The organism is Psychromonas saccharinae, assembly GCF_051201515.1.
Classification (GTDB): Bacteria; Pseudomonadota; Gammaproteobacteria; order Enterobacterales; family Psychromonadaceae; genus Psychromonas.
In genome coordinates, this window is sequence record NZ_CP195153.1 from 346,029 (window position 1) to 576,714 (window position 230,686).

The 230,686-nt window shown below is 38.5% G+C and carries 183 protein-coding genes, 4 tRNA genes and 3 rRNA genes (2 of these 190 only partly in view); 115 read left to right on the forward strand and 75 right to left on the reverse strand.

Annotated features, from left to right (window positions below; all coding sequences use genetic code 11):
• On the reverse strand, positions 1 to 1,190 hold the 5' portion of the coding sequence (gene mltF / locus ACR30L_RS01620; RefSeq protein ID WP_435236307.1) for a membrane-bound lytic murein transglycosylase MltF. The gene continues 823 nt to the left of window position 1, outside the view; only the first 1,190 of its 2,013 coding nucleotides appear in the window; its start codon is at positions 1,188 to 1,190; the stop codon falls past the left edge of the window.
• Positions 1,191 to 1,456: 266 nt separating this feature from the next.
• Here mltF and purL point away from each other — a divergent pair, with 266 nt between their 5' ends.
• Positions 1,457 to 5,350, forward strand: coding sequence for a phosphoribosylformylglycinamidine synthase (gene purL / locus ACR30L_RS01625; protein ID WP_435236308.1), 3,894 nt, complete (start codon positions 1,457 to 1,459; stop codon positions 5,348 to 5,350).
• A gap of 350 nt (positions 5,351 to 5,700) precedes the next feature.
• A complete protein-coding gene (locus tag ACR30L_RS01630; protein ID WP_435236309.1) occupies positions 5,701 to 8,373 on the forward strand; it encodes an EAL domain-containing protein in 2,673 nt (890 codons plus the stop codon).
• Positions 8,374 to 8,821: 448 nt separating this feature from the next.
• Here the strand turns inward: ACR30L_RS01630 and adhE are convergent, their stop codons facing one another.
• Positions 8,822 to 11,464, reverse strand: a complete 2,643-nt coding sequence (adhE, locus tag ACR30L_RS01635) for a bifunctional acetaldehyde-CoA/alcohol dehydrogenase (protein ID WP_435236310.1) — start codon at positions 11,462 to 11,464, stop codon at positions 8,822 to 8,824.
• A gap of 458 nt (positions 11,465 to 11,922) precedes the next feature.
• On the opposite strand from adhE, the gene ACR30L_RS01640 reads away from it, so the two are divergent.
• Both ACR30L_RS01640 and ACR30L_RS01645 read left to right on the forward strand, forming a co-directional pair.
• Positions 11,923 to 12,987, forward strand: coding sequence for an AI-2E family transporter (locus tag ACR30L_RS01640; RefSeq protein WP_435236311.1), 1,065 nt, complete (start codon positions 11,923 to 11,925; stop codon positions 12,985 to 12,987).
• Positions 12,984 to 13,898 carry a class I SAM-dependent methyltransferase gene (locus tag ACR30L_RS01645; RefSeq protein ID WP_435236312.1) on the forward strand — a complete coding sequence of 305 codons (915 nt, stop codon included), beginning with the start codon at positions 12,984 to 12,986 and terminating at the stop codon, positions 13,896 to 13,898. Before ACR30L_RS01640 ends, ACR30L_RS01645 begins: the two co-directional genes overlap by 4 nt.
• An 88-nt stretch (positions 13,899 to 13,986) precedes the next feature.
• Here the strand turns inward: ACR30L_RS01645 and pta are convergent, their stop codons facing one another.
• On the reverse strand, positions 13,987 to 16,149 hold the full coding sequence (gene pta / locus ACR30L_RS01650; protein ID WP_435236313.1) for a phosphate acetyltransferase: 2,163 nt from the start codon (positions 16,147 to 16,149) through the stop codon (positions 13,987 to 13,989).
• Positions 16,150 to 16,218: 69 nt separating this feature from the next.
• Positions 16,219 to 17,418: an acetate kinase gene (locus ACR30L_RS01655; RefSeq protein ID WP_435236314.1), complete on the reverse strand. Its 1,200-nt coding sequence runs from the start codon at positions 17,416 to 17,418 to the stop codon at positions 16,219 to 16,221.
• A 441-nt stretch (positions 17,419 to 17,859) separates the two neighbouring features.
• On the opposite strand from ACR30L_RS01655, the gene yfbV reads away from it, so the two are divergent.
• Positions 17,860 to 18,312 carry a terminus macrodomain insulation protein YfbV gene (yfbV, locus tag ACR30L_RS01660; protein ID WP_435236315.1) on the forward strand — a complete coding sequence of 151 codons (453 nt, stop codon included), beginning with the start codon at positions 17,860 to 17,862 and terminating at the stop codon, positions 18,310 to 18,312.
• Positions 18,313 to 18,363: 51 nt separating this feature from the next.
• Here the strand turns inward: yfbV and rlmA are convergent, their stop codons facing one another.
• The 3 genes from rlmA to pflB form a co-directional block, all read right to left on the reverse strand.
• Entirely contained in the window at positions 18,364 to 19,182 is an 819-nt protein-coding gene (gene rlmA / locus ACR30L_RS01665) for a 23S rRNA (guanine(745)-N(1))-methyltransferase (RefSeq protein ID WP_435236316.1), read from the reverse strand.
• Positions 19,183 to 19,226: 44 nt separating this feature from the next.
• Complete coding sequence (pflA, locus tag ACR30L_RS01670; RefSeq protein ID WP_435236317.1) at positions 19,227 to 19,967, reverse strand: pyruvate formate lyase 1-activating protein; 741 nt, start codon at positions 19,965 to 19,967, stop codon at positions 19,227 to 19,229.
• A 170-nt stretch (positions 19,968 to 20,137) separates the two neighbouring features.
• Positions 20,138 to 22,423 carry a formate C-acetyltransferase gene (pflB, locus tag ACR30L_RS01675; RefSeq protein ID WP_435236318.1) on the reverse strand — a complete coding sequence of 762 codons (2,286 nt, stop codon included), beginning with the start codon at positions 22,421 to 22,423 and terminating at the stop codon, positions 20,138 to 20,140.
• A gap of 858 nt (positions 22,424 to 23,281) precedes the next feature.
• Here pflB and ACR30L_RS01680 point away from each other — a divergent pair.
• Positions 23,282 to 23,788: a glycine cleavage system protein R gene (locus tag ACR30L_RS01680; protein ID WP_435236319.1), complete on the forward strand. Its 507-nt coding sequence runs from the start codon at positions 23,282 to 23,284 to the stop codon at positions 23,786 to 23,788.
• A gap of 83 nt (positions 23,789 to 23,871) precedes the next feature.
• On the opposite strand, the gene ACR30L_RS01685 is transcribed toward ACR30L_RS01680, so the two are convergent.
• Positions 23,872 to 25,398: a DUF3360 family protein gene (locus ACR30L_RS01685; RefSeq protein ID WP_435236320.1), complete on the reverse strand. Its 1,527-nt coding sequence runs from the start codon at positions 25,396 to 25,398 to the stop codon at positions 23,872 to 23,874.
• A gap of 376 nt (positions 25,399 to 25,774) precedes the next feature.
• Between ACR30L_RS01685 and xerD the strand changes: the two genes are divergently transcribed.
• The 3 genes from xerD to recJ all read left to right on the forward strand — a co-directional run bounded on the left by xerD (position 25,775) and on the right by recJ (position 29,742).
• The gene (gene xerD / locus ACR30L_RS01690; protein WP_435236321.1) at positions 25,775 to 26,671 is read left to right on the forward strand and encodes a site-specific tyrosine recombinase XerD; all 897 of its coding nucleotides are present in this window, start codon (positions 25,775 to 25,777) and stop codon (positions 26,669 to 26,671) included.
• Positions 26,672 to 26,830: 159 nt separating this feature from the next.
• Positions 26,831 to 27,592 (forward strand): bifunctional protein-disulfide isomerase/oxidoreductase DsbC, encoded by a 762-nt coding sequence (gene dsbC / locus ACR30L_RS01695; protein ID WP_435236322.1) that lies wholly within the window; start codon positions 26,831 to 26,833, stop codon positions 27,590 to 27,592.
• Positions 27,593 to 28,023: 431 nt separating this feature from the next.
• Entirely contained in the window at positions 28,024 to 29,742 is a 1,719-nt protein-coding gene (recJ, locus tag ACR30L_RS01700) for a single-stranded-DNA-specific exonuclease RecJ (RefSeq protein ID WP_435236323.1), read from the forward strand.
• A 35-nt stretch (positions 29,743 to 29,777) separates the two neighbouring features.
• Here recJ and ACR30L_RS01705 read toward each other — a convergent pair whose 3' ends face one another.
• The 7 genes from ACR30L_RS01705 to ACR30L_RS01735 form a co-directional block, all read right to left on the reverse strand.
• Positions 29,778 to 31,163 carry an amidase gene (locus tag ACR30L_RS01705; protein ID WP_435236324.1) on the reverse strand — a complete coding sequence of 462 codons (1,386 nt, stop codon included), beginning with the start codon at positions 31,161 to 31,163 and terminating at the stop codon, positions 29,778 to 29,780.
• A gap of 63 nt (positions 31,164 to 31,226) precedes the next feature.
• Positions 31,227 to 32,033, reverse strand: a complete 807-nt coding sequence (locus ACR30L_RS01710; RefSeq protein WP_435236325.1) for an ABC transporter ATP-binding protein — start codon at positions 32,031 to 32,033, stop codon at positions 31,227 to 31,229.
• Positions 32,030 to 32,857, reverse strand: a complete 828-nt coding sequence (locus ACR30L_RS01715) for an ATP-binding cassette domain-containing protein (protein ID WP_435236326.1) — start codon at positions 32,855 to 32,857, stop codon at positions 32,030 to 32,032. Before ACR30L_RS01715 ends, ACR30L_RS01710 begins: the two co-directional genes overlap by 4 nt.
• Before the next feature lie 2 nt (positions 32,858 to 32,859).
• Positions 32,860 to 33,672 carry an ABC transporter permease gene (locus tag ACR30L_RS01720; protein WP_435236327.1) on the reverse strand — a complete coding sequence of 271 codons (813 nt, stop codon included), beginning with the start codon at positions 33,670 to 33,672 and terminating at the stop codon, positions 32,860 to 32,862.
• Positions 33,669 to 34,613: an ABC transporter permease gene (locus ACR30L_RS01725; RefSeq protein WP_435236328.1), complete on the reverse strand. Its 945-nt coding sequence runs from the start codon at positions 34,611 to 34,613 to the stop codon at positions 33,669 to 33,671. The genes ACR30L_RS01720 and ACR30L_RS01725 overlap by 4 nt, the downstream gene beginning before the upstream one ends.
• 75 nt (positions 34,614 to 34,688) lie before the next feature.
• Complete coding sequence (locus ACR30L_RS01730; RefSeq protein WP_435236329.1) at positions 34,689 to 36,182, reverse strand: ABC transporter substrate-binding protein; 1,494 nt, start codon at positions 36,180 to 36,182, stop codon at positions 34,689 to 34,691.
• Positions 36,183 to 36,352: 170 nt separating this feature from the next.
• Entirely contained in the window at positions 36,353 to 37,261 is a 909-nt protein-coding gene (locus ACR30L_RS01735) for a LysR family transcriptional regulator (RefSeq protein WP_435236330.1), read from the reverse strand.
• 163 nt (positions 37,262 to 37,424) lie between these two features.
• Between ACR30L_RS01735 and ACR30L_RS01740 the strand changes: the two genes are divergently transcribed.
• Positions 37,425 to 38,381 (forward strand): P1 family peptidase, encoded by a 957-nt coding sequence (locus tag ACR30L_RS01740; RefSeq protein WP_435236331.1) that lies wholly within the window; start codon positions 37,425 to 37,427, stop codon positions 38,379 to 38,381.
• A gap of 63 nt (positions 38,382 to 38,444) precedes the next feature.
• Here the strand turns inward: ACR30L_RS01740 and trmL are convergent, their stop codons facing one another.
• The 3 genes from trmL to ACR30L_RS01755 all read right to left on the reverse strand — a co-directional run bounded on the left by trmL (position 38,445) and on the right by ACR30L_RS01755 (position 41,040).
• Complete coding sequence (trmL, locus tag ACR30L_RS01745) at positions 38,445 to 38,909, reverse strand: tRNA (uridine(34)/cytosine(34)/5-carboxymethylaminomethyluridine(34)-2'-O)-methyltransferase TrmL (RefSeq protein WP_435236332.1); 465 nt, start codon at positions 38,907 to 38,909, stop codon at positions 38,445 to 38,447.
• Positions 38,910 to 38,928: 19 nt separating this feature from the next.
• Positions 38,929 to 40,221, reverse strand: a complete 1,293-nt coding sequence (locus ACR30L_RS01750; protein ID WP_435236333.1) for an ATP-binding protein — start codon at positions 40,219 to 40,221, stop codon at positions 38,929 to 38,931.
• 117 nt (positions 40,222 to 40,338) lie between these two features.
• Positions 40,339 to 41,040: a response regulator gene (locus ACR30L_RS01755; protein WP_435236334.1), complete on the reverse strand. Its 702-nt coding sequence runs from the start codon at positions 41,038 to 41,040 to the stop codon at positions 40,339 to 40,341.
• Positions 41,041 to 41,330: 290 nt separating this feature from the next.
• Between ACR30L_RS01755 and ACR30L_RS01760 the strand changes: the two genes are divergently transcribed.
• The 4 genes from ACR30L_RS01760 to ACR30L_RS01775 all read left to right on the forward strand — a co-directional run bounded on the left by ACR30L_RS01760 (position 41,331) and on the right by ACR30L_RS01775 (position 44,049).
• A complete protein-coding gene (locus ACR30L_RS01760) occupies positions 41,331 to 41,786 on the forward strand; it encodes a Spy/CpxP family protein refolding chaperone (RefSeq protein WP_435236335.1) in 456 nt (151 codons plus the stop codon).
• 74 nt (positions 41,787 to 41,860) lie between these two features.
• On the forward strand, positions 41,861 to 42,817 hold the full coding sequence (locus ACR30L_RS01765; protein ID WP_435236336.1) for a cation diffusion facilitator family transporter: 957 nt from the start codon (positions 41,861 to 41,863) through the stop codon (positions 42,815 to 42,817).
• On the forward strand, positions 42,817 to 43,596 hold the full coding sequence (cysE, locus tag ACR30L_RS01770; protein ID WP_435236337.1) for a serine O-acetyltransferase: 780 nt from the start codon (positions 42,817 to 42,819) through the stop codon (positions 43,594 to 43,596). The genes ACR30L_RS01765 and cysE overlap by 1 nt, the downstream gene beginning before the upstream one ends.
• Positions 43,597 to 43,818: 222 nt before the next feature.
• On the forward strand, positions 43,819 to 44,049 hold the full coding sequence (locus ACR30L_RS01775; RefSeq protein WP_435236338.1) for a cell division protein ZapB: 231 nt from the start codon (positions 43,819 to 43,821) through the stop codon (positions 44,047 to 44,049).
• A gap of 91 nt (positions 44,050 to 44,140) precedes the next feature.
• On the opposite strand, the gene rraA is transcribed toward ACR30L_RS01775, so the two are convergent.
• From rraA to pyrB, 3 genes are all read right to left on the reverse strand, one after another.
• Positions 44,141 to 44,659: a ribonuclease E activity regulator RraA gene (gene rraA, locus ACR30L_RS01780; RefSeq protein ID WP_435237859.1), complete on the reverse strand. Its 519-nt coding sequence runs from the start codon at positions 44,657 to 44,659 to the stop codon at positions 44,141 to 44,143.
• Positions 44,660 to 44,869: 210 nt separating this feature from the next.
• Complete coding sequence (gene pyrI, locus ACR30L_RS01785; protein ID WP_435236339.1) at positions 44,870 to 45,325, reverse strand: aspartate carbamoyltransferase regulatory subunit; 456 nt, start codon at positions 45,323 to 45,325, stop codon at positions 44,870 to 44,872.
• Between the two features lie 9 nt (positions 45,326 to 45,334).
• Positions 45,335 to 46,270, reverse strand: coding sequence for an aspartate carbamoyltransferase (gene pyrB / locus ACR30L_RS01790; protein ID WP_435236340.1), 936 nt, complete (start codon positions 46,268 to 46,270; stop codon positions 45,335 to 45,337).
• Between the two features lie 65 nt (positions 46,271 to 46,335).
• On the opposite strand from pyrB, the gene dacB reads away from it, so the two are divergent.
• Entirely contained in the window at positions 46,336 to 47,781 is a 1,446-nt protein-coding gene (dacB, locus tag ACR30L_RS01795) for a D-alanyl-D-alanine carboxypeptidase/D-alanyl-D-alanine endopeptidase (protein WP_435236341.1), read from the forward strand.
• Positions 47,782 to 47,972: 191 nt separating this feature from the next.
• Here the strand turns inward: dacB and ACR30L_RS01800 are convergent, their stop codons facing one another.
• The 3 genes from ACR30L_RS01800 to rhlB form a co-directional block, all read right to left on the reverse strand.
• Positions 47,973 to 49,514 (reverse strand): hypothetical protein, encoded by a 1,542-nt coding sequence (locus ACR30L_RS01800; RefSeq protein ID WP_435236342.1) that lies wholly within the window; start codon positions 49,512 to 49,514, stop codon positions 47,973 to 47,975.
• Positions 49,515 to 49,819: 305 nt separating this feature from the next.
• Positions 49,820 to 50,737, reverse strand: coding sequence for a Ppx/GppA phosphatase family protein (locus tag ACR30L_RS01805; RefSeq protein ID WP_435236343.1), 918 nt, complete (start codon positions 50,735 to 50,737; stop codon positions 49,820 to 49,822).
• A gap of 4 nt (positions 50,738 to 50,741) precedes the next feature.
• Complete coding sequence (gene rhlB / locus ACR30L_RS01810; protein WP_435236344.1) at positions 50,742 to 51,998, reverse strand: ATP-dependent RNA helicase RhlB; 1,257 nt, start codon at positions 51,996 to 51,998, stop codon at positions 50,742 to 50,744.
• Positions 51,999 to 52,121: 123 nt separating this feature from the next.
• Here rhlB and trxA point away from each other — a divergent pair, with 123 nt between their 5' ends.
• The 7 genes from trxA (at position 52,122) to polA (ending at position 62,024) form a co-directional block, all read left to right on the forward strand.
• Positions 52,122 to 52,448 carry a thioredoxin TrxA gene (gene trxA / locus ACR30L_RS01815; protein ID WP_435236345.1) on the forward strand — a complete coding sequence of 109 codons (327 nt, stop codon included), beginning with the start codon at positions 52,122 to 52,124 and terminating at the stop codon, positions 52,446 to 52,448.
• A 164-nt stretch (positions 52,449 to 52,612) separates the two neighbouring features.
• Positions 52,613 to 53,881, forward strand: a complete 1,269-nt coding sequence (gene rho, locus ACR30L_RS01820; protein ID WP_435236346.1) for a transcription termination factor Rho — start codon at positions 52,613 to 52,615, stop codon at positions 53,879 to 53,881.
• An 84-nt stretch (positions 53,882 to 53,965) separates the two neighbouring features.
• Positions 53,966 to 55,435: a 4-hydroxy-3-polyprenylbenzoate decarboxylase gene (gene ubiD / locus ACR30L_RS01825; RefSeq protein ID WP_435236347.1), complete on the forward strand. Its 1,470-nt coding sequence runs from the start codon at positions 53,966 to 53,968 to the stop codon at positions 55,433 to 55,435.
• A 53-nt stretch (positions 55,436 to 55,488) separates the two neighbouring features.
• Complete coding sequence (gene fre / locus ACR30L_RS01830; protein WP_435236348.1) at positions 55,489 to 56,184, forward strand: NAD(P)H-flavin reductase; 696 nt, start codon at positions 55,489 to 55,491, stop codon at positions 56,182 to 56,184.
• A gap of 157 nt (positions 56,185 to 56,341) precedes the next feature.
• Positions 56,342 to 57,547, forward strand: coding sequence for an HDOD domain-containing protein (locus ACR30L_RS01835; protein ID WP_435236349.1), 1,206 nt, complete (start codon positions 56,342 to 56,344; stop codon positions 57,545 to 57,547).
• Between the two features lie 241 nt (positions 57,548 to 57,788).
• On the forward strand, positions 57,789 to 58,901 hold the full coding sequence (locus tag ACR30L_RS01840; RefSeq protein ID WP_435236350.1) for a lysophospholipid acyltransferase family protein: 1,113 nt from the start codon (positions 57,789 to 57,791) through the stop codon (positions 58,899 to 58,901).
• A gap of 327 nt (positions 58,902 to 59,228) precedes the next feature.
• Positions 59,229 to 62,024, forward strand: a complete 2,796-nt coding sequence (gene polA, locus ACR30L_RS01845; protein WP_435236351.1) for a DNA polymerase I — start codon at positions 59,229 to 59,231, stop codon at positions 62,022 to 62,024.
• Positions 62,025 to 62,346: 322 nt separating this feature from the next.
• On the opposite strand, the gene ACR30L_RS01850 is transcribed toward polA, so the two are convergent.
• Complete coding sequence (locus tag ACR30L_RS01850) at positions 62,347 to 62,811, reverse strand: chemotaxis protein CheX (protein ID WP_435236352.1); 465 nt, start codon at positions 62,809 to 62,811, stop codon at positions 62,347 to 62,349.
• 398 nt (positions 62,812 to 63,209) lie between these two features.
• Between ACR30L_RS01850 and ACR30L_RS01855 the strand changes: the two genes are divergently transcribed.
• The 3 genes from ACR30L_RS01855 to ACR30L_RS01865 all read left to right on the forward strand — a co-directional run bounded on the left by ACR30L_RS01855 (position 63,210) and on the right by ACR30L_RS01865 (position 71,320).
• The gene (locus ACR30L_RS01855) at positions 63,210 to 66,605 is read left to right on the forward strand and encodes an EAL domain-containing protein (RefSeq protein ID WP_435236353.1); all 3,396 of its coding nucleotides are present in this window, start codon (positions 63,210 to 63,212) and stop codon (positions 66,603 to 66,605) included.
• A 156-nt stretch (positions 66,606 to 66,761) separates the two neighbouring features.
• On the forward strand, positions 66,762 to 70,145 hold the full coding sequence (locus tag ACR30L_RS01860; RefSeq protein ID WP_435236354.1) for an EAL domain-containing protein: 3,384 nt from the start codon (positions 66,762 to 66,764) through the stop codon (positions 70,143 to 70,145).
• A gap of 272 nt (positions 70,146 to 70,417) precedes the next feature.
• Positions 70,418 to 71,320 carry a DMT family transporter gene (locus ACR30L_RS01865; protein WP_435236355.1) on the forward strand — a complete coding sequence of 301 codons (903 nt, stop codon included), beginning with the start codon at positions 70,418 to 70,420 and terminating at the stop codon, positions 71,318 to 71,320.
• 51 nt (positions 71,321 to 71,371) lie between these two features.
• Here ACR30L_RS01865 and ACR30L_RS01870 read toward each other — a convergent pair whose 3' ends face one another.
• Both ACR30L_RS01870 and ACR30L_RS01875 read right to left on the reverse strand, forming a co-directional pair.
• Positions 71,372 to 72,109 carry an endonuclease gene (locus ACR30L_RS01870; protein ID WP_435236356.1) on the reverse strand — a complete coding sequence of 246 codons (738 nt, stop codon included), beginning with the start codon at positions 72,107 to 72,109 and terminating at the stop codon, positions 71,372 to 71,374.
• A 279-nt stretch (positions 72,110 to 72,388) separates the two neighbouring features.
• Positions 72,389 to 73,075, reverse strand: a complete 687-nt coding sequence (locus ACR30L_RS01875; RefSeq protein WP_435236357.1) for a GntR family transcriptional regulator — start codon at positions 73,073 to 73,075, stop codon at positions 72,389 to 72,391.
• A gap of 219 nt (positions 73,076 to 73,294) precedes the next feature.
• On the opposite strand from ACR30L_RS01875, the gene ACR30L_RS01880 reads away from it, so the two are divergent.
• From ACR30L_RS01880 to ACR30L_RS01915, 8 genes are all read left to right on the forward strand, one after another.
• Entirely contained in the window at positions 73,295 to 74,128 is an 834-nt protein-coding gene (locus tag ACR30L_RS01880; RefSeq protein ID WP_435236358.1) for a transporter substrate-binding domain-containing protein, read from the forward strand.
• A gap of 51 nt (positions 74,129 to 74,179) precedes the next feature.
• Entirely contained in the window at positions 74,180 to 74,860 is a 681-nt protein-coding gene (locus ACR30L_RS01885; protein ID WP_435236359.1) for an amino acid ABC transporter permease, read from the forward strand.
• Between the two features lie 9 nt (positions 74,861 to 74,869).
• The gene (locus tag ACR30L_RS01890) at positions 74,870 to 75,535 is read left to right on the forward strand and encodes an amino acid ABC transporter permease (RefSeq protein ID WP_435236360.1); all 666 of its coding nucleotides are present in this window, start codon (positions 74,870 to 74,872) and stop codon (positions 75,533 to 75,535) included.
• 30 nt (positions 75,536 to 75,565) lie between these two features.
• A complete protein-coding gene (locus tag ACR30L_RS01895; RefSeq protein WP_435237860.1) occupies positions 75,566 to 76,348 on the forward strand; it encodes an amino acid ABC transporter ATP-binding protein in 783 nt (260 codons plus the stop codon).
• Between the two features lie 47 nt (positions 76,349 to 76,395).
• Positions 76,396 to 77,322 (forward strand): aminotransferase class IV, encoded by a 927-nt coding sequence (locus tag ACR30L_RS01900; protein WP_435236361.1) that lies wholly within the window; start codon positions 76,396 to 76,398, stop codon positions 77,320 to 77,322.
• Positions 77,323 to 77,394: 72 nt separating this feature from the next.
• The gene (gene proC / locus ACR30L_RS01905; protein WP_435236362.1) at positions 77,395 to 78,210 is read left to right on the forward strand and encodes a pyrroline-5-carboxylate reductase; all 816 of its coding nucleotides are present in this window, start codon (positions 77,395 to 77,397) and stop codon (positions 78,208 to 78,210) included.
• A gap of 21 nt (positions 78,211 to 78,231) precedes the next feature.
• Positions 78,232 to 79,980 (forward strand): cis-3-hydroxy-L-proline dehydratase, encoded by a 1,749-nt coding sequence (gene lhpI / locus ACR30L_RS01910; RefSeq protein WP_435237861.1) that lies wholly within the window; start codon positions 78,232 to 78,234, stop codon positions 79,978 to 79,980.
• A 26-nt stretch (positions 79,981 to 80,006) separates the two neighbouring features.
• Entirely contained in the window at positions 80,007 to 80,930 is a 924-nt protein-coding gene (locus tag ACR30L_RS01915; RefSeq protein ID WP_435236363.1) for an ornithine cyclodeaminase family protein, read from the forward strand.
• Between the two features lie 271 nt (positions 80,931 to 81,201).
• On the opposite strand, the gene ACR30L_RS01920 is transcribed toward ACR30L_RS01915, so the two are convergent.
• Positions 81,202 to 81,756, reverse strand: a complete 555-nt coding sequence (locus tag ACR30L_RS01920; protein ID WP_435236364.1) for a GNAT family N-acetyltransferase — start codon at positions 81,754 to 81,756, stop codon at positions 81,202 to 81,204.
• 72 nt (positions 81,757 to 81,828) lie between these two features.
• The gene (locus ACR30L_RS01925) at positions 81,829 to 82,224 is read right to left on the reverse strand and encodes an ACT domain-containing protein (protein ID WP_435236365.1); all 396 of its coding nucleotides are present in this window, start codon (positions 82,222 to 82,224) and stop codon (positions 81,829 to 81,831) included.
• 470 nt (positions 82,225 to 82,694) lie between these two features.
• On the opposite strand from ACR30L_RS01925, the gene ACR30L_RS01930 reads away from it, so the two are divergent.
• Positions 82,695 to 84,305 (forward strand): BCCT family transporter, encoded by a 1,611-nt coding sequence (locus ACR30L_RS01930; RefSeq protein ID WP_435236366.1) that lies wholly within the window; start codon positions 82,695 to 82,697, stop codon positions 84,303 to 84,305.
• Positions 84,306 to 84,501: 196 nt separating this feature from the next.
• On the opposite strand, the gene ACR30L_RS01935 is transcribed toward ACR30L_RS01930, so the two are convergent.
• Both ACR30L_RS01935 and ACR30L_RS01940 read right to left on the reverse strand, forming a co-directional pair.
• Complete coding sequence (locus ACR30L_RS01935) at positions 84,502 to 85,146, reverse strand: HD domain-containing protein (protein WP_435236367.1); 645 nt, start codon at positions 85,144 to 85,146, stop codon at positions 84,502 to 84,504.
• 527 nt (positions 85,147 to 85,673) lie between these two features.
• Positions 85,674 to 86,564, reverse strand: coding sequence for a LysR family transcriptional regulator (locus ACR30L_RS01940; RefSeq protein WP_435236368.1), 891 nt, complete (start codon positions 86,562 to 86,564; stop codon positions 85,674 to 85,676).
• Between the two features lie 181 nt (positions 86,565 to 86,745).
• On the opposite strand from ACR30L_RS01940, the gene ACR30L_RS01945 reads away from it, so the two are divergent.
• From ACR30L_RS01945 to ACR30L_RS01965, 5 genes are all read left to right on the forward strand, one after another.
• On the forward strand, positions 86,746 to 87,933 hold the full coding sequence (locus tag ACR30L_RS01945; RefSeq protein ID WP_435236369.1) for an efflux RND transporter periplasmic adaptor subunit: 1,188 nt from the start codon (positions 86,746 to 86,748) through the stop codon (positions 87,931 to 87,933).
• Positions 87,934 to 87,959: 26 nt separating this feature from the next.
• Complete coding sequence (locus ACR30L_RS01950; RefSeq protein WP_435236370.1) at positions 87,960 to 91,106, forward strand: efflux RND transporter permease subunit; 3,147 nt, start codon at positions 87,960 to 87,962, stop codon at positions 91,104 to 91,106.
• Between the two features lie 80 nt (positions 91,107 to 91,186).
• Positions 91,187 to 92,500 (forward strand): TolC family outer membrane protein, encoded by a 1,314-nt coding sequence (locus ACR30L_RS01955; RefSeq protein ID WP_435236371.1) that lies wholly within the window; start codon positions 91,187 to 91,189, stop codon positions 92,498 to 92,500.
• A 94-nt stretch (positions 92,501 to 92,594) separates the two neighbouring features.
• Positions 92,595 to 93,329, forward strand: a complete 735-nt coding sequence (locus ACR30L_RS01960) for a DUF1499 domain-containing protein (RefSeq protein ID WP_435236372.1) — start codon at positions 92,595 to 92,597, stop codon at positions 93,327 to 93,329.
• Between the two features lie 25 nt (positions 93,330 to 93,354).
• Positions 93,355 to 93,912, forward strand: a complete 558-nt coding sequence (locus tag ACR30L_RS01965; protein ID WP_435236373.1) for a hypothetical protein — start codon at positions 93,355 to 93,357, stop codon at positions 93,910 to 93,912.
• 414 nt (positions 93,913 to 94,326) lie between these two features.
• Here the strand turns inward: ACR30L_RS01965 and ACR30L_RS01970 are convergent, their stop codons facing one another.
• Positions 94,327 to 95,556 carry a multidrug effflux MFS transporter gene (locus tag ACR30L_RS01970; protein ID WP_435236374.1) on the reverse strand — a complete coding sequence of 410 codons (1,230 nt, stop codon included), beginning with the start codon at positions 95,554 to 95,556 and terminating at the stop codon, positions 94,327 to 94,329.
• Positions 95,557 to 95,647: 91 nt separating this feature from the next.
• Here ACR30L_RS01970 and ACR30L_RS01975 point away from each other — a divergent pair, with 91 nt between their 5' ends.
• Complete coding sequence (locus ACR30L_RS01975) at positions 95,648 to 96,139, forward strand: MarR family winged helix-turn-helix transcriptional regulator (protein WP_435236375.1); 492 nt, start codon at positions 95,648 to 95,650, stop codon at positions 96,137 to 96,139.
• Positions 96,140 to 97,134: 995 nt separating this feature from the next.
• Here ACR30L_RS01975 and ACR30L_RS01980 read toward each other — a convergent pair.
• The 3 genes from ACR30L_RS01980 to ACR30L_RS01990 all read right to left on the reverse strand — a co-directional run bounded on the left by ACR30L_RS01980 (position 97,135) and on the right by ACR30L_RS01990 (position 102,995).
• A complete protein-coding gene (locus ACR30L_RS01980; RefSeq protein WP_435236376.1) occupies positions 97,135 to 99,990 on the reverse strand; it encodes a TRAP transporter permease in 2,856 nt (951 codons plus the stop codon).
• A gap of 349 nt (positions 99,991 to 100,339) precedes the next feature.
• Positions 100,340 to 101,305, reverse strand: coding sequence for a TAXI family TRAP transporter solute-binding subunit (locus ACR30L_RS01985; protein ID WP_435236377.1), 966 nt, complete (start codon positions 101,303 to 101,305; stop codon positions 100,340 to 100,342).
• A 397-nt stretch (positions 101,306 to 101,702) separates the two neighbouring features.
• Positions 101,703 to 102,995: an aminotransferase class V-fold PLP-dependent enzyme gene (locus tag ACR30L_RS01990; RefSeq protein WP_435236378.1), complete on the reverse strand. Its 1,293-nt coding sequence runs from the start codon at positions 102,993 to 102,995 to the stop codon at positions 101,703 to 101,705.
• A 278-nt stretch (positions 102,996 to 103,273) separates the two neighbouring features.
• Here ACR30L_RS01990 and ACR30L_RS01995 point away from each other — a divergent pair, with 278 nt between their 5' ends.
• The 3 genes from ACR30L_RS01995 (at position 103,274) to ACR30L_RS02005 (ending at position 105,152) form a co-directional block, all read left to right on the forward strand.
• Positions 103,274 to 104,173 (forward strand): LysR family transcriptional regulator, encoded by a 900-nt coding sequence (locus ACR30L_RS01995; RefSeq protein ID WP_435236379.1) that lies wholly within the window; start codon positions 103,274 to 103,276, stop codon positions 104,171 to 104,173.
• Positions 104,174 to 104,572: 399 nt separating this feature from the next.
• Positions 104,573 to 104,872, forward strand: a complete 300-nt coding sequence (locus tag ACR30L_RS02000; protein WP_435236380.1) for a type II toxin-antitoxin system RelE/ParE family toxin — start codon at positions 104,573 to 104,575, stop codon at positions 104,870 to 104,872.
• 1 nt (position 104,873) lies between these two features.
• Positions 104,874 to 105,152: an addiction module antidote protein gene (locus ACR30L_RS02005; RefSeq protein ID WP_435236381.1), complete on the forward strand. Its 279-nt coding sequence runs from the start codon at positions 104,874 to 104,876 to the stop codon at positions 105,150 to 105,152.
• A 151-nt stretch (positions 105,153 to 105,303) separates the two neighbouring features.
• Here the strand turns inward: ACR30L_RS02005 and ACR30L_RS02010 are convergent, their stop codons facing one another.
• The 3 genes from ACR30L_RS02010 to ACR30L_RS02020 all read right to left on the reverse strand — a co-directional run bounded on the left by ACR30L_RS02010 (position 105,304) and on the right by ACR30L_RS02020 (position 107,124).
• A complete protein-coding gene (locus ACR30L_RS02010) occupies positions 105,304 to 105,951 on the reverse strand; it encodes a VRR-NUC domain-containing protein (protein WP_435236382.1) in 648 nt (215 codons plus the stop codon).
• Positions 105,952 to 105,965: 14 nt separating this feature from the next.
• The gene (locus ACR30L_RS02015) at positions 105,966 to 106,490 is read right to left on the reverse strand and encodes a hypothetical protein (protein WP_435236383.1); all 525 of its coding nucleotides are present in this window, start codon (positions 106,488 to 106,490) and stop codon (positions 105,966 to 105,968) included.
• Between the two features lie 73 nt (positions 106,491 to 106,563).
• Positions 106,564 to 107,124, reverse strand: a complete 561-nt coding sequence (locus ACR30L_RS02020) for a tetratricopeptide repeat protein (RefSeq protein ID WP_435236384.1) — start codon at positions 107,122 to 107,124, stop codon at positions 106,564 to 106,566.
• 1,000 nt (positions 107,125 to 108,124) lie between these two features.
• Here ACR30L_RS02020 and ACR30L_RS02025 point away from each other — a divergent pair.
• From ACR30L_RS02025 to ACR30L_RS02035, 3 genes are all read left to right on the forward strand, one after another.
• Positions 108,125 to 108,469: a hypothetical protein gene (locus ACR30L_RS02025; protein ID WP_435236385.1), complete on the forward strand. Its 345-nt coding sequence runs from the start codon at positions 108,125 to 108,127 to the stop codon at positions 108,467 to 108,469.
• 2 nt (positions 108,470 to 108,471) lie between these two features.
• Complete coding sequence (locus tag ACR30L_RS02030; RefSeq protein ID WP_435236386.1) at positions 108,472 to 109,020, forward strand: hypothetical protein; 549 nt, start codon at positions 108,472 to 108,474, stop codon at positions 109,018 to 109,020.
• A gap of 151 nt (positions 109,021 to 109,171) precedes the next feature.
• Positions 109,172 to 110,195, forward strand: a protein-coding gene (locus ACR30L_RS02035; RefSeq protein ID WP_435236387.1) for an IS630 family transposase whose coding sequence is annotated in 2 segments (ribosomal slippage) — positions 109,172 to 109,626 and positions 109,625 to 110,195 — 1,026 coding nt in all. Because the reading frame shifts where the segments join, the coding sequence is not laid out codon by codon here.
• On the opposite strand, the gene ACR30L_RS02040 is transcribed toward ACR30L_RS02035, so the two are convergent.
• Positions 110,196 to 110,582 (reverse strand): hypothetical protein, encoded by a 387-nt coding sequence (locus ACR30L_RS02040; protein ID WP_435236388.1) that lies wholly within the window; start codon positions 110,580 to 110,582, stop codon positions 110,196 to 110,198.
• 1,352 nt (positions 110,583 to 111,934) lie between these two features.
• On the opposite strand from ACR30L_RS02040, the gene ACR30L_RS02045 reads away from it, so the two are divergent.
• The 6 genes from ACR30L_RS02045 (at position 111,935) to ACR30L_RS02070 (ending at position 118,439) form a co-directional block, all read left to right on the forward strand.
• Positions 111,935 to 113,440: an ABC transporter transmembrane domain-containing protein gene (locus tag ACR30L_RS02045; RefSeq protein ID WP_435236389.1), complete on the forward strand. Its 1,506-nt coding sequence runs from the start codon at positions 111,935 to 111,937 to the stop codon at positions 113,438 to 113,440.
• Positions 113,395 to 114,039 carry an ATP-binding cassette domain-containing protein gene (locus ACR30L_RS02050; protein ID WP_435237862.1) on the forward strand — a complete coding sequence of 215 codons (645 nt, stop codon included), beginning with the start codon at positions 113,395 to 113,397 and terminating at the stop codon, positions 114,037 to 114,039. Before ACR30L_RS02045 ends, ACR30L_RS02050 begins: the two co-directional genes overlap by 46 nt.
• On the forward strand, positions 114,036 to 115,415 hold the full coding sequence (locus ACR30L_RS02055; RefSeq protein WP_435236390.1) for an HlyD family type I secretion periplasmic adaptor subunit: 1,380 nt from the start codon (positions 114,036 to 114,038) through the stop codon (positions 115,413 to 115,415). Before ACR30L_RS02050 ends, ACR30L_RS02055 begins: the two co-directional genes overlap by 4 nt.
• A gap of 2 nt (positions 115,416 to 115,417) precedes the next feature.
• Positions 115,418 to 117,538 carry a type I secretion system permease/ATPase gene (locus ACR30L_RS02060; protein ID WP_435236391.1) on the forward strand — a complete coding sequence of 707 codons (2,121 nt, stop codon included), beginning with the start codon at positions 115,418 to 115,420 and terminating at the stop codon, positions 117,536 to 117,538.
• Between the two features lie 34 nt (positions 117,539 to 117,572).
• Entirely contained in the window at positions 117,573 to 117,950 is a 378-nt protein-coding gene (locus tag ACR30L_RS02065; RefSeq protein WP_435236392.1) for a hypothetical protein, read from the forward strand.
• A gap of 141 nt (positions 117,951 to 118,091) precedes the next feature.
• Positions 118,092 to 118,439: a hypothetical protein gene (locus ACR30L_RS02070; RefSeq protein ID WP_435236393.1), complete on the forward strand. Its 348-nt coding sequence runs from the start codon at positions 118,092 to 118,094 to the stop codon at positions 118,437 to 118,439.
• A gap of 133 nt (positions 118,440 to 118,572) precedes the next feature.
• Here ACR30L_RS02070 and ACR30L_RS02075 read toward each other — a convergent pair whose 3' ends face one another.
• Positions 118,573 to 119,610 (reverse strand): IS110 family transposase, encoded by a 1,038-nt coding sequence (locus tag ACR30L_RS02075; protein ID WP_435236394.1) that lies wholly within the window; start codon positions 119,608 to 119,610, stop codon positions 118,573 to 118,575.
• A gap of 53 nt (positions 119,611 to 119,663) precedes the next feature.
• Between ACR30L_RS02075 and ACR30L_RS02080 the strand changes: the two genes are divergently transcribed.
• The 3 genes from ACR30L_RS02080 (at position 119,664) to ACR30L_RS02090 (ending at position 124,703) form a co-directional block, all read left to right on the forward strand.
• Positions 119,664 to 122,657, forward strand: coding sequence for a calcium-binding protein (locus tag ACR30L_RS02080; protein WP_435236395.1), 2,994 nt, complete (start codon positions 119,664 to 119,666; stop codon positions 122,655 to 122,657).
• A gap of 440 nt (positions 122,658 to 123,097) precedes the next feature.
• Positions 123,098 to 124,072 carry a tRNA dihydrouridine(20/20a) synthase DusA gene (gene dusA / locus ACR30L_RS02085; protein ID WP_435236396.1) on the forward strand — a complete coding sequence of 325 codons (975 nt, stop codon included), beginning with the start codon at positions 123,098 to 123,100 and terminating at the stop codon, positions 124,070 to 124,072.
• Between the two features lie 31 nt (positions 124,073 to 124,103).
• Positions 124,104 to 124,703 (forward strand): DUF4136 domain-containing protein, encoded by a 600-nt coding sequence (locus ACR30L_RS02090; protein WP_435236397.1) that lies wholly within the window; start codon positions 124,104 to 124,106, stop codon positions 124,701 to 124,703.
• Positions 124,704 to 124,807: 104 nt separating this feature from the next.
• Here the strand turns inward: ACR30L_RS02090 and panM are convergent, their stop codons facing one another.
• The 4 genes from panM to gpmM form a co-directional block, all read right to left on the reverse strand.
• Complete coding sequence (gene panM / locus ACR30L_RS02095) at positions 124,808 to 125,257, reverse strand: aspartate 1-decarboxylase autocleavage activator PanM (protein WP_435236398.1); 450 nt, start codon at positions 125,255 to 125,257, stop codon at positions 124,808 to 124,810.
• A gap of 13 nt (positions 125,258 to 125,270) precedes the next feature.
• Positions 125,271 to 126,083 carry a divergent polysaccharide deacetylase family protein gene (locus ACR30L_RS02100; protein ID WP_435236399.1) on the reverse strand — a complete coding sequence of 271 codons (813 nt, stop codon included), beginning with the start codon at positions 126,081 to 126,083 and terminating at the stop codon, positions 125,271 to 125,273.
• A gap of 17 nt (positions 126,084 to 126,100) precedes the next feature.
• Positions 126,101 to 127,315 carry a murein hydrolase activator EnvC family protein gene (locus ACR30L_RS02105; RefSeq protein WP_435236400.1) on the reverse strand — a complete coding sequence of 405 codons (1,215 nt, stop codon included), beginning with the start codon at positions 127,313 to 127,315 and terminating at the stop codon, positions 126,101 to 126,103.
• 102 nt (positions 127,316 to 127,417) lie between these two features.
• On the reverse strand, positions 127,418 to 128,947 hold the full coding sequence (gene gpmM, locus ACR30L_RS02110) for a 2,3-bisphosphoglycerate-independent phosphoglycerate mutase (RefSeq protein ID WP_435236401.1): 1,530 nt from the start codon (positions 128,945 to 128,947) through the stop codon (positions 127,418 to 127,420).
• Between the two features lie 208 nt (positions 128,948 to 129,155).
• Between gpmM and ACR30L_RS02115 the strand changes: the two genes are divergently transcribed.
• From ACR30L_RS02115 to gpsA, 4 genes are read left to right on the forward strand one after another with little or no spacing between them, the layout of a single operon-like run.
• Positions 129,156 to 129,587, forward strand: a complete 432-nt coding sequence (locus tag ACR30L_RS02115) for a rhodanese-like domain-containing protein (RefSeq protein WP_435236402.1) — start codon at positions 129,156 to 129,158, stop codon at positions 129,585 to 129,587.
• Between the two features lie 6 nt (positions 129,588 to 129,593).
• Positions 129,594 to 129,842, forward strand: coding sequence for a glutaredoxin 3 (gene grxC, locus ACR30L_RS02120; RefSeq protein ID WP_435236403.1), 249 nt, complete (start codon positions 129,594 to 129,596; stop codon positions 129,840 to 129,842).
• A gap of 32 nt (positions 129,843 to 129,874) precedes the next feature.
• On the forward strand, positions 129,875 to 130,339 hold the full coding sequence (gene secB, locus ACR30L_RS02125) for a protein-export chaperone SecB (protein ID WP_435236404.1): 465 nt from the start codon (positions 129,875 to 129,877) through the stop codon (positions 130,337 to 130,339).
• Positions 130,340 to 130,364: 25 nt separating this feature from the next.
• On the forward strand, positions 130,365 to 131,369 hold the full coding sequence (gene gpsA, locus ACR30L_RS02130) for an NAD(P)H-dependent glycerol-3-phosphate dehydrogenase (RefSeq protein WP_435236405.1): 1,005 nt from the start codon (positions 130,365 to 130,367) through the stop codon (positions 131,367 to 131,369).
• 72 nt (positions 131,370 to 131,441) lie between these two features.
• Here gpsA and asd read toward each other — a convergent pair whose 3' ends face one another.
• On the reverse strand, positions 131,442 to 132,554 hold the full coding sequence (gene asd / locus ACR30L_RS02135; RefSeq protein ID WP_435236406.1) for an aspartate-semialdehyde dehydrogenase: 1,113 nt from the start codon (positions 132,552 to 132,554) through the stop codon (positions 131,442 to 131,444).
• Positions 132,555 to 132,770: 216 nt separating this feature from the next.
• A complete protein-coding gene (gene nadE, locus ACR30L_RS02140; RefSeq protein WP_435236407.1) occupies positions 132,771 to 133,604 on the reverse strand; it encodes an ammonia-dependent NAD(+) synthetase in 834 nt (277 codons plus the stop codon).
• A 198-nt stretch (positions 133,605 to 133,802) separates the two neighbouring features.
• Here nadE and ACR30L_RS02145 point away from each other — a divergent pair, with 198 nt between their 5' ends.
• The gene (locus ACR30L_RS02145) at positions 133,803 to 134,276 is read left to right on the forward strand and encodes an Lrp/AsnC family transcriptional regulator (RefSeq protein ID WP_435236408.1); all 474 of its coding nucleotides are present in this window, start codon (positions 133,803 to 133,805) and stop codon (positions 134,274 to 134,276) included.
• A gap of 164 nt (positions 134,277 to 134,440) precedes the next feature.
• Positions 134,441 to 135,802: a bifunctional UDP-N-acetylglucosamine diphosphorylase/glucosamine-1-phosphate N-acetyltransferase GlmU gene (gene glmU / locus ACR30L_RS02150; RefSeq protein ID WP_435236409.1), complete on the forward strand. Its 1,362-nt coding sequence runs from the start codon at positions 134,441 to 134,443 to the stop codon at positions 135,800 to 135,802.
• Positions 135,803 to 135,997: 195 nt separating this feature from the next.
• On the opposite strand, the gene ACR30L_RS02155 is transcribed toward glmU, so the two are convergent.
• From ACR30L_RS02155 to ACR30L_RS02165, 3 genes are all read right to left on the reverse strand, one after another.
• Complete coding sequence (locus ACR30L_RS02155) at positions 135,998 to 137,734, reverse strand: DEAD/DEAH box helicase (protein ID WP_435236410.1); 1,737 nt, start codon at positions 137,732 to 137,734, stop codon at positions 135,998 to 136,000.
• A 369-nt stretch (positions 137,735 to 138,103) separates the two neighbouring features.
• A complete protein-coding gene (gene nfuA / locus ACR30L_RS02160) occupies positions 138,104 to 138,685 on the reverse strand; it encodes a Fe-S biogenesis protein NfuA (RefSeq protein ID WP_435236411.1) in 582 nt (193 codons plus the stop codon).
• Between the two features lie 84 nt (positions 138,686 to 138,769).
• Positions 138,770 to 139,516, reverse strand: coding sequence for a ComF family protein (locus tag ACR30L_RS02165; RefSeq protein WP_435236412.1), 747 nt, complete (start codon positions 139,514 to 139,516; stop codon positions 138,770 to 138,772).
• A gap of 231 nt (positions 139,517 to 139,747) precedes the next feature.
• Between ACR30L_RS02165 and ACR30L_RS02170 the strand changes: the two genes are divergently transcribed.
• Positions 139,748 to 140,026 (forward strand): flagellar basal body rod C-terminal domain-containing protein, encoded by a 279-nt coding sequence (locus tag ACR30L_RS02170; protein ID WP_435236413.1) that lies wholly within the window; start codon positions 139,748 to 139,750, stop codon positions 140,024 to 140,026.
• Positions 140,027 to 140,037: 11 nt separating this feature from the next.
• Entirely contained in the window at positions 140,038 to 140,403 is a 366-nt protein-coding gene (locus tag ACR30L_RS02175; RefSeq protein WP_435236414.1) for a hypothetical protein, read from the forward strand.
• 57 nt (positions 140,404 to 140,460) lie between these two features.
• On the opposite strand, the gene slyD is transcribed toward ACR30L_RS02175, so the two are convergent.
• Positions 140,461 to 141,072 carry a peptidylprolyl isomerase gene (gene slyD, locus ACR30L_RS02180; RefSeq protein ID WP_435236415.1) on the reverse strand — a complete coding sequence of 204 codons (612 nt, stop codon included), beginning with the start codon at positions 141,070 to 141,072 and terminating at the stop codon, positions 140,461 to 140,463.
• Positions 141,073 to 141,357: 285 nt separating this feature from the next.
• Here slyD and ACR30L_RS02185 point away from each other — a divergent pair, with 285 nt between their 5' ends.
• The 6 genes from ACR30L_RS02185 (at position 141,358) to rrf (ending at position 149,363) form a co-directional block, all read left to right on the forward strand.
• On the forward strand, positions 141,358 to 143,277 hold the full coding sequence (locus tag ACR30L_RS02185; RefSeq protein ID WP_435236416.1) for an ABC transporter ATP-binding protein: 1,920 nt from the start codon (positions 141,358 to 141,360) through the stop codon (positions 143,275 to 143,277).
• A 29-nt stretch (positions 143,278 to 143,306) separates the two neighbouring features.
• Complete coding sequence (locus tag ACR30L_RS02190; RefSeq protein WP_435236417.1) at positions 143,307 to 143,594, forward strand: pyrimidine/purine nucleoside phosphorylase; 288 nt, start codon at positions 143,307 to 143,309, stop codon at positions 143,592 to 143,594.
• Positions 143,595 to 144,128: 534 nt separating this feature from the next.
• Positions 144,129 to 145,671, forward strand: a 16S ribosomal RNA gene (locus ACR30L_RS02195).
• Between the two features lie 68 nt (positions 145,672 to 145,739).
• A tRNA-Glu gene (locus ACR30L_RS02200) sits at positions 145,740 to 145,815 on the forward strand.
• Between the two features lie 399 nt (positions 145,816 to 146,214).
• A 23S ribosomal RNA gene (locus tag ACR30L_RS02205) occupies positions 146,215 to 149,102 on the forward strand.
• Between the two features lie 145 nt (positions 149,103 to 149,247).
• Positions 149,248 to 149,363 (forward strand): 5S ribosomal RNA (gene rrf / locus ACR30L_RS02210).
• The 16S, 23S and 5S rRNA genes sit together here with 1 tRNA gene alongside, the layout of an rRNA operon.
• Before the next feature lie 403 nt (positions 149,364 to 149,766).
• Here rrf and ACR30L_RS02215 read toward each other — a convergent pair.
• Both ACR30L_RS02215 and epmA read right to left on the reverse strand, forming a co-directional pair.
• Entirely contained in the window at positions 149,767 to 150,027 is a 261-nt protein-coding gene (locus ACR30L_RS02215; protein WP_435236418.1) for a DUF4404 family protein, read from the reverse strand.
• Between the two features lie 280 nt (positions 150,028 to 150,307).
• Complete coding sequence (gene epmA / locus ACR30L_RS02220) at positions 150,308 to 151,288, reverse strand: elongation factor P--(R)-beta-lysine ligase (protein ID WP_435236419.1); 981 nt, start codon at positions 151,286 to 151,288, stop codon at positions 150,308 to 150,310.
• Between the two features lie 229 nt (positions 151,289 to 151,517).
• On the opposite strand from epmA, the gene frdA reads away from it, so the two are divergent.
• The 4 genes from frdA to frdD are packed head-to-tail and all read left to right on the forward strand — an operon-like array spanning position 151,518 to position 154,829.
• On the forward strand, positions 151,518 to 153,305 hold the full coding sequence (gene frdA, locus ACR30L_RS02225) for a fumarate reductase (quinol) flavoprotein subunit (RefSeq protein ID WP_435236420.1): 1,788 nt from the start codon (positions 151,518 to 151,520) through the stop codon (positions 153,303 to 153,305).
• Positions 153,302 to 154,039: a succinate dehydrogenase/fumarate reductase iron-sulfur subunit gene (locus ACR30L_RS02230; RefSeq protein WP_435236421.1), complete on the forward strand. Its 738-nt coding sequence runs from the start codon at positions 153,302 to 153,304 to the stop codon at positions 154,037 to 154,039. Before frdA ends, ACR30L_RS02230 begins: the two co-directional genes overlap by 4 nt.
• A gap of 10 nt (positions 154,040 to 154,049) precedes the next feature.
• Positions 154,050 to 154,439, forward strand: coding sequence for a fumarate reductase subunit C (locus tag ACR30L_RS02235; RefSeq protein ID WP_435236422.1), 390 nt, complete (start codon positions 154,050 to 154,052; stop codon positions 154,437 to 154,439).
• A 12-nt stretch (positions 154,440 to 154,451) separates the two neighbouring features.
• Entirely contained in the window at positions 154,452 to 154,829 is a 378-nt protein-coding gene (gene frdD, locus ACR30L_RS02240) for a fumarate reductase subunit FrdD (protein WP_435236423.1), read from the forward strand.
• An 83-nt stretch (positions 154,830 to 154,912) separates the two neighbouring features.
• On the opposite strand, the gene efp is transcribed toward frdD, so the two are convergent.
• Complete coding sequence (gene efp, locus ACR30L_RS02245) at positions 154,913 to 155,482, reverse strand: elongation factor P (protein ID WP_435236424.1); 570 nt, start codon at positions 155,480 to 155,482, stop codon at positions 154,913 to 154,915.
• Between the two features lie 29 nt (positions 155,483 to 155,511).
• Here efp and epmB point away from each other — a divergent pair, with 29 nt between their 5' ends.
• The 3 genes from epmB to ACR30L_RS02260 all read left to right on the forward strand — a co-directional run bounded on the left by epmB (position 155,512) and on the right by ACR30L_RS02260 (position 157,531).
• A complete protein-coding gene (gene epmB / locus ACR30L_RS02250) occupies positions 155,512 to 156,528 on the forward strand; it encodes an EF-P beta-lysylation protein EpmB (RefSeq protein WP_435236425.1) in 1,017 nt (338 codons plus the stop codon).
• Positions 156,529 to 156,573: 45 nt separating this feature from the next.
• The gene (locus ACR30L_RS02255; RefSeq protein ID WP_435236426.1) at positions 156,574 to 156,891 is read left to right on the forward strand and encodes a hypothetical protein; all 318 of its coding nucleotides are present in this window, start codon (positions 156,574 to 156,576) and stop codon (positions 156,889 to 156,891) included.
• A 61-nt stretch (positions 156,892 to 156,952) separates the two neighbouring features.
• Complete coding sequence (locus ACR30L_RS02260) at positions 156,953 to 157,531, forward strand: thymidine kinase (RefSeq protein WP_435236427.1); 579 nt, start codon at positions 156,953 to 156,955, stop codon at positions 157,529 to 157,531.
• 55 nt (positions 157,532 to 157,586) lie between these two features.
• Here ACR30L_RS02260 and ACR30L_RS02265 read toward each other — a convergent pair whose 3' ends face one another.
• The gene (locus ACR30L_RS02265; RefSeq protein WP_435236428.1) at positions 157,587 to 160,421 is read right to left on the reverse strand and encodes a ligand-binding sensor domain-containing protein; all 2,835 of its coding nucleotides are present in this window, start codon (positions 160,419 to 160,421) and stop codon (positions 157,587 to 157,589) included.
• Between the two features lie 182 nt (positions 160,422 to 160,603).
• Between ACR30L_RS02265 and ACR30L_RS02270 the strand changes: the two genes are divergently transcribed.
• Complete coding sequence (locus ACR30L_RS02270) at positions 160,604 to 162,214, forward strand: IS1634 family transposase (RefSeq protein WP_435235549.1); 1,611 nt, start codon at positions 160,604 to 160,606, stop codon at positions 162,212 to 162,214.
• A gap of 244 nt (positions 162,215 to 162,458) precedes the next feature.
• Here the strand turns inward: ACR30L_RS02270 and trmB are convergent, their stop codons facing one another.
• Positions 162,459 to 163,193: a tRNA (guanosine(46)-N7)-methyltransferase TrmB gene (gene trmB, locus ACR30L_RS02275; RefSeq protein WP_435236429.1), complete on the reverse strand. Its 735-nt coding sequence runs from the start codon at positions 163,191 to 163,193 to the stop codon at positions 162,459 to 162,461.
• Between the two features lie 141 nt (positions 163,194 to 163,334).
• Here trmB and mutY point away from each other — a divergent pair, with 141 nt between their 5' ends.
• The 7 genes from mutY to ACR30L_RS02310 all read left to right on the forward strand — a co-directional run bounded on the left by mutY (position 163,335) and on the right by ACR30L_RS02310 (position 168,512).
• Entirely contained in the window at positions 163,335 to 164,411 is a 1,077-nt protein-coding gene (gene mutY, locus ACR30L_RS02280; protein ID WP_435236430.1) for an A/G-specific adenine glycosylase, read from the forward strand.
• Positions 164,411 to 164,683: an oxidative damage protection protein gene (locus ACR30L_RS02285; RefSeq protein ID WP_435236431.1), complete on the forward strand. Its 273-nt coding sequence runs from the start codon at positions 164,411 to 164,413 to the stop codon at positions 164,681 to 164,683. Before mutY ends, ACR30L_RS02285 begins: the two co-directional genes overlap by 1 nt.
• Before the next feature lie 135 nt (positions 164,684 to 164,818).
• A tRNA-Phe gene (locus tag ACR30L_RS02290) sits at positions 164,819 to 164,894 on the forward strand.
• Between the two features lie 77 nt (positions 164,895 to 164,971).
• Positions 164,972 to 165,047: transfer RNA gene (locus ACR30L_RS02295), tRNA-Thr, on the forward strand.
• 41 nt (positions 165,048 to 165,088) lie between these two features.
• Positions 165,089 to 165,164, forward strand: a tRNA-Phe gene (locus ACR30L_RS02300).
• Positions 165,165 to 165,748: 584 nt separating this feature from the next.
• Positions 165,749 to 167,086 carry a S1 family peptidase gene (locus ACR30L_RS02305; RefSeq protein WP_435236432.1) on the forward strand — a complete coding sequence of 446 codons (1,338 nt, stop codon included), beginning with the start codon at positions 165,749 to 165,751 and terminating at the stop codon, positions 167,084 to 167,086.
• Between the two features lie 85 nt (positions 167,087 to 167,171).
• Positions 167,172 to 168,512 carry a S1 family peptidase gene (locus tag ACR30L_RS02310; protein ID WP_435236433.1) on the forward strand — a complete coding sequence of 447 codons (1,341 nt, stop codon included), beginning with the start codon at positions 167,172 to 167,174 and terminating at the stop codon, positions 168,510 to 168,512.
• Positions 168,513 to 168,564: 52 nt separating this feature from the next.
• Here ACR30L_RS02310 and ACR30L_RS02315 read toward each other — a convergent pair whose 3' ends face one another.
• The 4 genes from ACR30L_RS02315 to ACR30L_RS02330 all read right to left on the reverse strand — a co-directional run bounded on the left by ACR30L_RS02315 (position 168,565) and on the right by ACR30L_RS02330 (position 174,931).
• Entirely contained in the window at positions 168,565 to 169,794 is a 1,230-nt protein-coding gene (locus ACR30L_RS02315; RefSeq protein WP_435236434.1) for a DEAD/DEAH box helicase, read from the reverse strand.
• A 139-nt stretch (positions 169,795 to 169,933) separates the two neighbouring features.
• Positions 169,934 to 171,934 (reverse strand): methyl-accepting chemotaxis protein, encoded by a 2,001-nt coding sequence (locus ACR30L_RS02320; RefSeq protein ID WP_435236435.1) that lies wholly within the window; start codon positions 171,932 to 171,934, stop codon positions 169,934 to 169,936.
• Between the two features lie 193 nt (positions 171,935 to 172,127).
• Entirely contained in the window at positions 172,128 to 173,213 is a 1,086-nt protein-coding gene (locus ACR30L_RS02325) for a glycerol dehydrogenase (protein ID WP_435236436.1), read from the reverse strand.
• Between the two features lie 83 nt (positions 173,214 to 173,296).
• Positions 173,297 to 174,931, reverse strand: coding sequence for a dihydroxyacetone kinase subunit DhaK (locus ACR30L_RS02330; RefSeq protein WP_435236437.1), 1,635 nt, complete (start codon positions 174,929 to 174,931; stop codon positions 173,297 to 173,299).
• 750 nt (positions 174,932 to 175,681) lie between these two features.
• Between ACR30L_RS02330 and galE the strand changes: the two genes are divergently transcribed.
• Positions 175,682 to 176,695, forward strand: coding sequence for a UDP-glucose 4-epimerase GalE (gene galE / locus ACR30L_RS02335; protein WP_435236438.1), 1,014 nt, complete (start codon positions 175,682 to 175,684; stop codon positions 176,693 to 176,695).
• Positions 176,696 to 176,788: 93 nt separating this feature from the next.
• On the forward strand, positions 176,789 to 177,847 hold the full coding sequence (gene galM / locus ACR30L_RS02340; RefSeq protein WP_435236439.1) for a galactose-1-epimerase: 1,059 nt from the start codon (positions 176,789 to 176,791) through the stop codon (positions 177,845 to 177,847).
• Positions 177,848 to 177,852: 5 nt separating this feature from the next.
• Here galM and ACR30L_RS02345 read toward each other — a convergent pair whose 3' ends face one another.
• Positions 177,853 to 178,863, reverse strand: coding sequence for a substrate-binding domain-containing protein (locus ACR30L_RS02345; RefSeq protein ID WP_435236440.1), 1,011 nt, complete (start codon positions 178,861 to 178,863; stop codon positions 177,853 to 177,855).
• A gap of 397 nt (positions 178,864 to 179,260) precedes the next feature.
• On the reverse strand, positions 179,261 to 180,463 hold the full coding sequence (locus tag ACR30L_RS02350) for an MFS transporter (RefSeq protein WP_435236441.1): 1,203 nt from the start codon (positions 180,461 to 180,463) through the stop codon (positions 179,261 to 179,263).
• A gap of 145 nt (positions 180,464 to 180,608) precedes the next feature.
• Here ACR30L_RS02350 and ACR30L_RS02355 point away from each other — a divergent pair, with 145 nt between their 5' ends.
• The 15 genes from ACR30L_RS02355 (at position 180,609) to ACR30L_RS02425 (ending at position 196,352) form a co-directional block, all read left to right on the forward strand.
• The gene (locus tag ACR30L_RS02355; RefSeq protein WP_435236442.1) at positions 180,609 to 181,484 is read left to right on the forward strand and encodes a LysR family transcriptional regulator; all 876 of its coding nucleotides are present in this window, start codon (positions 180,609 to 180,611) and stop codon (positions 181,482 to 181,484) included.
• 105 nt (positions 181,485 to 181,589) lie between these two features.
• Positions 181,590 to 181,712: a hypothetical protein gene (locus ACR30L_RS02360; RefSeq protein ID WP_435236443.1), complete on the forward strand. Its 123-nt coding sequence runs from the start codon at positions 181,590 to 181,592 to the stop codon at positions 181,710 to 181,712.
• Between the two features lie 8 nt (positions 181,713 to 181,720).
• Positions 181,721 to 182,053 (forward strand): thioredoxin family protein, encoded by a 333-nt coding sequence (locus ACR30L_RS02365; RefSeq protein ID WP_435236444.1) that lies wholly within the window; start codon positions 181,721 to 181,723, stop codon positions 182,051 to 182,053.
• A gap of 345 nt (positions 182,054 to 182,398) precedes the next feature.
• Positions 182,399 to 183,937, forward strand: coding sequence for an ABC transporter substrate-binding protein (locus ACR30L_RS02370; RefSeq protein ID WP_435236445.1), 1,539 nt, complete (start codon positions 182,399 to 182,401; stop codon positions 183,935 to 183,937).
• A 114-nt stretch (positions 183,938 to 184,051) separates the two neighbouring features.
• Positions 184,052 to 184,990: an ABC transporter permease gene (locus ACR30L_RS02375; protein ID WP_435236446.1), complete on the forward strand. Its 939-nt coding sequence runs from the start codon at positions 184,052 to 184,054 to the stop codon at positions 184,988 to 184,990.
• Between the two features lie 9 nt (positions 184,991 to 184,999).
• The gene (locus ACR30L_RS02380; RefSeq protein WP_435236447.1) at positions 185,000 to 186,013 is read left to right on the forward strand and encodes an ABC transporter permease; all 1,014 of its coding nucleotides are present in this window, start codon (positions 185,000 to 185,002) and stop codon (positions 186,011 to 186,013) included.
• Positions 186,014 to 186,022: 9 nt separating this feature from the next.
• Positions 186,023 to 187,009: an ABC transporter ATP-binding protein gene (locus tag ACR30L_RS02385; RefSeq protein WP_435236448.1), complete on the forward strand. Its 987-nt coding sequence runs from the start codon at positions 186,023 to 186,025 to the stop codon at positions 187,007 to 187,009.
• Entirely contained in the window at positions 187,006 to 187,977 is a 972-nt protein-coding gene (locus tag ACR30L_RS02390) for an ABC transporter ATP-binding protein (RefSeq protein WP_435236449.1), read from the forward strand. The genes ACR30L_RS02385 and ACR30L_RS02390 overlap by 4 nt, the downstream gene beginning before the upstream one ends.
• 39 nt (positions 187,978 to 188,016) lie before the next feature.
• The gene (locus ACR30L_RS02395) at positions 188,017 to 188,745 is read left to right on the forward strand and encodes a gamma-glutamyl-gamma-aminobutyrate hydrolase family protein (RefSeq protein WP_435236450.1); all 729 of its coding nucleotides are present in this window, start codon (positions 188,017 to 188,019) and stop codon (positions 188,743 to 188,745) included.
• A 65-nt stretch (positions 188,746 to 188,810) separates the two neighbouring features.
• Positions 188,811 to 189,617: a fumarylacetoacetate hydrolase family protein gene (locus tag ACR30L_RS02400; RefSeq protein ID WP_435236451.1), complete on the forward strand. Its 807-nt coding sequence runs from the start codon at positions 188,811 to 188,813 to the stop codon at positions 189,615 to 189,617.
• A 109-nt stretch (positions 189,618 to 189,726) separates the two neighbouring features.
• On the forward strand, positions 189,727 to 190,953 hold the full coding sequence (locus tag ACR30L_RS02405; RefSeq protein ID WP_435236452.1) for an IucA/IucC family protein: 1,227 nt from the start codon (positions 189,727 to 189,729) through the stop codon (positions 190,951 to 190,953).
• A gap of 167 nt (positions 190,954 to 191,120) precedes the next feature.
• Positions 191,121 to 191,669: an ECF-type riboflavin transporter substrate-binding protein gene (locus ACR30L_RS02410; protein ID WP_435236453.1), complete on the forward strand. Its 549-nt coding sequence runs from the start codon at positions 191,121 to 191,123 to the stop codon at positions 191,667 to 191,669.
• 6 nt (positions 191,670 to 191,675) lie between these two features.
• Entirely contained in the window at positions 191,676 to 193,373 is a 1,698-nt protein-coding gene (locus ACR30L_RS02415) for an ABC transporter ATP-binding protein (protein WP_435236454.1), read from the forward strand.
• Positions 193,374 to 193,378: 5 nt separating this feature from the next.
• Positions 193,379 to 194,221 (forward strand): energy-coupling factor transporter transmembrane component T family protein, encoded by an 843-nt coding sequence (locus tag ACR30L_RS02420; RefSeq protein ID WP_435236455.1) that lies wholly within the window; start codon positions 193,379 to 193,381, stop codon positions 194,219 to 194,221.
• A 262-nt stretch (positions 194,222 to 194,483) separates the two neighbouring features.
• The gene (locus ACR30L_RS02425; RefSeq protein WP_435236456.1) at positions 194,484 to 196,352 is read left to right on the forward strand and encodes a cation:proton antiporter; all 1,869 of its coding nucleotides are present in this window, start codon (positions 194,484 to 194,486) and stop codon (positions 196,350 to 196,352) included.
• A 102-nt stretch (positions 196,353 to 196,454) separates the two neighbouring features.
• Here ACR30L_RS02425 and ACR30L_RS02430 read toward each other — a convergent pair whose 3' ends face one another.
• The 3 genes from ACR30L_RS02430 to ppk1 all read right to left on the reverse strand — a co-directional run bounded on the left by ACR30L_RS02430 (position 196,455) and on the right by ppk1 (position 201,570).
• Positions 196,455 to 197,834, reverse strand: a complete 1,380-nt coding sequence (locus tag ACR30L_RS02430; protein WP_435236457.1) for a PhoH family protein — start codon at positions 197,832 to 197,834, stop codon at positions 196,455 to 196,457.
• Between the two features lie 141 nt (positions 197,835 to 197,975).
• On the reverse strand, positions 197,976 to 199,481 hold the full coding sequence (gene ppx, locus ACR30L_RS02435) for an exopolyphosphatase (RefSeq protein WP_435236458.1): 1,506 nt from the start codon (positions 199,479 to 199,481) through the stop codon (positions 197,976 to 197,978).
• A complete protein-coding gene (ppk1, locus tag ACR30L_RS02440; RefSeq protein WP_435236459.1) occupies positions 199,465 to 201,570 on the reverse strand; it encodes a polyphosphate kinase 1 in 2,106 nt (701 codons plus the stop codon). Before ppk1 ends, ppx begins: the two co-directional genes overlap by 17 nt.
• Before the next feature lie 342 nt (positions 201,571 to 201,912).
• Between ppk1 and ACR30L_RS02445 the strand changes: the two genes are divergently transcribed.
• Positions 201,913 to 202,392, forward strand: a complete 480-nt coding sequence (locus tag ACR30L_RS02445) for a GNAT family N-acetyltransferase (RefSeq protein WP_435236460.1) — start codon at positions 201,913 to 201,915, stop codon at positions 202,390 to 202,392.
• A gap of 45 nt (positions 202,393 to 202,437) precedes the next feature.
• Here the strand turns inward: ACR30L_RS02445 and ACR30L_RS02450 are convergent, their stop codons facing one another.
• Positions 202,438 to 204,414 (reverse strand): methyl-accepting chemotaxis protein, encoded by a 1,977-nt coding sequence (locus tag ACR30L_RS02450; protein WP_435236461.1) that lies wholly within the window; start codon positions 204,412 to 204,414, stop codon positions 202,438 to 202,440.
• Positions 204,415 to 204,905: 491 nt separating this feature from the next.
• Between ACR30L_RS02450 and ahpC the strand changes: the two genes are divergently transcribed.
• Both ahpC and ahpF read left to right on the forward strand, forming a co-directional pair.
• A complete protein-coding gene (gene ahpC / locus ACR30L_RS02455; RefSeq protein ID WP_435236462.1) occupies positions 204,906 to 205,463 on the forward strand; it encodes an alkyl hydroperoxide reductase subunit C in 558 nt (185 codons plus the stop codon).
• 155 nt (positions 205,464 to 205,618) lie between these two features.
• Positions 205,619 to 207,217: an alkyl hydroperoxide reductase subunit F gene (gene ahpF, locus ACR30L_RS02460; protein ID WP_435236463.1), complete on the forward strand. Its 1,599-nt coding sequence runs from the start codon at positions 205,619 to 205,621 to the stop codon at positions 207,215 to 207,217.
• Positions 207,218 to 207,557: 340 nt separating this feature from the next.
• On the opposite strand, the gene ACR30L_RS02465 is transcribed toward ahpF, so the two are convergent.
• Positions 207,558 to 207,899 carry a DUF3316 domain-containing protein gene (locus ACR30L_RS02465; RefSeq protein ID WP_435236464.1) on the reverse strand — a complete coding sequence of 114 codons (342 nt, stop codon included), beginning with the start codon at positions 207,897 to 207,899 and terminating at the stop codon, positions 207,558 to 207,560.
• Positions 207,900 to 208,099: 200 nt separating this feature from the next.
• Positions 208,100 to 208,543 (reverse strand): RrF2 family transcriptional regulator, encoded by a 444-nt coding sequence (locus ACR30L_RS02470; protein ID WP_435236465.1) that lies wholly within the window; start codon positions 208,541 to 208,543, stop codon positions 208,100 to 208,102.
• A 130-nt stretch (positions 208,544 to 208,673) separates the two neighbouring features.
• Between ACR30L_RS02470 and sufB the strand changes: the two genes are divergently transcribed.
• Genes sufB through ACR30L_RS02500 form a run of 6 tightly spaced genes read left to right on the forward strand, consistent with a single transcriptional unit; the run spans position 208,674 to position 214,344 of the window.
• Positions 208,674 to 210,128, forward strand: a complete 1,455-nt coding sequence (sufB, locus tag ACR30L_RS02475) for a Fe-S cluster assembly protein SufB (protein WP_435236466.1) — start codon at positions 208,674 to 208,676, stop codon at positions 210,126 to 210,128.
• A gap of 13 nt (positions 210,129 to 210,141) precedes the next feature.
• Complete coding sequence (sufC, locus tag ACR30L_RS02480; protein ID WP_435236467.1) at positions 210,142 to 210,894, forward strand: Fe-S cluster assembly ATPase SufC; 753 nt, start codon at positions 210,142 to 210,144, stop codon at positions 210,892 to 210,894.
• Between the two features lies 1 nt (position 210,895).
• Complete coding sequence (sufD, locus tag ACR30L_RS02485; protein WP_435236468.1) at positions 210,896 to 212,152, forward strand: Fe-S cluster assembly protein SufD; 1,257 nt, start codon at positions 210,896 to 210,898, stop codon at positions 212,150 to 212,152.
• Positions 212,145 to 213,377: an aminotransferase class V-fold PLP-dependent enzyme gene (locus ACR30L_RS02490; protein WP_435236469.1), complete on the forward strand. Its 1,233-nt coding sequence runs from the start codon at positions 212,145 to 212,147 to the stop codon at positions 213,375 to 213,377. The genes sufD and ACR30L_RS02490 overlap by 8 nt, the downstream gene beginning before the upstream one ends.
• 16 nt (positions 213,378 to 213,393) lie before the next feature.
• On the forward strand, positions 213,394 to 213,927 hold the full coding sequence (sufT, locus tag ACR30L_RS02495; protein ID WP_435237863.1) for a putative Fe-S cluster assembly protein SufT: 534 nt from the start codon (positions 213,394 to 213,396) through the stop codon (positions 213,925 to 213,927).
• A gap of 9 nt (positions 213,928 to 213,936) precedes the next feature.
• Entirely contained in the window at positions 213,937 to 214,344 is a 408-nt protein-coding gene (locus ACR30L_RS02500) for a SufE family protein (RefSeq protein ID WP_435236470.1), read from the forward strand.
• Positions 214,345 to 214,578: 234 nt separating this feature from the next.
• Here ACR30L_RS02500 and ACR30L_RS02505 read toward each other — a convergent pair whose 3' ends face one another.
• From ACR30L_RS02505 to ACR30L_RS02515, 3 genes are all read right to left on the reverse strand, one after another.
• Positions 214,579 to 215,175: a GTP cyclohydrolase II gene (locus tag ACR30L_RS02505; RefSeq protein WP_435236471.1), complete on the reverse strand. Its 597-nt coding sequence runs from the start codon at positions 215,173 to 215,175 to the stop codon at positions 214,579 to 214,581.
• Positions 215,176 to 215,449: 274 nt separating this feature from the next.
• Entirely contained in the window at positions 215,450 to 216,412 is a 963-nt protein-coding gene (locus ACR30L_RS02510; protein ID WP_435236472.1) for a hypothetical protein, read from the reverse strand.
• Between the two features lie 479 nt (positions 216,413 to 216,891).
• Positions 216,892 to 218,262, reverse strand: coding sequence for an MATE family efflux transporter (locus ACR30L_RS02515; protein ID WP_435236473.1), 1,371 nt, complete (start codon positions 218,260 to 218,262; stop codon positions 216,892 to 216,894).
• Between the two features lie 325 nt (positions 218,263 to 218,587).
• On the opposite strand from ACR30L_RS02515, the gene ACR30L_RS02520 reads away from it, so the two are divergent.
• From ACR30L_RS02520 to ACR30L_RS02535, 4 genes are all read left to right on the forward strand, one after another.
• Positions 218,588 to 219,928, forward strand: coding sequence for an MATE family efflux transporter (locus tag ACR30L_RS02520; RefSeq protein ID WP_435236474.1), 1,341 nt, complete (start codon positions 218,588 to 218,590; stop codon positions 219,926 to 219,928).
• Positions 219,929 to 220,246: 318 nt separating this feature from the next.
• Positions 220,247 to 220,720: an FKBP-type peptidyl-prolyl cis-trans isomerase gene (locus ACR30L_RS02525; protein ID WP_435236475.1), complete on the forward strand. Its 474-nt coding sequence runs from the start codon at positions 220,247 to 220,249 to the stop codon at positions 220,718 to 220,720.
• A 36-nt stretch (positions 220,721 to 220,756) separates the two neighbouring features.
• Complete coding sequence (locus ACR30L_RS02530; protein WP_435236476.1) at positions 220,757 to 221,500, forward strand: YccT family protein; 744 nt, start codon at positions 220,757 to 220,759, stop codon at positions 221,498 to 221,500.
• Between the two features lie 227 nt (positions 221,501 to 221,727).
• On the forward strand, positions 221,728 to 223,743 hold the full coding sequence (locus ACR30L_RS02535) for a methyl-accepting chemotaxis protein (RefSeq protein WP_435236477.1): 2,016 nt from the start codon (positions 221,728 to 221,730) through the stop codon (positions 223,741 to 223,743).
• 175 nt (positions 223,744 to 223,918) lie between these two features.
• Here the strand turns inward: ACR30L_RS02535 and ACR30L_RS02540 are convergent, their stop codons facing one another.
• The 5 genes from ACR30L_RS02540 to efeO all read right to left on the reverse strand — a co-directional run bounded on the left by ACR30L_RS02540 (position 223,919) and on the right by efeO (position 229,665).
• Positions 223,919 to 224,647, reverse strand: coding sequence for a BRO-N domain-containing protein (locus tag ACR30L_RS02540; protein WP_435236478.1), 729 nt, complete (start codon positions 224,645 to 224,647; stop codon positions 223,919 to 223,921).
• Positions 224,648 to 225,152: 505 nt separating this feature from the next.
• Complete coding sequence (locus ACR30L_RS02545) at positions 225,153 to 225,530, reverse strand: hypothetical protein (protein WP_435236479.1); 378 nt, start codon at positions 225,528 to 225,530, stop codon at positions 225,153 to 225,155.
• A 396-nt stretch (positions 225,531 to 225,926) separates the two neighbouring features.
• Positions 225,927 to 227,639 (reverse strand): FTR1 family iron permease, encoded by a 1,713-nt coding sequence (locus tag ACR30L_RS02550; protein WP_435236480.1) that lies wholly within the window; start codon positions 227,637 to 227,639, stop codon positions 225,927 to 225,929.
• The gene (efeB, locus tag ACR30L_RS02555; RefSeq protein ID WP_435236481.1) at positions 227,614 to 228,864 is read right to left on the reverse strand and encodes an iron uptake transporter deferrochelatase/peroxidase subunit; all 1,251 of its coding nucleotides are present in this window, start codon (positions 228,862 to 228,864) and stop codon (positions 227,614 to 227,616) included. Before efeB ends, ACR30L_RS02550 begins: the two co-directional genes overlap by 26 nt.
• The gene (efeO, locus tag ACR30L_RS02560) at positions 228,865 to 229,665 is read right to left on the reverse strand and encodes an iron uptake system protein EfeO (protein ID WP_435236482.1); all 801 of its coding nucleotides are present in this window, start codon (positions 229,663 to 229,665) and stop codon (positions 228,865 to 228,867) included.
• A 335-nt stretch (positions 229,666 to 230,000) separates the two neighbouring features.
• On the opposite strand from efeO, the gene ACR30L_RS02565 reads away from it, so the two are divergent.
• On the forward strand, positions 230,001 to 230,686 hold the 5' portion of the coding sequence (locus tag ACR30L_RS02565; protein WP_435236483.1) for a PfkB family carbohydrate kinase. It continues 403 nt past the right edge of the window; the window shows 686 of its 1,089 coding nt (coding positions 1-686); it begins with the start codon at positions 230,001 to 230,003; its stop codon lies off the right edge, out of view.

The window sequence follows — 230,686 nt, forward strand, 5'->3', positions numbered from 1 at the left end:
ATCGTCGCCAAACGCCGTGCATCCATTAAATGTCCATAACCAATGTTATAACTGGCAAGCGCAAACCAAATTCGTTCATCATCAGGAATACTTTCCGGCAAACGTTTGAGTAACTGGGATAAATATTTAGCGCCCCCCTCAATGCTTTGTTTCGGAATTAAACGGTTTTGCACACCAACAAATTTAGCGGTGTCTCGGGTGAGCATCATCATTCCTCTAACACCGGTTGGTGATTGTGCTTTAGGATCCCAATGAGATTCTTGATAACTGATTGATGCGAGTAATTGCCAATCAATCTCATCCGTTGCATATTCTTTAAATAGGGCTTCGTATTTGGGTAATGTGCTTTCGATGCGCTTTAAAAAAATTTTAGTATCGACAAAGTCAAATTTCTCAACATGGCCAAAATATTTTTCAGTGAGCTTTGCAATGGTTTGATCTTGATATTTGTCGCCAATAAATTCGATCATTGCGGAATAAATGGCATTATCTTGATCACGATTGATTAACCAAGCTGCAGGGCGGTCTTTTGCGATTGTGAACGCTTCTGCAAGCACCGGATAATAACGTTGCTTTTGTGCTAAGGTGGAGCTATCAACTAACGCGTATTTAATTTCTTTATCGGCGACTTTTTGTAATAAGCTTTCTTGGTCATCATCGGTTAGGACATTGATTTTTAAATCAGGTAAATCTTTTGCTAATAATTGAAGTGCTTCTTCATGGCTACTACTTTTGAGTACGCCGATAGGTTCTGTTACATCACTCATTTCTCGTGGGCGATAGGTTCCTTTGTGATAGACCACTTTTTGTGAAACATAGTAATAAGGTGGCGCGCCACGGTACTTTTTAGCTCGTTTATCAGTGAGCGTCAGTCCTGCTCCAATAAAATCAATTTCTTCATTGTCCAAAGCTTGAAAGAGATCGGTCAGTGTATCAAATTCTTTGACTTGTAATTCAACATTAAGGTATTTGGCAAATTCGAGGCCGAGTTCGTAGTCGAAACCGCTATAGTTCGCCCCATCAAATGCATAGGTTAATGAGCCATTGATGGTGCCCATGATTATTTTGTTATGGGCTTGAATTTCTTCTAAATGTGTTGTGTGTGTGAATGGATTACAGGCGGTCAGTGATAACAGCAAAAAGCTAATAAAAAGTGGATAGATTGTCAGTCTGATTTTTTGTAAATACATAGATTGAATCCATTAAAATTTAGATCGAAAGTTTCATTTTCAACTGTAACTTAGCAATTTACCATTATTTGAAATATTTAGACTAAGACTATAGAGGGTTTTTATTTAATAAAAAATGCTTTTTGCTTATAATAGCGGCCTAATACCAATTATATCACTGGACGATTGCATAAAGGTATCCAGATTGCTGGCCTAAACGTACATTATTCTTCGTGTAATTGGGCGTAACCCAAGTTCATTTATTTATCCTATGAGAGAAATAACCTATGGAAATTTTGCGAGGGGCACCAGCCTTATCGACATTTCGTGTAAATCAGTTATTAAAAAACTGTGAGGCATTAAATTTACCTGTGACACAAATATATGCTGAATATATGCATGCTGCAGATTTGAATGATGCTTTAAATGACCAAGAGTTAGTTGTATTACAAAAACTTTTAACCTATGGACCTAAGATCGCTGAGCATGATCCTGTTGGTACATTACTATTTGTTACGCCTCGTCCGGGTACCATTTCCCCATGGTCTTCTAAAGCGACCGATATTGCCAAAAACTGTGGTTTGACCAATATTAAACGTTTAGAGCGTGGTATTGCTTACTATGTTGAAACTGATTCTGAATTATCCCCTGAGCAATATAAGGCATTATCCGGTTTATTACATGACCGTATGATGGAAGTTGTGTTTACCTCCCTTGAAGATGCTGCGAAATTATTTATCCAAGGTACACCAGGAAAAATGACCAGTGTTGATATTTTGGGCGAAGGCAAAACAGCGCTTGAACGTGCTAATTTAAGTTTAGGTTTAGCCCTTGCTGACGATGAAATGGATTATTTAGTTGAGAACTTTATTAAGTTGGGACGTAATCCTAATGATATTGAGTTAATGATGTTTGCGCAGGCCAATTCTGAGCATTGTCGCCATAAAATATTCAATGCAGATTGGACCATTGATGGTGAAAAGCAAGCTAAATCATTATTTAAGATGATCCGTAATACTCACGAAAAAATGCCAGATTTTGTATTGTCTGCCTATAAAGATAATGCAGCGGTTATGGCTGGTGAAAAAGCAGGGCGTTTCTTCCCAAGTGTTGATGATCGTGAATACGGTTATCATCATGAAGATATTGATATTTTGATGAAAGTCGAAACCCATAACCATCCAACTGCTATCTCTCCATTCCCTGGGGCATCGACTGGTTCCGGTGGTGAAATCCGTGATGAAGGTGCGACGGGTATTGGTTCTAAACCGAAGGCAGGCTTAGTTGGTTTTTCTGTTTCTAATTTACGCATTCCTGCATTTGTTCAACCATGGGAAACGGATTTTGGTAAACCAGATCGTATCGTATCTGCTTTAGATATTATGCTAGAGGCTCCACTTGGTGGCGCTGCATTTAATAATGAGTTCGGTCGTCCGAATATTCTTGGGTATTTCCGTACCTATGAAGAGCAAGTAGATAGCCATAACGGGGTTGAAATTCGTGGCTATCATAAACCGATTATGCTGGCCGGTGGTTTAGGTAATATTCGCCGTGAGCATATTCAGAAAAAAGATATTCCAGTCGGTGCAAAATTAATTGTATTGGGTGGACCGGCGATGAACATTGGTTTAGGTGGTGGTGCCGCTTCTTCGATGGACTCTGGTGCGTCATCTGAAGATCTCGACTTTGCGTCGGTACAACGTGAAAATCCAGAGATGGAACGTCGTTGTCAGGAAGTGATCGATCGCTGTTGGCAGATGGGCGAAAATAATCCGATTCAGTTTATTCATGATGTCGGTGCTGGTGGGCTTTCTAATGCGATGCCTGAGTTGGTTGATGATGGCGGTCGTGGCGGTAAGTTTGAATTGCGTGCTATTCCAAATGATGAGAAAAGCATGGCGCCACATGAAATCTGGTGTAATGAATCCCAAGAGCGTTATGTGATGGCGGTTAAGCCTGAAAATTTAGCGACTTTTGAAGCAATTTGTAAACGTGAACGTGCGCAATATGCCGTGATTGGTGAAGCAACTGAAGCATTACATTTAACGTTACATGATGATGAATTCGATAATAAACCAATCGATATGCCACTCGAAGTGTTATTAGGTAAAGCACCTAAAATGCACCGTGATGTTAAAACACAAACGGCCAAAGGTAAGACCTTAGATCTCTCTGGTGCCAGTATTAAAGGTGCTGCGGAGCGTTTATTACGTTTACCTTCTATTGCAGAAAAGACTTTCTTAATTACTATTGGTGATAGAACAGTTACCGGCTTAGTTGCACGTGACCAAATGGTTGGTCCTTGGCAAGTACCTGTTGCAAACTGTGCGGTAACGGCGGCAAGTTACGATACATATTTTGGTGAAGCAATGGCATTGGGTGAACGAACTCCGGTTGCCTTACTTAACTTTGGTGCTTCTGCGCGTTTAGCTGTTGCGGAGTCAATTACCAATATTGCTTGTGCAGATATTGGCGATTTTAAACGTATTAAGTTATCGGCAAACTGGATGTCTGCAACCGGTCATCCAGGTGAAGATGCGGGTTTATACGAAGCGGTTCAAGCAGTAGGTGAAGAACTGTGTCCTGAATTAGACCTGACAATTCCCGTTGGTAAAGATTCCATGTCAATGAAAACGCGTTGGCAAGAGGGTGATGTGGATAAAGAAGTTATCTCTCCACTGTCATTAATTATTACAGCTTTTGGTGCTGTTAAAGATATCCGTAATACAATCACACCACAGTTGCGTACAGATCAAGGTGATACCGACCTTATTTTGGTTGACCTAGGTAATGGAAAAAATCGCCTAGGTGGATCATCATTGGCACAGGTTTATAAGCAGTTAGGTGCAGCAACACCAGATGTTGATAATCCCGCACAATTGAAAGGTTTCTTCAATGCGATGCAGACCTTAGTTGCTTCTAAAAAGTTATTGGCTTACCACGATCGTAGTGATGGTGGATTATTCTCTACAATTACCGAAATGGCATTTGCAGGTCATTGTGGTGTATCTGTTCGATTAGACCGTTTAGGTAGCGAAGATTTTTCTGCACTTTATAACGAAGAATTAGGTGCTGTTATTCAAATTCGTCGTGAAGATAAAGAAGCAGTACTTAACACTCTGGCTGGCCATGGTTTAGCAAGTAACGCACTGGTTATCGGTACACTAAATGAGCGAGATCAAATTGAATTTACACGTGATGGTGTCGATATCTTGGTTGCCCCTCGACGTGAATTCCGTGCTATTTGGGCTGAAACAACACTTAAAATGCAATCTCTACGAGATAATCCAAGTTGTGCGGAGGAAGAGTTTGCACTTAAATCCGATGATAATGATCCGGGTTTAAATGTTAAATTAACCTTTGATATTAATGAAGATGTTGCAGCACCTTATATTGCAACGGGCGTTCGTCCTCGTATGGCCATTTTACGGGAGCAGGGGGTTAACTCTCAGCAAGAAATGGCTGCTGCCTTTAATCGTGCTGGATTTGCTGCCATTGATGTTCATATGAGTGATGTATTGTCTGGTGATGTTCAATTATCTGACTTTGCGGGACTGGTTGCTTGTGGTGGTTTCTCCTATGGGGATGTCTTAGGCGCTGGGGAAGGTTGGGCAAAATCCATTTTGTTTAATGGCCAAGCACGCGATCAATTCCAAACATTCTTTAACCGTGAAAATTCATTCGCACTGGGTGTGTGTAATGGGTGTCAGATGTTATCAAATCTCCATGAGCTGATTCCTGGTACAGATTTCTGGCCTCGTTTTGTGCGTAATAAATCAGAGCGTTTTGAAGCGCGTTTTAGTTTAGTGGAAGTACAGAAAAACAATTCATTATTCTTAAATGATTTAGCTGGATCACGTATGCCAATCGCGGTTTCACATGGGGAAGGCCATGTGGAAGTTAAAGATGCAGAACACCTTGCTGCTATTGAAGCAAGTGGTAGTGTTGCATTACGATTTGTTAATAACTATGGTGAGCAGACTGAACAATATCCTGCGAATCCAAATGGATCACCAAATGGTATTACGGGTTTAACCTCTGAAGATGGACGTGTGACAATTATGATGCCTCATCCAGAGCGTGTATTTAGAACCGTTGCTAATTCATGGCATCCTGATGAATGGCGGGAAGATAGCCCGTGGATGCGTATGTTTAGGAATGTACGTAAACAGCTCGGTTAATTGTATCTAAGTTAATTGTGTATATAGGGGATATTTATATCCCCTTTTTCTTTTCTATTTTTATGCTTTGTATTCCTGTGATTTACACCACTCTTTGCCTCTTTCATTAAACGTATAAATCTAATATAGTATTTACTAATCAAATAATTAGACTATTTCTTTCGTATTGTATATGTCTAAAAAATCAATAAAAACCAATATAATGCTGAATATGCATCGGTAGGCAAATATATTTACACTGAAAAGTGTATATTTAATTTCTGTTGTTTATAAAAACAACTCATTCATTGATGTATTGATACTCGACTAGTTAAATATGTTGGGTCTAAGCAGTAAAAAAGGAAAAGGGATTGTCTAATTCAGTAGAAAATATTCTTTATGTTGGCCAGAATATAGAACTTGCACAAACGATGCTTAAATTTTCATCTTCGGATGGGGGGTGCAGCAATTATGAGCTTGACCATGTGCGCCATATTGATATTGTTGAAAGTGTTCTATCTGAAAAAAAATATGACCATTTTATCTGTGAGGATGCGTTATCTGAAGAGCGCATTGCACAAATTAGTATACGTTTCCCATTATTAAAAACTACATATTTATCACCACCATTGATGAGTAATTCTTCGGTCATTCCTGGTTCAATCAGTGATGATGTAAAATCTGCCATCGATTATCTTAGTATCCCTATTTATTTCAAGAATAATGAAGGAACATTTCTCGCTTGTAATCGCTACTTTTCTAATTTAATTGGAAAAACGCCCGATGAAGTCGTAGGAAAAACCGTTGCCGATATATTACCTCTCCATTTAGCAAAAGAAATTGAAAAATTAGATAAGAAAATATTCTCAAATAACCAAATTTATCTTTATGAGTCCACTATTCATGATTTAGATGGTGAAGCACATGATGTGGTTTTCTGTAAAGAGAGGGTGGCAGATACTAATACGCAAATTGGTTTTATTTTTGATGTGACAGAAATTAATACAACTAAAGCCACTTTAGAAAAAGAGCGAATAATGTTGCGTGCAACCGCTGATATTTCAAAGGATCTTATTTTCTTCAAAGACTTGGAAGGCAGATTTTTAGGGTGTAATAAACAATTTGAAAAATTTGTTGGTTGCTCAGAAAAAGAAATTATTGGTAAGACGGATGATCAACTCTTTGAGTTTTATCAGGCGCTAATGTGTCAAGAACAAGACCGTTTAGTGATGGATACTAAACAAATCTATGTTGGAGAAGAATACCTTACTTATAATAATGGTGAACGTCACTTTATTGATATGAAGAAAGAGGCATTGCAAGATCGTACCGGCAAAGTGCAAGGCTTAATTGGTGTAGGACGAGACATGAGTGCTCACCATATTCTTCAGAAACGATTAAAGATAGCAGATACTGTGTTTGAGAACAGCAAAGAAAACTTTCTTGTGACCGATGAAAAAGGCATCATTATTTCAGTGAATAAGTCGCTTTGTAGTACATCGGGTTATTCAAAAAGTGAACTGATAAATCAAGACATTACTATTTTCCAATCAAACCAACACAGAAATATTGCAATTAACCTAAAGGAAAATAAAGCTTGGCAGGGGGACTTAAGTTACATTCGAAAAAATGGAGAAGTCGGATATGCTTGGTTAGAAACCTATGCCGTTGAGCATGAAGAAGAGGGGAATCTTAATTTTGTATTTTCATTTATTAATTTTACTCAGGATGGTGTTGTTGATAAAAAAATTGAGCATTTAGCGACCTTTGATCCATTAACGGGACTGTTTAATCGTATTGCATTACAGGCACGTTTAAAAGATGCGATGACACGGGCTGAATTTAAAGAAATAGCCATGGCTGTTATTTTAATTGATATTAATGGCTTTAAAGATATCAATGCACAATATGGACATAGTGTTGGTGATGCTGTTTTAAAAGAAACGGCGGAACGACTTAAATGTTGTGTATTTGAAAAAGATACCGTCGCTCGATTTGGTAATCATGAATTTGTTATTATTGTTGATGAATTAGTGAGTGAGCAAGATGCTGCGGTAGTGGCACGTAAAATTGCAGATCAATTTAATCAACGTTTCAAAATTAATGAGCTAGATATTGATGTCTCTGCGTCTATGGGGATCGCGATGTGCCCTGATGATGGGGCTGATATTGATACGATAATTAATAGTGCTGAAGAAGCTAAATTACGTGCTAAATCTGATCGTAGTGGTTGTTATCATTTCTATACCAGTGAGTTAACGGCTCATTCTCAAAAGCAATTTGAATTAGAAAAAGAATTAAGTCAAGCGTTAGAATTAGAACAGTTCGAATTGTATTTCCAACCACAATTTAATATTAGAAAAAAACAGATCGTTGCGGTGGAAGCGCTAGTACGTTGGAATCATCCTCAGCGTGGCTTACTCGAACCGGATAATTTTTTAAGCTTAGCTGAAAATACGGGGTTATTATTACCGATTACCATGTATGTTATCCGTAAGGCTGCGATGCAAGCGGCAAGTTGGCATCGTGCTGGAATCCACTTTGATCGTATTAGCATTAATTTATCTCAAATGGAGGTAGAGTCGCCCAAGCTAATTGGTGAATTACAACGAATTTTACTTGAGTGCCAATGTCAGAGTAAGTGGCTCGAATTTGCCATTGATGAAACTGTGTTTATTTGTTCATCGCCTACTATCTATGAAAATCTGATAAATATCGGTAAGTTAGGTATTGCGATGATGATTGATAATTATGCCGCCGATCGACCTGCATTATATTTAATTAATAAGTTGGGAATTGAAAAATTTAAGTTATCTAATCACTATTTTCAGGGATTATCTTCAACGCATCATACTAGCACGGCAATCATGAATGCATTGTCTATTCTAGGGAATTCATTAGGCGTCGATATTGTCAGTGAGTCAATTGGTGAATTCAATCAGGATGGTCATCCTCTTTCAGAAGAATGTTCTGACCAAAAAGGCCCTAAAGTAATGAAGGCTTCTGAAGCTACTTTTTATTTACGTTGTAATAAACGAAAATAAACATGATGATTGAGAGGTTTATGTCATCAGTCATAAACCTCTCAACGATAGATTATGCCCCATAAATATTTAACTGAGATTATCTCTCTGTAATGCTAAGTGGGTGGTAAGGTTTTCTTTTAATCAAGGTCATTGCCTTTTGTTGAGGTCGAGCCTTGTTACTCTGCTCTATTAAAAGGCACAGTGAGCGCTTCATTGTGTCATTTTAATTCTTTTATTTGGGATTATTAACTTACATCTCTTTTAGGCTGTCACAAGCCCCTATACTGCGTTTCTCATGCAATGAATACCTTATACGTAATACTTTTTAGATATCCGAATTGGTGATTGATAGCAATGGCATTAAATCTGTAATCGGGGTTTTTCAATTATAACTTTTCTATAGGCGTAAAAAAGCCCGCAATTAAGCAGGCTTCGAGCAGTTAGCAATTAACTAGAAGGAGTAAGCTTATTCAGCAGCTTCTTCATCAATGATTGCTTCTGGTTTGTCTTCTACGTCTGAGTATTCAGTTCCGTAGTAAGAAGCTAGTAAAACTTCTTTTAGCTCAGAGATTAATGGGTAACGTGGGTTTGCACCTGTACATTGGTCATCAAACGCTTGTTCCGCTAAATCATCAACTGCAGCTAGGAAGTCAGCTTCAGCAACACCTGCATCTTTAATTGAATGAGGGATATTCAATTCAGTTTTAAGCTCTTCTAACCAAGTTAGTAGTGCGTTAATTTTAGTTTCAGTGTTACCTTCGCGGAAACCTAAGTGGTCAGCAATCGCAGCATAGTCAGCACGTGCTTGTGGACGGCTGTACTGAGAGAACGTACCTTGTTTAGTTGGTTTGTTAGTCGCGTTAAAACGAATTGTATTGGTTAATAATAATGCATTCGCTAAACCATGTGGAATGTGGAATTCATTACCTAGTTTGTGCGCCATTGAGTGACATACACCTAAGAATGATTGAGCAAATGCGATACCAGCGATAGTTGCCGCATTGTGAACTTTCTCACGTGCAACCATGTCATTTTTACCATTATGGTAAGAACTTGGTAGGTATTCTTTCAATATTTTAAGTGCTTGTAACGCTTGACCATTTGAGTATTCGTTAGCTAATAGAGAAACATAAGCTTCGATTGCGTGAGTAACCGCATCATATCCACCGAATGCACAAAGAGATTTTGGCATATCCATTACTAAGTTAGCATCGATAACAGCCATATTTGGTGTTAATGCGTAGTCAGCAAGTGGGTATTTTTTACCTGTTTCATCATCGGTAACAACGGCGAATGGTGTTACTTCAGAACCTGTACCAGAAGTTGTAGTGATACAAACTAATTCAGCTTTCACACCCATTTTAGGGAATTTGTAGATACGTTTACGGATATCCATAAAGCGCATTGCTAAATCTTCGAAATCAGTTTCTGGATGTTCATATAGAACCCACATGATTTTCGCTGCATCCATTGGTGAACCACCACCTACTGCAAGAATAACATCTGGTTGGAATACGTTACACGCAGCTGCACCTTTTTCAATGATAGAAAGTGTTGGATCCGCTTCTACTTCATGGAAAACTTCAACTAACATACCTTGTTTTTCAAGGATGTTACGTAAATCATCAATGTAACCGTTAGCAAATAAGAAGCCATCAGTTACGATCATTGCACGTTTTTTGTCTTCTAAGTCAGTCATTGCAATTGGTAAACAACCGCGACGGAAGTAGATTGATTTTGGTAGTTTATGCCATAACATATTTTCTGCTCTCTTCGCGATAGTTTTAGTATTGATCAAATGTTGAGGACCAACGTTTTCTGATACTGCGTTACCACTGTGGGTACCACAACCTAAAGTTAGCGAAGGTGCAAAACCAAAGTTATATATATCACCAATACCACCGTGAGATGTTGGAGAGTTAATAACGATACGGCTTGCGTTCATTACTGCTCCAAATGCATCAACACGTTTTGTGTTAGCATCTTGGTCTGTGTATAGCGCTGCTGTGTGGCCTACACCACCGATTGCTAATACGATTTGAGCTTGACGAACAGCATCGTCGTAATCTTTTGCTTTGAAAAGACCTAGTGTAGGAGATAGTTTTTCATGAGCGAACATGTGATCAGTTGTTACTTCAGGACCTTCACCAACTAATACTTTAGTTGAAGTTGGAACTTTTACGCCTGCAAGTTTTGCAATTGTATAAGCAGATTGACCTACGATTTTAGCGTTAAGCGCACCATCGATGAACATGGTTTTAGCCACTTTTTTAGCGTCTGATTTGCTTAAGATAACGGCACCGTATTTTTCAAGACGTGCTTTAAATTCATCGTATTTAGATTCAACAACGATAGCCGCTTGTTCAGAAGCACAGATCATTCCGTTATCGAATGTTTTTGACATTAAGATTGAAGAAACTGCACGTTTGATATCTGCAGATTCATCGATAACGACAGGTGTATTACCTGCACCAACACCGATAGCAGGGTTACCTGAAGAGTAAGCTGCTTTAACCATGCCTGGACCACCTGTTGCAAGAATAATTGCAGTGTCGTCATGTTTCATGATTGTGTTTGTTAGTTCTAAAGATGGGATATCAATCCAACCGATTAAATCTTTTGGTGCACCAGCTGAAATAGCCGCTTCTAATACTAATTGTGCTGCGTAGTTAGTACATTTTTTTGCACGTGGATGCGGTGCAACGATACAACCATTACCAGTTTTTAATGCCATTAATGTTTTGAATATAGCAGTTGAGGTTGGGTTTGTTGTTGGGATAATTGCACAGATAATACCCATTGATTCTGCAAGTGTTACAGTACCTAATTCGTCATCGCGTGATAATTCACCAACTGTTTTTGTATCGCGGAAACTATTGTAAATAAATTCAGAAGCAAAGTGGTTTTTGATTACTTTATCTTCAACAATACCCATGCCAGTTTCTTCAACTGCCATTTTAGCAAGTTCAATACGTTGTGTAGAAACTTTAAGGGCTGCAACACGGAATATTTCATCAACCTTTTCCTGTGAAAAAGTTGCGTACTCTGCTTGTGCCACTTTAACGCGGGCAATCAGGGCCTCTAGCTCGGCAACAGTGCTTACTGTCATAATATTCTCCTAAGGATTTATAAAATTAAAAGTTTAAAAATGTTTTAGTAAAATCGTAGTCGTCTTAACAAAAATAGACCTTAATAAAAAATTTTCGAAGTCATTATATGAGTATATTTAGATGCAAAGTATTGATCGAGATCACGTGTAAGTAAATCTACAAATAGGAAAAAATGTGACGTTTACTACATGATATGTAAGTATTATTTTAATATAGTATGACTTATGTCTTGTATTTTTCTGTATTGTGATTATATGTCGTTGTATTTTGCTTTTATGGCTTTTAAATTGGTTTTATATTGTCATACAAAAAAGGCCTAATGGCACTTTTTATGCTTTGAACATTTTTTTAACATTTTTAACTTTTTTTGTTAAATATAAAAACTTGAGTATATTGCTTTGAAATAATTGTCTGTCGTAATAAGCTTTAATCCCTTTTAATTTATTACGAGTAAATTATGTCAAATGGTTCTACATTTGCCCGCTGTGTTTTATATTTTTCTGCACTTGTTGTTTGTTTGGCAGGAATAAAAGTCGCAGCCACTATTGTCGTCCCTTTTTTATTGTCTTTATTTGTCGCTATTATTTGTAATCCTGCGATCAATTTACTGGAAAGTAAAAAAATACCACGCGCGATTGCGATCATTATGGTGATTGTGTTCATTTTTGCATTATTCGTTGTGTTAGGTGGGGTCATTGGCTCTTCTGTTAATTCCTTCCGTGAAGCTCTACCTGTTTATGAAGCACAGTTATCACAAGACATGGATTGGTTAATTACTTGGTTAGGTGAAAAAAACGTATCTATTTCGATGACTGAAGTACAAGCGTATTTTGACCCAAGTAAAGTAATGGGGTTGGTAACGAAAACATTAAGTGGTTTTAGTAGTGTATTAGGTAACGTTTTTCTATTGCTGTTAACCGTTGTCTTTATGCTTGCAGAAGGCCCCGGTTTTGCTAAAAAGATGCATGTCGCGTTTGATGAGTCGCATCATGCGGAAAAAGATCTCGATCATTTTTTAAAAATTGTAAATCAATATATGGCGATTAAAACCATTATTAGTCTTGTCACTGGCCTTATTATTGGTTTTTTCCTATGGATTCTCGGTGTTGATTTTTTTGTATTGTGGGCGTTATTGGCGTTTTTGTTTAATTACATTCCGAATATTGGTTCTATTTTGGCCGCGATACCCGCTGTTATTTTAACGTTCTTACAACTTGGGGTCGGCTCTGCAAGTATAGTGGTCGCATTGTTTATAGGCGTCAACATGATCATGGGGAATGTCGTTGAACCGCGCTTTATGGGGCGTAGTTTAGGGCTTTCTACTTTGGTGGTATTTTTATCTTTAATATTTTGGGGGTGGTTATTAGGAATGGTAGGGATGCTATTATCAGTGCCGTTAACCATGATTGTTAAAATAGCGCTTGAAAGTAGTGAGGAAGGCCGTTGGTTTGCTATTTTGTTAAGTTCTGATGAAGATGTTGATCAATTACATAAAACATTAAATGAAGATAAAGCTAAATGAATATTATTGAACATATTAACTGGAAAGCAGTTTCTAGTTTCCCTAAAACAGAGCTGCAACGTTTATTGCATGGGCGTGGCGGCGTTTTTCCTGAGTGTAAAGATATTAATATTGATTGGTTATCGCCGGTTATTTTAATTATTTTATATAAAGAAGTTGAACCGCGATGGCTCGCGCAGCTCAGTGAAACACTTGAACAAAAGATGCGTTCATTAGACTTTGTTGTTAGCAGTATTCAAGTTCAGTACCGATGCCGTGATTTTGCGCCTACAGAGGTTTTATTTGGAGAGCCGGTCACTGACTTAGTTGGATATGAAAATACGCTTAAATATCATATAAACCTTGGTAGTAAACAAAATTATGGCCTATTTCTAGATATGAAAAATGGACGGAAGTGGGTACAGGCAAATAGTCAAAATAAACGTGTATTGAATTTGTTTTCCTATACCTGTGGATTTTCTAATGCAGCAATGGCGGGCAATGCTTCGCAAGTCGTTAATTTAGATATGAGTAAAGCGGCCTTGTCCGTTGGTCGAGAGAATCATCGTTTAAACGGTCACGACCTGAGTAAAGTGAAATATCTCGGGCATGATTTATTTAAGTCATGGGGTAAAGTTAAGCGCCTTGGTCCCTATGATATTGTTATCGCTGATCCTCCTTCTTTACAAAAGGGCAGCGTGAATATTAAGCGTGATTATCCGAAAATTATTCGTCGTTTACCTGAATTACTCAATCCAGGTGGTCAGGCGCTATTATGCTTAAATTCACCTGATTTAGATTTTGCTTTTTTAGAGGGGATTGTAAAGGAAGAGTGTTCTAATGCTTCAGTGATCGCTCAGATTGCACCACCAGATGTTTTTAGAAATGTTGAAATAGATAAAGGTTTAAAATGTTTATTAATTCAACTTTGATTCTTAGTCTTTCTTAAAAATAAAAAGCCCGCTTTATTAATTTAATAAAGCGGGCTTTTTGATTCAGCGTCATGTAGACATCTACAAATTATTTAGTAGATTCTTCTCTTTCTGCTGCTTGTGTTGCTTGAATTGCTGTTAATGCGATTGTGTAAACAATATCATCAACCAATGCACCACGAGATAAATCGTTAACTGGTTTACGTACACCTTGAAGCATTGGACCGATACTGATTAGGTCTGCACTACGTTGTACTGCTTTATAGGTGGTGTTACCTGTATTGAGGTCAGGGAAGACAAATACCGTTGCTTTACCTGCGACTTTAGAATCAGGCGCTTTACTTTTCGCAACATTTTCCATAACCGCTGCATCGTATTGAAGTGGGCCATCAATTAATAAATCAGGACGACGTTCCTGTGCAATTTTAGTTGCTTCTCGAACTTTTTCTACGTCACTACCTGCACCAGAATTACCGGTTGAGTAACTGATCATCGCAACTTTAGGGTCGATACCAAATGCAATTGCAGATTCTGCAGATTGAATTGCGATATCAGCAAGTTGTTCTGCGGTTGGATCTGGGTTAATTGCACAGTCACCATAGACTAATACTTGATCAGGCAATAGCATGAAGAAGATAGAAGAAATTAAGTTTGCGCCTGGTGCTGTTTTAATTAACTGCATCGCAGGGCGGATAGTGTTTGCGGTGGTATGAACGGCACCAGAAACAAGACCAGAAACGTCATTTTCAGCTAACATCATTGTACCAAGTACAACGGTATCTTGTAATTGCTCACGAGCAACAACTTCAGTTAATCCTTTGGCTTTACGTAATTCAACCATTGGTGCAACATAATGCTCAATAATATCCTTAGGATTGATGACTTCTACATCATCAGTCAATACGATACCTTGTTGTGTAGCAATACGGTGAATTTCTTGCGGATTACCTAATAGCACAGGTTTAGCAATACCACGTTGTGCACAGATAAGAGCTGCTTGGATTGTGCGTGGTTCATCACCTTCAGGTAAAACGATACGTTGTACTGTTTTACGTGCAAGCTCTGTTAAGTGGTAACGGAATGCTGGTGGTGATAAACGACGAGATAACGAAGAGTCTTCAGTTAATGTGTTTAACCAATGTTTATCGATATGGCTTGCAATGTACTCTTGTACTTTTTCAATACGTTCGATATCGTCGGCAGGGATCTCGATATTGAAGCTCTGTAGGCGTTGTGCTGTTTGCCAAGTGTTACTTTTGATTAATAGAATCGGTAGGCCCGATTCCATTGCTTGATGACAAAGTTTTAATACTTCTTCTTCAGGTGTGTAATCACCTGTTAATAATAAACAACCAATTTTCATGCCGTTCATTGCAGCTAAACAAACTGCAATAATCACGTCACTACGGTCGCCAGAAGTTACTAGCATTGAGCCCGCTTTGAAGTGTTCAATCATATTTGGAATTGAACGTGCACAGAAAATAACGCTGTGTAAACGACGGTTATTTAAATCACCTTCATTAAGTATCTCTGCTTCTAAATGTACTGAAAGATCTTTAACACGAGGTGCAATTAACTCTGAGCTCCATGGGATGCAACCTAAAATAGGTAATGGGCTCTTGCTGAACATTTGTAATACTTCAAGATTTTTATTCGATGCAGTTTCAGGTGCTTCAAACATTTCTGTTAGATCTGGTCGTGCTTTATCTTGTTCATCAATTGGCGCACCGACTTTGTTGATAATACAACCCGCGATGTTGCTGTTTTCTTTACCACCAAAAGAAGAAATCGCAATTTCCATGCGTTCTTTTAATTTTTGTGATGAATCATTACTTGGATGAGTAACAAATACCATCTCAGCACCAAGTGCTTTCGCAATGCTGTAATTCACGTCGTTCGCAAACTGATGTTTGTCTGTTGGTACAAGACCTTCAACGATCACAACGTCGCTATCAGCTGTACTTTGGCGGAAACGCTCAACAATATTTTCTAATAACTCAGATGTTTTACCTGAAGAAATAAGGTTTTCAGCATATTGCATTGCAAAGGGTTCAGGTGGATTAATTGATGATGCATTACGAAGAGTAGTAGTTGAACGTTCAGGGCCAATTTCTCCTGGACGGGGTTGAGCAATAGGTTTAAAAAAGTTTACTGCTACACCTTGTCGTTCCATAGCGCGGACCATACCAAGGCTGACTGAAGTAACACCGACTCCAGACCCAATGGGAATGAGCATAATTGTGCGGGACATGACTATTCCTTTTATTAAAAAATATGAATAGGGGCGTTTAGGCGGCCCCCATAAAAATGATAATTATTATTAAGCGTTAGCAAGTTTAACTGAGTCCTGGGCAATAACCCACTCTTCATTTGTTGGGATCACCATTGCAAGTGGTGTTCCTTCTTTCGTTATTACACCTTCTTGGCCGAGTCTTGCAAATGCATTTTTCTCGTCGTCAACTTGGTAACCAAAGATAGTTAGTAGCTCTAACACTTTAGCTCTAACAATATGCGAATTTTCACCTATTCCACCGGTAAATACAATCGCATCGATACGTTCTAATGGTACTGCGTATCCTGCAATATATTTAGCTAAGCGGTAGCTGAACATATCCATTGCTAAAATTGCACGTTCATCACCTGTTTCGTAGCCATCTAAAATATCACGGAAGTCACTAGACACGCCGTAAATACCCAATAAACCACTTTGTTTTTGAAGAATGTCCATGACACCTTCGATGCTATAACCCTTACGAGTCACTAAATATTCAATAATACTTGGATCAATGTCACCACAACGCGTACCCATTACTAAGCCTGCAAGTGGTGTCATTCCCATACTGGTATCAACACATTTACCATTTTTAATCGCACTAACAGAAGCACCATTACCTAAATGTGCAGAGATAATATTTGTATCGGAAACTGGTTTATTTAATGCTTTTGCTGCTTCATTAGTCACAAATAAATGGCTTGTTCCGTGCATGCCGTAACGACGAACATGATCTTCTTTATATAGGCTATAAGGTAGCGCATACATAAATGCTTTTGCTGGCATTGTTTGATGGAATGCAGTATCAAATACAGCAACTTGTGGTAAAGAAGGGAATGCAGCTTGTGCCGCTTTAATTCCTAAAATATGAGCTGGATTGTGAAGAGGTGCAAGTGATGCACATGCTTCAATGCCTTCAACAACAGATTCATCAATAAGTACAGATTCAGTAAATCTTTCACCACCGTGAACAACTCGATGCCCAACAGCAACGAACTGTTCTGCTAAACCTTCTTCTTTATTAATGATTTGCTCAACAATATAAGAAATTGCTTCTGAGTGCGCGCTATTAGGTGGAAGGTTAGTTGCACCTTTTTTTCCTGAAATTTTCCATTTAATACGTGCATCTGGAAGATTAAAGCATTCAGCAAGACCGCTAATTACTTCATCGCCATCATTAGCATTAATTACCGCAAATTTTAGAGATGAACTACCACAATTGAGGACAAGGACAAGTTTATTGCTCATTTGAAATTCCAATAAGTAAAGATTTAAAACATCAGCATCTAGAGGGGGGAATACTGAAACGATTGACTGTGAGTTAAATAACCGGAATAAGTGAAAAATATTTGGTGATTTGATTCACATAATGGTAAATAAGTCTACGCTTCTAGAATGAAATAACAATGATGATTTAATATAAAAAAGTGATCTAAATTAAACTTTTAATCAATTTGTAGTATTAAATTACAATTTCTTACTTTAGTGATGTAAATAGTAGGTTAGGTCGGGCTGTTGTTGATTTTAAAATATAGGTTGTTTGTTTTTTATACGTGAGTACGTATGATAATAACTTCGTCTGATGAGGTCTTTGATTTAATGCAATTATTAGTTTTGTTGATAAATATATTAGCTCTTGCTACTGTTAATCCATGACCTTCATTATTTTGTTCAGTTCAGGAGCTTTATGTGAGTATATTTTTTGATGTTATTCGACAAGGCGATAAGTATTTACAGTCCTGGCCAAAACAAAGGGTGCTTAACTGTTTATTTATCGATAGCAAAATTGTTTATTACACGCGCTTATCAATTAAGTTAGCACCTGCTTTTATGTTTTTAATTGTTGCTTTAAATATTATTCATCCTGGGTTATTTACAGGGCCGGTTATTTTTACGTTTATTTTGTTTTTATTGGGTCTGCCTGTACAGGGCCTTTATTGGCTTGGAAAGCGTTCAACAACTTTATTACCAAAGCAGTTGTTAGATTGGTATGGCGCGATTCAGGAAAAGCTATATGGGCACCTTCGAGATAATCAACAGGTTATGCGTCAACATCCCTCTTATTTAGATTTAGCATTATTATTGAAAAAAGCATTTAAAATTGGCGGAGATAAATTTTTACAACATAATGAATTAATATAAGACTTTCGCTACGAGTGCCGTCACTCGTAGCTTCTTTATCTTATCTACGAGTTATTTTTTCTGATACACCTCGATATTAAAATCACATTCAATATTCCAATGCTTTTCTGCTAGTAATTTTTCCATTGCGGATTGATTAAATTTCCATGCAAATGGGGTCATATTAATAAGATCTTGTAATTGTTGTGCTTCGGAAATAGACAGAATATAAGCTAGGTTAATTTGATTTATTTTACTAAAACCCGCTGGTGAATCATTTTCCTGAGGATGCTCGTGTACTTCATCGTATATTTTTTCACGCAGTTGAAATAAGTGACGTGGTGCAGGCGTAACGGTAACAAGGTAACCTTTCGTTTTGATTAAACGTTGTAACTCAGCGTCTAATGAAGGGGCATAAATACGTAATAAACAATCCAAACTATTATTCGGAAGTGGTACATCATAGGCACTTGCTACGCAGAAGTTGATTTTTTTATTACGTTTGGCTGCATAGCGTATGGCAACCTTAGAAATATCCAAGGCAGAAATAATGAAATTTTCTGGCACATTGTTGGATAATTGATTGGTGTAATAACCTTCGCCACATCCCAAATCAAGAATATGCGCCTGTTTTTTCTCCGCAAATAAATTATTGATTAATTCAATTAATTTTTGTGCTAGAGGTAAATAGCCTTCGCTATTGAGAAAGCGGCGGCGCGCATTCATCATTTCTTTATTATCACCCGGATTTTTGGAGTTTTTTGCATTTACAGGCAGAAGATTAAGATAGCCTTCTTTGGCAATATCAAAATGATGGTTGTTAGTGCATATTTGAGTATTATCTTTTTGTTGAAAGGATGTTTGGCAAAGTGGGCAAATAAAGACGGTCATAAAAAGCTCAGTGAAAGCAGGTAATACACCTGCTTCATCGTAGGTTAGTAAATAACATTAGGGTGGTATTGCGAAAGAATGTTTTTAACATTTTCCATGGTTTCGTGCGTTGGTGGGTTTATGCCCTCAAGTGGGTAAATTTCACCCATGGCAGTCCATTTATGTTTACCTAATTCATGATAAGGCAGTAGTTCCACTTTTTCGATATTTTTCATTGGTTCAATAAATTTACCAAGTGCGTGCACATCTACGTCTGCATCTGTATATGTAGGTAATACAACGTATCGAAGATAAACGGGTTGATTGTGTTTAGCTAAATATTCAGCAAACTCCAGCGTATATTTATTACTCACATGGGTTAAGTCGATATGCTTTTCATTATCCATTTGTTTAATATCTAAAAGCACGAGGTCTGCAACGTCAAGTACACCTTTCACTGTATCGTCTAATCGACGGACAAAACCATTCGTATCAAGACAAGTGTGGACACCTTCTGCCTTACACTTTGTAAAGACATCTTTAACAAATTCAGGTTGCAGCATTGCTTCGCCACCAGAGAGAGTTACGCCACCACCTGATGCTTCCATATAATTACGATATTGAAGTAATTCAGTGACGATTTCATCGGAAGTCATTAACTTACCCGTTTCGGTATCCCAGGTATCACGGTTATGACAATATTTACAGCGCATTAAGCAGCCCTGTAAAAAAACAATAAAACGAATGCCTGGGCCATCGACTGTACCACAGGTTTCAACGGAATGGACGCGTCCAGTTACTGACATCAAAGACCCCTTTTAAATTGATTATTTGATTTATCTTTACAAAATACATCAAATAATCACTTATTGCAGTTAATAAATGATAGAAAAAAAGAAAGGTCTCATCCCGAAGAATGAAACCTTTCTGATTATAGCAGGCTAACCCAAGAGTTGACCTTGTTTATCGCTAATTTTTATAAACTAGCTGTAAATGTACGAGTGATAACGTCGTTTTGTTGTTCTTTAGTTAACGAGTTAAAACGAACAGCGTAACCAGATACACGGATAGTCAACTGAGGGTATTTTTCAGGATTTTCCATTGCATCTAATAATGTTTCACGGTTCATTACGTTTACATTTAAGTGTTGACCACCTTCCATTGCTGGAGTGTGTTTAAAGTAACCGTCCATTAGACCTGCTAAGTTAGCTTTTTGTGAATCATCAGTTTTACCTAACGCATTTGGAACGATAGAGAAAGTATATGAAATACCATCTTGTGCGTAAGCAAACGGTAGTTTAGACACTGAAGTTAAAGATGCAACCGCACCTTTTTCATCACGTCCGTGCATTGGGTTTGCACCTGGTGCAAATGGTGTACCAGCACGACGTCCATCAGGTGTGTTACCTGTTTTCTTACCGTATACAACGTTAGATGTAATAGTAAGAATTGACTGTGTAGGACGTGCTCCACGGTACATTTTGTGAGATTGAATTTTCTTCATGAAACGTTCAACAAGGTCACAAGCCATGTCATCAACACGAGGATCATTGTTACCAAATTTAGGGTAATCACCTTCGATATCGAAATCAACTGCAATGCCGTCTTCGTCACGAACTGGTTTAACTGTAGCGTATTTAATTGCAGAAAGTGAATCAGCCGCAATTGAAAGACCCGCAATACCACAAGCCATTGTACGAGTAACGTCACGGTCGTGAAGTGCCATTAGCGCAGCTTCATAGCTGTATTTGTCATGCATAAAGTGAATACAGTTAAGTGCAGTGACGTAAGTTTCAGCTAACCAATCCATGAAGTGGTCAAGATTTGCTAATACACTGTCAAACTCTAGTACTTCATCTGTGTTTGCAGGTAACGTTTTAGGACCAACTTGCACTTTAGATTTTTCATCAACGCCGCCGTTGATTGAGTATAATAATGTTTTAGCAAGGTTGGCACGTGCGCCAAAGAATTGCATTTGTTTACCAACAACCATTGGTGATACACAACATGCGATTGCATAATCATCACTGTTGAAGTCAGGGCGCATTAAGTCATCATTTTCGTACTGGATAGAAGAAGTATCGATAGATACTTTTGCACAGTATTTTTTGAAGTTAATTGGTAATGCTTCAGACCATAAAACAGTAATGTTTGGCTCTGGAGAAGGACCCATAGTGTATTGAGTGTGAAGGAAACGGAAGCTGTTTTTAGTAACAAGTGTACGTCCGTCAAGACCCATACCACCGATAGATTCTGTTGCCCAAATTGGGTCACCAGAGAATAGATCATCATATTCAGGGGTACGTAGGAAACGAACCATACGTAGTTTCATTACTAGATGATCGATAAGCTCTTGAGCACCTTCTTCAGTTAATTTACCTGCTTTGATATCTTTTTCGATGTAGATATCAAGGAAAGAAGCAGTACGACCAAATGACATTGCAGCGCCATTTTGTGATTTGATTGCTGCTAGGTAACCGAAGTAAGTCCATTGGATTGCTTCTACTGCATTTTGTGCTGGATGAGAGATATCACAACCGTATTTAGCTGCCATTTCTTTCATTTGACCTAAAGCACGGTATTGGTCAAAAATTTCTTCACGAAGTTGAAGTGTATCTTGAAGAGATGTACCTGCAACTAAGTCTTTTTCTAGTGCTTTATGCTGTTTTGATTTATCAGCCATTAGGTAATCGATACCGTAAACGGCAATACGACGATAATCACCAATGATACGACCACGTCCGTATGCATCAGGAAGACCTGTTAATACACCTGATTTACGACATTTTAGGATGTCACCAGTATAAACATCGAAAACACCTTGGTTATGTGTTTTGCGGTAATCTGTGTAAATTTCTTTGATTTTTGGATCTAATTCTTTACCGTAAACTTTACAAGAACCTTCAATCATACGAATACCACCATTAGGGATAATCGCACGTTTTAATGGTACATCAGTTTGTAGACCAACAATTGTTTCTAAATCTTTGTTAATGTAGCCCGCATCATGTGCAGTAATAGTTGAAATGATATCAGTATCGAAATCGACAGGAGCATGTGTGCTGTTTTCCTGTTTGATACCCACCATTACTTTTTCCCAAAGGGTATCAGTTGCTGGTGTTGCATTTGCTAGGAAACTTTCATCACCTTCATAAGGTGTGTAGTTGTTTTGGATAAAGTCACGAACGTTAACTTCAGTTTTCCAAGTGTCGCCTGCAAAACCTTCCCATGCAGATGCATATTCTTCGTTTAATGTTGTCATAAAGATTTACCTTTATAGTTAGATAGTAAAAGTGCTGAAATTTATAAAATTGTTTTACTTTTGTGTACCAGAAAAATTGCTTATCCAATACATCAAGCCAGTGCCATAACAATAATGACAAGCATTAAGTTATGAAAAATAAAATTCGTTACTGATATCGCTTTTAATGTACCCGGATTTAGTCAAATACAATTTAAGTCTTCATTGTTTGAAAATAGCATTAAATCGGTGTTTGACTTCAAGCATACCAATTGTGGCGGTAATATTAAGCAGCAGAAGAAAAGTCATTAAGTGCTTTATAATAAGCTGCACTGTTGGCTTTTTAAGGTTATTTGATGTGTTTAACATCACCCATTTAATTTTCTGCGTACATCTAAATATTTAGGCCTCAAGATTGTGTAAAAGAAGTCTAACAAATGGTTTATTTAAGAAGTTTGATGCATGTCAATTTATTCAAAATAACTGTAATAAAATTACAGATTATTATCTTTTTCTTTTATTTGTACATAAAATAACCTAAAAGCCACAAAATAATCATGTGTTTCGTTATTTATTTTCTAAATATTAAAAGCGGAAATTTGGGCTTTTATTTAATCAAAATAGATAAATCATTGCGATAAATTAATTGATTGTTTTTTTATTTTTCTCCCTCCGACTTCAAATTATGGCACTTTTTTAATGGTCTACAAATTTTTTGGTTATAAACTAAAAGAGTATTTTTTGATTCATTCGATGCTGAGAGATTTTCCATTTTGCTTTGCGGGTTTTAAGTAATTTGAATATCTAACTAAATTTTCTTTTATGTTTAACGTCTTTTAGCAAATTTTCATTTTGATAATTTATATGGAGAATAGTTCTATGAATGTATTGGTAATGGTAACGGTTAGTGGTTCAAACCGTAATGAGTTAGTTAGAATTTTATCCGAGAAAACCCACGCCTTAGGCGGCAAATGGATAATTAGTAAAATTAATCATATTGACGATTATTTTTCTGGTTTAATTAAAATTGAAATTGGTTCGGATCAAGTTCAACGATTAGGTGCCGACTTTAAAGTATTGGGATTGAATGTTGAAGTTGTTGTATTAGATTCAGCGATTGTAAAAACATTAACGCATCTTGATTTAAATATTGATGCCCGAGATCGTCCTGGTTTAGTACATGATATTTCCGAAGTATTAGCAGAGCATAATATTAGCGTTGAAAATATGGAATGCCATCGTTTGGGGGTTGCTGATATTAGTGGCACGGTATTTACAAGTAATTTCAAAATTGCTGTTAATGATAAATTCAATAAAGATGGATTAATTGAGTCTCTACAAGAAATTTCTGAAGATTTAGTGGTTGAGATAGATGGGCAATCATGACATGAAATTAATTAACAATAAAAAAGGCGACTTCTATTATTAAAAAGTCGCCTTTTTTTATTATTTATATATTCGTTTCTTAATTAAAGAAATGCTGGAATGCCGTATTTAGATTCAAGCATACCTACTGCAAGCATTGCAACGAGACATACCACTAATACACTACCTGGAATAATGATTTTATCTAAAAATGAAAGTTTAGCTGCACGTTCTTTATCACCAATCAGACCATTATTATCAAGCATCATTGTTAATGCCCATGCAAGCACTGGGTTAAATACTGCAGCAGAGAAAATACAAATACCGGCGGATTGAGAATCCTTGGTGTTTTTGATCATCTGCATCCCAGCTTCTAATAATGGTAAAAATACACCAACTAACAGTGCAACACGCATTACCGGCGGCCAAACGGCAACATCCATTGGGAAACCTAGAATTGCGATTAAAATAACCAAACATCCAAGCACGATTGAGCCCGCAGGAATCGGGCGTTTAGCTATGGCGGCAGGGATCATATAAGTCCCCCATGATGAAGTAATATTACCGCCACCAACAGCAGTACCGACAATTTGACGAATTGAACAGGTTGTCATTGTATCGTCAACATCCATTAATACTTCTTCAGTTTTTTTCGGGTAATTAAGTTCTTGGAAAATACGGTGACCAAGGAAATCAGGTGACCACATTGCCACTGCTAAAATAGCGAAGGGTAATGATGCAATAAAATGCTCTAGGTTTGGTAAACCTAACATCCAACCTTCTGTCGTGCTACCCCACCAGTAAACAGGGCTTAAGTGCGGTAAACCTGTTTCGGTTACAAATACAAGATCAAAGCTTGCCCCTAATGCTAATGCAATAATTAAACTAGTAATTGCACAGGCTGGAATTGCTAACCAACGTTTATTAATACGAGCGAGGAAAGCATAAAGGATGACATTTATAGCAAGTACTAATAGTCCGATATAGCCCAAACTACCTGCAATAACACCTTCTGAAGCGGACTCTAAGCCAACGGACCATTCTTGGATTTTCTCTATTTGACTAAATGCGCCGGTAAAACCGAGATAAACCAATAAGCCACCAGCTACACCTTCACTGGTTAAATTTACCAGTTTTGAGCCACCTTTAAAGTAACTCAATAGTAAGCCAAATACACCTAACAGAATTGCGAGGGCAAGGGGATGTGCACCAGCTAACGCGATAGCACCAATTAGTGGGATCATTGGGCCATGGTTACCAGCGAGATTGGCTTTCGGATTGACAAAACCAGAAGCAATTACACAGAACAATAATGCAGGGATAAGCATTTCAACACGCGCGACTTCAATGGCAAAGTCTTTACCTAATGTGACATGCTCCCAAGCTTCAGTTAAACCATCTGCCCATGACATCATTACAGCTGAATACATTGCAATAATACCGATAGTACCGGCAATGGCTGGAACAAGATCTTCCCATTCAAAATTGAAATCGCGACCAGGTAGATTTAAACGCCAGCGACGAGGCTTCATTATTTGAAGTTCATGATCCAGATATTCCGAACGACTGGAAAACTCGCTTGCTGGTTTGTGTAATTCGCGATAACTCGCGTTTTTGTTTTCGTCCGACATGGTACGATATACTCCCTTACTATTGGTAAGCGTTAGTGAAATTAAATTGGTTAAATTACGTTATCAACTGAGAAAATATAAATGTTCAATTTAATAACAATTCTATGGTTGAGTAGCTTAACGAATGTTGTTCAAAGCAGGTTGATCTGGATCAGTATAGTACCTATGTTTGAATTTAGTCATGCATGTAAAACTCTATTTAATGTGACGCGCATCACATTAATGCGTTTCGTTAAATACATTGATGTATGATTTTTAATCAATGGTGTTGTTTTTTAACCAGTTGGTTTTGGGCGTTTTTTCCTTGTTTTTTTAATTTATTAGGTATGATTAAATAAATGTTAAATGATACAAATTCTTTACAAAAGGAATCTTGATGACACTGTTAAGTATTGACCAGTTTTTAGATTCTTTATGGTTAGAAAGAGGGCTTTCACGTAATACCCTTGATTCATATCGGCACGATCTGCAATTAGTTGAAGCTTTTTTAAATGATATGGATATCACGTTAGGAGAGGCGAGTTATGTCAATCTTAGTGATTATTTCAGTTTTCGTCTAAACAGTGATAAAGAATATAAGAATAGCTCTACAGCACGTTTAATGAGTGCATTACGACGTTATTATCAGTATTTATGCCGAGAAAAAATCCGTGAAGATGATCCTAGTGCAAAACTACAAAGCCCCAAAACAATTAAACCTTTGCCTAAATCATTGTCAGAATCTGAAGTCGATGGTTTATTATCCTCGCCAGATTTAAGTGATATGGTGCAATTTCGAGACAAAGCAATGCTTGAGCTACTTTATGCAACGGGATTGCGTGTTTCTGAGTTAGTTGGGTTACACGTCGAGCAAGTTAATCTTCAACAGGGGGTCGTTCGTATTACAGGTAAGGGTAATAAAACGCGGCTTGTTCCATTAGGTGAAGAATCTTTATATTGGTTAGAGCGTTATTTAGAGGAAGCAAGGCCTGAGTTATTAAAGGGAATGAGTAGTGATATTTTATTCCCGAGTCGACGTGGGAATGTTATGGTTCGACAAACCTTCTGGCATCGAATTAAGTTCTATGCACAGGTGTGCGGTATTGATAAAGATGCACTTTCTCCCCATGTTTTAAGACATGCCTTCGCGACACATCTGTTAAATTATGGTGCTGATTTACGTGTCGTTCAGATGTTGCTTGGGCATAGTGATCTATCGACCACGCAAATATATACACATATTGCCCAAGATAGATTGAAAGATTTACACCATGAACATCATCCAAGGTCTTAATCTGCTGTTAAAATATTTCACAATGACCGTTTTTATAGGCATACTCTCAAATGATAATTAATTTTAATCAGCAGAATCGTATGTACTGTCGGGTAAATCTAATGCAGAGTACTAAGTAATGAATCTGTTTTGATATTGATATAAACATTAAGGGGTTTTATGTTTTTTAATTTATTTAAAAAAAGCATGGTTGTTGTCGTTGCTATTTTTTCGCTGTGTTCGTTTTCTTTTGCAGAAGAAACTGCTAGTAAACCAGCCGTTGACCAAGCGACGGTTGATCAGATCACAGAAAAAATGAGTGCGTTAAGAATTAATGTTATTTCAGTATCACGTTCTCCCGTTGAAGGTTTAAATGAGGTAATTACTGATAAAGGTATATTTTACAGTAGTAATAATTCACGATTTCTAATCGATGGTAATATTTACGATCTTGATAATCAGATGTCCAATATTTCTGAAAATAGTTTTGCAGCTTTACGTAAAAATCGTATGAAAGATTTTGAAAAAGATATGATTGTTTATAAAGCCCAGAATGAGAAGCATGTTATTACGGTCTTTACCGACACAACTTGTGTGTATTGTAAAAAGTTACATGGCGATATGGATGATTACAATAAAGCGGGTATTACTGTGCGTTATTTAGCATTTCCACGCGCTGGTGGAACATCTTCAGTTGCAAAATCAATGGCTGCTATTTGGTGTGCTGATGATAGAAATCTTGCTATGGATAATTCTAAAAAAGGCCGTACGATTCGTGGAGCTTCAACTGAGTGTGAGCATATGATTAATGAACAGTACGAGTTAGGCGTCTTTTTTGGTGTGAAAGGAACACCGGCTATTATACTTGAAGATGGGTCGTTAATGCCTGGTTATGTGCCTGCGAGTAAGTTAGTGCAAGTGCTAGATCAAAAATTTAATTAAAAAACATTTTTAGTGCCATAAATAATTTCATTTATGGCACTGTAGACAATATATACCCGTTACCAATCAAGATGCGTTTATCAGTCACTAGCTCGGATACCAAGGCAAGGCGTAACATGATGACCTTTCGAGCGATTAACTGCGTTAATCCTCTATCGGTAGATGTAAAAACAAGACTTTACATCTTTAATGGCTAGTCCTTATCGAATGTTATAACGCAGTATTGCCATGGTTTATAAGAAACGAGCTAGTGACCCGCAGGGCAAGACGAGAGGCAAACATCTTCGTTGTTATAAAGTCTCGATTTACCCCGTTAGATCATCACCTTTATGCCTAGAATCTGCTCACCTCTCGTTTTGCTGATTTCTGCATCTTGAATGGTAACGGGTATATATTCGGATATTATTTAAATTGGAGGATTGTTGTTGTATATGGCTTCAATTCAAGTAAAAAAACGTACCTCTATTGACCCAAATTTCTTAAACCTGTCTTGTTCTCCTCTACTTAAGCAATTGTATGCTAACCGTGGCATTAACGATGAAAATGAATTAAACACGCATACGGCGAACCTTATTCCTGGTCGAGAATTAAAGGGGATAGATCAAGCTTGTCAGTTATTGTACGAAGCGTTACTTGGACATCAGAAAATTGTTGTAATAGGCGATTTTGATGCCGATGGTGCGACCAGTACAGCCTTGAGTATTCTCGCTTTACGTTCACTTGGTTTTACTAATATTGATTACCTTATTCCTAACCGTTTTGATTATGGTTATGGATTAAGCCCTGAAATTGTTGAATTGGCGATAGAAAAGGGCGCACAATTGATTATGACGGTGGATAACGGTATTTCTAGTATTTCAGGTGTTGCTCATGCAAAGAAAAAAGGATTAAAGGTTCTCGTTACTGATCATCACCTTCCTGCCGAGCAAGTGCCTGTTGCCGATGCGATTGTAAATCCCAATCAATCAGGGTGTACTTTTCCAAGTAAAAATTTAGCGGGTGTTGGCGTCGCTTTTTATGTGATGTTAGCTATGCGTGCTTTTTTAATCGGTAAAGATTTCTTTGCTAATAGTAAAGCCCCCAATCTAGCCTCGTTACTTGATATTGTCGCCCTAGGGACGGTTGCAGATGTGGTTATGCTAGATAAAAATAATCGCATTCTTGTGCAGCAAGGGCTTGCGCGCATTCGTGCCGGTGTTTGTCGTCTTGGTATTAGTGCTTTGATTCAAGTCGCTAAACGCAATCAATCTCAGTTGGTGGCAAATGATCTCGGTTTTTCCTTAGGGCCTCGTTTAAATGCTGCAGGGCGGTTAGATGAAATGAGTCATGGCGTTGAGCTTTTACTGTGTGAAGATCCTGAACAAGCTAACATTCTCGCCTATGAATTGGATGCATTAAACAAATCGCGCCGCGAAATCGAGCAAGGAATGCAAGAGGAAGCATTAAAAACATTACACAATTTAAATATTGATGAATCGCAGGTTCCTCATGCGATCTGTCTATTTGATCCGCAATGGCATCAAGGTGTTATAGGATTAGTCGCCTCTCGTATTAAAGAATCCTACTATCGCCCAACTTTTGTTTTCGCAAAAGCAGGGGAAGGTGAAATAAAAGCATCGGCACGTTCGATTCCGGGGGTGCATATTCGAGATATGCTTGACCTAGTGGATAAACGAATTCCAAATGTGATCATTAAATTTGGCGGACATGCGATGGCAGCGGGGCTTTCATTGCGAGAAAAAGACTTTAACTTATTTGATAAAACCTTAAATACCATTCTAACCGAGCAAATTGACAGTGAAGTGTTAAATAACGTGACCTTATCTGACGGTCAATTAAGTGCATTGCATTTTAATCTGCAACAAGCTCAGGAACTACGCGATGCAGGGCCCTGGGGGCAAGGTTTCCCGGCACCGTTATTTGATGGTTCTTTTAAATTATTACAGCAACGATTAGTGGGCGAGAAACATTTAAAAATGGTGCTACAGATCGATGACCAAGCAATTGATGCAATTGCCTTTAATGTTGATATTAAAGCTTGGCCAGACCCAAATGTAAAACAGGTTTATTGTACTTATCGCCTCGATATTAATGAGTTTAGAGGAAATAAAACCGTGCAAATGCTGGTGGAGTTATTACAGCCAGAGTAGAAGATGATGAAATTAATCATCATCTTGATGTTGTTTTAAAGAGTGGGCCAATTAGTGATTAGTCCTCTCCATTGTTCATAGGCTTTAGCAAGGGCAATAACCTTTAGGTCTTCGAAACGCGGCGCAATAATTTGTAAACCTATTGGCATACCACTTTCAGAAAATCCGCAGTTAATTGAAGCGGCGGGTTGTTCGCCCATGTTCCAAGGTAAAGTAAATGCAATATGTTCAAAAGGTTTGCTCGGGTCATTCGTTGGTGATGCCCAATCAGCAGGGTAAGATACATTAGGATTGACTGGCGATATAATCGCGTCAACCTGATTAAAGACAGAGGCGCAGGCATGACGCATTGATAACGTGCCATCAAATCCTTTTACAACCTCAACGGGATCTGCACTTCCACCGGATTTAGCCCATTCGTAAATATAAGGAAGAATTTTCTGTTGTTTTTGCTCGGTCAATTGACATATCATTCCCCAAAATCGTGCCCGCCAAAAAATATCGAGACCATCTAACCATTCTCGTTTGAGTACAGGTTTTACTTCAATGATTTCAGCTCCTTGGGCTTCAAATTGTTGTGCTGCTTTCCGTATAGCCGCCTTTACTTCAAGCTCTGGTTCAATACCGCATCCAGCATCCATCATCAAACCTATTTTCAGTCCACGAACATCTGCAGGAGGGACATTCCAATCTAGGGCTTTATAGTTTAGTGAAGTTGCATCTCGCCAATCGGGTTTAGAGAGTGTTGGCATCGCAATAATGGCATCGTCAACCGTTTTAGTCATGGGGCCTGCAGAACGGCCCGTATTATAGGGGTAAATAGGAATACGACCGAGTGTCGGTTTAAAGCCAAACAGTCCAGTCCAGCCAGCTGGAAGACGTACTGAACCCCCAATATCGGTGCCTATATGTAATGTACCGAAACTTGCTGCGCCAGCTGCGGCAGCACCGGCAGAAGAACCTCCGGTATTTTGTGATAAGTCCCAAGGGTTACGACTTAAATGATGGAAAGTAGATAAGCCCGAAGACAACATGCCATAATCGGGACAAGTTGTTTTTGCAAAGATAATAGCACCATCTTCTTTTAAACGTGCTGATGTTGGCGCATCTTCTTTCGCTGGTGTTTTATCCGTTGCAGCCGTGCCCATTGGAATTGGATCACCCTTTGTCGCGATCAGTTCTTTGACCGTTACGGGCACACCATCTAATGGTCCAATGGTCGTTTTATTTAACCAACGTGTTGTTGAAGCGGCTGCTTGTGCGAGTGCTTGTTGAGGTTTGAAGGCATACAGTGCACAAATTTTTGGTTCAACTTTCTCAACTCGATTAATTAACCAACTCATGTATTCTGTTGGACTGGTCTCTCCCGTTTCGTAAGCCTGTAGAATGGCGCGGGTATTTAAATTAGCAAAATCATTCATTTTATAAAATCCTTCCCATATAAGTAGGTTAAATAAAGTAGAGAGGCTGAAAAATCAGAATGCCTAGGTACCTTTGCGATATTTTTTACGACCAATATTAGTTAAATTGAGTTCAGCGGAAAGTAGTCGTTTTGTGTATTCTTCTTGGGGATTATCGAGTACCTGACGAACTGTACCTGTTTCGACCACTTTGCCCGATTGCATAACCGCAACGGAGTCACAAATCTCATCTACTACGGCTATATTGTGGGTAATAAATAGCACTGATATACCGTGTTTATCCCGCATTTTTAGAATTAATTTTAGTATTTGGGCTTGTACTGTCAGGTCTAATGCCGAGGTAGCTTCATCGGCAACGATTAATTTTGGTTTGGTAATAAGCGCGCGTGCAATGGCAATACGTTGACGTTGTCCACCTGAAAATTCATGGGGGTATTTATCCATATCTTCTTTACATAATTCAACTTCTTCAAGTAATGCACCAATCCGTCTTCTTAGTGCATCACCTTTAGGTGGATTATCTTCAAGGTGAAGAGGTTCTGCCACAATACGAGAAACACGATGACGAGGGTCGAGTGAGCCGTAGGGATCTTGAAATATCATTTGAAAACTGGCGCGTAATTTTCGCAATCTAGCGGAGGTTAATCCAAAGATATCGCTGTCTTCAAAAAGTACATTACCTTCGGTGGGCTTATCGAGTGCCATGACGATACGTGCTAAGGTCGATTTACCGGAACCACTTTCACCAACTACGCCAAGGATTGTACCTCGTTCGAGTGAAAGGGAGACATTATCAACGGCTTTGAGGGTCGTATCTCCAAGCTTAAACTCGCGTGTAAGGTCAATAATTTCAAGAATTTTCTTTCTCATTCAATTCCTTTTGAAGCCGGTGGCGTAATATTAAAGTTAATACGAGTACGGCGAGGTTGGGCACTGAGCAGTTTGCAGGTATATTCATGGCTAGGTTGGCGCAACACTCGTTCGGTTTCGCCCTGTTCCATTTCATTACCGTGATACATGACAAGGGTGCGATCTGCTATTCGCGCGATAACCCCCAAGTCATGGGATATTAGGATAAGGGCAATGCCAAGTTCACTGACTAGCTCATCAAGAATATCTAAGATTTCTGCTTGTACCGTGACATCAAGCGCTGTGGTGGGTTCGTCAGCAATAAGAAGATCTGGCTTAAGGGCGATAGCAATGGCAATACCGACACGCTGGCGCTGTCCGCCGGACATTTCATGGGGATACGATTCCATTTTTCGTTTTGCATCGGGAATTTTGACCATTTCGAGAAGATGAAGTGCTTCTTTTTTGGCTTCTTTACGACTTATTTTACGGTGAAGTCTTAATCCTTCTGCTATTTGATTGCCGACTTTCATTGCAGGGTTTAAAGCTGTCATCGGTTCTTGAAATATAATCCCAATTCTTGAACCGCGTAATTTGCAGCGTTCTCGTTCAGATAGGGTTAGGATATTTTCACCATTAAAAATAATTTCACCAGAGATTTCTGCTGTATCGGGTAATAACCCAATCGTCGCTAATGACAGTACCGATTTACCCGAACCACTTTCGCCGACGATACCAAGTGTTTCTCCCTTGTTTAATGAGAGGTTAATACCGTGCAATACTTCTGTTTTTGGCCCATGAGCAGGTTGAAAATTGACCTTAAGATCTTTTATTTCTAGCATCATACTTATTGCTTCCTTTTCGGATCAGTCAAATCTCGAAGTCCATCACCTAATAAATTTAGTCCAAGCACTGCCATGCAGATGGCAAAACCAGGCACAAAGACGAGATGTGGCGCGAGAGAAAGGTAAGTTTGAGAGTCTGCTAGCATACGACCCCAACTTGGTGTCGGAGGGGCAATACCTAAACCGAGGAATGAAAGTCCTGCTTCAGTTAATATGCCAAGCCCGGTTTGAATCGCAACTTGAACAATGATCTGTGAAGAGATATTAGGAATAACGTGTTCGATGGTTATTTGTTTATTAGTTTTACCTGCCATACAGGCGGCTTGGATATAATCACGAGCCCAGATTTGTAAAGCCGCTCCTCGGGTGATGCGTGTAAAAACGGGGATCATAAATAACGCGATAGCAATAATGGTCGTCGTTGGGCCCGACCCTAGAATTGCGGCTAATAAAATAGCGGAGAGCACGGGAGGAAATGCAAATAATACATCAATGATCCGCATAACTAAGGCTTCAAATTTACCCCGTTTACAAGCAACGGTTACACCGAGTAGCGTACCGGTTAGTCCACCGATGGTAATAGCAGAAAAGGCAATACCAAGTGAAACCCAAGCGCCAGCCATGATCATTGATAATTCATCTCGACCAAAGTGGTCTGCACCCAAAATGCCACCTTCTCCGGGGCTCTTCAGACGATTCATTATATTAATTTGGGTCGGATCAAGTGGAGTCCAAAATTGGCTTAAAATAGCTGAAATCACCAAAATCGCCGTTATGCTACCACCAATAATAAGTGACCATGGAATACGTTTCATCGGCGGATCCTTAAACGAGGGTCTAACACGGTATAAAGCGCATCAACAATAAAGTTAATGATCATCACAATAGAGGCGAAAAATAAGACAACATTTTGAATGACGATAAAATCACGTTGTGCAAGTGCTTGGTATGCAAGCGTTCCCATACCGGGAAGATTAAAGACATTTTCGACTAGGATTGCACCCGCTATTAATACTGAAATTTGCATGCCTAACATGGTCACAATCGGAATCAAGGCATTTGGCATAACGTGGTACCAAAGCGCATAGTTAAGTGTTGCGCCTTTCGCACGTGCCGTACGGATGAAGTCTTCATTTGCGATTTCTATCACCGCTGCTCGTGTGACGCGCGTTAGTACTGCTGCCTGTGGAATGGCTAACGCGATAGCGGGTAATATCAATGCTTTTAATGCCGCCCACATACCGGCATCCCAACCAGGAAAACCACCTGCTGGAAACCAGCCAGAAGTTAATGCGATACCTAAAATAAGTAATAAACCAATCCAGAAATTAGGGACAGAGATACCAATTTGTGAAAAAATAGAAGCAATAATATCTACAATGCCATTGGGTTTGGCTGCCGCTGTTACCCCTAATGGTAAGGCAATGAGTACCGAAAGAAAGACGGCTAAACCCGTTAAAGGCAGGGTTACCTGTAAGCGCTCACCTATTAATTGTGCAACCGAGGTGGAGTAGGTATAAGAATTACCTAAGTCGCCTTGTAATAAGCCAAATAACCAATGTAGATAACGGGTTATAAAGGGTTGGTCTAACCCCAGTTGGCTTCTTAGTGCCGCTAATGTATCGGGTTGTGCTGACATACCTAATATAATTTCAGCGGGGTCGCCAGGAACGGCTTCCATGACTAAAAAAATAACAAAAGAGACAATAAGTAGAGTCACGATTAACCCCACAAAGGATTTCCCAATATAGCGCATGATTATAGACCTTAAATGAGTATACTCTGTAGGGCTTCCCATATAATGGAATGGGAAGCTATTGATATTAAAAGGTTACTCGCTCCAGAACGCATCCGTTACATCATTCGATGGTACGGGTAAGTTTTCCCATAGTCCGTGAAGACCTTTTTTCCAAATACCAATTTTAGGATAAGCATATAGGTAAAGAGCAGGTACATCCTTCGCAATTATTTCTTGGCTTTGTTTATAACCAGCAAGACGTTCCGCATCGGATTTTGCATTGGAAATATCAGTAATAGTTTGATCAAAATCTGGATTGTTGTAATTAAAGTAATAGGGATGACGTGCATAAATACTAATATCTAAAGGTTCTGCATGACCGACGATAGTCATGTCATAATTGGTATCTTTAAATACATCTTGTACCCACTTAGCTGGAAATTCAGAACTTTCCAGTACCATCGTCACGCCGATCATCGCATAGTAGGCTTGCATGATTTCAGCTGCTCGCTCTGCATAGGTTAAAGTCGGCATCTTCATCGTAAAAGTAAAACCGTTAGGGTAACCAGCTTCGCTGAGTAATTGTTTTGCCTTAGTCGGGTCGTAGGGTAAAACACCGGTTAAATCTTCATAACTCGCATTAGAAGGAGAAAAGTGGCTGCCAATTGGTGTTCCAAATCCTTCATTGGTGGCATTAATAATAGCTTGTCGGTCAATTGCCATCATCATCGCTTGACGAACGCGTACGTCGTTAAATGGTTTTTTCGCATTATTCATACCTGCCACAACTTCCATGCTGGTGGTACCGATAACGGTCGCAAATGCACTATTTTGTTTGAATTGATTAACAAGCTCTGGTGCTTGAAATTGTGGCATAGCATCAATACCGCCAGAATTTAAAGCGGCTGCTTGCGCCTGTGGATCGGAGATAAAACGGAAGGTTACTTTGTCCAATTTAGGTTGTTCACTCCAGTAATTATTATTTTTAACTAACGTGAGTTGATTACCTTTCTTCCAATTAAGTAATTTAAAGGGACCAGTACCGATCGGGTTAGTGGCATTAGTTGCTTCACTAGAAGGTTCGACCATCACCGCAGCCGGAAAACCAAGCCAATAAAGTAAGTCTGATGAGGGGGTTGATAATGTTAATACTAAGGTATCAGAATCAAGTGCAGTTGCAGTTTCGATTGCTTGATAAAGGGTTTTTTGTGGGTTAATCGAATCTGCTTTTAATATTCTATCAATGCTATATTTGGCGGTTTCGGCATTAAACTTTTTGCCATTTTGAAAGGTGACATTATCACGCATATTGAATGTATAGGTTAATCCATCATCTGAAATATCCCAGCTTTCCGCTAATTGAGGTTGTATTTTTCCGTCTTTAGTAATCGATACTAATCCTTCAAACAGATTTTGCCAGACGACCTGACCGATGGCAACGGGGGCTGCCGCTGTTGGATCTAACCCCGATGGTTCTACACTCATGCCTAAAGTGAGGTCACTACGTGATTGTGCATTGACAGGCATAGTCGTTAGCATGCCTAGCGCGACTGTTGTAGTTAATAGTGTATGAAAAATACGTTTCATAAATAGTGCCTTCTATAGTGATTTAGACAATTATCGTTATTGGAGGTTGATTTATCTTGCCTGAATAATGAGTGTAATTGCAATATAATTTATTAGCGCATAGTGACGCGGAAATCGTTGCACTGTTTTTTTGTTTTATAACTGTAAAGGTAAATCATTACTGTTCTTTATTACATTTTTCTAACCTGCATCGGGAAGAATTCTTCTAAAAATTCCGCTAGTTTAGCCGCAGCAAAGCTTGGAATTGCTGTTTTAGAGCGGCCAAGTTGAAGCTCTGTTTTTATTTCAGAAGGGGCCACAAAAGGGCGAACAACCAGTTCTCCTGATTTGATTTCTCGGATGACGGATATAGCTGGCAAAATAAGAACCGCTGTACCATGTAATGCTAACTCCTTTTGTAACTCAAGGGATGATGTTGTAAAAATAGCCTCAATGGGTTCGAGATTAGCGGTTCGTTGACGCTGATCGAAATTGAGTCTGATTCCAAAAGAATTATCAGGCATAGCAATCGGATGCTTGCGAATTTCTTCTAGTGTAATTTCAGAAAAAGCAGCTAGGGGATGATCAGGGGACATAATAACTTCATGTCGCACTGGTATTCTAAATCGGACGTCAACTTTTGGATCCTGTGGAGAAAACATGGTTATTGCCATATCCGTATTGCCATCAATGACTGCATTTTTAGCTTCTTGAGCGGAGGAGACGATGACGGAAATCGATATGCCAGGATATAATCTATAAAAATCAGATAAAGCAGGCGCTAAAATAGCATTGATCGCCGCCCCATTAACATGAATATCAACATTACCGCGTTTGAGTCCCCGAAGATCATCAATTGTCTGGCGTGTATTACCCAATTCCCGGATCATGCTTTGTGAGCGACTCGCTAATAGTTCGCCTGCTGCCGTAAGAATAATACCTCGTGCTCCTCGTGTGACCAGAGGGGCGTCAAAATAATGCTCGAGATTTTCAAGTTGTCTACTGATGGCTGTCGGTGAAACGCCTAATTTTTCAGAGGCTTGTCGAATTGATCGCGAGCGCACTAATTCATTAAAATAAGTAATCGCTTTAAGTTGCATTGTGCTTTCCCTGAATGATAAGTCGCGAAGTTTCAGTGGATACCGTTAATAAGTAATACAAAATAGCATTTTATTCGAAAACACTAAAGATTTGTTATTTTGTTAATATATGTATACTGATTCAACTTAATTATTCAAAAAATTTATACAAAGGGATTTGTTTATGATTGATTCAATTTGCGATGTGCCAGGCATTAAGGTTGGGCATGCTCAAGACTTCATAGGTGGGACTGGTTGCACGGTTATTCTTCCCGATGATGGTGCCGTTTGTGGTGTTGATGTCGCAGGTGGTGGCCCCGGGACTCGCGAAACAGATGCACTTAATCCAGTTAATCTTATTCAAAATATCCAAGGTGTTTATCTCAGTGGAGGCAGTGCTTATGGACTTGCTGGGGCTGATGGTGTGATGCGTTGGTGTGAAGAAAATCAACGTGGTTACGATGTGGGTATTGGGCGAGTTCCAATTGTACCGGGGGCCGTTCTTTTTGATTTACCCGTTGCTGATTTTCACGCTCGACCTGATCGTGATATGGGATATCAAGCTTGTTTGAGTGCAAGCTCAGAGGAATGCCGCTGTGGTAATGTTGGCGCTGGTACAGGGGCTTCTGTTGGTAAAGTCGGAGGGATGGATTTAGCGATGAAAGGAGGGCTCGGCACCGCTAGCCTTACTTTTAATGATATTGTTATTGGCGCTATCGTCGCTGTTAATTGTTTAGGAGATGTGATTGATCCAAGCACGGGTAAAATTATTGCTGGCGCTTTAACCGAGGACAAAAGTGATTTTATTGGTACTATGAATCTCTATAAAAATAAGGTTGCAGGTAATACTCAACCTAATATGTCTAATACCACGATTGGTGCTATTGCTACCAATGCTGAATTAACCAAATCTCAAGCAACGAAAGTGTCAATGATGGCGCACGATGGATTTGCTCGAGTTATTAATCCGATTCATACACTTCACGATGGGGATACCATTTTTACGTTGTCGACGGGGAAACATCAAGCAGATGTGTCTATTATTGGAGCATTAGCTGCTGAAGTCATGGCAACGGCCGTCATTCGGGCGGTCAAAGCAGCAAAAAGTTGTTATGGTCTTAGGGGATTGGCGAGTATATAAATTAAAAAGCCAAAAATTAAGTATTTTTTGGCTTTTGGGGTGTTAGTAATGGAACATGTTTAGTTATATTGCACCTGAGTAATCAAGTTGTCGCCATGCTTCATAAACAAAAACAGATACCGCATTAGATAGATTCATTGAACGACTTTCCGCTTGCATTGGAATACGTAATTTTTGTTCAATTCTATCTGATTCGCGAATTTCAGGCGGCAAGCCTCGGGTTTCAGGGCCAAAAAGTAATACATCGTTAGCTTCAAAGTTTGCATCACTGTGAAAGTCAGTGGTTTTAGTTGTACAAGCAAATATTCTTTTCCCTTCAACGGCAGCAAGAAATGCTTGATAATCTTTGTGTCGGTAAACATGTGTTAATTCATGGTAATCTAACCCCGCACGGCGGACTCTCTTTTCATCTAAGTCAAACCCTAATGGCTCGATTAAATGTAAAACACAGCCGGTATTGGCACATAAACGGATAATTGCACCGGTGTTTTGAGGAATTTCTGGTTCAAATAATGCTACTTCAATCATGTTATCTCGGTTTTGTTGATTATGAATACAGCGGGAATTGTAAATGCATATAGACTTGCTTATCAATGTTTTCTGCCCAAATTTTACCGCCATGCTTAAACATCGCATTTTCAGCAATGCTTAACCCTAGTCCCACACCGCCACTTTCTCTATCTCGTGATTTATTAAGTCGATAAAAAGGACGGAATATATTGGCTAATTCACTTTCTGGAATGAGTGGCCCATCGTTTTTTATCGTTAAGATCATTGTTTTATTTTGTTTTTGTTGATTAATGTCGACGGTGATCTGGTGGTGTGCATATTTAATCGCATTGCGAATAATATTTTCAATGGCGCTATAGGCAAGTTCTGGATAAACTTTAATGTTGAAGGTGTCGAGTTGCGGATAAATAAATTCTTTACCATTTTCACTGGCTTCAAATTGAGCATCTAAAAATAATTCATCGAGGAATTCATTCAGCGGGATAGTTTCTTTATCTTCAGGGTTTAATTGTATACGGGAAAGGTTCAGTAGCTCGCTAATCATGGCCTCTATTCTGGCTGTTTCAAGCTCGATTCGTTGTAATTCATTGCTATCACCTCGGTGTTTTTTATCGATTGCCAGTGCAAGTCGCAGCCGCGTTAGTGGTGAGCGCAATTCATGGGAAATATCACTTAATAAGCGTTGTTGATTCGTTAACATATTTTTCAATGAAGCAATCATTAATTGCATCGAACTGGCCAACTGAGTGATTTCTTCACTATTTTTTATTTTTGGGAAAGGTGTATCAAGCTCTCCTTGGGCAACGCGATTAGCTACATTTTGTAATTGCCGCAGTGGTTTTGTTAAATGCCAGGCTAAAAATGCACAAAGTGGTGTGCTAATAAGTAAGGCGATGATCAGTAGTAATAACGGATTATCAATTAACCATTCAATTAATGCTAAGGACTCTTTTTGATTGCGGTAGGTAACATACAGTAATAATTCTTGATTCTCCGTTGAGACGGATACAGGGCCTAAATAGGTTTTGCGTTTGTGGACTTCCTTTAATGGTTTCTCTGGGGATTGACTGTCTATAATAAATTGTCGCACCTCTTTGGGCGCTCGCTCATTAATAAGTCGCCCATTTAGGTCTGTTAAGTAAAGTTCTCGAGGTCCTTTTGACGGTGAATTAAATAATTCATCGTAATGAAAGTTAGGGTGTGATTTTATGAACTTATTGACATGTTGTTGTTGCTTTTGAAGGCGTTGGATGTCGTTTTTAGTGACTTCTTGTGTTTTTCTTCCATCCAGTATGGGTAATAAAACAAGCGCGGTACTAAGTAATAGCATTAACAACCAAAAGGATAAAAAAACTTTAATAAATAATGAATTAAACTTGTTTTTATGTGCGATGATTTTCTCGTTGAACACGTTAATGCCTTCTCTTTATAAGATAAGAAAGGCCTATTAACCTTTCTTTATTTCACTACTTTCTAGCCACATATAACCTCGACCTCTAAAGTTTTTAACACGGGTTTGCCCATCAAGTCGTTCAGGGAGTTTTCGTCTTAAGTTACTTAAGTGCATATCAATACTTCGGTCAAAGGGCTGTAATTTCTTACCTAATACTTGTTCACTAAGCTCTTCTTTAGAAAATAACTCGCCTGGTTGACTAAGAAATTTTTCAAGCAATAACAATTCAGTACCTGTTAATTCAATCGTCAAACCTTGGCATATTGCCTGTTGTTGTCCCGGAAAAAGTTCAATATCTAAATGGCTGAGTTTACTTGGGTTCTCTAATTTATGATGCTGTGTGCGTCGTAAAATTGCACGAATACGTGCTAATAATTCTCGTTCACTAAAGGGTTTTGCTAAGTAATCGTCAGCGCCCATTTCTAAGCCTAAAACTTTATCAATTTCATCACCCTTAGCAGTTAACATTAATACTGGCATATCACTTTTCTGACGTAATAATTTTAACATCTCAAAGCCTGTCATTCTTGGCATCATTACATCTAACAGAATAAGGTCGTAATTCCCCTCTAAAGCCATCTGTAAACCACTCTCGCCATCATAGGCACAATCGATATCTAGATTTTCGAGTGATAAAAATTCGGCGAGCAAAGAAACTAATTCTTTGTCATCGTCGATTAAGAGTAATTTACTCATTGTCTTGCCCCACTAAATTTCCTTTATATATCCCCAAATTAGTTAAGCCCTAGCTTTCTGATATTGGGATGCTTCATTTAAGTATAAGACACTTATCAAATAGCGGGATAAAATACTGATAATTATCAATACATACGGATTACAGGGTATTAAACATGTTTTTTATTTAGCTGTATCATTGTTTACACTTCTTTACACAGTATTACCCTTATCTGACGTTACTCCCATTTCATTGATTTATACTTAATCACGTAAAAATAAGATAACGAAAGTCATAATAGGAGTACCAAATGAAATCATTATATAAAAAAGCAATACTAGCAGCGGTGATCTTACCACTTACTTTTTCAACTGTTTATGCCAAACAGGGTAACAAAGGAAAACGAGGCGGCGCACCGTTACAAAGCATGCTTGCATTAGTTGATTTAACTGCTGAACAACAAACAACGATTGATACTATTATCCAAGATTACAGAGATGCTAAAGTAAAACCAGATAATAAAAGTGATTATCGTCAGCAAATGCAAAGCTTAATAACGGCTGACACATTTGATACAGCGGAAGCAAAATCGTTAATTGAAAGTAAAGATACGCTAAGACAAACTCATCAACTTAATAAAATGAAAATGACTTACGATGTTTATCATGTATTAACCGATGAACAACAAGAAAAAATGGATTTGTTATTTGCCCAATATGAACAAAAAATGGATCGCCGTGGCCAAGGAAAGAAAAATAACCAATAGCCTTTGAATTAGCATCTACAGATATATTGGGTATATAATAAAGCCTTCATAAATTGATATATTGAAGGTTTTTTTTGCAAAATAATATAGCACGAGACGAATACGAACGTTTAGTTAATATGGCGGGGCGTTTAGCAATTGCCGCTGCTTCTTTATTGATTATTGTTAAATTAATAGCCTGGATGACAACAGGTTCTTCAAGTATTTTAGCCGCTTTAACCGATTCCTTGATGGATGTGACCACATCAATTATAAACCTTCTTGCTATTAGAGTCGCTTTGCAGCCTGCAGATAAAGAACATCGTTTTGGGCATGGGAAAGCAGAAAGCTTAGCCGGCTTAACACAGGCGGCGTTTATTTCGGGCTCTGCGGTATTTTTGTTATTTAATAGTATCTCTGCTTTGATCCATGAAAAAACTATCGTCGCTTCCCAGTTAGGGATTATTGTAATGCTATTTTCTGTACTGGTGACCGTTTTATTGGTACTGTTTCAAACCTACATTGTTAAGAAAACCGGTAGCATGGCAATAAAAGCAGATTCATTGCACTATCGTACTGATATTGCGTTAAATTCTGCCGTTTTACTCGCATTGATTTTATCCGGTTTAGGGTGGTATTGGGCTGATGGCGTTTTTGCTATTTTAGTCAGCTTTTATATTTTGCACGGTGCCTGGGAAATCGGTAAACAATCCGTTGATGCATTGATGGATAAGCAGTTACCTAAATCAGAAGAACAACAAATTGTAAAAGTTGCCTGTGAGCTTGATGGTGTTATTGGTGTGCATGATTTACGCACGCGACAATCGGGTAATACCAAATTTATTCAGCTTCATTTGGAATTAGCCGATGAATTGAACTTGATGGAAGCCCATCGAAAAGTTGAATTGCTAGAGGACGAATTAGAAAAGTTGTTCTCTGATGTCGATATTATTATTCATCCTGATCCGATTTCAGTCGTTCCAAAAGAAAAAATACATTATAAAGTAGACACCGAAACGCATACTATTTTTGTCGCAAAGGAAAATGAATAATGGAGTTACTTCAGCAAGACTTATGGAAGAAAATAAGAGAAGAGGCATGGAGTTGCTCTGTTAATGAACCTATTTTAGGCAGTTTTTATTATTCAACTATATTAAATCATCAAAGCTTACAATCTGCACTTAGTTACCAACTTGCTAGTCGCTTAGGTTCTCCGACTATGCCTGCTATTTTAGTCCGAGAAGTGATTGAAGAAGCATTTATTAAGGATCCTGAAATAATTAATTCAGCAATGGCTGATATTGTCGCTGTTCAAGATCGTGACCCTGCCGTTGAAAATTACTCAACTCCATTGCTTTATTTAAAAGGGTTTCATGCATTGCAAGTACACCGTGTAGCAAATTGGCTGTGGAAAGAAAAGCGGATCCCGCTTGCTCAGTATCTTCAAAACCGTTGTTCTGAAATTTTTTCCGTTGATGTGCATCCAGCGGCCAATATTGGAAAAGGTATTATGTTTGACCATGCAACTGGCATTGTTGTCGGGGAAACGGCTGTTATTGAAGATAATGTATCCATACTACAGGGAGTAACATTAGGTGGGACAGGTAAAGAATGTGGCGACCGTCACCCTAAAATCCGTCAAGGGGTAATGATTGGTGCAGGTGCAAAAGTGCTGGGTAATATAGAAATTGGTATTGGTGCGAAAGTTGGAGCTGGTAGTGTCGTGTTAGAGCCTGTTCCACCGCATATGACCGTTGCAGGTGTACCTGCGAAAGTTGTTGGTACTCCTTCGTGCGATATGCCTTCACTTTCAATGGAACAAAATCTTTAGCAGGTTTGATTTGCGTAAAGTATTTCTTTGATAAATAAGGCCTTAACCTTTTCGTTTTTGTTATTAATTAGGATTTGCCGATTTTAACGACAATATATCGTGTTTATTGAATAATATTGCGATTAAAGTAAAACAATAGTTGAATATGCAATCGGTAATGCTTATTCTCACTGGATCAATTATTAACTATGTTAAATGACATGCATTATGTAAGGGTGAATGATGACATTAGAGCTATTAGAAAAGTTAGAAAGTAAAATTCAGAATGCAATCGATACTATTGCATTATTACAAATGGAAATTGAAGAGTTAAAAACCGATAAGCAAGGTTTACAGGGTAAAAATAACCAACTTCAAGAAGAAAATGTTAAATTAACCGAAGAGCACCAACAATGGCAATCTCGCCTTAGTGCATTAGTCGGTAAAATTGAAAAGTCAGAAGATACACTTTAATTTTCTGTCAATAAAAAGCCCGAATAATATATCTGTTTATTATTCGGGCTTTTTATTGTTTCAAATAAATTTTTAGATTATCGACTTTACATTAATCTTCGTCTTCGTCGTCGATTTCATCTAAGCCATCTAAATCTAAAGGCTCTGGCGAAATGATAATCCCAGTGCTATCTGCATAGAGAATATCTTCAGGTAAAAAAGTGACGCCTGCAAAATTTACTGGTGCATTTACTTCACCAATCTCGTTATCATCAGCGCCGACGGGAATAGCGGTGATCGCTTGAATACCAATATCAAATTCTTCAAGTAGGTCAACTTCTCTAACGCAGCCATTAACAACAATACCTTCCCAGTCATTTTCAACGGCGAGTTCTGCAATATTAGCATTAATCAGGGCGCGTCGTAATGAGCCTCCACCGTCAACAAGAAGTACTTTGCCTGCGCCATTTTCGGCAAGCATTTTATAAATCAACCCAACGGACTCAAAACACTTAATGGTGACAACTTCACCCGCAAAAGAGCTTCGGCCTCCAAAATTTGTTAAAAGTGGTTCAACCACATCAACGGTATCTGCATAAATATCACATAGCATGGAAGTATTATATTGCATCATCAGGTTCACCTATAAATAAAATAGTAAAGTCAGTATATACCTAATCGACTTTAAGATGCAAAACCGACAGGCGACTATGAAGATATATTTTCAATCGGGGGAGTAAATGTAACTTATTAATTTTTAATGTGGTTTTATATTTGAGAGCGATAGGTAAAAGGGGCGGAACAAGCCCCTTCAAAATTTGTTTGGATTATTTATTTCTGTTTAATCCAATTCATTAAAAAAAGTGCGGCTAAATGATTTTTCACAATAATGGCATTTTAGTCGTAACTCAGTGCCTTTGTTGACGTAAAAGCGCGCTTTTACTGGTTCGTTATGGCTAATACAGTTGCTATTAGGGCAAGACAGTACACCAATAAAGAAGTCAGGTAATTGTACTTTGAATTTTTTAACGACTTTAAAATCTTTTATTTGGTTAATGGTTGCATCGGGAGCGAATAGCGCTAATTGATTCGCTTGCTCATCGCTAATGAAAGTGTTTTCCACTTTGATAAGATCTTTTCCTTCGCCATTATGAGTAGGCAAGTTTAGACCAATGGTGATTTTCTCATTAGTTTGAGTGAATTTAAAAAATCGTAATATTTTAACGCCCTGTTGTGCGGGAATATGATCGATTACTGAACCATCTTGAATTGCTTCAACTTGTAATTTTTTTTGCATTATATTCCCCTAAATATTCGCAGTGAAATGATTAGTGAGTAAAAGAGCAAGCAAGGCTTGTCGTGCATAAACACCGTTTTGTGCTTGTTGGAAATAATAAGCGTATGGTGTTTCATCAACATTTTTATGAATTTCATCTACACGCGGTAAGGGATGTAATATTTTTAAGTTAGGGCGAACGTGTTCGAGCATGTTTGCATTGAGTAAAAAAGCTGATTTTATATGTTGGTATTCCGTTTCATCAAAACGTTCTTTTTGCACGCGAGTCATATAGAGGACATCAAGGGTATCGACAACTTCTTCTATGCTTTGATGGAGCGAATAGTTAATTCCTTTATTGTCTAACTCATCTAAAATGTAATCGGGCATTGCCAAGGCTTCAGGCGCGATAAAATAAAAGTTACAGTTAAATAAGGACAAAGCTTGTGCCAATGAATGTACTGTTCTGCCGTATTTTAGGTCACCAACAAATGCGATATTAAGATTTTCGAGGGTGTCTTGAGTTTCGTAGATGGTAAATAAGTCGAGAAGTGTTTGAGTTGGATGTTGATTTGCACCATCACCGCCATTAATGACGGGAACGGTTGAAAATTCAGAAGCTAAACGTGCCGCTCCTTCCTGTGGATGTCGCATAAAAAAAGCATCGGCATAGGAAGAAATAACTTGTACTGAATCTGCCAATGTTTCTCCCTTTTGTGCTAAGGAAGTATTACCGCCACTATCAAAGCCAATGACACTTCCTCCTAAACGTTGTACAGCTGTTTCAAAGGAAAGTCGTGTTCGTGTCGATGCTTCAAAAAAACAACTCGCAATGACTTTGTTTTGTAATAGTGTTGGTTGTGGGGTTTGTTTTAAGGAGTAGGCTGTTTGGAGAATAAGTTCAAGGTCGCTGCGTGAAAGATCAGCAATGGAAATAATATTTTTCTGATATAGTGGGTTATTCATCGTTTTGACTCATATTAAGCAATGACAATGCACAAATTATAACATTGCTATCAGGGAATTCATTTATGTTTTTACGTCTTTTATCGGTTGTTTTGCTCTTTTCTTCTGCTCACCTTTTAGCAGATGATTGGACTGAAGCTTCGTCACTACTGCCCAAAGGTACACAACTTTCTTATCTAGTTGTTAATCCTGATAATAATCATGTGATAGCACAATCACATCAGACTACTTTACGTACACCCGCGAGTATTCAAAAATTGTTAACGGCTACTGCAGCGACTTTATATTTAGGTAAAGATTTTCGTTATCGTACAATTATTGAGGGGCAAAAGGAAAAAATTAAACAGCATCAATATAATGGTGATTTGTATTTTCATTTTGTTGGTGACCCGACGTTATTACGTTCAGATATTCATGCTATGTTAATGGAGTTAAAAAGTTTAGGTATTCAACAAATTACTGGTCATGTTTTTATTAATCAATCTCACTTTAATGGTTATCAATGGAGTGATGGGCAGCCTTGGAACGATTTAGGTGTTTGTTATACGTCGCCTGCCAATGCAATTATCGTTAATAAAAACTGTGTTCAAGGTAATTTAAGTGTGAGCACCGAGGATCCTCACAAAGCGCGCTTATTTATTCCAGACTATGAGCCGATTAGTTTGATTAGTGATGTTTCTGTGGTCACTAAGGCACAACGTGATGAACAATTTTGTGCACTCGAAGTTACCCGAGGCAGTCATAATCAATATCACTTATGGGGGTGCATGGTGCCGCGAGATCGTGCTTTTCCACTTGCATTTTCAGTTAATGATCCCTTTTCCTATGTGCAAAGTATTATTACGTCTGAATTATCTTCTTTAGGTATTAAGGTTACGGGCAAGGTGTTATTAGACCCAGATACACAAGTTCGTACTATTCCGACGAATGAAATACTGGTAAAACATGACTCACGTCCTTTAAATGAATTACTGCAATTGATGATGAAAAAATCAAATAATTTAATTGCAGATAGTTTATTTAAAACTGTCGGAGGTGCTTATTTTCATCAAGCAGGTAATTTTCGTAATGGTTCGTTAGCCATTAAACAGATTTTAAAAGCGCAACATATAGATTTAGGAAATGCTTATATTGCGGATGGCTCAGGGCTATCTCGTCATAATTTAATGAGTGCTGAACTCTTTATGTCTGTGCTTAATTTTGTGTATAAAAATGATAAACAATTGAATTTGTTATCTACGCTGCCCATTTCGGGTATAGACGGCACGCTTAAAAATTATCGAGGTCTAAGAAAAGCAGACTTAAAGGGAAAGGTTATTGCAAAAACGGGATCAATGAAGGGAGTGTCTAACTTATTAGGTCTGGTAAAAACACCAAAAGGTGATCGCCTATTTGTCATTATGCTGAATGGATATAATTTAGAAGGATTAGTTAAAGAGAATAGTGAGTCAAAAAATAAATATGCATTCTTAACTCGGTTTATTAAACAGGTGATATCAGAATCTAAATAACTTCTATTAGCCAGAAATGAGCTTAAATAGTATGATAATGGTGAAATTAAATTCAATAGTATTTTTATTTTAACATTATCAAAATAAAGAGAATGTTGTTATTGAGTTTGTATCTAGAGTAAGTTGTGATTGTAAACACGTAAAATAAAAAGGACCTAGGTCCTTTTTATTTTATTTGTGAACGTGTTTGTTTAAGGTCTAATTGGAAACCAAGTTTTAGGGCGACCTTGACTAAATAATACAACACCCGTGGATTCATCAATTTTACTCGCCGAAGGTAAGTTATTTGTATCATTGGGATAACTGATGCCATCAAAATCAAGTTTCTTTGTCTGTCCCGATTTTTCTGTTAGCAGACTTTGCCAAAGAAAGTGCTGCTCTTTAGCTAGTGTGATAGGTGCCTTAACTTGGGATACACGACTTGAAAACCTATAGCCATTATTTGTACCTTCAAATATAAGCATTTCACACCCATTTTTAGAGCACCAGTCAAGTAATACAATGGCATCTTTAATGCCATCACCATTTAAATCATAGATTACAGAATTAAATTGAGTATTATGTGGATCCGTACGGTGAATCTTAAAGTAGGTGTCTACTGATTGTTGAATCACTGGATCGATATTCGCACTTGGATTAAGCAGTTCAGGAGAGAAGGTGCGAGTAATACTTGGTTCAACACCTTCTTCATCTGTTTCCTCCATATTCATTCTTTTAAATACTAAGGAATTGTTTAGTTTTTCAATTATATTGTTATTGTTGATTTCCTTTGTACTGAGTGTTAATCCATCACGTGTAAATACGAGTTCTTCACGAATATTAGCATCACCCGATTTAGTTAACATGACAACAACACGGTCAGGGGTATTGGTCTTCCAATAACCCGTTTTTAAGCTAGATCCTGTCACTGTTTTTTGATGATATTGAGCTGTACCATCAGAATTTAAAGTTAAATTAACAACTTTTGCTTGAGCTTCGTTTAAGTAATAGCCTGCAAATGAATTATCGATACTCGGCCAGCCTGGTTCGCCACACCCTTCATATGTATTTTCTTCAGTTATAACTGTGGCGCTATATCCCCAGTATTCATGGTCTTTTAAATTAAAACATTCATTTGGTTTAATCACTACATTAAGTGGTTTATCGTCTTTATTAATACTTTTTACTGAGTTCATTTGTGTTGTTTGAAAATTAACTTTATTTGTTTGGTATACCTGATTATGTGCTTTTGTTGCGAAGTATAGGTTTTGACCGTCAATACTTAATCGCCAATAAGGTGCTTCTCCTTTGGCATGAATTAGAGAACCATTGACTGGCGTTGCACATTGAAGAGAGGTTTTTGCGGGTGCCATATGGTGGACTCTATCAACTCGCATAATCGCATCGAATTCGCTATTTTTATTCTCTGGAAAGATAACTTCTCCTGTAAATTCGACATAGACTGGCTGTGAGGTTTGATTACTAATTCGTTGATAGACTTTAGCTAACTGTAGATTTTCTTGGATTGGAAAAACCTGGTCAGATTCGCATCCAGTGAAATAGGCATCATTACCTTTGAAATAAATTTGACCTCTAAAATTATCAGCTAAAATTTTTGTGAAATCTTGCTTTATAACTGGCTCTGCTTCTTCTACAGGCGTTATGGTTGTGATTGTTTGCGTAGGAGTCGTTGGTGTACTACAGGCAGCAAGCAGACAAACTGGTAAAGTTAATAGTAAATAAGATAAACGCATAGAATGTCCTTACTCCGCATTTTTAGATGGTTGATAGATATTTGATTTAGAACAGTATAACAGCGGTTGTTTTTATTTCACAAGTTGTAGTTTTATATAAGACTTATTTATGAGATAGGGTCGTTATTAAATACTCATTACCAGTCAAAATGTAAAAATCAGCAAGCCATGAGGCGAGTCGATTCTAGGCATAAAGTTAAAGATCTAACGGGTTAAATCAAGACGTTATAACGACGAAGATGTTTGCCTCATGACTTGCCCTATGTGTCACTCGTTCAAATACCTCTTGATTGGTAATGGGTATATTATTGAAAATTGATATTATTACTAAATAAAATACTAATAAGCCCTTCTCGTAATGCGCCTTTAGACTGCTTTAGCTCTTCAATATTTAATGATTCAAAGAGGGCAATTAATATTGCTAATCCACTTGCAAAAACGGGGATGCGAGATTCTTTTAAACCGATAATTTCAAGGGTGTTGATATTTTCACAAAGAATACACTGTTGTTTAATTGCATTGAGCAGTGCAAGGTTGAGTTGCTCGGTTAATTGTTGAACCTCATTTATTTCTTGAGTGGCTTGGATCGTGCCAGAAGCCCCCATGGTGAGTATCCAACCATGATGTTGATAATGTGCACGCCATGGGGCAATAATCTCTTTGGCAGCTGCAATCGCTGCAGTAAAGTTTTCTTGATTGAGTTTTTGATCTGCAAAAAATTTATTTAACCAAGTTACACAGCCCATATCCAAGCTTTGTGCTTCTATAACCTGCGGGCCATTACCTATAATTAGTTCCGTGCTTGCACCACCAATATCAATAACTAATAACTGCTCAGAAATATTATCTGTAAAAACAACACCTTTATAGATTGTTTTTGCTTCTTCGATACCAGAGATTAAATGTATTGGGTGACCAAGAATTAATTCAGCTCGTTTAATGAAATGATGATTATTTTTAGCGAGACGAAGTGCCGCAGTAGCAGTAATTAAAACATTGATGGGGTTAATTTGTGTTAATTCATTCTTGAATTGTTGGAGGCATGACCATCCTCGTTCCATAGTTGCTTGGTCTAGATTTCCTTGGGCATCTAGACCAGAAGCAAGTCTTACTTTTTGTTTGTTTTTTGATACAACACTAAAACCATTATCTATTTTGTCTACGGTTAGCATATGAAAGCTATTGGAGCCAAGATCGATAATAGTATAGTGGTTCTTATTCATTTATTCAGCGCTTATGGTTACGGTGATAATTATCTTTACGATTATTTGTGTTGGCCTTGTACTTCGTGATTTTCATTACGGGTAGAGAATCAAGTAATGAATCTTTATCGTATTCACTGACCGGAATTGGGTGTTTAATATATTCTTCAATTGCGGGTAAATTAAATACATATTTTTCACAAGCTAGGCTAATCGCTAATCCTTTTTCACCAGCTCGTCCTGTTCGACCTATACGATGAACGTAATCTTCGCAATCATCGGGTAAGTCAAAGTTAAAAACATGTGACACTTTTGGAATATGAAGCCCGCGAGCTGCGACATCGGTTGCAATTAATACATCAATTTCGCCATTTGTAAACTGTTCAAGAATTTTGATACGTTTTTTCTGTGGCACATCACCGGTCAGTAATCCTGCGCGCAGGCCATCACCAGCTAAATATCCCCATACTTTTTCACATGCATGTTTTGTATTGGCAAAGACGATTGCTTTTTCGGGCCATTCTTCTTCCATTAACGTTAGCAACAATAGCATCTTGTCATCGTTTGATGGATAAAAAAGTTCTTCAGTAATATTTGCTGATGTCATTACTTCTGGTGCAATTTGAATGTGTTCCGGGTCATTCATGTGTTCAAAGGCAAGCTCTTGCACTTTATGTGATAGTGTTGCCGAAAATAGCATATTTAAACGCATACTTGCTTCAGGCATACGGCGGAACAGATAACGAATGTCTTTAATAAAGCCTAAATCAAACATTCTATCGGCTTCATCTAGCACTACCGCTTGTATTGAACCTAGGTTAATGACGCCTTGACGGACAAAATCAATAATACGACCTGTCGTACCAATTAAAATATCGACACCTTTTTCTAACTTATTGTGTTGAATTTCAATCTTTTCGCCCCCATATGCTAAACCTAGGCGCAATTTAGATGTGTTAGCAAGTGATAGAGCATCCTTATGGATTTGAATTGCAAGCTCACGTGTCGGTGCTAAAATGATAGCCCGAGGTTGATTCTTGCGGCGACTTTCAGGTTGCTCATGTGTCAATAAGTGATGGAATACTGCGGGTAAAAAAGCAAGTGTTTTACCAGTACCTGTTTGAGCCTGTCCTGCAATATCTTTTCCCATAAGGGTAATCGGCAAGGACATAGCTTGAATTGGTGTACAATATTCAAAACCTTGTGAGGTTAAACCTGAAATTAGACTCTTCTCTAGAGGAAGGTCTGTAAATTTTGTTTGAGTTAGGTGTGTTTTATTCATTAATAAAGTATAACATTTTATACTTGCAATAAATATTAAGATCGATTCAAATATCAAAAATTAATTTTTTAAATATCCGTGTTATAGTATTTATTTACTAGCCAAATCTTTCTGGAGAGAAAAATGAGCGAAAATATTGTCACTTTAAGTGATGCAAGCTTTGATCAAGACGTAATTAACGCCGATGGGCCTATTCTTGTTGATTTTTGGGCTGAATGGTGTGGTCCTTGTAAAATGATTGCTCCTATCCTTAGTGAAATTGCCTCTGAGTACGAAGGTAAGGTTACTATCGGTAAACTGAACATTGATGAAAACAGTGCGACACCACCTAAATTTGGTATCCGTGGTATTCCTACTCTGTTATTATTCAAAGATGGCGCTGTTAGTGCGACTAAAGTTGGTGCGTTATCTAAAGCACAACTTACTGAATTTTTGGATGCAAATATCTAAAAATTCATCACAGATTGGAATTGTTGTGCTCGACTTCATTTCCAATCTGGACTAACCTTTATTTTAGTGCTATCTTTGCGCTTAAAATATAAACAACTTTATTGATCGACGATCAAATCCAACTAATTACTTACTCATTTCTATTCTGTGCATCTATATAACTTATGAATTTAACCGAATTAAAAAACACATCTGTTTCTAAGCTTGTTACTCTTGGTGAATCGATGGGACTAGAAAATTTAGCCCGCCTAAGAAAACAAGATATTATTTTTTCAATATTAAAAGCTCATGCGAAAAGCGGCGAAGACATTTTTGGTTTTGGGGTCTTAGAAATATTACAAGACGGCTTCGGATTTTTACGAAGCTCAGATAGTTCTTATCTGGCCGGTCCTGATGATATTTATATCTCACCTAGTCAAATCCGCCGATTTAATTTGCGAACGGGTGATAGTGTTGAAGGTAAGATTCGACCACCTAAAGATGGTGAACGTTATTTTGCATTGTTAAAAATTAATCAAGTCAACTTCAACAAGCCTGAAAACTCCCGTAATAAAATCCTTTTTGAAAATTTAACCCCTATTCATCCTGATGAACGTTTCCGTTTAGAAAATGGTAATGGTAGTACGGAAGATATTACGGCACGTATTCTTGATTTAGTCTCCCCAATTGGTAAAGGTCAACGTGGTTTGATTGTTGCGCCACCAAAAGCGGGTAAAACAATGTTGTTACAAAACATTGCGCAAAGTCTTAGCCTTAATTATCCCGATTCAGTATTGATCGTATTATTGATTGATGAGCGTCCGGAAGAAGTAACAGAAATGAGACGTTTAGTGCGTGGTGAAGTAGTCGCTTCAACCTTTGATGAGCCTGCAAGCCGTCACGTGCAAGTTGCTGAAATGGTTATTGAAAAAGCAAAACGTTTAGTTGAGCATAAAAAAGACGTGGTTATCTTGTTAGACTCGATTACCCGTTTAGCACGTGCTTACAATACCGTTGTACCTAGCTCAGGTAAAGTATTAACCGGTGGTGTAGATGCGAATGCATTACAACGTCCGAAACGTTTCTTTGGTGCAGCGCGTAATGTTGAAGAAGGTGGTAGTTTAACGATTCTTGCAACAGCGTTGATTGATACCGGTTCTAAAATGGATGAAGTTATCTACGAAGAATTTAAAGGGACTGGTAACTCAGAAATTCATTTGAACCGTAAGCTTGCTGAAAAACGTATTTATCCTGCGATTGATATTACTCGCTCAGGAACACGTCGCGAAGAGTTACTAACTAAACCTGATGAACTACAGCGTATGTGGATCCTTCGTAAGATTGTTCATCCTATGGGTGAAACGGGTGCAACTGAGTTTATGATTGATAAACTTGGCTTAAGTAAAACCAATGATGAATTCTTTACTGCAATGAAGAATCAGAAAGCCAAATAAACTTTCATCTCATTGAAGTAACATTGAAAGATAACGCTACTTTAAGGTAGCGTTTTTTTTAACTAATTTTTATTCGAGGGCGTTATGAAGTTTGATGATTTACGCGATTTTATTTCTCAGCTTGAAGAGCAGGGGCTCTTAAAACGTATTAGCCAAGAAGTTGATCCTAATTTAGAGATGACTGAGATATCAGATCGAACGCTCCGAGCTAGCGGACCTGCTTTATTATTCGAAAACCCAAAGGGTTATAACACGCCGGTATTAACCAATCTTTTTGGTACAACTCAACGTGTTGCTATGGCAATGGGACGCAATGATGTTAGTGAGCTTAAGGAAGTCGGTCAGTGGATGGCTTATTTGAAAGAACCTGAGCCACCAAAAGGGATCAAAGCCTTATGGGAAAAGTTACCGATATTTAAACAAGTACTTAATATGCCGACCAAAAAAGTATCACATCCTGCTTGTCAGCAAGTGATTATGGAAGGTGATCAGGTTGATTTAACAAAGCTACCTGTCATGACTTGTTGGCCTGGTGATGTTGCCCCTTTGATCACTTGGGGATTAACAATTACTAAAGGTCCCTATAAAAAACGTCAGAATTTAGGTATTTATCGTCAGCAATTATTAGGAAAAAATAAAATCATTATGCGTTGGCTATCGCACCGAGGAGGCGCGATTGATTTTCGTGAATGGCAAGAAGCCAATCCAAATAAACCTTTTCCTGTTACGGTTGCGCTAGGTGCTGATCCTGCGACCATTTTAGGTGCTGTTACACCGATTCCAGATGGGTTATCTGAATATGCCTTTGCTGGACTATTACGTGGTTCGCGCACTAAAGTCGCAAAATGTATTAGCAATGATCTTGATGTGCCTGCGAGTGCTGAAATTATTCTTGAAGGCTACTTACAACCCGGAGAGCTTGCTCCTGAAGGCCCCTATGGTGACCATACAGGTTACTATAATGAAGTTGATGACTTTCAAGTGATGACCGTAACACACGTTACTCAGCGCGAAAATCCAATTTATCATAGCACTTATACTGGTCGGCCACCCGATGAGCCTGCTATTCTGGGCGTTGCTCTAAATGAAGTTTTTGTGCCGATTCTACAGAAGCAATTTCCTGAAATTATCGATTTTTATTTGCCACCGGAAGGATGTTCTTATCGAATGGCGGTTGTTTCAATTAAAAAACGTTATCCTGGTCATGCGAAACGGGTAATGCTTGGCATTTGGTCTTTTTTACGTCAATTCATGTACACCAAGTTTATTGTTGTATGTGACGATGATGTGAATATTCGTCGTTGGGAAGATGTTATTTGGGCGATTACAACCCGAATGGACCCCGCTCGAGATACAACATTAGTTGAACATACACCAATTGATTACCTTGATTTTGCATCACCCGTTTCGGGATTAGGTTCTAAAATGGGAATGGATGCAACTAATAAATGGCCAGGGGAAACTGACCGAGAATGGGGAGTGCCTATCACCATGGATGATAAGGTGAAGGATAAAATTGACGATTTATGGGATGAATTAGATATAATGTCTTAATTGTTACGTTATTGTTAATTTTTATTTAGATTTTATTTTAAAAAGAGAAGTCCATGCAGTCTGTAATTTGTAATGTCAGTTCCATTGAAAAGTTAAATGATTTTTTATATCGTATTTTTTTATCACCAGAGACACCTGTTTCTTATAAATCAGGCCAGTACTTATCGGTGGTTATGGGGGAAAAGGATAAGCGCCATTTTTCTATCGCAAATGCACCTTTGAGCGACCAAATTGAATTACATATAGGTGCAACAGTCGAAAACCGTTATGCAATGGAAGTCATTGAAAAAATGAAGGCCGAAGGAAAAATAGAAGCTGAAATAGGGCATGGAACCGCTTTTCTTCGTGAAGATTCGCAACGGCCTATTATTTTAATGGCCGGCGGCACAGGCTTTTCTTATGTTAAATCTATTTTAGAGCAAATTATTGATCTTAAATTAGAAAATCCAGTTCATCTTTTCTGGGGAGTGAAGGAGCATGCACACTTTTACTTCGAAGATGAAGCGATCGCATGGGCAAAACAATACCCTCATATTCATTTCCATCCGGTAGTCGAGTTATCGGATCCAAATTGGAGCGGGCATCAGGGATATGTTCATAAGGCTGTTTTAGCTGAATTTGCAGATCTTAGCCCTTTTGATATTTATATCGTTGGTCGTTTTGAAATGGCGAAAGTTGCACGCGATGACTTTACTCAGCAAGGTGCAAACGTTGATCGAATCTTTGGCGATGCATTTGCCTTTATTTAATTAGGTAATGAAAAATCACTGCATTTTCAGTTTTATTAACCAGTGATTTTTCGCTATGATGTTTCCGTTTAACTCATTCAGTTACGCTTAATGTGGTCATTTTTATCTGAAAATATAAACCACAATATTTATTTTTGTAGGGATGCTTTTAATTGTTATGACGGAAAAAAAATTAGCCTCTGCTGAACTCCCTATCTCTAAGTCTATTGAAAAACTGTTTCTTCGTTTTCTTGTTGGTAAAAATAGTATTTATCAGGAAGAGAATTATAACGACGGTTTGTTGGAAAATGAGAGTGAAGAAGCACAAGAAAATGAGTTCATCCCAGAAAGCGGGTGGAATCAAAGAGTCCTGTTAGACGTTGAAAAAAAACGGGTTGAAAGAGTTGAAGCTGATCGACGTATTAAAGCAAAGCGTAATGCAGTATTAACGCGTTATTTTCAACAGTCATTGCTTAAAGCCATTAACGAAAAATTAGAAGATACTAGCAACGTCCTCGACACCCAGCTTCAGTATCGGAAAAATTCAGTTGAATTATTAACAAAACTATTAGCGAGTGAACCTCGCTATTCAGTGCTCGCAACATTATTAGAATCTAATATAACGGTGCGTAACCGCATTTTGCTGTTAGTTGGTAATGAAGCCTTTATGGCTGAATTAGCACGGGAGCCTCGCATTGTTAAAGATGTTCAAACTGCGATTGGATTAATCGGTACCGATGTTTTGCGCTTTCTCGTTCCTGCCATTCTATTTAAGGGACATATCGACGCATATAGCCGTCATAATCGTCTATTTGCCAAAAAACTATGGCGTTATCACATGACCCTTGGGCAGGCTTGTACATCCTTGATGCTTCAGGCTGAGTATCGTCGTCCCTATGAAGGCATGCTGCTATCTGCTATGGTTAATTCAGGATATGTGTCGAGTTATCAAGAGTATATTAATTGTTTTGAATCGGTGAGAACTGCTTGCTTAGATCAGGCGCGTGAAAAAAGCGATAAAAATCAATATCAATTTTTCTTTGAAATGCAGACGGATTCAGCCTCATTACAGGCATTATTACTGTCAAAATCAAATTTAAAATTGAGTTTGACGTTATCTGAAAAGTCCTTTAAAAAATCCTTTCCACATCTTGTTCATGCCTTGCGAGAAGAGGTCGAACAAGTCCCTTTTGAAGACCGAGGAACGGTTGGTCAGATTTTGTTTAAAGCGATGCATTTTTCTAAATATGAACAATTACGCGCTTCTCGATTATTTAAAGCAAAATGGTTGGATGAATACTTACATGCTTCACATTTGGACGAAGAGACGTTTAAAGTACTTTTACCTCAAGAACTGTTTCGTTTTAAACCTATTTGGGTATAAAAATTGATTGGAATGTTTTTTATTTAAACCGGTTTTAATGAATGCCTATTTACTTTGTTTTTTATTAATTATAACAATTAGTTACTGAGTTTAAATTGCTATGCTAAGCATTTATATTATCTCTATATCGTTTATTTTATTATTGTAATTAGTATAATTTTCTTATTTATTGATTCAGCTTGCTGTTGCTTTGATTTAAAAGCAGGTAAAATGCGCCTTCAATTTTATAGAGAGTGGAAAAATGGTTACCGCATCAGATAAGTTTAGTGATATTCGCCCGTATAATGATGATGAAATCCAACCTGCAATTCAACGTGTTATTAACAATAATGAATTTCTTAATGCGATCATCGGCTTTCGTTTTCCGAAGGCGGCTAAATATCTTGGATTTATCTTAAAACCATTATTACGTCGCTATTTTCTCTATCGTTGGGGCAGTCTGAAGACGATTGATGATGTCCAGGTTGTTGTTGGGCATTATTTACAGCATATGATCGATTCTACAACGACCCAATTCACTTATTCAGGTCTAGAGAATCTTGATCCCACTAAAAATTACTTATTTGTTTCTAATCATAGAGATATTGCCTTAGATCCGACCTTTGTTAATTGGGCATTATTTATCGAAAAATTCAAAACTGTACGTATTGCGATTGGTGATAATTTACTGAGTAAGCCGTATGTATCTGATTTAATGCGGATGAATAAAAGCTTTATTGTGAAACGCTCTGTCTCTGGTATGCGTGAAATGATGAAGGCTTTAGCGCATCTTTCCGACTATATTTTTAGCTCTTTACAGGAAGACAGTAGCATCTGGATCGCTCAGCGAGAAGGGCGTGCAAAGGATGGTTTTGATAAAACAGAGCCTGCTATTGTGAAGATGTTTTATGTGAACGGTAAGAAGAATAAAATTCCTTTTTCGGATTATATAAAACAACTCAATATTGTACCTGTCGCGGTGTCTTATGAATTTGATCCCTGTGATCAGCAAAAAGCACAAGAGTTATATGACAAAGCAGAAAAGGGTGAATATCAAAAATCACAATTTGAAGATATTGAAAGCATTGTCAGTGGTATTATCGGCCAAAAAGGGCATGTTCATGTGTCTTTTGGTACTCCATTAGAAGCCGATTTTGAGACTGCCGAAGAAGTTGCTCAAGAAATAGATAAACAAATATATCAAAATTATTACCTTCATCCTTCTAACTTTATTGCCGCGCAGGAGGAGTCTGAAAAAATTAAAACATCGAGTAAAAAAGAGTTCACGCAGCGACTGCAATCGGTTAAACCTGAGCTCCAAGAAACCGTATTGAACATGTATGCTAATCCAGTTAGAAATCATATTACCTCTTAATTAGCATTAATAAAGATTCTCATTTGTTTTGTTATGCACATCGTAATTTATTACTATGTGCATTTTTAGTTGCATCTAAATTATTGAAAAATATAGTAAAATTTAAATTCCTTTTTTACGGCTTATTTTTATCCAAAACAGTTAACAGAGTTATCCACAGCTTTTTTCTCCGTCGATAGTGAATGGCTACTTACCTTTTGAGTCTTGTGTAGACTACCTTTAAATTAATGCAAGTATTTATGTTTTTTTATTAATATAAAAATGTCTGCTATTAAGAGATGAATCGGTATAATCTAACTAATTTTCTCTTATTTTGGTAAAAAGCTGATGGTAACTATTCCTGAAAATCCCTTTGTTCTTGTTGATGGCTCGTCTTATCTTTATCGTGCTTTTTATGCACCACCTCATTTAACGAATTCCGCTGGGGAGCCTACGGGGGCTGTCTATGGCGTGGTAAATATGTTGCAGAGTTTGTTAAAGCAATTTAATCCAAGCCATATCGTTGTGGTTTTTGATGCGAAGGGTAAAACCTTTCGAGATGAAATGTATCAAGAGTACAAGTCAAATCGTCCAAGTATGCCCGATGATTTACGAAGTCAAATTGAACCTTTACATAACGTGATTAAAGCGATGGGGTTACCCATTTTAATTGTTGATGGCGTTGAAGCCGATGATGTAATCGGCACGTTATCACGTCAAGCAAGCCGCGAAGGTATCTGTACGTTGATTAGTACCGGCGATAAAGATATGGCACAACTTGTTGATCAACATACGCTATTGATCAATACAATGACAGATACTGTACTTGATGTTCAAGGCGTGAATGATAAGTTCGGGATACCACCAGAATTAATTATCGATTATCTTGGTTTGATGGGAGATAAAGTTGATAACATTCCTGGCGTGCCGGGGGTAGGAGAGAAAACGGCATTAGCTATGTTACAAGGAATAGGTTCAATGGATGCTATCTATGAAAACCTAGAAAAACTTGCACCTCTTGGATTTCGCGGTAGTAAAAGCATGGCAAAAAAAATGCAAGATAATGAAGAGATGGCGCGTCTGTCTTATCGTCTTGCAACCATTAAAACAGATGTTGAATTAACTGAAAGTTATAAAGATTTTAAACCAAAGCCTCAAGATACCGATGCCTTAGTTAAACTATTTGGTAAACTCGAATTTAAGCGTTGGTTAGCTGCATTACTAGATGGTGGGCAAATGGTGTCTAAAGCATCAACGGAAGCTGGTGCTGCAGTGAGTGATGTTGTTGTTGGCAATTCAGGTGTTGATCGTAGTAACTATAAAACGATTTATACAAAGGGGCAGTTAACCCAGTGGATTAATAAGTTAAAAGATGCCCCATTATTTGCATTTGATACAGAAACAACCAGCCTTGATTATATGCAAGCTGAAATTGTCGGTTTATCATTTGCAATACAAAGCAATATCGACAGTGATGATGATCCTATTATTGAAGCGGCATATCTTCCGCTTACACATGATTATATTGATGCGCCTAAGCAATTGGATTTAGATGAAACTCTCGCTGAATTGAAGCCTTTATTAGAAAGCAATGATTATCATAAAGTGGGACAGAATTTAAAATACGATCGTAGTGTTTTGCTGAATCACGGAATTGAATTAAAAGGAATTCAATTTGATACGATGCTCGAAGCTTATGTTCTTGATAGTACCGGTAAGCACGATATGGATACTTTGGCGTTAAAGTATTTAGGGCATAAATGTATCTCTTTTGAAGAGGTTGCGGGTAAAGGTAAGAAACAACTCACCTTTAATCAAATTGCAATTAAAGAAGCGGCACCTTATGCTGCGGAAGATGCCGATGTGACTTTACGCTTACATCTCAATTTATTTGAGCAATTAAAAGCAATTCCGAGCCTACTTAAGTTATTTAATGAGATTGAATTACCATTATTAAGTGTTCTTTCTGATATTGAACGTGGCGGTGTTGAAATTGATAGCCAATTACTTGCCATGCAAAGTAATGAAATTGCGAAACGCTTGCAAATACTCGAAGAAGAAGCTTATAAAGAAGCAGGTAAACCTTTTAACTTAAGCTCCCCTAAACAGCTACAAACAATTCTATTTGAAGAGTTAAATATTCCTGTTATTAAGAAAACACCTAAAGGTGCACCATCGACAGCTGAGGAAGTACTGCAGGAGTTGGCACTCACTTATCCTTTACCAAAACTGATTATTGAACACCGAGGTTTAAGTAAACTTAAGTCAACGTATACGGATAAATTGCCAAAAATGGTCAATGAGAAAACAGGGCGAGTCCATACTTCTTATCATCAAGCTGTTACGGTCACTGGGCGTTTATCTTCAAGCGATCCAAATTTACAAAATATTCCAATTCGTAGTGCAGAAGGGCGTCGTATTCGTCAGGCTTTTGTTGCTAAACCGGGTTATAAAATTGTGGCAGCCGATTATAGTCAAATCGAATTAAGGATCATGGCGCATTTATCGCAAGATAAAGGACTCTTAGATGCATTTTCAACGGGTAAAGATATTCATAAAGCCACGGCTGCAGAAGTTTTCTCCGTTGCACTTGATGATGTTAGCGTTGATCAACGTAGAAGCGCTAAGGCAATCAACTTTGGTTTGATTTATGGCATGAGTGCATTCGGGCTAGCTAAACAACTTAATATTGGGCGTCAAGAAGCACAGCAATATATGGATCGATACTTTAATCGTTATCCAGGCGTGCTGACTTATATGGAAGATACTCGCGCCGTTGCACATGAAAACAGCTTTGTTGAGACGATTTTAGGTCGTCGTTTACAGTTACCGAATATAAAATCACGAAATGGTATGTTAAAAAAAGCAGCTGAGCGTGCAGCAATTAACGCTCCGATGCAGGGGACGGCGGCAGATATTATTAAAAAAGCAATGATAGATATGGCGAGTTGGGTTGCACAACAAGAAACGGGCACCGTACAAATATTAATGCAGGTACACGATGAATTAGTCTTTAGCATTAAAGAGGAGTTGGTTGAGCCGTATATTAAAGAAATTCAACGGATTATGGCGAATGCTGCTAATTTAGATGTGCCGCTCATTGCTGACGCTGGGATTGGTGATAATTGGGATGAAGCGCATTAAACAATTAAATATAAATATTGTTGAACTTTTTAAAGGGGTGACTGACTAACCTTATGAACTAATTAATTTTCATGTTTAGTTTCCCTTGTTTTTACCTCTTTGCGTTAATCGTAAAGAGGTTTTTTTTGCGCTGGAAAAATGGTTTAGTTTGAGGCGAAAGTTGATGTAAATGGTGTTCCCTTAACGAAACTTTCAACAAAGAAATAAACTAATTTAACCCGTTAGATCTTCACCTTTATGCCTAGAATCTGCTCACCTCTCGCCTTGCTGATTTCTGCATCTTGAATGGTAACGGGTATATATATTGGCAATAAAAAGGACGTTATTGATTAAAACAAATTTCGATATAAGCTTTGCCATGTTCAGAAATAAATGGCATTAATACTTTGGAACCATCAACCTGATGCTTTATTGTATGGTTTGGGCCAGTGACAACAATAGGCGTTGCCATATTGAATTCATAGCCTTTTTCTCCAAGTTGGCGCTTTGCACCGCCTGCCACCATATTAGTAACTTCTCCGACCATATCGGTAATATCTTCAGAAAGTTCTTCGATTGTTTCACCAACCATAAGTCGGAAGACATTCAATGCTAATTCTTTATCGAAACTGATTGAAAATGAACCTTTTGCAGTTGGTCCAACCATACCAATCAAACCAGATACGTCACCTCGTGCAATGGCGTCTTTTTTAAGGCTAGGTCGACCGGGTTTAACTTCAACTTGTGCCATTGTTTGCAATACATTAATAAAAGAAGATAAAAAAGGATTAACAAATTCTGCATTCATAATTTATACACTTGTCTTTATTGATTGGGAAGTTTACAAAAACTACTTTAACGGTTCAGGGTACAGTGAAGGTTATTAAAAATAAAGACAGTAAAGTTATTTTCTAATTAACTCTAGGCCGCTCATATTGCAAACTCTTCCATATGAATCTTTATTATAAAGGGAGTTCCTATAATTGCGAATGCCTTTTACTATTTTATTCAGCGTTGTCCTTTTATTTTTCAGTTATTTCTATGATCTTCTGCTCGTTTTGTCGATGCTGACACCATCAAAAAATCATCTTAATGACTATAATATAGAATGATTAAATGACATTGATTGATTCATAACATAAATATACGCATTTTTATCATCGCCCCTTTTTGTTTATTTAGCCTTGCCTTAAGGACTTGTTGTTTATGCCTGATACTGATTTATCACCTTCAAGTGTATTGCAAAATGGTCTTCCCACCATTGCATTGCTAGCGGGATCAATGTCATCGGAGTATCAAGAAGAAATTATGCGCGGTGCCGCCTATGTCGCATCGGAAAAAAACTATAACCTGATTGTTTTTTGTGGTGGAGTGATTAACTCTGACGACCCTTTAACACTGGCACGGGGAAAAGTGTTTGACCTGATTGATATGAACGTTATTTCAGGTGTAATTAGCCCCTTTAGTTCTCATATGCGCTTTTTAAATCAAACCGCTAGAGCAGCATTTATTGCGCGTTTTTCTGATGTGCCCGTGGTTAATATTGGAAGTCAGATTCATGGGCTGACTAATATTTTGACCGATTACGAGAGTGGATTCATTGAGCTATTTGAGCATTTATACCATGTTCATGGTTACCGAAAAATTTTATTAGTGAGGGGGCCTGAACACCATGCTTCTTCTAATAGTCGGATGGTCATTTATAAAAACTTATTAGCCCAATATGACTTGCCTTTTGAACCATGGATGGTTATTTATTCCGACTTAAATCGTATTGCTACTAAGTTAAAAGTGGGCTGCTTTTTAGATGAAGGGAAGCATAGCAAATGTGAATTTGATGTGATGATTACATTGAATGATAACCAAGCTTTTGGGGTGATTGATGCATGCCAAGAACGAGGCATTAGCGTGCCCACCGAGGTTGCCGTGGTTGGTTCGATGAATACATTAGAAGGAACATTTGCTAAACCACCTTTGACCAGTATTAAAGAGCCATTATTTGAATTAGGCCGAGCGGCAGCTATTGAGTTAATTACTCAAATAGAGGGAGGCGAACAATTATCTGAAGTCCAGATACCTACCTCGTTAATTATTCGAAAATCCTGTGGCTGTGAATCATCGATACATCATTATCAACAGGGGGTGATTCAACCATTTAGTGCAACTTCTGTCACGATTGAAGACGATTCCATTTTCCAAGATGCAAAAGCGAGTTTTAATAAAATGGTTGCACAATATAAAGGTGGGATCATGGCCGACAGTGCAGCGTTGTTGTTAGCCGAATATTATCAAGCCATTGAGCAAAATACCTTTGCTCGTTTTTTAAAACAATTAAAGAAAAATTTAGAAGGTGCATTAAAGTCTGAAGATATATTGGTTTGGTTAGCGTTAACGGCAAAGCTTGAGGTCACTAGCTTATGTTATCTCGAACATCGCTTAGAAAGTGATAACTTACTGGGTTTTATTAGTCAATTAATAGCGATAAAAAACGATATTGCACAAATCGCGATTAAATATCAGATGTTTGAAAATGAATATTATTTAAATTATTTTAGAGGCATTGTAAACGGCCTTAACAACTCATTTGATCTGACATCGATACAAAATTATACCGTTAATGTGCTGAAAATATCTGAGTTATATATCTCTCTTTTTGATGATGAAAATAAAGACCTACAGACGGCTAAAAATATGGTGGCGGTGCGAAGAAGCAAGTTAGTGTCACTTAAAGATAAGAACTTTATTGCCAAGCAGATTATTCCTAATGAATTAGAACCTTATAACGCACGTTTTACATTAATGGTTTTTCCTTTGTCCTTTAGAAAAAAACACCTTGGTTTTATGACCATTAACTTAAGCGATCGCAAAGGAGACGCTTTTGAAAACCTACGAGCCATTATAAGTTCTGCATTGAAAAACGAAATACTGATTCATGATTTACAAAAAGCAGAAAAACGGTTTAGTGATATTGCCCATAGCACTTCTAATTGGTTGTGGGAAACAAATGCTTCACATCGATTTACTTATTGCTCTGAATCATCGTTAGATATTATTGGCTATTCGCCAGAGGTGTTGCTCGATAAAAAAATTAATGCCTTTAATATCGATGAAGATGACAGTTGCTTAAACAGCATGTGTGATTATGAGGATTTAACTGAGTATGAGTGTTGGTATAAACACCGTAATGGTAAGGTCATCTGTTTGCTTATTTCTGCTAAAGCTATTTTTATCGATAATCACTTTTGTGGATATCGTGGTGTTTTTGAAGATGTGACAGAACAAAAACTACAAAAAGATAAAATTAATAATTTAGCTTATTCCGATATATTAACTGGGTTACCAAATCGTACTTTATTTCAAGAACGACTATCCGATACTATTTTATATTCGTCGCTCAATGACAAAAAATTTGCATTGATGTTTATCGATTTGGATCACTTTAAGCATGTTAATGATTCCATGGGGCATGCCTATGGCGATCAATTATTAATTAAAATTGCGAAACGGCTTAGTGGGGCGATTCGGTCTCACGACATACTTGCACGGTTAGGTGGTGATGAGTTTGTTATTATTTTGCCGGAAATAGTCAATGAAGCAGAAGTAATTGATGTTGCAGAACGTATTTTTAGCCGTATCAAAGCACCCATTTTATTAGCAGATAAAACCATTTTTACAGGCCTTAGTCTCGGTATTAGCCTTTATCCTCTCGATGGTGTTGATGCTGAGTTATTGCTTAAAAAGGGCGATAATGCCATGTATCAAGCAAAATCCCAGGGGCGAAATAACTATGTATTTTACGATAAATTATTAGATCAAAAATATGCGTTACGTAATTTAAATGAAGAAATATTGCGTGATGCCTTGTTAAGTAAACGCTTTGTGCTGAATTATCAAGCTCAGGTCTCAGCCGAAACTGGAAAAATAGTCGGCTTTGAAGCACTGGTGCGAATTAATCATCGAGAGCGAGGTATGATTTTACCTGAGAACTTTATTCACCTTGCCGAGGAGCTTGGTTTTATTAATCAAATTGATACCTGGGTTTTTGAAAAAGCTTGCGAACAACATAGAGCTTGGCGAGATCTTGGTTTTGTAAATCCACGCCTCGCCATTAATTTATCGGCCCTGCAATTACGTAATATGTCGGTATTAGAAAATTACATACGTATTATTAAGCATTACCAAATTAATCCCGCTGAAATTCAAATTGAAATTACCGAAAATGCATTAATTGAAAATGAACAGGTCGTTTTGGATATACTTCGAGGTTTTAAGCGCTATGGCGTACGTATTGCCTTGGATGATTTTGGCACCGGCTACTCATCGTTAAACTGCATTAATTTATACCCTATTGATACGATAAAAATAGATCCATCTTTTGTTAAGGATGTGGCTGATAACCCTAAAAATAAAGCGATTATTCAGGGGATTATCTTGATAGCAAGTAACTTGAATTTAAATATTATTGCCGAGGGTGTTGAAACAAAAGCGCAGTATGAGTTAATGAAAAACTTAGGGTGTCATGAAATTCAAGGTTACTTTTTTTATAAGCCCTGTTGTGCGGAAAGTGCGCTGATTTTATTGGAAAATAATAAGACAGCTTAATAAACTTACCTTAATTTAGTGGGCTAGCCATCACAATTCACCTTTTTTATTGTTAAAAATTATTAGGTCGTACCATAATATTAATTAATTTTTTAAATCGTCTATTGGAGCTACGTTATTCTTCTCTCTCACTATCATGACAAGGAGTTTTGATACATGTCTCATCATTCAAATAATTACCGTTCTGCTTTGAATAATGGGCGTCCAACGATTGCCGTGTTAGCGGGGTCGATTGTTTCTCTGTATCAAGAAAGTATTTTGCGTGGCGCCGCGCATGTGGCAGAAGAGAAAGGCTACAATATGATTGGGTTTTGTGGCGGGGCGATCAATTCTGAAGATCCGCTTCATTTGGCGCGTGAAAAGGTGTTTGAGCTGGTTGATATGGAGTTGATTTCTGGTGTACTCAGCCCATTTAGTTCGTTAACACGCTTTCTTGATAAGTCAGAAAGCCAGGCATTTTTAGATCGTTTCTCCAGCGTACCTGTGATTAATGTTGGTAGTTATATTGACGGATTTACTAATATCGTTGCGGATCATGAAGCGGGCTTTTCTGCATTATTTAAACATTTTTATCATGTTCATGGTTATCGTCATGTTTTATTGATGAGGGGACCGAAGAATCATGGCGCGTCGGAAATTAGAACGGAGATTTTTAAAAAGCAATTAAACCAATATGAACTTCCTTTTGATGATGACATGGTGATTTATTCTGATTTAAACCGTGGTTCAACAAAATTAATCATGGGGGCTTTTTTTGATACAACCGATAAACCTTTTGATGCCATTATTGCACTTAATGATAATCAAGCATTAGGTATTTTAGATGCCTGCGAAGAACGGGGTATTAATGTACCAAAGGATATCGCGGTTGTTGGCTCATTAAATAGCTTAGAAGGCGCCTTTTCAACACCAGCCCTAACCAGTATTCAAGAGCCATTATTTGAACTTGGGCGTATTTCAACACTGGAATTAATCGCACAAATTGAAGGTAAAGCCGCACAGCCAGAAATTCAAATACCAACATCATTAGTTATCAGACAATCCTGTGGTTGTGACTCTTCAATCTATCATGAGCAATCTCATCATCAATCTTCCCATTCTAATAAAGTGTCTATTTTTAAAGAAACGGAAGATTATTTAGAACAGGTAGTTGAGCACTATAAAGGTGGCATTATTCGCGACGAAGTGGGCTCGTTGATTGCACTTTATCGGAAGGGGATATATAAGCAAAACTTTGACCGTTTATTAGTGGAATTAAAAATTAAGCTAGAAAACGCCTTAAAATCTGAAGATATTATGCTGTGGCTGGAGTTTAGCTCAAAATTAGCTTTTAGCGCATTACGTTCTTTGGAGCTAGATAGAACTGCAACCTATTTAACGACCTTTATTGCGCAGTTAATGGCATTAAAGAGTGAAGCTGAACAAACAGCAATTAAATTTCAACGCTTTGAAAGTGAATATTATTTAAATTATTTCAGAGCGATTGTGAATAACTTAAATACGTCATTCGATCTCACTCGTATCAAGAAATATACCGTTGATATTTTGCAACTTTCTGAGCTATATATTTCTCTGTTTCCAGAAGTGAGTACCGATGCTGAGGTAGCAACGAATATGGTGGCGGTGCGCCATAATCAATTTATTGAGTTAGAACATCGAGATTTTATTGCTAAAAAACTGATCCCAGATGAAGTTGAGACTTATTGTGAACGTTACACGCTATTAGTTTTTCCCTTGTCCTTTAGAATGAAAACCCTTGGTTTTATGACCGTCAATTTAAGTAATCCCAAGGGGACTGCTTTTGAAAATTTACGGGCGATTATTAGTTCCGCGTTGAAAAATGAAATTCTGATTCAAGATTTACAAAAGGCAGAAAAAAGATTCAGTGATATTGCCCATAGCACCTCTAATTGGCTTTGGGAAACCGATGTGTTGCATCAATTTACCTATTGCTCTGATTCATCTATTGATGTTATTGGTTATTCGCCAGAAGGATTGCTCGGTAAGAAAATTAATACCTATAACGTTAATAAAGGTGATAGCTATATAAAAAGCATGGCAAGTCATGAAGACTTAACCGAGTCTGAGTGCTGGTGTCAGCATCATAATGGTCGACTTATTTGTCTGTTAATTTCTGCAAAACCGATTATTTTAGACGGCGTTTTTCATGGTTACCGTGGCATATTTGAAGATATTACAGAACAAAAGTTACAGGAAGAAAAAATAAAAAAATTGGCTTACTCCGATATTTTAACTGGTTTGCCGAATCGCACATTATTTCAAGATAAGTTAGAAGAAAGTATCTCCTTTTCCTTTACCCATAATAAGAAATTTGCATTAATGTTTATCGATTTAGATCATTTTAAAAATATAAATGATTCAATGGGTCATGCAGCCGGAGACTTACTGCTAATTAAAATCGGCGGCATTTTACAACGATCTATTCGTTCTCGCGATATTATTGCGCGTTTGGGGGGAGATGAGTTTGTGATTATTTTGTCTGAGATTAAAGATGAAGGCGATATTATTAAAATAGCTGAACATATCTTTAATAACATTAAAAAACCTATCTTAATTAATGATAAGCATATTTATAGCGCGCTTAGTCTTGGTATTAGTATTTATCCGAATGATGGCTCAGATGCACAGTCGCTACTCCAAAAAGGCGATAACGCAATGTACCAAGCCAAGTCGCAAGGGCGTAATGGTTATGTGTTTTATGATCGATTATTAGAACAAAAAAATACACTGCGCAATATGTATGAAGAGATATTGCGTCATGCCTTGATGACAAATAGCTTTATTATTAACTATCAGCCTCAAGTCTCAGCGGAAACCGGTAGCATTGTTGGTTTTGAAGCCTTAGTGCGCATCCATGATCCAGAAAAAGGGATTGTTGCCCCGAATTATTTTATTCCCCTTGCAGAAGAGTTGGGGTTAATTGGCCAAATTGATGAACAGGTGTTTGAGAAATCTTGTGAACAACATAAAAAATGGCGAGATTTAGGCCTGAAAAATATTCGTTTATCGATTAACTTATCAGCAGTGCAATTACGAAACGATGCAATATTGGATAATTATATTCGTATCTTGGCGCGTTATGATATTACACCGGGTGATATTCAAATTGAAATAACAGAAAATGCACTGATTGAAAATTCGGGCGTTGCATTGAGAATATTAGAAGGCTTTAAAGCACATGGCGTGAGCATTGCGCTCGATGATTTTGGTACGGGTTATTCTTCATTAAATTGCATTAATTTATACCCTATTGATACGATTAAAATCGATCGCTCCTTTGTAAAAGATGTTAGCGATAATCCTAAAAATAAAGCAATTATTCAAGGGATTCTATTGATTGCCGGAAGTTTAAACCTAAAAATTATTGCAGAAGGTGTTGAAACTAAAGAGCAATATGAATTGATGAAACAACTAGGTTGCGATGAAATTCAAGGTTATTTCTTCTATAAACCTTGTACTGCAGACATTGCTCAAGGGTTATTAGTCAACATGAAATCTATTTCATCATCGAATCTTTAATTTGTTCTTAAGCTATGAGACGTTTTTTTATCATTTAATATAACCATCTAATGTTTCACTATTAAGCGTATTCAATTTAATTAAGGGGATTCAATTTATCAATCATAATATGATGGTCGATTTTATCTTGAATTATTTTATCGGGAGAGTGAAATCTCAATTCATTTTTTGCAATTGGATAAAAGCAAAAGATTGTTTTCAATCGCCTATTTCAAAAATTTAATAAACCGATTAATATTGCCACTTCAACAGAATCCAATTAGAAGAACGCGATGCCAGCCTCACTTTGTTTAATTATTGCCACATTTTTGTGGGGAAGTTCCTTTGTAGCTTTGAAATACACCGTTAATATTTACGATCCTATTTTTGTTGTGTTTTCACGAATGTTAATTACCTTGATGACGTCTTTATTGTTATGGCGTTGGGTAAAGCGGTTTGAATACCGTGCTGGTGATTGGAAATATTTACTCACTATGTCCTTAGCTGAACCTTGTTTATATTATTTATTTGAAGGCTATGCGTTGCAAAACACATCGGCCTCTCAAGCGGGGGTGTTAGTGTCTAGTTTGCCGTTAATTGTCGCGGTGTTAGCCTTTTATCTGCTTAAAGAAAATCTTTCGAAGGCGATTATTGTTGGATTTGGTTTATGCATTACTGGTGGCCTGTTATTGACATACGTCTCACCCAATTCAACGGATGCAACGAATCCTGTTCTGGGTAATTTTCTCGAATTCTTAGCGATGATTTGTGCTGCTTTTTATTCAGTTAGTTTAAAACGTTTAACTGTTCGTTATTCGCCATTGTCATTAATTGCATTGCAGGGATTGAGCGGAACATTATTTTTCGCGCCTTTTCTATTTTTTACTGGTTTACCTGAAGTGCATCATAGTGATGCGTTGTGGGGCATACTTTACCTTGGTACCTTTGTTACTTTAGGCGGTTACGGATGTTATAACTATGCGTTAAGTAAAGTCTCTGTATTAACGGCTGCAGCTTATTCAAATCTAATTCCTGTTTTTTCGTTATTACTTTCTGCAATATTATTAGGCGAAATTCTTAATGTGAATCAATGGATTAGTATTTTTATTATATTTGCTGGAGTGATCGTGAGTCAGTTTCATACAACAAAAAAAGTACTCAATGACCCCGTCGATATTAAAGTGGGTGAAGTGTAGCAAATTAACTCGAGTGCGATGTGTTCTCGCACTCGAGTAACAAAATCGCATTTAAATTTTTCCTGAAATCAAACAGCGGCTTTCAACTATTTCATTTTTATTCCCCTGCAATTTTGCAATGCGCTCTGCACGTTGACACTCCCAATCGTCCACGGGATACATCTTATCCCAGGCATTCATTAATTTTTGCTGAGATTGGCTCATGTGGTAATGCTGATAGTTTTGTTCCATATAAAGGTAAGTGCGGGCAATGCGTCCTCGTGAAGTGACTGGTGGTTCAGCTTTTCTATTATTGATTTTCATTGCACAACTTCCGAAGCTATTCTGTTCTGCCGGTAACATCGTGAAGTTATAATTTTTTCTTAACGCATTAACAGAGCCAATCGCAGGATAAAGGTTAAACATATCGGCTTGCATATAACGATATTCTTTATTTGTTTTCTCTGCGCATCGTCTTCCTTTGAATGCCTTCCCCTTACTGCTGATACAAGCTGAATCTCCTTCGCGCCACTCAACAAAGGTACGTCCAAAGTTTTCAGCAGGAACGACATGTTCCCATTCTACTTTCTTACTGCGTTTAACATACTTCGTGGTATTGAATCCGGCTGGTGGCATAACGTGCTTTTGATAGTCAAACTGAGCATTACAATACAAAGTGATTTTATTATCGTAATAGACTTGTTTTTCTAACAGACGTTTAGCTTTACTAAAGGAATCAATATTGTGATTGTCTGCATAAACTGAAAAGGCAAAGGAAAGAGAAGCCAATAATAGGAGTGGTTGTTTCATTAATAATTTAGTCCGAACTTAATTTTAGCGAGAAAAAGCAGGATTATATTAAAAAAATACTCTCGAAGCATCTTTAAAAATCATGAAGTTATAGTAAAAATAGTGTAAGTAACGATGGTCTTCTAAAGGGGGCGTGAGTTTGAGTATTTAAAAGCATGTTCATTTAATGAAGTCATTGTTTTTGGTTGCATGCTTTTAAAATAAAAGGTGACGATAAAATAACTGTTTTGGTGCAATAGTTGACCAAGGTGGTGCGATATCGTCCAATATTGCAATTTATTATTTCAATTGTTGTTCAATCATAGAAACATATTTTTCTACTTTTGAGTAACCCTGATTCATATGTTCTGATACATGTTCTAGCATCGCATCCAAATTTTCTCCTGCGGCTAATGTGACATAAGCATCATGTGCTTTTAATTTAGGCCCAGAACGGTTGTGTGCTTTTTGATGGAGTGTGAAATAAAGGTGTAAGCGGCTTCTGAGTCGTTGCCATGTTTCCCTGAGTAAATCGTGTCCACAGTGATCATATACAACACTATGTAATTCTAATTCTTCGTAAATTGTTGCAACAGAATCCTTTGCTTTGATAGCTTGTGTTAAGCGTTTATGTTGATTGGTTAAATCACTGTAAAACTTAGAAGATCTTTTATTCCAAACCAATGAGAAAGCAAAACGTTCTATTTCTGTTCTGAAACTGTACAGTTCTTGGATGTTTTTTACTTTTATATCAATAACATAAGTTCCCGTGTAAGGGATGTTTTCGATTAACCCTTGATCAGCTAATTGTCGAATTGCCTCTCGTAAAGGCCCTCGGCTGACACCTAATAATTCAGATAATTGCGTTTCAATTAACTTAGTGCGAGGTGGAATATCACCATTAATAATTGCATCCCGCAGTTGCTCTGCAACATTTGCTCTCAAGGTGCGATTCTTAGATATGGGTTTAATATTCAATGAATTCATTGGCTTACTCCATTTATAGGGACATTTCTGTGTCCTTCTTCATCTCAAGCGTTTGCTTTATATTAAAAAGCATACCGAGATTACCTTTAATTATATGGCAAAGTTTTTGCATTGTACAATTGTAGATTGTCAACAATCCTTCAATTGTGATGATGTATTAGTAAAAAAAATGGCACGGGATAGTGCTGCCGGATTGAAATCAAAAAGAGGTAGAAGCAAATGGAATTTTTAAAAAAACTGATTGCTCTCGTAGCAATTATATTTTCAGTAAATTTGTACACAAGTTTCGCTCATGCAGCAAATACATCCACCTGGGATGCCATTAAATCTCGAGGTGATCTTCGTGTTGGTGTAACACAAGCGCCACCTTGGTTTTATAAAAAACCGGGTGAGCAAGAGTGGACTGGGTTAGGGGCTTCTGTCGGTAAGCAAATGGCAAAAGAACTCGGAGTAGAATTTAAACCTGTTGAAGTGACTTGGGGAACTGCAGTAGCGGCATTACAGGCAAATAAGATCGATATTATGTTTGTGCTAGATGCAACACCTGCTCGTGCAATGGCCGTTGATTTTCCTGCTCACCCTTTTATCTACTATGCACTTGCAGTCTTAGCTGATGATGATTTAACCATAAATAATTGGGAAGATCTTAATAAAGAAGGTATGAAGCTGGCCGTTAGTCAGGGCACAACGATGGATACTTATATTACTAAGCACCTTCCTAAGGCGACTATTTTACGTTTCCCGTCAAACGGTGAAGCGATTGCGGCTTTCCAATCTCGTCGTGTTCAAGGTGTTTCTTTGTTTTCACCACCACTTATCGCGATGCGTAAGAAATTGGGGCGTGGTCAAATTGTTATGCCAGAGCCTGTTCTGAGAACTCCTTCTTCTGCTGGTGTGCGTAAAGAAGATGATAAAACCTTCCGTGATTGGGTCAATACAACGATTACTTACTATTACCAAACGGGGCAAACTCAAGTTTGGTATGAAGAGTTTTTAGAAAGCTTCGATGTTGATCCTAAAACCGTGCCTTCTGTCCGCATGGAAGACTGGTAAATATTCCGTTAAATCTCGTTAAATTGATTTGCTGAACATGGAGGAATAACAATGGGATATGAATGGGACTTTTCAGTTGTCTTCAGAGATTTTGACCTGCTTCTGTTGGGATTACTTAATACGCTCAAGGTGACTGGTTTGTCCCTTTCTTTAGGTGTGCCTATTGGATTAGTGCTCGCGCTTGCACGTTTATACGGTAAGTGGCCAGTGCGTGTTCCAGTGATTATATTAATTGATTTTCTACGTTCGACACCGCCTATTGCACAGCTTTTTTGGTTCTTTTTTGCCTTGCCAATGATTATTGGCATTGAGATGGATCCTTTCAAAGCCTCTATTTTAACTTTTTCATTACAGTCTTCTGCCTTTTTTGCAGAAGTCTTTCGTGGTGGGATTATTTCGATAGACAGCGGTCAGTGGGAAGCATCTAAAGCGCTAGGTATGACGCGTAATCAATCATTGAGTCGTGTGATTTTACCACAAGCGGTAAAACGGATGATTCCTGCGTTTTTAGAGCGTGCGATTGAATTGATGAAAACAACCACGCTAGTAAGCACCATCAGTTACGCCGATTTGTTATATCAAGCTAATAATATTGCACAGTCAACTTATCGTTCCTTGGAAGTGCTTTCGGTCGCAGCAGGATTATATTTTATTGTCATCTTTGCTTGTTCGATAGGGGTGGGACGCCTGGAGCGATATATGTCCCGTTCTGGTGAAACGACGGTCAATTAGGAGATTATTATGGGTTATAACTGGGACTTTGCTTCGGTTTGGACTAATAAAGCGTTACTGATTACGGGGTTACAAAACACACTGACGCTCGGCTTTACCTGTCTCTTTCTCGGATTATTCTTTGGTATGTTTGTGGGAATGGCACGATATTCAAGGGATCCTATTTTACGATGGCCTGCGACGGTGTTTGTAGAAATATTTCGTAATACACCCGTGTTGGTTCAAATTATGTGGTTTTTCTTTGCTTTTCCGATTATTTCACCCTTTGAAATTGATGCATTTACAGCAGCTGCATTGGGGTTAACCCTTAATACGACGGCTTTTGCTTCAGAGATTTATCGTGCGGGTATTCAATCTATTCATAAGGGACAATGGGAAGCAAGCAAAGCGTTGGGAATGAGTTATTCCCAACAGATGATGCGAATTATTATGCCCCAGGCGATACGTCGTATGATTCCAGCCTTTATGAATCGCTCCATAGAATTAATGAAAATGACGTCATTGGCGTCAGTTATTGCTTATGGCGAGTTAATGTATCAAGCCAAGATAGTTTCAACGAGTGTGTTCAATCCGATCGAAATGTACACCAGTGTCGCGTTAATTTTCTTTGTTTTGATCTTCTCATTCTCGTTAATTGTGCAGTTTTTTGAACAACGTTTGCAATCAAAAAGGTGATGTATGACCAAGGAAATAGATAAAAAAGAAATTTTAAAAATTGATGGTTTACATAAATCCTTCGGCGACCTAGAGGTATTAAAGGGGATTGATCTATCAATGCATAAAGGCGAGGTCGTTGTATTGATTGGTGCTTCGGGTTCCGGTAAATCAACCATGTTACGTTGTGTTAATTTTATGGAAATGCCAACCACAGGAAGAATTGTATTTGATGGTAAACCGGTTGGAAAAATTCATGACAAATTAGGCCATGTCTATTATGTCGATAGTGATTTAGCTCAACACCGTGCTCACGTTGGGATGGTGTTTCAGCATTTTAATTTATTTCCGCATATGACGGTGAAACAAAATGTGATGGAAGGGGCTAAAACGGTACTCAAATTAGATAAAGAAGAGTGCGAACACCGTGCTATGAAATATTTAGAGAAAGTAGGATTAGCTTGGAAAGCTGATGCTTACCCTTCGAGTTTGTCTGGAGGGCAGCAACAACGGGTTGCGATTGCGCGTGCTTTAGCCATGGAGCCTGCCCTAATGTTGTTTGATGAAGCGACGTCGGCGCTCGATCCTGAATTAGTGGGCGAAGTCCTTGAAACCATGAAAGAGTTAGCCGATGAAGGGATGACAATGTTAATCGTGACTCATGAGCTTGGTTTTGCTTACTCCGTTGCAGATCGGGTTATGTTTCTTGCTGATGGAAAAATCCTTGAACAGGGCAAACCAGAGGAAGTGCTGACCTATCCAAAAGAAGAGAGAACGAAGAAATTTTTAAGGGGACATGGTGCATTTCGTTTACCTGAACCGCAATTAGATTAGGTCTGTAAATATTAATAGAGTAAATGTAATTAATAAAAGGAATAGTGATGATGGCAATATTGACTGAACAAGAAGAGCATTTTTCAACACACGATGCCGAGGAGGATGTTCGTAATAAGGATATTCTTATTTATATTGACGGTGAATTAGTACACCGGGATGAGGCTAAAGTGTCTGTGTATGATTCTGGTTTTATGCTTGGCGATGGTATGTGGGAAGGTATGCGATTATATGACGGCAAGTGGGCTTTTTTTGATGAACATATGGATCGTTTGTTTGAAAGTTGTAAAGCTGTCAGCCTTGATATTGGTATGGATCGAAATGAAATTGCCGCTGCAATGGCGATGACAGCAGAAGCGAATGGAATGACAACCGATGCGCATTGTCGGTTGATGATCACCCGTGGTAAAAAAGCCAAACCATTCCAGCATCCGACTTTATCGCGTTGGGGGCCGACTATTGTAATGATTATGGAACACTCAAAACCAGTCACTGATTTACTCGATAAAGGGATCCGTTTGGCGACGGTTCCTCAGGTGCGTGGATTACCGATGAGTCAAGATGCGAAGTTTAATAGCCATTCAAAATTAAACTGTGTATTGGCCTGTATTCAAGCGCAACAAGTGGGAGCCGATGAAGGTTTAATGTTGGATCCCCATGGTTTTGTTAATACCACTAATGCCTGTAACTTTTTTATCGTGCGTAAAGGAGAGGTGTGGACGTCGACGGGCGATTATTGCATGAAGGGAGTCACACGTCAGAAAGTGATCGATCTGTGTAAAGAAAATGATATTCCTATTTATGAGAAAAATTATTCGCTTTATGAAGCGGTTTCTGCCGATGAAGCCTTTTTGACGGGAACCTTTGGCGCGCAAACCCCTGTGGCTGAGATTGATGGTAAAAAAATTGGAGAGCAAGGTGCAGGCCCGATGACTATACGTATTCGAGAGCTTTACAAGAAAGCGTTAGGCTAGGCGATAGATATAACTCAAGGCATCATTCGATGCCTTCTTGATTAACTTTCAAATAAGTAATAGGGGATTGCTATGTCCTTTGATGCAATAAATGCACGCGGGTTAGTTATGGTCGGCTGCGGAAATATGGGGGCTGCATTATTAAAAGGGTGGTTAGAAGCTGGGCTTTCCCTTGAATCGACAAGTATTATTGACCCTTCTCCGTCTGCTTGGGTGAAGGATCTGGTTGAACATGGCTTAACGCTAAACCGAATGCCAACTACTCCTCCTGCAGTGGTTATTTTAGCGACTAAACCCTATGTTATTGAAGATGTTTTAGATGATTGGTACGCCGAAGATTTCCATCAAACAGTCTTTTTATCGATTGCTGCAGGTATTTCTATCGGAACTTTTGAAGATAAGCTATCAAAAAATCATCCCATTGTGAGAACCATGCCAAATACACCTGTTAGTGTTGGCGAAGGTGTCGTTGCTTATATTGGCAATAAAACGGCGGCTGCATATTTGCCGTTAGTGGAAACTTTACTTTCCTCAGTTGGCTTAGCTGTTGAGTTGGAAAATGAAAAACAACTCAATGCAGTCACCGCATTATCAGGTTCAGGGCCTGCTTATATTTTTCAGTTAGCGGAGAGTATGGCAATGGCAGGGCAAAAGTTAGGTTTATCAGAAGCACTTGCGATGCAGCTTGCTAAGCAAACTATTTTAGGCGCAGGTAAAATGATGGCAACATCCAGTGAGACTCCTGCTCAATTGCGTATTAATGTGACCTCACCGGGTGGAACAACACAGGCAGCTTTAGAGGTGTTAAAAGAAGACAATTCAGGCTTTGATCCATTATTAGAGAAAGCCATGCTAGCTGCTCATGATCGTACTATTGAGCTGGGTTAATGAATAAAAGAGGCCAACTTGATGACATCTTCCGTTGTTAATTTATCTGGAGTACCCTTTGTTGTCGGCAATGCGAAGGGAAAAATTTTAGCTTGTCAGACTGAACTAAGTTTTTGGGGAGGCGTAGAACCTGCAACGGGGGAAGTGATTGATCGCCATCACCCCCTAAGTGGCCAATTGCTTCAGGATAAAATATTGATCTTGCCTGGTGGGCGCGGATCGTGCTCTGGCAGTGGCGTGTTACTTGAAATGATGGTTAATGGTAAAGGCCCTGCCGCGATAGTAATTTCTCGTCCTGACGATATTATTACCCTAGGTGTTTGGATCGCTAAGGAGATGTTTGATATTTCTATTCCACTTCTTATGTTGGAAGAAGATGATTTTATTACATTATCTCAGCAAAAAAATGCCAATATTGCTGGTGGCCATATTCAATGCTCTGCTGAAGTATTAACAACCGAACTTGCAATTGCTATTGAGGATGAGCAACTGCAAGATGAGCAGCAAATAGTGTTAAATGATTATGACCGTAGTTTACTTAATGGTGAAAAAAGCTTAGCTGCGCAAGTTGCGATGAAAATCATTTTACATATGGCGCGATTATCAGGTGCAACGACATTAACTAATGTTAGTCAGGTGCATATTGATGGGTGTATTTATACTGGCGAAGCATCGTTAAGTTTTGCTCAAAAATTACTGCAAATGGGTGGGGAGTTCATCGTTCCAACTACATTAAATGCGATCTCCGTTGATTATCGTCGTTGGCAATCTCAAGGTGTTGATTCAACCTTTGGCGAACCGGCGAGTGCGTTAGCGGATGCCTATGTCAATATGGGAGCGAAACCAACCTATACCTGTGCGCCTTATCTGTTAGACAGTGCGCCACAACAAGGAGAGCAGGTTGCCTGGGCTGAGTCTAATGCGGTGGTTTTTGCAAATAGCGTGTTAGGTGCAAAGACAATGAAATATCCCGACTTTCTTGATGCATGTATTGCATTAACTGGTCGTGCCCCCTTAGCTGGTGCACATTTAAATGAGCATCGAAGGGCAACTCTCCATATTAATATCCATCAAGTTCAGGAAGTTGATGATTTATTTTATCCGCTGCTTGGCTATCATGTCGGAAAAATAGCAGGGAACCATATTCCAGTATTAACTGGCATTGTCCAGTTGAATCCGGATATGGACAATTTGAGAGCTTTTGGCGCCGCTTTTGCAACGGTTTCGAGTGCGCCAATGTTCCATATTGTTGGAGTCACGCCCGATGCCGACACATTAAATCAAGCGATAAATTCCCCTCAATCGATAGAAAAAATTGAATTAGCATGTGCCGATTTATATCCAAGTTGGGCGGAGTTAAATAAAGATTATGGAAGTAAAAGTGATTTGATTTCATTGGGAAATCCACATTTTTCTCTGAGCGAATTTGAAAAACTGTCGATGTTATGTGAAGGTAGTCATATTTCATCAAATATGCATATGTACATCACGGCGGGGCGATCTGTTTTAGCTGAGGCTAAGGCGGCGGGGTACTTATCAATCATTGAACATTTTGGGGCTAAAATTATTACTGACACGTGTTGGTGCATGATAAGCGAACCTGTTATCCCCGTTTCAACGCGAATTATTTGTACTAATTCAGCTAAATATGCACATTATGGTCCTGGGATGACTGGGCGGAAATTTAAATTGTTGAGCTTGGAAGAATGTGTAAAAGAGGCAAAAACTGGTTTGCCTTCTACAACCTTACCAAGGTGGCTTTCGTATTAATAATCAATAAAAAGGTGTGAGTACTAATGATTCCATTTATCAATGCAGAAGATGTTGAAAGTCATTTATCTTGGTTAGGGCTATGTGACGCTTTTCAAGCAGGGCATCAAGTTGAGCGTGCTGATATCGACGATATTTTATTTAAACATGGCGATAATGCCTTATTAAGTCGTGCTGCTTGGATCCAAGGGAAAGGGATTGGTATTAAAACGGCTACTGTTTTTCCTAATAATGTTAACTTACCAACTGCTTTGCCAAGTGTGAATGCTATTTTTACATTATTTGATGATGAGACTGGTTTGCCCAGCGCCATCATTGATGGGAAATTAGTGACAAAATGGAAAACGGCTGGTGATTCTGCATTTGCAGCAAGTTTGTTAGCTCGGCCCGATAGTAAAGTGTTAACTATTATCGGTGCCGGTAATGTTGCTTCGTCAGTGATTGATGCCTTTCGCGCTGTTTTTCCGAAATTAGAAAAAGTACAAATATGGAATCGTACCTTTGAGAAAGCACAGCAGTTAGCTGCAGAAAAAGATGCTGTTGCGATTAAAGATTTACCCGAAGCATTAAGTAATGCCGATATTGTATCGTCTTCTACTATGGCGACAGAACCTTTTATCCGAGGCGAGTGGATTAAAGCGGGAACACATGTTGATTTAATTGGTGCCTATCGTCCTGATATGCGTGAAGCGGATGATTCGCTTTTGTTAACCTCGCGTATTTTTGTTGACGCTAGAGAAACGGCTATCCATGATATTGGTGAACTTGCTATTCCCATCAAAGAGAAGGTTATTAGTGAAGATGTTATCGTGGCTGATTTTTATCAGTTATGTAATGGTGAGCAAGGACGTCAAACAGAACAAGAAATTACATTGTTTAAGAATGGTGGTGGAGCTCATTTAGACTTAATGACTGCGTTATATATTATGAAAAGTATTCAAGAAGATTAAGTTGTAGGGGGATGAATTTTTAGCTATTACATAATTGCCCCTTTGTTTTTGCTTGATCCGATAAGATAGTAATGTATTAGTATTATTTAGCACTAAGATTAAATTATTTCAGAAAGCCATGGCATTTTGATTATTATTATACCAATCGTAATAATTAGCTGACCTATTTTGCTGGTTAAAATAGTTTATTTCTTTGTTGAAAGTTTCGTAAGGGGAACAACCATTAACATCAACTTTCGCCTCAAACTAAAGCACTTTTCCAGCGCAAAATTTAGATCAAATATTTAATACAATTGGTATTATTTAGCATTAAAACAGGAATACCTGACAACTTCACTTCACCTGTCGGCCAGTCTTTATTTAGAGAAAGCACCATCGTGTGTTCTGTCACTGTCCACTCTAAACTTGGGTTAAGTGTTTTCAAGTTATTGACGTATCGATAACCACTCGAACCATAGACTTCTTCATCGCCAAACAGCACCGAAAAGCCATCACCTTGTTTAATTCTGTCTAAATGAATTTTTTCTAGTAGATGTTTTACGAATCCTTGATTTCTGTATTCAGGATGAACACAAACTTCAGCGATGCCGCAAATGGAGATTGGATTGTTGTTAATGATGACTTCTTTTTCATGTACTGCGATATGAGCAACTAATTGAGCATGCTGCCAAAGCAGGTATCGATGTTGAGGCATCTCATTGTAATACCGCTGTTTACTGAATATTTGTGCATCCTGATTTTTTACAAAGCAGGTGCTAAGTAGTTGACGGAGTGCTGTATCTAGCGATTCGGATACCTCGTTATCGTTAATATATTGAAATTTCATTGACTTTCCCATAGCGAATATCTGTTTATGAGTGAAGGGTAAGTGTTATTCTTCAAAGATAACTCTACCAAACTACAAAGCAAATTCTGTTAATGCGCTCATGGCCATAGCAGATTTTTCCTTTTGTACAAACACATGATCATGATAATAACCAGCGATAACATTTGCACTGATATCATATGAGGCAAGCTTGGTTGCAAAAGCGGCAGTTAATCCCACGGCTTCAAGACTCGAGTGAACCGTTAATGTGATAAGACTAAATACGCCATCGAATTGTAATTCATTTTCAATCGCTTGTTGTTTATCGAGTACTAAGGTTAGCCCTTCTTTTTCCCTAAATGTAGCGAGCGGCTCAAGATGGGAGTAATGAGTGAGTGCATCGTTAACGGTACAGAATACATACTCGCCTTCGACAAGCTCCGGTGACATGGAGTTTAATAAAATATTTAAATCAGTAATGGCTGCCATTATGTTTCTCTTTGCATTGGTGATGAGTGGCGTATTGGATGTCGATAAAAGAATCCATCGGATACACATCGTTATAATGATTTTATGTATTGTGTCAGGTTTTTGTGTTCATCGCTAAGTGCCAATTTACTTTTTTATTATCCATATTTAGGGGCATGTTTTGAAAAAGTTAAGTTAAAAGCATGGTTTATACTTTTTTAGCTCTACTGGGGGAATAATAAATGCAGTCTAAAATGGAAGTAGGGATATAGCGATGTTATCCATAAAAATCAATCTATTATGGCTTATTCAGTCGTAAGTGGTTTTTGTGGTAGAATAGCCCGCCTGATATTAAGCGTAAAGTTTAAAATCATCGTAATGGGCTGATTTTTTTACCATTTTTTTATGGTAATAACTAGCTAATCAAATATTAATTTAATATGGAGCTGGTCTTTCTATTCGTTAATTCGAATATGTAAATATCATAATTTATGAAATTTAAATCTAAAAAATACAGTATCGATTCTACCGATTATCAGGTCGGTCAGGACAATATCAATAAATGGGGCTTCGACGTCCACAACACCGTTTTTACAGCGTCAGCTGGTTTATCTATCCTTTTTATTGTCACCTTGTTAATGCTAGATCCCGGCGTTGCGAAGGGAGCTATTGACTCAATAAAAGGCGCCGTTCTTTCAAATTTTGACTTCCTGTTTATGTGGGGAGCTAATATCTTATTACTTTTTGCCGTTGCATTAGTTTTTTCACCATTGGGTAAAATCCGATTAGGGGGTGACAATGCGAAGACCGAATATTCAACCATGTCATGGATTGCTATGTTATTTGCGGCAGGTATGGGCATTGGGTTAATTTTCTGGGGCGTTGCAGAGCCAACTGCGTTCTTTACCGATTGGTATGGCACACCACTTAATGCCGCTCCTTTTACACCCGCTGGGCGTGAACTTGCATTGGGGGCGACGGTTTTTCACTGGGGATTACATGCCTGGGCAATTTACGGTATGACTGCGCTCTGTTTAGCTTATTTTGTATATAACAAGGGCTTGCCGTTATCGATGCGTTCAGTCTTTTATCCTCTTTTGGGCGATAGAGTATGGGGAAGAATAGGCGATGTTATTGATGTATTAACGGTGTTGGTTACCCTATTTGGTTTGGCAACTTCACTTGGCTTGGGAGGATCGCAGGCGGCGAGTGGTATCAGCCATGTTTTTGGTTTTGATAATAGTCTTTACCTTCAGCAAGCTATTATTGTATTGATTATGGGGCTTGCCATTTTATCGGTTACTCGTGGAATGGATGGCGGCGTTAAGCTATTAAGTAATTTGAATATGATTATTGCATTTATATTCCTTGGCTTAATTGCAGTGCTGAATTTCACTACAGTACTTGATTCTTTGGCAACTGCCGTTATTGGTTACGTAAAAAATATTATCCCCTTAAGTCAAGCAAGTGGGCGTGAAGACACGACTTGGCTTCATGGTTGGACGGTGTTTTACTGGGCATGGTGGGTTGCATATGCACCTTTCTTTGGGATGTTTGTTGCACGTATTTCTAAAGGTCGAACGGTTCGCGAATTTCTTATTTGTGTTTTGATCATTCCTACCCTAGTAACTACGGCTTGGATGTCTGTTTTTGGTGGCGTTGCAATTGAGCAAATCATTGATAAGGTCGGATTGTTAGGGGCTGAACAAGGCATTACTGACGTATCCCTAAGCCTTTTCTATATGCTAGATGCTTATCCGATTGGTAATATTCTCTCTGTTATTGCAGTTGCATTGATTATTATTTTCTTTGTAACGACACTGGACTCAGGCTCGATTGTTATCGATAGCATGACAGCGGGAGGAAAATTAGAAGTGCCGCTGAAACAAAAAGTAGTTTGGGCTATTATTTCTGGTTTGATTGCGATGGTGATGTTGTGGATTGGTGGGACACAATCTATTCAAGCATTACAATCAATCACTATTATTGCTGCATTACCTTTTACCGTTATTCTACTTCTTGGTTGTGTTAGCTTATTGAAAGGTTTGTTAACGGAAGTTGATAAACCAAAGGCTTCACCCGAAGTGACTAAGCAAATATAAGATTCGGATTGTTAGGGGCTGTTTATCTTTCGTCGCCGTTTCTGCTGGAGGCTATTTTTTACTCTGGCAAGACGGAAAATTTAAGTAATAGCCATCTATAATTAACATTTGCAACGCAATCAGAGTAAAAAATAGCCCCAGCCCCTAGCTTTCCCTTGCGTTTTTTATATGCAAGGGGAAGCTAGATTTGTTTGTTTTATACTGAAGTCGCTATTGATATTTCAGTCTCCAATTGACGTAAGTATTCTTTCATAAATGTTACCCTTTTCTTTGCTTCAATTTTCGCAGAGTCAGTATTCATCGTCTCAACAAGTTTGAATAGCTTAGTATAGAAGTGATCAATGCTATAACAGCTATCATCCGGCGTTCGAGCATGACAAAAAGGATCTTCACTGTTGTAAAGCTCAATCCCTAAATTTGTTCCCACCTGTAAACATCGGGCTATCCCAATTGCCCCTAATGCATCTAATCTATCAGCATCTTGTACTATCTGGGCTTCTAAGGTGGTAGGGGGAATATTCGCACTGAAACTATGGGCAACAATTGCATGGTTTATTTCGATAAAGTATTCATTAGGATAACTAATTGAGTGAAGAAATTGAGTCGCTTTTTCTGCAGCGATAGACGAACTTTGAGATCTACTCGGATGGTTTTTAGGAAAGGAAAAGCAATCATGTAAATAAGCTGCAGGTAACACCACTTCTAGTTTACCATTTTCATCATGGCACAATGCTTTAGCTGTTTTGACTACACGTAGAATATGATTGATATTATGAGCTTGGTCATGATTCATTACTGATTTTACATAACTAAAAAACTGATTTTCAAATTGTTTAAGCATTTAATTTATCCTAATAAACAGTCAACTCTCCAGACACAAAAAACGTAATATTTAGCGGGAAAGCACTTTGAGTAAAGTGATTGTTGTTAATGGTGTCATAAAGAGAAAGCGGTAACAAACTGAAATAGCGTTACCATGTGAAGCAAATTAAGTTTATTTGATGGATATTGTGAGCGATGAAACAGAACTAAGACTTTTCCATATTTAATTGGTTGGGTATAACTCATATGATTGTATTTTGGTTATTGAAATAAACCGGCTGGTGGAATTTGGTAATCATCAATTTTTCAAGTTTAAAGCTAAAAGGCATACCGAGGCGAACTCGTTACCATCACCACTGTGCTTTATTGTTAAACACTACCTTATTCGGTTTGCTGTTTGTTAGATTTTTGCTGAAGTAATTATATGAAATACATCCGGAGGAGCATTATTAGATTTTTTGCATCCGTTATTAAGGTTGTTTCTGGTCTTTAATCTCGATATTCCCCCCTGAATAAGCAGGAAATTATGTTCATATCCAGCTTATTTTAATTGGCGTTCAACTGTGCAACTTCATCAAGTAACATGTTAATCAGGATCTGAGTAGCCTTGGTTTGGTATTTACGTTCTTTGTAAATTAAATACGCCATGTGCTTAGGTTGCTTATATTCAGGGAGGATACGAACTAATTTTTTATTGTTTTTCACCAAATTTATGGGCAGTGACGCGATACCAATGCCTGCTTCCACTAATTCAATCGCAGTCTCAATACCATTGACTGTAATTCTGTTTACTCGGTTAAATTCTTCTGTCTTTTTATTGTTGTGAATAAATTGAATCTTCTCGTTCGCAGGACCAATCCATTTACTATCTCGTAGTTCTTGAAAACTCTGTGGTGCCTTACCCTCATTGAAGAGAGCCGCGCTTATATAAATGCCCGCTGAGTTTTCAAATAATGGTCTGGCTATCATATTTTCATCGAGACTCTGCTTAAATGTAATGATGATATCGGTATCTAATTCAGGTTGACTCTGTTCACCAGATAGAAGCAAATCAAGTTCAACGCGAGGATATCTATGAAGAAACTTTAATAAAGCGGATCTGATGATTTGCTGATAAAACAATGTTGGGACAACCAACTTTAGCTTACCTGCTACTTCGCCATGGTGGTCTTTTTTATCCAAAAAATCATCATTTAGATGCTTAAAAAGAGCTTGGTAGCTCTGGAAAAGCTCCAACCCAAATGCGGTAGCAGCAATACTCCTGCCTTTTTTAGTGAATAGTTTTGCATTTAATCTTTGCTCTAGAGATGAAATTCGTCTGGAGATAGTCGATGTTGGGATCTCTAAGTAAGATGATGCTGCTGCAATCGATGTCTTATCTACAACAATACATAACAGATAAAGATCGTCAATCATCCCATATATGGTTCTATCCATCCCGAATACCTCTATTTTTATGCTGAATTTGGTTGATTATAATGAGCGACTCGCTGAATGACAATTCATTACTTGTGGTGAGCAATGATTAAATGACGAGTCAGTATCTTTACTGCAATACATTTTATATTAACCAAAGACTAATAGCGTCTAACAACGCTTTTATTAAAGGATTCTATCCATGTTTACAATTAATTCACCGAAGCACATTCTATTTTTTGTGTTTACTTTTTTACTAACCGGCTGTGGAGAACAGGCTGGTCACGCTCCGAGAGAAGTGGGGCCAATTCATGTCGACACTCAAACGGTGGCCACCTCTATGATCAGGCTCACTACTGAACTGCCGGGACGTATATCTGCTTTTAATGAAGCAGAAGTTCGTCCTCAAGTGGGGGGAATTATCAAAAAAAGACTATTTAAGGAAGGGGAGTATGTTAATGCGGGAGATGTGCTTTATCAAATCGATCCGACCACTTACCAGGCATCGGTAAACAGTAGTAAAGCGCAGTTGAACAAAGCGATTGCGGATCAACAAGCTGCTCAAAAGAGCTTTGATCGTTACAGTGAACTGTTAAAGCAAAAGCTCACTAGTCAGCAAGACTATGATGATGCCTATTCGACTAATCAGCAGGCACTCGCATCGGTTGCTGTTTATCAAGCAGAGCTCGACACAGCCAATATACAATTGTCTTATACACAAATTAAAGCACCTATTTCCGGCATAATTGGCCTTTCTCAAGTTTCTGAAGGAGCGTTAGTCACAGCGGAGCAATCCTCTTACTTAGCTGAAATTATCCAATCGGATCAGGTTTATGTTGATATGACCCAATCTTCGGTTTCTTTGTATACAGAACGTAAAGAGTTTCAGGACTTGTTCAAAAAAGGTCAAAAGAAACCGATTATTCCGGTAAAAATCATACTTGAAGACGGTAGTGAATATGAGCAAACAGGACATCTTGAATTTGCTGATGCACAGGTAAATGACACAACTGGCAGTGTTACTCTGCGTGCTTTGATTCCTAATGCAGACAATTCGTTATTGCCAGGCATGTTTGTCCGTGCCTTGATCTCATCGCCTCAGGAGCAAAATTATATTGTACTGCCACAAGCGACAATAATAAGGACTCAATCCGGCGAGCCCTATGTTTATATTGTTAATGATAAGAATATGACTGAGAAAAAAATGCTGCAGTTAGGCAATGAGGTTGATGATGGTTGGATAGTGAAAGAAGGACTTAATGTTGGCGATAAGGTAGTTATTAGTAACTTCTCATCAGTAAGACAAGATCAGGAAGTAATAGTAGACAGCGAAAATGGTGTTACTAAAGCACAAACTGATATTGCATCTGACCCTGTATCGACTCACTAGTAACCAACATATATAGGAATAGCCTAATGTCGAATTTTTTTATTCATAGACCTATTTTTGCCTGGGTGATTGCGATTGTGATCATGCTATCTGGCATTGCATCAATACTAAATTTACCCATCGCGCAATACCCGACGGTTGCACCTCCTTCCATTTCTATTAGTGCTTCTTATCCAGGGGCATCGGCGAAAACAGTTGAGGACAGTGTGACTCAGGTTATTGAGCAAAGTATGACCGGTCTTGATAACCTTCTGTATATGTCTTCTACTAGTGATTCTTCTGGTAGTGCTGATATTACATTGACCTTCAGTGCTGAAACGGATCCCGATATCGCTCAGGTACAAGTGTCAAATAATCTCCAGACTGTCACTAGTAGCTTACCCTCTGCCGTGCAGGACCAGGGAACGTCAGTGAAGAAAAGCACATCTGGTTTTATGTCAGTAACTGCCATCTACTCCCCTGATAATTCAATGAGTTCAGCGGATATTCAGGACTACGCGAATTCTAATTTAAAGGATATTATCAGTCGTGTGAATGGGGTGGGGAGTGTCTCTATTTTTGGGCCGTCCTATGCAATGCGGATCTGGCTAGAACCAGCTAAATTAAACAGCAATAGCCTGACTCCAAGCGATGTTTACAGTGCTGTTTCAGCGCAAAATACCCAGGTTACTGTGGGGCAGTTGGGCGGTGCGCCATCCACCAAAACGCAGCAAATTAATGCCACTATGACTGCACAAAGTCTGTTAACGACCGTTGATGAGTTTAAAAATATTCTTATCAAAGTAAATAATGATGGTTCACAGGTACGTCTGCAGGATGTCGCCAAGGTGGAATTGGGCAGTGAATCCTTCAGTATGGCGCCGCTATTTAATAGTCAAGGTACATCCGGTATCGCTATTACACTTGCTTCTGGTGCTAACTCCTTAGATACGCAGGAAGCCGTTGATGCCAAACTAGCAGAGCTGCAAAAGAATTTTCCGGAAGGGCTCGCGCTAACCAAAGCGGTGGATAATAACCCTTTTATTCGTTTATCGATTACAGAAGTGGTACACACATTATTTGAAGCGATTGTGTTGGTATTTTTAGTTATGTTGTTATTTCTACAAAATTTCCGCGCGACACTTATCCCTACAATTGCTGTACCTGTTGTATTACTCGGTACTTTTGCCATTATGCATGTGCTTGGATTTAGCATTAACACATTGACTATGTTTGGCCTGGTGCTAGCGATAGGTCTGCTAGTTGATGATGCGATTGTTGTGGTAGAAAACGTCGAACGTATTATGCATGAGGAAAAACTATCGCCATTGGAAGCCACTAAAAAGTCGATGGGACAAATTAGCGGTGCTTTGATTGGTATGACGACTGTGTTAGCTGTGGTATTTATTCCCATGGCATTTATGTCAGGCTCAACCGGTGTGATTTACCAACAGTTTTCACTGACTATTGTTTCTGCCATGGTGTTATCTGTATTAGTTGCGCTTATTTTAACACCGGTACTTTGTGCGACCCTTCTCAAACCCGTGGACAAAGAGTCAAATATCGGCATCTTTAGTTACTTTAACACCCTGTTTGATAGAACCCTATCAGGGTATAGCGGTTCCGTTAAAAAGGTAATGATCCGTCCGATTCGCTTTATTTTAGTTTACTTGTTGCTACTTGGTGGAGGGTATTGGATGTACTCAAACTTACCGAGTTCATTTTTACCCGATGAAGATTCGGGTGGTTTTATGGTCCAGGCTTCACTACCTAATGGCTCAACACTAGCTGATACAGCTGAAGTGATGGCTGATATCCAGGCTTATTTTGATAACAATGAGAAAGATACCGTCAACTCTGCATTTACCGTTGCTGGATTTAACTTTTCAGGTACGGGACAAAATGCTGGCTTGGCATTTGTCAGTTTGAAAGATTGGTCAGAGCGAACAGCACCTGGTACAGATGTCGATTCTATTATCGGGCGCAGCATGGGGTATTTTTCCAATTATAAAAAAGCGTCTATTTTTGCTTTTAACTCTCCGGCAATTCGTGAACTAGGTAATGCGACCGGTTTTGACTTTTATCTAGAAGATGTTGGTGGTCTCGGTCACGATAAACTGATTGATATCCGTAATCAGTTTCTGGGAAAAGCAGCAAAAAGCCCTATTTTAACTATGGTGAGACCTAGTGGCTTGGAAGATAATGCGCAGTTTTATCTGGATCTTGATTATGAAAAAGCGAAAGCGTTTGGTGTTGATATCGATGATATTAATGACACATTATCAATTGCCTGGGGCTCCGCTTATGTTAATGACTTTATTGATAATGGGCGCTCGAAAAAAGTCTATATGCAAGCTGATGCTCCTTACAGAATGACACCGGAGGATATCAATTTATGGTATGTGCGTAATGATAATGGTGAAATGGTACCACTCTCAGCATTTAGCTCATCTCATTGGGGGCAGGGCTCTCCACAGCTAAAACGTTTCAATGGTAATGCTGCCGTCGAGATCTTAGGTGAAGCTGCTAATGGTTATAGCTCTGGTGATGCAATGGATGAAGTAGAGCGTATCGTTAGTGAATTACCGTCAGGGGTGCAAGTAAGCTGGACGGGGATGTCATACCAAGAGATAGAATCTGGTGATCAGGCGCCCATATTATATGCCATATCATTGTTGATGGTCTTTCTATGTCTTGCCGCATTATATGAAAGTTGGACCATACCAATTGCGATTATTCTAGTCGTTCCCTTAGGTGTATTAGGTGCACTTGCAGCTACTATGCTTCGCGGTCTGGAGAATGATGTGTATTTCCAAGTTGGCCTGTTAACAACGATAGGTCTGGCATCTAAAAATGCAATATTGATTGTTGAATTCGCTAAAGAGCTAATGGAAAAAGGCGTTGGTTTGCTTGATGCGACTGTACAAGCGTGTGAGCTGCGTTTACGTCCGATTATTATGACCTCTCTTGCCTTTATCTTAGGTGTCATGCCTTTAGTTATCAGTACTGGTGCCGGGGCTAATGCGCGAAATGCAATCGGTACCTCGGTGATGGGGGGAATGATTTTAGCAACCCTGTTAGTCGTCTATTTTGCACCGCTGTTCTTTGTCTTAATCTATAAGTTATTTAATTCTGAAGCAAAAGAGATAGACACTGTTATGGATAATTCCATCGATTTGCCAGATCCGCATTAACGCTCAATATTTACCGTCTTACAAATGGCCCTCCTGCTTGGCAGTGGGGCTATTTACTATTACTTTACAGGATTTTAATCATGCCCTTAAAACGAATTTATCTTGCGTCATTAATCGCACTAGCGGGGTTCAGCTATACAGTTCATGCTGATACTCTACTGCAAGTTTATCAAGCTGCTAAACTCAAGGATCCAACAATTCTTAGTAGTAAAGCACAGTACGATCTCTACGCAGAAATGGTGTCTGAAACAAATGCAGCTTTACTGCCTCAAATCACTTTTTCAGCAGATGCTGCTTACAATGATTTAAATAACGATTATAGCAATTCAAATTATGGTGCGACACTTTCTCTAACTCAGTCTCTTTATGACAGTTCAGCCTGGCAGGCTCTGGATATAGCTGAAAAACAGGCCACGCAATATGCGGTCGATTATGATTATGATGCACAGGACTTATTATTAAGAACGGCGACGGCTTATTTTGATGTATTACGTGCAGATGAAGCGGTTAAATCTGTGCAGGCAAATGAACGTGCTGTGGAGCGTCAACTAAAGCAGACCCAAAAGCGCTTTGACGTTGGGTTAATTGCTATTACCGATGTTCATGAAGCACAAGCTGAATATGATAGTACTGCTGCCGATGTGATCAGTGCTGAAAATGACCTGCTTAACTCCTATTATATGCTGAGTGAATTAACCGGAACAGAAGTTCGAAGCGTTGCTCGTCTTAATATTGATACATTCTCTGCGCAGAAATTAGAGGGAGATATTAAATCATGGCAAAATCAGGCACTTGAATACAACCTTGAATTGCATAGCCAACGCATTGCAAAGGAACTGGCTAAAATGCAAATTGAGTCAGCGCAAGCGGGTCATAAGCCAACCTTAGGGTTAACTGCGGCGTTAGATCATGATAGTACCGATTATCGTGAATTTAATTCTAGCGATAATGACGATAATTTAAATACGGCAACGATTGGTATTGAGTTAAGTGTTCCTCTTTACTCGGGGGGACAAATTACATCACTAGTTAAGCAGGCGCAATATAACTACGTTATTGCTAGCGAGTCGCTAACTAAAACATACCGTAGCATTGGAACGGAAATCAAAAGTGGTTATAACAATGTGCGTGCTTCAATTAGTTCAATTAGCGCTTATGAACAAAGTGTTACCTCTGCTACGAGTGCCCTTGAAGCAGTAGAAGCAGGTTTTAATGTCGGTACGCGTACGACGTTGGATGTATTAGATGCGATGCAAAGTCTATATGACTCAGAAGAAGAGCTTGCCGATGCACGCTATGATTACATTATCAATATACTGACACTTAAATCTTCTGCAGGCATATTAACAGAGCAAGATTTGATCGATATTTCTGCCGGTTTAATGACAGAATAATTTGTTCGAATTAACCTAAGGGAAAGCAGCCACTTTCCTTTTTATCACCCCCCGAAAAAGATAAACAGACCCTAATCATTAGCAAGGAGTTTTAATGTCACTATTAAAAAATTCAAGACTTTTATCGACCATAATTTTATTTATAAGTACCCTCTGTCTGGGGAGCGTTGTTATTTCTATTCTTGGCGTGCGAGGAGGTTGGCTCGGAACTCGAACAGGATTTACAACGATCGCTTATGCCGCACAAACTGGGATTGCAATTTTAATCGCTACTATGGTTATTTTATATTTTTCACGTGGCAATATCAGCTCATTGATTAAAAGCGGTCTAGCTTTAATTTTCGTTCTGATCCCTGTTGTTGGTCATTACACTAACCAGCCTGAGAAACAACTTCCGGGACCTCCTATTAATGATATTTCAACGGACACGACAAATCCTCCATCATTTAATGCCGTAATACCATTGCGACCAGCAAAAAGTACTTCTATTGAATATCCGGGCAGTAAAGCGGCGGCAAGACAAAAGGGGTTATTTCCTGATATTGCACCGATTGAATCTTCGTTATTTCCTAATCAAGCATTTCAGCGTGCATTGGATATTAGTAAGGCAATGAATTGGGATATTGTTTCGCAAGATATGAGAAGTGGAATAATAGAGGCCGTTGCATCAACCGTAGTATTCAATTTTAAAGACGATATTGTTATTCGTATTCAATCAACAAAATTGGGTAGTATTATTGATATCCGTTCTCATTCTCGCATCGGTCGTAGCGATAGAGGCGTTAATGCTGCACGAATTATAGAATTCACAGAACGTTTTAATCAATAGTCATTACTATTAAAAGGGAATAGATATGAAACAAATTAACCTCAGCAAGTTTATCCTCGTGTCTGGTTTAATGCTTTCACCTTCATTACTCATGGCCGCAGCGCCAAACGTACCTACAGAGCCGCCTTACATTGTGTTGAGTGATAATCTAGATGAACCAAACGGCTATGGATTCTGTATTGACACCTATGGCCCTGGTAAATCAGAATTAATGCAAACACACACTTGTAAACCTAAGGCGCCGGAAGGTTCTCCACGTAACTATTCGGGGCATGATGTGAGATTTGAATACAATAGCGAAACCAATAAGATTCAGTCTTATGCGTTTGAGGGGCTGTGTATGCAGGGGCTTTTAGCGAAAGGAAAGAGCGAGTTAGCGCTACTAGCGTGTAGTGATGCGCAGCACCAAGGATTTGTTTATAAAGAAGATCAAACATTTAGACTTAAATCTGATATGGGCTACTGTTTGGCTGTTACCTCGGATACTCAAAAGGCGGGACCGTGGGTGAAACGACCACTTGAATTAATTCAGTGTGATAAAGCAGAGCCTAGTCTAATGAAGTGGATTGTGGTTTCTAAGTAAACTCAGCTTAGGATAAGCAAATCGGCAACACCGGTAGTTTCTGTGGTTTATCTATTAAACCAAATCCGATAATTATCTACTCATTTATATTGGTTAAAATGAACATTAGCAGCGTTATTTATTTTGCTACTATCCATTTTTTCTGCGTATGAATGATCATCCATTAATTGAATCGGTGTTCTTTTGAAATTAACCTTAATGGCAAACTGTATTTTTAAATTAATTGTTTTGTCCTACGGGTCACTCGCTCAAATACCAATACTGCGTTGTAACATTCAATAAGGACCCGTCCTTGACATTATGTTACGCCTTATCTTGGCATCCGAGCGAGTGACTGATAAATGCATTTTGATTGGTAATGGGTATAGATATAAGAACGGACTTTTTTAACGTTCCGTTTTATATCTATTACATTTATTCTGCCGATAATCCTGTCTCTTGAAAAGCAGTCGGATCCTCAGCATCATTATCTGACTGAGTAGATGAAGCTGTAAACACGCCTGCAAGTGCAATCAGATTCGAAACGACTATGGCCAGTATTATCGGCCAGAGTGAATCATGGCTTAACATCGCTGCTAAAGCACTCACGCCTGCAGCAATCGCATATTGCACAGTGCCAAGCAGTGCTGAGGCAACACCAGCATTTTTCTCGAAGAAGTGCATAAAACAGCTACTTGAGTTTGGTAAAATCCCAGCAATTGAAGCGGTACACAATGTGAAACCAAATACCACAACCCAGATATTATCTGCTCCAAAAAGCGTTGAGCCCACCAATATCATTCCACCGATAAACTGCATTCCGAGGAAAATCTTAAGTAGGTTTTCAGACTCATATTTACGCAGCAGCAGGCTATTAGTACAGTTAACAATAACAACTACGACAACATTACCCAGCAACAATCCAGAAAAGAGCACTGTACTTACGTGAAAATGTTCGATATAGGCAAAGGGAGCATTGGTAAGAAATGTCATCAGTACTGCGAAAGCGAACCCCTGAGCCAACAGGTAACCAAGCGCGCGGCGCTCCTTGAAAACAGAGAGATAACCCGTTGATGTCTGACTTTTTGTGATTTTCTTGTTTTTCGTTGCCTTCGGCATAGTAAATACCGTAGCGACTGCCACTATTACAGCAAACAGACTGAGCATTATAAATATCCAGTGCCAGTTTAATGCATTGAGTATTAGCGTACCAACCGATGGTGCAATGGAGGGAGCAAGCATAGAGATTAATGCAACCAATCCAAATAATTTTGCCGACTCTTTGCCAACTGCATTATCACGGATAATCGCGGGTATCCCGACCACTGCAATACCGCCGCCAAGCGACTGTAATACACGCCATATCCACAACATTTCCAGTGACTGAACATCAGCAAGCAGCAAGCTGCCGACGGCAAAAATCATTAAACCAAAAACAGTAACCGGCTTACGACCAAAGCGATCCGATAATGGTCCACCTATCAATTGACCTATAGCCAGACCCAATATGTAGATGCTGACGGTAATAGCAACGAGTGATGTGTCTTTATGTAAATCGCCTGCTATCACAGGAATCGCGGGAAGATAACTATCAATTGCAAAGGGAGTGATAGCCGAAATAGCAGCAAGCAAGACTACTATTGATTTTGTTATATGTTTTTCCATTTAAACCTCTTATTTACCTTTCTGGAAAGATAATATATGGAATTTGTCTTTCTAGCAAGGTATATTTGGTGTTGGAATTGGAGATGAAAATATGTCAAAACAAGAAACAATTAATAATATATTGAAGAAAGTAGCTGAAAATGAAGCCGATTTTTATTTAGATTACACACCTGATATTTTAAGAATACATCGCATTCATGATTATCTACATCAGGAGTTATTTCGGATAATTGAAAAATATAATCTCCAGGAGGCGGACTTCTCTGTATTGGGAACTTTGCGTAGGGAAAAATCTCCATACTGTTTATCGCCTACTGAGTTATCTCATTCTATGTTATTTAGTTCTGGAGGATTAACCAAGGTGCTTATCCGAGTATCGGATGCTGGGTTGATAGAGCGTATTGATAATCCCGAAGATAAACGCAGTAAGTTAGTTAAACTGACGGAAAAAGGTAAGATCTTAATTGATAAGGTGATTCCTGAACTTCATCGTCAGGAAAGAAAAAAAATGGCGGTATTATCAGCAGGAGAACAGCAACAGCTTAGTCTGTTGTTAGAAAAACTGTTAAGTGCATGGGAATAGTTTACTGCAGATTACATTAAAGATAAGAATCAATTTGACCGTTACTTTGTTGCTGATAATGTTGAATATCTTGTTTGTATGTAAAGGCTGGTGGATATTTGTTTTTCAGCGTGCTGTAGCGGATGCTCTCATCCATCATTTCATGTGTATTTCTCTGGTACAATCATCATTCTTGCAGTGTTACTTTGTCTAAATTGGGGGGATAGAGGCCGGTTCAATCTGGTACTAAGGCAGAATCATCATACTCATTTCCCTCTGACGATTTGCGTCTTTCATTGAGCCATTAATGTTTATAAAAGATTACTACTAGGCTTTATTAAATAGTCATATTTACGTTTATATTGACTTCAATAATTGCTTTTTCCGTTCGTTTTTCTGATATCATTACTATGCTGAAATACAGTTAATGTAAAAATATATTGCCTGTATTCCTATGAATTTATTTATTATTTTTGAGATTACTCTTTTATGCAAAACTTCCCTACTAACCGTTTTTCTATAGCGCCGATGCTTGATTGGACAGACTTTTTATATATGTAAGGTTTTATGAGTGTTGAGGCGTACCATAGGCGAACCGCCGTTTTTTGTTTTTAAGTTTAAAGCTCAAAGGCGTACCGAGGCGATCTGGCTACCATCACCAATTCCATAATGTTTGTTAACAGGTATTACTCTAATTTTCATTCGGTAATATCTGTATTTTACTGTAAAAACACTATCTCACTTCGGCCCCCAAGGCCTTAGAAGCTTACAAAATTGTGACCAATATTAAATAACCACAACATCGGCTTGATGGATAGGTAAGTAATTAAAGTGCTTCGGTGTTCTCTGTGGCCTTCTTTTTAAGATTTAATAATGACCTGATTTAAGTATACAGACACAGAAATTAAAACACCCTGATTGCAATAGAGCTACCAAGGTGTTTTTTAAGCCTCGACAGAGGTATTTGTTTCTATCATATCCAAGTCATTTGGCTATATAACGCTATTGCAAAAGGTTTACGTGCTAACTGCTTCTGCGTTATTTGGGGGCAATTGTGATGCTATTTTTTCAGTATCGTCGCGACGTCGACGCTGTGTTATCACAATGAAGCCTAACAGCAATAATGCAGGAATGTAGAACCACTGTTTAGCCGGGCGTACAGCTGGAACACCGACATCGACAATAATCTGGTCAAAATCAAAGCCGACTTTTTCGGCCTCACTGGCAAACCCTACGCTGTCGACCATAATAGAGCCATCATCTTGAGCAAGTAGTTCTAAACCATAGTTCATTAGACGGTCTTCACCTGTCTCTCCATCACCAACAACCATTAGCATGGTTAATGTAACAGCATCACCAACATCATTTTGACCATGAACCAAAATACGCAGTTCCGTACCGGGATCAACTTCAGCCATTGACCGTACTAACTCTGTTCCAGTACGTTCATCATAGGGAGGAACCACATAATCCATCCAGAATCCTGGGCGGAACAGCGTAAATGCAATCACAAGCAGGGCAAAAGACTCCCATCGTTTAGACTTGACGATAAAGTAACCTTGGGTACCTGCCGTGAATATCAACATTGCCATGGTGGCGATGATAAAGACAAGTATTCCCTGCATAAAGGTAACATCCATCAGTAATAGATCGGTGTTAAAGATGAATAGGAAGGGTAGCAGTGCGGTACGCAGTGAATAGAAAAAGGCAACAAAACCTGTCTTGATGGGATCACCGCCTGATACTGCAGCAGCGGCAAAGGATGCTAATCCTACTGGTGGTGTTACATCTGCCATAATACCAAAATAGAAGACAAACATATGCACCGCAATCAGCGGTACAATCAATCCATTCTGCTGGCCTAAGCTAACGATAACCGGTGCAAGTAGAGATGATACAACGATATAGTTTGCCGTTGTCGGTAGACCCATACCTAGAATTAGACTGAGAATACCCGTCCAAAGTAGCATCAGCATGATATGCCCCATCGACAGGAATTCGACCAGTGCAGCCAGTTTCAGCCCAACGCCTGTTTGTGACACAGCCCCGACGATGATGCCGGCCGCCGCTGTTGCAATAGCTATACCGATCATATTTCTGGCTCCTGCGATTAAGCCATCAATCAACTCAGCAAAACCTTGCTTAAATGCGCCAGAAGTTTCATTTTTGCGGAAAAAAGCAAACAGGTAACGTTGAGTTAAAAGAATGAAAATCATTAGCGTTGTGGCATAAAATGCAGAAAGGCCAGGTGATTTTCGCTCGATCATTAAGCACCAGATCAAGACTACAACTGGTAATAGGAAATGCAGACCGGATTTTACCGTTGGTCCGACTTCCGGGAGGCTGAGAACAGGAGAGTTCGGATCATCTATCACTAGATCGGGGTAAGCTGAACTTATTTTTACGAGTAGTACATAAGCAACAGCAACCAGTACTGTAATTGCCCAGAACATCATATCTGGATCGATATTTTCTTTTAATATACTGATCAGGAAGAACAAGCCAAAGGCACCGATGATGGTATTACCCAATACAACTGCACCTGTTGAGATTATTTTCGCTAAGCGTTGTTCACTGACTTTGGCTTTAACGAGTTTTAATACACCATATTGTGCGGCAATGACCGCGAGCACCCCAGAGAGTCGGGCAGCAGACGTTGCTAGCAGATGATAAAGGTCAGATAGATAGAAGGCTCCACCTGCCAATGCAAGAATAGGCAGCAATGTCATTGCCCATGAAATCAACACATCCTTAGCAGTTTTGCCGTTATCTTCACGGATTAAGCCTTTCATGTTGAGTTTAATGGCTTCTAGATGAACAATGTAAACTAACGCAATATAAGAAATTATTGCAGGTAAGAAGGCATGTTTTACCACGTCAAAATAAGGAATATTGACATATTCAACCATCAGAAAGGCTGCCGCGCCCATTACAGGTGGCATGATCTGACCATTTACCGATGAAGCCACCTCAACCGCACCCGCTTTCTCTGCAGAAAAGCCAACGCGTTTCATCATCGGGATAGTAAAGGTACCCGTTGTAACAACGTTAGCGATTGAAGATCCTGAAATTAATCCGGTCATACCCGATGCAACAACAGCTGCTTTTGCAGGACCGCCACGAAGGTGACCCATCAATGAGAAAGCAACCTTGATAAAGTAGTTACCCGCGCCAGCGCGATCGAGCAGTGCACCAAATAGTACAAACAGAAATACAAGATCGGTTGATACTCCCAGAGCGATACCGAAAACACCTTCAGAGAATAACCACTGATGATCCATTACACCGCCGAAGGACGATCCTTTCCAGGCAATAATCTCAGGTGCATGAGGCCCTAAAAATGTGTAGCCAAGAAAAATAATTGCAACTGCCATCAGTGGTGGACCTAATGCACGCCTTGTTGCCTCTAACAGCATCAACATACCTGCAATTGAAAATGCAATATCGATACTGTGTGGCGCACTCGGGCGATCGCTCAGGCGCATACCAAAGATGCTGTCAATCAGTGAAGAGTCCGCGATAAAGGGATAAAGAGCGCAAATAGAGCCGGCGATTGCCAAGCTCCAATCAATGGTTGGAATGCTCTGGCGTGGTGATTTACTGAAAGCCGGATAAGCAAGGAATGCCAAGAAGATGGCAAAGCCTAAATGAATTGAGCGTGCTTCACCGCTGGCAAAAACACCCCAACCAAACGTAAATGGGAGTGGCGAAGCTATCCATATTTGAAATAGTGCCCAAGCGAGGGCGACGCCAGCCATCAGTTTTATAACGGCCTTATTATCTGGATTACGGCCTCCCGTATCATTGGAGGCGACAAGATCTTGGAGATCCTCATCGTTTAGTTGTGTATTATTACTCGTGTCTACACTCATCCTAAAATTTCCTATTTATACACGTTGTTATACCAAAGGAATTAATGAAGTGATCAGGGATTGCGCAGGAAAAATTGTTACTAACAAGACGTGAGTTGCAGGAGATAGTTGTTCTCACTTCAAAACTCACAACACAGTTAGGGATAATTTTAACCAGCAAGGGTGATCACCTTTTTAGATCCTTTGGTATTATTACCTTTGAGAGGACGATGATAAATCATACGTATCTCAGCTTATCGGTATTTATACCTAAGCCACTTCTACACCTTTGAAGAAGCTTGGGTATATCCGCTTTAAAACTAAAAAAGCAGAAGTAACGAGTACTTCTGCTTTGCGGTTAATTAATTGATTACATCCAGCCACGTTCTTTGTAGTAACGGATTGCGCCTTCATGTAGTGGAGCTGATAAGTTTTTGGTGATCATATCGCTCTCTTTTAGATGAGCAAAAGCAGGGTGCATCTTTTTGAAACGCTTGAAGTTGCCAAATACAGCTTTGACCATTTGGTAAACGGTTTCTGCATCTGTTGCTGTTGAACTAACGAACGTTGCAGCCACCCCAAATGTTGTGGTATCCGTATCCGTACCTCTGTACATACCGCCTGGGATAGTGGTCATTGCATAATAAGGGTTATCAGCTGATAGTTCTTGTATCTGAGCATTATCTACCGGTACGATAATCGCATCACAAGTGGTCGTTGCTTCTTGAGTAAAGCCATTCGGGTGACCTGATGTAAAGATAATGGCATCTACCTTACCATCACACAAAGCCGCAGCTTGTTCTGATGATTTAAGCTCAGAAGCAACCGCAAAGTTGTCCATTGTCCAGCCCATTTTATCCATAACGACTTCCATGGTGGCGCGAGAGCCTGAGCCCGGGTTGCCGACATTTACTTTTTTACCTTTTAGGTCATTAAATGTTTTGATGCCGGAGTCAGAGCGAGCAACCACAGTGAACGGTTCTGCATGAACTGAAAATACAGCACGTAACTCTTTAAATGCACCCTCAGGGAATTGCTCAGGAGCGGTGCCGTTATAAGCATGATATTGCCAGTCAGACTGGGCGACACCCATATCTCTATCGCCAGAGCGCAGGCCGTTAATATTAATAACCGAACCACCTGTTGTGTGTGTACAGTTGATATGGTGTTTTTCAGTTCCTTTATTTACCAGGCGACAAATTGCACCACCTACTTGATAATAAACACCAGTTTGACCTCCCGTACCAATTACAACGTGTTTAGTTTCAGCCATAGCAGATGTTGCCAAAAGGGCTGCACCTGCGATTGTCGTGATTGCCAGTTTTTTAATAAGCATATATAAATTCCTTTGTTTAATTTGTTTTCAATATTTTCCCGCTTCATCCCTGTTTATCTATCTGCAGTAAGCTACCCAGCAAAGCGACATTAGTCTTTAATATCGGATAGACTTGTAAACACCATCCGTCATAATTGAAGGTGAGGCCATAAAATAGTTAAGCATAAACAGGAACTGAGATAATTTTGTTGGATATAAAACGGTAAATTAGCAATTATTTTGCCCTTAATTTAAATTGCATTGATGCGTTGGTGTCGATAAACAACCCATGACCATCAGCAACAAGATGCACTAAATATGATGGTACAAGCCCAACTCAATTTTCTTTATTTTTGTTCTATTTTGGTACGTCTATTTTCATTTTCTACTCCTTGAAATGTTAATGTTAATGGTTATATTAAATATGCGATTTATTACAAAGTTCTTTGGTTGTCTGCAAAAATTCTTCTATGTCTTCCAAACTATGACAATGAATTGGAGAGACGCGGATAGCGCCCTTTAAGCCAAATGATTCAAGCATTCTTGATGAGTAGGGGCTTGATAGAAGACGCTCAAAGGTGATAATGCCCGCATCTTCATACATCTCTACCGCCTTTTTATACTCTAGATTGTCAAAGCCAATTGCCATGATGAAATCTTTCGTAGTCAAGTCTTTGTCGTCCAGGTAGGCATGAACGCCCTCTATATGCCTGAGACCTTGTACATTTTCCGTTCCCTCTAACATCGCGTTCATAAGGGCTCTTTCATGGAGCTTGATTCTATTCATCCCCTCGACAAAAAGCGCTCTTCTGTCGTCTGACGAACTATACTGCTCACCTATCCAGCAAACATAATTAATGATTTCAGTAAGGGCTGCAAAATGGCCGGGAGCTGGGCTCCCGAGTTGCCAGCAATCATGAGGTTTCGCAATTAATTTATTGTGGGGAATTTTGGCCAGCCTTTGTGAAACATAACCCACACCAAAACCACGTGGTCCAAAAAATTTATACGGAGCAAAATTCAGCCCGTCAACGGGGACTTTAGTGACGTCAATAATCCCATGAGGGGCATGTTGAACTGCATCTGCGACTATATATAGATCCGGCTTGATCTTTCTCGCCTGTTCAACAATTTTTTGTTCATCCAGCAGAGCACCTGAAACATTTGAAGCATACATAAATGTCAGTAAGCAGGTATCTTGATCAATTAGTTTTGTTACTTCCTCAACATCCACACCACCCGTCAATGGATTTGTTTTGGCTATCCGAAGCTCTTTACCGGTTTTTTCAGCATAAAATACCATTGCGTCATAAGCAGATGGATGCTCCAGCATGGTGGTAACCACGTTGCCACCGGGGATGTTCTCCATTACGATTCTAACCATATCAAACATAACCATTGATGCAGTAAAGGATGTAACGATACTTCCAGAGTCAATATTGAGCATTGTTTCGATTGATTTATACCCTTCCTTCTGCATATCCATAAGCCATTTAGCGGTCTCATTGCCATGCTCTGGGCAATCGGGTAATTCATCTAATTTTTTGAATATATTACTTGCAGCCTTAAGCCTGAAAGCGCCACCTGAATTATCGAAAAATATTCTTTTTTTATTTTTTATTGGATCGATATCCACATGATAAAATTTATCTTTGATCTCTTTTACCAGTGAGTCGCTAAAAAGCTCACCTTGTTCTACGTTGGAATTCATCAATATTTACCTTTTAACTTATTGAATCTAATGCCTTTAAAAATAAGTATGTTTTACTATTAATGTAAGCTTGGATTTTCATCCGTTCTACAAATCGCCCTCAAACATTTCAATGGGATAGATGCTCGACTCCGATGTGGCTGCAAAATCTTAAAGTTGCCGGTTACGTGCAAATTTTGTTCGGATCTAAATCTAGCAGCTTTGTGATTATTAAAATAATGAATTAAATTGCGCTTATATATTAAATGTTTTAATGTTTATTTATTTTAGGTGGAACTATGAATATTGAGCAGGTTGAAACTTTCCTGATGATCACCGAGACAAAAAATCTTTCTCTTGCGGCTAAGAATCTTTTTGTTTCACAGTCAGCTGTCAGCCATCGAATCCGCTCTTTGGAGGAAAAGTTAGGATGTGAGCTATTGATTCGAGCACGAGGAGAAAAGGTTGTCAGCCTCACGCTAAAAGGTGAGGAGTTTATTGAGATAGCAACTCGTTGGAAAAATCTATGGAATGAAACGAAGCTTTGGACTCTTCAGGAATCTAAAATGAATTTAAAGCTGGCAAGTATTGATAGTTTAAATACTTGTGTTTTTTCAAGTCTTTATAAGGATCTGATAAATAGTAACAATGCAATTACTCTTAATGTCAGCTCTCACTGGAGCAAAACAATCTATGATTTAATTGAAAGTCATGATATTGATATAGGGCTCACCCTTAATTCACTAAAATATCCAAATGCCATTGCCAAACCTTTGTTTAAGTCCAGAGGTGTAGTTATCTCATCAAAATCATCCAAATACCCCGAAACAGTACACCCCCATGATTTAAAAGCAGCAGATGAAATACTCTTTTCCTATATCCCGGAGTATGAGATCTGGCATCATTTCTGGTGGGAAAATGATCAAAGTGAACATTCGAGTGTTGATACGGTTTCGTTATTATTCACCATGTTTGATCTGGAAGAAAAATGGGCGGTAGTGCCTGTTTGGATAGCCCGAGTATTCGAAAAAATTCACCCGGTTAAAATATCAGAGCTTGCTGTAGAGCCTCCGAAGTATTCCTGCTATCAAGTCTCTAATAGAAACCCTAAACCGAGTAAGATAAAAGCAATTAAAAAGTTTTCTGCAGCCCTTGACGCCTATATGAAAACAGACGTATTTCTCAATAGCATTAAATAACCGCTTTATAAAGATACTATCTCGCTTTTGTCCTCTATAGTGAACTAGAAAAATAGAAATAATAATCTCAATTAATATTAATTTGACAGGCGGCTTCAAGCTCATAGCTGCCATTGGAAATACTTTTAATAAGCCTTAACTGTAGGTTTTAAAAATTTACTTCCAGACACAAAAAAGCGACCATTTAGCTCGCCTTAATTAATGTTAGTGCAAGTCTTGGTGCGCAAAATGACGCTTATGTTAAAGAATCCATTATTCACTCAAAAGTTGCTTTGATAATCGGCCCATGAAAAGTTTAAAAAAGCTCCGCTTATGATTCCCTTTCTCTAATAAATACCTTTTCAATTGCTGCTATGGAACAACTTTACATGCTGTATCCTATAGGCTACAATTTAAGTTATGAAATATTCAATTGAAAAAACATCACTTTTTGACAAATGGTTATCCAAAATAAAAGATAGGTCAGCAAAGAAAGCTATATTAATGCGAATTATGAGGGCAGAAAATGGCAACTTTGGAGATATCAAAAGTGTCGGAACGCCTGTGCAAGAAATGCGGATATTTGTTAGCAAAGGTTATCGAATCTATTTCACTGTACGTAACAATAAAATCATTATTTTATTAAACGGGGGCCATAAAGGCACCCAACAACAAGATATTGAAAAAGCGCATAAATTATTAATAGAAATGGAAGGTTAATATGACAAATCAAACAACCCCATTTAATCCTTTTGATTACATGGATACTCAAGATGAAATCAATGATTTTTTACGTGAATGCTTAGAAGATGACGATCCAAATGTTTTTGTTTCAGCATTGGGGCATTTAGTTAAAAGTCATGGTGTTACTGATGTGGCTGAAGTGACAGGGTTAAGTCGCGAAAGTTTATATAAAACTTTCAACGGAAAGACTCAGCCTAAATGGAGCACAATATTTAAAGTAAGCAATGCGATAGGGCTTCATTTAGCAGTGGCTTAATTCCTACCACTTAAAAGTTACAGTGTAATTTTTAAGTCTTTATGTAAAAAAGGCTACCGATTAGGTAGTCTTTTGAGAATGTCGCATAACGGGTGTTATGGTAAATGCAGAGCAATAACGGACCGTTAGGTGTTTAAACAACTTGCTCACACTACTTATCCTTATTAGTTATACGCTTTTCTTTAACAACTCTTACAACACTAAAAGGAAAAGGTACTAATGCGCTCATTGTTGGAATAGTATTGAGTTGGCTTTCATGTAATTTATCTTTTGTTTTTACTTCTACGAATTGAACATCTGTTCCTTTAACAATAGTCAAATCCGGCCAGCCATTTCGATATGAATAAGGCTCTTCAGAAAATTTTTCAGCAATTTTCACAAAAAAATCCATATGTATAGCATCATACAATGCCTCGGCTACATTTATAGACAGTGTTGGATACTCACTTTTTATAAATGGGTGCGCAGAGATTTCCCTAAAATTATTTAGGAAATCTTTTTTACTAGTTTTTCGTATGGATGCTATCAATTCACATTTTTTGTCTTCCAAAATAGTAAATTGAGCTTCAAGATATCTAGCACAAGCATCTGAACGATCATTAAATGTGTTGTATTGAGTTAGTTTAGTCAGCATTAACGCTTTAAGGACATTTAAAATCATTGCACCTTCAATACAAGTACCTATATACCCTTGATCTTCAAAATATTTCAATACCGCAGGTTCTGGTTTTCCAGAATAGTTAAGGCTAATATCTTTTAGTTCAATTGATAGTTCTTCACACTGCATTTCAAGCTTCATTTTTATTCCCTTGGTTAAGTAGCTTGTGATATAACAAGTAAGCCGATTAGTTTAGATACAACTAAAAATAAAAACCCCAAAAACAAACTATAATTTCTTATCGTGAACTGCCACATACAGCGATTAGATATTAATCTAAGACCTTTATCTGATTTAGATATAAATACTTCTAAAATTTCTTTTTTTTCAGTTAATTCCGATTTATTCATTTCTCTACCGGTATCTTCATTTACAACCTTACCGAGAAATGTACTAGCTTTATTTAATGTACCCAATATATTTTTTGCATTCAGTTGTTCTATCTTAGTTGCCTGTAGCGACAAGTCATTTTCTAATCGAAACAACCCACTGGATATTGAAATGAATAAAGAAATTAATGCCAATAACTCAAAGCTATTTTGTGATATCGAAAATGGTTCAGGAGAATAATTCCCCCCCACATATGCAAATAAAGCAGCAGCTAGTCCGATAAGAAAGTAATCATACTTTTGTTGCGCTTGTTTCCAATTTTTCCATACTTCTAAACTTTGATCAGACATAAATACCTCAACGTTTTTCTAATACTTGTGAAGTTGATAAAATGCACTAATCTTTGTTTATTAACTAGGAATTTTACTTGTTAATTTTATCTAACCTGCTTTTAAACCAATCATAATGTTTCGAATTACGTTTTGGTACATTATCAAGCGCGGCTTGAATGACACGAACTTCATCTTGCTCTCTCTTACCTTTCCTATACAAAATAGCAAGACGACGATAAGTAAATGGAGTATCTACTTTTCTAGCGACTAATTTCTCATATTCAATTATTGCTTCTCTAATTTTGCCATCTTTTTCTAATGTCTCTCCTCTTACATTTCCATTAGCAGCTTCCTCGTATCCTGCCATTGTAAATTCAAGCTCTAATTTAGTTATGCTAAATTCAACTTCATTTAAAGATGTTAAAGTTAAAAAAGGATTTTGTGCTGATAACTCTTTTATTTCAGTTAATTTATTTTTAGCAACATTAAGCCGAGATATTTTCGTTTCGGGATTATTCGACTCATTAGCTAAAGTTAAAGATTGATTAATAATTTCAACTAATCTTTGTGCACTAGATGTAACTATATCAATCTCATTCTGAGAATAACTATTTGAAGATTTTCTTTTGAAAAAATTACTAAAAATTCCCATATAATTTCCCTTTATGATTAATGCCTAACATTTTAGGTATTTTCATTTTAACCTCGAAGATAAGAAAGAAAACATATCAGCTTATTAGACATAATAATGCCGCCTTTCCTCGATAAATACGGATATCACCAATTATTTATTACATTTATAAATACCAATATTTGTCGTGGTTATCTTCATACCAGATGCCACATCATTTCCTGAAGTCATGATTTGATAAGAATCTCCACCTGCTTTTACCGTGGTGGTGGTTCTGGTGTCATCTTAGGTGTTGCACAAGAACATAACGATTAAAATCAATTAAATATTATATTTAAACAACATATATACAACAAACTAGCAGAGCATTATAAGACCTGTTCGTACAAGTAAAGTGCACAAAATGACTATTATGGTAAAGAGCCATTTTTTATCGTACAAATAACAGTTTCATTATCAAATAAGTGCAAAGCACTCAAAGTAGAGAATTAATTAATTGATATCTGCCTTAAAACCACAATATAAAAGTAATCACAATATTGTTAATATTTAGTGGTAATTATACTATTCTCATTTTAGTTAATTTCCAACGCCAAACGGCTAAAAGTTCCTATTTTCTATATTATTTTTTGTGGTGTTAACTGGAGTGGGGGGTAAGTTGCAAAGGGACCAAAATCGTCTTGAGTTAATAACGTATGATTCGCAAAATCTCAATGACCGCTTTGACCCTATTGCGGACATTAATAAGTTACTTTGCTATCTCGCTATGGGGCACATCGCGAGTTAGGGAAATCATTAATTCCCCTGAGTGTAGTAGCTGAAATTCAATTTGAGTTTACAGGTTTTAGTAAAAATATGACTGTCTCAAAAGCCACCAAAGCGGTCATTGTTCTTTTAATCATAGCAGCTTACAAAGCTCTATTATTAATATCCAGTAAAAAAGAAAATAAACTTATTTAGCCATTTAATCTTGGAAAACAACCTAAATTACAGTAACATATTTATCATAAAAAAATATATTGTGAGTGTTGATTTTATAAGGAAATTTAAGAATGATAAGAAAAAGATTAGAGATGCCATTAACACTTTATATGCAAGCGCAGAAATTGATAAAACTTTTACAGGAGAAATTAATTTAAAAGTAGTTAAATTATTTAATGAATTATTGACTGAAATAAGTTCTTGTTCTACTCGTTTTAAGTGGGTTCCAAATACATCTGGAGGTCCTATTTCAATCGCTTGGATGGCAACTAGTTTAAGTGTAGGTGTATTGAAAAATCTTAGCAAAAAAGAATCTTTTACATGTATTAAATCTCGGGTATGGCAATATACAAGATTATTAGAAATCGCTGGATTGGGACTTTAATAATGAGGATATTAATAATTTTTTTATTCTCTATCTGTTCATGTGCATCAGCGAGTAATTTTATAGCTTGGCCTGATTATAGTTGTTCTACAAAAGATTTAAATTTAGTTTTAAGTGATTTGAATTTTTGTACCAACCCTCAAACTGTTAAAACAATACATTTCTTGGGAGGGGAGATACCTACTTTAGTATTAACGGATCGTAATGAAAATATCCTTTCTCTAGGAAAAATAAATGCAGCTAAGTCGATAGGGAATCTTCATCTAAAATATAAAACAAATGTTTTAGATTTTTTTAAACTTTTACATAAAAAAGATACTTCAATTAAAGAGCTAGATTCAATTTTAAGGGCATTTTATATTGATGCTAATAACCAAATATATGGATTTGAAGGTTCTGGAATATACGCTTTCGCCATTGTTGGTGAGAATAAAAATACTGACACCGTATATATTATTGTTCCTGAAGCTGATTATGTTTACCAGTTTATTGGTGAGTTTAGTTTAGAACAAGTAAAAGAATTTTTAGCTAGTGTGAAATTCGATTCTTAGTTCTCTGTTTGCATAATAAAATATTTATTTTATTATGGTTTTGTTAGTTATTAAAATTAATAAAAATAAATAGTTTGAACTGTCTAAATAGAGGCTTATACCAATTCCGTTAAATATGTGATCTAATTACAGCACTATCAAAGGAGTTTATATGGATCACGATTTTTCTGGGCTAATTAATGCTACATCTAACGCTAGGCAGCGATTAAAACTACTTGCTGTTTCTCACTTTATTGACGGTAAAAGCCGAACCGAAATTGCATCTTTTTTGAAAGTTAGTCGGAGAAGTGTCAATATTTGGATAAAATCTTATCTTGATTTGGGATTGGATGGATTAAAAGTAAAGTCCCGCAGTGGCAGGCCTTCAAAATTAACACCTGAGCAATTAGCACAAATAAAAGAATATGTTGTAGATAATGCCATCAAGCCAGAAGGCGGCCGCCTGCAAGGTAAAGACGTACAGAAATATATAAAAACCTCCTTTGGTATTAGCTATCAAAAAACGAATGTTTACCAGATCCTACATAAGCTAAAACTTAGCTGGATAACCACACGTTCAAAGCACCCCAAACAATCAATTGAAGCCCAAAAATCTTTTAAAAAAATTCAAAATAGAAACGATCCTTAGGATCCCCGGTCATATTCATTTAAATAATGTCCTTATTTGGTTTCAAGATGAAGCACGATTTGGCCAACGAAATACGACGACTAGAATATGGGCAGAAAAAGGAACAAGACCTAGAGCAGTTCAACAACAGCAATTTGAATATGCTTATTTATTTGGTGCCGTATGTGTGAACACAGGGCAAACGGAAGCGCTTGTATTGCCCTTTAGTAATAGTGAAGGGATGAGAGAGCATCTAGCCCTCATATCAAAAGCAACGCCTCAAGGTAAATACTCAGTCGTTATTATGGATCAAGCAAGTTGGCATCAAGCCTATTTAGCTGAGGAGTTTGATAACCTAACAATTATACATATTCCACCTTATTCTCCAGAACTAAATCCAATAGAACAAGTATGGCGTTGGTTACGACAAAATGAGTTAGCCAATCGATGCTTTGATAATTATAACGATATTGTTGAGCAGTGTTGTAGGGCTTGGAATTGCTTCTGCGAAGATACAAGTGAAGTCATATCACTGTGTTACAGAGACTGGGTTAATCTGGAAACTTAATTAACGGAACTGGTATAAAATGCTGAATTCAAGAATATCAACAAAGGGGATACGGATTTTTCCGTTAGATCCGAAGTTTTGACGTTTTAATAATCCTTCTTTTAAGCGATCAATCTCGTTTTCGGTGGGGCGCCTGGTGCGTTTATCGCTCTTACCGACTAGTTTCATATCAAGAAGTACAGGAACAGCTTCTTCAAATATTTCAACGTTGGCTTTTATGTTAAAAACAGGAAGAGCTTTTTTCATTACAGAGCGTAAATAAGCAATATCATGATAAATGGTTTGTGGTTTTGTACCTCCTTCTTTGCGATTTTTACAATGTTCAATAAGATCACTGCTTTTTAATTGTTCACTTTGAACTTTGGATATATCACAGTCACGAAGCATTTTTATTACGTATTGTTTGGTACGCCCGGTGTTGTCCCATAGGTTGCGATCATTTATAAATAAATCAAGCAGCTCTCCAATAGAGCATGTTTTCTGTTTGCTAATACCAAACTCTTCAAGGTCTTGAGTTTTATTTTTCCCCCAAGTCCTTGCTAACTCTTTCTTTTTGAAAGTACGGGCTTCTCAGTGTACTATGACCCCGTTCTTTTTAACAACCACGCTTACTTTAAAACGTGCTTCGCCATTTGCTAATGTGCGTGTTTGTATTGAAAATGATGCCATTTGTCCTACTCCATTGAGGCGTACCATAGAACGAAATTAGCCATAATTCAAGGCAATTCAATGTGATATTAGTTAATATAAAAGTGAGTTAAAACAATGATAAGCCCAGTAATAACAGGCGTTTACCCCACAAATCGCTTTTCCATTGCCCCAATGCTTGATTGGACTGACTTTTAAGCTATTACTGGGTTTTGACGATGTGAGGGGTGCTATAGGCGTGCCGTTGTTTTTGAGGGGTACCCAAGGCGTACTAGGGGGAACCGGTTAGAGTTCTTCATCTTAACCTAAGAATAAAACACCCCATTGTTATTCATTTACTGCTTGTTTACATCGTACTAGCTTTTCTAATAGGTTTAACATGTGCTCATTTCTTTTTTATCGGTTTTAAATCTAGCGTATAAGGCTTTAAAAACCCCAATGTGTAGCTATGCATTGGTTGAATAAACTAGCTTCAGCTGTTGATAAAAAAGGTGGAGATTACGCGCTACAACTTAAAAACCATTAAAGAAAATTAGCTCGAGAAATATAGGCTTACTCTCACAAAATGTATCATGATGATTAATAACAGATAGAATCAAACAATATTGCCATAATAAATGATAGATATGGTTGTATTGAATCGGGACGTTACACACTGCTGCCAATAATGTAACGGTTGGGCGAATTTCAACACGGCTATTGAGGTGAGACAGTTCGTTCTACAAAAAAGTGATAACTAAAATATCATGTTTATCTGATTATTAAGCGAGTGTATTTTTACCTTGTTTACTATTTTTACTTCTAACCAAATTTAAATTAAGAAAATTAAAAAATTATCAGTTAATTTTATATCTGTGATGCATTATTCATTTTTTTTACCTTTTTTGTTCGTATTTCTTGCATTTTTCCCTCCTTTCTAGAATGATAATCTCCTTAATAAAAATCATTGAATAATCAATAATCAATAATCAATAATCAATAATCAATAATCAATAATCAATAATCAGTAATAAATTGTTAAATTGGAATTAAATGATTAAGTCATTTTTATCGGAAGAAAACGACTTACTAAAATAACAAAGGAATGTATTGTGAACACAGGAAGTGTTACCCCATCAGCATTAAAGTGCTGTGATATTCTCATACAGTTGAACGGCATTAAGCTTATTCCGATTGAGTTCGATGCTGGTTACAAAAAATTTGCACAATACCTAAAGCAACTATCTAAACATTATGGTCTTACCCTTAAGCAATCCCAAGTAAAATGGAAAAAACTTAGTGCAAATAAACTACCGTTAAGTTTTGAAACGGTAGAGGGTGAGCATATTGTCTTAGCTAAACTAGCCGATGATAAAGCGTTAATTCAACGTGCAGAACATCCATCACCAGAAGTTATCTCTATTGCTGACCTTGAATCAATTTGGTCTGGCAAGATTGTTTCCATTTCAGAAAGTAAACTTAATTTTGATGTCAGTTGGTTTATTCCTGAGTTTGTTCGCTTTAAAGGGTTACTTGGCGAAGTCTTAGTGCTATCTCTATTTTTGCAAATTCTGGCATTAATCTTACCGTTATTTTTTCAAGTCGTGATGGATAAAGTGTTAGTGCATAACGCACTATCAACGCTTGATGTATTGGTAATGGTTTTGCTTATTGTTGGTGTATTTGAGGTGGTGATTAAAGGGCTACGTGAATATTTATTCGTTCACACCACAAACCGTGTTGATATTCGTCTTGGGCTTAAGCTTTTTAAACATCTTCTTGGATTACCTCTCGCCTATTTCAAAAGCAGACAAGTTGGTGTCATTGTCACCCGCGTAAGTGAGTTAGATAGTATCCGAAATTTATTGACAGGGGCGGCTTTAACTTTACTTGTCGATGTTAGTTTTACTTTTGTCTTTCTTGGCGTCATGTATTATTTATCGGCTCAACTTACTTTTATCGTATTAGCCATTCTTCCTCTGTATTTATTAATCGCTTGGTTAACAGCAAAACCGTTGGAAAAACGTATTGAGCATCAGTTTCAGTGCGGCGCCCAAAATACAGCGTTTTTAACGGAAACCATTTATGGGAGTGAAACTGTAAAAAGTTTAGCGATTGAACCTATTTTTCAACGTAAGTGGGAACAACAAACGCAGGAGGTTGTTAAAGCTAATTTTTCAACACAAACGCTACAAGCTGGTGTTAATCAAAGTGTTAACCTACTTCAACGTGTTACCAGCGTTCTTATAATCTGGGTTGGCGCTAATATGGTGATTAATTTAGAGATGACCATTGGTCAATTAATCGCTTTTAACATGATGGTTAGCCATGTAAATCAGCCCATGGCAAAACTGGTTGAATTATGGCAACAATTTGTACAAACACGCGTTGCCGTTGATAAGTTAGGTGATGTCTTAAACTTACCGACAGAAATAAACAGTGGCGATCATAACCCTACAACAGCTCTTTCTGGTCAGTTGTTTTTCTCTCAAGTTAACTTTCGCTATCAGCCTGATTTACCGCTTGTTCTACAAAATCTTACGTTAGCATTAATGCTGGCGAGAATATTGGAATTGTCGGACCCTCTGGATCAGGTAAAAGCACCTTTACGCGTTTAATTCAAAAACTTTATTTAGTAGAGTCCGGTACTATTTTATTCGATGGTATGCCCATCAACCAACTTTCTGCATTATATTTGCGTAGTCAAATCGGTGTTGTTTTGCAAGAAAATTATCTCTTTAACCTTAGCGTTCGTGAAAATATCGCCATTAAGTATCCAGCCTGTGATTTTTCTCAAGTCGTTGAAGCTGCCAAGTTAGCGGGCGCACATGATTTTATTCTACAGCTGTCAATGGGATACGACACCGTACTCGCTGAAAGCGGTAGCTCTTTATCGGGTGGACAAAAACAACGCATAGCCATTGCTCGTGCACTAATGGGCTCCCCCTCAATTCTTATTTTCGATGAAGCAACCAGTGCACTCGATGATGAAACACAGCAAATCGTGTTAAGCAATATGGAAAAAATAGCGGCAAGACGGACGGTAATTACCATTGCTCATCGGCTATCAACGGTTAAACAATGTGATCGGATTTTATTTCTAGAAAATGGAGACATTATTGAACAAGGCTCGCATCAGTTATTACTGGCGGAGGATGGACGTTATGCCGATTTATGGAAACGTCAAAGTGAAATACGAGAGGAAGATAAGGCATGAAACACATTAAAGCCATCGTTAGTGCCTTAAAACAGCAGAAAAATAACCAACCCGACCCTAAAAGAATGCGAGAGGAATATGAGTTTCTCCCTGCGCATCTCGATGTGATTGAAAAGCCTCCTGCGCCTAAAGCGAGATTGACAGCCCTTATATTAACGAGTTTTTTGATTGCAGTATTAGCCTGGTCGATTTTAGGGCGAATGGATATACATGCTGCGGCACAGGGGCGATTAATGGTTTCAAGTCATTCAAAAATCATACAACCCCTTGAGCAAGGAGAAGTGTCAGCTATTAATGTAAAAGACGGCCAGCGTGTTAAAAAAGGCGATATTTTAATTGAATTTAATACTGTCGATATTCACGCTGAAATCGCACGATTAACCCAACAGATTTCTTATGCAGAGTTAGAATCGGCAAGACTGAATGCCTTGCTAACTGACGATCCTGAAAATAACTTTGTTCCTCCAGAAACTGCTAAACCTTTACAAGTACAAAGAATACGAGCGCAGTTAAAAAGTGAAGTTGATGAAACGCAGGCATCACTTCAACAACTTCAGGCAGATAAATTAATTAATGATGCGCAACAGACTGCAAATAGAAGAGACTTAACATCACAATCAATATTAAAGAAAAATATTGAATTACGCCTCAATGCAAGAAAAAAACTCGCCGCAAGTAAAGCAATATCAAGAGTTGAACTGCTTGAGCAGGAAACCGAGTTACTTGAAACCCAACGTAATATAAGTAGCTTAAGATCAGAATATAAAGTCCTCAGTGCTCAACAGCTTAGCATTACTAAACAAATAAATACGCTGTTAGCACAAAAGCGACGAGAGTATTACCAAGCATTAAATCAGATTGACACCAACTTAGTGCAAATTAAGCAGGAATTGATTAAATCACAGGAGCATTTGCGTAGGCAGACTTTACGTTCACCCGTCGCTGGAATGGTTCAGCAACTTGATATTCATACATTGGGTGGCGTCGTGACACCGGCCCAAGCATTAATGGTCGTTGTGCCAGTACAGGCGGAGTTAGAAGCCGAAGTTAATGTACTAAATAGAGATATTGGTTTTATATTAGCTGGGCAAACGGTTGAAATTAAAATCGACAGTTTCCCCTTCACTAAATACGGGACGATCAGTGGTGAGGTGTTATATATCTCACGGGATGCTGTGCAAGATGAACAATTAGGGCTAGTTTTTCCCGCGCGAATAAAACTGGCGAGTAGCGAAATTCTTGTTGAAGACAATCTCGTTGATTTAAGCGCGGGTATGAGCGTAATGGCGGAAATAAAAACCGGTGATCGGCGTGTGATTGACTATCTACTCAGTCCGTTACAGCAGTATCAGTCTGAAGCATTGAGAGAGCGTTGATCATGGACAATAATCAACAGCAAACGCAGTGCGACCCAGGAATAATGGCATTAAAAATTGCCGGTGGGTATTTTGATAAAGCCATTTCTGAACGTGCTCTGCAGCATAAGTTGGGTCTACAAGAAGGTGTGGCTGACCAATTAGATCTTTGTCGCTGTGCTGCTTGGGTTGGCCTAAAAGCGCGTATTGAAACTATTGAAGTAGAGAGATTAGAGCATCTCCCAATGCCTGCCTTAACTCAGATTAATGGGCAATACTGCGTGATGTTAGCGAGTCGGGGTGAGCAGGTACAGCTACAGCGCCCAATCAGTAAACAATTGATTAATTTACCCAAAAAAGAATGGGCATCACTTAGCGATAAAAAAGTGATTCTGCTCGCTGAAAAACCGGCGAATAAAAGCAACATTGAATTCGGATTTTCGTGGTTTATTCCTTCGGTGATAAAGCATATTAAACAAGCAAAAAGCGTATTACTTGTTTCATTATTTATTCAGTTCGTTGCCCTAGTGACACCACTGCTGTTTGAAAATGTTATTGATAAAGTATTAGTTAGCCGCAGTTTGTCCAGCTTGCAAGTATTAGCGATTGCCATGATGGCACTTGCTCTTTTTGAACCCATCTTTTCATATTTGCGTTCATGGTTGTTTGCTAACTTAGCTGGCAAACTAACGGCTGAGCTTAACAGTCGCCTGTATCGACATCTACTTGCCTTACCAATGTCCTTTTTTAATCAGCACCAAACCGGACAGATAACCGCGCGTGTCCGAGAAATGGATAAGGTGCGACAATTTCTCTCTGGCTCAGCATTAAGTATGCTTCTCGATTTATTGTTTATTTTTGTTTTTATTGCCGTGTTATTTGCTTATGCACCGAAGTTGACTTGGGTGGTGCTTGGCTCATTAGTTCTGTATTTCTTATTCTGGATTTTTGTTGGCCCGACACTGCGTGCCCGTGTTAATACCCATTTTGAACGCACAGCTGATAATAGCGCTTTTTTAAATCAAGCCATTACCGGCGTTGAAACCATTAAAACCAGTGCCGTTGAACCGGGGTTTATTAAGGAATGGCAACTTAAATTAGCCGTTCAACTCAAAGCCGGGTTTAAAGCACGTATTACCAGTATTTGGGCGCAGCAAGGCATTAGCCTTATTCAAAAAGTTACGGCTGCATTATTACTGTGGTGGGGAGTGAAATTAGTGTTAACGGGTGATTTAACCGCCGGTGAACTCGTTGCTTTTAATATGCTAGCCGGACAGGTAACTCAGCCTATTTTACGGTTAGCACAAATCTGGCAGGATTTTCAACATACACTTATTTCGCTTAATCGGATTGGCGATATTCTATCGGAAGAAACTGAAGCGGGCGCTGAAGGTTTAGCATCTAACCCCGAAGTAAATGGCGCGATTAGTTTTAAACAGGTGCGGTTTCGTTATCAAAGTGATGCCCCCGAGGTGATTAGTAACTTAAGTTTTGATATTAAACCCGGTGAATTTATCGGCATCACTGGCAGCTCTGGCTCGGGTAAAAGCACCGTGACCAAATTATTGCAACGGCTATACAATCCAACGTCGGGTGAAGTCTATATTGATGGTCTGGATCTGGCGATTGCCGACCCCGTTGAACTACGTCGTAGCATGAGTATTGTACTGCAAGAAAGTCATCTTTTTTCCGGCACGGTAACCGACAATATTCGCCAGTGCCTGCCGCAAGCCAGCGATGAGCAGGTGATTAATGCAGCCAAACTGGCGGGTGCGCATCAGTTTGTTGAGCAACTAGCCCAGGGTTACAACACACAAATAGGCGAGCGCGGTGGCAGTTTGTCGGGCGGTCAAAAACAGCGTTTAGCCCTCGCGCGCGCCTTAATCACCAATCCTAAAATACTGGTGCTCGATGAAGCGACCAGTGCGCTCGATTATGAATCGGAAGCCGCGATTATCAGCCGATTACCAGAAATCACCAAGGGGCGTACGGTAATTAGTATTGCCCACCGTTTAAATACCATAAGACACTGCGACCGTATTTTTGTGATTGAAAGCGGGCAGATAAGCGAGTCGGGTTGTCATCAGGTTTTGCTTAAAGGAAAAGAAAAATATGCAAGGCTATGGGCGAGTCAGGTGCAGTGATATTTATATTAAGTAATTAAAAATAGGTGTAAAAATGAAAAAAATAATATTTATCGTAGTTTTATTAGCTGCTGGTTATAGTTTGTATAACGGTGATTTTTTTGAATTTAGCAATAAAGTAACAGTAATAAAATTACTTGATACGGTGTCTTCTTCATCTGTTTCAGGCCGAGAGGTGAAACTTGCATTTAATAATGAGATGCATTCAATATGCGAACAAAATGGCGTGGACATAAGAAATGGTTTTGGAACCACAGAAGAATGTATAAATAGATACGAAAAAAGGGCATCTGCATTTTGTTTTGACAAACTGCCTAATCTTGAAGGGAAAGTTTATACCTCAAGGTTAGAGATAAAAGCTGATTATAAGATTTTTATACTTTGTTCAATGAAATTATCTTGGGCTAATTAATAATTAGTGAGGAAAATATTTAATATTGTATGTATGGATTGCTACTAATAAGTATGAGGTATCGAAATCTATATTTTAGTCGCAATAAAAATTTTAAAGACTACCTATTAGTTTTGTTAACTTTAATGAAAAGGAATTTTTATGAGTATTTCTGCTGAAGACGATACATGGCAAGAGCTAAAAGTGTGGCAAGATTTTGATGGTAATGCGAACGTTGATGACGGTGAATTAAAAACCCTGGATGAATGGAATATAGAAAGCATTAGTGTTGACGCTGAATCGAGTGAGTTTATTGATGGTAACGGAAATGAACATCAATTAACCTCAACCATGACCATGACCGATGGTACAGAGCGTGAAACGGCTGATGTTTGGTTTCAAGTGGATAATGCACAACGTATACAAGCCTCTTATATGGACTCCCACCGTATGTCAAAAAAAAATTATAAACGAAGGTTAGATGCTAGCTTATATACGGGCTCAATTTGAGGAGCTACCTCTGGCCGCTGATGTTTTCGCACCTTCATGACTTTTCTGTTGAGCAGTTTTATTAAACTTCAGACCCTAACAGTCTATTGAAGGTTGGTCTTACCTGTTTTTAATCGCTCTTTTTGACTATTTATTAAGCCACCAATAATTGTGGCTTGTAATCTTGATCATTTTTTAATAATGCAAAAGCTGTGCGCATTGTTTTATTTGCTAAAGCAATCGCTGCTATTTTTTTTCCTCTACGGGCAATTAAGTTTTTTAACCAAATATCTTTTTGAGTCCGACTTTCTCTTTTTTCTAGTTGAGAGACAACAGCTAATGCACCTTTATACAAAGCACTACGCAGCTTTTTATTGCCTGTCATTTTAGAGATTGAGCCTATTTTTTCTTTACCGCCACTACTATGCTGTACGGGTGTTAAACCAAAACAAGCTGAGGCTTCACGACCGTTCTTAAAGTGAGTCACATTGCCTAACGCTATTTTTATCAATATCGCACAAACTGGACCTACACCTTCGAGTGCTTGTAGTCGCTTGCAAGTCTTATCCTGGCTAATTAATACCTTTTGTTTTTGTTCAATCAATTTTATTTCTTCAATGGTATTTAAAAAGCGTTGCCAAACAATATTCAGTGAAAAACGAAATGCAGGTGTTAAATCATTGTTTGCATCTTCAAAAATATCCGGAATATTTTTCATCAGTTGCGCATCTGTCTGAGCAATACTATGACCAAGCTCAAGTAATAAAGCGCGGATTTGATTACTCAAACTAATCCTCTGTTTAACCAATAGGTCTCGTATGCATTCAATACCTTGCAAGCATTGTTCTTCAGCTGATATTAAGCGGCTAGGTTTAATATGAGGTTGGCGAGCTGCAACTGAAATAGCTAATGCATCATTCGCATCGGTTTTCTGTCCTTGAAGAAACGCTTTTACTTTCCGAGCATTAATCGCTTTAACATGATGGCCCGCTTGTTTTGCGTAACGAGCCCAATAATGGGTACCGCTGCAAGACTCCATTGCAACAAGAGATTGTTTTTCTCGAATCAACAATTCTTTTAATTTTTTTCGAGTGAATATTTTGTTGAAAATAACATTACCGTGCTTATCTGTTTTACAAACCTGGAATAAATTTTTTGCTAAATCAATAGCAAGAATATTACAATTACTCATGTATGGACTCCTTGGTAAAAGTTTGGTTACTTATTACGCTACTCCCGAGGGAGATGGGAGTCCATACATCTGTTGAGGTTTCCTATGAAATTGAAGCACTACCTGACATTATTGCTTTTGGTACGGTGTCAGATTTACATAATGCGATGGCTGAAAACGAAACATTACAAACATTAATTGAGCAATATGTCGCTGAAACGGATGCCGATACTAGGCATGAAATGATAGAAACCATCATTTATGAATGGGCAGGTGTGTCCGATGTAGATCCTTATAGTCGTGATCCTTCTCAAATTTATGGTCATGTCATGGACGCGCGCCAATTAGAAACACTTGAAGCGTTAGTCGGGCAAGGATACGAAGGAACTTGGTGCTGGGGGGAAAAAGATCCTAATCCTCATGGTAAAGCTGCCCCTTTGTTAATTGCTGAATTTGAAGAGTTTGCCGCTTATGTTGAAGCGCAGTTGTTAGCGCAAACGGAATATAAAGAGTACTTCACTTGGATCTCTTCTGATTATAGTACTGATGGCAGTGGAATGGTTGTTGATTTTGAGCAGTTTGAAACCATGATATTAACGTTTACTAAGAATGACCAGCTTAGTGAATTTGAAACAATTGAAAAAATTAAAAATATTGTAGATATTGCTGAAGACTTAGGTACATATTCATCCACTTATCGAGAGAGTCTGCAGGAAAGTTTTGTTAGTTTAGTCGCGCAAAGTCCTTCGTTAGAAAGCATATTAACTAGTTCGTGGATTACAGGGACTGATCTTGCAGAAACGTTGCAAGGAAGTAACGAAAATGACGTTATTGATGGTGGAGCTGGAGATGACCTGCTGTATGGCAAAAATGGTGATGATATATACAAATTTTCACAAGGTCATGGTAGTGATCGGATTTTAGATAGCAATGGAACAGATACGATATATCTTGGTGATGGGTATACAACGGACAATATTCGTTTGTCTCGAAATGTCACTTCTGTTTTTATTGAGCGCCTTGATGAGAATGGTTTGGCAACAGGAGATAGTATTCAGGTTGATAATTTCTATAACTTTGATGGCACATTAGACAGCCCTATCGAGAGTATTTTATTTGAGTCAGATATTCGTTGGGATACAGATCAAATTCAGTCGAAATTTCCTGTCGATATTGATGCTCAGGATAATAATATCTTCGGCTCACAAGATGTTGACCAGATTAATGCTTTAGAAGGGGATGATGTTGTTTGGGGGTATGGTGGTAATGATCAGCTTTCAGGAGATGCCGGTAATGATGAACTTAATGGTGGGGATGGAGACGACACCTTAATTGGTGGAACTGGAAATGATGATTTAACGGGAGCAAATGGAGCGGATTTATATTTATTTTCAGTTGGTCATGGTAAGGACACAATTTATAATTATGATGGAGATGCAAGCTCAATAGATAATATTCAATTTGATGAGACAATTACATCAGCTGATATTGAGTTGCTACGTGAGGGGGATGACCTACTTATTAATGGTCTAGCTGATGATCAAATCTATGTGAAGTCCTTTTTTAGTGAAAGTGGAACTAGTCCTTATGCAATAGATAACATCTGTTTTTCAGACGGTACGATATGGGATAAAGCATTTATCCTTGATGCCGTAAATGTTATTACCGAAAGTGATGATCTTGTTATTGGTTACGATGCACGGGATGAGAATTTTGACGGTCTTGGCGGTGATGACATTATCTATGGAATGGGAGGAAATGACACTTTGTTGGGTAATGTTGGCGCAGATAAGCTCTATGGTGGTGTTGGTAATGATGAACTGTATGGCGGTGATGGTGATGACAGCCTGAATGCTGGTGCGGGTAATGATGTCCTTAATGGTGGTGCAGGTGTTGATACGCTTGACGGTAGCACGGGCAACGACACGTTATATGGTGAAGATGGTGATGACGTACTACAAGGTGGCACCGGCAATGACGTGCTAGAAGGTGGGGCTGGTAATGACAGCCTAGCGGTGGCTTATTCTGGGAATAATACCCTTGATGGTGGTGCCGGTAACGATACGCTCACCGTGGCCACGCCAACCAGCGCAGGCTCTTGGAGCTCTTACTATAATCAGGCGAACTCAGCAACCAACACATTGACCGGTGGCTTAGGTGATGATTTACTGATAGGTGGTCTTGGAACAGAAACCTATATCTTTAATCGTGGTGATGGTAACGACATTATCCGTGACAAAGACATTCATGGCGCTTCAACAGATCGCCTTGAATTGGGTGAAGGGATATTACGCGAGCAAGTGTCAGTCGCTCGTATGGGCGAGGATATTGTCCTAACGATAGTCGATCCGACGGGTGTAGCGAGCGATAGTATAACCATCGAGTCTGCGTTTGGTAATAGTCAATACCGCATTGAAGAGGTGGTCTTTGCAGATGGCACCATTTTAACGTCGCAAGACTTATTAGACTTAAGTAAAACCATTTACGGTACCGCTGATGATGATGTAATGGCGGGTACCGCAGGAGATGATATCCTGATTGCCGAGGCTGGCAATGACACCCTTAATGGTGAAGCAGGTAATGATGAACTGCATGGCGGTGATGGTGATGACTACTTAAATGGTGGTGATGGGGCTGACATACTAATTGGCGGAGCCGGTAATGATAAATTGATTGGTGGTCAAGGTAACGATGCTTATCAGTTTTCGCGTGGAGATGCTCAAGAGACCATTAATAACTTCTCTAATATTGCAGATGAAACTGATCAGTTAATATTAAGTGAAGGTATTGATAAAGAGGATATTTGGTTGACCCGAAATGATGATGATCTGGTTATCGACTTCTCTGGTTCAGATGATCAGATAACCGTTGATGATTGGTTTGTAGATGAAGCTTATCAAATAGATGAAATTTATGCTGGTGCAGATATGTTATCAAGTAATAATGTTGATGCTCTAATTTCAGCAATGGCTGGTTTTGACAATCCTGCAGCTGGAAATCTGGAATTATCTCAGCAGGTTAAAGATGAAATTGCAGTATCAATAGTTGCGACATGGCAAGCAGCATAAATTTTTTATTGAAATAATAAAGATTGTATATTGCTAATGTCGATCAGTTAAGAAAAATAATAATTTTTAGCTGAATGAGATTAAAATCCGATGTTCAAAAGACATCGGATTTTTTTATGTCATTTCATCAGTTTTATTTAAGTGTCATATTATTCTGCATTATTAACGTTTTAGAACGTATAACTTTTAATGCAACCATTACCTTAGTTTTAATTTACGAGAGAAGTATTAAGTATTTGGATAGAATTGAAGTAGAAAGTTGTATAATTTAAAGTTAATTTATGATTTTTATACATTATTAATGATTGGAGAGCTAACTTATTAATGCGTCTATTTAAAAGCATTATATCTGATATAATAAACCTTCATAAGCCTTCATTTAGATAGTAAATTTGTTGCTGGCTGGTTGATTATCTTTTTAATATTAATACTGGTGTTCTATGCAAGACTTCCCCTCAAACCGCTTTTCCATTGCCCCCATGCTTGATTGGACTGATAGGCATTGCCGTTATTTTCACCGCGTGATTAGTAAAAATACGTTGCTTTATAGTGAAATGGTGACAACGGGGGCGATTTTATATGGGAAGGGGGATTACCTTAAGAAAGACGATGCTGAACATCCCGTTTGTCTGCAATTAGGTGGTTTTGCCGCTGTTGATTTGGCAAAGTCGGCTTTGGCGGGAAAAGAGCGTGGTTACGATGAAATCAACCTAAATGTAGGTTGTCCTTCTGATCGTGTGCAAAATGGACGTTTTGGTGCTTGTTTAATGGCTGAACCGGTATTAGTTGGTGATGCGGTGAGTGCAATGAAAGATGCTTCGGGATTACCTGTTACGGTTAAAACTCGTATCGGTATTGATGATTTAGATTCCTATGCGTTTTTATGTGATTTCATCTCTCAAGTGGCCGATAAAGGTTGCGATACTTTTATTGTACATGCCCGTAAAGCATGGTTAAGCGGTTTAAGTCCAAAACAAAACAGAGATGTTCCTCCACTGGATTATGAACGTGTTTATCAGTTGAAAAAAGATTTTCCAGAGCTGACCATTGCCATTAATGGCGGTATTAAAACGTTAGATGAATGTGAAGCGCATTTGCAACATTTAGATGGTGTAATGCTTGGCCGAGAAGTTTATGCTAATCCTTATTTATTGAGTACTGTTGATCAGCGTCTATTTGGCAGTCAAGATAACGTATTGACTCGCTTCGATATTTTAGAAAAAATGTATCCTTATATTGAAAAACAACTTACTAATGGGGCTTATTTTAATCATATTGCACGTCATATGTTGGGACTTTTTCAAGGTCTGCCAGGAGCTCGTGCATGGCGTCGCCATCTGAGTGAGAATGGTCATAAACCAGGTGCTGACGTTGAAGTGATGAAAAAAGCCGCTTCGTTTGTGCTTGAAGAGTAAGTCCTTAATCTATGTGAAATTAGAGGTAAAAATGAAAAATATTGCTGTAATAACGTGTTTATTAACATCACTTTTTGTTTTGTCTGCCTGTAGCAGTACATCGGAAAAAGAACAGGAAGTATCAAAGGTAGAAAAGAAAGAACAACGAATGTTGGTCGTGACGAGCGCAGAACCCTCGAAAGTTTTACCTGCTTTTACGACATTTGCTTGGAATGATGATTACAGTGAAGTGTTATCGCCGGACACATCAACTCAACAAATTGAGGTCCAGAATTATATTCGACAAGAGTTAATTGATTATTTAGAAACTAAGGGGTATCAATATCAACCCGTTGGTGTTCAAGCGGATGTGGTTATTGGTTTTTTATATGCATTAAAAGATACGCCTGCGACTCAATCATTACAGAGCCGATTTGGTTTATTACCGAGTAATAAGGCGGTGTTGAAACCTAGTTACCCCCAAGGTACATTATTGCTGAATGTACTTGATTCACCGTTAGAAAAAGTCTATTGGCGCTCTGCATTACTTGGCTTTAAAGATTTACAAGAGCAAGCTCATTTAAATAGGAAAGGGCGAATGCAGATTTTATTACATTCAATGCTCGGTCGCTTTCCTAAAGCCGGAAGATAATGTTGAAATGCTCTGAGAGGTGACTTTCAGATCATTTACTCAATGGTTAATGTCACTAATCGTAAACGCTAATAACTAAAATAATATTGGTTCAATTAATATTATCAGCTAGTTAGATCTTCATCAGATAAGGATTTTTGTAAGGTGCTAGTATCTTGATTGATATAGTAGCCATTTGCCTGCATAAACAAAATGAGCCCTTCTTTTTCCCCCTGTAAAATTTCGCTATAGTCCATTGTTATATTATTAATACCGTCTATTTTAAGTTGTTTTTCGACTTCTCTTAGGAGGTTTGTTGCAACGCCTCGCCGCCTCGTTAAGGCTCTAACCGTTAATAAACTTAATGCTGCAGTGGTTTTTTTTATTGTTACTTGTATTGCACCTAAATGCCGGCCATTAAATAGGGTTACATATAATGATGAATCCGCTTGTGTGATTAAGGTACTGAGGCACTCATCGGTTAGTTGTTCTGCTGGTAAGTAATCGTGGTATATTTTACGAAGATCGATGAATAATTGAGCTGATTTTTTAGGAGAGAAAACAGATAAACGCATATCTAAGCTTCTTTTATTGTGATACTGGAATTGAGTTGGAAATCGGTAAATTATTTGCCTGTTGAAATGCTTGTTTTTTTAATGCCATGGCTGAGCGTTGTATCGATGATATTGATGTTTCAAGTGAGACTAATTTATTGATTTCCGATTCCTGTGTAAATTTATCATTAAGAAATTTGAGTGTTTCAGGATAGGGATGTGCAATAATAATAACGTGTTGATGTGTGCGGGTTAGAGCTAAGGCCGTTTGATATTGCTGGTTCATGGCTTCTGGTTTTTTGATATTATCTAAAAAAACATGGCGTTTTAACACCGGTACATCTAATAGATTAGCAGTAGTTTCAGCAAGGCTATTGGCACTGGTTCGGCTATCTAAAAAATATAATCCGCGTTCAAATAATACTTCCATGGTCCAGCGCATAGGCTCACTTTGTTCTGTGAGCAAACTCCCCATATGATTGTTGATACCTTTTGCATTGGGAAGGAAATGTAAATCTTGGCGTAACATTGCTTTGAATTCTTTTTCGTGCATTGATGACATCAATGCCCCTTTACCGAGTAAATGGTTGTTGCTTTTTGCTTGCATTGGGACGTGCACTAAAATTTCTCGACCTTGTTGTTGTGCAAGTTTAGCTATTTTTTTTCCTTGTGGAGTGAAGGGAAGAATAGAGAAGGTTACGGCTATTGGTAAAGAGAGGGCTTGTAAATCTTTTGGGGTATAACCTAAATCATCGATAACAATCGATAATGAGCCGTTTGCTTCTGCACAATTGCCAATACTTTGGCATAAAGTGAGAAACAAAACGACGAGTTGGATACGTAGCATATTAATTTTTTCTGGGATTAAGGGTGTTTTTTAAGCCAGCTTTCTGGATTTTGTGCTTTCCCTTTATGACTAATTTCAAAATAAAGGGTATTTTTATCTTGCCCACCACTGTGACCTGCTAGTGCGATTGCATCACCTTCAAGTACGATATCACCTGTTTTTTGTAATAGTGTTTGGTTGTATCCGTAAAGCGTGATGTAGTCATCGCTGTGATCGAGCGCAATAACCATTCCGTATCCTTTGAAGTAGCCAGCAAACAGTACTCGCCCAGTTGCAACTGCACGCACTTTTTCACCTTCGTTTGCGGCAATAGAGATACCATTCCATTTAACTTGACTACTGCGTTGACTACCAAATTTAGCTAGAACATGACCACGAATTGGCCAATCTAATTTACCTTTCATCAGGCTAATACTTGAGTGCGTTTGATCTTCGTTTTGTTTGCGAATTCGCTCAATTTTAGGTTGAGTTTTGGCGACTTGCTCTTGTTTTGCTCGAGCGGCTTGTTGTTGTTTAAGTTTTGCTTTTAATTTTTTTGCGGCTTCGTTCAGTTGAGCAATACGAGCCTTTTGATAATTCAAATCTTGTTTTAATTCTTTTAGTGCTTTGGTACGAGCAACGCTCTGTGCTAATAATTTTTCTTTGGTCGCTTTTTGTTCATCGTACAATTTTTCTAAAGATGCCAAAGCACTATTTTGATCAGCTTGGTTATCATCGATACTTTTTTGTGCTTTTTGTAAGTCGTCGATACTTTTAAAACGGGCTTTATTGAGGTAGAAATAGTAACTTTTTGCACGGATAACTTGGCTTAAGTCGTCTTGGTTTAACATTAATTTGACCAAGTCATCTTGGCCACTCATATAAGCACTTACTAATTGTTGCTCTAAAAGTTTTTGTTGTTTTTCTTTTTCTTCTTGAAGCGAACCTGTTTGTCCTTGAAGCTGAGACAAGCGTTCTTTTTCAGCTGTAATCTTTTCTGCTGTTTGCTCCATTTTTAATGTTGCGTCAGCGGTTTCTTGTTCTAGTGAGGCAACACTTTCTTCTAATGCTTTACGTTTTTTGTTTTGAGTTGATTGTGAACTTTTACTTTTTTTAATTTCGTTTTGTATTGTAGATAAATTATCGCTAGCAAAGCTACTTTGCAATGGAAAGGACAAGATGATGAGTAATAAAATCGATTTAATTAAGCGTGTCTTGATGCTGAAATGTTGGCAAGAAGTTATTTTGTTCATTAGGAAGTCCGGACTCATTCGATTAAAATACAGTATTTAGAAATCTTACCTACTTTTATGTAAGAAGTTGAGTAAAAAATCTAAATACTGCGTAGTTAGTAACTATTTAAATGAAATCAATGGGCTACCCGTCATTTCTGTAGGGATTTCCATATCCATTATTTTAAGCATTGTTGGTGCGATATCACATAAACGACCACCTTTTGACATTTCTGCGTCACGACCGACATAGATAAATGGCACGGGTAAGTTAGTGTGAGCAGTATGAATGCCACCTGTTTCTGGATCAATCATTTGTTCAGCATTACCGTGGTCGGCAGTGATTAAACATTCACCATCAACTTCTTTTAATGCGGCAACAACGTCACCGATACATTTATCAACGGCTTCACAAGCTTTAACTGCTGCTTCGTAAACACCGGTATGGCCAACCATGTCGCCATTCGGGTAGTTACAAATAATTACGTCATAGGCATCGCTTTTGATGGCTGCAACTAATTTTTCAGTTAATTCCACAGAACTCATTTCTGGTTGCATATCATAGGTTGCAACTGCTGGCGATTTGATTAGAGAACGTTGTTCACCTGGAAATTCATCTTCAACACCGCCATTAAAGAAGAAAGTAACGTGTGCGTATTTTTCAGTTTCTGAAATACGTAATTGAGTTTTACCATGTGTTGATAACCATTCACCAAGGGTATTAGTTAACTCTTCACTTGGGAATGCTGCAGGTGCAGTAATATCTGCCGCAAATTCAGTTAAGGTTACAAAATTGATTGTAGGTGTCACGGCACGTTCGAAACCAGAGAATTTAGGATCTGTAAATGTGTAGGTTAATTCACGCGCACGGTCAGCACGGAAGTTTAAGAATAATACTGCATCGCCATCTTGGATTGCTGCTTTTTCACCAATCACGGTTGCTTTCACAAATTCATCATTTTCATCGCGAGCATACGCATTTTCAAGACCAACTAATGCTGAATCCGCTGTGTATTCTGCTTTAGCTTGGGTTAATAAGTCATAGGCTTCTTGAACACGTTCCCAACGATTATCACGATCCATTGCATAGTAGCGACCAACTAATGTTGCTGTACGACCGACACCAAGTTCTTGGTATTTTTCTTCGTATTTAGCTAATGTACTTGCTGCACTTCGTGGTGGTGTATCACGACCATCTAAGAAAGCATGCACTAGAATGTTTTTAGCGCCACGTTTTGCTGCAAGTTCAATGGCGGCTAAAATATGTGAATCATGGCTATGAACGCCACCAGGAGACGCTAGACCTAGGATATGAACGGCTTTATCCGCTGCAACTGCTTTATCTACCGCAGCAACAAAGTTAGCGTTGTCATAAAAATCGCCGTCTTGAATTGATTTAGTTACTTTAGTCAAGTTTTGGTAAACCGTACGACCCGCACCAATGTTGGTGTGACCTACTTCTGAATTACCCATTTGCCCATCAGGTAAACCTACATCCATACCTGATGCAGAGATTAGATCATTTGCGTAATCTTTACATAGTTGATCAAGTACAGGTGTTTTTGCATTTGAAACTGCGTTATCAGGCATATCTGGGCGGTAACCCCAGCCATCCATAATTAATAAAACGAGTGGTTTTTTAGCAATTGTCATATGAAGCCTCTTTGACATTAAGATTAAAGTTATAGGGACAGATTTTACTACATTCCCTGCTATTGTCACTGAAAAAGCTTTTATAGCGCGCTATAGGGTGGAAAATTGCGATATTTTAAGGGTGAAGAAAGTTCTTGGGCTGTTCTTCTTGGTTTCTCGAGGTATACTCCCTATTGAATTTTTTCCAACTTTGTAGAGATAAATATAAATGATGCAAGAATATATCGATTTTTTTTCTAATCACATGATGCTGACCGCCGCTTGGTTCGGTATCGCCGTTTTATTAGTCACAACGCTTGTTCAAAGTAAATTGAGTGGTGTAAAAACAGTTAATGTACAGGAAGCGACGTTATTGATTAATCGACAAGATGCGATTGTTGTCGATGTGCGTTCTGCAGAAGACTACAAGAAAGGGCACATTGTTAATGCGAAAAATATAACTGTGTCACAAATTGAAGAAGGAAAGTTAGCAGGTATTGAAAATCATAAAGACACCCCCATTATACTGGTATGTGAATCTGGAACACGATCTTCTGGTGCTGCATCAAAACTTGCTAAAGCAGGCTTTACACAAGTAAGTAATCTATTGGCTGGTATGGGTGGATGGCAGTCTGCAAACTTACCAATAACTAAGAAGTAATTAATTATGGCAACAGTAACTATTTATACAACAGCCTGGTGTCCATATTGCACTAGAGCCAAGAAATTACTTGATCAAAAGCAAGTGAAATATACTAATATCGATGTTTCTGCTCCTGCAGTTCGAGCCAAAATGGCTAAGCTAACGGGGGGAAGAACAGTGCCGCAGATAGTGATCAATGATCAAGCTATCGGTGGTTGCGATGAACTTCATGCATTAGAACGAAGCGGCAAACTTGACGCATTATTAAAATAAAAATAAATTAACCATATTAATAAGGGAACAACATGGCTGAGCAACCTCAACAAATCGAATTTAATATCCAACGCGTTTACGTAAAAGATATCTCTTTTGAATGTCCAAATTCTCCAACTGTTTTTAAAAAAGAGTGGGCGCCAGAAATTTCAATGGACATCGACACTAAAAGCACAAAACTAGAAGATAACGTTTATGAAGTTGTTTTATCGTTAACAACGACTGCAAAAGTAGGCGAAGATGTTGCTTTCTTATGTGAAGTTCAACAAGCGGGTATTTTTTCTGTTGGTGAATTAGAAGCAACTCAAATGGCACATTGTTTAAATGCATTTTGTCCAAATATTCTATTCCCATATGCGCGTGAAGCGGTTGCTAGCTTAGTGACTCGTGGTACTTTCCCACAGTTAAATCTTGCACCGGTTAACTTTGATGCTTTATTCCAACAAGCAATGGCAAGCAAACAAGCTGAACCTGAAGCTGCTGCATTGAATTCGTAGTTCACTTTTATAGGTAAGTATTATAATGGCAGATGATATAGCCATTACAGTCATAGGGGCAGGATCATACGGTACTGCCCTTGCTGTATCTTTGGCTCGAAATGGGCATCGAACAATGCTTTGGGGGCATGAGCCTGCACATGTTGAACGATTGCAACAAGACCGAGAGAATAAAGAGTTTTTACCGAATGTTTCTTTTCCCGAATTACTGACTGCTGAAACTGATTTAGCGCAATGTATTCGTTCAACAAATAATATTTTGTTGGTTGTGCCGAGCCATGTTTTTGCAATTGTCCTACAACAAATAAAGCCATTTTTAACCTCACAACATCGTATTGCTTGGGCAACCAAAGGTCTGGAAGCTGAAACCGGTCGTATTTTGCAAGATGTTGCCGTTGATGTACTTGGTGACCATTATCCTTTAGCGGCTATTTCAGGGCCTACCTTTGCAATGGAAGTGGCAAAGGGCTTGCCGACTGCCGTAGCTGTGGCTGGCACTGATAAACAGTTTACGCAAGAGGTGGCAGACCTTTTCCATAATAAGCGTAATTTAAGAGCTTATATTTCTGATGATTTTACTGCTGTTCAATTAGGTGGTGCCGTTAAGAATGTTATCGCGATTGGTGCTGGTTTGAGCGATGGGTTAGGTTTTGGAGCGAATGCGCGAACGGCATTAATCACACGTGGGTTAGTTGAATTGACGCGTTTGGGGATTGCACTGGGTGCTAAGGAATCTTCTTTTATTGGTATGGCCGGATTAGGCGATCTCGTCTTAACTTGTACGGATAATCAATCGCGAAATCGTCGCTTTGGGCTTGCTTTAGGGCAGGGGAAAGGCATTGATGAGGCGCAGGTTGAGATCGGTCAAGTAGTGGAAGGTTATCGAAATACAGAAGAAGTGTATAACTTAGCTAAACGAGTAGGTATTGAAATGCCTATATGTGAGCAAATCTATTATGTGCTTTATGAAGGTAAAGCGGTAAAAGAAGCGGCCATTGCATTATTGTCTCGTAGTAAAAAAGACGAGTAAAAATCGTTTACTTTCTGTTATAAAAAAGGCTTCTAATTGAAGCCTTTTTTAATTTTATTGGAATGGATATTCTTAAGATTCTTGAAGAATATTCAGCATACGACGAAGTGGTTCTGCGGCACCCCAAAGTAGCTGATCACCCACAGTGAATGCACTTACGTATTCTGGGCCCATCGCAAGTTTACGAATACGACCAACAGGAACACTTAATGTGCCCGTTACTTTTGCAGGTGATAATTCTTGTACGGTAATATCACGTTCATTTGGAATGACCTTCACCCATTCATTATGAGATGCTAATATTTTCTCAATCTCTGCGACTGATACATCTTTTTTCAGTTTCATTGTGATTGCTTGGCTATGGCAACGCATTGCTCCGATACGAACACATAAACCGTCAATAGGTGTTTGATTGTCGCTAGTACCCAATATTTTATTTGCTTCAACCTGTGCTTTCCATTCTTCTTTACTTTGACCTGAAGGCATTGGCACATCAATCCATGGAATCAAACTACCGGCTAATGGTGCACCAAATTGTTCTGTTGGTAACGCATCGCTACGGATATGCTCTGCAACTTGTTGATCAATTTCTAAAATAGCGGAGGCTGGATCGGCGAGTTTATCGGCAACAGCATCTTTAATTGAGCCCATTTGGCTAATTAATTCGCGCATATTACGTGCACCCGCACCTGAAGCTGCTTGGTAGGTTTGTGGCGCAACCCATTCGATAAGGTCCTGTTCAAATAGTCCGCCCAGTGCCATTAGTAATAATGAAACGGTACAATTACCGCCGACATAGGTTTTAATACCGTCGCTTAATCCTTGTTTAATCACATCTTTATTAACAGGATCTAGAACGATAATACTGTCGTCTTTCATGCGTAATGATGAAGCGGCATCAATCCAATAGCCATCCCAACCTGCTGCACGTAATTTAGGGTAAACTTCATTTGTGTAATCGCCACCTTGGCAAGTCACGATGATATCCATTTTAGCTAATTCATCTATCGAGAATGCATCCTTTAAGGTGTCTGTTGGTTTGCCGATTTCAGGTGACGTCAGGCCCACTTGTGAGGTGGTAAAAAATACAGGTTCGATTGTCGCGAAGTCATTTTCATCGCGCATTCTTTGCATAAGTACAGAGCCAACCATCCCGCGCCAACCAACTAAACCAACTTTTTTCATTGTCCAACATTCCTTAAATTTAAATAGAGAGATAGATTTTATAAATCTAGTATTATCGTCATCATTAACGGAAGACTAAATCTATCATTATCTGCTTTGCTCTGGCTAGTTTTTTGAGCGATCTAAGTAAATTAATAGAAAAAGTAGGGGATATTCTAAGAAGATAAGCTGGCGACCAGTGTTAGTTGCTTCGGCCGCCATTATTTTAGGTATTAATTAGATGTCGTAAACGGTTGGAACCGCTTGACGTTTGTGTTGCGTACGTAGGTAAATTGCGATGAGTTTATCTTCAATTTCTTGAGGAACTGTTTTACCTTCGAGAAAATCATCGATTTGGTTATAAGTCATGCCCAATGCAATTTCATCTTCTAATTGCGGTTGATCTTCTTCTAAATCTGCCGTTGGTGCTTTTTCGACTAATATCGACGGTGCGCCAAGGTGTTTTGCAAGTGCGCGAACTTGACGTTTATTTAATCCAAATAGCGGTGCTAAATCACATGCGCCATCACCATGTTTAGTGTAAAAGCCGGTAATGTTTTCTGCGCTGTGATCCGTGCCAACCACTAAGCCACCAGTTAGGCCAGCAATTTCGTATTGTGCAATCATACGCATACGCGCTTTGACATTACCTTTCACAAAATCGTAACTGGCATTGTCAGCTAGTTTTATTTGGCTATTTTCTAATGCATTGACCGTGCTTGCATGGATACCATCTGCGCCATCTTGAACATTAACGGTGACACAATGTGAAGGTTGAATAAAACTGACGGCTAATTGTGCTTCATCTTCATCTTTTTGAACTGCATAAGGTAAGCGAACGGCAATAAATTGGTATTTGTCGGTGCTTTCTTTTTCATTTAATTGATTGACAGCTAATTGGCATAATCTACCCGTTGTACTGGAATCAACACCGCCACTGATACCTAATACAAGACTATTACAGTACGCGTTTTTCAGTATTTTTTGGATAAATGCGATACGACGTTGGATTTCTTGTTCAACATCGATATTGGGTAATACACACATCTCTTTCAATATTTCTTGTTTCATGAGTAGGCCTATTAGTTAAAGTTAATCATTATGTCTAAATAGATTATGCAAAAAAGTAACTATTTTTTATAGTAAAAGTTAGTGTAAATTAATAATCAGTATTTTTGAGCCGGTATAAAAGATCACCTATGCTATTTCTTTATTAAATTTTCTCAATTATGATTCCTAATCTTAATCGGCTTATATATAGGGATACAAATGAAGAAGTTAGATGTAATTGATTATAAGCTTCTTGATATTCTGCAAAAAAATAGCCATATCACTAATCAGAAATTATCAAAACAAGTTGGATTAGCGCCTAGTTCTTGCTTGCAGCGTGTCCGTCGACTAGAAGAATCTGGGTATATTAGTGGTTATCATGCGCGTGTTAATTTAAATGAAGTCTGTCGTTTTGTTACCTGCATTGCCGATGTCAAACTGAAAAGCCATTCACAACAAGAGATGAAAGCTTTTATCGACATGGTGGATTCGATTCCCGAAATTGTTGAATATTATACGGTTAACGGTGTGTGTGATTATATATTAAAGATAATTACGCGAGATATGGCTCGCTACTTGGCTATTAATGATCAACTAATCGGTAGCAGTGAGTATGCAGCGACAATTAATACGCATGTCGTATTGAACGAAAATAAAAGTTTTACTGCGGTTGATCTTGATACGCTGCGTTAATCTTTCCTATCTGCTCATTCAATGTAAGTTAAATATATTAAAGAATGCAATGAAGCCATTGATTCTCAAAGAACACTATTTTCTTATACGTTCCTCTTAAAAATCCGTTAAAATGAAGACTTTATTATTCATTTAGTTAAATGTTTCTATTTAAGGTTGTCATTATGTCTCTAAGTGTCGTTATTCTTGCTGCGGGTAAAGGTACTCGTATGTGTTCGTCTCTGCCTAAAGTGCTCCATAAAATTGCTGATAAACCGATGGTGCAGCATGTAATCGATACTGTTAAAGAGATTGGAGCTGAGAATATCCATCTGATTTACGGTCATGGTGGAGAAAAAATGCAAGCGGCGCTTAACGAGGCCGATTTAAATTGGATCAAGCAGTCGGAGCAACTTGGTACTGGCCATGCGATGCAAATTGCGCAACCTCATTTTAAAGCCGATGAAAAAATTCTAATGGTTTATGGTGATGTACCATTATTATCGGAGGAAACCCTACAACGTCTTATTGCCGCGCAACCGCAGGATGGAATAGGCTTACTGACGGTTAAATTAGATAATCCAACGGGTTATGGACGCATTGTCCGAACGGACGGAAATGTGGCCGGAATTGTCGAGCAAAAGGATGCAACGCAGATACAATTAGCGATTAATGAAGTGAATACCGGCATACTTGTTGCCAATGCAAATGACTTGTCTCGCTGGTTACCTGCACTAAGTAATGATAATGCAGCAAATGAATATTACATCACTGATATTATTAAAATGGCGCATGATGAGGGTAAAAGTATTTGTGCAGTACATCCGGAACATGGTTTTGAAGTCGAAGGTGTTAATACACGTTTACAACTTGCACAATTAGAACGTGCTTATCAACTGCAACAAGCTCATCAATTACTGTTAGCTGGCGTCATGTTGCGTGATCCCGCACGGTTTGATCTGCGTGGAGAATTAAGCTGTGGACAAGATGTTGAGATTGATATTAATGTCATCATTAAAGGTAAAGTGACATTGGGCGATGGCGTTATTATTGGTGCTAATTGTATTTTAATTGATTGTGATATTGCCCAAAATGCAGTGATTTCAGATAACTCTATTATTGAAGCTAGCCAAGTGGGAGAAGGAGCGACGATAGGTCCATTTGCTCGTGTTCGTCCAGACAGTGTACTTAAAAAAGAAGTACATATTGGTAACTTTGTCGAAGTGAAAAAATCGACCTTGGGTGAAGGGACTAAGTGTGGTCATTTAACTTATATTGGTGATAGTACATTAGGTCGAAATGTAAATGTCGGTGCTGGCACGATTACTTGTAATTATGATGGGGCTAATAAATTCCAGACGACCATTGGTGACGATGTGTTTATCGGTTCAGATTGTCAGTTGATCGCGCCAGTCACGGTGGGCAATGGGGCAACAACGGCGGCAGGTGCAACGATTGTAAATGATGTGCCGGATAATGCCTTAGCTGTTTCAAGAACTAAACAACGTAATATTAACGGTTGGAAGCGACCGGTTAAAAATAAGTGATAAAAACGACGAATACTAGCCTTTACCTTCAACACGCATAAATGAGTAGATAATTAGCGAAACAGGCATAATACGCTTGGTATAAAATTTAGATTGTTTGTTTTGCAGATACAAAAAAGGTGCTTTTAGCACCTTTTTTATTTTAAGAGAAGTTTGAGTTAAGGGAAGCTAGTTGCTCGCCTCTCTTCACTTCATTTAGTCTTTTTTAATGTTTAGTGGACGTTTACAAACATATACTTTTTCAAGATGTTTTAACGTGGCATCTGGCATGCCTTTTGGTAATTCAATAGTTGAATAATCATCATTCAATTTGATATCACCAATAAAACGACTGTTGATGTCTGCTTCGTTAGCAATTGCACCAACAATGTTTTTAACTTGAACACCATGTGAACGACCAACATCTAAGCGGTATCTTTCTAATTCGATATCGGTTGGGCGACCACGACCGCGAGGCTTATCACCACCACGTTCATTGCGGTCATTACGATCACGTCCACGACTACGATCATTGCGATCACGACGCCCACGGTCATTTCTATCGCCACGGTCAAAACCACGGTCATTTGAGCGAGGCTCTACAAATTTTTCTTCAACTGGTTGTAAAGGTTTATCTTTTTGCGCCATGAATAAAAGAGCAGCTAACAAGTCTTGGTTATCAATTTCTGTATTATTTTCAATTTGAGTAAGTAAAGTGCGGTAGAACGTTAGATCTTCACTTTCGCAAACTTCTGCAATTTGTTTTTCAAAGTTATTGATACGTGTTTGTGTTACTTCGTCACGAGTTGGTAAATCAATCATTGTGATTTCTTGACGAGTGGCACGTTCAATTGCTTTTAATAAGCGGCGTTCACGTGGTGCCGCAAATAAGATTGCTTTACCTTTACGTCCTGCACGACCTGTACGACCGATACGGTGAACATAAGATTCAGTATCCGTTGGGATGTCGTAGTTAACGACTAGGCTTAAGCGCTCAACATCAAGGCCACGTGCAGCTACATCAGTTGCCACTAGAATATCTAAGCTACCTGCTTTTAAGCGTGCAATAGTACGTTCACGTGATTGTTGATTCATATCCCCATTTAGTGCTGCACTGCGGTAACCGCGAGCTTCTAAACGTTCAGCTAACTCAACCGTTGCTGTTTTAGTACGTGCAAAAATAATAACGCCATCAAAGTCTTCTGTTTCAAGCATACGTGTTAATGCATCAAGTTTGTTAACACCACGTACAATCCAACATTTTTGTTCAATATTTTCAACGGTAGACGTTTTCGCTTTAATTTTAATTTCGTTTGGATTATTCATGTATCGTTTAGTGATACGTTTGATTTGATCCGGCATTGTCGCTGAGAACAAGGCTGTTTGATGTTTTTCAGGCATCTCTTTCATGATCGTTTCAACATCATCGATAAAGCCCATGCGTAGCATTTCGTCAGCTTCATCTAATACTAATGTTTTTAAATTTGAAAGATCTAAGGTTTTACGTTTTAAGTGATCCATAATACGACCAGGCGTACCAACGACAACCTGTGGACCTCGGTTCAATTGTTTGAACTGAATGTTGTAGCTTTGACCGCCGTAAATAGGCATTACATGGAAACCACGTAAATGGCGAGAGTATGATTGAAATGCTTCTGCGACTTGAATTGCTAGTTCGCGTGTTGGTGCAAGTACTAATACTTGTGGTGTTTTAGACGCGATATCGATATTCGCAAGTAAAGGCAGTGCAAACGCAGCCGTTTTACCTGTACCTGTTTGTGCAAGACCTAAAACATCTTCGCCCTTAAGAAGGTGAGGAATACATTGTGCTTGAATTGGAGAAGGTGTTTCATAGCCTAGTTCTGCAACGACCTTAATGAGTTGTTCAGGAAGGTTTAGGTCGGTAAATGTAATCGTATTTGCGTTTTTTTCTGTTGTTTGTGACTCTGACATAGTGGCCTCATGAGTTCAGTTTAAATCTGTATTTAAGACAATTAAATACACCAAATTCAGCCTATACCTACGGGACATCAATCACTTCAGTTTACGAACTGAAACTATTTGTAACTCTTGCGTTATTAATCGCATAATAGGTTTAATCTGAATATATTACATCGTTAGAAGGGGGTTCCTTTTACGAGGGAGCGCATTCTACTTGATTTGTGCATAAAACACCCGTGTTATTTTGATGTTGTCCACAAAATCAGGAATAAATGTCTTTTTATACACTATTTTGAAAAAAAACACTTGCTAAGTGTTTGTATCTTATTTTAGACGAGAAAAAGGAGGATGCTTGAACTTTTTATTCAAGCATGTAAATTTTTATTTATAAAAAGAATGATCACCGCTTTGATGTTCGGTTATATCTCGAACGGCGTTAAGCTCTCCAGAAAATTCTTCGAGTAGTTCTTTTTCGATACCTTCTTTTAGAGTTAAATCGACTTGAGAACAGCCATTGCAACCGCCTCCAAATTCAATAATTGCAACATTATCATCGGTAATTTCAATCAGTTTAATAAAGCCACCATGACTAGCAAGTTGAGGGTTCACCTGTACTTGAATAACATATTCAACACGTTCAATCAGTGGTGCATCGTCCTTCACTCTGCGCATTTTTGCATTTGGCGCTTTTAAGGTTAATTGAGTGCCTGTTTCTTCTTCAACCAAATCAATGAAAGCTTCTTCTAAAAAAGGCAAGCTCACATCATCGATTAATGCATCAAAACCATCATAGTTTAATCGTAGATCGCTACCTTCAACCGCTTCGGGTGGACAATAAGAAACGCCACACTCTGCTTTTGGAGTGCCTGGGTTGATAACAAACACGCGAATACCAGTGCCTTCTTTTTGTGGTTCAAGTAATTTTTTAAAATGTCCTTGAGCAACGGGCGTTATTTCAATCATTGTAAAACCTCTAATCTTGAGTCATCTAGTCAAACATTATAACGGGGATTAAATGTAATAGGGAAGTTATCTCTTGAGATTATTTTATTTTGGTAGTGAGGTTCTACATATACACCAAATATCAATTTGCTTTGCTCCTGCTTGTAATAGCGTTTTAGATAAGCTGTTAACTGTTGCTCCTGTCGTAACAACATCGTCTATGATAACGATATGCTGGTTGCGAATGCGGTGTTTGCTTATATCATTTATTTCAAACGCTTGGCGTAAGTTCTTTTTTCTTTTTGATAATGACAGCGTTTCCTGCGCGATAGTTTCTTTCGAACGAATAACTGTATTCGATAGTATTGGGATGTTTAAATGTTTTGAGAGTTTTTCTGCAATTAACTGTGCTTGATTAAATCCACGAAGATAGAGTTTATTGTTATGAAGCGGGACTGGAATTAAGTAATCAATCATCGATAATTGCGTTGAAAGTATATTTGATTGGATTGATGAAACGAGTAAGTCTGCTAATAATTCACCAAAGATAAGTTGTTTGGAGTATTTAAATTTTTTAATCAAAGCGGGATAAGGTGGGTGATAATTTGCAACGGCATGTAATTGAGTAAACTGGTGTTTTTGTTTTAAACAATCGCCACAATAATACTGCGTTTTAGATAATGCTAAGCCACAATGAAGACAACAAGGGCGAGCGACGGCTAAAGAATCATGGCAATATTGGCAAATTAAAGTTTGATTACTCGATAAATGACAAAGCAAACATTGGGACGGTAATATTTGCTCGATTGCAAACTGAAATTTATTAACTAGCGGTTGCCATTTTGTTTTCATAACTCATCTCGTTGGTTCTTATCCAATGACATTTAATTATAGAGCAGATTCAGGCGCGTGTGGTTTTCAAAGGTGAAAGGAACTCTTTTAAAATTTATATGAAAAATATCTAGTTTTTATTAAAATGAATAAAATTGTTCTTTGATAGTAGATTAAATATTAACCAAATTACTTATTTGTGTTAGAATAAAAATAATCCATTTGCAAATGTATCAGAAATAAGGAGTACTTATGGATGTTCGTTCAGCATACAATTCAGGTCTAACGGGGCTGCAAAATGCTTCTGCTCAGCTGACCAGCTCAAGTGTTAATATCGCCCAAACAACTGGTGCAGATGGGCGTACCATTGAAAACCAAGAAAGTGTTGCATTATCTGCGGAACAATCACCCGTTTCATTAACAACAGAATTAGTTAATTTGAAAGTGGCAGAGTTCCAAGCTAAGTCATCGGCAAAGGTAATTACTACTGCAGATGAAATGGTTGGCACACTCATTAATACTAGCGTTTAATATCTACTTGTATGGCTAATATTAATGCGCATCTTCCTTCTTCGATTGCGGTGGCATTTCATCCGCCGACGGAAAATTTGCTGCATGATAATTTAGTTAGGCCGGTTATTCCGAAACCTGAAATAATATCTTCCTACACTAAATTCCATGAAGACCATGAACATACACAGCAGGATGAATATCAAGAGTCTTCTTCTGACAAAAAACGAAGTCAGTTTTTTATGGCAAGAAAGGAATCATTGACTCCTGAGTCTGACGGTCAAGATATAACATTAGAAGGTAAAAAGGATTTCAAAGAAGTCATCTCTGTTATTCAAGCTCGTTATAATGACTCCGTTCATCCTTTTCCAAATCCAACGATATCCTTTGCAATTTAGTTCATTCAAAAAAAATGGCACTTAAAGTACCATTTATTAAATGTAATTGGATGACGCTTAGTGACAACCACCACCGCCACAACATCCCTCAGTTTTTTCTTCTTTATCTTTATCACCACCACAGCACTCATGATCATCATCGTGATCGTGTCCACCACAACACTCATGGTCGCCATGATCGTGGTTATGTTCACCGTGGCTATGTTCACCATGAACGTGACCATGTGCAAGTTCTTCTTCTGTTGCTTCTCGAATTCCAACAATTTCACCAACAAATTGCAGAGACATACCTGCAAGCGGATGGTTTGCATCAATGCTAACGGTTTCATCGTTTACTGCAGTCACTTCAACAGTTCGAGGGCCTTGATCGCTTTCTGCATGGAAAGACATACCTACTTCAACTTTATCAACACCTTCAAATAAAGACAGTGGTACTTCTTGAACTAATTCTTCTTGGAAAGGACCGTATGCTTGGTCTGCTTCAAGTTTCACATCAAATTTGTCACCTACTTCTTTACCTTCTAGTTCAGCTTCTAAACCAGGTACTAAGTAATGTGAACCTTGAATAAACTCAAGCGGTGCACCATTTTCAGTACTATCTAATGGCGAACCATCAACTTCTGCGACACCGAAGTGAATTGAAACTACTAAATCATTTTTAACTTTCATTGTGGGGTCTCACTATCTTTTGAATTTTTGTTCAATCACTGCTGCCTAATAAACAGTAGTGAAATTTAGGTGTGTAGAAATTATCCATTGAGTTGTTTTTACGTCGGTCCACACGGCATATAGTCCCACATTCTCTAATGTAGCCAACACCGAGTCAAGCAGATTGACCAATGCGAACGATAAAACAAATGTTATTTCATTTATTGTTGCCCTAGCTCAATTTTGTAAAATTAGCTATCATCGCTGTCTATTTATAGCCTTACTTTAAATTGAGATAATTTATTTATGATTGTTGCCAGTAATATTGAATTTATGCGCGGTGGTAAACCTTTACTTAAAGATGCGAGTGCAACAATCAATCCTCGCCAAAAAGTCGGACTTGTTGGTGCGAATGGTTGCGGCAAATCGAGTTTCTTCACGCTATTGAAAAAACAAGGTCAAGTAGAAGCGGGAGAACTCTCTATTCCACCTCATTGGCGATTAGCGAGTGTGGCACAGGAAACCCCTGCGTTAGATAAAAAAGCCATAGAGTACGTCATTGATGGCGATATGCATTTTAGATCGTTACAACAAAAATTACGGGAAGCTGAAACGGAGAATAATGGTACAAAAATAGCTGAGATGCATATTCAATTAGATAATGCCGGCGGATACACCATTGAATCTCGTGCTGCCGAATTATTAGCTGGACTTGGTTTTTCGGAGCAAGCACAGGGACGCAGCGTTAGCGATTTTTCTGGTGGTTGGCGTATGCGTTTAAACTTAGCCCAAGCACTACTTTGCCCTTCGGATCTTTTGTTACTTGATGAACCAACCAATCACCTTGATTTGGATGCTGTTATTTGGCTAGAAAAATGGTTGCGTCAATATTCAGGTACATTGATTCTGATTTCACATGACCGAGATTTCATCGATTCTGTTGTTGATAAAATAGTTCATATAGAACAAATGCAATTACATGAATATACTGGTAATTACTCTAGTTTTGAAAGACAGCGAGCGGAAAAGTTAGCACAACAACAAGCTTCTTATGATAAGCAACAAAAGCAAATTAGTCATATGCATAGTTACATTGATCGTTTTCGTTATAAGGCAAGTAAAGCCAAACAAGCTCAAAGTAGGATTAAAGCATTGGAACGTATGCAGGAATTGTTGCCTGCGCATGTGGATAGCCAATTTAGTTTTTCGTTTAGAGAGCCGGATGCGTTACCTATGCCATTGTTGACGATGGATAAAGTGAGTGCGGGATACGGTGATTTGTTAATACTTGATCAAATAAAATTGAATCTTGTTCCAGGTAGTCGTATAGGTCTATTAGGAAGAAATGGTGCAGGTAAATCAACCTTAATAAAATTATTATCCAATGAACTGAAGCCTTTTTCTGGCAAGTTAGAAGTTAATCCAAATGCTAAAATTGGTTATTTCGCACAGCATCAACTCGAGTTTTTACGACTAGACGATACACCATTGGATCATTTATCACGTTTAGCACCCGATGAAAAAGAATTACCGCTTCGAAATTTTCTCGGTAGTTTTGGTTTCCAAGGGGATAAAGCGTTAGAGAAAGTCGGGCCTTTTTCCGGTGGTGAAAAAGCAAGACTGGTACTCGCTTTACTGGTTTGGCAAAAACCGAATTTATTATTACTTGATGAGCCAACCAATCACCTCGACCTTGAAATGCGCCATGCCTTGACAGTTGCACTGCAAGCATTCGAAGGTGCAATGGTTGTTGTATCACATGATAGACATCTCTTACGCACTACAACGGATGATCTTTACCTTGTGCATGATAAACAAGTAGAACCCTTTGTTGGTGATTTAGATGATTATCATAAATGGTTGTCAGAACAACAAAAGATAGAAAAGGCGCCAGCTGAGAGCATAACAAAAAATACGACTCCAAGTAATAACCGTAAAGAACAAAAAAGGTTAGAAGCTGAGTTTCGTAAAAAGCTAACACCTTATAAGAAGCAATTATCTACATCTGAAACGTTAATGGATAAATTAACCGAGCAATTAGAAAAGATAGAAGAGCAATTAGCCGATACCGCATTGTATGAGCATAGTGAAAAAGCACGCTTAACAGAGATGCTAAAGCAGCAAGCAGAGATAAAAGAATCGCTTGAAGAGGCCGAAATGAATTGGATGGATGCTCAAGAAACAATTGAAACATTACAGAATGAATTTGATATAACCGTACAATAATCATTAATAACGACAACAAAGGAACGATAATGAGTTTTGAAACAAATGAGTATTTTGAAGGGAATGTACAGTCAATCGCATTTCAAAGCGACACATTACCAGCAACAGTGGGTGTTATGGAAATTGGTGAATATACATTTTCAACCAATGCAAAAGAGTACATGACTGTTGTGAGTGGTGCTTTAACCGTAAAGCTTCCAGGTACATCAGAATGGCAAACATTTAATGCAGCAGAAACATTTGAAGTGCAAGCTAATGAAAGCTTTGATGTTAAAGTGACAGTACAAACTGCTTATCTTTGTCTTTATGAGAAATAATATAGAACAAACGAATGGTTTATATTAAGGAGCTTCGGTTCCTTTTTTATATTTAATAAAACGATTAAGTATAAAAAACAAACTTATGTGGTCTGTAAAATAGACGGATTGGCCATTAAAACAGCATGTGATAATTAAATTCAAAATATCGCTATAAAACGCTTGCTAACGATCTCGGAATCTCTATAATGCGCATCCACGGAAACGGGAACGACGCAAGTTAAACCGGTTACCGAGAGCATCACAAACGCATAAGCGCTTCAAATTTCGATTTGAAATTAAGTTTAAATAAGACGTTGACATTGTTCGAAAGGCGCGTAATATACGCCGCCTAGCCGAAAGGCTTGCTCTTTAACAATTTAATCAAACAATCTGTGTGCGCATTGATAGTCGATTTCAAAATAGTCCTTCGGGACAAAAATCAATATCAGTGACACACGAATTAATTCATTAATTCAGAATAACAAAAGAACGTAAGTTCTTTAGTTTTAGTCAGTAGTATTGAGTCGCAACTTAGGTTGCAAATTAAACTTTAAATTGAAGAGTTTGATCATGGCTCAGATTGAACGCTGGCGGCAGGCTTAACACATGCAAGTCGAACGGTAACATAATTAGCTTGCTAGTTGATGACGAGTGGCGGACGGGTGAGTAATGCTTGGGTATATGCCAATAGGTGGGGGACAACAGTTGGAAACGACTGCTAATACCGCATAATCTCTTCGGAGCAAAGTAGGGGACCTTCGGGCCTTACGCCTATTGATTAGCCCAAGTGGGATTAGCTAGTTGGTAAGGTAATGGCTTACCAAGGCGACGATCCCTAGCTGGTCTTAGAGGATGACCAGCCACACTGGAACTGAGACACGGTCCAGACTCCTACGGGAGGCAGCAGTGGGGAATATTGCACAATGGGGGAAACCCTGATGCAGCCATGCCGCGTGTGTGAAGAAGGCTTTCGGGTTGTAAAGCACTTTCAGCGAGGAGGAAAGGGATGTAGTTAATAACTGCATTCTGTGACGTTACTCGCAGAAGAAGCACCGGCTAACTCCGTGCCAGCAGCCGCGGTAATACGGAGGGTGCGAGCGTTAATCGGAATTACTGGGCGTAAAGCGCGTGTAGGTGGTTAATTAAGTCAGATGTGAAAGCCCAGGGCTCAACCCTGGAACTGCATTTGAAACTGGTTAACTAGAGTTTTGTAGAGGGTGGTAGAATTTCAGGTGTAGCGGTGAAATGCGTAGAGATCTGAAGGAATACCAGTGGCGAAGGCGGCCACCTGGACAGTAACTGACACTGAGACGCGAAGGCGTGGGGAGCAAACGGGATTAGATACCCCGGTAGTCCACGCAGTAAACGATGTCTATTAGAAGTTTGTGGCTATATGCCGTGGGTTTCAAAGCTAACGCATTAAATAGACCGCCTGGGGAGTACGGCCGCAAGGTTAAAACTCAAATGAATTGACGGGGGCCCGCACAAGCGGTGGAGCATGTGGTTTAATTCGATGCAACGCGAAGAACCTTACCATCCCTTGACATCCAGAGAATCTGTTAGAGATAGTAGAGTGCCTTCGGGAACTCTGAGACAGGTGCTGCATGGCTGTCGTCAGCTCGTGTTGTGAAATGTTGGGTTAAGTCCCGCAACGAGCGCAACCCTTATCCTTAGTTGCCAGCACGTAATGGTGGGAACTCTAGGGAGACTGCCGGTGATAAACCGGAGGAAGGTGGGGACGACGTCAAGTCATCATGGCCCTTACGGGATGGGCTACACACGTGCTACAATGGCAAATACAAAGGGTTGCTAACCTGCGAAGGTATGCGAATCTCATAAAGTTTGTCGTAGTCCGGATCGGAGTCTGCAACTCGACTCCGTGAAGTTGGAATCGCTAGTAATCGTGGATCAGAATGCCACGGTGAATACGTTCCCGGGCCTTGTACACACCGCCCGTCACACCATGGGAGTGGGCTGCACCAGAAGTCATTAGCTTAACCTTTCGGGGATGGCGATGACCACGGTGTGGTTCATGACTGGGGTGAAGTCGTAACAAGGTAGCCCTAGGGGAACCTGGGGCTGGATCACCTCCTTACGTAAAGAAACGACTATTAGTGCCCACACAGATTGTTTGATTAGAATGATAAAGTGCAAAAGTTCCGGGTCCCCATCGTCTAGAGGCCTAGGACACCGCCCTTTCACGGCGGTAACAGGGGTTCAAATCCCCTTGGGGATACCACTACCATACGAAAAGATACTTAATCTTTTCTTATATTCTTTGTAAACCCAATGAAAAGTACTTTATAAGTAACAATACTTATAAAGTGTTTTTTAACACTGCTCTTTAACAATTAGGAAAGCTGATAAAGTTCTTATTTATCAACTACATTACAATTTATTGTGATGTATAGATAAATATAAACGAAATTGTTCTCAATTATTAAAACTCAGGTTTTAGTAATTGTAATCAAGCAAAAATAAAATGTTATTCAAATTGATACTTTGAGTAACGTACGTATCTACGAGTTAATTTGATTAACTCTAGGTGCACGAAAAACGCAAATGCGTTTTTCATATGTAAAATATGAGAAATCGCAAGCGTCTTGGAAACAACATACAATGTCTTTAGATATTGTATGGTTAAGTGAATAAGCGTGCACGGTGGATGCCTAGGCAATTAGAGGCGATGAAGGACGTGGTAATCTGCGATAAGTCCAGGGGAGTTGATAACAAACGTTATATCCTGGAATCTCCGAATGGGGCAACCCGGCACTTCGGTGTCATCGCTTAGTGAATACATAGCTAAGCGAAGCGAACGAGGGGAACTGAAACATCTAAGTACCCTTAGGAAAAGAAATCAACCGAGATCCCGAAAGTAGCGGCGAGCGAAATTGGGTCAGCCCTTAAGCTTAGTAAAAGTTAGTGGAATGCTCTGGAAAGTGCAACGGTACAAGGTGATAGTCCTGTACACCAAAACTTCTTCTAAGTGAAATCGAGTAGGTCGGAGCACGAGAAATTCTGACTGAATATGGGGGGACCATCCTCCAAGGCTAAATACTCCTAATTGACCGATAGTGAACCAGTACCGTGAGGGAAAGGCGAAAAGAACCCCTGTGAGGGGAGTGAAATAGAACCTGAAACCGTGTACGTACAAGCAGTAGGAGCGGATTTATTCCGTGACTGCGTACCTTTTGTATAATGGGTCAACGACTTAATTTCAGTAGCAAGGTTAACCATCTAGGGTAGCCGTAGGGAAACCGAGTCTTAACTGGGCGATTAGTTGCTGGGATTAGACCCGAAACTTGGTGATCTAGCCATGAGCAGGTTGAAGGTTGAGTAACATCAACTGGAGGACCGAACCCACTAATGTTGAAAAATTAGGGGATGACTTGTGGCTGGGGGTGAAAGGCCAATCAAACCAAGAGATAGCTGGTTCTCCTCGAAAGCTATTTAGGTAGCGCCTCGTGTATCACTGTTGGGGGTAGAGCACTGTTTGGGCTAGGGGGTCATCCCGACTTACCAACCCCATGCAAACTCCGAATACCAACAAGTGCAATCACGGGAGACACACGGCGGGTGCTAACGTCCGTCGTGGAAAGGGAAACAACCCAGACCGCCAGCTAAGGTCCCAAAGTATATGTTAAGTGGGAAACGATGTGGAAAGGCTCAGACAGCCAGGAGGTTGGCTTAGAAGCAGCCATCCTTTAAAGAAAGCGTAATAGCTCACTGGTCGAGTCGGTCTGCGCGGAAGATTTAACGGGGCTAAACATATCACCGAAGCTGCGGACGCGTATTTATACGCGTGGTAGAGGAGCGTTCTGTAAGCCGTCGAAGGGAAAGGTGTAAACCATCCTGGAGGTATCAGAAGTGCGAATGTTGACATGAGTAACGATAAGGGGGGTGAAAAACCTCCCCGCCGGAAGACCAAGGGTTCCTGTCCAACGTTAATCGGGGCAGGGTGAGTCGACCCCTAAGGCGAGGCCGAAAGGCGTAGTCGATGGGAAACGGGTTAATATTCCCGTACCCTTATATTTTGCGATGGGAGGACGGAGAAGGCTAGGTGGGCCTGGCGATGGTTGTCCAGGTTCAAGTGCGTAGGCAGGTGTTTTAGGTAAATCCGGAACACTATATGCTGAGACACGATGTCGAGTCACTACGGTGATGAAGTCATTGATGCCATACTTCCAGGAAAAGTCTCTAAGCTTCAGAAATATAAGGATCGTACCCCAAACCGACACAGGTGGTCAGGTAGAGAATACCAAGGCGCTTGAGAGAACTCGGGTGAAGGAACTAGGCAAAATGGTACCGTAACTTCGGGAGAAGGTACGCCGATGGAGGTGATGAGATTTACTCTCTAAGCCCCTGTCGGCCGAAGATACCAGATGGCTGCAACTGTTTATTAAAAACACAGCACTGTGCAAAATCGCAAGATGACGTATACGGTGTGACGCCTGCCCGGTGCCGGAAGGTTAATTGATGGGGTTAGACTTAGGTCGAAGCTCTTGATCGAAGCCCCGGTAAACGGCGGCCGTAACTATAACGGTCCTAAGGTAGCGAAATTCCTTGTCGGGTAAGTTCCGACCTGCACGAATGGCGTAATGATGGCCATGCTGTCTCCACCCGAGACTCAGTGAAGTTGAAATCGCTGTGAAGATGCAGTGTACCCGCGGCTAGACGGAAAGACCCCGTGAACCTTTACTACAGCTTAGCAGTGAACTTAGAGCCTACATGTGTAGGATAGGTGGGAGGCTTTGAAACGTTGTCGCCAGATGACGTGGAGCCAACCTTGAAATACCACCCTTGTATGTTTTGAGTTCTAACCATGGCCCCTGAATCGGGGTTTGGGACACTGTTTGGTGGGTAGTTTGACTGGGGCGGTCTCCTCCCAAAGAGTAACGGAGGAGTACGAAGGTTGGCTAATCACGGTCGGACATCGTGAGGTTAGTACAATGGTATAAGCCAGCTTAACTGCGAGACAGACACGTCGAGCAGGTACGAAAGTAGGTCATAGTGATCCGGTGGTTCTGAATGGAAGGGCCATCGCTCAACGGATAAAAGGTACTCCGGGGATAACAGGCTGATACCGCCCAAGAGTTCATATCGACGGCGGTGTTTGGCACCTCGATGTCGGCTCATCACATCCTGGGGCTGAAGTCGGTCCCAAGGGTATGGCTGTTCGCCATTTAAAGTGGTACGCGAGCTGGGTTTAGAACGTCGTGAGACAGTTCGGTCCCTATCTGCCGTGGGCGTTTGAGAATTGAGAGGAGCTGCTCCTAGTACGAGAGGACCGGAGTGGACGAACCGCTGGTGTTTGGGTTGTCATGCCAATGGCATTGCCCAGTAGCTACGTTCGGAATCGATAACCGCTGAAAGCATCTAAGCGGGAAGCGAGCCTCAAGATGAGTTCTCACTGGAGATTTAATCTCCCTAAAGGGCCGTTGAAGACTACAACGTTGATAGGCAAGGTGTGTAAGTACGGTAACGTATTGAGCTAACTTGTACTAATTACCCGTGAGGCTTAACCATACAATGTCTAAGTACATTGGTTAGACCAAGACAACTTAAGAAAATAAGCTTGCGAAGCGTATTTTACAAAGCATTTTTGCAAAGATTAGATAAATAAAAGAGCAGAACAAAAATAAAACATTAGCTTTTCTAATTACTTTTTATGCTTGGCGACACTAGCGCTGTGGTCCCACCTGACTCCATGCCGAACTCAGAAGTGAAACGCAGTTGCGCCGATGGTAGTGTGGGGTTTCCCCATGTGAGAGTAGGGCATCGCCAAGCGCCTAATTAAACAAACCCAGTAGGTCTTTTCTTACTGGGTTTTTTTAATTCTGATGATTTACAGATAACCTACAGAGAGTAGGGGCGAGTATCGCGACAGCGATGTTTCACGAGCGGAGGAGCTCCGCGACGACTGTTATCGCCAAGCGCCTAATAAACGATAAATCCCTGTTGACTAACGTCAGCAGGGATTTTTTCGTTTAAGCGCATCAAAATGATGACCGCTCAAGCAAGGGGAATATAATGTGTCGCCATATGTTGGGATTCAACTCATGTGATAGTAGGGCGAATTAGGGTAATGAGCGGATGAGTGTCATCGCCAAGATCCTAATGAAGCTCCCCCTATAGGCAGGTATCTACAGGGGGGATTGCTTATGGAAGATTTACTGGGAAAGGTCGATATTTAAATTCCCATACCAGATAAAGCATTGATGACATCTTTAATCGCTTTACTAATAACTGGATTATTTTCTTCAAGTAAGAGTAATTGCTGTTCAATTTTTTTCTCTTTGAGCAATTGTGCTGGATCGCCTGACTTTATTGCATCTTGGAATTGGTCTCGAATCCGAGTCAATTCTCCAGCTGTACATTCATCTGCAATTGGTTCTGTCTCTAAAATAGCCGTTAATTTATCAAATTCATTTTTAACTTTTCTGATTGGCATAGACACCTCTTTATTATTGTTTTCAATTAAGTGTAGCTCGTATGTACAATATTAATCTTTTCGTTTTTCAAAAAAGTGATCGAGCTTACGTGTTAAGAGAAGAAATACGATGACATACAATAAACTAATTATTATTAGCCCAAATTTGAACCATACATGTTCTGCATAATGTTGAAGATATAGTTCAGATAATAAAAGGGCCATTATCCAATAAACAATTCTTATTATTGATGCCCAAAAAGTGTAACTGCGATCGGTTAACCATAACTTTGCCATATCATTAAGCCCGTTTGATTGTAAAACTTAATACATTATCAATGTGCTGTTGTTTAGTCGCGAGCATAATCAGGCGATCAATACCGAGAGCAACACCTGAACAATTTGGCAGTTTTTCTAATGAATTAATGAAATTCTTATCGATTGGCATTTCATCTAACCCTTTAATTTTTCTTATTTGATTATCTTTATTAAAACGGTTTAATTGTTCTTCAGGATCATTTAATTCATGGAAGCCATTAGCAAGCTCAATGCCTTTATAATAAACTTCAAAGCGCTTTGCAACACGAGGATCATGTTCAGATATTCTTGCTAAAGCAGCTTGGGAAGCAGGAAAGTCATATATAAAGCAAGGCTTCTTAATCGCAATAACAGGTTCGATAGCAATACAAAATAATAATTGTAAAACGGTGTCTTTATCCGTCTCATTATCTAGCACCGAACCCAATTTTAATTTGTTACCAGCTTGTTTTAATTCATCTAAAGATGCAGCCAATGGATCTACGTTTAATACTTCTAAAAAGGCATTTTGGTACGTGCAACGACGTGCTGATTCACAATTTAATGTGAGTTGTAATAGTTGGTCCATTTCATTCATCAATTGTTGATGGTCATAATCTACTTGATACCATTCCAATATGGTAAATTCTGGATTATGAAATCGACCTGATTCTTCATTCCTAAATGCTTTACATATTTGAAAAATAGAACCACTACCTGCTGCTAATAAACGCTTCATGTGAAATTCTGGTGATGTTTGTAAATATAAGGGTAATCCGTCAGTTGTTTGATTTGTTAACGAAAGGTCAGCACCTATAAAGTTAGTTTTAAAACAAAAAAGATGAATATCTGTAACACCAGATTGACTTAAAGTTGGCGTTTCTACTTCTAATAAACTACGCTGAATAAAAAATTGGCGTATCATTTGTATTATTTTTGCCCTTTCTTGCAATTTTGACATGCTTGCAGTTGGTAACCAATTCATTTTATTTCCTTTTTTGCTGTAATCTAATTAGTTCTTATTTTTATTAAATAAACCAAGGAGGCTAAATAAAGCCTAATTTTATATTAAAAGCGTGATGTGTTAACTGCTCTATGTCTCCAGCTTTGGTTATAATAGTTCCGAAAACTTGACTTTTCTCACGTATTATAAAGTAATCACTGATAAACTAAATTGTTATAACTATTAAATAAATGTTAATGGGAGAAAGTGTGTGCAGATAATAAAAACTGATGTTGCTATCGTTGGTGCAGGTGGCTCTGGTCTCCGAGCAGCTATTGAAATAGCAGAAAATCATCCAGATCTTGATATTGCCTTAATTTCTAAAGTATACCCAATGCGTAGTCATACGGTTGCGGCTGAAGGTGGTGCGGCAGGTGTTATCAAAGATCAAGATTCATTTGACTATCACTTTAATGATACGGTTTCTGGTGGGGACTGGTTGTGTGAACAAGATGTTGTTCAATATTTTGTAGAAAATGCAGCTGAACAATTAACCCAACTTGAGCACTGGGGGTGTCCTTGGAATCGTCAACCCGATGGTTCTATTAACGTTCGTGCGTTTGGTGGTATGAAAGTAGAACGAACATGGTTTGCTGCTGATAAAAGTGGCTTCCATATTTTACATACACTTTTTCAAACATCGATGCAGCATCCGAAAATAACTCGTTTTGATGAACATTTTTGTTTAGATTTGATTGTTGAAAACGATAAAATACAAGGGCTTGTTATCCTTGATATTGCTGAAGGCGAAGCAAAAATAATTCAAGCTAAGTCGGTTATTATGGCAACAGGCGGCGCCGGTCGTGTGTATAGTTATAATACAAATGGTGGGATTGTTACTGGTGACGGAATGTCGCTTGCTTATCGACATGGTGTGCCTTTAAGAGATATGGAGTTTGTTCAATACCATCCAACAGGTTTACCAGGTACAGGGATTTTAATGACAGAAGGTTGTCGTGGTGAAGGCGGTATTATGACCAATAAAGATGGTTACCGTTACTTACAAGATTATGGTCTAGGCCCTGAAACGCCAATTGGCGAGACTAAAAATAAATATATGGAACTTGGTCCTCGTGACAAATTAAGTCAATGTTTTTGGCAAGAACAACAAAAAGGTAATGTAGTGAAAACGCCACGTGGTGATGTTGTTTATCTTGATATTCGTCATCTTGGTGAAGATAAAATAAATGAACGTTTACCATTTATCCGTGAACTTGCAAAAGCATATGTTGGTATTGATCCTGTTTATGAACCAATTCCAGTACGTCCTACAGTGCACTACACAATGGGGGGCATTGAAACCAATGCTAAAACTGCAACTAAATTAAGTGGTTTATATGCAATCGGTGAATGTGCATCGGTCGGCTTACATGGTGCTAACCGCCTTGGTTCAAATTCATTGACTGAGCTTGCTGTATTCGGTCAGTTAGCAGGACAAGAAGCCGCTAATTTTGCGCGTGAACATGAACATATTGATAGCAGTATTGTTGAAAAACATGCGGCAGACATTATGCAACGTACCGAAGCGTTATTGCATAACGATGGTACGGAAAACATGGCAGACATCCGTCTTGAAATGGGAGATTCCATGGAAGAGGGCGTCGGTATTTATCGAACAAAAGAGTCGATGCAAAAAACAATTGATAAACTCACTGAACTAAAAGAACGTTATAAAAATATTAAGATTGTAGATAAATCAAGTGTGTTTAATACTGAGTTTTTATATGCCTTAGAATTGGGCTACTTATTAGATACTGCTGAAGCAATGGCATATAGTGCGATTGCACGTGAAGAGTCTCGCGGTTCTCATCAACGTATAGATGGTTTTGATAAGCGTGATGATGTGAATTTCTTAAAACATTCTTTAGCGTATTACCAAGCAGATAAAGCACCAATAATAGAGCATTCACCCGTTACAATTACAAAGAGCCAGCCTGCAGAACGACTTTACGGTGAAGCTGGAACAGACCAAGCAAAGGCAAAGGAGAAAGCACAATGAGTGAGTTAACTTTTAGAGTCGATGTACAGCGTTACCGACCTGAAATTGATCAAGAACCTTTTTTGCAAAGCTTTGAGGTACCTTATACAGAAGAAACTTCCGTTTTAGAAAGTCTTCAGTACATTAAGGATCATTTAGATAGCACACTTAGTTTCCGTTGGTCATGTCGTATGGCAGTTTGTGGTAGTTGTGGCATGATGGTTGATGGCTACCCTAAATTAGGTTGTAAAACGTTCTTGCGAGATTATCCCGCTAAAAAAATCGTTATACAGCCTATGGCTAACTTTCCAATAGAGCGTGATCTTGTTGTTGTAATGGATGAGTTTATTGAAAAGTTAGAAGAGATAAAACCTTATATCATTACCAAAGATAAGAAGCCTTTATCAGAAGGTCCTCATGTTCAAACACCTGCTCAGATGGCCTTATTTAAGCAATACTCTATGTGTATTAACTGTGGGCTTTGTTATGCAGCCTGTCCGCAATACGGGTTAGACCATAGCTTTACAGGTCCCGCTGGATTAGCTTTGCTTGCGCGCTACAATCGAGATAGTCGAGATCAGGGTGAAGCTGAGCGTATGAAAATAGTGAATGAAGAAAAAGGTGTTTGGGGATGTACTTTCGTTGGTTACTGTTCAGCAGTTTGTCCAAAAGGTGTTGATCCGGCAGCTGCAATCCAACAACTTAAAGTTGAAAGCAGTAAAGATTATATAATTGGTATGTTTAAACCTGAATAGGGAGTAAGGAATGAGTAAACGTAAACCTTATGTTCGCAAGCCGTCTCCAGATTGGTGGCTTAAGAAGACGTTTTACACTAAATATATGTTGCGTGAAAGCACCTGCATATGGATTACTATTTACAGCTTAATATTGGCTTGGGGCGTTTTTCGTCTTACCCAAGGAGAAGCTGCATTTAATGGCTGGTTAGATGCTTTGCAAAGCCCAATTTCAATTATTCTACACCTAGTTATACTGGTTTTTGCTGTATACCATACCACTACTTGGTTCTCGCTTGTGCCTCGTGCTGCTGATTTGTGGTTTAAAGGTAAGAAAGTTGAACAAAAGCCAATAGTTACGACCCTTTATACGGTTTTTGCTTTGGTTGTTATTTTCTGTTTTGCTGTTGCCATTTTATAAAGGAGCTCGAATATGTCTGATGTTAAAAATAAAGTCTATCGACGCTCTCATGAGCCTATCTTTTGGGGATTATTTGGCGCAGGAGGGATGTTGACTGCATTCATTACACCTGTGATGGTGCTTATTACTGGGATCTTAATTCCGCTAGGTTTAATGGGACGCGAAGATCTTAGCTATGATAAAGTCCATGGGTTTGCAACGTCATGGTATGGCGCGATTATATTGTTTGTTTTAATCTCTTTACCGCTTTGGCATACACTACACCGTGTTTTTCATGGTTTACATGACCTTGGTATTGATGGAAATAAAGTGATACAGCGTGTTGTTTGTTATGGATTTGCGTTTACAGTGACAGTGTTTGTATTTACATTGTTACTACAACTCGTTTAGAAACAAACGTTAAAAAAAACCAGCGTAAGTGCTGGTTTTTTTATGTCTAATAAATCAAGTGTTTTATAATATTTCAGATCTTGTTATTTTTTAACGCGGCCAACATACTCACCCGTACGCGTATCTGCTTTAATAACTTCACCGATTGCAATAAATAAAGGGACACGAATGACTGCACCCGTCGATAGTGTTGCTGGTTTACCGCCGGTTCCTGCTGTATCACCTTTTAAACCTGGGTCTGTGTCTGTTACTTCCAGTTCAACAAAATTAGGAGGTGTTACTGCAATTGGGCTATCATTCCAAGTCGTAATGGTACATACATCTTGTTCTACTAACCACTTAGCCGAATCACCAACTGCACTCGCATCTGCTGCAATTTGCTCAAAAGTTTCATTGTTCATAAAATGAAAGAATTCACCGTCGTTATATAGATAAGCAAGTTCAATATCCATTACATCTGCAGATTCAACGCTTTCGCCTGATTTAAATGTTTTTTCTACTACTTTTCCTGATAATAGGCGACGGAATTTAACACGGTTGAATGCTTGTCCTTTACCTGGTTTTACATAATCATTTTCTAGAATAGCGCATGGCTCTTTATCTAGCATGAATTTTAGGCCTGCTTTGAATTCACTGGTACTATATGTTCCCATATTAACCTCTATTTGATCTGATTTTTAAAATGACACAATTAATTACCGTGAATAATACCGTTGAGACGGCGAATTGGCAAAAAGAACTGGCCAATGCGCTTAAAAATCCACTAGAACTGTTGCAAAAACTAGAGATATCTCCGGAAAATGTTCCATTAAGCGATAAAGCACGTAAAAGCTTCCCAATGTTAGTGCCTATTCCTTTTGTTCAGAAAATGAAAAAAGGGGATATTAATGATCCTTTATTAAAACAAGTCTTACCCATTAATGATGAAGAACTTGTTAGTGATGGTTATAATTTAGATCCGCTGCAAGAGCATGATAGTGCAATTCCTGGCTTGCTACATAAATATACAAGTCGTGTATTGTTAATTTTAAAGTCAGGTTGTGCGGTTAATTGCCGTTATTGTTTTCGTCGTCATTTTCCTTATCAAGATAATAATATTAATAAGCAACAACTACAGAAGGTGATTACTTATATTCAAGCACACCCAGAAATCAACGAAGTGATTTTAAGTGGGGGAGATCCCTTAATGAGCAAAGACTATTTCTTAGAATACGTCGTGAATAGTCTAGAACAGTTGCCTCAGTTAACCCGCTTACGCATTCATAGCCGTCTTCCTGTCGTTATTCCGAGTCGAATTACCAATACGCTATGCGATATATTGAAAAACAGCCGTTTTAACGTTGTTTTCGTTTTTCATATTAACCATGGCAACGAAATCGATCCGGCTTTTTGTGATGCGGCTGCTAAATTAAAGTTAGCGGGGGTACAGTTATTAAATCAAAGTGTTTTATTAAAAGGGGTAAATGATAATAGCAAGACGTTGATCAACCTCAGTGAAAATTTATTCAGCGCGGGTATTTTACCCTATTACTTATTTTTATTAGACAAAGTACAGGGCGCTCAGCATTTTGACTTACCAGAAAGACACGCACAACAATTGATAAAAGAGATGAATCAAGGTTTGCCTGGGTATTTAGTGCCTAAATTAAGCCGAGAAATAGCGGGTGAAAAAAGCAAAACAGTGATTAATTCGTTATAATCAGTTTTAGTTTAATTAAATTCCATGGCTAACAAGGAACAGCAAATGAGCAAAGAAAGTGTGCTTGAACAACTTCAAGAAAATGTAAAAATAATTTATCACAAAGCTGTTGATGCAGATAAGAAGTTAGCAGTTTTACGTGAACAGAAAAAAGCCAGTTTTGCACAAATATTTAGTGCTGATACGGCATTTAAAAATCATGCGGATACTTTTCTTCCTTACGTTGAAGAATTAGCGGCTGATCTTCAGTCCATTCAAGTGGATGATGAAGATCATTATAAAAAATTATTACCCGGCATTGTGACTAAAATAGAATTGCTTTTGAAAATGCTTACGGCTTTTAATACGAATTTAAAAGATTAAATATTCATCCATTATTATTAATTTTTATTAACTCTTATGAGTTAACAGGGAGCTTAGCGCTTTGGCACAACTTTATTTTTATTACTCGTCTATGAATGCGGGTAAATCGACTTCTTTATTACAGTCTTCCTACAACTATCGCGAACGAGGGATGAATAGCTTAGTCATGACCCCTGCCATTGATGATAGAGCTGGAATGGGGAAAGTTGCCTCAAGAATGGGCATAGAAGCCGACGCTCAAATTTTTGCGAGTGAAGATGATTTAAGCCAAATAATAAAAACACAACATGAAGCTGAATATATACATTGCGTGCTTATTGATGAAGCGCAGTTTTTAAGTAAAGAACAAGTGAAGCAATTAACTTATGTTGTTGATATCCTAAACATTCCTGTTCTTTGTTACGGTATTCGCAGTGATTTTCTAGGGGAGTTATTTACTGGAAGTCATTATCTACTAGCTTGGGCAGATAAATTAGTTGAATTAAAAACCATTTGCCACTGCGGCCGTAAAGCAAATATGGTGTTGCGATTAGATGCCCATGGCAATCCGGTTAAAGAAGGCGCTCAAGTTGAAATAGGTGGTAATGAAACCTATGAATCAGTCTGCCGTAAACATTTTCGCCAATATATTTGGGATTAAAGGTACGGCTAATTTACGTCAGAATTATCTTAATTAAAGCGACTGGATTAAGTCGCTAATTGTTTTCGTCTTTGTATACACAAATCCCATCACGCCCATTATTTTTAACTTCAAATAAAGCTTCATCTGCATGACGTAATAAGGTTTCAATATTGGTTGAAGTGTCTCCATTAACTACGCCAATACTAATTGTCACAACTAATTGCTCATCAATTTCGCTATAGTCTTGTTGTTTGACTAGGTGGTTGATTTTTTCACACAGTGCGTAAACGTTATCTTTTTGCCAGTTAAGTAGTCCAAATACAAACTCTTCACCTCCCCAACGCGCAATAAAGCAATTTCTTTGTTCTAATTGAGAAAATAAGTGCCCGAGTTTGTGTAAAACCTTGTCACCTTCGAGATGAGTATATGTGTCATTAATTCGTTTAAAATGATCAATGTCGAGCATGATAATCGATAAGTTGGTTTTTGATTGAGAAAGGGAATAAATTCTTTTATGCCATTCATCAAAGGCAAGACGATTATGTAATCCTGTTAATTTATCTTCTCTAGCTTGTCTTTCGAAAGCCGATGATTGGATACGTAGTGCTTGCGTTTTTTGCTCAACCTCATTTTTTAGTTTTAATTCCGATTGTTTAAGCAAATGAAGTCGCCAACGTACAGAAAGATATATGGTTAAAATTAGTAGGCCCAATAGTGCTAATTGTACTTCTATTCGTTGCCATAAATAGGGTTCAATAATAAAAGAGAACTGTGCGTTATTAATAGTATCTTGATGGTAAGGATAATAAGCATTAACCATAAAAGTATAATGCCCTGGCGCTAGGTTGGTATATTCTGCCACCCCAATTGAACCACGTTGTGTCCATTTAGACTGAAGGCCTTCTAATTTTGTACTATAAAGTATGTGTTCTGAAGAAATAAAACCAAGGCCAACAAAGGAAATACTGACTCTTTGAGTTCCGGCGGGTAACGATATCGGTTGTTCGGTATTTAAATTTAACGTTGTTTGGTCTGCGGTGACTTTTTCTATGATTGCTGGGAATTTTGTTGCAATAATTTCACTAAAACGTTTAGGGTGCGTCTCTATTAATCCCTTGGCTGTTGCAAACCAAATATCCCCCGATTGATCAACCGATGCGGCAGGATTTGAACCACCGTTTAGTTGTGCAGTGGGCATGCCATCAACTTCACTATAATGAACGAAATTTACTTGCGGTATTGCTCCATCTGCAACTGCATTGATTTCTTGTTGTGAAATTCGCCATAATCCCCGGTTAGAGGTTAACCAGAAATACCCCATTGAGTCAGGAATTACCTGGAATAACTTATCCAGTGGTAACCCTTGTTTTTGTCCTATAATGGCCATACTGTCATCTGAATAGCGATAACGAATAAGGCCTCTGTCCGTTGCCATCCACATATATTCTTTTTGAGAGTGGAAGCCGAACACATACTGTGCTTGTTCTAAGGGGTCTATATTTAAAGACCGTAGCTTATTGTTTTTTATTAATGCAACACCTAAACCCGTACCAACCCAAATTTTCCCTAGAGCATCTTGAGTCAATGCCATAATATAATTATCGGGCAGGCCACTTTTAGTGGTGAATAACTGCTGTACTTGGTTATTTGAGTATTTTACTAATCCACCTGTGGTACCAATCCATAATTGTTCTTTTTCATCTTCATAAATAGCTCTGATTTGTTGTGTCGGTAAATGTTCAAGCGCAACATGTTCTAATCGATTTTGTTCAAATTTAAATAAACCGTTCTCTGCAGTACCAACCCAGAACCCTGATTTTTTCCGAGGTGCTAGACTGAGCACCGAAATTTGTTTTTTATCTGTATTATATTTAAAGGTGGGATCGAAGCTATAAATCTTATCGTCTTCAATAAGGTTTAATCCATTACTACTGCCTACTGCAACTCGTCCATCGGGTAAGGCTAACGTCGTGCGAATAAAATCGCCTTGCAACCCATTCTTTTGATTCCAACTGCTAAAAGGTGCTTTTCTAAGACGAGTCAATCCACTGTTTGTACCAATCCAAATGGAATTTTCCCTATCTTGATATAAAGATAAAACATTATTATTTGGTAAGCCATCATCTTCAGTAAAACGGGATAGTTTTTTTCCATTGAAATAATAAATTCCTTGTCGAGAAGATCCAAACCAATAATTTCCTGCTTTATCGATAATAATGGTTGAAACAATAACGTTATTCAATTGCTCATTAAAACGTTTAAGTTGGCCTTTTTGATATGTCCAAACGCCATTTTTACTACCAATAAGTAGCATTCCTTCCGGTGTTTGCACCGTTGAATAGACTGGAATACCTTGAAGCTCGAGAATGGTTGTTATCTTTTGAGGGGTATTTGTACTTATTTGATAAAGCCCTTCACTGGTTGACGCGAGAATATCTCCATTTTCAGTCAGTGAAAGTTTATAAATACTAATTGAAGGTAAAATGAATTGGTCTTGTGCATCTTCTGTTTCTCGGAATACCAGGCCATCTCCCTGCAATCCAACCCAAATGCCGCCGTGTTTGTCGCGTAGTACTGCATTAATTAGGTTTTTTATTGGTGTCATGGCTTGCCAGTGATGAGGTTCCCGTTTTACAAGTCCACCTCTTGCGCCACCTGCGAATAAACTCCCATCAGAATTGGCGTATAATGTTCGTACACCTGAATCGGCGAGGGCGCTTTCGGCACCACGGGTAAAGACTTTAAACTCTTTACCGTTAAAACGCGCAATGCCCTCCCAAGTTGCAAACCACAGATAACCATCCTTTGTCTGAGTGATCGCATTGATACTGTTATGGGGTAAGCCTTCTTTACTTGTCCATGTGTCATATAAATAATTATCGGAAAGTATTGCGTACGCGGAGGGCACATTAAAAGAAAGTAAGATAAATATTAAACTAACTGTTATTCCGCACCTGAATTTTTATTACTATTGGCTATGAAATGGCTATGAAATCGTGATCTGGCTAGCGAAACATCCAGATATTTCAAAAAATTGTTGACCGGGATCCTCAATTTTGATCTATTACTTTCTTTTCAAAGAGATAAATCATGACTTACCCATACACGAAATCACTTGAACACCATGGATTAGTTGCTGGATTTTGTAAGGAAATCAAGCTTGCCAATATCATCGATCAAGCACTTGGCACAAGTGAACAGCGGAAAATAAGTTTCGGTAACTTATTCATTGCTATGATAATCAATGGGTTGGGATTTACCGGCAGAACACTGCATATGTATCGCGAGTATTTTTCTGATAAACCATTAGACCGTCTGATTGCCCCTGAAGTAAAAGCTGAATACATCAATGATGATGCGTTAGGTCGTTGCCTTGATGCACTATACGAACATGGTGTTTCATCACTATACCAAGATATAGGTGAAGCTGTTATTAAACACTTAGGGCTACCATGCAACTCTGTTCATCTCGACTCAACAAGCTTTCACTACGATGGTATGGAAAAGTTATCCGATGATGAAGATGATCTTAACCCTATTCAAATTACCAAAGGCTATTCACGTGATCATCGTCCTGAACTTAATCAGGTCGTACTCAACCTGATTTGTGAGAACCAATCCGGGATCCCAGTTTATATGAAGCCAGCCAGTGGCAACATTAATGATATGGAAGGATTCAAGGAGATAGTCAAATCCCATATAAAAAGTCTAAAAGCCGCGCAGTCCTGCCGTTATTTAGTGGCAGATGCAGCCTTATATGTGCAAGATACCATTACTGAGTTGGATGAACTAAATCAGTTATTTATCACGCGTGTCCCACATAAATTGAGGGAAGCTAAAGTCCTTATTAATCAGGCTTCTGAACTTGATTTTAAAAATATGGGGAATGGTTACTCAGGAGCTTGGCACCAATCGACTTACAGCGATATAAAGCAGAGGTGGCTATTGATCCGCAGTGAACAAGCGAGAAAGCGTGAAACACATAGTTTAACAAAACGCATGCTGAAGAAAGCAGATGCGGAGCGTAAGACCTTTAAAAAACTCTCACAACAAAGGTTTGCCTGTCAACATGATGCAGAGCAAGCCGTTGAGTTGTGGAGAAAGAAACAAGTTTACTGTGATGTTATTGATGAAACCGTTGAGATCCCTATCTATGGCAAGAAAGGACAACCTAAAAAAGGGCAAGCTCCCGAGCGAGTTGAATACAAAATAACAGGGAATTTATTTACTCCTCTTGATAGAAGGGATAATGCACTTAAACAATTAGGTTTCTTTATTATTGCAACAAATGATCTTGATGAAAGCCTGACAATGGATAAGGTGCTTAAAACTTATAAAGAGCAGCAATCAGTTGAAAAAGGGTTCCGTTTTTTAAAAAGTCCGGATTTCTTAACAAGCTCAATTTTCATCAAAAAGCCAGAGCGAATAGAAGCGCTGTTAATGGTAATGACTTCCTGTTTGATGGTATACGCTTCCTTAGAGCATCTGATCCGCAAAAAGCTAAAGGAAAAAGACCTTTACTTCCCGGATCAAAAGAAAAAGCCTTCCCAGAATCCAACCGCTCGCTGGGTATTTCAATGCTTCCAAGGAGTTACGATAATCTACCTGGAAAGCCAGTCGCCTATGGTAGTAAATTGGCAAGAACGGCAACAAGTTATTGTTGATTGCCTGGGGGATAGATACAGGCAAATTTATTCTTAAAACCGGTGCGGAATATCAGAACTAAGGGAAAATAATTTAATAAATTGAATGCTGTTTAAGACCATTAATTGTTATCCAACCGTATCACTAAGTGTAAGAGATAATGTTAGTTTAATTATGAACTATTTACCCAGTTTTTAATAATATATTAAAAGTTAGTTTACACTTGTAAGCTAGTCTCTGTAGATATTTTAAGAAGCAAAGCGTACAAGTGTAAATAATTCTAATTTTGACACAGGGTGGTTTAACTTATTCTTTCGAATAACAGATCCCATACACCGTGGCCTAGGTTATTACCACGGTTTTCAAATTTAGTGAGTGGTCGCCATGCTGGTCGTTCTGCATAATTACCCGATGGACTTGTATTTTTGAAGTTTGTTGCAGCTTGTAAAACGTCTAACATATGTTCTGCGTAATTTTCCCAATCAGTTGCCATATGAATGACGCCCCCAATGGCGAGCTTATGGCGCATGTTTTCAATAAAAGCTGGTTGCACAATACGACGTTTATGATGGCGTGCTTTATGCCATGGATCAGGGAAGTAGAGTTGGAAAGTAGCAAGACTTTTTTCAGGTATCATGTATTCTAATACTTCAACTGCATCATGATTCATTACGCGCAGGTTAGTTAGTTCAGCTTCGCCTGCATCTGCTAAACAAGCGCCAACACCTGGACCATGGACTTCAATGCCAAGAAAGTTTTTTTCAGGGGCATTTTTAGCCATTTCAACGAGTGATTTTCCCATACCGAAGCCAATTTCTAAAACGACGGGAGCTTCTCGACCGAATAAAGCTGTAAAATCAAGCATCTCTTCTTGATAGTCTACTCCCATTGTTGGCCATAGATTATCAATAGCGGTAGATTGTCGATTAGTCATACGACCTTCGCGTTTTACAAAAGAACGGATTTTTCGCATGTGTTTTTGTTCGCCAAGATCCTCAGCATTATTTGTTTCAGCTGATTTATTTTGATCTGTCATTTTTCTACCTTACCGAGTTATGTGTGCTGCCTAAACGTTGTATTGACTGTTTTAGGATAAATAGCCTTGCATTATGCAACGTTATATTTTTTGTGCAACTCTGCTATGCTCAGATTTTTATAAAATAACAAAGAGTTTGTTTTGAGTAATAATAATTTTAGCCAACGAATCGTTCAATGGCAGTTAAAATACGGTCGCCAAACCTTGCCTTGGCAGTTGGATAAAAGTCTGTATAAAACGTGGGTGAGTGAAGTAATGCTTCAGCAGACACAGGTTGCGACGGTGATTCCGTATTTTAAAAAATTTATGCGTTCCTTCCCAACTATTACTTATCTCGCTAATGCGCCATTAGATGAGGTGTTGCACCACTGGACTGGTTTAGGCTATTACGCAAGAGCAAGAAACCTACATAAAGCGGCACAGTTTATTCGTGATAATTATCATGGTGAGTTTCCCGAAGATTTTCAGCAGGTGATTGATTTACCTGGTATTGGTCGTTCAACTGCAGGAGCGGTTCTGTCTTTAACACTGAATCAACGTTTCCCGATATTGGATGGTAATGTTAAACGTGTGTTGACTCGTCATCAAGCAATTGAAGGTTGGACGGGTGAAAAGCGAGTTGAAAATAAATTATGGGATCTTGCTGAATCGGTAACACCATCAAAAAATGTGAATGTATTTAATCAGGCAATGATGGATATGGGCGCAATGGTATGTACTCGAAGTAAACCAAAGTGTACAGAATGTCCTGTTAGTGGCGATTGTCTTGCATATGAACGGGGAGAAATGACCCATTTCCCAACACCGAAAGCGAAAAAGAAAATACCCGTTAAACATGCTTTTATGTTGGTGTTATTAGATGCGCAGGGAAATCAATGTGCAATTCAATTGAAACAACGGCCACCTACAGGAATATGGGGAGGGTTATGGTGCTTTCCTGAATTTGAAAGTATTGAATTATGTGAAGAACATTTGAAAAACATAGGCATTGCAGAATATAAACAAACATTACTCCCGATGTTTCGTCATACATTCAGTCATTATCATTTTGATATATCACCTATTTTAATTAACGTTGAGCGATTTGAGACTAAACAAATAATGGAACAGACAGGATTGCTTTGGTATAACGTACTGGATCCTGCAAAAGTCGGACTAGCTGCTGCGACTAAAAAAATATTAGCGACTGTTGGTAAACTAATCGAGAAGGGAAAATAATGTCCAGAACTGTATTTTGTAGTTATTTAAAAAAAGATGCACCAGGTTTAGCTTTTCAGTTAATTCCAGGTGAATTAGGTAAACGTATTTTTGATAATATCAGCCAAGAAGCTTGGAACATTTGGCAGAAAAAGCAAACTATGTTGATTAATGAAAAAAAATTAAAATTAATGGAAGCTGACGACCGCAAATTTATAGAAGATGTTATGGTTGATTTTTTATTTGAAGGTAAAGATATTGATATCGAAGGTTACACACCTGAAAAGAATTAAAGTTGCCATTTCAATCAATGTTCACAAATAAAACAGAAACAGACCAAACAGTAGGCAGTCATTAAAAAAAATGAATAAATGAATAAAAATAGGTTGACGGTTGCCTCTAAAATCTATTTAATACGCCTCACTCCTGCTTCGTTAGCTCAGTCGGTAGAGCAGAGGATTGAAAATCCTCGTGTCCTTGGTTCAATTCCGAGACGAAGCACCATATTTTAGTTTACTGAAATGAATTTTTATCAGTAAACGAGGTTAATAGCCTCGGTGCAAATGCACACGTTTTCGTGTGCCGACTTAGCTCAGTCGGTAGAGCAACTGACTTGTAATCAGTAGGTCACCAGTTCGATTCCGGTAGTCGGCACCATTTATTAAAATTTAAAACGATTGTTTTGAATTAACAGTTTTGCTTCGTTAGCTCAGTCGGTAGAGCAGAGGATTGAAAATCCTCGTGTCCTTGGTTCAATTCCGAGACGAAGCACCATTACAACCAAATAAACCGCAGCATGTAAATGTTTGCGGTTTTTTTTGTCTCTATTGAAAATTCTCCTGTCCGTGGTTTAACTTTTGTTTAGGTTCGGCGAGACGAAGCACCATTACAACCAAATAAACCGCAGCGTGTAAATGTTTGCGGTTTTTTTGTATCTATTGAAAATTCTCCTGTCCGTGGTTTAGTTTTTGTTCAATGTTCCGCGAGATGAAGCTGCATCATTTAAGCCACTGTTATTTAGCAGTGCTTTTTTACAAAAATATGTTCAATTTTCTCTATTATTTTTTATTAAACTTCCTCTTTTATTGCACAGTAGATATTGAACTTGGTGCTACTATCAAAACCATGGAACGTATTGCTATTGGATATTGCAGATTGAATTTAGCTCAGTATTTAATGTTAAAATTGGTTAAGATGAGAAGGGTAATTATTTCTATTTAGTTGCTATGTTTAATTTGACTTCACTTGTTAATTTTTAAAATTAATTGAGGCGTCGTATACCCCTTATATGTTATGAAGGTTCGGAGAATGTTATTACAACTTTAATTTTGAAAAAATATCGGTTTCAGTCTTTGCTAATGTCTTTAATGTTACTTTGTTCAATACAGGCTTTTGCAGCAACAACATCAACACGTATTGTTGGAGGAGATGATGCCGAAGATGATTACCCTTGGATGGTTGCGCTTTACTATTCAGGCAATTTTACCTGTGGTGGTGTATTAATTAGTTCCAAGTGGTTAGCGACAGCCGCACACTGTGTTTATGATACTGATGATGTGGACGGTAATGCGATTGCCTATGATGCCTCTAATTTTAGTGTAGTTATTGGTGAATCAACGCATTACTCAACAACTTCCGCAGCAACAAGTGCAGGTGTTAGTGTCTATACCATTAATAGTGTGGTGATTAATCCTAATTATGTGACGTCAGATGATGATGATAGTACAACTGATTATGATTACGATATTTCGTTACTTGAATTAGACTCATCTTATTATGAACCTGGTCCAGCTATTGCAACTGCAAGCCGTTTTAGTGACATTGAGGAAGGTGATTACTTAACTGTAATTGGTTATGGTGTGATGGATTCTTCAGAGGACGCATCAGCGGAAGAGGCTATACCAACTACTTTACAGGAAGCTGAATTGCCATTTGTACCAACGGATGAGTGTTATTGGAATGATTATGGCTTGATGAGCGATAATATGTTTTGTGCTGGTTATGATAGCGATGACGTTAATATTGATAGTTGTTCGGGCGATAGTGGTGGGCCTGTATTTAAAACAATTGATGGTGAATTAACGTTAGTGGGATTAGTGAGTTGGGGAACAACTACATGTTCTGAAATTCCTGGTGTTTATACTAATATTAGTAATTTACGTAGTTGGATCTTGGAAAATATTGATGGTTTCCAAGTCGTTGAAGAAGGAACCGCCAGCTACAATAGCGATTCAGATACATTCACTTCAGGTTTAATTAGTGTTTATCATTACGGTAGTAACGACGATACAGATGATACATTGACTATTGGTGAATTATCTTTTGATGATGATAGCTATGCGGATACCTTTAGTTTGAGCGACGGTTGCAGTGAAAATGAATTAGCAAGTAGTGATAGCAGTTGTAATATTGATTTTGATTTACTTGATGCTCTCGATGAGGATACCGAATTCGATGCGACATTAAGTGTTACACCCAGTGCAAGTGCAGCCGTACAAACCTATAATTTAGATTTTGAAGCCAATCTCACTAATGATGAAGATTCAACTTACACAAGTAGTGATTCTGATGATAGTTCAAGTAGTTCTAGTGGTGGTAGTTTAAGTTTTTCTTTTTTATTGATGTTGGTATTGTTATCTTATTGGCGATATAAATCTAAATTACATTATCCGATGAATAAAACAATTGTACGGTAAATTGTTTTGAGTGATTAAGGGGAAGTTCATTACAATTTTAAGGTTTACAAAACAGATTTTTATCTATTCATTAATGAGTTTTGTATTGATATTTCCTGAATATTTGATAGCCGCAGAATCAATCGAAGCTACAAACGATAGTGAAAATTCAATATCAGTAACAACGCGGATTATTGGTGGCGATGATGCAGATCGCGATTACCCTTGGATGGTTGCGTTATATAATTCTGGTAATTTTTACTGTGGCGGCGTGCTCATTAGCTCACATTGGATTGCGACAGCGGCTCATTGTGTGTATGCATCTGATGATAATGATGGTAATGCGACTGCCTATGATGCCTCTAAATATAGTGTTGTCATTGGGGAAGGAGCCTATTATTCAACGACTACTTTAGCCAATCAAGCAGAAGCTAACGTATATACAATAAAAAATGTAGTGATTAATAGTGATTATGATAGCGACGCCTATGATAATGATATTGCCTTGCTTGAGTTGGATGAACCCTATTATCAACCTGGCCCAGCTATCGCTACTGCGTCTCAATTTGACAGTCTAGTTGAAGATGATCCATTAACCGTTATTGGTTATGGTTTAATAGATGCGCGTACAAGTACTTCTCCTGTAAACCTACAAGAAGTTGATCTTCCCTTCGTCCCGACTAATGCATGCTATTGGAATAACTTTGGTGATCTGACTGATAATATGTTTTGTGCTGGCGATGACAGTCGACGCGATCATGTTGATAGTTGTGCTGGTGATAGTGGTGGGCCTGTATTTAAAACTATAGATGGTGAATTAACTTTGGTTGGATTGGTTAGTTGGGGAAGATATAGCTGTGCTGATGTGCCGGGGGTTTATACCAAAATCAGTGCAGTACGCAGCTGGATATTAGCGCAAATTGATGGTTTTCAAGTCGTTGAAGAAGGGACTGCAAGTTACGATAGTGACACTGAAAGCTTTTCATCAGGCCTTATTAGTGTTTATTACTATGGTAGTAATGATGATATAGACAATGCATTAATTATCGGAGGTTTAACCTTTGACGATGCGCATTATGCGGATATGTTGGAGATTACAAATGATTGTTATAATAACGCGATCAATGCATCTTACGATAATTGTAGTATTGGCTTTGATTTACAAGATGCAATTAGTGAAGATGGTCTATTTAAGGCTATTTTATCTATCACACCGAGTACAAATATAGGTGAACAATCCTATGGTCTAAGGTTTATTACGGATGATATTATAGACTCAGACGATGAGATTGATGAAGTAGTGATTGATGTTTCCGAGGATGGTACAAGTGACTCTACTATTAATGATTCAAATGCTTCTGCTGGCGGTACCTTGGGGTTGGCTTGGTTATTAATTTTAGTTAGTTTGCTTTACTTGAGAATGCGTTCTCGCTTGAATTGGCACTAAAATGATTTGAATTAATAAAACCAGTGTAATGATTACACTGGTTTTATCGTGATTAAGAACGTCTTTTACTGCCTTTTTTAGGGGCGTTACGACCTCTTGATTGATTTGGTTTCTTAGGTGCGTAACTCACATCGGAAGCAGGAATTTCAAGTCTAGGTTCAAAACCAGGTACTTCTTTACGATCAATAAATTCACCAAGATGATGTTCGATAGCGCAGAGATTTCTAAAGTCATCTCTAGATACGAAGGAGATAGCTTCTCCGATTGCACCTGCACGTCCTGTTCTTCCAATTCGGTGAACATAGTCAGCAGCTTCATCCGGTAAGTCATAGTTAACAACACGTGTTAAACCATTAATATCAATACCACGTGCTGCGATACCCGTTGCAACCATAAACTTAAGCTCACCGGACTTAAAGTCTTCGAGTAATTGTGCGCGTACCGTTTGACTACGCCCACTATGGAATGCTTCCGCTTTAATACCGCGTTTTTCAAGTTGACTCACTAATTTTGCAGCACCACGTTTTGTTTCAATGAATATTAATGCCTGATCCCATTCTTCTTCTGTGATTAAAAAGCTTAATAATGCAGATTTCGTGTCTTTATCAACGGTCAATAATAATTGGTCTATTTTAGGTATTGCAATATCATCAGGTTTAATGATGATTTCAACGGCTTTTTCAATGGCCGTTCTTGCGAGCATACGCACTTCTTTTGAAAGCGTGGCAGAAAACAAGAGGTTTTGTCTTTCCTCTGGAAGGCGTTCGACGATCTTATTAATATCAGCAATGAATCCCATATCTAACATACGGTCAGCTTCATCTAAAACTAAGACTTCTAATTCATCGAAATGTAGTGCACGGCTGGTGTACATATCAAGTAACCGTCCTGGCGTAGCAACAAGAATATCAACACCTTCAATAAGTCGTTCTTTTTGTGGTGCTGAATCAATGCCACCGTACATCGCCATTGAGTTCAAGTTCATGTATTTGCTATATAGTGCAATATTCGCTTCAACCTGTATTGCTAATTCGCGAGTTGGGGTCAAAATGAGTGCGCGAATACGTTTTGGACGAATCGGGGAGTAGTCTTGGCATTTATGCAAGATAGGCAACACAAAGCTGGCAGTTTTGCCGGTTCCTGTCTGTGCAGCTGCAATTACATTTTTACCCGATAAAACAACTGGAATCGCTTTATATTGAATAGGAGTCGGTGTTTGGTAGCCTTGTTCGGCTATCGCTTTTAAAATTGGATCGCTTAATCCAAGTTTTGAAAATGGCATGCGCTATCTCAGATAAATGAAAAAGTAAGTTGTTACCATCTTTCGTGATAACAGAAATAAAAGATGATTCTACATGAACCCATGCCAAACTGCTTAAAAATCTAAGCAGTTTATTTCACTCCATGGTGTGTCGGAAGGCTTATAATTTAAATTCTTCAATTAACGCTTTTTGTTGATTCGCAAGGTCAAGAAGTAGTTGTGCGCGTTCACTGCTACTACTTGATTCATCAGCAAGGCTTTCGGTCATTTCAACAATGCGGCCAATATTACGATTAAGTTCATGGGTAAAGTTAGTTTGCTCTTTAGTGGTTAATGAAATTTGCATATTCGATTGATGAACTCTTGCAATTGCTTCTTGTAATTCTGTAAAAGAGTTATTAATTGTGACCGCTTGTTCAGCCATTGTTTTTGCTTCCTGTTGATTTGAATTCATACAAGAAACTGTTTTTTTAGTACTGTTATGCAAGCTATCAACTAAGCTTTCAATTTCTTCAGTAGCCGATTGAGTTAGTGTCGCGAGAGAGCGCACTTCGTCAGCAACGACGGCAAAACCTCGACCATGTGTACCTGCACGAGCTGCTTCTATTGCTGCATTCAGTGCAAGTAGATTAGTTTGTCCAGTGATTTTCTGAATGGTATGTACAATTGAACTAATCCCGTTAATTTCTTGTTCAAGCACGATTAACGCATCATTTGCCATAGTCATTTCTTGATTGAGATTATTGGTTGTTGATATATTGTCGTTGATACGTTGGCGATTATCTGAGGCCGCAGCTTCCATTAATTTTACTTCGTCTAACGCGAGTTGTGTATTATCGGCCACTTCCGATACTGACCCATCGATCTCTGCAATGGCGGTGGCAACTGCATCGCTTTCTTGACGTTGTGATTCGATACGTTGTTCTGCTCGTAATGTAAATTCACTTGTCTTTTGTGCCACTTGAGTTACGTCATTTGCGACATTATTTAAGCTATTAACGATTGTGATAAGTTTGTTTTTTAGTGTATTAACTTGCGCTGCAATTTGACCAAATTCATCTTTACTGTCGCTTTTTAAGGTAACTCTTAAATCGCCCGCTGCCATTTTTTTAAGTGACTGTAAAATTTCTTTCATGGGTTTGCGGATACTTTGTAATGTTGTCCAACCAACAATTAACGCGCTAATAATAGAGATAGTAATAATAACAAGTAGTATCATCGTTGCTCTATTTGTGTGTGCTTGTGATTCAACATTAATTAATTTAATTTGTTCAGCCATTGCAGTACTTAAATCTTGGAAATGTTGTTCAGCAAGATTTACAGATGTATTGAGTTGCGCAACATTGAGCAGTGATTGCTCAACTAATGTTAGGTAGTATTCTAAGTTTTTGTATAAATTCCCTTTTTGTTCAATGCTATTTTTCATCATTTCAAAATAGGGGGCCATTTCCTCTAGTACTAAGTCTTTATCATTACCCAAGCTTGTTGATGTCATCATCATGTTTTTATAGCGGTATTCCTGTAGGTCACGGCTTTTTGCATACTCATCCATATTTGTAATGGCGAGTGCCGCATTCACTTCGGCTGCATATTCGAGGGCTAATTGAGTCATGAATTGAAGTGCGACTCGAGCTGCTTCATGTTCTTCACCGGTTAACTCCCAAAGTAAGTCTTCTGAATCGTCCTTAAAAAAGCTCCATTCATCTTTAAACATTGAAATAGCATCAAGTACTTCTTGCTTTGCAGTGACCTGTTGGTTATGCAGCTTTATTTGTTGTTTTTCTATGGAAAATGATTGGTCTGCTATTTTTTTTGCATCGTTAAATTGCTTATTTAATGCCGGAAAACTTTGTAGTTGAGTGGTAATGGTGTTGGCTATATTAATAAATGTTGATTCTGATTGTTGCTGCTCTTGCTCTACTTTATTTCTTTCCGCTAGCGCATTGAGTGATAAATGTTGCATTGTTGATTTATTAGCTTTCAAAATAAGTTGAGAGAGTGCGGATAAGTTATTTTGAATTGGGGATAATTCATTCTGCGCATAATTCTGTTGCGTAATCATGGTTTGTTGGGTGTTGTAGGCGACTCCGGCCATGACTAGCATTAATAGAAGTAAAATTGCGAACCCACCAAGCGTTCTGGTTACTACTGTTAACTGCATTGAGTGTTCCTATTATAAAATCGTAATGATAAAAATTGAGATAAGGATCAACATAATAGTCTTTAATGGTAAAAAATGGTGGTGGGATTTTAAACATTATGGTTTTTTGCAATTTTTTTTACATCTCGAAGATGTTATTGAATACTGCAGAGGGTAAACCAGCTAACGATGGCTAGCTGGTTTAGTTGAATGGTTATTGCTGTCCTAATTTGTGTGCGGTTAATATAGCTGATAATACGAGCTCAGGGGTGACGACAAAGGGCATATTATGAATAGTTTCACCTTCAGCGCAGGATGCTTCGGCTACGTCGAGTAATTTATCCAAGTTAAGCTCTTTAACGCCCATTTGATGTAAGTTAGTCGGTAAGCCAACGGATTTGCAGAAGGTTAATAATTCATTAATTTCTGCCATCGGGGCATTTTCAAGTACGAGATGGACTAGCGTACCAAAGGCAACCTTTTCTCCGTGGAATAGGTGATGACATTCTTCAAGTTTAGTTAAGCCGTTATGAATCGCATGCGCAGCCGCTAAACCGCTACTTTCAAATCCAATACCACTTAAATAAGTGTTTGCTTCAATAATATTTTCAACGGCGGGGGAGGTTAAGCCATTTTCAACGGAAATTTTTGCTTTAAGTCCATCGGAAATAACCGTGTCATAACACAATTTTGCAAGGGCCTGTGCTGCACGTGTTGGTGCACCGCCTGCCATGGTTGCTTTGCCAGATATCGCATTAGATCGTGCTTCAAAGTAAGTTGATAGCGCATCACCCATTCCAGAGACTAATAAACGTACAGGGGCGCCAGCAATGATTTTAGTATCCATAATAACCATATTTGGGTTACGTGGAATCATTAGGTATTCGCTAAATTCACCTTCAGGTGTATACACAACGGCAAGTGCGCTGGTGGGCGCATCTGTCGAGGCAATTGTCGGAACGACAACGACTGGGATGTCCATATAAAATGCAATTGATTTGGCGGTGTCTAATGTTTTACCGCCACCAATGCCAATAATGACTTGCGATTGATTCGCTTTTGCAACTTCAATTAAACGTTCTATTTCAGGACGAGAGCATTCTCCGTTAAATTTTTCTAGGGCAACTTCTCCCTCTGCCTGAGCAAAACTTTCAGTGACTTGTGTGCCGACCAAACCGGTCACAAAATCATCTGCGATGGCTAAGGCTTTCTGACCAAGTGGTTTAACATATTCACCAATATTATTAAGTGCATTTGCACCTTGAACGTATTTGCTTGGAGAAATAATAATTTTATCCATGGTATTTTCCTTATCAATATAGAGTTAGGTAATGTGAATACCAACCTCAGATAGCATATTGGGTTGGCATTGGTTTAAGTTCGTTATGCTTGAAATGCTGCAAATACTTTTTCTACAGCAACGGCTCCGGGATCTTTTACACCTTCCAGATTGTCACTATTCAGGTAAGAGGAGCGACCCGCTTTGGCTTCTAGCATTTGTGCGGTGCTTTCTGCTCCTTGTTTCGCCGCCAAAATAGCTATGGGGAGTCCTTCTGCTTTAAGTGTTAGTAGTGCGGGCTCAAGTGCATCAATCATGGTGCGATCTCCGACCTTTGCACCACCAAAGAATTTCATTTGTTCAAGGCCATTTAATAACGCTTCGGGCAAATCTTGATGTTTGCCGAAGTGAGTACCTGCTGCGGTAAAAAAGATAGACAATAGGATGCCGCTTGATCCCCCCATTGAAATCGCGAGTTGTTCACCGATGACTTCAAGGAGCTTTTGAATGTCTGCTAAGGGAAGATTTTTGTCGTTTAATTCCTGTTGAATCTTCGATGCACCAGATGAAAATGTTGAGCCAGTATCGCCATCGCCGACAAGTGAATCGAGATGATTGAGTTCTGTTTTTAAACCCATAATTGTGGAGCAAACTTTATCGACGATAAAGTGGATGGCTGGGGCATCAGAGGGGGTAAATTCGAGGCTATTTGATGCTTTTTCTGCTTTAATTGGTGTCGCATCATTGACTTGAATACCCGTCGCCCAAGACTCAACATTCACAGGTGCAAGTAATGCGGCTTGTGTGTCTTTGTCTAAGACGACACAAGATAACGAGAAACCTTTCATATCAATGGCGGTTACAAAGGGTTTAGGGCCAAATAAATAGCTCATATCCTGTGCAAGCGAAGACTCCACCACATCTTTTGTCAATAAACTCATTTCCAAGGGCGACGTCCCACCAAGGTTATTCAATAGTAAGGCAAATTTCTGTCCATTCGTCTTTGCTAATAGTTTTTTAGACATTAATTCAACGACGTCTCGACAATCGTCAATATCTATTTCAGCAACACCGGGTTCGCCATGAATGCCTAATCCTAATTCTGCTTTATTTGGCGGAATACGGTCGTCATTTTCCTCTCCTGGAATATGGCAACTAGTGACTGCAACACCGATACTATAAACATTTTCATTACAGCGCTGTGCCTTGCTTCGCACTTCTTCAAGGGAGGCGTTTTGTTGTGCATAATAACCGGCTACCTTATGAACAAAAACCGTACCAGCAATACCGCGAGGCTGTTTACTATTTTCAATAGAAATATCGTCATTAACAATGACCATGTCGACTTTTAAACCGAGTTTTTTTGCTTTTTCAGCTGCTAAACCAAAGTTGAGTCGATCGCCGGTATAGTTTTTCACAATCAGTAAACAACCTGCTTCACCCGTTACATGGATAATGGCATTTAATACAGCTTCAACACTTGGAGAGGCAAATACATCGCCACATACTGCTGCCGTGAGCATACCTTCACCAACAAATCCCGCATGGGCAGGTTCATGGCCAGAGCCGCCACCAGAGATAATGGCTACTTTGCTTTTGTCCCAATCTTTTCGGATAACGATGCGAATATGTTGATCAATATCGAGTCGGGTTAAATTATTATGTTGGTTACTGTAAATCAGACCATCGATTGCATCGCTAACCAATGTTTTTCGTTCATTAAAAAATAACTTTGACATGAAGAACGTCCTTACTCATTTTATAAATATGGGTGGATTTGACAGTCATACGATTTGGGTTGCTGACTACCAACGGTATTTATACCCGTTACCATTCAAGATGCAGAAATTAGCAAGACGAGAGGTGAGCAGGTTCTAGGCATAAAGGTGAAGATCTAACGGGTTAAATCGAGACTTTATAACAACGAAGATGTTTGCCTCTCGTCTTGCCCTGCGGGTCACTAACTCGTTTCTTATAAACCATGGCAATACTGCGTTATAACATTCGATAAGGGCTAGCCATTAAAGATGTAAAGTCTTGTTTTTACATCTACCGATAGAGGATTAACGCAGTTAATCGCTCGAAAGGTCATCATGTTACGTCTTGCCTTGGTATCCGAGCTAGTGACTGATAAACGCATCTTGATTGGTAACGGGTATATATTACCGAGAATATTTCGATAGCGTTGTGATCATATAGACATAAATATAAACGATTACACTTTGGTTTTTATTGATTATTTCTTGTGAACATATTTTGAGGCTAGAAATAATACGCAGTGATTTTAATTTTAAGTCCTTTTTATTTTTTTAAATAAAAAGAGTCCTTGGTGATGGGCTATTAAATATATTATGATAATTTTATTATGCAAAATAAGTGATTCTTTTAATGCTGTGTAATCGTTTACATTTTATGTGCTGGATCACTTATTGAAAGGAATATAATTGGTATTATTTACCATAATGAAATATCTATAGGAGCAATATATTGTGAAAGTTCTCGTTACTGGTGGCATGGGATATATCGGTAGTCACACATGTGTACAGATGTTGCAGGCTGGTATGGAGCCGATTATTGTTGATAATCTCTGTAATAGTAAATTAGCGGTTTTAGATCGTATTGAAGCGCTTACAAAGGTGCGTCCCGTTTTTTATCAGGGAGATGTTCGCGATGAAACTTTTTTGAATAAAGTTTTTAACGAACATGATATAAAATCGGTTATTCACTTTGCAGGGCTAAAGTCAGTCGGGGAGTCTGTTAGTAAACCGCTTGAATATTATGATACTAATGTAAATGGCTCGCTTGTATTAGCACGTGCGATGCGAACTGCAGGTGTGAAAAGTATGATTTTCAGTTCCTCTGCAACGGTTTATGGTGATCCTGAATCGGTACCTATTACTGAAGATTCTCCGGTCGGGGCAACGACAAATCCTTATGGTAGAAGTAAGTATATGGTTGAAGGTTGCTTATCTGATTTTTATGACTCTCAAACCGATTGGAGTATTACGTTATTGCGTTACTTCAACCCCGTTGGTGCGCATCCTTCCGGTACGATGGGGGAAGATCCTCAAGGTATTCCAAATAATTTAATGCCATTTATTGCGCAGGTCGCAGTTGGGCGCCGTGAAAAACTGTCTGTCTTTGGTGATGATTATGCAACGCCCGATGGAACCGGTGTTCGTGATTATATTCATGTTATGGATTTAGCTGATGGTCACGTTGCTGCATTAAAAGCGGTAGGGCAGAAAGCTGGATTACATATTTATAATCTTGGGACAGGCAATGGCTCCAGTGTGATTGAAATGGTTAATGCTTTTAGTGATGCATGTGGTAAAGCTGTTCCCTATGAAATTTGCCCTCGTCGACCTGGTGATATTGCTGAGTGTTGGGCAAGCACAGCAAAAGCAGAAAAAGATTTAGGTTGGAAGGCGACACGAACCGTGGTTGAAATGACCGCTGATACATGGAATTGGCAATCAAAAAATCCCCAAGGCTATGAATAGTCCTGTTGCTTCATATGAATAATAATGGCTGTTTGCTGTAAAAGCAGCCATTGCACTTTTTCTATGTAAAATCTCTTAATTATTAAGGTGATAATGACTGATTCTCTCTTTGAAACCATGACACAGACTCCTGCTTTAGATGGCCAATCTGCCAAGTTAATTAAATTAGAAAATACCAGTGGTATGTCTATTACGTTAATGGATATTGGTGCAACTTGGCTCAGTTGTCTTCTTCCTTTAAAGGGGCAGCCTAGAGAAGTGATCTTAGGTGTTTCATCAATGTCTGATTTTCAACAACACAATACTTATCTTGGTGCTACGGTAGGGCGTTATGCGAATCGGATTGCACTTGGGCAATGTGTCATTGATGGGAAACGTGTTCAGTTAATAACGAATCAAGCAGGTAATAGTTTACACGGTGGACCAGAAGGGTTTGATAAACGGCGTTGGGATATTACAGAGCAAACGAAAAATTCAGTTACCTTTTCACTTATTTCACAAAATGGCGATCAGGGTTTCCCTGGCCAATTATCGGTATCCGTTAGTTATCAACTCTCGGAGAAAAATGAAGTTATTATTGATTATCATGCACTTACTGATAAGGCGACGCCTGTTAATTTAACTAATCATGCTTATTTTAACCTCGATGGTGCTGAATCCGGTCTTGATTGTAAAAAACATCATTTATCTATTAATGCCGATCGTTATTTACCCATTGATAGCACAGGGATTCCTTTAGGGGATTTAGCTTCTGTCACCGATACTAGTTTTGATTTTCGTGCAGGAAAATTAATTAACCATGATTTCTTGACCGATCAACAGCAACGGTCTGCAAAGGGATACGACCATGCTTATTTACTTAATCCAGCTCAAAAAGGTGTAGGTGTTGCAAAATTGTATAGTGCCGATAAGCAAGTACTATTGACCGTATTTACCGATAAACCTGCAATACAGCTTTATACGGGAAATTGGTTAGCAGGTACACCAAATCGTTGTGGCGGTGAGTATCAGGATTATGCCGGAGTGGCATTAGAAACGCAGTTTTTACCTGACTCCCCGAATCATAGTGAATGGCCTCAGCCAACTAGTATTCTCGAACCTGAAGACGTGTATAACTATCAAACTATTTACCAATTTACGGTTCAACCGTAAGCGTTTTACTTTTTATCCTGATGTCGGCTAACAGAGGCTCGCTTAACTAAGGTGGGTGAAAATATATTATGTTTAGCTAGCTGCTCCTCTTGCTTTGCTAGTTTGAAGGAAAGTTGAGTCGCTTGTTTTGCCATAATCTCAATGGGATAGTTGATGGTGGTTAGTTTCGGATGAACGTAGCGTGAAATTAAACCATTATCAAATCCAACTAAAGATATCTTTTCCGGCACTGCGATATTATTTTCTTCAAGTGCCGTCAAGACACCCGCTGCCATAAAGTCGTTATAAGTTAATACTGCGGTTATTGGGATACTTTTTGAGAGTAATTCAATCATTCCCATTTTTCCCCCTTCATCATTGCTTTCTTGTTCAACGATATAATCTGGTGGATAGGAAAGTTGATGATCTTCTAAGGCTTTCAAGTATCCGGCCTTACGTTCGGATGCATCGTCGATATTATGATTAGAATTAATATAAGCAATATGTTTATGGCCATTTTTAATCAGAAATTCCGTGGCGATATAGGCGCCCTTGAAGTTATCAAAGGCAATACAACGATTCGCTATTTCTGGAATAAAACGGTTAATAAGAACAAATCCAGGCACTTCCTTAGCAAAAGCGATGAGCTCTTCGGAACTGAGGGCCTTTGAGTGAACGATTAAATGTTCTCTACAACTATTGATTAATAGTTCAATTGCGTCGCGTTCAGATTCTGCATTGTGGTAGCCACTACCTATAAGTAAATGCTTATTATTATCTCGGGCGACTTGATCGGCTGCTTTGATCATGGCGCTAAAAAAGGGATCGGCAATATCGCTGACTAAAACACCAATGGTATTGCTACTTTTGCTGACCAACGCGCGTGCATTGATATTTGGGCGATAACCCAATTTTTTCATTGCCGTTTGTACTGCAATTGTGGATGCTTTACCTGCTTTGGGAGATTTATTGATAACGCGAGAAACTGTTGCCGTTGATACTCCAGCTTCTCTTGCGACATCTTTGATTGTAGCCATGTTAATCCTTCAATGAATTTCTCTCCTTCAATCACTCACTAAGTGGCATAGCTTGTTACGTTGAATAGGAGTTATATTGTATACCCATGATACTTTAAGGGACAAAGTCAGCAAAGTAAAAATCACCGCTGAGTTCCAACAATCAAAAATGAAATAAGCATTTATACTATACTATTATTAGTAAGCTAAATGACTATTCCATTATTTTAAACTGAGTCTAAATAGAATACCTTTTACAGTAAGCGTTTACAATGTCATCACTAGGTGGGTTCCGGTATGCATCACATACTTGAAAAAACAGCTAAATCGGTAGGGATTGAAGACAATGAATCTATTTTAGTAGGCTTGCTGTTTATATTGCTCGAACAAGCCTACAGAATGAGATATTAACTTAATGTTAGTAAGAGGGAGAGCTAACTTTGCGCTGCTCTGTGTACATCACTTGATAAATCGCGAGTAAACCAAGGCAAATTATTAATGCAATACTGGTGCTGGCTATGACTCCTTGCCATCCCCAACTGTTATAAAATGGTGCAATAAAGAAGACACCTAAACTCGCACCGGTATAGTAAAATAAGCTATACAGAGCTTGCGCGCTTCCTTTGCCTTTTTTGACACTTTTTCCTACCAAGGTGCTTGCCTGTGCATGACAGAAAAAGAAGCCAAATGCCATCATGATCATGCCAATTATCATTAATGATAATTCCCCTTCACTGAGAAAGAAGTTTGCCCCTAACATAATAAAAATACCCGTTGCGATTCCGGCTATTTGTCCATGTTTTTTAGAGAATTTACCTGCTAACGACGCGCTGGTTGTGCCACCTAGGAAAGTTACAAAAATTAAACTACGAACATTACTCGGTAAATCATAGGGAGCACCTTCAAGTACACTCATTAAATAGCTGAATAAATTAACAAAACAACCAAATGCAAGACCAATAATCATATAGATAATAAGTAAGCGAGGTGATTTTAAGTGGGTTCCAAACATTTTTAAGCTAGGCTTAAGTTTGAATTTTTCTATTTTGAAATGACGTTGTTTAGGCACAATAAAATAAACTAATACAAACAATAAGGTACTGACAATGGAAATAACATAACCCGTTGCTTGCCAGCTACCAAGTAGGTCAACAAAGGCACCACTAATGAGGCGGCTACTGATACCACCGACGGTATTTGATGCGATATAAAAGCCCACAGCAGCTGGTAGCCAACTCTTTCTTAACTCTTCGCCAAGTAATGGAACCGCAACCGCAGGACAAACGGATAACAATGCCCCTTGCAGAAAACGAAGTGTGAGGAATAAGGTGTAGTTTTCAACCAAAGGTAAAAGTAATGATACCGCTAACCCAGCAATCATACCCACCAGAAGAATGGAGCGACGGCCAATGGAGTCTGAAATACTTGCAAACACTAATAAACCCAATCCCATCCCTAATAAAGGCGCCGACATGGTTAAATTTGCAGAAAGTAAACTAATGTCGAAGGCACGTTGTACCGTTGGTAATAATGGTTGTAACCAATAGATATTAGAAAACGTGACTATAGAGCAAAGGCAGATGGATAGAACTAATCGGTTGTAATGCGTTAATTTATTCATGTTAAATATAATTTAATGTATTGGGTTAGTCGGCTGTATTTGTGGTGATAATACCCCCTTGCTAAAATAAATAAATTATATTGTTTTTATGACATCCATATATATAATTTATGGGTAGGTTGGCTTTGATTATTTGGGATAATAAATGGAATTTAGACAGTTAACGCATTTTGTTGCGGTGGTTGAAACGGGCAGTATTTCTGCAGCAGCACGACGGTTATTTTTGGCACAACCGGCCATTAGTGCGAGTATAAAAAAGCTTGAAAGTGAATTAAAAATGCCATTGTTCCATCGTCGAGAAAGAGGTGTTAGTCTGACTGAAGCGGGACAACAGTTTTTACAGCATGCACGGCAAATTTTGCAACAAAGTAAAGATGCTAAACTCGCCATGCAAGCCATTGAAGGATTGGATCGAGGTGAGGTTGACGTTGGTGTACCACCCATGTTGGGGTCTTATTTTTTACCGCCCCTATTGATGGCATTTAAACATCAATACCCAGCGCTAATGATTAATATCACCGATGCGGGAACACGTCGTATTCGTCAACGTTTATTATGTGGTGAATTAGAGTTAGGGGTCGTTGCCGATCAAGACTTAGTACCAGAGTTAGAAAGTGAAAAATTAATGCGTGAGGAAATGGTAGTAGGGATGACCGCAGATCACCCTCTTGCTAAAAAGGAAAGTATTGAATATAAGGATTTTCTTGCGCATGAACTGATCCTATTTGGCAAAGGGTACTACTTTGCTTCGTTAATTGAAAAAATAAGTAAAGAAGAAAAAGCAAAGCCAAAAATAGCTTTTACGAGTAATTTGTTACCGTTAATTAAATCGGTGGTACGGAAAGGTTATGCGATATCGCCTATGTGGAAGGTGGCAATTCAAGATGATGACGAAATAATCACACGTCCTTTTGCTGAGCCATTTTGCATTGATTTAAGTTTAGCTTGGCGACGAGATAGTTATTTATCTCGGGCAAATCATGTGTTTCGAGATTTTATTTTGGATCAGGTAAAGGGATAGTAAAAATGTATAATGGAACTAATATGGCGATTAAATGCCTTATATTCATCTGAACAACAAATGGCAAGTCACATTGCTTGCCTATTTAATCATGTAGAGGTAAATATGAAAAAAATAATAATATCGATAGTGGTTGTTATGTTTTTATCAGGCTGTGTAGGTCCTTGGTTTGGTCACGGTGGTCATGGCAGCGGTGGCGGTCAACCCGGTAATGCACAGCCTAGATAGGTAATTGGATGATAACTAATATAATGGGGTTTACATCCGATTATTCAGAGGATGCGCCATCGCTTAAAGAAATTCATGATTTAAGTGGTGAAGCAATTTTAGAATTTGGTGCGCCTTGGTGTGGTCATTGTCAGCTTGCTAGTAGTGCTGTGCAACAAGTATTGAATGAACAATCTCGTTTCCCTCATATTAAAGTTTATGACGGGAAGGGAAAACGTCTTGGGAGAGAGTTTAAGGTTAAGCTTTGGCCAACATTAATTTTATTACATAATGGTCAAGAGGTTAAACGGATTGTTCGACCGACAAATGCAGAGCAAATTCGTCAACTCCTGAATGATTGATAGAAAAACCTGAGCCGCTTGATTATCCTGCGGCTTTTTTGATCGATTTAACGGTATTAATATTAAATTGATGTGTTTTTTGTCTACCTTCATCTATTTCTTCGGTATTGATATCTACTTTACACACTAATATGAATATCATATTATAATCTTTGAAATATCAGTATGTAAGATTAAACACTATTGAATACGATGGGGTTCATACCGTTGATGTTTGTCTTAAGTGGCTACTCTGTCCAAAATAAATAGTTGTTATTTTACATCCTAATAAACTCTTCTTTATTACGCTCTTTTAATTAAGATGAGTAAACCTCCAATATTAACTACTTCATTAAGGTTCGTGATATGAAAAGGATATTCAAGCAAGTTGCGCTTGCTATGCTGCTGATTAGTTCATTTTCAAGCAGTGCTGCAGAAAAAGTGCTTAAAATCGGTTTGACTCAAGATCCCACCAACTTAAACCCATTATTAATGCAAGGTGTTTACGCTGAATCATTAGCGGGTAATATTTTTGATACATTAATTAGTTTTAAAGAAAATGCTAAAAAAGCACAGCCTTTATTAGCTGAAACGTGGGATATTTCTCCCGATGGAAAAACTTATACTTTCCATTTGCGTCATGGCGTTACTTTTCATAATGGTCAACCATTGACCTCTGCAGATGTGAAATATACCTTTGATGTGACGTTAGATGAAAAAAATGCATCACCTAACCGAGAGTTTTTAACACCTATTCAATCTATTGATACACCCGATGATTATACGGTCGTACTTAATTTAGATGCCCCTTCAGCATCATTCCTACTTGCGCTGGCAAACCCAACATTGGGTATCCTTCCTGCAAAAGCTTTAAAAGAGATGGGAATGGAAGCATTCGATCGTAGTCCAATTGGTACGGGAGCATTTAAATTTGTAGAGATGGTGCCAGATGACCATATTACACTAGCGAAAAACAAAGATTATTTTGTGGCTGAACCTAATCTTGATAAAGTTATTTTCCGCCCAATTCCTAAATTGGAAGTTATGTCTGCAGAGCTTGAATCTGGCGGCATTGATCTGGCCTTTGAATTATTACCGCAAGATACTGATCGACTTGCAAAAGAAGGATTGAATATTCAAAGCGTTCCCGGTTTAACATTGCGCTATATCGGTTTTTCAATGAAAAAATTACCGTTCTCTGATGTTCGTTTTCGTGAAGCGGTTTATCATGCTGTGCCATTTGACCAAGCGATACCCGGTATTTTCAAAGGGGCGGGTGAGCGTGCTTATTCATGGATCCCTGTTGGCGTAATTGGTGATGATGTCGATTATATGAAATCTAAAGCATTGTCCTTTGATATGGCTAAAGCGAAACAGCTAATCGATGAAATGAAAGCCGATGGAACACTTAAAGATGGATTTGAATTTGATATCTATTCTCCAGGCGATCCTGCACGTAAACAAGTTGCGACGGTATTAAGTACACAATTACGTTCATTAGGCTTAAAAGTAAATGTGCAAACACCTGAATGGAGTAGTTTGTTCCCAATGTTAAAAGCGGGCGATGCAGATATGTTTGTAATGGGCTGGGGGTCTGTGCCTGATCCTGACCGTTGGACATACCGTTTATTTACACCGGGTTCTACGATGAACTTTTCTAAATACGATAATCCAATTGTGACCAAAGCGCTAGAAGAAGGCCGTACCTCAAGTGATTCTGCAGTACGTACAAAAGCTTATGAAACGGCAATGCGTCAAGCGTTAACCATTGATTACATTCATATTCCTTTGGTTTGGTTAAAAACAGTAACAGGTGCAAGTGCAAAAGTGAAAGACTTTACGCCTTCTCCACAAAAGTACATTCATTTAGTCACTTGGCAGCGTAATGTTGATCTTATTCAATAAGATAATGTAAACAGTCTGCGATAATCTGACTTTACTTTTCAACGCCAGGGTCCTCATCATGTAATTTGGATACCTGGCGTTAGTGTTTATGGCTTTTATTAGTAAGGACTTAACGTGCTGAATTATGCTCTGCGACGGTTATTGTTATTAATACCTATGCTTCTCTTTGTGTCTATTTTTGTCTTTGCAATTATTAAAATGACGCCAGGCGATCCCTCCGCAATGTTATTGGGCGATCAAGCAACGGCTGAATCGATTGCCGCTGTGCAGGAAAAATATGCATTAGATCAACCGCTACCTGTGCAATACGTTAAGATGATGGAAAATTTTTTTACGGGTGAACTTAATTCAATTTTCTATAAAGATAATGTGCTTTCTTTTGTCTTAGCACGTTTACCTGCGACGCTTGAACTGGGATTCCTGGCTTTATTGATTGCGGTTGTCGTGTCAATTCCCGTTGGTATTATTTCTGCTGTTAAGCGCAATACATGGTTTGATTACACATCAATGTCCTTGGCCATGTTAGGGGTCTCTATTCCGGTATTTTTTACCGGTATTCTTTTAATTTACTTCTTTGCTGTTTACCTCAAAGTCTTACCTGCTTCTGGATACGGAGGGCACTTTTGGACCATTGAAGGGCTGCGTCATATGATTTTACCGGCGTTATCGTTGTCTTTTGTATTAATGGCTTCAACGACACGATTGACGCGCTCAGCCATGTTAGAAGTGATAAACCAAGACTATATTCGTACCGCACGGGCTAAGGGGGTAAGCGAAAAAATGGTGATTATTTATCATGGTTTTCGCAATGCACTTATCCCGATTACAACCAATATCGGTAACCAGATTGCACGTTTATTTGCCGGTGCTGTATTAACTGAAACCGTGTTTGCTTGGCCTGGTATTGGTCGACTAGCGGTGAATGCTATTTTTCGACGTGATGAACCCATGGTTTTTGGTTGTGTATTATTAATGGCCATTGTTTATGTCGTTATTAATTTATTGGTTGATTTAGTTTATGGACTCATGAATCCACAAATTAAATACGAGTAGAGGTTCATTATGTTTTTAGCACTAATTATTATCAATTTGCTGTTGCTGGGACTATTTGAACCGCAATGCTTGGTGAGTCAAGATACCGCTATTTCCTATTCTTTATTCGCAGGGTTAACCCTTGTGTTAATTTGGGTTTATTGGCGTGGTCGACGTAAATTAGCACAGCAAATGCCCGGGACTCGTTCGGGCACGAGTCTGATGTTAGCCAAACTGAGACGTAATAAAGCGGCGATGGGGGGATTGCTGGTGGTCACGTTCCTTATTTATTGCGCAATATTGGCTCCATTTATTGTACCGATGGATCCGTTAACCATGGATTGGGGGGCATTATCATCGGGGCCAAGTGCTGCTCATTGGTTAGGTACCGATGAACTTGGACGAGATACCTTATCCCGCGCCATTTACGGAACCCGTATTGCGTTAGGTATTGGTTTATTAGCGGTATTTTTGAATACTTTGATGGGCACAACCTTGGGACTACTTGCGGGTTATTATGGTGGGAAAACCGATAATGTGATTATGCGTTCCCTTGAATTTTGGAATGCAATTCCCTTTATCTTAATGGCGATTGCACTAATGGCGGCGTTAGGATCTGGGCTATTTAATTTAGTGTTGGTTGTGAGTTTAACCGGCATTCTAGAGTTTGCTCGTATTATTCGTGGCGATTCAATGCTACTACGCAGTGCAGATTATGTCAGTGCTGCACGTGTGATGGGAATTCCCGATGGGCAGATTATTCGTCGTCATATTTTACCGAACTGTTTAGCACCGACGATTGTAATGGCAACATTGCGGGTGGGAGAAACTATTTTGACTATTGCGGGGTTATCCTTCCTCGGATTAGGCGTGCAACCGCCTACGGCAAGTCTTGGTTCTATGTTAGCGACGGGGCAGCAATACCTACATCAAAATATTGCGATGTCATTGGTGCCTGGCTGTATTATTTTATTGATCGTTTTAGCCTTTAACCTATTTGGTGATGGGCTTCGTGACGCCCTTGACTCAAAAATAACCCATTAGGATTGTTGTATGGAAAAAATTCTCGAGATTAAAGGCTTACAAACCAACTTCTATACCGATGAAGGCATTGTGAGAGGTTGCGACGAAGTTAGTTACAGTGTGAACAAAGGTGAAACATTAGCGGTTGTTGGAGAGTCAGGCTCTGGAAAGTCTGTGACCGCATTGTCTATATTACGATTAGTCCCTAATCCTCCTGGAAAAATAGAAGGGGGAGAAATTTGGTTTAATGGACAGGATCTATTAACTCTTAGCGATAAACAGATCCAAGATATTCGTGGTAACGATATTGCAATGATCTTCCAGGAGCCGATGACATCATTGAATCCCGTTTTGCGTGTTGGTGATCAAATTGGTGAGTCTATTCGTCTTCATCAACCCCATGTTAGTCGCACTGAAGTGCGTCAAAGAGTCATTGAGTTACTAACTCAAGTGGGGATTTCTGCCCCAGAGTTTCGCGTTGATGAATATCCCTATCAATTATCTGGTGGTATGCGTCAACGGATCATGATTGCGATGGCATTGGCCTGCAATCCTACGTTACTGATTGCAGATGAGCCAACCAGTGCGCTAGATGTGACGATCCAAGCTCAAATTTTACGCTTGATCGATGATCTCAAACGTAAATTAGGGATGGCGGTGATTATGATCACCCATGATTTGGGCGTGGTTGCTGAAACGGCGGATCGAGTTGCAGTAATGTATGCGGGTAAAATTGTCGAATTTGGTAGTGTCTATGATATTTTTGATCGACCTAAGCATCCTTATTTAATTGGTCTTAAGCGTTCCATGCCGACGTTAGAAAGTGATGAGGGGGCGCTTTATGCTATTCCGGGAATGGTGCCTAACCCCACGGATCTTCCTGCTGGTTGTAAATTTGCTCCACGTTGTGAGCAGTGTATGTCTCAGTGTGAGAAAGAAGAGCCACCGCTAGTTACTTTTTCCGATGAGCATTATGCACGCTGCTGGTTATATTCAACCGAGGAGATAACAGAATGACAAATAAACCTGTTCTCAAGGTTGAAGGGCTCAAGGTGTGGTTCCCACAAACAAAGGGCTTATTTAAAAAAACAGTAACTCATGTAAAGGCTGTTGATGGTGTTTCCTTTGAACTTTATAAGGGAGAAACCTTTGGATTAGTTGGCGAGTCGGGATGTGGTAAAACATCTGTTGGTAAAGCCATCGTCAGACTAAATCCAATCACCGAGGGGGCAATTGAAGTATTAGGGACGAATATTGCGCAATTGACCATGAAAGAGATGCGCAAGCATCGTTCGACGGTGCAGATGATTTTTCAAGATCCCTTTTCATCACTAAACCCCCGTATGACCGTGGCTGATATTATTGGGGAAGCGGTGCGTTTTTATCGACCCGATGCAGATATTCAAGCTGAAATCATCAGTTATATGGAACAAGCGGGATTACGTAAAGAGTACATGCAGCGTTACCCGCATCAGTTTTCTGGTGGGCAGCGTCAACGTATTGGTATTGCACGTGCACTCGCTTGTCAGCCGGAAATAATCGTGGCCGATGAGCCCGTTTCGGCACTCGATGTATCGATTCAAGCACAGATTATTAACTTGCTTAAATCTTTACAGCACGAACTCGGTTTATCATTTTTATTTATTGCTCACGATCTTTCCGTTGTTAAACATATATCCGATAGAATTGGAGTGATGTATCTCGGGAGCATGGTTGAAATAAGTCCGGCGAAGGAGTTGTATCGCAAACCGCTTCACCCTTATACTCAAGCATTAATTGGAAGTGTGCCGGTGACCCATCCGAGTCAGCGTTTTGCACGTCAGCCACTGTCGGGAGAAGTTCCTTCACCAATGGCAACCTTTACCGGGTGTAAGTTTAGTGAACGTTGCCCAATCGCAACGGAACGATGTCGTCGCGAGGTCCCTGTTTTAACACAAGTAGAGCCTGCGCATTGGGTAGCGTGTCATCATCCCGCTATCAATTAAGTTATTTATATTCAATTTTATTAGGTGAAAAAATTAGTTATGAAACCAACTATAGGTATCACGACCGCAACAGGATGGGAAAATCATCGTGAATTTTCCAAGGTATCGCATTGTTATGCAGATGCAGTCGCGGCCGCTGGGGGAGTTCCCGTCTATATTCCCATTATTCTCGATACCAGCATGGCGGACGATTATCTGCGAACACTAGATGGTCTATTACTTTCCGGTGGTGATGAAGATGTTCAACCGCATCATTATGGTGAGGGGCCTTTACATGGACTGAATAATGTCTCTCCGGATCGTGACCTGTGGGAATTTGCATTAATTAAAGCGGCAATGGCACAGAATAAACCTATTTTGGGTATTTGCCGTGGCTGTCAAATTTTAAATGTCGCGATGGGAGGGAATTTGTATCAAAATATTTTCCAGCAATGCCCTGGTGCTGGAGAACATTACCCACAAAAAACGGAAATGCATCATCTTTATCATTCGGTAACGATTGAACAAGACTCATTAATACATCGATTATTTGGTGATAAATTAATGGTGAACTCTTTCCATAATATGGCGGTCAAAAAATTAGCGCCTTGTTTTAAAGTGACTGCCCGTTCAAATGAAGGTGTGGTCGAGGCGATCGAGTCCATTAGTCATCCTTTTATTGTTGCTGTTCAATGGCATCCAGAAGCATTAATTAGCCATCATTCTCATTTTATAGCCTTGTTTAAGGCACATGTTGACGCCTGTAAAAGTGATCCTAAAGTTAATTGATAAAGTACTTATTAGTAGATCTACAGGATCTATTAATATACAGATCAATAACAGAGGGACCGCCGATGAAATATTTACTGTTTACTATGCTTTACCTTTGCTCACTGTCCGTTTCTGCGGATGTTGAGCAATTTGTTCGTTATCAATCTCACCATGAGATTAAATATGGACAATTGATAGGACAGAGTATTTTTCCCATTGAAGGGGAGTTATTTAGTGATTTTACCGTTGCAGAAGAAAAGCTTAATCTCAGTGAGGTTGAGTTACTGATTCCGACTGTGCCTGAAAAAGTGTTTGCCGTTGGGATGAATTTTGCGAGCCATTTATCCTCCCCAGTAGATGCTGCTCCTCCGTTATTTTTGAAATTACCTTCTTCGTTAATTGTATCTGGCAAAACAGTTAATGCCCCTCGTGATGCTAAAAATTTACATTTTGAAGGTGAATTAGTACTTGTGATTGGTAAAGAGGCAAAAAATATTTCTGAAGCAGAAGCTGAGGATGTTATTTTTGGCGTCACAGTGGGCAATGACTTAACCGAACGTAGTTGGCAGGGACGAGATTTACAATGGATGCGTTCTAAAGCATCCGATGGTTTTGGTCCGATTGCTGCGACCATTACCCGTGGCATTGATTATAATAATGTCCTGTTGACCACGCGCTTAAACGGCAAGGTCGTACAGCAAGAAAATACGCGTTTTATGATCCACAGTACGCGTAAAGTTGTGAGTTATTTAAGTCAATATTTCACCCTTAAACCCGGTGATTTAATCTTTATGGGGACGCCAGGTAGAACTCAAGCTTTGAAGGATAAAGATGTTGTTTCTGTCGCGATTGATGGTGTGGGTAAAGTGGAGAATACCATTAGTTGGTAAATTCGCATCTGTAGCGCTGATAATCATTCTAATATGATATATATCATTTACTTAGCATTAGTTGGTCGCTATAGTTTTATTATAGCTTCAACTCTTTAAGTCATCACATATGCCTATACCTGATTTTTATTATGCAGAGCGTTATCGTAACAAAGGAACGCGTACCTACAGTAATCAATCTTCTTATAGTGAAGCCGTTGAAAATTATAGGCCCGATTCCGACAACGAAAAATTCGCGGTTAAATTACTGAGCTTACCGCGTGAATCCGTTAATGTTTATCTTGCGAACCCAAGTGAGCCATTACTAACCAAATATATCACACCGACTCAGGTGTATTTTTGTGTGCATCCCCAGGTAATGGAAAGCGATGTTAACGATCCCTATTTATTACAATATCTTCCGCTTAGTGAGAATATTCATGATTTGATGGTTGTACCAAGTTCGTCAACGCGGACTTTATTCCCATTGGATATAACAATTCCACATGCTGTTAAATTACATTTTCCCTATAAAGTATCTCGTTATACACGAAAAATGCGTGATGAAGTGATTGAGCAAGCGATTAATGTCTCCCTTGAGTTGGAAAAGGGGATCGGCAAAATGAGTGCTGATTTTGCATTTTTAAGAGAAGTGATTGGGGTTAGTTTTCGAGAAAGTGCGATTGAAAGTGAAGCCAGAGGCGAAAATTGGGGATTTGTTGTCCGTGATATGCAACCTTTTCCGGTGGTGACTGAAAAACGATCCTTGGTGCCTGGGTTTGCATTATACGGAGAAGATTTTTTTAATCCCAATATTCGGCCATTGCTTTATGATTTAATTGGAAGTGATGACCCACTTACATTTGTCCTAGATGAAATAATGTTACCTATTATTCGTCACTGGATTGAGTGTTTTCGATCCTTTGGTTATCTAATAGAGCCCCATGGACAAAATGTGTTGATTGAACTTGATCAAGGTAATCATATTACTCGGATTGTACATCGAGATTTAAGCGTTGGCATTGATATGCGCCGCCGTCGCGATATTGATTTATCAAGTGATCATTTAAATGATTATAATCGCATGGAAGACGGAGCATTTCATAGTATTGCCTATGATCGCTTTATGGGAAACCACTTTTTCAGTCGCCTTGTTGACTGTTGTATTGCCAAGTATCCTCAGCTAGAAAAATCTGATTTTACCAATGCTTGTCAGCGGGTATTTACCGATAAGTTTCCTGAATACCATGCTTATTTTCCTAAGAATGTTTGGTATTTTAGTGAAAAACGCGATCAATTTAATAAGCCATTTTATGAAGATACAGGCATTGCACCTGAATGGCGTCCTGCCAATTAAGCCACTATTGTTTGCTTGTCGAGATAAGCATGACATTGAAGTGTTATTTTGATTAATAAAGGCGAAAAGTTGAAGACGGTTTATTGTCGTCAAACTACTACACTTACTGTATGATTCAATTTTTTATTGCTCTTTAATTTTTCATTACTTTAACCTCGAGGCTGATTATGAACCTTTCTGTTAAAACCGTAGTTGTTATTGCAATTGGTGCTGCGTTATATGGTATTGGTGGTTTACCTATGTTTGGTATCCCCGTTTTTGCCAACACAACGTTAAAACCCGCGATGGCTGTATTGGCGCTATTTTCTGTTTTATTCGGTCCATTAGTTGGCTTTTTAGTTGGCTTTATTGGGCATTGGGTGACGGATTTATTTGCTGGTTGGGGTGTTTGGTTTACCTGGGTACTTGGATCTGGCATCGTTGGTTTCATTATTGGTCTATTCCCTAAATTAACTCAGGGACGATTAAATAAAGGGTTATTTCCTGCTAAAGATTTTGCATTGTTTGTTGGATTGGCATTGGTTGCGAATATTCTTGGTTATGGCATATCTGCGTTATTAGATACCGTCTTATATGCAGAACCGTTTGTTAAAGTCATGACCCAATTAACAATTATTGCGGCAGGTAATACATTTTTGATTGCAGTACTTGGCTACATTCTTCTGAATGCCTATGCCAAACGCAAAAAACAAAGTAGCAACTTGAGCGAAGATTAATCGCTGGTGGCTATTGAGTTTATTGATTTCTCTTTTCAATATGCGTCGCAGAAAAAAGCGACGCTTAAAGGGCTTAACCTACGTATTGAAAAAGGCGAGAAGGTCGTTATTATTGGCCCAAGTGGTAGTGGCAAATCAACCCTTGGTCAATGTCTAAATGGTCTGATTCCACATGCTATTAAAGGTGTTGTTTCGGGGCAGTTAACGATTGCAAATCAAGCCTCCGCACAAATGACAATGCAGGATCACAGTAAAGTCGTTGGCACGGTATTACAGGATTCAGATAGCCAATTTGTTGGTTTGAGTATCGCCGAAGATATTGCCTTTGCACTTGAAAATGACATGGTTTCTCAAGATAAAATGATACCCATTGTCGAAAAAGTTGCTGCAATGGTCGACCTTGAATCCCTTCTTGAACATTCTCCCTATGCATTATCTGGTGGACAAAAACAACGCGTATCATTAGCGGGGATATTAGTTGATGATACGGATATATTATTGTTCGATGAACCTTTAGCAAGTCTTGATCCGTTAACCGGAAAACGGGCGATTGAAATTATCGATCAACTGCACCAAGATACCGGTAAAACCGTTGTTATTATTGAGCATCGCTTAGAAGATGTACTTCATCGTCCAGTTGATCGTATTATTTTGATGGAACACGGTGAAATAATTGCAGATATGACGCCCGATGAGCTCATTGCTTCACCGTTACTTGCTGAGCATGGCATTCGTGAGCCATTATATATTTCTGCATTAAAAACGGCGGGATGTGTGATTGATCAAGATGCTCATCCTGCTTATATTGAGCAAATGGATTTCACGCAATATAAAGCTCCGTTAACCCAGTGGTTTCATGCTCAATCGCCTATCACTCCTTTACCATCTGCTCGGCCTCTTTTAGAGATTAATGGGTTAAGCTATTCCTATGATGGTGATAAAAATGCCCTTGAGGATATTTCCTTTGTTATTAATCAAGGGGAGTTTATATCCTTGCTCGGTAGCAATGGCTCAGGTAAGTCAACGCTTACTAAGTTGATTATGGGGTTTGTTGAACCTGATGCTGGAAGCATAATATTACAGGGTGAAGATATCGCCGATTTATCTATCTTCGATCGCGCCCAACATATTGGTGTTGTGTTACAAAATCCAAATCATATGATTGCGAATCATATGATTTTTGATGAAATAGCTTTTGGTTTACGTAATCGCGGTCATGATGAAAAGTTTATTGAAACCAAAGTGCTTGAAGTGCTTGAATTGTGTGGCTTAATTAAATATCGTCATTGGCCGATTGAAGCATTGAGTTATGGTCAGAAAAAGCGCGTTACCATTGCCTCTATTCTTGTCTTATCGCCTAAGTTATTAATTTTAGATGAGCCGACAGCAGGGCAGGATTATCGTAATTACACGTCCATGTTGTCTTTTATTCAAAAACTCAACAAGACATTAGGTATCACGGTACTTATTATTTCCCATGATATGCACTTAGTATTGGAATATACATCGCGCTCCGTGGTTTTTTCAGATAGCCAATTAATTGCTAATGCGCCGGTTTCACATATTTTTAGCACGCCGGATTTACTCGCAAAATCTAATTTAAATGTAACCAGTTTGTACTCGTTAGCCAATGCAGTTGGTATTGATGATACCGATGCGTTTATGCAGCAGTTTATTAAATCAGAACACCGATACGATAATTAAATACTATGAATAAAAGTAAAAAAATCGACTTTGGCATTAATTATGTGAGCACTGATTCTGTGTTACACAAGTTAAATGGTGTAACCAAATTTATTCTCTTTTTAGCTTGGGTTACGGTGGTTTTGACAACCTTTGACTTACGCATAATTATTACATTGATTTTGGTTGGTGTAACATTACTTAAATTAACGAAGGTGCCATTTTCAGTTTATAAGCCATTATTAATTGCGACGGCCAGTGTGCTTAGTTTAAATGCTTTATTTATGTTTTTATTGGCACCGCAACAGGGGACAGACTATATTGGCTCAAGCAGCGTATTAGTCCAATTGTGGGGTGATTACTCACTGACTCAGGAAACCTTGTATTATTTGATCACGGTTACATTGAAGTACTTTAGTATGTTACCAATTGCCCTAGTTTTTGTATTTACGACTCATCCTACTGAATTTGCTGCAAGTTTAAATCGGTTAGGCGTACCTTATAAGATTGCCTATGCGGTGAGTTTAACCTTACGATACTTACCCGATGTGAAAAATGATTTTATTAACATTATGCATGCACAACAGGCTCGTGGTGTAGACTTTTCAAAAAAAGTATTTCTGTTATCTCGAATAAAAAACGTCGCTAAAATATTAGGACCGTTGATTTTTTCTAGTCTTGATCGCGCCGATGAAATATCGAATGCGATGACTTTACGTGGCTTTGGGAATAATTCAAAACGTACATGGTATAGCCTTAAGGCGATGACGAAAATAGATTATGTGATGATTTCCATCATTGTGATGGTGGTTATATTAGCCATTACTAAGCGTATTGTAGAAACACAGCTCTTTTGGTATCCCTTCTAATTTTCCTCTTTCATTATTATTTTTAACATAAAATTTACATCTTTAACCTATATTGATAGTTAAAGGTGATATGATTCGTGGCTTTGTAAAATTTGGATGAATAGATCCACGATTCATTATTATTCGTAATCATCACTTTTACAGAAAAGACGCAATTGTATTTTTAGATTTGTACTTGGATCACATTAGGTAGATGATGTGACTTATTATTGTAATAAATCATCGACACAATGATTCATTCTTTAGGTTAACTGAGATTTTTATGACAGCACTTATTTTTGCAGCTATTACGCTTATATCAGTAATTGCTTTATGGTTGGCTTGGGTATTAAAAGTACCGGCCATTCTCTTTTTATTATTCGTTGGTTTATTATTAGGCCCCACCCTTGGTGTACTCAGTCCCGATGCTTTATTAGGGGATTTACTCTTTCCGGTCATTTCTCTTTCCGTTGGTGTGATTCTTTTTGAAGGTGCATTAACTCTGCATTTTAAAGAACTGAAGGGCATTGGTAAGGTCGTACGTAATCTGTGTTCAATCGGGATGGTTATCACCTTTCTAGTGATTGCGACTGCAGCACATTGGCTACTGAATATTGATTGGCGAGTTGCGGCGGTTGTTGGTGCGGTATTAGTGGTAACGGGTCCAACCGTGATTGCTCCTATGCTAAATACAATGAAGCCGACTAAAGAAGTTAACTCGATTCTTCGTTGGGAAGGGATTGTTATTGATCCGATCGGTGCCTTATTTGCAGTGTTTATTTTTGGTGCTGTTATTGCGATTAGTCAGGGGGAAGCGCTTGTCTTTACGTTATTTTCATTATTAAAAACCTTGGCGGTTGGGACGGTTATCGGTATTTTTGCGGGTTGGTTTACGACGGTATTAATACGTCGAGAATGGATCCCCTACGAGCTTCATAAATTTGCGGTATTGTCGTTAGTTTTAGTTACATTGACTATCTCTGATTACATTAGCCATGAGTCAGGACTACTGGCTGTGACTATTTATGGTATGTGGCTAGCGAATAAAGATGACCTTGATTTAACTGCAATTCTTGAATTTAAAGAAGATCTTTCCCGAATTTTGATTTCTAGCTTATTTATCTTGTTGGCAGCCCGTTTAGACTGGAATAGCGTGTTATTGCTTGGTCCAATGCTATTTGTATTTTGGGGCGTGGTACTTTTTATTGCTCGTCCGTTATGTATTGCCGCTTCAACCGTCGGTAGCGATCTTTCTTATAAGGCGAGAATTTTACTTTCTTGGGTGGCACCGCGCGGGATTGTTGCTGCTGCCGTTGGCTCTGTGTTTGCATTAAGGCTTGCTGAAATTGGTATTCCCGATGCAGAAAAAATTGTTCCATTAGTTTTCTCGGTGATTATTGTTACCGTTGTGTTGCAAAGTTTGACTGCAACGCCTTTAGCGAAAAAATTAGGATTAAGGAAGCCCGATCCATCGACGGTATTAATTATCGGTGGTAACCATGTTGCGAGAAAAGTCGGTTTAGGTTTACAAAAATTGGGTATTCCTGTGTTGCTTTCTGACCCCGCATGGGAAAACTGCAGCTTGGCTCGTATGGAAGGTTTAGATTGCTATTACGGTAATCCTCAATCTGAACATGCAGAACTGTTTATTGAGCTTGGTGATATTAAAATGGTGTTAGCGCTATCACCAAATAGATATTACAACGCTTTGGGTGTGCAGTATTTTTCGCATTTATTATCCGATAAAGTGGTGTACTCGTTATATGCGGGCGGTAAGCATAACAAGGCTAATCAGGTGAGTTCGACTTTCCGTGCGAGACAAGTGTTATTCGGCAGTGATATCACGTTTTCTAAACTGAGCGGAGTCTTAATCAAATCTGGTAAAATTAAAGCGACTACATTAGGAGAGTCATTCCAATGGGATGCTTACCAGGAAGTCAATGTAAATGTGGTGCCTTTGTTTATTTTAACCAGTGCGGGTCAGCTAAAGCCTTTCCAAGCCGATGATAATTATGAACCAACTGAAGGGGATACGGTTATTTCTCTTTATCCTAAAAGCACATTGAAAAAATTAAAAAAAGAAGCTGAAGATAAGAAAGATTCAAAGCGTGAAGTTAAAAAATTACCTTCGGAAGGTTTACCAACTATTTAACCTCAGTTTTGGATCGTTTAGCTTCTCCAGAATTGAGATTTTTGAAGCTTTTATTGATTGAGGTGGCTATCCAGTTTTTACACTGGAATAGCCTATTTCTCCCTATAGATTTTCTTCTGCGAAAGAGGCTAAACGGCTTCGTACTACGCCATTAAGGTTGATGGTGCTACTGCCTTCAAAATCTTTAAAACGTTCAACGATATAAGTTAAACCCGATGTCACAGGGGTTAAGTAATTACTATCTATTTGAGCTAGATTTCCCGAACAAACTAATTTAGTTCCTTCACCACAACGGGTGATGATCGTTTTTAATTGCGATGCTGTTAAGTTTTGGCATTCATCGAGTAAAACAATACTGTTTTGAATACTACGACCACGCATAAAGTTGATTGATTTAAACTGTAAATTGGCTTTATCCATAATGTAATTCAAACTACCGTGCATATTCTCATCTTGCTTATGAAGCACCTCTAAAGAATCGGTGATAGCGGATAGCCAAGGCGCCATTTTCTCTTCTTCAGTGCCGGGTAAGAAACCGATAGATTCGGCAATTTCTGGAGTGCTACGTGTAACAATTATTTTTTCGTAAAGGTTTTGTTCAATTACCTGTTCAAGGGCTGAGGCTAATGCTAATAAGGTTTTACCACAACCTGCAGGACCAGTTAAAATGACTAAATCAATATTAGGATCGAGAAGGGCATCCATGGCCATGCCTTGATAAATATTTTTGGGTTGTACTCCCCAGGCTTGACGCGACATTAATCGGTCTCGATTGAGATCAATAATCGTTAATTTTTGATCATCCCATCCGGCGACTTTCCCAGCAAAATAATTGCCTTCATCAATTAAATACTCATTCATGTAACTTTGTGGCAAGAGTTCACGTTTTACATGGTGTTTGGTATTAAGTTCATCGGTTTCGCTTTCACACTCACTAACGTGTTCCCAAAACTCACCTTCGAATTGATGATAGCCCTTGGTTAGAAATTGAATATCATCAATTAATTGATCGGTGCGGTAATCTTCAACAAAAAAGAGTCCCGCGCCTTTTGCCTTAAGACGCATATTAATATCTTTGGTCACTAAAATTATTTTTTTATCGGTGAATTTAGACTGTAAAAAAATAGCGGTGCTGATAATACGATTGTCATTTTCATTAAAGGAAAGGGGGACGGTGTCTTCATTTAGTGCAAAGTCATTAAAAATGGATAGGCAACCACTGGGTTGGTCGCTGTTTTCTTTTTTTAAAGAGACGCCTGATAAGATCTGTTCAGGGGAAGCGTTAACGAGTATATCTTCAAGTGCGCGTATTGCTACGCGGGCATCACGGCTTACATCTCTTTGTCGATCTTTAATGGAATCTAACTCTTCTAATACTGTCATTGGGATAACAACATCGTGTTCTTTAAAGGAGAGAAAGGCGAAGGGTTCGTGCAATAATATATTGGTGTCTAATACATAAACAATTTTTTCTTCTGTCATATAAATTCCTTTATCAAGTCAAAAGTTGTATTGCATGGGTACTGCTCTCGTCTGGTAAATCAATATCAAGAGAACCGTGAACAAGGTCGCTTATCGGGTCTCTTCTTTCTAATGGTCCTCGCTAGGTTAATGATATAAAGTTTAAAACTTAAGTTCCCATCCTGCACTTGCCCAGCGTTCCTGCTCGGCAATGAGGTCGGCATGTAATAATTTATTTTGTTCGAATAATAGTTTATTTGGGCTGGTTAATTGCCATACTTGATCATCAATCGTTAATCCTATTTCATCAAGCGGTTCATCACTTCGCTGCGCATTAAAAATAATTGCAAGACGAAGTATTTTGATTAATTCGAGTATTTGCGCCTTATTAAATAAGCTAAATTCTGGCATTTCATTGAATTTGAGGGCTTTACGCTGATAGCGAGCAAGGGTGGCAATAACCTGTTGTTGTTCGCTGTTAAAGCCGGGCATATTGGTATGCTGTAGAATATATGCCGAATGGCGATGAAAGCTGCTAAAACTAATGCTCAAGCCGACTTCATGCAATAGTGCTGCCCATTCAAGAAGAGATGCCAAGGGACTGGCTTTTTTTATGTCCAAGGTTTTATTGACCTGCATAAATAATTCTTTTGCCTGTCCCTTAACCCGAGCTGCATGCTCAATATCGACATCGTGTTTACGGGCTAAATTTTCAGTGGTACGCATACGAATATCTGAGCGTGCAAAGCGTTCCTCCATTTCATAAAGTAACCCTTCTCGTAATGCCCCATCGGAGAAAAACATCTCTTTAATATGAAGGTTTTTAACGATGGCATAGAGAATGGCAACGCCGGCAGCGAAAACCGGTTGCCGTTCTTCGCTTAATCCGGTCAATTTTATATTATCAATAGTTTCAAAATTACATAGTGTATCGATGAGTTTATCAAGACGCTTAAGTGTAATTAACGCATCTTCATCACCTTGACCAACAATAACTTCTTTAATGGCTTTAATGGTCCCTGAAGAGCCAAGTGCAATGTCCCAGCCTTTTTTAGTGTATTGTTTCACTAAGGGTTCAAGGCGTTGCTCTGCTGCCAGTATCGCTTTATTGAAGTTCTTTTTATTAAGTTTATTATTATCAAAAAATTTATTAGTGAAGCTTACACATCCCATCTGCTTGCTATTAACGAGTTCTGCTTCAAAACCGTGGCCGATAATCATTTCGGTGCTACCACCGCCAATATCCACCACTAATTTTGAATTTGATTGTGCTTGGGTATGGGCAACGCCGAGGTAAATTAGGCGTGCTTCTTCTTCACCGGGAATAATTTCTATTGGGAAGGGTAAAACTTTACGTGCAAGTTGAATAAAGATATGTGCGTTTTTTGCCTGACGTAGTGTATGTGTTGCGGCGATACGAACATTATCGATATCGAATCCCTGTAATCGTTCTGCAAACATTTCTAGGCATTCTAGCCCACGCTCTATTGCGGCATGATTAATATTCATCTCGCGATCAAGACCATCACCCAGACGGACTCTTTTTTTATGACGACTAATTAATTGCAGATCCTGTCCAACCACTTTTGCGACTACCATGTGGAAGCTATTTGAACCTAAATCAATCGCTGCTATATTTCGACTTTCTTGTTCAATAGGTTGCTGCATTATCTATGCTCTGTTGTTGGAGTTGTTTTCTGGTTTGCTTCTCAGTATTTTTTAAATAGTCATAGATAGCAAGTTGTGAACGTACTTTTTTACGATTTCCTCGTGGAACGTAGCTGTTGCTCATCTCTTTATCTATTAAACGTGCTTTTAATGTATCTGTAAAATGAATATTAATAATGTCGATAATGCGTTGTTTTAATCGGGGATCTCTTACCGGGGTTGCGACTTCAATACGGTACTCAATATTGCGGGTCATCCAATCGGCTGAAGAGATATAAACTTCGGGATCGCCATCATTGTGGGCGATTAGTACCCTTGGATGTTCTAAAAATCGGTCAATAATACTAATGATGCGAATATTCTCACTCACGCCTTCAATGCCAGGAACAAGGGAGCACATACCGCGAATAATCATTTGAATTTTAACGCCCGCTTGGCTTGCACTGTAGAGTTTATTAATTAAGCCATTATCAACGAGGTTATTAACCTTAATGGTTAACGCCGCTTTTTTGCCGAGTTTCGCATTACCAATTTCTTGTTCAATAACCCGATAGAGCCGTTTACGCGAGTTGCGAGGAGATACGATTAAATGGCTGAAGTTAACTGGACGATATGGATTGGCGATATAGCTGAAAACTTTACGTACTTCTAATGCAATATCCTGATCAGAGGTTAGTAGCGAAAAGTCTGTGTAAATACGTGCGGTTTTTTCATGAAAGTTACCAGTGCCAATATGGGCATAGTAAAGGGTTTTCTTTTCTTCTCTACGACTGATAAGCAGTAACTTTGAATGTATTTTAATGCCTGGAGAGCCAAAAATTACCTGTACACCGGCATCGGTGAGGATTTTAGACCATTCAATATTTGCTTCTTCATCAAATCGCGCTTGGAGTTCAACCACGACAATCACGTTTTTACCGTTATGGACGGCATCAATTAATGAATTCATCAATCGTGAGTTTTTGGCAACACGGTAAATGTTCATTTTAATGCTAACCACTTTCGGATCAAAGGAAGCTTGGCGTACCATTTCAGAAATATGGTTAAAGGTATGGTAAGGATAATAAAGTAAGATATCTTTTGCTTTGATTGCTTCAAAACTATTGCCGTAACCTTCAAAATCTGCACATTCAATAGGCGGCATTGCTTTGTTTTCTAAGTATTTAGGGCCAACATTCGGAAAGCTAATAAAGTCTTTAAAATTATAATAACGGCCACCCGGGTTAAGGCTATCATAATTGGATATTTTTAATTTCTTACATAAAAAATCCAGCATAGGTTGCGGCATTTCACGTTCATAAACAAATCGGACTGGCATGGCTGTCAAACGTTGACTAACCCCTTCAGACATTTGCTCTAAAATACTGTATTCCACTTCATGGCTTAAATCGTATTCCGCATCACGGGTCATTTTCATGGCATAACCGTTCAGTTCATCGTAGTCAAAAAAGCCTTTGAATAATTCATCTAAACAATAACGGACGATATTATCGAGCAGAATAATGGTTTTACGTCTCTTTCCCTTTAGCTCTGGAACCATAATAAAACGCGGGATATGTTCAGTTGGTATTTCTAGCAATGCATATTGAGAGTGGCCATCTTTTTTTAATTCAACGGCAATGTAGGCATCTTCATCTTTTAGAAACTGTAAAAGATCAATGTCATCGGTCACAATAAGAGGGGTGATATGGGGTAACACTTGGCGTTTGAAGTATTTTCTAACCCAAACCTGTTGTGCGTCGTTTAACTGATTCTCGTTGACTAAGAAAATACGACGTCTAGCCATTTCAAGAATTAACTCACTATAAAGTTCATCAAATTCTTTATTTAGCTTAAGGGATTCACTTTGCATTTTAGCTAATAATTGCTTGGCGTTATCTTTAGTGCCGTGTTCTTGATTGATTAAAATACGGCGCTTAACGTCGGCAAAACGTACTTTGTAGAATTCGTCTAAATTATTGGAAAATATACCTAAAAAACGTATTCTTTCAATTAATGGCACACTTTTGTCTGCTGCTTCTTGCAACACTCGGGCATTGAATGAAAGCCAACTCAGTTCTTTATCGATATAGAATTTATCCGCGCTCATAATTCTACTTAACCCCTAATAAATTTTTTGAAAAATGAAAATTTTATGAAGCAATATCTTATCTGAACTCTATGACGATTTTATGTCAACCCTCTTAAATATATACCTTTTATCTAGGTTAAACAATGGCTTAAAGTTATGTTCTATTGATGTTTACTTGTTTTAAATGATTAAAAAACAGGCATTAAAATTACTGCTATGATCGATTAAAAATCGGTGTTTTCATATAAATATAAACAGATATTGATAGTGAAAGCTATTATTTAGCGAAGGAATAAATGAGATACATGTTATTGTGATTCAATTAAATAACGTTATCGACTTCTTAAGTATAGGATAAATATGATTATTCTTAGAAATATGTTGGCGCATGAATATGCTGCGTATTGTGATTATTTTATTCAAGATTACAGCCAAGAAATTCATGAAAATTATGGGCATTCAATGGATATTGCTGTTCGATTGGCTGAAAAAGCGTTGCAAGATAGCTTTCCTGATGGATTGGCGAACACAACTCATCAATTAATGTGCATCGACGCCAAGGAGGGTAATGAAATAACGCATATTGGTTACCTCTGGCATGCCATTAATCAAAATGATAAATCGACGTTTATCTATGATTTTTATATTGCACAGGACTACCGATGTAAAGGATACGGTAAGCAATCAATGGATGTATTTACTTTGCAAATGCAAGGCGTAGGTATACAGGATATAAAGCTAAGAGTTGCTTTTCATAATAAGCGTGCGTTCAAACTTTATCAGGACGTTGGCTTTTTAATTACAGGCTATAACATGTCGAAGAAAATTGGAGGAGAGTAAAAGAACAATCGTTGATATTGCGATTGTTCTTTATTTATTAAAGTTTTAAATATCCCGCTCAACTTTATTGAGTAAATCCACTATTTCATCGGAAATTGGACCAATTTCTTGATAAAGTTTATCTGCACTTTCTAATTGATTGTCTTCGTGTAAATCGAGTACATCATTTATTATTTTATGTAGGCGAGCATGAGGGGCTTCAATTTGTTGAAAGTAGGTGGAATTTTTATAGGCTTTCATACCGTCGGTGTAATACCATTTGCCTAATTGGCACTCTCGATGCGAGCAGGCTTGTTCCCTTGTGATTGCCGATGTATCACCTTGTAAGAAATCCCTGATTTTTGTTTTCCAAGATAAATGCGCTTTTTTAGCTGCATCGAAATCAAACTTAGCAGCGGGTTCGCCTAGGTTGTATTGTTTAACCTGTAACTGAAGCTGGCTAGACATTTCAGTGAGTGCTTTTATTCTGACTTCTAGGTTTTCGACATTATGTGAAGTCTTGTGAGATTGCGTGCTGATTGAGGTTACATTTCGATTCATTTCTTCTGCGACACTGGATTGTTCTTCAGCTGCTGTTGCTATTTGCGTATTCATATCATTGACTGCTTCAACAGAGCTTACTATTTCAGAGAATGTTCCTTCTGTTTCTTGGATTTGCTCGACCGATTGGTGTACTTTTTCAAGTCCCTTTTCCATTGCGCTGACGGCATTATTGCTGCCTAATTGTAATTTTTCTATCATACCGCCTATTTCGACCGTGGATTGTTGAGTGCGAGAAGAAAGCGTTCTTACCTCATCCGCCACAACCGCGAAACCGCGCCCATGTTCACCTGCTCGTGCAGCTTCAATAGCAGCATTTAAAGCTAATAAATTTGTTTGATCTGCTATGCCACTTATCGCATCGGTGATATTAATAATTTGATGGCACTCTTCTGCTAATAGGTGAATGGTGTTAGAAACCTCTGAAATATTATCGGATAACTCAAGAATAGTTGAACGTGTTGAGGCTATCATTTCTTTACCGCGATTCGCAGCTTGATCAGTAGAAGAGGCAAGTGCTGAACTTTGTGTGGTATTTTCAGCTATTTCTGAAACCGTTGCGCTCATTTCATTCATGGCGGTGGCAACCAGTTCAGTTTCCATGTGTTGTTGGTTCATGCTTGATTTGGTTTGATAACTTATTTCAGATAGTACATCCGTTGCGAGCATTAAATCCTGTGATGATTCTCCAAATCTTCCTATAACCGCTTTTAATCGACCTTGAAGCATTTTAGCGGACATTAATGTGTCGCTTATTTCGTCGTTTTTAGCTATTTGAATATTTTTAGTTAAATCACCGTTGGACAATTCTTTAATGGTCTGATTTAACAGTTTGATACGTTTAATTATATTGTTATTAATAAAAAAGATAAGAGAGATGAATAATATGAAGATCCATAAGTTTGCAAGTAGATGTGCAGTATCGAGAGAAAAAAGCGTTCCATCAGTCCATTCAACACCTAATACAGAAACAAATATAAGACTGATAAATGCATTTATTTTTGTTGTAAGTTGCATTTGAGATAGTGTGCTTTCTTTTGGGAGCTTAGCTTGTGGATTATTATTTAATTTTTGGTAAAGGGTCTGAGCAGCTTCTATTTGTTTGCTTGTTGGGCAACTCCGAACGGATTGATAACCTATTTTTTGTCCATTTTCAAACACCGGCGTTACGTAAGCTTGTACCCAATAAAAGTCTCCATTTTTGCATCTATTTTTAACCATGCCTTGCCAAGGCTTATCTGCTTTAATCGTTGACCATAAATCTTCAAATGCGGCCTTGGGCATGTCTTTATGACGAACAATATTATGATTGGAATTGATAAGCTCTTGTTCGGAATAACCACTGATATTAATGAATTCGTGATTACAATATTGGATGACTCCTTTTAAGTCTGTAATTGATATCAGTGTTGCTTCTTTGGCAAACTTTTGTTCTTTTCCTGTCATATCAAGACCTCTTGTTTTAACGTGAAATTTATTCATATTAAATAGTAGCTCAATTCATTTTTTTTCTTTTATTAGTAGCAATAATATGTTGTTTTTAATATAAATTAATATCAAAAAAAGGCAGTTTTGTGCAAAACCTAAAGAGGTCAGGATGAAAATGAAAGAGATTCATCTATAGAGAACTTAGCATTGCTAGAGCATTAATATGAAAGCTAAAGGATTGGTGTTTGGAATTTTAAGGGAGGATATTTGTAAAATAAGTATCATTTATTTAAATGTTCAAAAAATAACCGAAATAATTTGCTCACTTGAAATTAATGTTTCAAACTAGGCTGCAACTTATTCTAGTAAAAAATGATGGGGCGTTACTTTCGCTTTCTACTATTACATTTTGTAATAGTTTTTGGCTATTGTTTTTATAGATATAAACAATTTTACCTATTTATAAAATTACCCCATAATTCATCACATGGATAAGCAGTAAGTATTCAATTAAGTAATTAACTATTAATTTAAAGGATAAAAACATGATCAACACAGAATTAAAACCATTTAATGCATCAGCTTTCAAACAAGGCGAATTCGTAGAAATCTCTGAGAAAGATGTATTAGGTAAATGGTCTATCTTTTTCTTTTACCCTGCTGACTTTACTTTTGTTTGCCCAACTGAACTAGGTGATGTTGCAGACCATTACGAAGAATTACAAAAATTAGGTGTTGAAGTATTTTCTGTATCTACTGATACTCACTTCACTCACAAAGCATGGCACGATAGTTCAGATACAATTGGTAAAATCAACTACTACATGGTTGGTGACCAATCAGGTGTGATTACTAATAACTTCGGTATGATGCGTGAAGGTCAAGGCCTTGCAAACCGTGGTACATTCCTTTTAGACCCACAAGGTGTTGTTCAAGCACTAGAAGTAACTGCTGAAGGTGTTGGCCGTGACGCTGAAGACCTAATGCGTAAAGTTAAAGCTGCACAATATGTAGCTGCTCACCCAGGTGAAGTATGTCCAGCTAAATGGAAAGAAGGTGAAGCGACTCTTGCACCATCTCTTGACCTAGTTGGTAAAATCTAGATTAGCATTTTCTAAATTTTAAACTACGCCAAAGTGCCTTATTTTAATTAATGAGGCACTTTAAAAATATATTTTTATTGCGATGAGAATAGATTTTTAAATGAAAGTAGTCTTTCCCAGATAGCAATCTACAAAAAATTTACAAAGGTATTATTATGTTAGAACAACAAATGAAAACCCAATTAGAAGCCTACTTACAAAATTTAAAAAGTGATGTAAATTTGGTTCTTAGTCTTGATGACAGTGAAACCGGTAGCAAATTACGTGACTTAGCAAGCGATATCGCTTCTCTAAATAATAAAGTAAAGGTTATCGATGATCCAAGTGCTAGTGCACGTAAACCAATTATGCGTGTGGTGAATCCAACGAAACAAACATCACTTGGATTTGCTGGTTTACCGATGGGACATGAGTTTACTTCGTTGGTATTAGCGCTGTTACACAGTGGCGGCCACCCAATGAAATTAGAGCCTGAAGTGATTGAGCAAATTGCTAATCTTGAAGGCGAAATGAACTTTGAGGTATTTATTTCATTAAGCTGTCAGAACTGTCCGGATGTTGTTCAGGCGTTAAATATGATGGCCGCGATTAACCCAAATATTACGATGACGATGATCGATGGCGCTGCATTTCAAGATGAAGTTGCTGAGCGTAACATCATGGCTGTACCAAGCGTTTACTTAAATGGCGAAATCTTTACTCAAGGTCGTATTTCATTAAATGAAATTCTACAAAAAGTAGATACTGGTGCATCGAAAAAACAAGCTGAAGCATTAAGTAAAAAAGAACCCTATGAAGTCTTAGTTGTTGGTGGTGGCCCAGCGGGTGCATCGGCTGCTATTTATGCGGCACGTAAAGGTATTCGTACGGGTGTGGTTGCTGAACGTTTCGGTGGTCAGGTCATGGATACCATGGCAATTGAGAACTTTATTTCTGTTAAAGAAACACAAGGGCCAAAATTAGCGGCTGCGCTTGAAGAACACGTAAAAGAATATGATGTTGATATTATGAGTGAACAAAAAGCAGATAGTGTTGTTCGTGCTGAAAAAACAGATGATGGTTATATTCATGTTGAACTTGAAAGTGGCGCAACATTAAAAAGCCGTAGCGTAATACTGTCTACCGGTGCTCGCTGGCGTGAAATGAACGTACCAGGTGAACAAGAATACCGCAATAAAGGTGTTGCTTATTGTCCTCACTGTGACGGTCCATTGTTTAAAGGCAAAAAAGTCGCTGTTATCGGTGGTGGTAACTCAGGTATCGAAGCCGCAATTGATTTGGCGGGTCTTGTTAAACATGTAACAGTATTGGAATTTGCAGATACTTTACGTGCTGACCAAGTGTTAATCGATAAAGCTAATAGTATGGGTAATATCGATATCATTAAACAAGCTCAAACAACTGAAGTAATTGGTGATGGTACGCGTGTTACTGCACTTAATTACACTGACCGAGCGAGCGGTGCAGCAAAACAAATCGAACTTGCAGGTATCTTTGTACAAATTGGGTTAGTGCCAAATAGTGAATTTTTGAAAGACAGTGGAATTGTGTTATCAGATCGTGGTGAAATTGAAGTGAATGCAAAAGGTGAAACGTCGGTTGCAGGTATCTTTGCAGCAGGTGATGTGACAACTGTTCCTTACAAACAAATTATTATTGCGATGGGCGAAGGTTCAAAAGCCAGTTTAAGTGCCTTCGAACACTTGATTCGTACGCCAGTGCCAAGCACGCAGTCGCGTAAAAAGACTAACTAGGTTTTAAACCAATACTTTTTTGTCGGAAGTATTGGTTTTTTTTACCTCATTATTTGATAGTAAAGTTGTTATACCAATTGTATTAAGTATGTGATCTAAATTTTGCGCTGGAAAAATGGTTTAGTTTGAGGCGAAAGTTGATGTAAATGGTTGTTCCCTTAACGAAACTTTCAACAAAGAAATAAATTATTTTAACCAGCAAAATAGATCAGCTAATTATTACGATTGGTATTCATCAATTTTATTATCAGATGATGAGGTTTTTTATTTATTGAAGGTCATAAAAAATCCACTTATTAATAAGTGGATTTAGTTTTTGATCGAATCATATTTAATTGTATTACTCGCTTTCATTTGCTTTGTAATTGTAATCAACATTGACTAATGCTTTATAGTTGACTTCACCAGGTGCATTTGAATATTCACTGACAGTTACTTTTGAGCTATTAATGGTGATATCACGAGCGAAACCTTCGTCATAAAGTGATAACTCTTTACGTAGCTCACCGTTACTCATGGTTTTTAAATTATCGACAATATCAAAGCCCGCATTATAAGCATCTGCTTTAGTTTGATATGTACCCGTTGAAAAATGAGAGTTGCTTTCTTCAATAACCGTTGATGCAAAAGCGGTTGAACTTAACAGGATGCTAGCAGCTGCGATAGTTAATAATTTTTTCATAGTCTTTCCTTATTCAAATTAAAAGAGTGTTAGTTGATAAGGAGAATGTTACGCTTTACTTTATGTGATGTACGTCAATTAATGTAAAGATTGTGTAAAAACAGTGTGACAAACTTAATTGTTTAAGAATGCGTTATTGAATAGGTCGGAATAGGAAATTTTGTAATGCGGTTTGTTACGAAAAAGAGATAAAATTGATTTTATATCTCATTAGGTTCAATATTTACAACATTAAATAAACCGTGTTGCTGGTGACTGATTAAATCTTCAATGGAGTATTCTTTCAGTACGTCTAAAAATGCGAATGTTGCTTTATTGATAATGCCCTTTAATTGGCATGAGCTTTGTAAATAACAGTTATGACTTGCACAATCGACGACGTCAATATCACCTTCTAATAACGAAACAACGTCACTTATTTTTATGTCGATAGGTTTTTTTGCTAATAAAAAACCACCGCCTTTCCCACGACGGGTTTCAATAATGTTACCCTTACCGAGTTGATGGATGACTTTTACTACACTGTTTTTTGGAAGTTGGTAAGTGTTAGCGATTTCATCAATGCTGGCTAGGTATTTTTCAGGTTTATTTGCTAGAAAAATTAACACCTTGAATCCATAATCCGTCAGTTTGGTTAATTGCATTTAATTTTCCTTTCTAATCCTGATACTTTTGCCAAACAGAATTGACAGTGTCTAAACATATATATAATATACATGTTATAAACATGCATTACAAATACATGTTAAAACGAATTAGTATGGAGTGATACAAATGTCCGTAGAAGTAGAAGTAGAAGTAGAAGTAGATAATGCAATTAATAGGCAATATGAAGCCGGTTTTGTCTCTCCTATCGCATCAAGTACGTTAGCGCCTGGGTTGTCCGAAGAAACTATTCGCACTATCTCTGCGATCAAAAAAGAACCTGAGTGGATGCTTGATTGGCGACTAAAAGCTTATGCTGCATGGCTAAAAATGGATGAGCCTGATTGGGCTAAAGTAGATTTTCCACGTATCGATTTTCAGGCCATTTCTTACTACTCTGCACCAAAGAGTTTAGAAGATGCGCCGAAGAGTTTAGATGAAGTCGATCCTGAGTTAATTGATACTTATAACAAACTGGGTATTCCTCTTGAAGAGCAAAAAATGCTCGCAGGTGTGGCTATCGATGTCGTATTTGATTCGGTATCCGTGGTAACCACCTTTCGTGAAAAATTAAAAGAATCCGGTGTTATTTTCTGTCCAATTTCCGAAGCAATTCGTGAATATCCAGAATTAGTTAAAAAATACCTGGGTAGTGTTGTCTCTCAAACCGATAACTTTTTTGCGGCACTTAACTGTGCGGTATTTACCGACGGTTCTTTCGTTTATATTCCTAAAGGCACTAAGTGCCCGATGGAATTATCGACTTACTTCCGTATCAATGAACAAAATACGGGACAATTTGAACGTACTTTAATTGTTGCCGATGAAGGCAGTCAAGTAAGTTATCTAGAAGGGTGTACGGCACCTCAACGTGATGAAAACCAGTTGCATGCAGCTGTGGTTGAATTGATTGCGATGGATGATGCTGACATTAAATATTCGACGGTACAAAACTGGTATCCGGGCGATGAAAACGGAAAGGGCGGTATCTATAACTTCGTGACTAAACGCGGGATCTGTCATGATCGTGCGAAGATCTCGTGGACGCAGGTAGAAACCGGGTCATCTATTACTTGGAAATATCCAAGTTGTATTTTGAAAGGTGATAATAGTGTGGGGGAATTTTACTCCGTTGCGCTAACTCGTGGCATGCAGCAAGCTGATACGGGTACCAAGATGATTCATTTAGGTAAAAATACTAAATCAACGATTATTTCAAAAGGTATCTCCGCAGCTCGCAGTAATAATAGCTACCGTGGCTTAGTTTGGATTGGTCCAAGTGCAGAAAGAGCAAGAAATTACACTCAATGTGATTCTTTATTAATTGGTACTGAATGTGGCGCACATACATTCCCTTATGTCACTAGTCGTAATCCATCGGCCACCGTTGAGCATGAAGCAACGACATCCAAGGTTTCCGATGATCAATTGTTTTTATGCCAACAGCGTGGGATTGAGACAGAAAAAGCCGTTTCCATGATTGTTAATGGCTTCTGTAAAGATGTGATTAAAGAGCTCCCAATGGAGTTTGCAGTGGAAGCACATAAGTTATTGGAAATAAGCCTAGAAGGCTCGGTAGGATAAAAGAGGTATAGACATGTTAAAAATTGAAAATCTACACGCATCGATCGATAATAAAGAAATTTTAAAAGGCTTGAATCTAACCATTAATCCTGGCGAAATCCACGCAATTATGGGGCCAAATGGCTCAGGAAAAAGTACAACCGGTTATGTACTATCAGGCCGAGAAGGTTATGAAGTAACGTCTGGTGCCGTTAGCATTCATGAACAGGATCTATTAGAACTATCCGTTGAAGAACGAGCTAAAGCCGGCCTTTTCCTTGCTTTCCAATATCCGATTGAGTTACCTGGCGTTAGTAATATGACGTTCCTTAAAGCGGCGGTTGATAGTCATCGAGCAGATAATAATTTACCAGAAATGAGCGCACGTGAGTTTTTGCAAGAAGCTAAAGCTGCCTGCCAGCAGGTAAAACTTCCGATTGAATTTCTAAAGCGCGGTGTTAATGAAGGTTTTTCTGGTGGTGAAAAGAAACGCAATGAAATATTGCAAATGCTACTGATTAAACCAAAACTCGTTATTCTTGATGAAACGGACTCAGGTTTAGATATCGACGCATTACAATTGGTTGCAGATGGCGTAAATAGCCAGCGTTCTCCAGATCGTAGTTTTATTGTGATCACCCATTATCAGCGTTTACTTGATTATATTAAACCGGATTTTGTACATGTATTGTACAAGGGAAGAATCATTAAAAGTGGCGATGCATCATTAGCTAAAGAGTTAGAGTTAAAAGGCTATAGCTGGCTTACCGATGGTGAGGAGTCTTAATATGGAAAATTGGCTAAAACGTACGCTTGAAAATTATCAACCGGTAAACGATTGGCTAGCCAGTAAACGTAAATCCTCTTTAGTGGCGCTTAAAAATAAATCATGGCCAACCCGTAAAACTGAAGCGTGGAAATATACTCCGGTTACTGCTATTGAAAAAAGTGATTTTGAGCTAGGTGGAACGATACCATCTACTCAAGAAGCGGGGCTGCCTGAGCTAGAAACAATTGATATTGTATTTGTAAATGGTCAAGTGAGTCAGTTGCCTGAAAATTTACCCGAAGGTGTGACTATTTCTTCTTTAGAAAATGCATCAGCCAATGAGCAGCAATGGGCCCTAGCACAATTTAATCATATTAAACCTGAGTCTCATTATTTCGGTTTAGTGAATGATGTATTAGCATCTGCAGGTGTATTAATTAATATTGCTGCGGATTATAAATTAGCGAGTCCAATTCGACTTGTTAATCGAATGACTGATAATCAAGAAGCACATTGCCGTAATTTAGTGCGATTAGGTAAAGGATCTGAAGCGACAATTATTGAGCATTCAATTGGTGACGATTCTTCTTTTAATACGCATGTTAGCGAATATGATATCGATGAATATGCGGTGTTAACGCATTACAAGTTAGCGACGCAACAGCGCGAAGCGATTAGTATTAATGGCTGCCATTTTAATCTCCAGAAAAACAGTAAACTATTAAGTTACTTAATTGGATTTGGTAGCAAATTGACCCGTCTTGATTACGATGTTAAACACTTGGGCAGAGACAGTTATGCCTTGCTTAATGGTTTCTATTTAACGGATGCGAAAGAGCATTTTGATCTGCATAGTAATTTTGAACACACTAGCGTTAATGGAATTACCAAAACACGTACCAAAGGGCTTATTGCCGGTGAATCTCATGCAGTATTCAATGGACGTATTCATATTCATCCTGGTGCCCCTAAAACAGCGGCTGAAATGAATAATCGTAATTTATTACTTTCTCATAAAGCCGAAATTGATACTAAGCCTGAACTTGAAATTTATACCGATGATGTGCAGTGTGCGCATGGTGCAACTATTTCTCAAATTGATCCTGAAATGCTGTATTACATGACGTCACGTGGGATAGATCATATGCGTGCTCTTGAAATACTCAATTTTGGTTTTGTTAATGAAATGCTCGAAGAATTACCACATCCAAGTATTGGTGAGTGGCTAGCGTTAGCAACCGGTGAACGTTTGAAAAAGGTAGAACTTAATGGCTAACAATGAGGTTTTTTCGGTTGAACAAATTCGTGCGCAATTCCCATTGTTGCAGCCTTCTGAATCAAAGCAACCCGCACTTGTGTACCTAGACAATGCAGCGACGACACAAAAACCGCAGGCGGTGATTGATGTATTAGTGGATTACTACACTGGTTACAATTCAAATGTTCATCGCGGTGCACATCGTTTAGCCGATCAAGCCACAAATGCCTTTGAAGGTGCACGTAGCACCATGGCTAGTTTTATTAATGCGCCTCAAAAAGAAGAAGTTATTTGGACAAGAGGAACAACCGAAGGGATTAATATTATTGCTAACGGTATCGTTAAATGGTTAAAACCCGGCGACGAAGTGTTAGTGACTGAATTAGAGCATCATGCAAATTTAATTCCTTGGCAACAAGCCTGTGAAAAATCAGGTGCAACCTTAAAAATTGCTCCGATTAATGAACTGGGCGAAATTGATCTGGATAAGTTTCAAGCACTACTTAGTCCACAGACGGTAATGGTTGCTTTTTCGCATGTATCTAATGCGCTGGGTACCGTAAACCCGATAGTTAAATTAACTAAAATGGCAAAAGCAGTGGGGGCTTGGGTGTTGGTGGATGGTGCGCAGGGGATTGCTCATCAACCCGTTGATGTTCAAGATATCGGTTGTGACTTTTATGTATTCTCTGGACATAAAATGTTTGGTCCAACGGGGATTGGCGTACTTTGGGGAAAATCATCTTTATTGTTAGATTGGCCCGTATGGCAAACCGGCGGAGAGATGATTTCTCATGTTACCTATCAAACCGCAGAGTGGAATACGTTACCCTATAAATTTGAGGCTGGTACACCCAATATTGCAGGTGCGATTGGTGTGGCTGCTGCCGCAAAATGGTTAATGGACATTGACTATGAAGCTCGTCATCAATATGAAGCGGAATTACTTAAATATGCAACCTCTGAAATTTTAAAAATTCCAGGTGTTAATGTCATTGGGCAAGCCAAACAAAAAGCGGGAGTATTAAGTTTTACACTAGACCAAGTGCATTCTTCTGATATCGGTTTTATGCTTGATCAACAAGGTGTCGCGATTCGCTCAGGGCACCATTGTGCAGAGCCATTAATGGAACGTCTTGGACTTTCTGGCACGGCGAGGGCTTCCTTCTCGCTTTATAATACACGTGAAGATGTGGATTGTTTTATCGATGCCTTAAGTAAAGCAAAAGCGATGCTTTGTTAGATAAAATCGAAGGTAAATCATGCAAAAAATAGTAACCCTTAATCGCGATTGTCCAGTAAGACGTGTGCCTACTGGTGAAGTCGCCGTACTAAATAAGAATGAGTTTGTTAGTATTACTCAGAGTATGGGCGGCAATTATACGGTAACATGGCAAGGGAATATGTACCGTATTGATGGTTGTGATGCCGATGCGATTGGTCAGGAAAGTGTTCATATTGATTTTGAAGACGATGGGTCTGGCAAGGTTAATACTGACCAAATTTGGAAAGCGCTCGATACTATCTACGATCCCGAAATCGCGATCAGTTTAGTGCAACTTGGATTAATCTATAATGTCGATGTGATCCCTGAATCCGGTGAAGTATTGGTGAAAATGACTTTAACTGCGCCTGGTTGTGGCATGGGGCCGGTACTCGTTGGGGATGTTGAATCACGATTACTACGTGTGCCGAATGTTAAAAAAGTCCATGTAGATATTGTGTTTGATCCGCCTTGGCATAAAGATATGATGAGCTTGGATGCACAATTGGAATCTGGATTAATTTTTTAAGGAGATAAAATGACTTACCCGACGACTGCTGAAATCTTAGATGATTTTGAATTCTTTGACGATTGGCAGGAACGTTATCAATATATTATTGATCTTGGTAAAAGCTTGCCTGAGATGCCTGAATCATTAAAGGTACCTGCTAATTTAATCCGTGGTTGCCAAAGCAATGTATGGTTATCAACGAATATCCAGGACGGTAAATTACAATTACAGTTAGATAGTGATGCCATTATTGTTAAAGGATTACTGATTCTGGTATTGGCTGCATTTAATGATAAGACCGCCAGTGAAATTATTGCCTTTGATGTTGATGATTACTTCTCTCGATTAGATCTTTTCCGTCATCTTAGTCCGACACGAGGTAATGGTGTGCGTGCTGTTGTTAGTAAAATAACGGAAATTGCGACTGAACAATAAGCAATGAATACGGGAAATGATATTGCCCTTGAAAAGGTGAGATGATTTTATACCAATCGTAATAATTAGCTGATCTGTTTTAGTAATAAAATGGTTTCTTTCTTTGTTAAAATTGTCCTAAAGAAAACAACCATTTATATAAATTTCGCCTCACACTAAACTATTTTCTAGTGCAAAATTTAGATCACATATTTACTACAATTGGTATTACTTATCTCGTTGACATGTCGTTAACTAATCAAAGTGTAAGTTGTGTTTACCATGCGATGCTTTGACTTTCAGGTAACTTTCATTACCATCCTTAAGGTGTGTTTTTGTCTCAACCACTTCACTGATTTTCATGCCTAACTCTCTTAACTCATTCACTTTTTTCGGATTGTTCGTGATTAGGCGGATTTCATCAACACTGAGTGCTTTTAGCATTTGAGCGGCTTCACTAAAATTACGAAGATCATCCGGAAAACCAAGGTGGTTATTCGCTTGATAAGTATCCATTCCTGCCGTTTGTAGCACATAGGCATCAATTTTATTGTATAAGCCAATGCCTCGACCTTCTTGGCGAAGATATAAAATAATCCCGCCTTGCTCGCCCATTTTTTCAATGGTTTCATTTAACTGTTCACCACAGTCACAACGAGATGAATGAAAAACATCACCGGTTAAACATTCTGAATGCATACGCACTAATGGCGTTGCTTTTTTATCTGCGTTTTTGAAAATAACAGCAACATGTTCTTTGCCTGATTCTAGGCCGCTAAAGGAAAGTAGTTCTGCTGGAATATTACTTTTTAATCCGACTTTAAAAGGTACTCGTGCCCTTACATTAACCATTTTAATCCTAAGTACTGATATTAAATCCTCGAAAATAAGAGCATTTAATAAATTATTATAATCGAACTATTATACCTTATTTGGTATCCATTACCATTTAAGATGCAAAATCAGGTGACCCATTCAAAGACCAAGACCGCGTGTTACCTTCGATAACGGCTTGTTCTTTGCTTTATATTGCACCTTGTTTTGGCCTCCGAAAAAAACATTTCGGATGGCAGAGGAGAGATTGGATTTATGCTTTGAATCGAGATCAAATCCTTATTGTTTTTAACTAGTTGTTTACCACTGGGCTAACTTCTTGAATTTTAAAATCAGCAAAGTCGACCTCATCCTGTTCATTGAGTTCATTTGCCTTAATTAAAGATCGATAAATTCCCCATTTGGGACGTATAAAATTACTGTAGCCACTACTGGAGGCTGCTCGCCACATTTCTATATCGGGTTGATAAATCTTAATAAAGGGGGCATCTTCACCCAGTATTTTAAGGGTAAGATACAAACGACCATGTTCACTATAGTTAGCGCGTACAAAGGCTTCAATCCATTTTCCACGAAGCGATTCCCAACTTATTCCCATGCTACCGGTATGCGCTAGGGTATGCTTACTGGTTTTTTTACCATCAGCTTGATAATCCGAGTGGCGAATTTCTAATCCTGGTGTTGAATTTTTGGTATTGGCGGTAATGGTTAATAGTGGTGTATTAATTTCTCCCTTTCCGACGGCTTTTAATTGAAATAAGTGGGTAAATTTTTTAGTTACGGCTAAATTATCACCGAGTTTAAATTTCCAGCTGTATTCAAAGGTCGTGTTTTTTATCCCTTTTAACGCATTTTCTGATCCGCCATAGACTTTTATTTCGTTTCTTTGTCTATCTGTTTTATTGATCTTATCCCGGTCTTTATCTAAGTCGCGATGTATTAAGAAAATAAAATAATTTCCGACGACAGTATCGGATCCCTCTTGAATATGCGGCGTTCCCTGATGATTCACTTTACCGTATAAATCCGGCGCTTCTATTGAGTTGAATCCAAATGCTTCTTGAATTAAATGGTAAGCAGATTCACCCTCTACACCGTCTGAATTAAGGGATGTTGAACTGAGTACCTTGTAGGTTCCTGTTTCATCAATGGTTTGTGTTGGTTCAGAGTCATCGCTATGACTGTCGGAGGAGAACAGTGATAGAGGGAGTAGTATAAAAGCGGTAAAAATAATTTTTGGAAATTGCAGCATCATGCTAACTCATTGAATAAATGGATTAACATGATAGGTTAAAAGCAGCAGAATAAATGTGACTTATACCCGTTACCATTCAAGATGCAGAAATCAGTAAGACGAGAGGTGAGCAGATTCTAGGCATAAAGGTGAAGATCTAACGGGTTAAATCGAGACTTTATAACAACGAAGATGTTTGCCTCTCGTCTTGCCCTGCGGGTCACGAGCTCGTTTCTTATAAACCATGGCAATACTGCGTTATAACATTCGATAAGGACTAGCCATTAAAGATGTAAAGTCTTGTTTTTACATCTACCGATAGAGGATTAACGCAGTTAATCGCTCGAAAGGTCATCATGTTACGCCTTGCCTTGGTATCCGAGCTAGTGACTGATAAACGCATCTTGATTGGTAACGGGTATATAAACACTTCGTTAAGATTGATGCTTTGTGGCAAGGTGTAACTTAAAAATTAATCTTTGTTTTTCCTTTTACAAGTATTACCTTGCGGCAAATTTAAGCTGTTGTTCTCTGCTTTGGCGGTGCATCCATAAAAGCCGCGAACTCATCATGATAGCGGAACTTGTTAAACCAATAATAAAACCAACCCAGTAACCATAAACGCCCATTTTATCAACAATATAATCGGTGCTTCCCAGTATAATCCCGGAAGGTAAACCAAGGATCCAATAGGCAATAAATGTACAAAGGAAAATAGCCTTCATGTCTTTATAGCCCCTTAGTGCACCACCTCCAACAACTTGAATTGAATCTGTTATTTGATAGATTGCAGCAATAAAGAGAAGTTGAATCGCAATCGCTGATACGGCGGGATCTGAAGTATATAGCGCGGTAATAGATTCTCTGAATATAATCGTAACAAGGGCGGTAAACAATGCGCATAATAGCCCTAGCATTATTGCTACTTGGCAAGTTACTTTAGCCGATTCAGTGTTTTCTTCTCCCAGTTTATGACCGACTCGAATACTGGTGGCGATACCAATACTTAATGGAAACATAAAGACCAAGGAAGAAAAGTTAATGGCAACTTGATGGGCGGCAACAACGATTGAACCAAGTGGGGCGACCAATAATGCAACCACTGCAAATAGGGTAATTTCAAAAAATAAAGCAAGCGCAATAGGTAAGCCGAGTTTGATTAATCTGACCTGTGATTGCCACTTCAGTTTGTGGTGTTGAGCAAATAGCTTTACTGGTTTTAATTTTGAAGACACCAGAATATAGATAAACATGGCAATAAACATGATCCAAAAAACAATGGCGGTTGCTACACCACATCCCACACCTCCTAATTCTGGGGCGCCTAATTTCCCATAAACAAAAATCCAATTTAATGGGATATTCGCGGCTAAACCAATAAAGCCAATGATCATTGCCGGTTTGGTCACTGACATGCCATCTGAAAATGAGCGTAATGTTTGATATAACAAAAATGCAGGGACAGACCACATAATCGCTTGCATATAACCAATGGTTTTTTCTGCCATCAGCGGGTCGATATCCATCCATTGAACAATGAGTTGGGTTTGAAATAAAACCAATAGGATGGGTAATGTGATGAGTAGTGATAACCAAAAACCTTGATATATTTGAAAAGGAATTTGGCTTTTTTTACCTGCCCCGTTTAATTGGGCAACAACGGGAACCAGTGCCATTAATAAGCCTGCACCAAACATAATAGTGGGAAACCAAATACTTGCTGCAACCGCAACCGCTGCCATATCCGTTGCACTCACGCTGCCTGCCATCACCGTATCGACAAAGCCCATACCGGTTTGGGCAATCGAGGCTAAAAGGACCGGAGTAGCTAGGCTAACGAGCTGTTTTACTTCTTTTGTATAACGATGCAAGTGCAATTCTCACTTTGAATTTATAAGAGTGTGATTTTTTGTGTTCCATAATAAAGAAATATGCAGTTAAGTGCTATCAAAATAGAGGTTATATTTTAGGATGTGAAGCGGTTATTTTTTAATGAAGAATAAAAGAAAATTTATTACTAATCCCATTGGTTTTAAAGGCAATTAGTATTTATTGTTCATAACACAAAACAAATTATTTTTTGTTTGGATTATTACAATAATCATGTGCTTTTTTCTGATACAGTAATACCTAAAAATAATATAATTTACATCTTTTATATTATCCTATTTTATCACTTTCAAATAAAGAAAACCCATGCCTAAGTTAATCCAGTTCGATGTTAAACAAACATTATTTCGTATGGCACTGCCAATGCTCGTTGGTACGATTACGATGAATGCTTATAACCTTGCAGATACCATGTATGTCGCTCAATTAGGTACCTTGCCGTTAGCTGCAATGGGTTTTACATTTCCGGTCGTTATGTTTTTTACATTAGTGGCTAGCGGTGTTGGAACGGGGATTACTGCATTATCTTCCAACGCGATGGGACGAAAAGATAATGACGCTGCGGCCAATATTGTTACCCATGGCGTGTGTTTGATTATACTTTTTTCTATTTTATTAGCCGTTTGTGGTTACTTAAGTGTGAACATTATTTTTAATATGTTGGGGGCGGATGATCAGACCTTGCCCTTTGTTAGAAATTATATGAATACTTGGTATTTTGGGGCGGTCTTTATGGCGATCCCAATGATGGGAAATGGTATTTTAATTTCACTCGGCGATTCTAAGTCTGCGAGTCGATTTATGGCATTAGGGGCAATTGTTAATATTATCCTGGATCCTATTTTTATTTTTGGATGGTTGGGCGTGCCTGCATTGGGTATTTTGGGCGCGGCATTAGCAACGGTTATTTCCCAAGCCATTTCAAGTTGTTGGCTTTTCTATTTGTTAGCCATTAAATATCCTTTAATAAAATTTCGTCAACCCAATTTTAGTGCGTTATTGCATTCATGGAAAAGGATAGCAAGCTTCGCTATTCCGGCTAGTATGACCATGATGCTGATGCCTATTTCTGGTGGGGTGATCACCGCATTAATAAGTCAGCACGGTGTCGCAGCGGTTGCCGGTGTGAGTGCCGCAAGCCGAATGGAAATGTTTGCTTTTGTTATACCGATGGCCCTAGGAATGAGTTTAACTCCCTTTGTGAGTCAAAATTATGGTGGACAAAGGATTGATCGCATCATCGAGGCGAGGAAGTATGCAACTTTATTTGCATTGGGATACGGCGTGTTTATTGCGCTTGTTTTCTTTATTGGCGCCCCTTATTTAGCACAGCTATTTACCCAAGACCCCGATGTGACTGATGTTTTTATTACCTACGTTCGTACCATTTCCTTTGGGTATGGCATGATGGAAGTTCATCGATATAGCGGTTTTTTCCTGACCGGGATGAATCGACCTGTTCATACAACACTATTAACCTTTACACGTGTGCTTGTTTTGCTATTACCGTTATCTTTTTTAGGTAGTGCTTATTGGGGCGTGTCAGGTATTTTTACTGGTCGGTTAATCACAGATCTACTGTCCGGAGCCATTGGTCTACTTTGGGTTGGGGTGTTTTTGAAGGCGAAAATACAGGCTAAATCGTAAAACTATATCTATCGGCAATCAATATACATTGATGGCGTGGATTATTTTTACAGTAGTTGTGATTCTCGCTTAATCTTTCCTCGCGATTGTATTTGGCACCGCCCATTTTAGTTACTCTGTGCTTCTCAATGGTATTGATTTCCTGTCATTAATGTATTCTTTGTGACAATGCGATGAATATCACCAGCAACAATGGCGGTGTCATTGAAGTTGTGGCAGGATAGGATAAATTTCCTATTAGTATGATTATTTAACGCTTATTTTTATATTATGCGTATAGAGTAAATAATCATTTCCCACATTAAAGAAGGTTTTAGTATGTACAAAGCAATCATTATTTTTATGCTGACTGTGATTCTATTTTTTGTTTACAAGGTGTTTACGGGTAATGAACATGCGGCTGAAAATAGACAAGCAGGTATTGCTTTCCTCGCAGAAAATGGCCAAAAAGAAGATGTAACAACAACCGCGTCAGGCCTGCAATATAAAGTGTTAACTAAGGGGGAGGGAAGTGTTCACCCCACCATAAATAGTAATGTAACGGTGAATTATCATGGCACATTAATAAATGGGACTATTTTCGATAGTTCTCTTGACCGTGGTGATCCTGTTACTTTCGATTTAAATAAAGTAATTCCAGGGTGGATTGAAGGCGTTGAGTTGATGGTAAGTGGCGACAAGTACCGTTTCTTTATTCCCAGTGATTTAGCCTATAAAGATCGTTCAATCGGTAAAATTCCAGCAGGATCTTTGCTTATTTTTGATATCGAACTGATTTCAATTAATGAATGAGTTATGTTTAATTCTAATACTTTTTGAGGTAAAACAATGCACCATTTTACAAAACTGAGTTTGGTTCTTGGAAGTGTTATTTCTTTCCAAACCTTTGCTGCAACTTTCACTGCCCCTGATTTTTTTACAATTATGTATATGGATAGGGAAGCACCTTCATTAATGAACGATGAAAATAAAATAACGCTTAGTGAAGGTAAGCATGAATTGGTTTTACGATACGATCAAACGCTTGATAAATATAAAGAAGAAGAAAGATTTAAATCTGAACCTATTATTGTTGATCTGATTGTAGAGGCTGACACTGATGTGTTACGGGTTGATTCCGTGGAACCTAAGAAATACCGCCTTGCTGAAAAGTATGAAGAAAAGCCTGAGTTTACCATTGTGAATCAACAGGGGGAGCTTGCGAATTATCAAAGTGAATTACTGCCTTTCAAATCTGGTTTTCAATTAGGGCGTGATTATCTTAAAGAAATTAAAGAATATAAATCAGCAAAAGTGGCGGAAGATAAAGTGGCCGTATTAGAGGCACAATTAGCAGACGTTAAGCAGGAAAGTCGTTTGACGCAAACTCAAACCGACAGCAGTGCATTGGAAACCTTAAAAACACTGTATAAAGTGGTTGATAGCGAGACTCAAACTGCCTTTAAAATTTGGATTATTGATCCCACTATGTCGGCAAAAGAAACAACTGAAAAACTGACTATTCTTAAGGACCATTACAATAAATTAAATGCAATGGAACAAAAAAATATGCAGGTTTGGATGATAAAATGACCATGTAATAACACCGCTTATCTTATCGATTCTCAATCTCGAATGTTATTAAGAGATTGAGATCACAATTAACTTCTTTTTATTTATTTCCCTTTCGTTTGGATGCTCACAACTCTGTTAATTCCTCAATGCACAGTTAACGTTGTCGGTTGTCTCTTATAATAAGCCCCTTAATAATAAAGTAATATAGTATTAATAAAGAATAGTTAATAAAGGTTTAAAATAATATGCGAATCACTTTAATTCAACGTATTGTCATTGGTTTTAGTATTGTTACCCTAAGTGCCATCGCACTAAGTTTATCTGCTGGTTATTCACAGCGCCAAATGGAAGCACAATTAGCGTTAAATGCTTCTACATTAACGGTTTTATTAGATCACACAAATGAACTGGGAAAAGCGTTACAAAATGCAAATAGATTGACTTTAATTCATGCCAATACCATGGATTTTCAAAAGCGAAAAGCTTTCGCAGAAGATATTAATGTTGCCATCGAACAATATAATCAAAAATATAAGCAAGTGATGACTGGGTTGGATGAAAATCTTGGTATTACCGCATTATTGCAACAAATAGATGTCGAAGCCCAACAGACCAATGAACAATTGAAACATGACATTGTTATTCATGATCAGCGTGTCGCTGCACATGAGTTGGCTTATACTGAACTTTCTACCTTTAATTCCATTTGGGTATATTTTGATACCAAGGTGTCGAATGTTATTGATGAAGCAAAAGAGGAGCGTAATTCAGCTGCTTGGGTATTAGAGTTTGTACGAAAAGAAGGTTATGCAACGGGGGAATTATTATCCAAAATAATTAGTATTACATCATTAGAACAGTTTCAAGAATCAGAAGCGAAATTAAACTCAAATTTAGAAAATATCAGAAAAAAACTCAAGACCGTATATGGTAAGTTTCCACAAGCTGAAGATACCTTGAAGGAATATATCGATGAGTTAGCGTCTCAAATTGAAAATCCCGATAAATTATTGTTGCAGCATAAGCGTTATCTTGAGCTTAATGCAGAAAGTAGTGAACTAATTCAATTGCAGGCATTACAGGTTGAAAAAATATTATCCGCATTGGATGACGTGACCATTAAAATCCGTGGTTTAGCGTCTACCTCGCTTGAAGAAGCAAATTCAGATGCGGCATTTTTCTCTTTGTTAAATAATCTATTATTGCTCTCTACGATTATTATTTCTCTTATTGTTACTTATACCGTTATCCGTGCAATTAGAACTCCGTTACACGAAATAAAATTATCCTTGTCTAAATTATCTCAGGGCGATTTAACCTACAACATTAATAATACTTTTCAATCGGAACTAGGCGATATTGCGAGTAGCATTAAAGTGTTAACAGGGCATTTGAGAGGATTAATTGCAGATATCAAATATGCAGATAATGAGGTTAATGAATTAGCAGTGACAGGGCAAAAACAAGGCGCTGATATCTTTACTGAAATTGAAAAACAACAACGCCAAACGGATTCAATGGCTGCCGCTGTGACTGAAATGGAGCAAGCTGTTGATGAGGTCGCGCGACATGCCGTTGAATCGAGTGATGCTGTCGAAAACGTGGTGAGCTTAGCTAATCGTAATATTGATGCTACTCAAGTAAATTTAAAATTTGTTGAAGAGCTGCAGTTATCCTTAAATGATGCGTCCACAGTTATCCAAGAACTTTATCGCCAATCTCAACAAATTGATGAAATATTATCTGTTATTCAATCGATCAGTGAGCAAACTAATTTATTGGCATTAAATGCAGCGATTGAAGCAGCAAGAGCGGGCGAACAGGGAAGAGGATTTGCCGTTGTTGCAGACGAAGTTCGTTCTCTTGCAACCAGAACGCAAACCTCTGCAAATGAAATTGGTAATATGATTAAAAGTTTACAGGGTAACTCTAAAAATGCGGTACAAATTGTAGAAACGAATTTGAAACAAGCAGAACAGTCTGTGGATAAAACCAATGCCAGTTATGACTCATTAGTCACTATGGTTAATCATTTGAAAGCGGTTGATGATATGAGCCGTTCTATTGCCACTGCATCAGAGCAACAAAGTGCTGTAGCTAAAGATGTCGCTGTCAGTATTGTTGAAATTTCTGATGTCGCCAAAAATATTGCTGCCAACGCGCAAAATGCGTCGGAAAATAGTGAAAATTTACTTAAAGTGTCAGAAGGGCAATCTAAATTAATCGGGCAATTTAATATTAATACCAACTCTGTTAATTAAATATTTTATCTAGGCGTAGAAAAATGGATGAAAGCAAAGCATATATTTCAGTAACTATTTGTTATAATTAAGGAATATTAATCTGTAATGGTTAATGGAAAGCGTGTCGTGCGGAGTCGCATGCAGGTGAATCGCTGGAGGTTAGAGACCCCCTGCTATCTGATTAGACCTATAACTATCCATTTATGTTTTTAAAGGCATTGGCTATAACATATTCGGGAAAATGAGGGACTTCCTTACCATCCACAATTTTTTTGCTACTAAGTGATTGTTCTTCAAAAGTAATTTTAAAACACCATCCTAATATTAATTGCTCTTGGGAAGGCTCAACTCCATTTGTTTGGCAATAACTATGAACTGAAATAAAATCATCAGATATATTAGGTTGACTTACATTTGCAATTTTTTTACTTAGATCATTTAACATGATTTCGTGTTTTTTGAATTGTTCTTTTGTTCTTCTCTCTAATGCCTCTCTTTCCTCTATTTCTAAAAGTAAAGACTGTACGATTCGCTTAACATCGGAGTTTTGTTCGACAAGCGGAGGTGGATATGTTCCATATTTACTTATTGACGGAAGTACTTCATGAAGTACCCAGCGCTGAAATTTCTTACAGGCATCACTGTCATCTCTAAGAATAATTCTAAAAAGACCTGGTTCGGAAACATAAGGTGCATCACTTATATATCTAAATTCATCTTTAGCAAGCACCTCCAATTGAGCTTTTATTAATCCCCCAAGACCATCTGGCTTCCTGCCTGTTCCTTTCGCTAATTCCACATTTTGAGAGGCTAAAGTTTTAACCACGTCAAATAACGAAAAATAAAGAGTAGAATCTTCGCTAACAGTTCTGATCTCATTCTCTGAATCAGGGTATGAAAGTAAGATTTGATTATTCGCCATAAACTTACACCTCATGAATAATTAAAAAATAACATTGAATTTGGCTTAACAGTTACATTAACTTTCAAAATGTCACTTTTCTGGTGGAAAAGTAGCATGCAGTTAATGATTTAAATATGCTATTACCATACACTTTTTTACATATTATAAATATGTTGCAAATAAAAGTTAAATTTAAATCATGTGGAAAAGCGATAAAAGACGATGAGTGCAACGGAAATATTGCAAATTATGATGCTGGTTTTGATCAAATAGACAAACCATTTCGCTTATGTAATTCCTCATCTATTTTTCTTGTAATGTAGTGCTGCTTCAGTAAATGAGATTCTGAATCAATATGATTTACTGTCATTAAGAGAGACGAGAATAAATATTAACTATTTATGAAGAAATATTTACCTGTAATAGTCAATAGGAACCGTTTTGTGCAGAATCACAGATAGGATTGTGTGGAGCAGGAGGTTACATAGCTCGTGCTACCTGATTATTCAATTTTTATTAAGGGCTAACTCTTATCTTTCATCGCTTTTTGTATTGATGGTAGACAAAAATCTTCATACCACTTACATAAAGATTCTACTTCACTTTTTATTGAAGGTGATTGGTCTGGCCCAATCTTATGCTCAATCTTTTCCAATTTCACTAATTCGGAACACAGACTCGCTACGGAAGTTATCGTTCTGGCTAACTCATCAGTATATGGTTTCGATTGCCCTAATTCATGACTTTTACAAATAGCTTTTCTAGCTAAGTTTTCAGGTGCAACCCAAGAACTTATTAAAAAGTCATGAATAGTTACATGATCATTAACAACAATAGATCTATGACTTTCATCGATACCAAGTGATTCGATTTTTTCACAGGTGTCTATTGCAGTGTTCATTAGTTTTCTAATGGATTCCCAATCGGTCAAAGAATACCTCGCAATTGTATAACAGCTATATTAACTTCTAAGATGTCACTTTTCTGATGGAAAGGTAGCATGCAGTTAATGATTTAAATATGCTATTACCATACACTTTTTTCCATATTATGAGTATGTTGTAAGTAAAAGTTAAATTCCTTGTCGGAGTATTTAATTGAAAGGAACAGTAATGCGTTTTTAGAATGGCAATGTTTTGGGAGTATTAAGGCAAGCGTGAATTAATATTCACAGTTGATGAACCCAACAGGTCGGCATGCTGGTGGTTTGCTGTCAATAATATGCATTTTATGTTGGGAAGGTAATACAGACAAATAACGGATATAAGCGAGTGCCTATATCCGTTTAGTCTGGTGGTTATTGTTTCTTACGTTGCCAAGCAATCGAAGCGATAACAATAAGTACATATATTACATGCGCAACCAGAGTTTCTGTCGTTGGGAAAAAGCCAATGACATTGATGGTCGGTAATGTACTGAGTACATTAATGCTGATATCACCTGTTAATTGCAATGCGTGAATGCTGACGCCTAGCATTTTGAACCCTAAGAAATAAATCAACCAAGTAAACACTTTAAAGAGTACATGCATGGGCAATTTAACGGAGGTTTTCAGTATGATAAAGGCAACCAAGGCCAAAATAGCTAACGCAATGGCAATGCCAAGAAAGAATTGGCTAAGTTCAATTTTAGGCAAAATACCGGCATAAAAGAGCACCGTTTCTGCGCCTTCACGAAATACCGCTAAAAAGCTTAAACTTGCCAATGAAATAAAACTACCGGCTGTCACTGCTGATGCCGTATGTTTCTTCAAGAATTGGCTCCATGCCACAGCAGAAGATTTACTGTGTAACCAAATACCGACAAAGAGCATCATGATCACTGCAATAATACCGACAATGCCTTCGAGCATTTCACGGGTATTGCCAGCCATATTTGAAGGTAAGAATTTTACCAGTCCCCATGCCATTACCAAACTTGCTGCTAAACCGAGTGCTGCACCACTAACGATCCAACGCTGCCCTGTTTTTTGCTTGGCTGCTTTCATTGCTGAGAATAATGCAATAACGATTAATAAGGCTTCTAACCCTTCACGCAATAGGATAAGGGCTGCATCCATTGCTGTATAGTTAGCCGCAGGGTTTAATGCTGACAAATCAGTGATAAGTTGTGACAGTGTTGCTTGACTCTTTTCATTGCCTTCGGCTGCAATAATTAAAGGTAATCGACTTTCCACTTGAGTGTATAGACTGGGTGCTCGGGTACTCACTTGACCTTCAAAAATTGGCCAGTTTTGAATAAATGTCAGTAGGTTTTGATTTCCAGCATCACTGTTATTTTGCTGATAATCACTGAGCGCAGTATTTAATAATGCAATACCGTCGTCGAGTCCCATATCACTATTGGTTGTTGCAATAGTTTCGCCATTATTAAAGCTATTGAGGGTAGCACCGAGGCTATCACTTTGTAATGCGATTTCATCCCACGAAATAGTGTCACGTGCTTTGGCTACATTGAGTAACGCTATCGCTGTTTCCATGCGCCCATAATGACCCAGACTGGTTTCGTGAACAACACGTTCTCGTTTGGCCCAGGCTCGATTGAATGCATTGAAGGTTGTTTGAAGTGCATCAAGATCTTGTTGGGCAACGGCTTCTGCCATTTTATGATAAGGCGGCATCACGCGCTTTATAAATTGTTTGCGCATTGATGCATAGTCAACCGGATTAACATAGTTTTCCAGTTGAATTAATACCGACGATAAAGCGGTTAAGTTGTCCACGGAAGGGGTCGTTTTAGCCGTGTCTAGCGCGTTAATTACAATCTGCTTTTTAGCGGTATCGGCAATGTTTAAGCTATCTAAATAGGCCGACATGGTGTGAAGATCTTTTTTAGCCGCTTCAGGATCATTACTTTTAGTGGCGCCGATTGCATCGGAAAGTGCAATGTAGGCGGGTGCAAATTTTACTTTTTCAGCGGCAAAGGAATGCGTGCTGAACATAATTGAAAAGCAAAGAATAAAACCACTTAATAGGCGATAAACGTTAGCTTTCGAGTAGTGCTTGTCCAAGATATTCCCCCTCTTTTACGCCACCGAAACAGGCAAATAGACCGCTTCCGACATGGGTAATATATTCATTCATTTTATCGACGTTACCAAAGGAATTTTGAATTTTGATAAATTGCTCTGGTGATTGCTGGAAAGAGATAAACAGTAGTCCTGTATCATGCTGACTAGTACGTGGATTAATACCTTCTGCGTAGGAAAAAGAGCGACGTAGCATTTGTAGACCGGTTTTATGAGCAAGATGAACGTGGGAGTTAGCAGGCATCACTGGCTCGCCTTTTTCATCTTTTAAGTTTGGATCTATAACGGTAAATTCACCTTTTTGTCCCATCGGTGCACCCGTTGCTTTATCACGGCCAAAGGTGTTTTCCTGCTCACTGTAACTGGTACGATCCCATGTTTCGATATGCATCAAAATTCGGCGAACAGCCATATAACTGCCGTCTTTCATCCAATTTTGATCGTTCACCCAGATGTGTTTGTTGGGGTCGTTTAAGGTTAATTTATTGGCTGTTCCATCTTTAAATCCAAATAGATTTCGTGGCGTTTCATTTTTATTATCTTGCGAGTTAAAACCACTTTGTGACCACACCATTGAGACCATTGATGTACGTGCATAACGCACTAATTGTCTGACTGCATGAAATGCAACTTGGGGGTCATCGGCACAAGACTGAATACAAATATCACCACCGGTATATTGTTCTTGCAGTTGATCCCGTGGAAAGTGCGGTAAAGGTTTAAAGTCTGCAGGGGCTTTATCTTGTAAGCCTAGTTTTTCTAAGAAAGAAGGGGCAACGCCAAAGGTTAGAGTTAAATTATACAGGGCGAGGTTATCGGCTTCACCAGTATCGACGGGCGGTACCATTTTATTTTTACCGTAAGGCGCGATATTTTTGCCCTGGGTTAGTAATGCCGATTGTTTGGTCCATTCTTTAAAAAGTTTGATGACAGCTTGTCTGTCAGTGCTGTCTAATTTTAGTACCATTAAGTAAATATGGCCTTGTGCTGGCGTGGTAATACCGGCTTGATATTTTCCATAAAAGGGCACTTCACTAGTTGCATAGGCATTCGCCATAACCGGTGACGATGGTTCGGTAGATTGTCCTGCGATTGCTTTCCCTATTAAAAGAGAAGAACCGCCAATGGCGGCTCCTTTAAGCAAGCGACGACGAGATAAGTTTGATGGTTCATCCATACTTTTTATTGGTCGTTTACTTTTCATCATTTACTCCAGAATAATACCCATTTGCCCTAATGGTTCACCGAGTTTATTAACGGCTTCAGCTAAACCAGCCACTTCTTTATCGGTTAATTCTGTGTAATATTTGAATTTTCCATCTACTTTCTGAGCTGCGAGTAGTTGATTTACTTCACCAAAACGCATATCAAGTGTTTTAACTAGGTCGCTATTTAATGCTGATAACTTGTCACGGAAGATAACGAAAATTTTCTCTGCTCCATCAATATTACCTTGGAAATCATAAAGATCCGTATGAGAGAATATTTCTTCTTCACCAGATATTTTGCTGGTTGATACTTCATTAAGTAGGTCTACTGCACCTAAAACCATGAGATCAGGGGTTACTTCAACGGTGGCCACTTTTGCGCGAAGTTCTTTAACATCAGACATTAATTGGGTCGTGTATTTTTCAGTCCCGTCGGTTGTGTTGTTTACCCAAAGGATTTCTTCGATAGGGTGGAAGCCTGTCCACACGTCACCTGGTTCAAGATCGGCTTTACGAGCATCAATACGTGGGTCTAAATCACCAAAACTTTCAGCAATAGGTTCCGCTGTTTCAAAGTTCATACGTACAATTGGGTACAGGGCTTTAGCTTCTTCAATTTTGCCCGCTGCTAATAAATCAACAAACTCTTGAGTCTGGGTAACAAGGCCATCGATTTTTTCGATTGCAAATTCTTTGTATTCTTGCAATTCACTATCAAGATTTTGCGCTGCCTGTGCTGTCCCTGCCATTGTTAGCGATGCTAATAGAGTTAATGCAATAGTTGTTTTTTTAAAGCTCATAGTAATCCCTTTTGTCTTAATGGTAATCATTATCGTTAGTGGTGGATTCTATCGATATATTACCTGCTGTCAATGGGGTATTTTAATTACTTGGTATTGGTAATCATTATTAATTGTATATTTTGTTATTTTAGATCAACTAGTTAAAATTTTATTCTGTTGGTTTGATTTATTAAATTAATTTTGGCTTTCTTATTGAGTACTATTTTTGATGATTAAAAGTTTGACTTACCTTTTATTTATGTGGTTTTTTTGTACAAAATGTTGACAAGTTTGCTGTAAAATGACTTAATAAACTTAAGTTTAGGGTGTAAACATTAGTTTAAGGTGGTGTGATGACTGAACGTGAACGTGAAATATTTGACTTGATTGAAGCTAACCCTATGATTTCTCAAGCAGAAATAGCTTCATTGCTGGCAATTACAAGAACCTCTGTTGCGGTTCACATTAGTAACCTAGTTAAAAAGGGTCATATTATGGGAAAAGGATATGTGATTGCGTATTCTCATCCTGTGACGGTTATTGGTGGCGCAAATGTTGATATACAGGGAAAATCGAATGAAAATCTGTTAATGGAAGATTCTAATCCCGGTGTGATTAAAGCTTCACTCGGTGGCGTGGGTCGTAATATTGCAGATAATATTTGTAAGTTTAAGTTGGATACGCGTCTTATTACAGCGGTTGGCGATGATAATGAAGGGCTAATGGTAAAGGACAATGCCAGGCTGTTAGGCATTGATATGGAGCAATCAATTACCACTGCAGAACACCGAACTTCTACCTATTTATATGTACTAGATAAACAAGGTGAGTTAGTGATTGCCGTTTCTGATATGGGAATCGTCGAGCAATTAACGCCTGCGTACTTTCAAAAACTACTGGTCAAAATAGACCATTCTCCCTTCACTGTACTCGATGCGAACTTGCCACAAGAAACCATTGAATATTTAGCGAATAATCTAGTTAAAACAAAGCTAGTACTAGATCCCGTCTCTATTACTAAAGCCGTTAAAGCAAAGGT

Excerpts from the sequence above, each read along its gene's own strand:
- purL (WP_435236308.1), top strand. The coding sequence starts at position 1,457 with ATGGAAATTTTGCGAGGGGCACCAGCCTTATCGACATTTCGTGTAAAT.
- adhE (WP_435236310.1), bottom strand. The coding sequence starts at position 11,464 with ATGACAGTAAGCACTGTTGCCGAGCTAGAGGCCCTGATTGCCCGCGTT.
- ACR30L_RS01640 (WP_435236311.1), top strand. The coding sequence starts at position 11,923 with ATGTCAAATGGTTCTACATTTGCCCGCTGTGTTTTATATTTTTCTGCA.
- ACR30L_RS01645 (WP_435236312.1), top strand. The coding sequence starts at position 12,984 with ATGAATATTATTGAACATATTAACTGGAAAGCAGTTTCTAGTTTCCCT.
- pta (WP_435236313.1), bottom strand. The coding sequence starts at position 16,149 with ATGTCCCGCACAATTATGCTCATTCCCATTGGGTCTGGAGTCGGTGTT.
- ACR30L_RS01655 (WP_435236314.1), bottom strand. The coding sequence starts at position 17,418 with ATGAGCAATAAACTTGTCCTTGTCCTCAATTGTGGTAGTTCATCTCTA.
- rlmA (WP_435236316.1), bottom strand. The coding sequence starts at position 19,182 with ATGACCGTCTTTATTTGCCCACTTTGCCAAACATCCTTTCAACAAAAA.
- pflA (WP_435236317.1), bottom strand. The coding sequence starts at position 19,967 with ATGTCAGTAACTGGACGCGTCCATTCCGTTGAAACCTGTGGTACAGTC.
- pflB (WP_435236318.1), bottom strand. The coding sequence starts at position 22,423 with ATGACAACATTAAACGAAGAATATGCATCTGCATGGGAAGGTTTTGCA.
- ACR30L_RS01680 (WP_435236319.1), top strand. The coding sequence starts at position 23,282 with ATGAATGTATTGGTAATGGTAACGGTTAGTGGTTCAAACCGTAATGAG.
- ACR30L_RS01685 (WP_435236320.1), bottom strand. The coding sequence starts at position 25,398 with ATGTCGGACGAAAACAAAAACGCGAGTTATCGCGAATTACACAAACCA.
- xerD (WP_435236321.1), top strand. The coding sequence starts at position 25,775 with ATGACACTGTTAAGTATTGACCAGTTTTTAGATTCTTTATGGTTAGAA.
- dsbC (WP_435236322.1), top strand. The coding sequence starts at position 26,831 with ATGTTTTTTAATTTATTTAAAAAAAGCATGGTTGTTGTCGTTGCTATT.
- recJ (WP_435236323.1), top strand. The coding sequence starts at position 28,024 with ATGGCTTCAATTCAAGTAAAAAAACGTACCTCTATTGACCCAAATTTC.
- ACR30L_RS01705 (WP_435236324.1), bottom strand. The coding sequence starts at position 31,163 with ATGAATGATTTTGCTAATTTAAATACCCGCGCCATTCTACAGGCTTAC.
- ACR30L_RS01710 (WP_435236325.1), bottom strand. The coding sequence starts at position 32,033 with ATGAGAAAGAAAATTCTTGAAATTATTGACCTTACACGCGAGTTTAAG.
- ACR30L_RS01715 (WP_435236326.1), bottom strand. The coding sequence starts at position 32,857 with ATGATGCTAGAAATAAAAGATCTTAAGGTCAATTTTCAACCTGCTCAT.
- ACR30L_RS01720 (WP_435236327.1), bottom strand. The coding sequence starts at position 33,672 with ATGAAACGTATTCCATGGTCACTTATTATTGGTGGTAGCATAACGGCG.
- ACR30L_RS01725 (WP_435236328.1), bottom strand. The coding sequence starts at position 34,613 with ATGCGCTATATTGGGAAATCCTTTGTGGGGTTAATCGTGACTCTACTT.
- ACR30L_RS01730 (WP_435236329.1), bottom strand. The coding sequence starts at position 36,182 with ATGAAACGTATTTTTCATACACTATTAACTACAACAGTCGCGCTAGGC.
- ACR30L_RS01735 (WP_435236330.1), bottom strand. The coding sequence starts at position 37,261 with ATGCAACTTAAAGCGATTACTTATTTTAATGAATTAGTGCGCTCGCGA.
- ACR30L_RS01740 (WP_435236331.1), top strand. The coding sequence starts at position 37,425 with ATGATTGATTCAATTTGCGATGTGCCAGGCATTAAGGTTGGGCATGCT.
- trmL (WP_435236332.1), bottom strand. The coding sequence starts at position 38,909 with ATGATTGAAGTAGCATTATTTGAACCAGAAATTCCTCAAAACACCGGT.
- ACR30L_RS01750 (WP_435236333.1), bottom strand. The coding sequence starts at position 40,221 with ATGCTATTACTTAGTACCGCGCTTGTTTTATTACCCATACTGGATGGA.
- ACR30L_RS01755 (WP_435236334.1), bottom strand. The coding sequence starts at position 41,040 with ATGAGTAAATTACTCTTAATCGACGATGACAAAGAATTAGTTTCTTTG.
- ACR30L_RS01760 (WP_435236335.1), top strand. The coding sequence starts at position 41,331 with ATGAAATCATTATATAAAAAAGCAATACTAGCAGCGGTGATCTTACCA.
- cysE (WP_435236337.1), top strand. The coding sequence starts at position 42,817 with ATGGAGTTACTTCAGCAAGACTTATGGAAGAAAATAAGAGAAGAGGCA.
- ACR30L_RS01775 (WP_435236338.1), top strand. The coding sequence starts at position 43,819 with ATGACATTAGAGCTATTAGAAAAGTTAGAAAGTAAAATTCAGAATGCA.
- rraA (WP_435237859.1), bottom strand. The coding sequence starts at position 44,659 with ATGCAATATAATACTTCCATGCTATGTGATATTTATGCAGATACCGTT.
- pyrI (WP_435236339.1), bottom strand. The coding sequence starts at position 45,325 with ATGCAAAAAAAATTACAAGTTGAAGCAATTCAAGATGGTTCAGTAATC.
- pyrB (WP_435236340.1), bottom strand. The coding sequence starts at position 46,270 with ATGAATAACCCACTATATCAGAAAAATATTATTTCCATTGCTGATCTT.
- dacB (WP_435236341.1), top strand. The coding sequence starts at position 46,336 with ATGTTTTTACGTCTTTTATCGGTTGTTTTGCTCTTTTCTTCTGCTCAC.
- ACR30L_RS01800 (WP_435236342.1), bottom strand. The coding sequence starts at position 49,514 with ATGCGTTTATCTTATTTACTATTAACTTTACCAGTTTGTCTGCTTGCT.
- ACR30L_RS01805 (WP_435236343.1), bottom strand. The coding sequence starts at position 50,737 with ATGAATAAGAACCACTATACTATTATCGATCTTGGCTCCAATAGCTTT.
- rhlB (WP_435236344.1), bottom strand. The coding sequence starts at position 51,998 with ATGAATAAAACACACCTAACTCAAACAAAATTTACAGACCTTCCTCTA.
- trxA (WP_435236345.1), top strand. The coding sequence starts at position 52,122 with ATGAGCGAAAATATTGTCACTTTAAGTGATGCAAGCTTTGATCAAGAC.
- rho (WP_435236346.1), top strand. The coding sequence starts at position 52,613 with ATGAATTTAACCGAATTAAAAAACACATCTGTTTCTAAGCTTGTTACT.
- ubiD (WP_435236347.1), top strand. The coding sequence starts at position 53,966 with ATGAAGTTTGATGATTTACGCGATTTTATTTCTCAGCTTGAAGAGCAG.
- fre (WP_435236348.1), top strand. The coding sequence starts at position 55,489 with ATGCAGTCTGTAATTTGTAATGTCAGTTCCATTGAAAAGTTAAATGAT.
- ACR30L_RS01835 (WP_435236349.1), top strand. The coding sequence starts at position 56,342 with ATGACGGAAAAAAAATTAGCCTCTGCTGAACTCCCTATCTCTAAGTCT.
- ACR30L_RS01840 (WP_435236350.1), top strand. The coding sequence starts at position 57,789 with ATGGTTACCGCATCAGATAAGTTTAGTGATATTCGCCCGTATAATGAT.
- polA (WP_435236351.1), top strand. The coding sequence starts at position 59,229 with ATGGTAACTATTCCTGAAAATCCCTTTGTTCTTGTTGATGGCTCGTCT.
- ACR30L_RS01850 (WP_435236352.1), bottom strand. The coding sequence starts at position 62,811 with ATGAATGCAGAATTTGTTAATCCTTTTTTATCTTCTTTTATTAATGTA.
- ACR30L_RS01855 (WP_435236353.1), top strand. The coding sequence starts at position 63,210 with ATGCCTGATACTGATTTATCACCTTCAAGTGTATTGCAAAATGGTCTT.
- ACR30L_RS01860 (WP_435236354.1), top strand. The coding sequence starts at position 66,762 with ATGTCTCATCATTCAAATAATTACCGTTCTGCTTTGAATAATGGGCGT.
- ACR30L_RS01865 (WP_435236355.1), top strand. The coding sequence starts at position 70,418 with ATGCCAGCCTCACTTTGTTTAATTATTGCCACATTTTTGTGGGGAAGT.
- ACR30L_RS01870 (WP_435236356.1), bottom strand. The coding sequence starts at position 72,109 with ATGAAACAACCACTCCTATTATTGGCTTCTCTTTCCTTTGCCTTTTCA.
- ACR30L_RS01875 (WP_435236357.1), bottom strand. The coding sequence starts at position 73,075 with ATGAATTCATTGAATATTAAACCCATATCTAAGAATCGCACCTTGAGA.
- ACR30L_RS01880 (WP_435236358.1), top strand. The coding sequence starts at position 73,295 with ATGGAATTTTTAAAAAAACTGATTGCTCTCGTAGCAATTATATTTTCA.
- ACR30L_RS01885 (WP_435236359.1), top strand. The coding sequence starts at position 74,180 with ATGGGATATGAATGGGACTTTTCAGTTGTCTTCAGAGATTTTGACCTG.
- ACR30L_RS01890 (WP_435236360.1), top strand. The coding sequence starts at position 74,870 with ATGGGTTATAACTGGGACTTTGCTTCGGTTTGGACTAATAAAGCGTTA.
- ACR30L_RS01900 (WP_435236361.1), top strand. The coding sequence starts at position 76,396 with ATGATGGCAATATTGACTGAACAAGAAGAGCATTTTTCAACACACGAT.
- proC (WP_435236362.1), top strand. The coding sequence starts at position 77,395 with ATGTCCTTTGATGCAATAAATGCACGCGGGTTAGTTATGGTCGGCTGC.
- lhpI (WP_435237861.1), top strand. The coding sequence starts at position 78,232 with ATGACATCTTCCGTTGTTAATTTATCTGGAGTACCCTTTGTTGTCGGC.
- ACR30L_RS01915 (WP_435236363.1), top strand. The coding sequence starts at position 80,007 with ATGATTCCATTTATCAATGCAGAAGATGTTGAAAGTCATTTATCTTGG.
- ACR30L_RS01920 (WP_435236364.1), bottom strand. The coding sequence starts at position 81,756 with ATGAAATTTCAATATATTAACGATAACGAGGTATCCGAATCGCTAGAT.
- ACR30L_RS01925 (WP_435236365.1), bottom strand. The coding sequence starts at position 82,224 with ATGGCAGCCATTACTGATTTAAATATTTTATTAAACTCCATGTCACCG.
- ACR30L_RS01930 (WP_435236366.1), top strand. The coding sequence starts at position 82,695 with ATGAAATTTAAATCTAAAAAATACAGTATCGATTCTACCGATTATCAG.
- ACR30L_RS01935 (WP_435236367.1), bottom strand. The coding sequence starts at position 85,146 with ATGCTTAAACAATTTGAAAATCAGTTTTTTAGTTATGTAAAATCAGTA.
- ACR30L_RS01940 (WP_435236368.1), bottom strand. The coding sequence starts at position 86,564 with ATGGATAGAACCATATATGGGATGATTGACGATCTTTATCTGTTATGT.
- ACR30L_RS01945 (WP_435236369.1), top strand. The coding sequence starts at position 86,746 with ATGTTTACAATTAATTCACCGAAGCACATTCTATTTTTTGTGTTTACT.
- ACR30L_RS01950 (WP_435236370.1), top strand. The coding sequence starts at position 87,960 with ATGTCGAATTTTTTTATTCATAGACCTATTTTTGCCTGGGTGATTGCG.
- ACR30L_RS01955 (WP_435236371.1), top strand. The coding sequence starts at position 91,187 with ATGCCCTTAAAACGAATTTATCTTGCGTCATTAATCGCACTAGCGGGG.
- ACR30L_RS01960 (WP_435236372.1), top strand. The coding sequence starts at position 92,595 with ATGTCACTATTAAAAAATTCAAGACTTTTATCGACCATAATTTTATTT.
- ACR30L_RS01965 (WP_435236373.1), top strand. The coding sequence starts at position 93,355 with ATGAAACAAATTAACCTCAGCAAGTTTATCCTCGTGTCTGGTTTAATG.
- ACR30L_RS01970 (WP_435236374.1), bottom strand. The coding sequence starts at position 95,556 with ATGGAAAAACATATAACAAAATCAATAGTAGTCTTGCTTGCTGCTATT.
- ACR30L_RS01975 (WP_435236375.1), top strand. The coding sequence starts at position 95,648 with ATGTCAAAACAAGAAACAATTAATAATATATTGAAGAAAGTAGCTGAA.
- ACR30L_RS01980 (WP_435236376.1), bottom strand. The coding sequence starts at position 99,990 with ATGAGTGTAGACACGAGTAATAATACACAACTAAACGATGAGGATCTC.
- ACR30L_RS01985 (WP_435236377.1), bottom strand. The coding sequence starts at position 101,305 with ATGCTTATTAAAAAACTGGCAATCACGACAATCGCAGGTGCAGCCCTT.
- ACR30L_RS01990 (WP_435236378.1), bottom strand. The coding sequence starts at position 102,995 with ATGAATTCCAACGTAGAACAAGGTGAGCTTTTTAGCGACTCACTGGTA.
- ACR30L_RS01995 (WP_435236379.1), top strand. The coding sequence starts at position 103,274 with ATGAATATTGAGCAGGTTGAAACTTTCCTGATGATCACCGAGACAAAA.
- ACR30L_RS02000 (WP_435236380.1), top strand. The coding sequence starts at position 104,573 with ATGAAATATTCAATTGAAAAAACATCACTTTTTGACAAATGGTTATCC.
- ACR30L_RS02005 (WP_435236381.1), top strand. The coding sequence starts at position 104,874 with ATGACAAATCAAACAACCCCATTTAATCCTTTTGATTACATGGATACT.
- ACR30L_RS02010 (WP_435236382.1), bottom strand. The coding sequence starts at position 105,951 with ATGAAGCTTGAAATGCAGTGTGAAGAACTATCAATTGAACTAAAAGAT.
- ACR30L_RS02015 (WP_435236383.1), bottom strand. The coding sequence starts at position 106,490 with ATGTCTGATCAAAGTTTAGAAGTATGGAAAAATTGGAAACAAGCGCAA.
- ACR30L_RS02020 (WP_435236384.1), bottom strand. The coding sequence starts at position 107,124 with ATGGGAATTTTTAGTAATTTTTTCAAAAGAAAATCTTCAAATAGTTAT.
- ACR30L_RS02030 (WP_435236386.1), top strand. The coding sequence starts at position 108,472 with ATGAGGATATTAATAATTTTTTTATTCTCTATCTGTTCATGTGCATCA.
- ACR30L_RS02040 (WP_435236388.1), bottom strand. The coding sequence starts at position 110,582 with ATGCTTCGTGACTGTGATATATCCAAAGTTCAAAGTGAACAATTAAAA.
- ACR30L_RS02055 (WP_435236390.1), top strand. The coding sequence starts at position 114,036 with ATGAAACACATTAAAGCCATCGTTAGTGCCTTAAAACAGCAGAAAAAT.
- ACR30L_RS02060 (WP_435236391.1), top strand. The coding sequence starts at position 115,418 with ATGGACAATAATCAACAGCAAACGCAGTGCGACCCAGGAATAATGGCA.
- ACR30L_RS02065 (WP_435236392.1), top strand. The coding sequence starts at position 117,573 with ATGAAAAAAATAATATTTATCGTAGTTTTATTAGCTGCTGGTTATAGT.
- ACR30L_RS02070 (WP_435236393.1), top strand. The coding sequence starts at position 118,092 with ATGAGTATTTCTGCTGAAGACGATACATGGCAAGAGCTAAAAGTGTGG.
- ACR30L_RS02075 (WP_435236394.1), bottom strand. The coding sequence starts at position 119,610 with ATGAGTAATTGTAATATTCTTGCTATTGATTTAGCAAAAAATTTATTC.
- ACR30L_RS02080 (WP_435236395.1), top strand. The coding sequence starts at position 119,664 with ATGGGAGTCCATACATCTGTTGAGGTTTCCTATGAAATTGAAGCACTA.
- dusA (WP_435236396.1), top strand. The coding sequence starts at position 123,098 with ATGCAAGACTTCCCCTCAAACCGCTTTTCCATTGCCCCCATGCTTGAT.
- ACR30L_RS02090 (WP_435236397.1), top strand. The coding sequence starts at position 124,104 with ATGAAAAATATTGCTGTAATAACGTGTTTATTAACATCACTTTTTGTT.
- panM (WP_435236398.1), bottom strand. The coding sequence starts at position 125,257 with ATGCGTTTATCTGTTTTCTCTCCTAAAAAATCAGCTCAATTATTCATC.
- ACR30L_RS02100 (WP_435236399.1), bottom strand. The coding sequence starts at position 126,083 with ATGCTACGTATCCAACTCGTCGTTTTGTTTCTCACTTTATGCCAAAGT.
- ACR30L_RS02105 (WP_435236400.1), bottom strand. The coding sequence starts at position 127,315 with ATGAACAAAATAACTTCTTGCCAACATTTCAGCATCAAGACACGCTTA.
- gpmM (WP_435236401.1), bottom strand. The coding sequence starts at position 128,947 with ATGACAATTGCTAAAAAACCACTCGTTTTATTAATTATGGATGGCTGG.
- ACR30L_RS02115 (WP_435236402.1), top strand. The coding sequence starts at position 129,156 with ATGATGCAAGAATATATCGATTTTTTTTCTAATCACATGATGCTGACC.
- grxC (WP_435236403.1), top strand. The coding sequence starts at position 129,594 with ATGGCAACAGTAACTATTTATACAACAGCCTGGTGTCCATATTGCACT.
- secB (WP_435236404.1), top strand. The coding sequence starts at position 129,875 with ATGGCTGAGCAACCTCAACAAATCGAATTTAATATCCAACGCGTTTAC.
- gpsA (WP_435236405.1), top strand. The coding sequence starts at position 130,365 with ATGGCAGATGATATAGCCATTACAGTCATAGGGGCAGGATCATACGGT.
- asd (WP_435236406.1), bottom strand. The coding sequence starts at position 132,554 with ATGAAAAAAGTTGGTTTAGTTGGTTGGCGCGGGATGGTTGGCTCTGTA.
- nadE (WP_435236407.1), bottom strand. The coding sequence starts at position 133,604 with ATGAAACAAGAAATATTGAAAGAGATGTGTGTATTACCCAATATCGAT.
- ACR30L_RS02145 (WP_435236408.1), top strand. The coding sequence starts at position 133,803 with ATGAAGAAGTTAGATGTAATTGATTATAAGCTTCTTGATATTCTGCAA.
- glmU (WP_435236409.1), top strand. The coding sequence starts at position 134,441 with ATGTCTCTAAGTGTCGTTATTCTTGCTGCGGGTAAAGGTACTCGTATG.
- ACR30L_RS02155 (WP_435236410.1), bottom strand. The coding sequence starts at position 137,734 with ATGTCAGAGTCACAAACAACAGAAAAAAACGCAAATACGATTACATTT.
- nfuA (WP_435236411.1), bottom strand. The coding sequence starts at position 138,685 with ATGATTGAAATAACGCCCGTTGCTCAAGGACATTTTAAAAAATTACTT.
- ACR30L_RS02165 (WP_435236412.1), bottom strand. The coding sequence starts at position 139,516 with ATGAAAACAAAATGGCAACCGCTAGTTAATAAATTTCAGTTTGCAATC.
- ACR30L_RS02170 (WP_435236413.1), top strand. The coding sequence starts at position 139,748 with ATGGATGTTCGTTCAGCATACAATTCAGGTCTAACGGGGCTGCAAAAT.
- ACR30L_RS02175 (WP_435236414.1), top strand. The coding sequence starts at position 140,038 with ATGGCTAATATTAATGCGCATCTTCCTTCTTCGATTGCGGTGGCATTT.
- slyD (WP_435236415.1), bottom strand. The coding sequence starts at position 141,072 with ATGAAAGTTAAAAATGATTTAGTAGTTTCAATTCACTTCGGTGTCGCA.
- ACR30L_RS02185 (WP_435236416.1), top strand. The coding sequence starts at position 141,358 with ATGATTGTTGCCAGTAATATTGAATTTATGCGCGGTGGTAAACCTTTA.
- ACR30L_RS02190 (WP_435236417.1), top strand. The coding sequence starts at position 143,307 with ATGAGTTTTGAAACAAATGAGTATTTTGAAGGGAATGTACAGTCAATC.
- ACR30L_RS02215 (WP_435236418.1), bottom strand. The coding sequence starts at position 150,027 with ATGCCAATCAGAAAAGTTAAAAATGAATTTGATAAATTAACGGCTATT.
- epmA (WP_435236419.1), bottom strand. The coding sequence starts at position 151,288 with ATGAATTGGTTACCAACTGCAAGCATGTCAAAATTGCAAGAAAGGGCA.
- ACR30L_RS02230 (WP_435236421.1), top strand. The coding sequence starts at position 153,302 with ATGAGTGAGTTAACTTTTAGAGTCGATGTACAGCGTTACCGACCTGAA.
- ACR30L_RS02235 (WP_435236422.1), top strand. The coding sequence starts at position 154,050 with ATGAGTAAACGTAAACCTTATGTTCGCAAGCCGTCTCCAGATTGGTGG.
- frdD (WP_435236423.1), top strand. The coding sequence starts at position 154,452 with ATGTCTGATGTTAAAAATAAAGTCTATCGACGCTCTCATGAGCCTATC.
- efp (WP_435236424.1), bottom strand. The coding sequence starts at position 155,482 with ATGGGAACATATAGTACCAGTGAATTCAAAGCAGGCCTAAAATTCATG.
- epmB (WP_435236425.1), top strand. The coding sequence starts at position 155,512 with ATGACACAATTAATTACCGTGAATAATACCGTTGAGACGGCGAATTGG.
- ACR30L_RS02255 (WP_435236426.1), top strand. The coding sequence starts at position 156,574 with ATGAGCAAAGAAAGTGTGCTTGAACAACTTCAAGAAAATGTAAAAATA.
- ACR30L_RS02270 (WP_435235549.1), top strand. The coding sequence starts at position 160,604 with ATGACTTACCCATACACGAAATCACTTGAACACCATGGATTAGTTGCT.
- trmB (WP_435236429.1), bottom strand. The coding sequence starts at position 163,193 with ATGACAGATCAAAATAAATCAGCTGAAACAAATAATGCTGAGGATCTT.
- ACR30L_RS02285 (WP_435236431.1), top strand. The coding sequence starts at position 164,411 with ATGTCCAGAACTGTATTTTGTAGTTATTTAAAAAAAGATGCACCAGGT.
- ACR30L_RS02305 (WP_435236432.1), top strand. The coding sequence starts at position 165,749 with ATGTCTTTAATGTTACTTTGTTCAATACAGGCTTTTGCAGCAACAACA.
- ACR30L_RS02315 (WP_435236434.1), bottom strand. The coding sequence starts at position 169,794 with ATGCCATTTTCAAAACTTGGATTAAGCGATCCAATTTTAAAAGCGATA.
- ACR30L_RS02320 (WP_435236435.1), bottom strand. The coding sequence starts at position 171,934 with ATGCAGTTAACAGTAGTAACCAGAACGCTTGGTGGGTTCGCAATTTTA.
- ACR30L_RS02325 (WP_435236436.1), bottom strand. The coding sequence starts at position 173,213 with ATGGATAAAATTATTATTTCTCCAAGCAAATACGTTCAAGGTGCAAAT.
- ACR30L_RS02330 (WP_435236437.1), bottom strand. The coding sequence starts at position 174,931 with ATGTCAAAGTTATTTTTTAATGAACGAAAAACATTGGTTAGCGATGCA.
- galM (WP_435236439.1), top strand. The coding sequence starts at position 176,789 with ATGACTGATTCTCTCTTTGAAACCATGACACAGACTCCTGCTTTAGAT.
- ACR30L_RS02345 (WP_435236440.1), bottom strand. The coding sequence starts at position 178,863 with ATGGCTACAATCAAAGATGTCGCAAGAGAAGCTGGAGTATCAACGGCA.
- ACR30L_RS02350 (WP_435236441.1), bottom strand. The coding sequence starts at position 180,463 with ATGAATAAATTAACGCATTACAACCGATTAGTTCTATCCATCTGCCTT.
- ACR30L_RS02355 (WP_435236442.1), top strand. The coding sequence starts at position 180,609 with ATGGAATTTAGACAGTTAACGCATTTTGTTGCGGTGGTTGAAACGGGC.
- ACR30L_RS02360 (WP_435236443.1), top strand. The coding sequence starts at position 181,590 with ATGAAAAAAATAATAATATCGATAGTGGTTGTTATGTTTTTATCAGGC.
- ACR30L_RS02365 (WP_435236444.1), top strand. The coding sequence starts at position 181,721 with ATGATAACTAATATAATGGGGTTTACATCCGATTATTCAGAGGATGCG.
- ACR30L_RS02370 (WP_435236445.1), top strand. The coding sequence starts at position 182,399 with ATGAAAAGGATATTCAAGCAAGTTGCGCTTGCTATGCTGCTGATTAGT.
- ACR30L_RS02380 (WP_435236447.1), top strand. The coding sequence starts at position 185,000 with ATGTTTTTAGCACTAATTATTATCAATTTGCTGTTGCTGGGACTATTT.
- ACR30L_RS02385 (WP_435236448.1), top strand. The coding sequence starts at position 186,023 with ATGGAAAAAATTCTCGAGATTAAAGGCTTACAAACCAACTTCTATACC.
- ACR30L_RS02390 (WP_435236449.1), top strand. The coding sequence starts at position 187,006 with ATGACAAATAAACCTGTTCTCAAGGTTGAAGGGCTCAAGGTGTGGTTC.
- ACR30L_RS02395 (WP_435236450.1), top strand. The coding sequence starts at position 188,017 with ATGAAACCAACTATAGGTATCACGACCGCAACAGGATGGGAAAATCAT.
- ACR30L_RS02400 (WP_435236451.1), top strand. The coding sequence starts at position 188,811 with ATGAAATATTTACTGTTTACTATGCTTTACCTTTGCTCACTGTCCGTT.
- ACR30L_RS02405 (WP_435236452.1), top strand. The coding sequence starts at position 189,727 with ATGCCTATACCTGATTTTTATTATGCAGAGCGTTATCGTAACAAAGGA.
- ACR30L_RS02410 (WP_435236453.1), top strand. The coding sequence starts at position 191,121 with ATGAACCTTTCTGTTAAAACCGTAGTTGTTATTGCAATTGGTGCTGCG.
- ACR30L_RS02420 (WP_435236455.1), top strand. The coding sequence starts at position 193,379 with ATGAATAAAAGTAAAAAAATCGACTTTGGCATTAATTATGTGAGCACT.
- ACR30L_RS02425 (WP_435236456.1), top strand. The coding sequence starts at position 194,484 with ATGACAGCACTTATTTTTGCAGCTATTACGCTTATATCAGTAATTGCT.
- ACR30L_RS02430 (WP_435236457.1), bottom strand. The coding sequence starts at position 197,834 with ATGACAGAAGAAAAAATTGTTTATGTATTAGACACCAATATATTATTG.
- ppx (WP_435236458.1), bottom strand. The coding sequence starts at position 199,481 with ATGCAGCAACCTATTGAACAAGAAAGTCGAAATATAGCAGCGATTGAT.
- ppk1 (WP_435236459.1), bottom strand. The coding sequence starts at position 201,570 with ATGAGCGCGGATAAATTCTATATCGATAAAGAACTGAGTTGGCTTTCA.
- ACR30L_RS02445 (WP_435236460.1), top strand. The coding sequence starts at position 201,913 with ATGATTATTCTTAGAAATATGTTGGCGCATGAATATGCTGCGTATTGT.
- ACR30L_RS02450 (WP_435236461.1), bottom strand. The coding sequence starts at position 204,414 with ATGAATAAATTTCACGTTAAAACAAGAGGTCTTGATATGACAGGAAAA.
- ahpC (WP_435236462.1), top strand. The coding sequence starts at position 204,906 with ATGATCAACACAGAATTAAAACCATTTAATGCATCAGCTTTCAAACAA.
- ahpF (WP_435236463.1), top strand. The coding sequence starts at position 205,619 with ATGTTAGAACAACAAATGAAAACCCAATTAGAAGCCTACTTACAAAAT.
- ACR30L_RS02465 (WP_435236464.1), bottom strand. The coding sequence starts at position 207,899 with ATGAAAAAATTATTAACTATCGCAGCTGCTAGCATCCTGTTAAGTTCA.
- ACR30L_RS02470 (WP_435236465.1), bottom strand. The coding sequence starts at position 208,543 with ATGCAATTAACCAAACTGACGGATTATGGATTCAAGGTGTTAATTTTT.
- sufB (WP_435236466.1), top strand. The coding sequence starts at position 208,674 with ATGTCCGTAGAAGTAGAAGTAGAAGTAGAAGTAGATAATGCAATTAAT.
- sufC (WP_435236467.1), top strand. The coding sequence starts at position 210,142 with ATGTTAAAAATTGAAAATCTACACGCATCGATCGATAATAAAGAAATT.
- sufD (WP_435236468.1), top strand. The coding sequence starts at position 210,896 with ATGGAAAATTGGCTAAAACGTACGCTTGAAAATTATCAACCGGTAAAC.
- ACR30L_RS02490 (WP_435236469.1), top strand. The coding sequence starts at position 212,145 with ATGGCTAACAATGAGGTTTTTTCGGTTGAACAAATTCGTGCGCAATTC.
- ACR30L_RS02500 (WP_435236470.1), top strand. The coding sequence starts at position 213,937 with ATGACTTACCCGACGACTGCTGAAATCTTAGATGATTTTGAATTCTTT.
- ACR30L_RS02505 (WP_435236471.1), bottom strand. The coding sequence starts at position 215,175 with ATGGTTAATGTAAGGGCACGAGTACCTTTTAAAGTCGGATTAAAAAGT.
- ACR30L_RS02510 (WP_435236472.1), bottom strand. The coding sequence starts at position 216,412 with ATGATGCTGCAATTTCCAAAAATTATTTTTACCGCTTTTATACTACTC.
- ACR30L_RS02520 (WP_435236474.1), top strand. The coding sequence starts at position 218,588 with ATGCCTAAGTTAATCCAGTTCGATGTTAAACAAACATTATTTCGTATG.
- ACR30L_RS02525 (WP_435236475.1), top strand. The coding sequence starts at position 220,247 with ATGTACAAAGCAATCATTATTTTTATGCTGACTGTGATTCTATTTTTT.
- ACR30L_RS02530 (WP_435236476.1), top strand. The coding sequence starts at position 220,757 with ATGCACCATTTTACAAAACTGAGTTTGGTTCTTGGAAGTGTTATTTCT.
- ACR30L_RS02535 (WP_435236477.1), top strand. The coding sequence starts at position 221,728 with ATGCGAATCACTTTAATTCAACGTATTGTCATTGGTTTTAGTATTGTT.
- ACR30L_RS02540 (WP_435236478.1), bottom strand. The coding sequence starts at position 224,647 with ATGGCGAATAATCAAATCTTACTTTCATACCCTGATTCAGAGAATGAG.
- ACR30L_RS02545 (WP_435236479.1), bottom strand. The coding sequence starts at position 225,530 with ATGAACACTGCAATAGACACCTGTGAAAAAATCGAATCACTTGGTATC.
- efeB (WP_435236481.1), bottom strand. The coding sequence starts at position 228,864 with ATGATGAAAAGTAAACGACCAATAAAAAGTATGGATGAACCATCAAAC.
- efeO (WP_435236482.1), bottom strand. The coding sequence starts at position 229,665 with ATGAGCTTTAAAAAAACAACTATTGCATTAACTCTATTAGCATCGCTA.